The sequence below is a fragment of the Terribacillus sp. DMT04 genome (assembly GCF_019056395.1).
Taxonomy (GTDB): domain Bacteria; phylum Bacillota; class Bacilli; order Bacillales; family Amphibacillaceae; genus Terribacillus; species Terribacillus aidingensis_A.
Genome location: NZ_CP077639.1, coordinates 1363446 through 1594131, shown reverse-complemented (window position 1 = coordinate 1594131; position 230686 = coordinate 1363446). Strand labels below are relative to the sequence as shown.

Annotated in this window: 225 protein-coding genes, 3 pseudogenes, 1 riboswitch and 1 other annotated feature (2 of these 230 only partly in view); of the genes and pseudogenes, 11 read left to right on the top strand and 217 right to left on the bottom strand. The window is 43.6% G+C overall.

Annotated elements, in window-relative coordinates; translation table 11 throughout:
* The 3 genes from tkt to KS242_RS08475 form a co-directional block, all read right to left on the bottom strand.
* A protein-coding gene (gene tkt, locus KS242_RS08485) for a transketolase (protein WP_217323914.1) crosses the window boundary here: on the bottom strand, window positions 1–239 show its 5' end (the start). It extends 1765 nt beyond the left edge of the window; only the first 239 of its 2004 coding nucleotides appear in the window; the start codon lies at window positions 237–239; the stop codon falls past the left edge of the window.
* A 126-nt stretch (window positions 240–365) separates the two neighbouring features.
* Window positions 366–590, bottom strand: coding sequence for a DUF896 domain-containing protein (locus KS242_RS08480; RefSeq protein ID WP_077309365.1), 225 nt, complete (start codon window positions 588–590; stop codon window positions 366–368).
* A 42-nt stretch (window positions 591–632) separates the two neighbouring features.
* Window positions 633–1292 carry a YneB family resolvase-like protein gene (locus KS242_RS08475; protein WP_217323913.1) on the bottom strand — a complete coding sequence of 220 codons (660 nt, stop codon included), beginning with the start codon at window positions 1290–1292 and terminating at the stop codon, window positions 633–635.
* Window positions 1293–1585: 293 nt separating this feature from the next.
* Between KS242_RS08475 and lexA the strand changes: the two genes are divergently transcribed.
* The gene (lexA, locus tag KS242_RS08470; RefSeq protein ID WP_217323912.1) at window positions 1586–2215 is read left to right on the top strand and encodes a transcriptional repressor LexA; all 630 of its coding nucleotides are present in this window, start codon (window positions 1586–1588) and stop codon (window positions 2213–2215) included.
* Between the two features lie 557 nt (window positions 2216–2772).
* Window positions 2773–2994: a DUF2188 domain-containing protein gene (locus KS242_RS08465; protein WP_217323911.1), complete on the top strand. Its 222-nt coding sequence runs from the start codon at window positions 2773–2775 to the stop codon at window positions 2992–2994.
* 48 nt (window positions 2995–3042) lie between these two features.
* Here KS242_RS08465 and KS242_RS08460 read toward each other — a convergent pair whose 3' ends face one another.
* The 124 genes and pseudogenes from KS242_RS08460 to smc form a co-directional block, all read right to left on the bottom strand.
* Entirely contained in the window at window positions 3043–3225 is a 183-nt protein-coding gene (locus tag KS242_RS08460; protein WP_217323910.1) for a hypothetical protein, read from the bottom strand.
* 1095 nt (window positions 3226–4320) lie between these two features.
* Window positions 4321–4500: a hypothetical protein gene (locus KS242_RS08455; protein ID WP_217323909.1), complete on the bottom strand. Its 180-nt coding sequence runs from the start codon at window positions 4498–4500 to the stop codon at window positions 4321–4323.
* Window positions 4501–4999: 499 nt separating this feature from the next.
* Entirely contained in the window at window positions 5000–5920 is a 921-nt protein-coding gene (locus KS242_RS08450; RefSeq protein ID WP_217323908.1) for a peptidoglycan-binding protein, read from the bottom strand.
* Window positions 5921–6558: 638 nt separating this feature from the next.
* Entirely contained in the window at window positions 6559–7893 is a 1335-nt protein-coding gene (gene glnA, locus KS242_RS08445; protein WP_217323907.1) for a type I glutamate--ammonia ligase, read from the bottom strand.
* 16 nt (window positions 7894–7909) lie between these two features.
* Window positions 7910–8302: a MerR family transcriptional regulator gene (locus tag KS242_RS08440; protein WP_077309385.1), complete on the bottom strand. Its 393-nt coding sequence runs from the start codon at window positions 8300–8302 to the stop codon at window positions 7910–7912.
* A gap of 99 nt (window positions 8303–8401) precedes the next feature.
* On the bottom strand, window positions 8402–9652 hold the full coding sequence (locus tag KS242_RS08435; protein ID WP_217323906.1) for a methionine gamma-lyase family protein: 1251 nt from the start codon (window positions 9650–9652) through the stop codon (window positions 8402–8404).
* The gene (hflX, locus tag KS242_RS08430) at window positions 9649–10890 is read right to left on the bottom strand and encodes a GTPase HflX (protein WP_217323905.1); all 1242 of its coding nucleotides are present in this window, start codon (window positions 10888–10890) and stop codon (window positions 9649–9651) included. The genes KS242_RS08435 and hflX overlap by 4 nt, the downstream gene beginning before the upstream one ends.
* Window positions 10891–11013: 123 nt before the next feature.
* Window positions 11014–12174, bottom strand: coding sequence for a Ger(x)C family spore germination protein (locus KS242_RS08425; RefSeq protein ID WP_217323904.1), 1161 nt, complete (start codon window positions 12172–12174; stop codon window positions 11014–11016).
* A complete protein-coding gene (locus KS242_RS08420; RefSeq protein WP_217323903.1) occupies window positions 12149–13261 on the bottom strand; it encodes a GerAB/ArcD/ProY family transporter in 1113 nt (370 codons plus the stop codon). The genes KS242_RS08425 and KS242_RS08420 overlap by 26 nt, the downstream gene beginning before the upstream one ends.
* A 12-nt stretch (window positions 13262–13273) precedes the next feature.
* Window positions 13274–14914 carry a spore germination protein gene (locus tag KS242_RS08415; RefSeq protein ID WP_217323902.1) on the bottom strand — a complete coding sequence of 547 codons (1641 nt, stop codon included), beginning with the start codon at window positions 14912–14914 and terminating at the stop codon, window positions 13274–13276.
* A 110-nt stretch (window positions 14915–15024) separates the two neighbouring features.
* Window positions 15025–15948, bottom strand: coding sequence for an AAA family ATPase (locus KS242_RS08410; protein ID WP_254391843.1), 924 nt, complete (start codon window positions 15946–15948; stop codon window positions 15025–15027).
* A gap of 141 nt (window positions 15949–16089) precedes the next feature.
* Window positions 16090–16323 carry an RNA chaperone Hfq gene (hfq, locus tag KS242_RS08405; RefSeq protein ID WP_097040576.1) on the bottom strand — a complete coding sequence of 78 codons (234 nt, stop codon included), beginning with the start codon at window positions 16321–16323 and terminating at the stop codon, window positions 16090–16092.
* Window positions 16324–16358: 35 nt separating this feature from the next.
* Window positions 16359–17294 (bottom strand): tRNA (adenosine(37)-N6)-dimethylallyltransferase MiaA, encoded by a 936-nt coding sequence (gene miaA / locus KS242_RS08400; protein ID WP_217323901.1) that lies wholly within the window; start codon window positions 17292–17294, stop codon window positions 16359–16361.
* Window positions 17295–17379: 85 nt separating this feature from the next.
* Window positions 17380–17838, bottom strand: a complete 459-nt coding sequence (locus KS242_RS08395) for a Dps family protein (protein ID WP_217323900.1) — start codon at window positions 17836–17838, stop codon at window positions 17380–17382.
* A 36-nt stretch (window positions 17839–17874) separates the two neighbouring features.
* Window positions 17875–17979: a peptidoglycan-binding domain-containing protein gene (locus KS242_RS18095; protein WP_256444547.1), complete on the bottom strand. Its 105-nt coding sequence runs from the start codon at window positions 17977–17979 to the stop codon at window positions 17875–17877.
* Window positions 17980–18096: 117 nt separating this feature from the next.
* A pseudogene (locus KS242_RS18090) lies at window positions 18097–18498 on the bottom strand (M23 family metallopeptidase); the annotation flags it as partial.
* A 247-nt stretch (window positions 18499–18745) separates the two neighbouring features.
* Window positions 18746–20593 (bottom strand): DNA mismatch repair endonuclease MutL, encoded by a 1848-nt coding sequence (mutL, locus tag KS242_RS08385; RefSeq protein WP_217323898.1) that lies wholly within the window; start codon window positions 20591–20593, stop codon window positions 18746–18748.
* Window positions 20594–20605: 12 nt separating this feature from the next.
* Entirely contained in the window at window positions 20606–23206 is a 2601-nt protein-coding gene (gene mutS / locus KS242_RS08380) for a DNA mismatch repair protein MutS (RefSeq protein ID WP_217323897.1), read from the bottom strand.
* Window positions 23207–23318: 112 nt separating this feature from the next.
* Window positions 23319–23888, bottom strand: coding sequence for an outer spore coat protein CotE (gene cotE, locus KS242_RS08375; RefSeq protein WP_217323896.1), 570 nt, complete (start codon window positions 23886–23888; stop codon window positions 23319–23321).
* A gap of 234 nt (window positions 23889–24122) precedes the next feature.
* On the bottom strand, window positions 24123–24485 hold the full coding sequence (locus KS242_RS08370; protein WP_217323895.1) for a YlbF/YmcA family competence regulator: 363 nt from the start codon (window positions 24483–24485) through the stop codon (window positions 24123–24125).
* A complete protein-coding gene (gene miaB, locus KS242_RS08365) occupies window positions 24482–26044 on the bottom strand; it encodes a tRNA (N6-isopentenyl adenosine(37)-C2)-methylthiotransferase MiaB (RefSeq protein ID WP_371747614.1) in 1563 nt (520 codons plus the stop codon). Before miaB ends, KS242_RS08370 begins: the two co-directional genes overlap by 4 nt.
* A 102-nt stretch (window positions 26045–26146) precedes the next feature.
* Window positions 26147–26407: a stage V sporulation protein S gene (locus tag KS242_RS08360; protein WP_058307744.1), complete on the bottom strand. Its 261-nt coding sequence runs from the start codon at window positions 26405–26407 to the stop codon at window positions 26147–26149.
* A 156-nt stretch (window positions 26408–26563) separates the two neighbouring features.
* Window positions 26564–27361, bottom strand: coding sequence for a TIGR00282 family metallophosphoesterase (locus KS242_RS08355; protein ID WP_217323893.1), 798 nt, complete (start codon window positions 27359–27361; stop codon window positions 26564–26566).
* A 77-nt stretch (window positions 27362–27438) separates the two neighbouring features.
* Window positions 27439–29001 (bottom strand): ribonuclease Y, encoded by a 1563-nt coding sequence (rny, locus tag KS242_RS08350; protein WP_077309441.1) that lies wholly within the window; start codon window positions 28999–29001, stop codon window positions 27439–27441.
* Between the two features lie 398 nt (window positions 29002–29399).
* Complete coding sequence (gene recA, locus KS242_RS08345; RefSeq protein ID WP_217323892.1) at window positions 29400–30431, bottom strand: recombinase RecA; 1032 nt, start codon at window positions 30429–30431, stop codon at window positions 29400–29402.
* 175 nt (window positions 30432–30606) lie between these two features.
* Window positions 30607–31863 carry a competence/damage-inducible protein A gene (locus KS242_RS08340; protein ID WP_217323891.1) on the bottom strand — a complete coding sequence of 419 codons (1257 nt, stop codon included), beginning with the start codon at window positions 31861–31863 and terminating at the stop codon, window positions 30607–30609.
* 1 nt (window position 31864) lies between these two features.
* The gene (gene pgsA, locus KS242_RS08335; RefSeq protein WP_217323890.1) at window positions 31865–32443 is read right to left on the bottom strand and encodes a CDP-diacylglycerol--glycerol-3-phosphate 3-phosphatidyltransferase; all 579 of its coding nucleotides are present in this window, start codon (window positions 32441–32443) and stop codon (window positions 31865–31867) included.
* A 75-nt stretch (window positions 32444–32518) separates the two neighbouring features.
* Window positions 32519–33433, bottom strand: a complete 915-nt coding sequence (locus KS242_RS08330; protein WP_217323889.1) for a helix-turn-helix domain-containing protein — start codon at window positions 33431–33433, stop codon at window positions 32519–32521.
* A gap of 28 nt (window positions 33434–33461) precedes the next feature.
* Complete coding sequence (locus KS242_RS08325) at window positions 33462–34217, bottom strand: DUF3388 domain-containing protein (protein WP_217323888.1); 756 nt, start codon at window positions 34215–34217, stop codon at window positions 33462–33464.
* A 161-nt stretch (window positions 34218–34378) separates the two neighbouring features.
* Window positions 34379–34639 carry a DUF3243 domain-containing protein gene (locus KS242_RS08320; protein ID WP_217323887.1) on the bottom strand — a complete coding sequence of 87 codons (261 nt, stop codon included), beginning with the start codon at window positions 34637–34639 and terminating at the stop codon, window positions 34379–34381.
* A 79-nt stretch (window positions 34640–34718) separates the two neighbouring features.
* Entirely contained in the window at window positions 34719–35432 is a 714-nt protein-coding gene (gene ymfI, locus KS242_RS08315) for an elongation factor P 5-aminopentanone reductase (RefSeq protein WP_217323886.1), read from the bottom strand.
* A 2-nt stretch (window positions 35433–35434) separates the two neighbouring features.
* On the bottom strand, window positions 35435–36724 hold the full coding sequence (yfmH, locus tag KS242_RS08310) for an EF-P 5-aminopentanol modification-associated protein YfmH (RefSeq protein WP_217323885.1): 1290 nt from the start codon (window positions 36722–36724) through the stop codon (window positions 35435–35437).
* Window positions 36717–38003: an EF-P 5-aminopentanol modification-associated protein YfmF gene (yfmF, locus tag KS242_RS08305; protein WP_217323884.1), complete on the bottom strand. Its 1287-nt coding sequence runs from the start codon at window positions 38001–38003 to the stop codon at window positions 36717–36719. Before yfmF ends, yfmH begins: the two co-directional genes overlap by 8 nt.
* A gap of 162 nt (window positions 38004–38165) precedes the next feature.
* Window positions 38166–39119, bottom strand: coding sequence for an ABC transporter permease (locus KS242_RS08300; protein WP_217323883.1), 954 nt, complete (start codon window positions 39117–39119; stop codon window positions 38166–38168).
* Between the two features lies 1 nt (window position 39120).
* Window positions 39121–40164, bottom strand: a complete 1044-nt coding sequence (locus KS242_RS08295) for an ABC transporter permease (RefSeq protein WP_217323882.1) — start codon at window positions 40162–40164, stop codon at window positions 39121–39123.
* A complete protein-coding gene (locus tag KS242_RS08290) occupies window positions 40164–41696 on the bottom strand; it encodes an ABC transporter ATP-binding protein (RefSeq protein WP_217323881.1) in 1533 nt (510 codons plus the stop codon). Before KS242_RS08290 ends, KS242_RS08295 begins: the two co-directional genes overlap by 1 nt.
* 149 nt (window positions 41697–41845) lie before the next feature.
* Window positions 41846–42922 carry a BMP family lipoprotein gene (locus KS242_RS08285; RefSeq protein WP_217323880.1) on the bottom strand — a complete coding sequence of 359 codons (1077 nt, stop codon included), beginning with the start codon at window positions 42920–42922 and terminating at the stop codon, window positions 41846–41848.
* A gap of 216 nt (window positions 42923–43138) precedes the next feature.
* Complete coding sequence (locus KS242_RS08280; RefSeq protein WP_217323879.1) at window positions 43139–45469, bottom strand: FtsK/SpoIIIE family DNA translocase; 2331 nt, start codon at window positions 45467–45469, stop codon at window positions 43139–43141.
* 149 nt (window positions 45470–45618) lie between these two features.
* On the bottom strand, window positions 45619–45828 hold the full coding sequence (locus KS242_RS08275) for a YlzJ-like family protein (protein WP_217323878.1): 210 nt from the start codon (window positions 45826–45828) through the stop codon (window positions 45619–45621).
* Window positions 45825–46556, bottom strand: coding sequence for a ClpP family protease (locus KS242_RS08270; RefSeq protein WP_217323877.1), 732 nt, complete (start codon window positions 46554–46556; stop codon window positions 45825–45827). Before KS242_RS08270 ends, KS242_RS08275 begins: the two co-directional genes overlap by 4 nt.
* A 185-nt stretch (window positions 46557–46741) precedes the next feature.
* Window positions 46742–47605 (bottom strand): 4-hydroxy-tetrahydrodipicolinate synthase, encoded by an 864-nt coding sequence (gene dapA / locus KS242_RS08265; RefSeq protein ID WP_217323876.1) that lies wholly within the window; start codon window positions 47603–47605, stop codon window positions 46742–46744.
* A 35-nt stretch (window positions 47606–47640) separates the two neighbouring features.
* The gene (gene dapG, locus KS242_RS08260) at window positions 47641–48852 is read right to left on the bottom strand and encodes an aspartate kinase (protein ID WP_217323875.1); all 1212 of its coding nucleotides are present in this window, start codon (window positions 48850–48852) and stop codon (window positions 47641–47643) included.
* Window positions 48853–48861: 9 nt separating this feature from the next.
* Window positions 48862–49911 carry an aspartate-semialdehyde dehydrogenase gene (locus KS242_RS08255; protein WP_217323874.1) on the bottom strand — a complete coding sequence of 350 codons (1050 nt, stop codon included), beginning with the start codon at window positions 49909–49911 and terminating at the stop codon, window positions 48862–48864.
* 106 nt (window positions 49912–50017) lie between these two features.
* The gene (gene dpaB / locus KS242_RS08250; protein WP_217323873.1) at window positions 50018–50608 is read right to left on the bottom strand and encodes a dipicolinate synthase subunit B; all 591 of its coding nucleotides are present in this window, start codon (window positions 50606–50608) and stop codon (window positions 50018–50020) included.
* A gap of 15 nt (window positions 50609–50623) precedes the next feature.
* Window positions 50624–51502, bottom strand: a complete 879-nt coding sequence (gene dpaA / locus KS242_RS08245) for a dipicolinic acid synthetase subunit A (protein ID WP_254391842.1) — start codon at window positions 51500–51502, stop codon at window positions 50624–50626.
* Window positions 51503–51769: 267 nt separating this feature from the next.
* Complete coding sequence (locus KS242_RS08240; protein WP_077309485.1) at window positions 51770–52000, bottom strand: YlmC/YmxH family sporulation protein; 231 nt, start codon at window positions 51998–52000, stop codon at window positions 51770–51772.
* A gap of 17 nt (window positions 52001–52017) precedes the next feature.
* On the bottom strand, window positions 52018–53232 hold the full coding sequence (locus tag KS242_RS08235; protein WP_217324101.1) for a M16 family metallopeptidase: 1215 nt from the start codon (window positions 53230–53232) through the stop codon (window positions 52018–52020).
* 40 nt (window positions 53233–53272) lie between these two features.
* Window positions 53273–54226, bottom strand: coding sequence for a polysaccharide deacetylase family protein (locus KS242_RS08230; RefSeq protein WP_254391841.1), 954 nt, complete (start codon window positions 54224–54226; stop codon window positions 53273–53275).
* 98 nt (window positions 54227–54324) lie between these two features.
* Window positions 54325–56454 (bottom strand): polyribonucleotide nucleotidyltransferase, encoded by a 2130-nt coding sequence (pnp, locus tag KS242_RS08225; protein WP_217323871.1) that lies wholly within the window; start codon window positions 56452–56454, stop codon window positions 54325–54327.
* A 137-nt stretch (window positions 56455–56591) separates the two neighbouring features.
* Window positions 56592–56861 carry a 30S ribosomal protein S15 gene (gene rpsO / locus KS242_RS08220; protein ID WP_077309491.1) on the bottom strand — a complete coding sequence of 90 codons (270 nt, stop codon included), beginning with the start codon at window positions 56859–56861 and terminating at the stop codon, window positions 56592–56594.
* A gap of 137 nt (window positions 56862–56998) precedes the next feature.
* Window positions 56999–57937: a bifunctional riboflavin kinase/FAD synthetase gene (locus KS242_RS08215; RefSeq protein ID WP_217323870.1), complete on the bottom strand. Its 939-nt coding sequence runs from the start codon at window positions 57935–57937 to the stop codon at window positions 56999–57001.
* Complete coding sequence (gene truB / locus KS242_RS08210; protein WP_217323869.1) at window positions 57924–58844, bottom strand: tRNA pseudouridine(55) synthase TruB; 921 nt, start codon at window positions 58842–58844, stop codon at window positions 57924–57926. The genes KS242_RS08215 and truB overlap by 14 nt, the downstream gene beginning before the upstream one ends.
* A gap of 72 nt (window positions 58845–58916) precedes the next feature.
* Window positions 58917–59267: a 30S ribosome-binding factor RbfA gene (rbfA, locus tag KS242_RS08205; RefSeq protein WP_077309496.1), complete on the bottom strand. Its 351-nt coding sequence runs from the start codon at window positions 59265–59267 to the stop codon at window positions 58917–58919.
* 30 nt (window positions 59268–59297) lie between these two features.
* Window positions 59298–59576, bottom strand: coding sequence for a DUF503 domain-containing protein (locus KS242_RS08200; protein ID WP_217323868.1), 279 nt, complete (start codon window positions 59574–59576; stop codon window positions 59298–59300).
* The gene (gene infB, locus KS242_RS08195; RefSeq protein WP_217323867.1) at window positions 59573–61714 is read right to left on the bottom strand and encodes a translation initiation factor IF-2; all 2142 of its coding nucleotides are present in this window, start codon (window positions 61712–61714) and stop codon (window positions 59573–59575) included. Before infB ends, KS242_RS08200 begins: the two co-directional genes overlap by 4 nt.
* Window positions 61715–61718: 4 nt before the next feature.
* Window positions 61719–62036, bottom strand: a complete 318-nt coding sequence (locus KS242_RS08190; protein ID WP_097040499.1) for a L7Ae/L30e/S12e/Gadd45 family ribosomal protein — start codon at window positions 62034–62036, stop codon at window positions 61719–61721.
* Window positions 62033–62305: an RNase P modulator RnpM gene (gene rnpM, locus KS242_RS08185; RefSeq protein ID WP_097040498.1), complete on the bottom strand. Its 273-nt coding sequence runs from the start codon at window positions 62303–62305 to the stop codon at window positions 62033–62035. Before rnpM ends, KS242_RS08190 begins: the two co-directional genes overlap by 4 nt.
* 15 nt (window positions 62306–62320) lie before the next feature.
* Window positions 62321–63424, bottom strand: a complete 1104-nt coding sequence (gene nusA / locus KS242_RS08180; RefSeq protein ID WP_217323866.1) for a transcription termination factor NusA — start codon at window positions 63422–63424, stop codon at window positions 62321–62323.
* A gap of 14 nt (window positions 63425–63438) precedes the next feature.
* On the bottom strand, window positions 63439–63912 hold the full coding sequence (rimP, locus tag KS242_RS08175) for a ribosome maturation factor RimP (protein ID WP_217323865.1): 474 nt from the start codon (window positions 63910–63912) through the stop codon (window positions 63439–63441).
* 277 nt (window positions 63913–64189) lie between these two features.
* Entirely contained in the window at window positions 64190–68485 is a 4296-nt protein-coding gene (locus tag KS242_RS08170) for a PolC-type DNA polymerase III (RefSeq protein ID WP_217323864.1), read from the bottom strand.
* Between the two features lie 78 nt (window positions 68486–68563).
* The gene (locus KS242_RS08165; RefSeq protein ID WP_217323863.1) at window positions 68564–70261 is read right to left on the bottom strand and encodes a proline--tRNA ligase; all 1698 of its coding nucleotides are present in this window, start codon (window positions 70259–70261) and stop codon (window positions 68564–68566) included.
* A 15-nt stretch (window positions 70262–70276) separates the two neighbouring features.
* On the bottom strand, window positions 70277–71533 hold the full coding sequence (gene rseP, locus KS242_RS08160; RefSeq protein ID WP_217323862.1) for an RIP metalloprotease RseP: 1257 nt from the start codon (window positions 71531–71533) through the stop codon (window positions 70277–70279).
* 15 nt (window positions 71534–71548) lie between these two features.
* Window positions 71549–72694 (bottom strand): 1-deoxy-D-xylulose-5-phosphate reductoisomerase, encoded by a 1146-nt coding sequence (gene dxr / locus KS242_RS08155; RefSeq protein WP_217323861.1) that lies wholly within the window; start codon window positions 72692–72694, stop codon window positions 71549–71551.
* Between the two features lie 25 nt (window positions 72695–72719).
* Window positions 72720–73544 (bottom strand): phosphatidate cytidylyltransferase, encoded by an 825-nt coding sequence (locus tag KS242_RS08150; protein ID WP_217323860.1) that lies wholly within the window; start codon window positions 73542–73544, stop codon window positions 72720–72722.
* A 15-nt stretch (window positions 73545–73559) separates the two neighbouring features.
* A complete protein-coding gene (locus KS242_RS08145) occupies window positions 73560–74324 on the bottom strand; it encodes an undecaprenyl pyrophosphate synthase (protein WP_217323859.1) in 765 nt (254 codons plus the stop codon).
* Between the two features lie 149 nt (window positions 74325–74473).
* A complete protein-coding gene (gene frr, locus KS242_RS08140) occupies window positions 74474–75031 on the bottom strand; it encodes a ribosome recycling factor (protein WP_217323858.1) in 558 nt (185 codons plus the stop codon).
* Window positions 75031–75756, bottom strand: a complete 726-nt coding sequence (gene pyrH / locus KS242_RS08135) for a UMP kinase (RefSeq protein WP_077309524.1) — start codon at window positions 75754–75756, stop codon at window positions 75031–75033. Before pyrH ends, frr begins: the two co-directional genes overlap by 1 nt.
* Window positions 75757–75822: 66 nt before the next feature.
* On the bottom strand, window positions 75823–76704 hold the full coding sequence (gene tsf, locus KS242_RS08130) for a translation elongation factor Ts (RefSeq protein ID WP_217323857.1): 882 nt from the start codon (window positions 76702–76704) through the stop codon (window positions 75823–75825).
* Between the two features lie 82 nt (window positions 76705–76786).
* Window positions 76787–77527, bottom strand: coding sequence for a 30S ribosomal protein S2 (gene rpsB, locus KS242_RS08125; protein WP_217323856.1), 741 nt, complete (start codon window positions 77525–77527; stop codon window positions 76787–76789).
* A 172-nt stretch (window positions 77528–77699) separates the two neighbouring features.
* Window positions 77700–78182 carry a DUF6115 domain-containing protein gene (locus tag KS242_RS08120; protein WP_217323855.1) on the bottom strand — a complete coding sequence of 161 codons (483 nt, stop codon included), beginning with the start codon at window positions 78180–78182 and terminating at the stop codon, window positions 77700–77702.
* A gap of 36 nt (window positions 78183–78218) precedes the next feature.
* A complete protein-coding gene (locus KS242_RS08115) occupies window positions 78219–79046 on the bottom strand; it encodes a FliA/WhiG family RNA polymerase sigma factor (protein ID WP_371747613.1) in 828 nt (275 codons plus the stop codon).
* Window positions 79046–79540, bottom strand: coding sequence for a chemotaxis protein CheD (locus tag KS242_RS08110; protein WP_217323854.1), 495 nt, complete (start codon window positions 79538–79540; stop codon window positions 79046–79048). Before KS242_RS08110 ends, KS242_RS08115 begins: the two co-directional genes overlap by 1 nt.
* Complete coding sequence (locus KS242_RS08105) at window positions 79533–80177, bottom strand: chemotaxis protein CheC (protein ID WP_217323853.1); 645 nt, start codon at window positions 80175–80177, stop codon at window positions 79533–79535. Before KS242_RS08105 ends, KS242_RS08110 begins: the two co-directional genes overlap by 8 nt.
* Window positions 80177–80647: a chemotaxis protein CheW gene (locus tag KS242_RS08100; protein ID WP_217323852.1), complete on the bottom strand. Its 471-nt coding sequence runs from the start codon at window positions 80645–80647 to the stop codon at window positions 80177–80179. Before KS242_RS08100 ends, KS242_RS08105 begins: the two co-directional genes overlap by 1 nt.
* A 12-nt stretch (window positions 80648–80659) precedes the next feature.
* On the bottom strand, window positions 80660–82669 hold the full coding sequence (locus tag KS242_RS08095; RefSeq protein WP_217323851.1) for a chemotaxis protein CheA: 2010 nt from the start codon (window positions 82667–82669) through the stop codon (window positions 80660–80662).
* Window positions 82669–83736, bottom strand: coding sequence for a protein-glutamate methylesterase/protein-glutamine glutaminase (locus KS242_RS08090; protein ID WP_217323850.1), 1068 nt, complete (start codon window positions 83734–83736; stop codon window positions 82669–82671). The genes KS242_RS08095 and KS242_RS08090 overlap by 1 nt, the downstream gene beginning before the upstream one ends.
* Window positions 83708–84595, bottom strand: coding sequence for a MinD/ParA family protein (locus KS242_RS08085; protein ID WP_217323849.1), 888 nt, complete (start codon window positions 84593–84595; stop codon window positions 83708–83710). The genes KS242_RS08090 and KS242_RS08085 overlap by 29 nt, the downstream gene beginning before the upstream one ends.
* Window positions 84588–85697: a flagellar biosynthesis GTPase FlhF gene (flhF, locus tag KS242_RS08080; RefSeq protein ID WP_217323848.1), complete on the bottom strand. Its 1110-nt coding sequence runs from the start codon at window positions 85695–85697 to the stop codon at window positions 84588–84590. Before flhF ends, KS242_RS08085 begins: the two co-directional genes overlap by 8 nt.
* Window positions 85694–87726 (bottom strand): annotated as a pseudogene (flhA, locus tag KS242_RS08075) (flagellar biosynthesis protein FlhA). Before flhA ends, flhF begins: the two are co-directional and overlap by 4 nt.
* An 18-nt stretch (window positions 87727–87744) precedes the next feature.
* Window positions 87745–88824: a flagellar biosynthesis protein FlhB gene (gene flhB, locus KS242_RS08070; protein ID WP_217323847.1), complete on the bottom strand. Its 1080-nt coding sequence runs from the start codon at window positions 88822–88824 to the stop codon at window positions 87745–87747.
* Window positions 88825–89604 (bottom strand): flagellar biosynthetic protein FliR, encoded by a 780-nt coding sequence (gene fliR, locus KS242_RS08065; RefSeq protein ID WP_217323846.1) that lies wholly within the window; start codon window positions 89602–89604, stop codon window positions 88825–88827.
* Window positions 89605–89608: 4 nt separating this feature from the next.
* A complete protein-coding gene (gene fliQ / locus KS242_RS08060) occupies window positions 89609–89878 on the bottom strand; it encodes a flagellar biosynthesis protein FliQ (RefSeq protein WP_077309553.1) in 270 nt (89 codons plus the stop codon).
* A 20-nt stretch (window positions 89879–89898) separates the two neighbouring features.
* Window positions 89899–90564 (bottom strand): flagellar type III secretion system pore protein FliP, encoded by a 666-nt coding sequence (fliP, locus tag KS242_RS08055; protein WP_217323845.1) that lies wholly within the window; start codon window positions 90562–90564, stop codon window positions 89899–89901.
* A complete protein-coding gene (locus tag KS242_RS08050; protein ID WP_217323844.1) occupies window positions 90557–91243 on the bottom strand; it encodes a flagellar biosynthetic protein FliO in 687 nt (228 codons plus the stop codon). Before KS242_RS08050 ends, fliP begins: the two co-directional genes overlap by 8 nt.
* A gap of 16 nt (window positions 91244–91259) precedes the next feature.
* Window positions 91260–91622, bottom strand: a complete 363-nt coding sequence (locus KS242_RS08045; RefSeq protein WP_217323843.1) for a response regulator — start codon at window positions 91620–91622, stop codon at window positions 91260–91262.
* 26 nt (window positions 91623–91648) lie between these two features.
* Window positions 91649–92791: a flagellar motor switch phosphatase FliY gene (gene fliY / locus KS242_RS08040; protein WP_217323842.1), complete on the bottom strand. Its 1143-nt coding sequence runs from the start codon at window positions 92789–92791 to the stop codon at window positions 91649–91651.
* A complete protein-coding gene (gene fliM / locus KS242_RS08035) occupies window positions 92784–93785 on the bottom strand; it encodes a flagellar motor switch protein FliM (protein WP_217323841.1) in 1002 nt (333 codons plus the stop codon). Before fliM ends, fliY begins: the two co-directional genes overlap by 8 nt.
* Before the next feature lie 32 nt (window positions 93786–93817).
* A complete protein-coding gene (gene fliL / locus KS242_RS08030; protein ID WP_217323840.1) occupies window positions 93818–94237 on the bottom strand; it encodes a flagellar basal body-associated protein FliL in 420 nt (139 codons plus the stop codon).
* A complete protein-coding gene (locus KS242_RS08025; RefSeq protein WP_077309567.1) occupies window positions 94227–94445 on the bottom strand; it encodes a flagellar FlbD family protein in 219 nt (72 codons plus the stop codon). Before KS242_RS08025 ends, fliL begins: the two co-directional genes overlap by 11 nt.
* A gap of 40 nt (window positions 94446–94485) precedes the next feature.
* A complete protein-coding gene (locus KS242_RS08020) occupies window positions 94486–95358 on the bottom strand; it encodes a flagellar hook-basal body complex protein (protein WP_217323839.1) in 873 nt (290 codons plus the stop codon).
* 26 nt (window positions 95359–95384) lie between these two features.
* Window positions 95385–95831, bottom strand: a complete 447-nt coding sequence (locus KS242_RS08015; RefSeq protein ID WP_217323838.1) for a flagellar hook capping FlgD N-terminal domain-containing protein — start codon at window positions 95829–95831, stop codon at window positions 95385–95387.
* Window positions 95828–97225, bottom strand: coding sequence for a flagellar hook-length control protein FliK (locus tag KS242_RS08010; protein ID WP_217323837.1), 1398 nt, complete (start codon window positions 97223–97225; stop codon window positions 95828–95830). The genes KS242_RS08015 and KS242_RS08010 overlap by 4 nt, the downstream gene beginning before the upstream one ends.
* A 4-nt stretch (window positions 97226–97229) precedes the next feature.
* Window positions 97230–97862 carry a MotE family protein gene (locus KS242_RS08005; protein WP_217323836.1) on the bottom strand — a complete coding sequence of 211 codons (633 nt, stop codon included), beginning with the start codon at window positions 97860–97862 and terminating at the stop codon, window positions 97230–97232.
* A 1-nt stretch (window position 97863) separates the two neighbouring features.
* The gene (gene fliJ, locus KS242_RS08000; RefSeq protein ID WP_217323835.1) at window positions 97864–98310 is read right to left on the bottom strand and encodes a flagellar export protein FliJ; all 447 of its coding nucleotides are present in this window, start codon (window positions 98308–98310) and stop codon (window positions 97864–97866) included.
* Window positions 98310–99623: a flagellar protein export ATPase FliI gene (gene fliI / locus KS242_RS07995; RefSeq protein ID WP_217323834.1), complete on the bottom strand. Its 1314-nt coding sequence runs from the start codon at window positions 99621–99623 to the stop codon at window positions 98310–98312. The genes fliJ and fliI overlap by 1 nt, the downstream gene beginning before the upstream one ends.
* Window positions 99623–100369, bottom strand: coding sequence for a flagellar assembly protein FliH (fliH, locus tag KS242_RS07990; protein WP_217323833.1), 747 nt, complete (start codon window positions 100367–100369; stop codon window positions 99623–99625). The genes fliI and fliH overlap by 1 nt, the downstream gene beginning before the upstream one ends.
* The gene (gene fliG / locus KS242_RS07985; protein ID WP_217323832.1) at window positions 100362–101375 is read right to left on the bottom strand and encodes a flagellar motor switch protein FliG; all 1014 of its coding nucleotides are present in this window, start codon (window positions 101373–101375) and stop codon (window positions 100362–100364) included. Before fliG ends, fliH begins: the two co-directional genes overlap by 8 nt.
* 15 nt (window positions 101376–101390) lie before the next feature.
* Window positions 101391–103010, bottom strand: a complete 1620-nt coding sequence (fliF, locus tag KS242_RS07980; protein ID WP_217323831.1) for a flagellar basal-body MS-ring/collar protein FliF — start codon at window positions 103008–103010, stop codon at window positions 101391–101393.
* Window positions 103011–103080: 70 nt separating this feature from the next.
* Window positions 103081–103380: a flagellar hook-basal body complex protein FliE gene (gene fliE, locus KS242_RS07975; protein ID WP_217323830.1), complete on the bottom strand. Its 300-nt coding sequence runs from the start codon at window positions 103378–103380 to the stop codon at window positions 103081–103083.
* A 13-nt stretch (window positions 103381–103393) separates the two neighbouring features.
* Complete coding sequence (gene flgC, locus KS242_RS07970) at window positions 103394–103849, bottom strand: flagellar basal body rod protein FlgC (protein WP_217323829.1); 456 nt, start codon at window positions 103847–103849, stop codon at window positions 103394–103396.
* A gap of 2 nt (window positions 103850–103851) precedes the next feature.
* Window positions 103852–104250, bottom strand: a complete 399-nt coding sequence (gene flgB / locus KS242_RS07965; RefSeq protein WP_217323828.1) for a flagellar basal body rod protein FlgB — start codon at window positions 104248–104250, stop codon at window positions 103852–103854.
* 423 nt (window positions 104251–104673) lie between these two features.
* On the bottom strand, window positions 104674–105450 hold the full coding sequence (codY, locus tag KS242_RS07960) for a GTP-sensing pleiotropic transcriptional regulator CodY (protein WP_217323827.1): 777 nt from the start codon (window positions 105448–105450) through the stop codon (window positions 104674–104676).
* Between the two features lie 16 nt (window positions 105451–105466).
* Window positions 105467–106855 carry an ATP-dependent protease ATPase subunit HslU gene (gene hslU, locus KS242_RS07955; RefSeq protein ID WP_217323826.1) on the bottom strand — a complete coding sequence of 463 codons (1389 nt, stop codon included), beginning with the start codon at window positions 106853–106855 and terminating at the stop codon, window positions 105467–105469.
* Window positions 106856–106866: 11 nt separating this feature from the next.
* Window positions 106867–107412, bottom strand: a complete 546-nt coding sequence (gene hslV, locus KS242_RS07950) for an ATP-dependent protease subunit HslV (RefSeq protein ID WP_077309599.1) — start codon at window positions 107410–107412, stop codon at window positions 106867–106869.
* Window positions 107413–107428: 16 nt separating this feature from the next.
* Window positions 107429–108337 (bottom strand): tyrosine recombinase XerC, encoded by a 909-nt coding sequence (gene xerC, locus KS242_RS07945; protein WP_217323825.1) that lies wholly within the window; start codon window positions 108335–108337, stop codon window positions 107429–107431.
* A 346-nt stretch (window positions 108338–108683) separates the two neighbouring features.
* Window positions 108684–110762 (bottom strand): type I DNA topoisomerase, encoded by a 2079-nt coding sequence (topA, locus tag KS242_RS07940; protein WP_217323824.1) that lies wholly within the window; start codon window positions 110760–110762, stop codon window positions 108684–108686.
* A gap of 140 nt (window positions 110763–110902) precedes the next feature.
* Complete coding sequence (gene dprA / locus KS242_RS07935; protein ID WP_254391840.1) at window positions 110903–111808, bottom strand: DNA-processing protein DprA; 906 nt, start codon at window positions 111806–111808, stop codon at window positions 110903–110905.
* A 62-nt stretch (window positions 111809–111870) separates the two neighbouring features.
* Window positions 111871–112773 carry a succinate--CoA ligase subunit alpha gene (gene sucD, locus KS242_RS07930; RefSeq protein WP_097040400.1) on the bottom strand — a complete coding sequence of 301 codons (903 nt, stop codon included), beginning with the start codon at window positions 112771–112773 and terminating at the stop codon, window positions 111871–111873.
* Window positions 112774–112791: 18 nt separating this feature from the next.
* Entirely contained in the window at window positions 112792–113952 is a 1161-nt protein-coding gene (gene sucC, locus KS242_RS07925) for an ADP-forming succinate--CoA ligase subunit beta (RefSeq protein WP_217323823.1), read from the bottom strand.
* 199 nt (window positions 113953–114151) lie between these two features.
* Window positions 114152–114427, bottom strand: a complete 276-nt coding sequence (locus KS242_RS07920; RefSeq protein ID WP_217323822.1) for an EscU/YscU/HrcU family type III secretion system export apparatus switch protein — start codon at window positions 114425–114427, stop codon at window positions 114152–114154.
* The gene (locus tag KS242_RS07915; protein WP_217323821.1) at window positions 114424–116190 is read right to left on the bottom strand and encodes a hypothetical protein; all 1767 of its coding nucleotides are present in this window, start codon (window positions 116188–116190) and stop codon (window positions 114424–114426) included. The genes KS242_RS07920 and KS242_RS07915 overlap by 4 nt, the downstream gene beginning before the upstream one ends.
* 15 nt (window positions 116191–116205) lie before the next feature.
* Window positions 116206–116982 (bottom strand): ribonuclease HII, encoded by a 777-nt coding sequence (locus KS242_RS07910; RefSeq protein WP_217323820.1) that lies wholly within the window; start codon window positions 116980–116982, stop codon window positions 116206–116208.
* A 78-nt stretch (window positions 116983–117060) separates the two neighbouring features.
* Window positions 117061–117918 (bottom strand): ribosome biogenesis GTPase YlqF, encoded by an 858-nt coding sequence (gene ylqF, locus KS242_RS07905; protein WP_217323819.1) that lies wholly within the window; start codon window positions 117916–117918, stop codon window positions 117061–117063.
* A gap of 15 nt (window positions 117919–117933) precedes the next feature.
* Window positions 117934–118491, bottom strand: coding sequence for a signal peptidase I (gene lepB / locus KS242_RS07900; protein ID WP_217323818.1), 558 nt, complete (start codon window positions 118489–118491; stop codon window positions 117934–117936).
* Window positions 118492–118570: 79 nt separating this feature from the next.
* Window positions 118571–118915, bottom strand: coding sequence for a 50S ribosomal protein L19 (gene rplS, locus KS242_RS07895; RefSeq protein ID WP_077309621.1), 345 nt, complete (start codon window positions 118913–118915; stop codon window positions 118571–118573).
* Window positions 118916–119043: 128 nt separating this feature from the next.
* Window positions 119044–119772 (bottom strand): tRNA (guanosine(37)-N1)-methyltransferase TrmD, encoded by a 729-nt coding sequence (trmD, locus tag KS242_RS07890; protein WP_077309623.1) that lies wholly within the window; start codon window positions 119770–119772, stop codon window positions 119044–119046.
* Window positions 119769–120290, bottom strand: coding sequence for a ribosome maturation factor RimM (rimM, locus tag KS242_RS07885; protein ID WP_217323817.1), 522 nt, complete (start codon window positions 120288–120290; stop codon window positions 119769–119771). The genes trmD and rimM overlap by 4 nt, the downstream gene beginning before the upstream one ends.
* A gap of 15 nt (window positions 120291–120305) precedes the next feature.
* Window positions 120306–120689 (bottom strand): YlqD family protein, encoded by a 384-nt coding sequence (locus KS242_RS07880; protein WP_077309627.1) that lies wholly within the window; start codon window positions 120687–120689, stop codon window positions 120306–120308.
* A 71-nt stretch (window positions 120690–120760) separates the two neighbouring features.
* On the bottom strand, window positions 120761–120985 hold the full coding sequence (locus KS242_RS07875) for a KH domain-containing protein (protein ID WP_077309629.1): 225 nt from the start codon (window positions 120983–120985) through the stop codon (window positions 120761–120763).
* A gap of 14 nt (window positions 120986–120999) precedes the next feature.
* On the bottom strand, window positions 121000–121272 hold the full coding sequence (gene rpsP, locus KS242_RS07870) for a 30S ribosomal protein S16 (RefSeq protein ID WP_077309632.1): 273 nt from the start codon (window positions 121270–121272) through the stop codon (window positions 121000–121002).
* A gap of 79 nt (window positions 121273–121351) precedes the next feature.
* A complete protein-coding gene (gene ffh, locus KS242_RS07865) occupies window positions 121352–122695 on the bottom strand; it encodes a signal recognition particle protein (RefSeq protein WP_217323816.1) in 1344 nt (447 codons plus the stop codon).
* 12 nt (window positions 122696–122707) lie between these two features.
* Window positions 122708–123034 (bottom strand): putative DNA-binding protein, encoded by a 327-nt coding sequence (locus KS242_RS07860; RefSeq protein WP_217323815.1) that lies wholly within the window; start codon window positions 123032–123034, stop codon window positions 122708–122710.
* A gap of 74 nt (window positions 123035–123108) precedes the next feature.
* Entirely contained in the window at window positions 123109–124122 is a 1014-nt protein-coding gene (gene ftsY / locus KS242_RS07855; RefSeq protein ID WP_217323814.1) for a signal recognition particle-docking protein FtsY, read from the bottom strand.
* 15 nt (window positions 124123–124137) lie between these two features.
* The gene (smc, locus tag KS242_RS07850; protein WP_217323813.1) at window positions 124138–127704 is read right to left on the bottom strand and encodes a chromosome segregation protein SMC; all 3567 of its coding nucleotides are present in this window, start codon (window positions 127702–127704) and stop codon (window positions 124138–124140) included.
* 133 nt (window positions 127705–127837) lie between these two features.
* Between smc and KS242_RS07845 the strand changes: the two genes are divergently transcribed.
* The gene (locus KS242_RS07845; RefSeq protein ID WP_077309642.1) at window positions 127838–128059 is read left to right on the top strand and encodes a DUF1128 domain-containing protein; all 222 of its coding nucleotides are present in this window, start codon (window positions 127838–127840) and stop codon (window positions 128057–128059) included.
* 165 nt (window positions 128060–128224) lie between these two features.
* Here KS242_RS07845 and rnc read toward each other — a convergent pair whose 3' ends face one another.
* From rnc to KS242_RS07790, 11 genes are all read right to left on the bottom strand, one after another.
* A complete protein-coding gene (gene rnc / locus KS242_RS07840) occupies window positions 128225–128908 on the bottom strand; it encodes a ribonuclease III (protein ID WP_217323812.1) in 684 nt (227 codons plus the stop codon).
* Between the two features lie 92 nt (window positions 128909–129000).
* A complete protein-coding gene (gene acpP / locus KS242_RS07835) occupies window positions 129001–129234 on the bottom strand; it encodes an acyl carrier protein (protein WP_077309647.1) in 234 nt (77 codons plus the stop codon).
* A gap of 68 nt (window positions 129235–129302) precedes the next feature.
* A complete protein-coding gene (fabG, locus tag KS242_RS07830) occupies window positions 129303–130043 on the bottom strand; it encodes a 3-oxoacyl-[acyl-carrier-protein] reductase (protein WP_217323811.1) in 741 nt (246 codons plus the stop codon).
* The gene (gene fabD / locus KS242_RS07825; RefSeq protein WP_217323810.1) at window positions 130043–130993 is read right to left on the bottom strand and encodes an ACP S-malonyltransferase; all 951 of its coding nucleotides are present in this window, start codon (window positions 130991–130993) and stop codon (window positions 130043–130045) included. Before fabD ends, fabG begins: the two co-directional genes overlap by 1 nt.
* Window positions 130994–132004, bottom strand: coding sequence for a phosphate acyltransferase PlsX (gene plsX / locus KS242_RS07820; protein WP_217323809.1), 1011 nt, complete (start codon window positions 132002–132004; stop codon window positions 130994–130996).
* A 3-nt stretch (window positions 132005–132007) separates the two neighbouring features.
* Window positions 132008–132577, bottom strand: a complete 570-nt coding sequence (gene fapR / locus KS242_RS07815; RefSeq protein WP_217323808.1) for a transcription factor FapR — start codon at window positions 132575–132577, stop codon at window positions 132008–132010.
* A gap of 75 nt (window positions 132578–132652) precedes the next feature.
* Window positions 132653–134689: an ATP-dependent DNA helicase RecG gene (recG, locus tag KS242_RS07810; RefSeq protein WP_217323807.1), complete on the bottom strand. Its 2037-nt coding sequence runs from the start codon at window positions 134687–134689 to the stop codon at window positions 132653–132655.
* A 5-nt stretch (window positions 134690–134694) separates the two neighbouring features.
* Window positions 134695–135579, bottom strand: a complete 885-nt coding sequence (sdaAA, locus tag KS242_RS07805; protein WP_097040362.1) for an L-serine ammonia-lyase, iron-sulfur-dependent, subunit alpha — start codon at window positions 135577–135579, stop codon at window positions 134695–134697.
* A gap of 14 nt (window positions 135580–135593) precedes the next feature.
* The gene (sdaAB, locus tag KS242_RS07800; protein ID WP_217323806.1) at window positions 135594–136256 is read right to left on the bottom strand and encodes an L-serine ammonia-lyase, iron-sulfur-dependent subunit beta; all 663 of its coding nucleotides are present in this window, start codon (window positions 136254–136256) and stop codon (window positions 135594–135596) included.
* A 120-nt stretch (window positions 136257–136376) separates the two neighbouring features.
* Window positions 136377–138026 (bottom strand): DAK2 domain-containing protein, encoded by a 1650-nt coding sequence (locus KS242_RS07795; RefSeq protein WP_217323805.1) that lies wholly within the window; start codon window positions 138024–138026, stop codon window positions 136377–136379.
* A gap of 31 nt (window positions 138027–138057) precedes the next feature.
* Window positions 138058–138420, bottom strand: a complete 363-nt coding sequence (locus KS242_RS07790) for an Asp23/Gls24 family envelope stress response protein (RefSeq protein WP_077309665.1) — start codon at window positions 138418–138420, stop codon at window positions 138058–138060.
* Window positions 138421–138629: 209 nt separating this feature from the next.
* On the opposite strand from KS242_RS07790, the gene rpmB reads away from it, so the two are divergent.
* Complete coding sequence (rpmB, locus tag KS242_RS07785) at window positions 138630–138818, top strand: 50S ribosomal protein L28 (protein ID WP_038560076.1); 189 nt, start codon at window positions 138630–138632, stop codon at window positions 138816–138818.
* Window positions 138819–138902: 84 nt separating this feature from the next.
* Here the strand turns inward: rpmB and spoVM are convergent, their stop codons facing one another.
* From spoVM to KS242_RS07695, 18 genes and pseudogenes are all read right to left on the bottom strand, one after another.
* On the bottom strand, window positions 138903–138983 hold the full coding sequence (gene spoVM / locus KS242_RS07780) for a stage V sporulation protein SpoVM (RefSeq protein ID WP_077309667.1): 81 nt from the start codon (window positions 138981–138983) through the stop codon (window positions 138903–138905).
* 29 nt (window positions 138984–139012) lie between these two features.
* Window positions 139013–139672 (bottom strand): thiamine diphosphokinase, encoded by a 660-nt coding sequence (locus KS242_RS07775; protein ID WP_217323804.1) that lies wholly within the window; start codon window positions 139670–139672, stop codon window positions 139013–139015.
* 3 nt (window positions 139673–139675) lie between these two features.
* Window positions 139676–140329: a ribulose-phosphate 3-epimerase gene (gene rpe / locus KS242_RS07770; protein ID WP_217323803.1), complete on the bottom strand. Its 654-nt coding sequence runs from the start codon at window positions 140327–140329 to the stop codon at window positions 139676–139678.
* Window positions 140330–140331: 2 nt separating this feature from the next.
* Window positions 140332–141216: a ribosome small subunit-dependent GTPase A gene (gene rsgA, locus KS242_RS07765; protein WP_217323802.1), complete on the bottom strand. Its 885-nt coding sequence runs from the start codon at window positions 141214–141216 to the stop codon at window positions 140332–140334.
* Complete coding sequence (gene pknB / locus KS242_RS07760) at window positions 141217–143238, bottom strand: Stk1 family PASTA domain-containing Ser/Thr kinase (RefSeq protein WP_217323801.1); 2022 nt, start codon at window positions 143236–143238, stop codon at window positions 141217–141219. It lies immediately after the preceding gene.
* Window position 143239: 1 nt separating this feature from the next.
* A complete protein-coding gene (locus KS242_RS07755) occupies window positions 143240–143995 on the bottom strand; it encodes a Stp1/IreP family PP2C-type Ser/Thr phosphatase (protein ID WP_217323800.1) in 756 nt (251 codons plus the stop codon).
* Window positions 143996–144055: 60 nt separating this feature from the next.
* Window positions 144056–145399 carry a 16S rRNA (cytosine(967)-C(5))-methyltransferase RsmB gene (gene rsmB, locus KS242_RS07750; protein WP_217323799.1) on the bottom strand — a complete coding sequence of 448 codons (1344 nt, stop codon included), beginning with the start codon at window positions 145397–145399 and terminating at the stop codon, window positions 144056–144058.
* Window positions 145386–146336 carry a methionyl-tRNA formyltransferase gene (fmt, locus tag KS242_RS07745; protein ID WP_217323798.1) on the bottom strand — a complete coding sequence of 317 codons (951 nt, stop codon included), beginning with the start codon at window positions 146334–146336 and terminating at the stop codon, window positions 145386–145388. The genes rsmB and fmt overlap by 14 nt, the downstream gene beginning before the upstream one ends.
* An 18-nt stretch (window positions 146337–146354) precedes the next feature.
* Complete coding sequence (priA, locus tag KS242_RS07740; RefSeq protein ID WP_217323797.1) at window positions 146355–148757, bottom strand: primosomal protein N'; 2403 nt, start codon at window positions 148755–148757, stop codon at window positions 146355–146357.
* Window positions 148754–149971, bottom strand: a complete 1218-nt coding sequence (coaBC, locus tag KS242_RS07735) for a bifunctional phosphopantothenoylcysteine decarboxylase/phosphopantothenate--cysteine ligase CoaBC (protein WP_217323796.1) — start codon at window positions 149969–149971, stop codon at window positions 148754–148756. The genes priA and coaBC overlap by 4 nt, the downstream gene beginning before the upstream one ends.
* A 98-nt stretch (window positions 149972–150069) precedes the next feature.
* Window positions 150070–150267, bottom strand: a complete 198-nt coding sequence (gene rpoZ / locus KS242_RS07730; protein WP_371747610.1) for a DNA-directed RNA polymerase subunit omega — start codon at window positions 150265–150267, stop codon at window positions 150070–150072.
* A gap of 1 nt (window position 150268) precedes the next feature.
* Window positions 150269–150883: a guanylate kinase gene (gene gmk / locus KS242_RS07725; RefSeq protein WP_097040342.1), complete on the bottom strand. Its 615-nt coding sequence runs from the start codon at window positions 150881–150883 to the stop codon at window positions 150269–150271.
* A 14-nt stretch (window positions 150884–150897) separates the two neighbouring features.
* The gene (gene remA, locus KS242_RS07720) at window positions 150898–151158 is read right to left on the bottom strand and encodes an extracellular matrix/biofilm regulator RemA (protein WP_038560050.1); all 261 of its coding nucleotides are present in this window, start codon (window positions 151156–151158) and stop codon (window positions 150898–150900) included.
* 164 nt (window positions 151159–151322) lie between these two features.
* Entirely contained in the window at window positions 151323–152201 is an 879-nt protein-coding gene (locus tag KS242_RS07715; RefSeq protein WP_217323795.1) for a YicC/YloC family endoribonuclease, read from the bottom strand.
* 331 nt (window positions 152202–152532) lie between these two features.
* A complete protein-coding gene (locus KS242_RS07710) occupies window positions 152533–153057 on the bottom strand; it encodes a GNAT family N-acetyltransferase (RefSeq protein WP_217323794.1) in 525 nt (174 codons plus the stop codon).
* Window positions 153058–153245: 188 nt separating this feature from the next.
* Window positions 153246–154111 (bottom strand): annotated as a pseudogene (locus tag KS242_RS07705) (DUF2332 domain-containing protein).
* A 169-nt stretch (window positions 154112–154280) separates the two neighbouring features.
* Complete coding sequence (locus KS242_RS07700; RefSeq protein WP_217323793.1) at window positions 154281–154739, bottom strand: NUDIX hydrolase; 459 nt, start codon at window positions 154737–154739, stop codon at window positions 154281–154283.
* 344 nt (window positions 154740–155083) lie between these two features.
* Window positions 155084–157732, bottom strand: a complete 2649-nt coding sequence (locus KS242_RS07695) for a cation-translocating P-type ATPase (protein WP_217323792.1) — start codon at window positions 157730–157732, stop codon at window positions 155084–155086.
* Window positions 157733–157820: 88 nt separating this feature from the next.
* Here KS242_RS07695 and KS242_RS07690 point away from each other — a divergent pair, with 88 nt between their 5' ends.
* A complete protein-coding gene (locus KS242_RS07690; RefSeq protein ID WP_217323791.1) occupies window positions 157821–159527 on the top strand; it encodes an Rqc2 family fibronectin-binding protein in 1707 nt (568 codons plus the stop codon).
* Window positions 159528–159880: 353 nt separating this feature from the next.
* Window positions 159881–161584, top strand: coding sequence for an IS1182 family transposase (locus KS242_RS07685; protein ID WP_217323790.1), 1704 nt, complete (start codon window positions 159881–159883; stop codon window positions 161582–161584).
* Window positions 161585–161641: 57 nt separating this feature from the next.
* On the opposite strand, the gene KS242_RS07680 is transcribed toward KS242_RS07685, so the two are convergent.
* From KS242_RS07680 to KS242_RS07455, 46 genes are all read right to left on the bottom strand, one after another.
* The gene (locus tag KS242_RS07680) at window positions 161642–162817 is read right to left on the bottom strand and encodes a NupC/NupG family nucleoside CNT transporter (protein ID WP_217323789.1); all 1176 of its coding nucleotides are present in this window, start codon (window positions 162815–162817) and stop codon (window positions 161642–161644) included.
* A 570-nt stretch (window positions 162818–163387) separates the two neighbouring features.
* A complete protein-coding gene (locus tag KS242_RS07675; RefSeq protein ID WP_217323788.1) occupies window positions 163388–163885 on the bottom strand; it encodes a GNAT family N-acetyltransferase in 498 nt (165 codons plus the stop codon).
* Window positions 163886–164079: 194 nt separating this feature from the next.
* Window positions 164080–164523 carry a GNAT family N-acetyltransferase gene (locus tag KS242_RS07670; protein ID WP_217323787.1) on the bottom strand — a complete coding sequence of 148 codons (444 nt, stop codon included), beginning with the start codon at window positions 164521–164523 and terminating at the stop codon, window positions 164080–164082.
* A 299-nt stretch (window positions 164524–164822) separates the two neighbouring features.
* Window positions 164823–165434, bottom strand: a complete 612-nt coding sequence (gene pyrE / locus KS242_RS07665; protein WP_217323786.1) for an orotate phosphoribosyltransferase — start codon at window positions 165432–165434, stop codon at window positions 164823–164825.
* The gene (gene pyrF / locus KS242_RS07660) at window positions 165418–166134 is read right to left on the bottom strand and encodes an orotidine-5'-phosphate decarboxylase (RefSeq protein WP_217323785.1); all 717 of its coding nucleotides are present in this window, start codon (window positions 166132–166134) and stop codon (window positions 165418–165420) included. The genes pyrE and pyrF overlap by 17 nt, the downstream gene beginning before the upstream one ends.
* The gene (locus KS242_RS07655; RefSeq protein ID WP_217323784.1) at window positions 166106–167041 is read right to left on the bottom strand and encodes a dihydroorotate dehydrogenase; all 936 of its coding nucleotides are present in this window, start codon (window positions 167039–167041) and stop codon (window positions 166106–166108) included. The genes pyrF and KS242_RS07655 overlap by 29 nt, the downstream gene beginning before the upstream one ends.
* Window positions 167038–167808 carry a dihydroorotate dehydrogenase electron transfer subunit gene (locus KS242_RS07650; RefSeq protein ID WP_217323783.1) on the bottom strand — a complete coding sequence of 257 codons (771 nt, stop codon included), beginning with the start codon at window positions 167806–167808 and terminating at the stop codon, window positions 167038–167040. Before KS242_RS07650 ends, KS242_RS07655 begins: the two co-directional genes overlap by 4 nt.
* A complete protein-coding gene (gene carB, locus KS242_RS07645) occupies window positions 167805–171002 on the bottom strand; it encodes a carbamoyl-phosphate synthase large subunit (RefSeq protein WP_217323782.1) in 3198 nt (1065 codons plus the stop codon). Before carB ends, KS242_RS07650 begins: the two co-directional genes overlap by 4 nt.
* The gene (locus KS242_RS07640; protein ID WP_217323781.1) at window positions 170995–172098 is read right to left on the bottom strand and encodes a carbamoyl phosphate synthase small subunit; all 1104 of its coding nucleotides are present in this window, start codon (window positions 172096–172098) and stop codon (window positions 170995–170997) included. Before KS242_RS07640 ends, carB begins: the two co-directional genes overlap by 8 nt.
* On the bottom strand, window positions 172095–173375 hold the full coding sequence (locus KS242_RS07635) for a dihydroorotase (RefSeq protein WP_217323780.1): 1281 nt from the start codon (window positions 173373–173375) through the stop codon (window positions 172095–172097). The genes KS242_RS07640 and KS242_RS07635 overlap by 4 nt, the downstream gene beginning before the upstream one ends.
* Window positions 173335–174258, bottom strand: coding sequence for an aspartate carbamoyltransferase catalytic subunit (locus KS242_RS07630; RefSeq protein ID WP_217323779.1), 924 nt, complete (start codon window positions 174256–174258; stop codon window positions 173335–173337). Before KS242_RS07630 ends, KS242_RS07635 begins: the two co-directional genes overlap by 41 nt.
* A 13-nt stretch (window positions 174259–174271) precedes the next feature.
* On the bottom strand, window positions 174272–175639 hold the full coding sequence (locus tag KS242_RS07625) for a solute carrier family 23 protein (RefSeq protein ID WP_217323778.1): 1368 nt from the start codon (window positions 175637–175639) through the stop codon (window positions 174272–174274).
* 140 nt (window positions 175640–175779) lie between these two features.
* Window positions 175780–176322 carry a bifunctional pyr operon transcriptional regulator/uracil phosphoribosyltransferase PyrR gene (pyrR, locus tag KS242_RS07620; protein WP_097040311.1) on the bottom strand — a complete coding sequence of 181 codons (543 nt, stop codon included), beginning with the start codon at window positions 176320–176322 and terminating at the stop codon, window positions 175780–175782.
* Window positions 176323–176493: 171 nt separating this feature from the next.
* Complete coding sequence (locus KS242_RS07615) at window positions 176494–177405, bottom strand: RluA family pseudouridine synthase (RefSeq protein ID WP_217323777.1); 912 nt, start codon at window positions 177403–177405, stop codon at window positions 176494–176496.
* Window positions 177402–177866, bottom strand: coding sequence for a signal peptidase II (gene lspA / locus KS242_RS07610; RefSeq protein ID WP_305852604.1), 465 nt, complete (start codon window positions 177864–177866; stop codon window positions 177402–177404). Before lspA ends, KS242_RS07615 begins: the two co-directional genes overlap by 4 nt.
* A 115-nt stretch (window positions 177867–177981) precedes the next feature.
* Window positions 177982–180735, bottom strand: a complete 2754-nt coding sequence (gene ileS / locus KS242_RS07605; protein WP_217323776.1) for an isoleucine--tRNA ligase — start codon at window positions 180733–180735, stop codon at window positions 177982–177984.
* Window positions 180736–180798: 63 nt separating this feature from the next.
* Window positions 180799–181019, bottom strand: a binding site (T-box leader).
* Between the two features lie 69 nt (window positions 181020–181088).
* Window positions 181089–181589 carry a DivIVA domain-containing protein gene (locus tag KS242_RS07600; protein WP_077309727.1) on the bottom strand — a complete coding sequence of 167 codons (501 nt, stop codon included), beginning with the start codon at window positions 181587–181589 and terminating at the stop codon, window positions 181089–181091.
* A 72-nt stretch (window positions 181590–181661) separates the two neighbouring features.
* On the bottom strand, window positions 181662–182435 hold the full coding sequence (locus KS242_RS07595; RefSeq protein WP_217323775.1) for a YlmH family RNA-binding protein: 774 nt from the start codon (window positions 182433–182435) through the stop codon (window positions 181662–181664).
* 18 nt (window positions 182436–182453) lie between these two features.
* Complete coding sequence (locus KS242_RS07590; protein ID WP_217323774.1) at window positions 182454–182711, bottom strand: YggT family protein; 258 nt, start codon at window positions 182709–182711, stop codon at window positions 182454–182456.
* Window positions 182712–182717: 6 nt separating this feature from the next.
* Window positions 182718–183161 carry a cell division protein SepF gene (locus KS242_RS07585; RefSeq protein ID WP_217323773.1) on the bottom strand — a complete coding sequence of 148 codons (444 nt, stop codon included), beginning with the start codon at window positions 183159–183161 and terminating at the stop codon, window positions 182718–182720.
* 13 nt (window positions 183162–183174) lie between these two features.
* Window positions 183175–183855, bottom strand: coding sequence for a YggS family pyridoxal phosphate-dependent enzyme (locus tag KS242_RS07580; protein WP_217323772.1), 681 nt, complete (start codon window positions 183853–183855; stop codon window positions 183175–183177).
* Complete coding sequence (gene pgeF, locus KS242_RS07575; protein ID WP_254391839.1) at window positions 183852–184667, bottom strand: peptidoglycan editing factor PgeF; 816 nt, start codon at window positions 184665–184667, stop codon at window positions 183852–183854. Before pgeF ends, KS242_RS07580 begins: the two co-directional genes overlap by 4 nt.
* Window positions 184668–184730: 63 nt before the next feature.
* Entirely contained in the window at window positions 184731–184994 is a 264-nt protein-coding gene (locus tag KS242_RS07570) for a YlmC/YmxH family sporulation protein (protein WP_217323771.1), read from the bottom strand.
* Window positions 184995–185134: 140 nt separating this feature from the next.
* On the bottom strand, window positions 185135–185917 hold the full coding sequence (sigG, locus tag KS242_RS07565) for an RNA polymerase sporulation sigma factor SigG (RefSeq protein ID WP_077309739.1): 783 nt from the start codon (window positions 185915–185917) through the stop codon (window positions 185135–185137).
* Window positions 185918–186040: 123 nt separating this feature from the next.
* Window positions 186041–186760, bottom strand: coding sequence for an RNA polymerase sporulation sigma factor SigE (gene sigE / locus KS242_RS07560; RefSeq protein ID WP_217323770.1), 720 nt, complete (start codon window positions 186758–186760; stop codon window positions 186041–186043).
* A 17-nt stretch (window positions 186761–186777) separates the two neighbouring features.
* The gene (gene spoIIGA, locus KS242_RS07555; RefSeq protein WP_217323769.1) at window positions 186778–187698 is read right to left on the bottom strand and encodes a sigma-E processing peptidase SpoIIGA; all 921 of its coding nucleotides are present in this window, start codon (window positions 187696–187698) and stop codon (window positions 186778–186780) included.
* A gap of 180 nt (window positions 187699–187878) precedes the next feature.
* Window positions 187879–189051: a cell division protein FtsZ gene (ftsZ, locus tag KS242_RS07550; RefSeq protein WP_217323768.1), complete on the bottom strand. Its 1173-nt coding sequence runs from the start codon at window positions 189049–189051 to the stop codon at window positions 187879–187881.
* Between the two features lie 59 nt (window positions 189052–189110).
* Window positions 189111–190394, bottom strand: coding sequence for a cell division protein FtsA (gene ftsA, locus KS242_RS07545; RefSeq protein ID WP_217323767.1), 1284 nt, complete (start codon window positions 190392–190394; stop codon window positions 189111–189113).
* A 171-nt stretch (window positions 190395–190565) separates the two neighbouring features.
* A complete protein-coding gene (locus KS242_RS07540; RefSeq protein WP_217323766.1) occupies window positions 190566–191387 on the bottom strand; it encodes a cell division protein FtsQ/DivIB in 822 nt (273 codons plus the stop codon).
* A gap of 429 nt (window positions 191388–191816) precedes the next feature.
* Window positions 191817–193004, bottom strand: coding sequence for an acyl-CoA dehydrogenase family protein (locus tag KS242_RS07535; RefSeq protein ID WP_217323765.1), 1188 nt, complete (start codon window positions 193002–193004; stop codon window positions 191817–191819).
* A gap of 3 nt (window positions 193005–193007) precedes the next feature.
* The gene (locus KS242_RS07530; protein ID WP_217323764.1) at window positions 193008–194399 is read right to left on the bottom strand and encodes an LLM class flavin-dependent oxidoreductase; all 1392 of its coding nucleotides are present in this window, start codon (window positions 194397–194399) and stop codon (window positions 193008–193010) included.
* A gap of 18 nt (window positions 194400–194417) precedes the next feature.
* The gene (locus KS242_RS07525; RefSeq protein ID WP_217323763.1) at window positions 194418–195698 is read right to left on the bottom strand and encodes an MFS transporter; all 1281 of its coding nucleotides are present in this window, start codon (window positions 195696–195698) and stop codon (window positions 194418–194420) included.
* A gap of 13 nt (window positions 195699–195711) precedes the next feature.
* A complete protein-coding gene (gene ssuE, locus KS242_RS07520) occupies window positions 195712–196263 on the bottom strand; it encodes an NADPH-dependent FMN reductase (protein WP_217323762.1) in 552 nt (183 codons plus the stop codon).
* 88 nt (window positions 196264–196351) lie between these two features.
* Window positions 196352–196458, bottom strand: a riboswitch (SAM riboswitch).
* A 174-nt stretch (window positions 196459–196632) separates the two neighbouring features.
* Entirely contained in the window at window positions 196633–197736 is a 1104-nt protein-coding gene (gene spoVE / locus KS242_RS07515) for a stage V sporulation protein E (protein WP_217323761.1), read from the bottom strand.
* A 70-nt stretch (window positions 197737–197806) separates the two neighbouring features.
* The gene (murD, locus tag KS242_RS07510; protein ID WP_217323760.1) at window positions 197807–199159 is read right to left on the bottom strand and encodes a UDP-N-acetylmuramoyl-L-alanine--D-glutamate ligase; all 1353 of its coding nucleotides are present in this window, start codon (window positions 199157–199159) and stop codon (window positions 197807–197809) included.
* On the bottom strand, window positions 199159–200139 hold the full coding sequence (mraY, locus tag KS242_RS07505) for a phospho-N-acetylmuramoyl-pentapeptide-transferase (protein WP_217323758.1): 981 nt from the start codon (window positions 200137–200139) through the stop codon (window positions 199159–199161). Before mraY ends, murD begins: the two co-directional genes overlap by 1 nt.
* Window positions 200140–200228: 89 nt before the next feature.
* Window positions 200229–201581: a UDP-N-acetylmuramoyl-tripeptide--D-alanyl-D-alanine ligase gene (murF, locus tag KS242_RS07500; RefSeq protein WP_217323757.1), complete on the bottom strand. Its 1353-nt coding sequence runs from the start codon at window positions 201579–201581 to the stop codon at window positions 200229–200231.
* 2 nt (window positions 201582–201583) lie between these two features.
* Window positions 201584–203059 (bottom strand): UDP-N-acetylmuramoyl-L-alanyl-D-glutamate--2,6-diaminopimelate ligase, encoded by a 1476-nt coding sequence (locus tag KS242_RS07495; protein WP_254391864.1) that lies wholly within the window; start codon window positions 203057–203059, stop codon window positions 201584–201586.
* A gap of 144 nt (window positions 203060–203203) precedes the next feature.
* Window positions 203204–205138 carry a stage V sporulation protein D gene (locus KS242_RS07490; protein ID WP_217323754.1) on the bottom strand — a complete coding sequence of 645 codons (1935 nt, stop codon included), beginning with the start codon at window positions 205136–205138 and terminating at the stop codon, window positions 203204–203206.
* An 83-nt stretch (window positions 205139–205221) separates the two neighbouring features.
* Entirely contained in the window at window positions 205222–207360 is a 2139-nt protein-coding gene (locus tag KS242_RS07485) for a penicillin-binding transpeptidase domain-containing protein (protein WP_217323753.1), read from the bottom strand.
* 17 nt (window positions 207361–207377) lie between these two features.
* Window positions 207378–207755: a cell division protein FtsL gene (gene ftsL / locus KS242_RS07480; protein WP_217323751.1), complete on the bottom strand. Its 378-nt coding sequence runs from the start codon at window positions 207753–207755 to the stop codon at window positions 207378–207380.
* An 18-nt stretch (window positions 207756–207773) separates the two neighbouring features.
* Window positions 207774–208733 (bottom strand): 16S rRNA (cytosine(1402)-N(4))-methyltransferase RsmH, encoded by a 960-nt coding sequence (gene rsmH, locus KS242_RS07475; RefSeq protein ID WP_217323750.1) that lies wholly within the window; start codon window positions 208731–208733, stop codon window positions 207774–207776.
* 23 nt (window positions 208734–208756) lie between these two features.
* A complete protein-coding gene (gene mraZ / locus KS242_RS07470; protein ID WP_097040257.1) occupies window positions 208757–209188 on the bottom strand; it encodes a division/cell wall cluster transcriptional repressor MraZ in 432 nt (143 codons plus the stop codon).
* 166 nt (window positions 209189–209354) lie between these two features.
* Complete coding sequence (gene bshC, locus KS242_RS07465; RefSeq protein ID WP_217323748.1) at window positions 209355–210980, bottom strand: bacillithiol biosynthesis cysteine-adding enzyme BshC; 1626 nt, start codon at window positions 210978–210980, stop codon at window positions 209355–209357.
* A 44-nt stretch (window positions 210981–211024) separates the two neighbouring features.
* Window positions 211025–211408, bottom strand: coding sequence for a DUF3397 domain-containing protein (locus KS242_RS07460; protein ID WP_217323747.1), 384 nt, complete (start codon window positions 211406–211408; stop codon window positions 211025–211027).
* Entirely contained in the window at window positions 211405–212286 is an 882-nt protein-coding gene (locus KS242_RS07455) for a 2-dehydropantoate 2-reductase (protein WP_217323746.1), read from the bottom strand. Before KS242_RS07455 ends, KS242_RS07460 begins: the two co-directional genes overlap by 4 nt.
* 158 nt (window positions 212287–212444) lie before the next feature.
* Between KS242_RS07455 and KS242_RS07450 the strand changes: the two genes are divergently transcribed.
* Window positions 212445–212894 (top strand): GNAT family N-acetyltransferase, encoded by a 450-nt coding sequence (locus KS242_RS07450; RefSeq protein ID WP_217323745.1) that lies wholly within the window; start codon window positions 212445–212447, stop codon window positions 212892–212894.
* A 172-nt stretch (window positions 212895–213066) separates the two neighbouring features.
* Window positions 213067–214851, top strand: coding sequence for an IS1182 family transposase (locus KS242_RS07445; protein ID WP_254391838.1), 1785 nt, complete (start codon window positions 213067–213069; stop codon window positions 214849–214851).
* On the opposite strand, the gene KS242_RS07440 is transcribed toward KS242_RS07445, so the two are convergent.
* The 3 genes from KS242_RS07440 to KS242_RS07430 all read right to left on the bottom strand — a co-directional run bounded on the left by KS242_RS07440 (window position 214741) and on the right by KS242_RS07430 (window position 216066).
* Window positions 214741–215220, bottom strand: coding sequence for an RsfA family transcriptional regulator (locus KS242_RS07440; RefSeq protein WP_217323744.1), 480 nt, complete (start codon window positions 215218–215220; stop codon window positions 214741–214743). The two genes, KS242_RS07445 and KS242_RS07440, sit on opposite strands and share 111 nt — an antisense overlap.
* A gap of 125 nt (window positions 215221–215345) precedes the next feature.
* Complete coding sequence (gene rpmF / locus KS242_RS07435) at window positions 215346–215519, bottom strand: 50S ribosomal protein L32 (RefSeq protein WP_077309792.1); 174 nt, start codon at window positions 215517–215519, stop codon at window positions 215346–215348.
* Between the two features lie 31 nt (window positions 215520–215550).
* On the bottom strand, window positions 215551–216066 hold the full coding sequence (locus KS242_RS07430) for a YceD family protein (RefSeq protein WP_217323743.1): 516 nt from the start codon (window positions 216064–216066) through the stop codon (window positions 215551–215553).
* A gap of 736 nt (window positions 216067–216802) precedes the next feature.
* On the opposite strand from KS242_RS07430, the gene KS242_RS07425 reads away from it, so the two are divergent.
* Window positions 216803–217993, top strand: coding sequence for a nucleotidyltransferase (locus KS242_RS07425; RefSeq protein ID WP_217323741.1), 1191 nt, complete (start codon window positions 216803–216805; stop codon window positions 217991–217993).
* Between the two features lie 101 nt (window positions 217994–218094).
* On the opposite strand, the gene KS242_RS07420 is transcribed toward KS242_RS07425, so the two are convergent.
* The gene (locus tag KS242_RS07420) at window positions 218095–219120 is read right to left on the bottom strand and encodes a SepM family pheromone-processing serine protease (RefSeq protein ID WP_217323740.1); all 1026 of its coding nucleotides are present in this window, start codon (window positions 219118–219120) and stop codon (window positions 218095–218097) included.
* A 174-nt stretch (window positions 219121–219294) separates the two neighbouring features.
* On the opposite strand from KS242_RS07420, the gene ylbJ reads away from it, so the two are divergent.
* Window positions 219295–220479, top strand: coding sequence for a sporulation integral membrane protein YlbJ (gene ylbJ / locus KS242_RS07415; RefSeq protein WP_371747631.1), 1185 nt, complete (start codon window positions 219295–219297; stop codon window positions 220477–220479).
* Here the strand turns inward: ylbJ and coaD are convergent.
* The 9 genes from coaD to cyoE form a co-directional block, all read right to left on the bottom strand.
* Window positions 220476–220949 carry a pantetheine-phosphate adenylyltransferase gene (gene coaD / locus KS242_RS07410; RefSeq protein WP_217323738.1) on the bottom strand — a complete coding sequence of 158 codons (474 nt, stop codon included), beginning with the start codon at window positions 220947–220949 and terminating at the stop codon, window positions 220476–220478. The two genes, ylbJ and coaD, sit on opposite strands and share 4 nt — an antisense overlap.
* On the bottom strand, window positions 220946–221533 hold the full coding sequence (gene rsmD, locus KS242_RS07405; protein ID WP_256444537.1) for a 16S rRNA (guanine(966)-N(2))-methyltransferase RsmD: 588 nt from the start codon (window positions 221531–221533) through the stop codon (window positions 220946–220948). Before rsmD ends, coaD begins: the two co-directional genes overlap by 4 nt.
* Window positions 221534–221728: 195 nt before the next feature.
* The gene (locus KS242_RS07400) at window positions 221729–222004 is read right to left on the bottom strand and encodes a YlbG family protein (RefSeq protein ID WP_097040234.1); all 276 of its coding nucleotides are present in this window, start codon (window positions 222002–222004) and stop codon (window positions 221729–221731) included.
* Window positions 222005–222105: 101 nt separating this feature from the next.
* Complete coding sequence (locus tag KS242_RS07395; protein WP_217323735.1) at window positions 222106–222543, bottom strand: YlbF/YmcA family competence regulator; 438 nt, start codon at window positions 222541–222543, stop codon at window positions 222106–222108.
* A gap of 49 nt (window positions 222544–222592) precedes the next feature.
* Window positions 222593–222826, bottom strand: a complete 234-nt coding sequence (locus KS242_RS07390; RefSeq protein ID WP_217323733.1) for a YlbE-like family protein — start codon at window positions 222824–222826, stop codon at window positions 222593–222595.
* Between the two features lie 15 nt (window positions 222827–222841).
* A complete protein-coding gene (locus tag KS242_RS07385; protein WP_217323732.1) occupies window positions 222842–223243 on the bottom strand; it encodes a YlbD family protein in 402 nt (133 codons plus the stop codon).
* Window positions 223244–223342: 99 nt separating this feature from the next.
* The gene (locus KS242_RS07380) at window positions 223343–224368 is read right to left on the bottom strand and encodes a CAP domain-containing protein (protein ID WP_217323730.1); all 1026 of its coding nucleotides are present in this window, start codon (window positions 224366–224368) and stop codon (window positions 223343–223345) included.
* Window positions 224369–224450: 82 nt separating this feature from the next.
* Window positions 224451–224972 (bottom strand): GNAT family N-acetyltransferase, encoded by a 522-nt coding sequence (locus KS242_RS07375; protein ID WP_217323729.1) that lies wholly within the window; start codon window positions 224970–224972, stop codon window positions 224451–224453.
* 293 nt (window positions 224973–225265) lie between these two features.
* Window positions 225266–226258, bottom strand: a complete 993-nt coding sequence (gene cyoE, locus KS242_RS07370; RefSeq protein WP_217323728.1) for a heme o synthase — start codon at window positions 226256–226258, stop codon at window positions 225266–225268.
* Window positions 226259–226464: 206 nt separating this feature from the next.
* On the opposite strand from cyoE, the gene KS242_RS07365 reads away from it, so the two are divergent.
* Entirely contained in the window at window positions 226465–227373 is a 909-nt protein-coding gene (locus KS242_RS07365) for a COX15/CtaA family protein (protein ID WP_217323727.1), read from the top strand.
* Between the two features lie 58 nt (window positions 227374–227431).
* Here KS242_RS07365 and KS242_RS07360 read toward each other — a convergent pair.
* Both KS242_RS07360 and pyc read right to left on the bottom strand, forming a co-directional pair.
* A protein-coding gene (locus KS242_RS07360) for an IS3 family transposase (protein WP_217323726.1) occupies window positions 227432–228579 on the bottom strand; the annotation gives its coding sequence in 2 pieces (ribosomal slippage) (window positions 227432–228306 and window positions 228306–228579; 1149 coding nt in all).
* A gap of 133 nt (window positions 228580–228712) precedes the next feature.
* A protein-coding gene (gene pyc, locus KS242_RS07355) for a pyruvate carboxylase (protein ID WP_217323725.1) crosses the window boundary here: on the bottom strand, window positions 228713–230686 show its 3' portion. The gene runs 1470 nt beyond the window's last position; 1974 of the gene's 3444 nt are visible here — the last part of the coding sequence; the start codon falls outside the window, past its right edge; the stop codon is at window positions 228713–228715.

The window sequence follows — 230686 nt, the reverse complement described above, 5'->3', positions numbered from 1 at the left end:
GACAAATGCAAAAGAGAATAAAGGAGCATAGAACCATGTCCTGCAGATAATACGAAACGGTCACGGTTAAACCAATGTGAATTTTTCGGATTGTGTGTCATGAAATCCGTAAATAGCGTGTAAGCCATCGGTGCAGCACCCATCGGCATTCCTGGATGACCGGAATTAGCAGCCTCAATTGCATCAATTGATAGCGTACGAATTGTATTAATAGAAAGCAATTCTGTTGTATGAACCATGTGAACATCCCTTTCACTTAACTTATTATGTACTCTTGTTCATCCTATACTGAAATCGCTTAATAAACAAGGATTTATAATAGAAAAAAGAAGGAAAGGCTGTACACAATGTCAGCCATTTCCTTCTTATTCTTCATCACGCAGCTTTTTTACTTTCTCTGGTGTAACATCGTTGCCTTCACGGTCCACGACTGTCATTGTCTTAAATTGATTCTTAAAAGAAGAGCGAACATTCTTCAAGTATTCTTGTCTTAGTTCTTTCTGCTCTTTCTGTTCCCCTAAAGAGAGACCTTCTGTTTTTGCTTTATGTGCTAACGCATTGATGCGCGCCAATTTGTCTTTGGATATCATATGTGTATGCTCCTTTAAGCATTAAAGTTAACATAAACTATGTTACCTGCTAGTGTCGTCTGTTTCAAGCGAAACATACTCCTGGTACCTTCTATGTACGGTCGCTTTTGAAACGGCAAACCCCATCCCCCGCAGAACAGAGCTGATTTCATGGAACGTCAGCTTGTTGTTACGCAGCCGTACAACTTCTTCAATCGGGAATTCAATTCGTTCTCTGCCAGGTGCAGCTTGCTGATTACTCAGATTCTTACTCGGATCATAACCGCCGGCAATGGCGCGCCGCATGCCTCTTTTAATTTTCATATTGTGAATCTTCCGCTGGTATTCTTCTACAATTCCTACGATTCGAAGTACCATACCATCCGATTCTGACAGCTGAAATTCGCCTTGCTGATTTAATGTATAGACCATTACCTCCAGCTTCTGGAGGTGGTGGAACAGAGCAATCTTCGTATTCCCCCTGCCCAGTCGTGTTTCATCCTGGATTAAAAGGCAATCTGCTTCTCCAGCCGTAAATAAATCTAGCATCTTAAAAATACCGGGCCGTTCAATCTCGTATCCGCTCTGTTTTTCTTCGATGATATCGATGACCTCAATATTAGATGTGGCAGCAAGACTGATAAGCTCCTCACGCTGCCGTTCAATCGAGCTAGCCTGCTCGTCTTTTTCTGTACTAACTCTGCAATAGATAACTGCTTTCATTGGTGTATCCTCTCATTCAGCTAATTAAACACTCATCACAAGTGTAAAGTATAGGAAGAAAAGCGTGAAGCCGAATAATACATAATAGAACAAATCAGATTTTGATAGTTTCTTTAACATAGTAGATTCCTCCAAATAAAATAGATATTTAGGAACAAGCGTTCTTATCGTTAATTCCATTATATACGAACACAGGTTCTAGTCAAGGGGTTTTTTCGAACGGATGTTTGTATATTGAAATCTATCATGATATAATGTATGTAATAAAAATATATGCACGGGGTGTTCGATACATGATGAAACTATCGAAAAGACAGGAAGCAATTTTAGCTTACATAAAAGAGCAAGTTCTAGATAAAGGCTATCCGCCATCCGTTAGAGAAATCGGTGAGGCAGTCGGGCTGGCATCCAGCTCCACCGTACACGGCCATCTTTCCCGCTTGGAGAAAAAAGGACTTATCCGCCGGGACCCAACGAAGCCCAGAGCTATTGAAGTTCTCTCGCTTGAGAGCGGGGATCAGACAGATATTCCTCACGGTGAACCGAACTATGCGCCAGTAATTGGTAAAGTCACTGCTGGTATTCCTATTACAGCAGTGGAGAATATTGAAGAGTATGTGCCGGTCCCGAATCATCTCGTCGGCCCGGATGATAATATCTTCGTCTTAGTCGTAGTTGGAGAAAGTATGATTGAAGCAGGCATATTAGATGGCGACATGGTTATTGTGAAGCAGCAGCAGACTGCTCAAAACGGCGAAATTGTTGTGGCAATGACAGAGGACAATGAAGCAACTGTAAAACGTTTCTTCAAAGAAGAGAACCAAATCCGCCTGCAGCCGGAGAACAGTACAATGGATCCTATTATTCTTTCTAATGTAAGTATTCTCGGTAAAGTAATCGGCCTATACCGTTCTATTCAGTAGAATCGGTTTCGGCCGATTTTTTTCATAAATTTTACATACTTTCTAGCAATTTTCGACACACTTTTTGGGTATATTAGAATATGATTTAATAACCAAATGTTAGAAAGAAGGTGGAATCGTGAAGCTGATTTACAAGTTAGTTTGCAAAATAAGAGGCCGCCACAAGATTGATAGTGTTTCTGATACATGTAAATGCGGATACACACGAAGCTACCGCAAAAATGAGCATAATACGGATGATTATTATCTTAAAGAAAGATAAAATAGCTGTGTAAATGAAGAGGAGCTTACCTACCAGGCAAGCTCCTCTTCTTTGCTATTCGCTAGTTTCATTTCGGTGCGGAGTGCGCTTAGCAGTATTCCTGGCGTCACCTTCCAAAAGCTGTTTTCCAAAGCTCCTTTTGCTATGCTCTTATTTTTCATAAAGCAAGTAACTCATGCCCTTTTAGCTATGTCGTTGATAAATACATCATGGTAGTCCTTAGAGATTTATTTCTGCATGTAAAAGAGGAATTCAATTGATGCATTGGTGGTATACAACTAGTGGAGGTGAAAATATGGCGAATTATCATACTACACCTGATGGGAACGGCAATTGGCAGGTGAAAAAAGAAGGTGCGAAAAGAGCATCTGCTCATTTTGATACGCAAAAGGAAGCCATGAGTTACGGGAAAGAAGCCGCGAAGAAAGGAGAAGGAGAGCATTTCATCCACGGAAAAGACGGAAAAATAAGAGAACGCGACTCTTATGGCAACGACCCATTTCCACCGAGAGGCTAATCCAGAGGGAACGCAGTAGCTTTTTGCGTTCCCTCTCTACTGAACCAGTCAATTGTCATTCACGATAAATGAGAGAATCATCGCACCCAGCGCAACACACAAAGCAACTATTTTAAGTATATCTATGTAATCAGGGTGTATCTCCGTTAAAAATGATAAAAGTACAGACAGCAGCAGTGACCCCATCATGATGGATAATGCCAGTACCTGAAGAAACTTCCTTTTGTTCATTATTTTGCATCCTTTCTAATAAAGATTGCATGCTGCTAATGCTGTAACTTTGCTAGAAATCCGAGCAGGACTCGACTTTCCTATCACCTTTGCTTCTGAATCAACAATTTCAATTACCTTTTTGACAAATGACATAGTATCAGTATCCAACTTTTCCTTTTATATTGGAATATATTTATTGATTACATTTATGGAATCTTATGTTAAAATTTTAATAATTGTTAATTGGATAATATTAGCTAATAACGAAGGATTAACTGATCGGCTGGAAGGATGTTTTCGATTTGCTCCTATTTATTATTATTTTACTTGTTCACTATTTACCGTTTATCACGTGGCTGTCACTGAGCTTTTTAAAATCTCATCGACTGGAAGGGGAAGATCCCAAGAGAAAGACTCGTTTTCTCAGTTTCTTAATAATTTTCCCTTTACTTAATGTTGTAAGTAACATTTTTCATATAAGCGTTTCATACAGCTTTACAATAATGATTTCAATTGCTGTCGTGATTAACATATATATGCTAGTTACAGTAATAAAAGATAAGAAAGCTGCGCGTCTTACAGCGGAACATTCATAGATTTTGCTTTGCTACTTATTTATCTTTCTTATCATCTGTTAGTCTCATCATAACAATGCAGATTAAGATTAAGGCAATAAATGTACCTGTTGACTCTGGCGGATAATTTAACAAATACATATTTACAGGGTAGTTTAATAAGAGTATTAAGATTGTTAACGCTATTAAGATTCAGTTTGTACGAATAATCGTCACCTCTTTTCTATTCTGCAAACATTAATTGCTTGGAGAAGGCGATCTATCTTATTGTTTGAATGAAGTCCTTGTCCTTTTGAAAGACTTAATCAACAGATTCAAATAAGTATCGAACTTGTTGAGCACTTTCTTTTGTAACAACATGCATTATCTTCGTGTCCATCATATGTAAGCACCCATCTTCCATCATCTAACTCGGTAACATGGATAAGTCTTTCGCCTCCAGATTCCCCTTCGCCGTAATCGAGCAACACATCATAAGCAGGATCGTCTGCTTTTATCTCTTCCTTTCTAGCGCTGTTTATCATCTCTTCAAATAAATTCATTTCATGCAGACTGTCAGTATTCCAATAAACGCCTCGTTTAAGCCGCCATAATCTTCAGACTTAGAGACAGATACTTCTGAAATATCTTTCTTGGATGTAGCCATCCTTTCTGAATTACTACACCCAGTAAATATCACTGCCAATACTACTAAAACAAAGATGATACACCGTGTCATCAGCCTTCCTCCAGACTATTCAGGAAAGATGTTTCATTTCTTTTATCACGTTTTTCTTTTGTAGTACGAACAAATTCTTAATACAGGACATGTTAGATACTCACGGACTTTTCTTAACCATTATTGTCAATCAAAGCCCATGTACTGCCAAAGAATAAAGCTCTACTGTTATCAGACCATAGCGTACATAATGGTAGCGAAATACTTCAATTGAAACTCCTTAGACTGTTACCTCTATTTAATATCCATTAAATGGCAAGAGGGCATTCTTGTCAAGCTCACTCCGAATCTTTAGGTGCAGCTGTAGATTAATCATTATTAGACCAGCAGCATTAAACAAGAATTCATGTTCTTTTGACGATGATAGGCCGGGTCAATTGTTCTAAAGCGGATAAATCATACCCAGTTTGCTGTTTCGGTATCACGTTTCTTAAAAGACCTACATAATTATGTATAAAGAAGTAATGAAAAAGCCCTCCGAATATAAGGAGGGCTGCTATTACGCAGTTTTATAGAATTCTTCAAATGTTTCTGGACCAGCAATGCCATCAACACCAATGCCTTGGCTGCGCTGGTAAGCACGCACTGCGTCTCGCGTGTTATTACCGTAAATTCCATCAATGCTTAATCTGTATCCTAAACATACGAGCGTAGCCTGAATTAAACGTGTCCAGCCCGGCTGATGGTTGCTGATACTCTGTTCTGGCACAGAAGCTTTTGTTCTAGGTCCCCATATACCATCAATGGCTGTCTTACCGAACAGCTGGCAAATTCGCAGCAAGGCGTCCATTGTTAACGGACCATTCAATCCATCTACATCAAGTTCCCTAAAACCTGCTTCTCCCTGATATTGGTTCGCCCATCTTTGTGCAGTTTTAACCAATTCCGTCCCGCCAGGTGCTGGGCTGCTGCCATTACCATTATTACTGCTAGGCGGAGGGGTCGCGCTGCCAGTACGATCCGTCAGACTTGGTCTTCTCCCTGCTCGCAGCTGCGCTGTAGAAAGACCGCCCGTCATCTCAAGGTGAGGGTAATCTTTGAAGCTTCGCCAGTCACCGCCCCATTCAAAGCCGAGACTTCTAGCGATAGCGGCCACCCGGCGCCAATTGTTATTTACTGTCCAAGTAGCTTTCGTGCCATCCCAAGTAGTGAGGAAATAATCTACTGCCAAGCCAAAGTTATGGTTGGACTGACCGCCTCTGGCATTTGTTACAATACTTCCTGGTGCAGTCCGGCCTTGCGCATACAATCGGTTCTGCTCTGCATATGTCCGCATCCCCTCCGAGATTTGAACATTGATACCTTCCTGATATGCCCGCCGAATTACCTCCAGCGCACTTTGCTTCACGATAGGATTCATGCCGTTCCCCATATTCCTTTCCGAACGACGCAGCAACGTGTCTAATGATACTCTAGCCATTCGTATCTAGCTCCTTTCGCTTCATCGTACGTAAGAGCTCTAAGGCTGTCCACGGCGTTTTGATTATTCTAGTGTATAATAGGCCGCCTTATTTCTCTAATAAGAAAAAGACCGTAACCCATAATACCTTCTTTTCTAATCATAATTTACAGAACCACATGGCACACACCCTTTGTAGGAATAATTCACAAGAAATTAATCAAATTATCACTTTCAGGTTCGTATTCGAGCAAACAAAAAGGCCATTCCATATTCGGAGAAGGCCATTCGTTAAGCAGCTTACTTTTTAGAAATTTTTTGCAGCAAATATAATGCATAAATAATTGCAGGTATTGCTCCATAATATAAAACGCTGTTTATTAAAATTTCAATATCCCACATAATATCCGTAATCAATGAATAAATTCCTCCTACCAGTCAACCTTCTCTATCATCTTCAAAATCTAGTAATGTCGCATCTTAACAATATTATTCCTGCCACAATAGAATACTCCATAATTTTCCTACCGTCACCTGAAAATTCTGCACTATACAAACTCTTGTTATTCTTTCCTACTTCTGTTGATGTAAAACAAATATACTTATGTAAAAGAAAAACCTCTGATACAAATAGTATCAGAGGTTTACAGATTAATAGATTAGAAGTTCTCCATATACTGAGAACGTTCCCATGGGTGTACTTGCGTGCGGAACATATCCCATTCGATTTCTTTTGCTTCGATGAAGTGTTCGAACAGGTGCTCGCCTAGTGCTTCGACGATTGTTTCGTCAGACTTAAGCTGCTCTAGTGCGTCGAATAGTGTAGCTGGAAGATCTGCTACGCCGTTCTTTTCTCTTTCTGCTTTGTCCATCACGTAGATGTTGCGGTCGATGGAAGCTGGTGCGTCCATATTGTTACGGATACCGTCTAGTCCTGCAGCAAGCAGAACGCTCATTGCTAGGTATGGGTTAGCCGCTGGATCGACGCTGCGTACTTCTACACGTGTGCTCATGCCGCGTGCAGATGGAACACGGATTAATGGGCTGCGGTTTTTACCGGACCATGCAACGTAGCACGGTGCTTCGTAGCCAGGTACAAGACGCTTGTAGGAGTTTACAGTTGGGTTCGTCACAGCCGTGAAGTTAACCGCATGCTTTAGAGTACCTGCGATGAACTGATATGCTGTTTCTGAAAGCTTCAACTCGCCACTTTCGTCATAAAATGCGTTCTTGCCATCTTTAAATAGAGACATATTGCAGTGCATACCAGAACCATTCACACCGTAAAGTGGTTTCGGCATAAATGTTGCATGCAAGCCATGTTTTCTGGCGATTGTTTTTACTACGAGTTTAAATGTCTGGATATCATCCGCATGCTTTAGTGCATGTGCATATTTGAAGTCGATTTCGTGCTGACCTGGAGCTACTTCATGGTGAGAAGCTTCGATTTCAAAGCCCATCTCTTCCAGTTCAAGTACGATATCGCGGCGGCAAGTTTCACCCAAGTCTGTTGGAGCAAGGTCGAAGTATCCGCCTTTATCATTCAATTCCAAAGAAGGTTCGCCATTTTCGTCTAGTTTGAACAAGAAGAATTCCGGCTCTGTACCAATATTGAATGCAGAGAATCCAAGCTCTTCCATTTTCTTCAGGTTGCGTTTTAGGTTATAACGCGGGCAGCCTTCGAATGGTTCGCCTTCTGGAGTGTAGATATCACAGATAAAACGTGCCACTTTGCCTTTTTCGCTAGTCCAAGGAAATACAACGAATGTATCCAAGTCTGGGTAAAGCTTCATGTCAGATTCTTCAATGCGTACGAAACCTTCAATAGAAGATCCATCGAACATCATTTCGTTATCCAATGCTTTGTCTAGCTGGCTAAGCGGGATTTCTACGTTTTTAATTGTGCCAAGCAAGTCGGTAAACTGTAAACGAATAAACTTTACGTTTTCCTCCTTGATTGTTTTGATTACATCTTCTCTAGTAAATTTCGCCATTCTTTCTCCTCCTCTATTAATGGAAGAATCGTGATAATTCTCCCTGACGTAACGAAGCTTTGCCCAAGCGGCCGGTATCCATCAATTCCTGACGTAGCATCTGTCTCAGTGCTTTATCTGATATTTCCGGTTCGATCGGGGTTTCAAGCGTTTCTGCTGCTGGTTTCTCTCTTGTTGGCAGCATTTGCTTAATTCCGGCAAGGTTGATCCCTTTGTCGATCAATTCCTTGATTTCCAGCAGTCGATCCACATCGTTAAATGAGAAAAGACGCTGATTGCCTTCTGTTCTAGCTGGGAAAATCAATCCGTTATCTTCGTAATAACGGATTTGTCTTGCTGTTAGTGCAGTAAGTGATTTTACAATTCCAATAGAGAACAAGGGCATAGATCGGCGATTCATATCACTCATAATCGTCCATCCCCTTTCCTTATGTACTCTACGCTTATTATATACGCAGGTAATTTTAAATGTCAACACATGTTAGCTTAGTTAACATGAAAATTTTTGTTATGCTTCGTTATTCGTTATTAAGCCTTTTTCTAATAGATTTTGCGCTGCGTCTTTAATGGCGAGTTTGACATGTGTATACGTGAGGCCGCCTTGAACAAAAGCTGTATACGGCGCACGGATTGGTCCATCGGCAGTTAATTCTAAGCTGGCGCCTTGAATAAAGGTTCCAGCCGCCATGATCACGTCACTTTCATAACCTGGCATCGGTGCAGCTTGCGGCGTTACATGTGCATTGACAGGTGATGCATGCTGGATAGCTTGGCAAAAAGCTATCATTTGATCTGCAGAATGGAAGTTTACAGATTGAATTAAGTCAACACGTTTGCTATCGAATTTTGGAGATGTCGAAAATCCGAGCAGTTCTAGGAAGCGTGATGTAAATATCGCTCCCTTTAATGCCTCTCCTACCACATGCGGTGCCAAGAAAAATCCTTGGAACAGCTCCTGCAGCATGCCAAGTGATGCTCCCGTCTCTTTGCCTAAACCCGGTGCAGTCAAACGGTTAGCGCATCGTTCTATTAATTCAGCACGGCCGGCAATGTACCCGCCAGCGCGGACAATCCCGCCGCCTGGATTCTTAATAAGTGATCCGGCAATCAAATCCGCCCCCACATGCAGCGGTTCCTCTGTTTCGGCAAATTCACCGTAACAATTATCGACGAATATAACAGCTTCCGGATGCTTTGCTTTAACAAAGCGGACCATCTCTCCAATCTCTGAAACAGAAAAAGAAGGCCGGTCGGCATACCCTTTCGAACGCTGGATTGCCACCACCTTCGTTTTTTGAGATAGCTTGTCTTCCACAGCTGCAAAGTCAATTGCTCCGTCTTCGGTGAGATCAACTGCATCGTACGTAACACCAAAGTCTTTCAGTGATCCTGTATCTTCTTCCCGATTGCCAATCACACCTTCTAACGTATCGTACGGTTTCCCGGTGATATACAAAAGCTCGTCACCAGGCCGCAAGACGCCAAATAAAGCTGTGGTAATCGCATGAGTACCAGAGACGATCTGCGGGCGGACTAGTGCGTCTTCCCCGCCGAACACCTCCGCATATACTTGCTCCAATGTGTCACGTCCAAAGTCATCGTACCCATACCCAGTAGTAGGATTAAAATGACTGTCGCTCACGCGCTGGTGGCGAAATGCATCCATCACGCGTTTTTGATTCTGCTCGGCGATTTCATCAATCTTAGCTCGCTCCGCACTTGTTTCTTCTTCTGTTCTTCTAGCTGTTTCGTGTATCATCCTTCGGTCTGTCCTTTCAGCTGATGGTAAAGCGGGTGTTCGCTCATAATATAGCCGCTCACCTCATAAGCATCCAACTCTTCGTTAAATGCACGTTTTGTCATGATGGTCTCCTGGGCAATCTTGTCCAACAGACGCCCGCCAGATGCAGGTACGATTGTATCATACAATTCGCTTGCTTCCTGAATCATTTCCTGGACTTTTTCCATTACACGTCTGCGGTCTTCTTCTTTGAAAGCAGATATTTGCACGTACGGATGTGCACTTGGAATAAAGTCCTCTGTCAAAAGATCCGTCTTATTATAAACAGTCAGTATTGGTAATTGATTTGCTCCTAGTTCATCCAGCAACTTTAAAACAGTCGCTTGCTGCTGCTCATGATCCGGATGCGCACTATTCACCATATGAATGATAAAGTCTGCTTCTGTTACTTCTTCGAGTGTAGATCGAAAAGCAGCGATTAAAGCAGTCGGTAAATCTTGAATAAACCCAACCGTATCCGTCAGCAATGCTTGGAAGCCGGACGGCAAACGCATACGGCGTGTCATAGGATCCAGTGTAGCAAACAGCTGATCCTGTTCTAAACTTTCATTGCCGGTTAATCGATTGAAAATGGTTGATTTACCCGCGTTCGTATAACCTACTAAAGCAATTTGGAAAGCTTTATTTGATTTACGGCGCTCCCGGTAACGAGAACGGTGGGACACAACCGCTTTTAGCTGATGCTTGATTTCATCGATCCGGCGGCGGATATGCCGTCTGTCGGTCTCAAGTTTCGTCTCACCGGGTCCTCTTGTTCCGATACCAGCACCAAGCCGGCTCATTTCCGTACCTTGGCCATAAAGCCTTGGCAGTAAATACTGCATTTGGGCAAGCTCTACTTGCAGCTTCCCTTCTCTTGTATGTGCTCTTGTAGCAAATATATCAAGAATCAGCTGACTCCGGTCAATCACACGTACTCCGACACGGTTGCTGATATTTTTTAATTGACCTGGTGATAATTCATCGTTAGAGATAACCAAAAGCGGTTCTTCCTCTTCAACGAGATCTGCAAGCTCCTGCAGCTTTCCTTCGCCCACATACGTACCAGGATGCAGACGATCTCTTTTTTGTGTGACAAAACCTGCCACTTCTCCGCCTGCTGTTTTTGTTAATGCTTCTAATTCGTCCAGCGATGATTGAAATCGCTCTAATGTTTGATTCTGATGATGTACTGCCATCAATAATACACGTTCCATGCTGTCACCCTTTCTATAGTCATTATACCCTATCTTACGGTGAAAAAGCCTTCGCATTTATAACGAAGGCTAAAGGATTTTAGATGAAGCATTGCGACTGATAAGCGATATCTGTACCTTGCTTTATTTGGGCTTTCCTTCTTTCACCAAATCTCCTGTATTTACAATCTTCAGTTCCACATCATATTCCACATTAGCATCGGCGAAATAATGATCCCAATCTTTCTTCATTTTTTGATAATCTCTTGGATATGCGATTCGAAAGCTGTTATAAAACTCCACTACATCCGCTTTATAGTCTTGCTGCAGCTTTTCCATCGTACCTTCGATTATCTTCACAACCTCATCTCCAGCCAAACTCTCCAATTTAGCGATATAATTTTCAGATAAATTATTGCTTGTTAGTGACCAATCTTCCGTAATCCACCCTTGCGCTGTTATTTGCACATCAAAAGATAGTTTTCCATTTTTATAATACGGCTTTGTCTTTGTTTTGTAATGCTGGATTTCGTAGATAATTGTATTTCCTTGTTCGTCCTTGAAGTTAAGTAAACCACCGTTTCCATTTCCTGTTAGCCAATTAATACCCTCTACCTCTTTATCTGTTAAGAAACCAGCAAGCTTGTTATCATTTGCGCGAATAACACCTGCACCATCGAGCCTGACTGTATTTTTCTCTTTCGTTATGTTCGGCAATACAACGCTTGTACCCGATATCAGATTAGCTGTGACTTCCCCAACACGCTTTTGCGGAAGAATCTTCATTGTGGACGATTCATTCTCGAAAAAATTATTAATATAAGCGCTTGTTATTTCTCCCTCTATATTAACGGCTAATACATCACGCGCTGTCTGTTTTGTTAACAAAACAGCTGGGCTTGAACGAGTAACATTATCACGAAGCATTTGATCCAGTAGTATGAATAAGTCGTAATCAGTAGCTGTATCTTTGTTAATTACAATTGTTTCTAGGTGATCAGTGAATACTGGATATGGCAGCTGCAGCGCTAAACTGCGCAGAATATCATGCATACTATTTCCTTTTAGTGTAAGGTTTTGAAACAACTTACCTTGCTGCGCTGTTGCGGCTTGACCACCCTGCTTCTTTGTCGATGCAACTTGCGTGGTTAACTGGATTGGTGCCTGTTCATCATCAACAGAATCTATCCCAAATCCAATAGCAAAACTTATATCCTCAATATCGGAGCTGTCCCAGCAGCCAGACATGCACAAAAGCAATACCATGCACAGACAGATTTTACGTACTGCCCTTTTGCTCATCATCCAGCTTCAGCCTCCTCATCCACGCAATTAAAAGAAGCAGCGCAGGCACTAAAAATGAGAATGCAAAGCTCGTCCAGCCAATAATTGTACCCATCTCCTCTAATTGATTCAAATCACTTGGAATTAAACAGATAAAGTAAACGACCGCTAAAAGCATGTAGCTCGCTTTTTTATAAGAGAGACGCGTTAACGTTGCCACTCCTTTTGCCGCAACGTAGTGACAAACGACGTAGGTAAGAAACATTTGAATTAGCCATACCACTAAAAATAATGATTCAAACCGTTCAAATAAAACACCTGTGTATTCGTATTCTTGGATAAGCGCAAAAGTTGGCCATTTCTGATGCTTCATTCTTTCTATTGATAATCCCCCTGTAATGATAACAATCGCAAGTAAATAGATGGATACTGGAATCGCCAGGCCAATTAATGCTACCTTTTTCGCTTCTTTCGGTTTCTGCATCATGGCAATAAAAACAAGCAGAAATTCGGTACCGCTAAATGTTAGAAAAGTTGGGGTCAAACCTTTGAGTACTGGCGTAATTCCTAATCCGAGCACAGGCCGCAGATTGTCTAATTCAAACACTTTCAGTCCAAGCAAGATAACGATTATGAAGATACAGATTGTAGGCGGCGTCAGCAGTTCAATTATGCGGGCTATAGGGTTTATACCGCTTGGTAAAAGATAAATCGCCACCCAATACATGCTAATCATAATGACAGCAATCGGTGTATCTTCCAACAGATAAAACTGTGTCAGTTCACCCATAGAACGGATTTCAAAGGAGCCGATCATAAGTGCATATCCGATAAAGGCTACACTAAGTATTGTTCCTAACCATTTACCGACAATTAATTTATTGAATTGAAAGAAAGTGAGCTGCTGAAAACGCAGACATAAAGACACGATAATTAAACAGGTCACATAACTAAATATGCCGCCTATTAGTGTGCTAATCCATAAATCCGGTGTACCGACTTTTAATGCCAAATTTCGAGGAAGTGTAAAGATTCCTACTGCAATTAAAGCAGATGACAGCAATGCAATCATCTGTGTTGTCGTAATCTGGTTTGTCCCTAATTTCATCTTACACAGCTCCTACCTTTTCTTCCTTCTGACTGGATCCTTTGGATAATACTCAGCCGGCCGTTTCCGCATGGTAAACAAAGGCAATCGAAGGAAGAAGTCTTTCCAATCTTCTTTACTGTACAACGTTCCTGGTGTCACATAAGGCAGCCCGAAGCTTTTCAGCTTGACCGCATGAATACACAAGGCTAAGAAAAACAAGCTGATGCCATATAAACCTAACAAAGCAGCAGAAAACATTGACAGGAAACGAAGCAATCGTAATGCGATACCGGCATTGTATTGCGGAGAAACAAAAGAAGAGATAGCCGTAGCAGAAACAACAATAACCATGATAGGGCTGACTAATCCCGCCTGAACGGCAGCTTCTCCAATAATTAATGCCCCTACTAGACCAACAGTTTGTCCTACTGGCTTCGGCAGCCGTACCCCTGCTTCCCTTAATAATTCGATCGATACCTCCATCAGCAATGCTTCGATAATAGTTGGAAAAGGAACGCCAACTCTTGTTCCCGCTATCGCAAGTGCCAAGTCTGTCGGTATCAAACCTTGGTGAAACGAAACAAAAGCGATATAAAAAGATGGCAGAAATACACTTAGCAGAGCTGCTACATACCGAAGTGCTCGAATCAGCGACATCGGAATCCAGCGTTCATAGTAATCTTCCGGAGACTGCAGCATCATTGAAAATGTCACCGGTGCAATTAATACATAAGGTGTGCCGTCCAGCATGATTGCAACTCTGCCTTCAAGAATGGCAGCCATGACGCGGTCCGGCCGCTCTGTTGACTGTACTTGCGGAAAAATGGAAAGATAATCGTCCTCGATAAGCTGTTCAATATAGCCTGATTCTGCTGCGTGATCAATATCTAGGTCATTGATTCGCCTTTTTACTTCTGTGAGCAGTTCCTCGTTAGCAATATCCCTTATAAAAGCTATTGTGAGCTGCTTTTTCGTTCGCTCACCAACTTCGACATCCGTGAAGGTCAAATTTGGGTCTGTCGTCATTCTTCGTAAAATAGCTGTATTGTCACGCAAATTCTCGATAAACCCCATTCTTGGACCTCTTACGAGTGGTTCTGAAATCGGATCTTCCGCGCTTCTGGTAACCCATTTCTTCACACTAAATAGGAAAGCTTCGTCCAATCCATCTACTAATAACAGAACCGATCCTGACAGCAGCTGCCGAACGACTTTGTCTATCTCTTTCGTAACTTTTATATCACTAACTTCAATTGTATGGTTCAGTAAATAATCTTTGATGCTTTGACTTTTGAATAGATGCAGGGCGGACTTCGTTTGCTTCCCCTGCAGCAACGGATGCAGAATAGCTTGCTGCAACTGTTGCGTATCGACCAATCCATCAATATGAACAATGCTGCAGCTGCGATTATCACTGCCTAATTTAAATTGACGAAAGATAATGTCTGAACTGTCTCCAACAATTGCTTTAATACTTTTCACATTGGATGTTATTTTTTCTGTTAACACGCTATTTGACGGATTGAAATGCTGTTCTGGACGCACATTTGTTTTTCTGCGAAGCTCTTTTAGCTTCTGAAAAAGTAAAGCACTCAAAACCGGGACGAGCACAACTACAATTGTTCCAAGCCAAACATCTGTCCTTGCTAGAAATTCGATTATTCTCCCCATTATCTGCACTCCTTGCTACGTATCGTGCCCTATGAATTCCAGCCTATTCAAGGTAAAAATCTGCAAATAAAAAAGCTCTAGCTGTAAGCAGCTAAAGCTCTTATAAAAGGTTATGATTCTTCTGCATTCAAATCAGCAACAGTCACTTTCATTAGTTCCTCGGTCGACAGATGGTGATCATGACGCACGAGGCGCACTGCCTGCATACGAATTGCTTTCTCAAGTATGTTACGAACAAATCGGGCATTAGAGAAATCAGGTGTCCGCTTTGACTTTTGCTGCACAATGATTTCCTTCAGCTTCCACTCTGCTTCTTTCGTGAGTTGGTATTCTTTTTCGGCAAGCATACCTTTGGCGATATCCATCAGCTGTTCAGATTTGTAGTCAGGAAATTGGAGCTGGATTGGAAACCGTGAGCGCAGCCCTGGATTTAAACTCATAAAATTCGCCATTTCTCTTGGGTAGCCAGCAAGAATAAGAATAAACCTGTTGGATGCATCTTCCATATGCTTTACTAGTGTATCAATTGCTTCTTTGCCAAAATCTTTTTCTCCGCCACGAGCCAGAGAATATGCTTCATCTATAAATAAGATGCCGCCCATGGCCCGCTGGACGAGCGCTCTCGTCTTCTGGGCTGTGTGGCCAATATATTCTCCAACCAGATCAGCTCGTTCTGCTTCAATAAAATGTCCTTTGTCAAGTACATTCATTTCGTGGAAAACAGCTGCCAGCTTGCGGGCGATCGTTGTTTTCCCGGTACCTGGATTGCCTTCGAATAGCATATGCAGCACTTGTTTTTCCTGTTTTAATCCTGCAGCTTCTCTTTTTTGGTTAATATGGACATTGGCGTAAATTTCTTTGATTGTCTTTTTGAGCTTTTCCAAACCGATGAATGCGGCGAATTCCTGATCAATATGACGGAATGGATCGATATCGCGCTTGATGGCTGCATGCTGCAGCTGCTCCATCTCTTGTTGTCGGTTCTTTAGGACGATATTGATCTTACCCTTCGTATTCGTAACTTGAGCTTCCACATGATCACCCCTCACTGCAGTAGTTTACGCTCAAGACAGACATAGCGTGACAAACGCCCAACGGTCTTTCTCTACTTTATTCAGCAAGGAGTCGCTTTACCACCACAAAACAAAACGGGCGCCAGCGGCACCCGTTCTTGTTTAGCTTTGTTCTTTATAATCCAGCGATACATTCTTAGCTGGCGAGAATGTGGAAATCGCATGTTTAAAGATTAATTGCTGTCTTCCTTCCGTTTCGAACAGTACAGTGAAATTGTCAAAAGCCTTCACTGTTCCGCGGATTTGGAATCCATTCGTAAGAAAGATAGTTACTTGCATACGCTCTTTGCGAAGCTGGTTCAGATATTGATCTTGAATATTTACAGATTGTGACATCTATTCCCCTCCTAATTTCTATACGGTTCCTATTTCTACCTTTCTTTCAGCATTCCTGCAAGTTCTTCTAAAATAATTGTAAACTTTTCTGCTTTTTCTGCTGGTGTGATTGTATACCAATTCACATCCATTTTGTTGCGGAACCATGTATATTGCCGTTTGGCATAGCGACGGCTGTTTTGTTTCAGCTGCGTCACCGTATCCTCCCAGTTCATTTTCCCTTCGAAATAAGGGATAAACTCCTTATAGCCGATTGCCCGCATAGATTGTGTATCACATAGTCCAGCTTCGAAAAACGTGCGAACTTCGTCTAACAATCCGTCGGTCAGCATACGATCCACTCGGAGATTGATTTGTTCGTATAACAATTCACGATCCATTTCCAAACCGATGATTGTTGCATCATATCGGGAATCCAGGGCGTTTTCTTCATGATCACTCATTCTTTCCCCTGTACGATGATAAATCTCCAGCGCACGGATAACACGGCGTACATTGTTCGGATGGATGCGCTCTGCCTGAATCGGATCTACTTCTTGCAGCTGCGCATGCAAATGATCCGCTCCATGGGTCTGTGCTTCTTGTTCCAGCTGCTGCTGGTAGCTATCGTCTCGTTTTGCTTCAGAAAAATCATAGCTGTACAGCGCAGCTTGTATGTATAATCCAGTTCCCCCAGCAATAATTGGAATTTTTCCTCGGCTATGTATTGCTGCAATACAGGCTTGTACATCTTTTTGAAAGTCAGCAGCCGAATAGCTTTCTTCCGGTTCACGGATATCAATTAAATGATGCCGTATTCCTTGCTGCTCTTCTTTTGTGACTTTCGCTGTACCGATGTCCATACCTTTGTATATTTGCATGGAATCACCGCTAATAACCTCGCCATTAAACTTCTTCGCGATTTCAACACTCAGCTGTGTCTTGCCAACACCCGTTGGACCGACAATCACAATTACTTTTTGCTTTTTCATGTTAGTCTCCTTCTTGCCATCATGCCATTAGTTTAGCATAACGAGACAGAGAAAGATAAACGAAAAGCCGTGCATACAGCACAGCTTATCGATTGGCATCAATGAGATATTTCGTCAAACGAATGGCTTCATATTCCAGCTTACCAAGAATATCAACGAGAAGACTTGCTGTCGCTTCATCTTCCTGCCTCCTGGCAAGCGGTATGCCGGTAATCTTTATCTCTTGTGCCAGCTGACTGTAGTCATGACGCAGTGTTTTTACCACCTCATAATCTTCGTCATCCGCTTCTGCTTCCATAAGGGTGGCTTCTTGCAGAAATTTGCTCATTACTGCAATTGGTCTGCCGCCGATAGCAAGCACCCGCACGCCTAAGCACTGCTTTATATCATCCAGCTGCTCGTGCAAATTCTTTGTATATTGTTCAATAACGTATCCATAAGGACCTTTTGCATACCAATGATAACGCTGAAGTTTCACGTGCAGTACACTTGTATTAGCAATTTGCTGGTTTAAAAAGTCGATAAGATGCTGATTTGTTTGCATAGCTAACGCCCCCTCTGGCTGTCAGCATGCCCAATTTCAGAATAATTTATTCCACGTTTCCGGACCAACGATGCCATCGACACCAAGTCCATTATTGCGCTGAAAATTAATAACCGCCTGTCGTGTGTTCGGACCGAAAATGCCATCAACTGTTACTCCGACAGCGCGCTGGATTTTCCTAACGTTTTCTCCGCGCGATCCAGTCCGTATATAGCTTCCTGGATAAGCTGTGCCAGCGGAATTCTGTGAAGCGCTGGAACCTGCGCCAATATAGCCTAGCGGATTAACCGCATTGGTTTTATTTGCATTCCATCTGCCCCGATGCAATTCAAAATGCAAATGCTGACCAGTCGAATCACCTGTATTTCCCATATAGCCAATAAATTGGCCTTGTCTGACGGTATCGCCCACGCCAACTTGTCTGGAACCGGAACGCAAATGTGCGTATACCGTTTCATACTTCTGACCGTCTAGCTGATGTACAATAAAAATAACTTCTCCATAAGAGGAAGATACATACGATCGGGAGACAGTTCCTGCTGCAGCAGCAGCTACACGAACTGTTCCCGATTGTGCCCAATCCACGCCGTTATGGGAAGAACTTGCACCTTGGAAGCCATTCGTCAATCTGCCTGCAGATGGTTTAATGAATAAAGCCATAGCACATACTCCTTCCTGTCATTTTTTCGTTACAAGATAGTATAAGCGTAAACCATTGCTGGGGTAACGGTTGCTACCTAGACAAGCAAAATTGCGGCTTGGATAAGCGTATTTCAGCCATAAAAAAATCCAAACAATGCCGAATTAACAGCCATTGTTTGGATTTTCTCCTGTATCAAAATTAAAATGCTGGACACTGTTTGCAGTTGTTCTCATGTAATATAAATCTCGTTTGACTCGTCCAATATTATTGCACGCGCTTAAACAGCTTCTCCAGCTCATAGGAAGTAAAACGGATAATAATCGGCCGGCCATGCGGGCAAGTAAACGGATCTTGTGATGTACGAAGCTCTTCCAGCAAATGAAACATATCATCATAGTTCAGATGATGGTTCGCTTTGATTGATCGCTTGCAAGACATCATAATGGCCGCTTCTTCTCGTAATTTATGAATATCAACTTTACTCTCCTGCATGACCTGCTCGACGATTTCACGAATAACTTCTTCCTCAAAACCTTTCGGGAACCATTGCGGGTGGGAGCGCACAATGTACGTACTGCCGCCGAAAGATTCAAAGAATAGCCCAACCGCTTCTAATTCTGTTTGATATTGTTCGACGATTAGTGCCTCTTGTTTGGTGAAATCAAACGTCAGCGGAATAAGCAGCTCCTGAAGCTCTTTTTCTACATCGCCTATTTTATCTCTAAAGTATTCGTATTTAATCCGCTCTTGTGCAGCATGCTGGTCGACTAGAAACAGTCCTTCTTCATTTTCTGCCAAGATGTACGTGCCGTGATGCTGTCCAATCGGATACATCACCGGCACTGCATATGCTGGCTCTTGCTCCGGCTCAATCGTTTCTTCCGTAATCGTATCTTCGGAAACTGTTCCTGGACTGTACGCTGGTTCCGTCCAAAAACCATCGTTAGGCTGCGGTTGCTGTGCGGGCTGTTCCGTAATAATCGGCGGCGCTGTCTCTTTTACTTCATCAAAAAACCACTTTTCAGGCTGCGGCTCTCTATTTGGTTTCGTTTCAAAAAATGTGAAGCTTTGCTGTTCACTTTTTTCCTGTGGCTTTTTCGGTTTCGGTGTTGCCGCTTCCGGGATAAGTCGCTGCTGCCGCAATGCTTTGCTAACAAGCTGTTCCACGGCATCAAATAATTCCTTCTCCTTGCTGAAACGTACCTCCAGTTTTGCGGGATGCACGTTAACATCAACAAGAATTGGATCCATCTTAATCGAAATCACCGCAAGCGGAAATCTTCCGATTGGCAGCAGCGTATGATACGCCTGCATGACAGCTTTAGCTAAAATAGGATTGCGAATATATCTGCCGTTCACGATAAATGATACATATTGCCGGGACGCCCGGTTAATTTCTGGTTTTGCCGCTAACACCTCTAACTGATAATCCAATGTTTCATGCGAAGCGTTGACCATTTTCTTAGCGACCGAGTTGCCGTAAATCTGTGCAACAATTTGCAGCATTTCACCGCGGCCAGTCGATTGAAACAGCGGCTTGTCATTATGCGTCAGTTCAAAGCGGATTTCCGGATGAGCTAATGCCATCCGATTAATCACTTCTGATACATGACCAAGCTCAGTATGGATGGTTTTCATATATTTTAAGCGGGCAGGTGTATTAAAAAACAAATGACGTACGGTAATTTCCGTCCCTTTACGCGCATCGCATTTGCCTCGTTCCTTTATGATGCCGCCTTCTAAAGCTAGCTTCACGCCCGCATCTTCTCCAGTACTCGTCTTTATCTCGAGCTGACTTACCGCAGCGATACTGGCGAGAGCCTCGCCGCGAAATCCGAGTGTTCGTACATGAAATAAATCATTTTCATTACGAATTTTACTCGTGGCATGACGGAAGAAAGCACGCTCCACGTCATCTGCTTCCATGCCAGCACCATTGTCAACAATACAAATCTCGGTCAGTCCAGCTTCTTTAATAGCTACTTTAATTACCGTACTTCCGGCATCAATACTGTTTTCAACCAGTTCCTTGACGACAGAAGCCGGCCGTTCAACTACTTCTCCAGCTGCTATTTTATTTGCTAAAACATCCGGCATCAATTGAATCGCCATGTTGGAACCTCCTTACTTCTTTGCTGCCATTTGCTGCAGTTTATACAATAAATTCATTGCTTCCATCGGTGTTTGCTCCATTAAATTAATGGAAGAAAGCTCCGCAAGCACCTGATCTGCTCGCTTGTCTGATTTTTTTACTGTTTCTTCCTTTTTCGGTTCTGGTTCTGCAAAGAAAGACAGCTGCATGTCTTCCTGGACTGCTTCGGGAGCAGAGGTTACCAGCTTCTGCCCTTGCCCTTCCAGCTCTTGCAGAATCGCAGACGCCCGCTCGATCAGACTGTCTGGCAGCTTAGCAAGTTTTGCTACGTGAATGCCGTAGCTCTCATCTGCTGCTCCTTCACGAATTTGGTGAAGAAAGACAACATTGCCTTCATGCTCCTCTGCTCGCACGTGCACGTTTCGAAGCTTTTCTAAATCCTCATCTAATGTCGTAAGCTCATGATAATGCGTGGAGAATAATGTTTTAGCATGAATGTTGTCATGCACATATTCAATAATGGACTGCGCTAACGCCATGCCGTCATACGTGCTTGTCCCGCGGCCAATTTCGTCAAGCAAGATTAAACTCCTGTCTGTCGCATGCTCCAAAGCATGCCTGGATTCCAGCATCTCGACCATGAATGTACTTTGACCGGAAACGAGATCGTCCGCTGCACCGATACGAGTAAAGATTTGATCAAATAACGGCAAATCTGCCGCTTCACTCGGCACGAAACAACCTATTTGCGCCATAATGCTCGTCAAAGCAACTTGCCGCATATAGGTACTTTTACCACTCATATTCGGTCCAGTAATTAGCAAGATGTCCGATCCCTGGTCCATCTGCACATCATTCGGAACGAACTCACCGGATTTCATCACTTTCTCAATAACCGGATGACGGCCTTCCGTAATGGATACAGATCTGATGCTGTTAAACGTCGGCCGAGCATATCGCTGCTTTTCACTTACTTCTGCAAAGCTTTGCAGCACATCCAATTGGCTGATCTGATCTGCCAGCTGCTGCAGTGCTGGAATATATGTTTTCACATGGTCCCTGATCTCCAAGAACAATTCATACTCCAACTCCACACTCTGATCTTGTGCTTCCAAGATTAACGCTTCTTTTTCTTTCAATTCGGGTGTGATAAAGCGCTCAGCATTGCTGAGCGTCTGCTTTCGCTCGTACTTTCCTTCCGGCAGCAAATGCAGGTTTGCTCGTGTAACTTCAATATAGTAGCCGAATACTTTGTTATAGCCGACCTTCAGCGACTTGATGCCTGTTTCTATTCGCTCTTGCTGCTCTAGTGCGGCAATCCATTGTTTGCCGTTTCTGGATGCATCTCGATACGTATCAAGCTGCGTATGAAAACCATCCTTTAACAGCCCGCCTTCCCGCACACCAATCGGTGCATCTTCATGCAAACTTCTTTCCAAATAGTCATGCAATGCTGGCAGCGGATCTAGCTCTTGTCCCATTCGCTGGACCTCAGTCTCTGCAAAATCCGACAATACCTGCTTTAGTTCTGGCAGTTTTGCCAGCGTTCGTTTCAGCTGCAATAAATCACGGGCGTTTACATTGCCGTATGCGACACGGCCGGACAATCGTTCAACATCGTAAACTGATTGCAGCAGCTGGCGAATCGTATCTCGCTCGAAGAAATGATCCAAAAATGCTTGTACTAAATCTTGACGCCGCATGATTGCCTCTTTTTGCAACAACGGTCGTTCAAGCCATTTTTTCAGCATTCTTGCACCCATTGCCGTAACGGTGTCATCGAGCACCCAAAGCAAACTTCCATGCTTGCCTTTCTTCAGAATTGTTTCGGTCAGCTCCAGATTGCGCTTTGAATACATATCTAATGTCATGAAAGACTTCAGTTCCATCACTTGAAGCGGCTTCAGGTGATCCAAACCGCGCTTTTGCGTACGCTCCACATAATGTAAAAGCATAAAAAAGCAGTCTAGCAGCCTTGTATCAGTAACACCGCCAGCAAGCTTCTCTTGTGACAGACTGCTAGATACACCCGGCTCCTGATAGGATAGCGTTACCCCAAGCCGCATTTTCAGTTCATCTTGCAGTTGCTGCTCCAGTTGTTCGGAAACGACAATTTCTCGTACCGGCTGATTGTACAGTTCGCTAAGCAGTGTATCAAAACCGCCTTCCAGCAGGGCCGCACGATTTTCTCCTGTAGAAAGATCATGATAAACAAGACTATACGTTCGATCAGCGTTTTCGTTTACAGCCGCCAAGTAATTGTTTTCTTTTTCGTCCAGCATACCATTCTCCATGACGGTACCAGGTGTAATCAGCTGGACTACTTCACGCTTCACGACTCCTTTAGCAGTTTTCGGATCTTCTACTTGTTCACAAATTGCCACTTTAAATCCGCGTGAAACTAGTATTCTTATATAATTATCAGCTGAATGGTAAGGAACACCGCACATTGGCACCTTTTCTTCTACGCCTGCATTTTTGCTTGTAAGGGTGATTTCGAGCTCCTTTGTCGCCTTCAAGGCATCATCAAAGAACATCTCATAAAAATCTCCAAGCCGAAAGAAAAGAAACGCATCCTTATAATCTGCTTTTATTCGTAAATATTGCTGCATCATTGGTGTGTAACCTGCCATTTTCCTACTCCTCTGTTTCATTGCAATTATGTTCATTATAACACAGGTCTTTTTCACTTTTCCTGCCTTGTCTCTTACTTGGCAAACAAAAAACGAGAGCTGCTGCTCTCGTTTAATTATCGTGCTTCTTATCCAAAAAGTCTGGATCCACATCTTTGAAATCGTCATCCGTAAGCTCGAAATCCCATTCTTCTTCTACATCTTCTACAACACAGCCATCTGGATCTACTTTCACACAAAGTTTCGTTTCGCCGATAACTTCTACAAGAAATTCTTTCTCAATTTCCACGAAAATCTTTTGGCCATGCTGGACAATTTTACATTCCAAGCAGTTTGGCTGCTGAATTGCCTTTGCATAAACTTCGTATTCATCATCGATGCAATTTTCATCTCTTACACTCAATTTGACTAGTTCCTTGTAAGGTACACGCTCTGTGACTACTTCTGTCTTTGTATTGTCATGGTGCGAATACCAAACGTTGATATCATAACTGCCTGTAATTTCAACACCCTTATCGCCTTTCTTTTTTGCGTTGTACAGGTGGTTGATGACCCAGCAGCCAAGGATGCTGGAAGGTTTGTGCTCAGGCTTGATATGATCGATATTCTTGCTGAACTTGCGGCCACGGCCGATAACTGCTTTCGTGATTATCTCACGGTAGGACTGATCTTGAAAACCCATGTACGAAAACCTCCTCTTTTTACATAGTCATGTTATGCAGGGTGTTCACCTATGGTGTCAGGAAAAATATATTCCTTCACCAAAGCTGGACGCTCCTCCATTCTATGCAGATGCCTAGGCAGAGGTTATTCATTAAAGTAACCTTCAACACTTCTTTGAAGGGACATGAAAACAAAAAGAAAAGATGCGTACTTTTGCATGATAACAAGTACGCATCTTTTCCCTATAGAAGACTTATTTCTCTGTCTCTTCCTCTTGAAAGACAGTATGCTGGATGTTTTGAGAGATACTTTGCAAAATATGATTTGTAATGACTTGGGATTCCTTGAAGTCTTGTACAATTGGAATGCTGTCAATCTTTGCTTGCAGCTCATCGATTTCCTGCTCCATTTGCAGCTGCGCTTCCCGCTTGCCATACGCTTGTAAGTTGACTGCCTGCTTTTGTTTCATCTTAATTTGGTTGATATATGTCTGCACCTTTTTATTCTCGTTCAGCTTTGCCTCGAGCTGATGGAAATGCGCGATTTCATCTAGTCCGCGCATGTCCTCTGCCAACGCTTCTGCTTGTTTGAGAATCTCTTCGGTGGAATAATTCATAAGCTGTGTACCTCCGCTGTTGTTTCTGCTAGTTCGCCATCAAGTGACCACGTTTTGGCTTTTGTCACGATAACGGGAACAATTTTACCTATTACTGAGGCAGGTCCTCGGAAATTAACTAGCTTGTTTTTTTCCGTATATCCCGACAGTACTTCTGGATTTCGCTTACTTTCACCTTCAACGAGCACATGCACCACTTTGCCTTCATACAGCTGCATAGACGCTGCTGCCTGTTGATCTATTAAAGCATTCAATCGCTGGAGTCGCTCTTTTTTCACTTCCAGCGGAACGTTATCTTCCCACTTAGCAGCAGGTGTGCCGTCACGAGGAGAGTAAATATACGTATATGCTGCCTCAAAACCAACTTCTTTAACTAAAGACAACGTCTCTTGAAACTGCTTTTCTGTCTCATTCGGAAACCCGACAATAATGTCTGTAGTCAGTGTAACGTTCGGTATATGCTGTCTGATCTTTTCTACCAAACGCAAGTAATCTTCACGTGTGTATCGACGCGCCATTACCCGCAGGATATCACTGCTGCCGGATTGAACTGGCAAATGTATGTGGTCAAGCAAATTCCCGCCTTGGGCTAGTACCTCTATTAGTTTATCATCAAAGTCCCGCGGATGGGAAGTCGTGAAACGAATCCGAGGGATGGCAATCTTGCGAATCTCGTCCATTAACTCGCCAAGTCCGACGTTCACATCGGTTAAATCTTTGCCATATGCATTAACGTTTTGACCGAGCAAGGTAATCTCTTGATAGCCTTGCGCTGCCAGCTGCCGCACTTCTTGGACGATATCCTCCGGGCGTCGGCTTCTTTCTTTCCCTCTCGTATAAGGAACAATACAATACGTACAGAATTTATCACAGCCGTACATAATATTGACCCAAGCCTTGATTTTTCCTTTTCGCGCTTTTGGGAGATTTTCAATCACATCTCCTTCCTTCGACCAAACTTCAAGCACCATTTCCTTGCTGAAACTGGCTTCTTGGAGAAGCTGCGGCAATCGGTGAATATTATGCGTGCCGAAAATCATATCAATATGCGGATGTTTCTTCAAAATGCGATTCACAACTGCTTCTTCTTGAGACATGCAGCCGCATACGCCAATGATTAAGTCTGGCTTTTCAAGTTTCAATGGTTTAAGATGACCGATTTCGCCGAACACTTTATTTTCAGCATTTTCCCGAATTGCACATGTGTTCAGCAAAATAACATCTGCATCATGTGTATTCGTTGTTGGCTCATATCCCATCTCTACAAACAATCCCGCCATCACTTCGGTGTCATGTTCATTCATCTGGCAGCCATATGTACGGATAAGAAATCTCTTACCTGTGCCGGCTTTCTGCATTGCTGGCGGAATAGTGAAATCATAATGGAACTTGACATCTTCCCTGCGCCGTTTCTTTGCCTGCTTTAAATCAGGCGGCTGATACGTCGTTTGGAAATACTTCGCGAAATCTGCTGTTGTTTTCTCATGCAAGGCTTTTCCTTCTTGTTTCGCATACTTTGCAGAAATAAAACGATCTGATTTTCGCTGTTCTTCATTCACTGAATTCCTCACCCTCCATTGCATGCTAGTTACTTCTATTATATCAATCGCAAGACATACGTCCAGGTATTGGAAATAAAAAAGCCCCGCTTAAGGCGGGACTTATCTTGGTTCCACGATCAATTTAATGGCAGTCCGTTCCTCGTTGTCGATCATGATATCCGTGAATGCCGGGATACAAATTAAGTCTACTCCGCTTGGAGCGACAAAACCGCGAGCGATTGCGACAGCTTTAACCGATTGGTTTAAAGCTCCTGCCCCGATTGCCTGAATTTCCGCTGAGCCACGTTCTCTTAATACGTTCGCGAGTGCGCCTGCTACTGAATTTGGATTGGATTTCGCTGAAACTTTTAGTATATCCAACACTGGTACCTCCTTCGTTTACTGGACTACTTTCCTTTTACTATATTTCTAGCGGATAGTAGATATGCCCATTTTTAGGGCGATCTCTGAAAAAGTGGTACAACCTGTCCTGGTTCATCTTTGTAAACAAGAGACCTAGTGAAGGAGCAGCAAAGATCAATCCATATACGGGTGGTCATCATTGATCAGGATGCGTTTGATAGAGGTTGCCTTTCCCGTTTGCGGATCCAGATCGATTACTACTCCATTTAATTGTGCTTTACCCGTTTTGGGCACTTCAAAACGTACTGGCAAGTTCGTTAAAAATCTTTTGATAACGGCTTCTCGCTCCATACCGAGAATAGTCTCATAAGGGCCTGTCATACCCGCATCTGAAATATATGCTGTACCAGATGGCAATATGCGTTCATCAGCTGTCTGGGTATGTGTATGGGTTCCCACAACTGCGCTGACACGTCCATCAACATACCAGCCGAAAGCCTGCTTCTCGCTTGTTGCTTCTCCGTGAAAATCAATAAAAATAAGATGTGTACGTTTGCGCGCTTCTTCAATAAGACGATCCGCTTCTCGGAACGGATCGTCTGCCGGCATCATGAATGTGCGTGCCAGCAGATTAATGATAGCTACTTCATGTTGATTTATCTTCACATAAATAATACCTGTTCCAGGTGTTTCTGGCGGCAAGTTAGACGGACGAACTAAATATTTCGCATCATCGATGAATTCAAAGATGTCGCGTTTATCCCATGTGTGATTCCCCATTGTGACAGCTTGCGCGCCCCATTCGAGAAATTGCTTATAAATCCGCTCGTTTATACCTTTTCCGTCCGCGGCGTTTTCTCCATTAATGATTGTCAGCTGCGGTTGATAACGTTTCTTCAGACGCGGCAAATAATCTTGTACCATTTGTCGGCCAGGTTCTCCGACAACGTCTCCAATAAATAGTAGCTTCATAATCTAGTCCTTTCTGTATAACCATGTATCCTAAGTATAGTCTAACATATAAAAAAAGCGGCACAGGGCCGCTTTTTTTATTTTGCATATTCAACTGCACGTGTTTCACGGATAACCGTAACTTTAATGTGTCCTGGATAATCCAATTCACTTTCAATTCGTTTCCGAATATCACGAGCGACTTTAATGGATTCCAAGTCATCAATTTCATCCGGCTTAACCATGATACGAATCTCACGTCCTGCTTGAATGGCGAAAGATTTCTCTACGCCTTGGAAGGATTCAGAAATCTCCTCCAGTTTCTCCAGACGCTTGATGTAGTTCTCCAATGTCTCACTTCTTGCTCCCGGACGGGCAGCTGAGAGGGCATCTGCTGCAGCGACTAGCACTGCAATAATAGATGTCGCTTCCTCATCTCCGTGGTGGGAAGCAATCGAATTGATGACCACTGGATGCTCTTTGTATTTCATTGCGAGCTCTTTCCCGATTTCAACGTGGCTGCCTTCTACTTCGTGGTCGATCGCTTTTCCGATGTCATGAAGCAGACCTGCGCGTTTTGCAAGTGTGACATCCTCGCCCAGTTCGGCTGCTAACAGTCCGGACAGATAAGCAACTTCCATTGAGTGCTTCAATACGTTCTGCCCGTAGCTTGTGCGATACTTCAATCTGCCAAGTATCTTAACTAAGTCCGGATGCAAACCATGTACGCCAACTTCGAAAGTCGTCTCTTCACCTGTTTCACGGATATATTCATCCACTTCCCGTCTGGATTTCTCCACCATTTCCTCAATCCGGGCAGGGTGGATACGACCATCTTGGACAAGTTTCTCGAGTGCAATCCTTGCAATCTCACGACGGACAGGATCAAAACCGGATAGGATAACCGCTTCTGGCGTATCATCAATAATCAGATCAATTCCGGTAAGCGTCTCTAGTGTACGAATATTACGGCCTTCCCGACCGATGATGCGTCCTTTCATCTCGTCGTTCGGCAAGTTAACGACAGATACTGTCGTTTCCGCAACATGATCGGCTGCACAGCGCTGAAGTGCAAGGGAAAGAATGCTTTTCGCTTTTTTATCGGCCTCTTCTTTGGCGCGATGTTCTGCATCTTTAATCATAACAGCTGATTCAAAGGCAACTTCCTTCTCGACTTTATCCAGCACGATTTGACGTGCTTCATCGGATGTATAGCCAGAAATCTGTTCTAATTTCAGCTGCTGTTCTTTCACCAAGACTTCCACTTTGCTTTCCAATTCTTCAATTTGTTGTTGTCTTTCAGTTAATGATTGTTCCTTTTTCTCTAACGTAACTTCACGCTTATCAAGCGTATCGCTTTTACGGTCCAGATTCTCTTCCTTCTGCATCAGACGGTTTTCTTGCTTTTGCAGTTCGAGACGTCGCTCACGTAATTCCTGCTCCGTCTGCTGACGCAGCTGGAAGTTTTCATCTTTCGCTTCGAGAAGCGCTTCTTTTTTAGCCGTTTCCGCATTGCGATGGCCTTCTGCGACTATTTGCTTCGCTAATTCCTCCGCACCGGAGATTTTTTTCTCAGCAATAGATTTGCGAACAAGATAACCAACAACACCACCGACGATTAGAACAAGCAAAATGGAGATGATCAGGTAAAATAGTTCCATGATTTCACCTCCCCTGCTATGAAATTGTACAAACATGTCTGTCGGCATGCACAATGTTTTTCATTTAAAAAACGATGGTAACCTTAGAAAAGTATAATATAAAAGAAAATTATACTACTTAATTTTAATCCTGTGTTCGCATGTTGTCAAGATAACATGGAAAGTACTAGAAAGTTGAACATATAAAACGAAGTATGACTGGCTGGGATGTTTTATGAAAGAACAGCTCGCAGCCTGCACCATAAAATAGAAACTCACCGAGAGCGAACGGCATAACCATTATGGTTATTGAGCTGCTGCTTATATGAATGTAATAAAAAATCCAAACGATACTGCGTATAATAACAGTTTCGTTTGGACTTGTTTCAGGCTGAAACACGATTATGTCAGCTTCTCTCTTACATATCCAGTGATTCTTGTTCTTCATCCGGAAGTTTCTTATCTGCATCCAGATTATAGTGCTCACGTACTTGCATCTGAATTGTTGTAGCTATTTCCGGATTTTCTTTCATGAATTGCTTCGCATTCTCACGGCCTTGCCCTAGGCGCTCATCGTTATAAGAATACCAAGCTCCACTTTTTTGAACGATGTCCAAGTCACTGGCTATATCGATAAGTTCCCCTTCACGGGAAATACCTTCTCCGTACATTATGTCTACTTCCGCTTGTTTAAACGGAGGTGCAACCTTGTTTTTCACAACTTTAATTCTAGTTTTATTACCTACCATATCATTACCTTGCTTGAGCGTCTCTGCACGGCGTACTTCTAGACGGACAGAAGAATAGAATTTAAGCGCACGGCCGCCGGGAGTTGTTTCAGGGTTACCGAACATAACACCGACTTTTTCACGAATCTGGTTGATAAAGATGGCAGTTGTTTTTGATTTGTTGATTGCACCAGACAATTTACGTAAAGCCTGGGACATTAGACGTGCTTGAAGACCGACGTGGGAGTCACCCATCTCCCCTTCGATTTCAGCTTTCGGTACAAGGGCAGCTACAGAGTCGACAACAACAATATCAACTGCACCGCTTCGTACGAGGGCTTCTGCGATTTCTAATGCTTGTTCCCCTGTATCCGGCTGGGAAAGTAAAAGTTCATCTATATTAACACCTAGTTTTTGTGCATAAACAGGATCAAGCGCATGCTCTGCATCAATGAAAGCCGCTTGTCCGCCGTTACGCTGTGCTTCTGCAATTGCATGCAGTGCAACAGTTGTTTTACCAGAGGATTCCGGACCGTAGATTTCTACAACACGGCCTTTTGGATAGCCGCCGACACCAAGGGCGATGTCGAGAGCAAGGGAGCCGCTGGATACGGTAGAGACCTTCTGTTCTGCTCTTTCACCGAGTTTCATAATGGAACCTTTACCGAACTGTTTCTCTATTTGTCTCAAAGCCATATCAAGGGCTTGTTTACGTTCACTCAAATGTATTTCCTCCTTTGGATTATCTATATCTATTTTAACTTGTTTATTGAGATATAACAAGCAAAAAGCGAATAAATGTTCCCTTTTTTTCATTCTGACCGAACACATCGAAAAGAATGTTTTGCTTAAGAGAAAAAGAACATTTATCCGCTTTTATAATTAACAAATTAAGTTTTTACGAAATCGATGCTTTCAAGTGATGGAAGAGCAGTTCAAAGCCTTTCTTCACCGCTAAAGCTCGTACACCTTGCCGCGAGCTGCGAATGGACAGCTCCGTTGTTCTGGTTGCCTTGCCTTTTTCGTGCAAGCTGATAAAGACTGTGCCAGGCTCCTTACCTTCTGCTGCATCCGGGCCGGCTGTTCCAGTAAAGCTGATTCCTATATCGGCATTTGTAAGACGGACTGCGTTCTCTGCCATTTCGACAGCACACGCTTCGCTCACGGTACCTGCTGTTTTAATTGTTTCTTCCTTCACACCAAGCACATTTTGTTTCACAAGCGGTGAATACGCAACGATACTGCCAAGGAATACTGCTGATGCACCGCTTATAGAAACAAGTGCGTCACCAAACAGTCCGCCGGTAAGGCTTTCAGCGCTTGCCAATGTTAGCTGGCGCTGTTTCAGTATATCAAATACTTGCTGCTGCACCGACGTTTCGTCATAGCCGTAAAAATAATGACCAACTCGATCCATTACGTCTTTTTCTACTTTATCAATTAAGTGATTGGCTTCTTTTTTGGTATCTGCTCTTGCTGTAAGCCGAACAGCCACTTCTCCTTCGGAAGCATATGTCGCAATCGTCGGATTCTCTTGAACTTGAATCAGATCAAGAAGATCCGTTTCCAGCTGTGACTCCCCGATTCCAATAAAATGAAGCAAACGGGATTGCAGCACCGAATGCAGCTGCCATTTTTCACGTGCATAAGGCAGCACATGATCAGACATGATTTGTTTCATTTCACGCGGCACACCTGGCATAAAGGCCCAAACAGTACCTTCGTGTTCAACAAGCATACCTGGTGCCATACCGACTGTATTCTCCAGCACAGCTGCCCCTTCAAACACACGTGCCTGCTTGTGGTTATTCGGTGACATTTTTCGGTTTCGCTTGTCAAAGAAATGCTTAATGGCATCCATTGCTTCTTGATCTTCATGCATCTCTAACCCAGACACAAGCTGAAAAGCTTCTCTCGTCAGGTCATCCTCTGTTGGTCCAAGTCCGCCAGTTACAAGAACGAAATCAGCATCGCGCTGTGCTTTTTCAAAGGATTCTTGAACACGTCCTAAGTTATCACCCACAACATGATGGTAAAACACATTGATGCCGTGATCAGCCAGCTGCTTGGAAATCCATTGCGCATTTGTATTGTTGATTTGACCAATCAAAATCTCCGTCCCTACGGCGATTACTTCTGCATTAATATGTTTCATTTCATTTCGACTCCTTCATCACATGCCAGTTTTTCATAAAGTAGTCGACTCCGGACACGATCGTCAGAATAAGTGCAAGATACAGACAGATTGTAGCGAATGGAAATCCTAGATAAGAAAACGGCCAGTTATGCAAAAGCAAAGCGCTGATGGCAACAATCTGTATCGCTGTTTTCTGTTTGCCCATCTGTCCTGCTGCCAATACAAGGCCTTCACCAGCGGCAACAAGTCTTAGTCCTGTGACAGCAAATTCGCGGCTTATAATGATAATCGTAATCCAAGCCGGCGCTAACTCCAATTGTACCAATAAAATGAGCGCTGCTGAAACAAGCAGCTTATCCGCTAGCGGATCGAGGAACTTACCTAAATTCGTAACAAGGTTAAATTTGCGGGCATAATAGCCATCAACCCAGTCGGTGCACGAAGCGATGATAAAAAGAATTGCGCCTGCTAAATGATTAACCGGCAAGTTATTTTCTCCGATATCCAGCGTTCCCCAATCAAAAGGAACTGCAAGCAAAATGATGAAGATAGGAATTAGAAAAATTCGAGATAATGTAATTTTATTTGGGATGTTCATGACTGCCTCCAATGTATGTAAAGATAAACACAAGATAAACCCTTTCCATAAACGTAAAGGGTTTAACTTGCAACGTTATTTCTGGATGTTGACTACGATTGTCTGGACATCATTATCAATTGGAAAATCCAGTGCCTGTCCATTGATTTGTAATTTTGTCGCTTTTGAATAACCCGTTCGAACGGTAACTGTCTCCAAATCGCTTACATCTTGTTCCACAGGCTCACTGCCTGCTGCAATGGTTCCGGTATACACATTACCTGCGCTGCTGCCGTCACCAACTTGCAGCCAAGCGTCGCCGCCTTCTGCAGCAAGTGTTAATGTGACCTCTTCGCCAGCATTCTCTAATGTATACGTTGTTACTGGATTACTTGCTGTACCTTCTTCAGCAACAGACAATTTCGGTTCTGCAGCTTCTTCTTCCTTTTGTTGCTGCTCTTCCGCAGCTTGATCTGTTTGTTCTTCTGTGTCCGCAGATTCATCAGCTTCTTCTTCTGCAGTCTGCTCATCATTCGGCTGTACAACTTGATCTTCGTTCGGCTGCTGTGTTTCAGAAGCTGTATTGTTCTCATTTGTCTCGTTTGATCCGCCAGCGTAGACCAATACGACAACGACAATTGCCGCAATAACAAGCAGGCCGATGATAATCGATGACAAGTATGGAATACCCTTTCGTTCACGGCGCGGAGGTCTGTCATTTTCCCGAGCCTGGCTGCGCTCTTGACGAGAAGGAGCCTCTCGCTCTTCTTGCACAGGAGCAGCTGCTGTTTCCTGCTGTTTCGGCTCCAGTACATCATCCGGATTAACTCCTACTGTTTGTGCATATTCTTTAATGAAGGCACGTGTGTAGAAATCACCTGGCATAACACTGTGATTATTTTCTTCAATTGCTTTTAAGTAGCGCTTTTGTATTTTGGTGCGCTGTTGTACATCTTCCAAAGTCATTCCTTTGGATTCTCTTGCTTCCCGGAGCTTTGCACCAATGTCCATTCTTACCACCATCCATCTTTAAAGTTGCTTACACCTGTCGAAATTCCGGTTCATAAATAATTTGTTCGTCATCATGATTCCGAAGTTCAATAATATAATCGAAATCATCTATTGTAAACTCTGTTTCTCTAACGAAGATATCCGGATGTTCAATAACTTTGGCTACAGGGAGCCGCATTACCTCACGCACCAATTCCCAATGGCGCTCACTCGCACGGTTTGTGGAGACGATGCCGTCAATGATAAACAGGTTGTCCGAATTGTATTCGTCGTGCAGCAGCTGGTTTCTGGCTGTCTGCTTTAACAAGGTGCTAGAGACAAACAGCCATCGTTTGTTCGCACTGACACTAGCCGCTATAATTGATTCTGTCTTGCCAACACGAGGCATACCTCTTATTCCTATTACCTTAGAGCCTTCCTGTTTAAACAATTCTGCCATAAAATCGACCAGAAGTCCGATTTCACTGCGAACGAAACGGAAAGTTTTTTTGTCATCCACATCTCTATGTATGTACCTGCCATGCCGGACAGCAAGCCGGTCCCGAAGCTTTGGCTCGCGCGATTTTGTAATATGCACATGCTCCATCGTACGCAAAATAGAGTGCAGACGAATAATCTGCAATTCCTTTTCCGCTGCTAGCAACATCCCGCGCCGCTGATTTTCCACACCGTTAATGGTTTTAATATTAATGTGCAGCATCCCGAGCAAGGAAGAGATGTCTCCAAGCAATCCTGGCCGGTTAAGCTGGATTTCGTATTCCAAGTACCATTCCAATGATTCCATAAGAAAGCCCCTTTACAGGAAAATAGCGATTAACTTAACAAAACCTATTCTTACTATAAAGGAAAACAAAAGATTAGAAAAGCCATAACAGGCTGGGAAAATAGCGATAAGAAAACCTGCTTCTTAAAAAGAAGCAGGTTTGAATGAAGTTGGCCGCTAAATTAGCGTGTGTGGCCATTGTCTTGGACAAGCTTTACCATCATGTTGGCGATTGCTTGCTTCTCATCCTGGGAAGCAACTGTCCAAAGGTCACGCAAAATTTTCTCTTCCGTGTTCTTTGCATCTACTTTCGTCGCGAGATAATCACCAATTTCATACGCAATACCAGAGACTGTTCTGTTTTCCATCCCTTTATCTTGCGCCTGATGCAGGCGATCACCTAGGAAGTCTTTCCAAGAGTCGAAATTATCAAGAACTGACATGGTTTATTCCTCCTTCATTAGCTTGCAGTTTAGCTTGTGACAGAAGGAGGTGCTCTATACACAAAAAAATGACTTATTTTTACCAGCCGCCGTTCACTTGAAGCACGTGGCCATTTATATAAGAGGCACTCTCACTTAGCAAATAACTGACAGCCTCAGCTACTTCGCCTGCTGTACCAAAGCGATTCATCGGAATCTCGCCTGTCAGCTGCTCTCGCTCCTCTTTATTAAGATTGCTGTTCATCTCTGTGTCAATTACACCAGGCGTCACTGCATTCACGCGTACACCGCTTGTCCCCGTTTCTTTCGCGAGTGCTTTTACGAAACCAATCTGAGCTGCTTTCACACTCGAATAAGCCGTTTCAAAGCTTGCTCCTCGCTCCCCCCAGATAGAGGAAATAAGGACTATTCCACCTTTTTTTTGTGCCAGCATTGGCTGCAGCATATGCTGACAGAGCCGCCAAGGTGCTTTTACATGTACCTGAAGTAAATTGTCCATCGCTTCTGCAGTCATATCCTGAAACAATCCATAATGCGCCATGCCGCCAGCATACACGAGCTGATCAATCGGAAAAGCCAGAAAACGAACGAGTTCGTTTATGCCTTCTTCTTTCGTTAAATCAGCTTGAACAGTGCCGAGTATACTCTCCGGTATCTCCCGCCGCAAGTCTTCAATTGCCTGTGCATTTTGGTTGTAATGAAGCAAAAGCTGATGACCTTCGCTGGCAAGCTGACGGGCGCAAGCAGAGCCAATTGCTCCGCTTGCGCCCGTAATAAAGATAACTCTTCGCATGCTTATGCCTCCTGCGGCAGAATCTGGCAGACAGACAGACGTTCTGGGCTGAACCAATTTTCCAAGAATTCGTTCGCATCATGTGCTGTGAGCTTCTCAATTGCCGGAACAATCTCAAACAGATCTACACCAGCTAGATGATATTGGATAAAGCGGTTAGAAATGAACTCCAAACTATTCATTGCGCGCATCATCTGACCGATTGTCTTTTTCTTCATCCGATCCATTTCTGCTTCAGAAACTTTATGATCCTTCATGCGCTGCAGCATATCTTTCACTGTATCAGCAAAACGATCTGGTTCATTCGTATTGCCTCCAATGATAGAAAAGCCAAAGTTTTTCTCAAGGCTTGTTTCAAACCCGAAACTGTCATCAATCAAATCTTCTTTGTATAGCTCCTCATAATAAACACCGCTCTTCGAGAAGTAATAATCAAGCACCATATCCGTGAGCAATTCTTTTTTCAAATACACTTCTGGTGACGCATAATCTGTCTTCTCCTTGATTCCAACCATACATTTCGAAACACTGACTGGCATGCGAACTTCCTTTTTCGTCTCTGCCACTGTTTCCGGTTCTTCCGGGAAGAAACGCTCAATCTTAGCGGGAGGCGCAAATGATTTTGCAGCTTGGTTTGACGTAATAAGCTCCATCATCTTCTCCGCGTCAATATCACCAGCAACGAATAACGTCATATTCGATGGATGGTAGAATGTGTTATAGCATGTGTATAAATCTTCTTTCGTAATATCCTGGATAGACTCCACTGTGCCAGCGATGTCAATTCGAACAGGATGCGATTGGAACATACTTTGAATTGTGCCAAAGAAGGAGCGCCAATCCGGCTGATCATCGTACATACGAATTTCCTGTGCAATGATACCTTTTTCTTTCTCTACCGATTTATCTGAGAAATACGGATCCTGCACAAAGTCAAGCAATGTTTTCACGTTCTCATCAATATTAGAAGTAGCAGAGAACAAATATGCTGTCTGCGTGAAAGAAGTAAATGCGTTCGCTGATGCTCCTTGTTTCGTAAAGTCTTGGAATACATCTCGATCTTCTTTTTCAAATAGTTTGTGCTCCAGAAAATGGGCGATTCCCTCTGGTACCGTGATTTTTTCTTTACCGTCTAACGGAACGAAGGTTTGATCAATGGAGCCATAATTTGTGGAAAAAATGGCATAGGTTTTTGACATCTCTGGCTTTGGCTGCAGAAACACTTTCAGACCATTCGGAAGTGTTTCCGCATATACTGTTTCCTGCAATTGCTCATAGTGCTTTTTATGCATGGTTCTCTGCCTCCTTGTTCGTCAAAAGATAGACGGTATCGAGCTGTACTTTGGCAGCTGCTTGCAGCACGTCGTCTTTCGTCACTTGACGAATTGCATCCAGCATTTCTTCAACTGGCATCTGTTTATTTCCTATTACTTGCTGATACAGCGTCTCCATCAGTCCAACTGGATTATCAATTGTTTCAAGAATTTGGCTGACAATCAGGTCTTTCACTTCTTCTACTTCTGCATCATCAAATTCGCCCGCCTGCATAGCCGTCATTTGCTCATCAATAATTTCTTTTGCTTTTGTGTAATCTTTCGGATCAATTCCGGAGAATACGAACAATAACCCTTTATGACTTTCAAAACGAGATGCAGCATAATAAGCAAGACTATGTTTCTCCCGGACATTGCGGAACAGCTTCGAGCTTGGGAAACCGCCGAATAGACCGTTGAACACTTGCAGTGCTGCATAGTCTGAGTCACTATAACGAATATTGGTCCGATAACCAAGGTGTAGCTTCGCCTGCTGGACGTCCTGTGTTTCGATTACTTCTTTTTCGGCTTCTGGTGCTGGGCTTACACTGGCTGCCCGCTCTTCACGAGGTTCTGTGTCTCGTTCCATAAAGCTTGCGACTGCTTTTTCTGCCTGGCTTTTCTCTACATCACCCAAAATATAAATATCCATTTTGTCTTGCTTTAATATGTTTTTATACACATCATACAGCTTGGAGCTGTTCAGTGTATTTAAATCTTCTTCATAGCCATGCACATGCAAGCTGTATGGTTCTTCTTTGCACATTTCATCCATAAGACGCGTATTCGCATAACTCATCTTATCATCTTGCAGAGCTGTTATTTTTTGTTTTAATGTCTGAATTTCCCGCGATACAATCTTATCCGAAAAAGCATCATTTTCTGCTTTTGGTTCAAATACAATTTCGCGTAATAAATCAACCGCTTTTTCAAATAAAGGTGTTCGGTCACTTAGGAAGTTTTCATTCGCCACATCCAAGCGAATGGTAATGATATGTCTTTCCCCTTTTTTTGTTCCGGAAATGGAAAGAACAGCACCATATAGGTCGTCCAGTTTAAGCCGAAGCGCGCGCGCATCCGGCAAATTGGCAGTTCCCTGCTGAAGAACATACGGAAGCAGCGCTCTCGCTGTGATTGTCTCCCGTTCAAGCGGTGCCTGTAATTTCACCGCGATGCTGATTGTTTTGTATTTTTTGGTTTGGATAAGATGCAGTGCAGCACCTTTTCCTGTGATGAGTTGTTCACCTGCGATTTTCATATGGTACCTCCCTGGCTTCTTTATGTATAGCTTTTCTTGTTTTCCTTATATATATCCGACAATCCTCGCTACCATTACCATATTAATGAAAAAAGGCATAGAAGTAAACGATTCGGATTGAACGAAAAGACCCGATGCTTATTTTGCATCGGGTCTTTAGGCTTAACGACTTCCTTTAACGTATGGAACACCACTTGCTTTTGGTGCAACAGAACGGCCAATGAAACCTGCCAAAGCAAGAATTGTCAGCACATACGGCGCAATCAGCAAGTAGACTTGTGGTACATTTTCGAGCAACGGAATGGAAGAACCTACCACACTTAGCGATTGAGCGAAGCCAAAGAATAAGGCAGCACCCATCGCACCAAGCGGATTCCATTTACCAAAGATGACAGCAGCAATTGCCATAAATCCTTGTCCAGCAATTGTCGACACGGAAAAGTTTAGTGAAATCGTCATTGCAAACACACCGCCGCCGATACCCGCAAGAGCACCGGAAATGATTACTGCAATATAACGAGTTGTGTAAACTTTAATACCATTCGTATCAGCGGCCATAGGATGCTCTCCAACAGCTCGAATACGCAAGCCGAATGGTGTTTTAAACAAAACATACCAAGCAACAAACGAAAGCGCAATGGCAATGTATGACGTGATGTACATATTGTTGAAGAACATTTCTCCGATTACTGGTATATCAACTAAACCTGGCACATCTTTTGTGTAAATCGGCTGTGAAATAAATTCTGTTTGCCCTTTGTTAAAGATTTGTTTTATCATGAACACGCCAAATCCAAGTGCCAGCATGTTGATTGCTACACCAGTAACTGTCTGATCAGCACGGAAAGTAATGGCTGGTATGGCAAGAAGTAAAGAAAATACCGCGCTTGCAACCATCGCAACGAGTAAGGAAATCCATGGTGTCATTGCACCTAATGCGTCAGCATAAAGCAAATTAAACGTGACAGCAGCAAATGCCCCAATAACCATAAGACCTTCTAAACCAATATTTATTACACCCGAACGCTCACTATACACACCGCCTAGTGCGGTAAAAATAAGAGGAGCGGCAAAGAATAGTGTTTGCGGAATAAGTGAATAAAGAATATCCAGCATGTTATTTTCTCTCCCCTTTTTTCAATTGCAGCAGTGCCCAGCGAATAATAAAGCCGGATGCAACAAACAAGATAATCAATGCAATCACAATTTCAATAATTTCATTCGGCACACCTGCAGTAGACATATTCAAGGCACCCACTTTCAGGAATCCGAATAAGCTTGCCGAAAGAACGACACCAAACGGATTGTTTCCCCCTAAAAGAGCAACAGCAATCCCGTCAAAACCTAGATTCGAGAAGGCTGTATTTGTGAATGCAGTACCGAAACTTCCCAAACCTTGCATGGCACCAGCAAGTCCGGCGAACAAGCCTGAAACCAACATCGAGATCACAATGTTACGTCCTACTTTCATACCAGCGTAATTGGATGCATGCTGGTTGTAACCTACAGCTTTTAGTTCATATCCAAGCTTCGTGCGTTCCAAAATAACCCACATAATGAAAACCATCAACAGTGCAACGATAAATCCCAGGTGAAGACGCGAACCTGTTAGACCGATTAAGAAATCATTGGTTAACGAAGCCGTCTGTTTCACTGGCTCCGTTGATTCTGAGTTGTCTGTCATCACATCACGTATCAAATAGTTTGTCAGATGCAACGCAACATAGTTCATCATAATACTAACAATAACTTCATGAACACCTAGCTTTGCTTTCAAAATACCAGGAATAAACGCCCAAAATGCGCCAGCTGCCGCTGCTGCTAGCAAAGCAAGCGGCAAGTGAATAATAGTCGGCGCATCAATTGCTGTTCCTACCCAAACAGACGCAATCCATCCGACAAGTACTTGTCCTTCTGCACCGATGTTAAATAACCCTGTTCGGAATGCAAACGCGATTGCTAGACCGGTAAGGATATATGGTGTAATGCGATTGACTGTTTCCGACATAAAGAAGCCGCTGTCGAAAACACCATTCCATAATGCCTGGTAGCCAAGTATAGGATTATAGCCGAAAATAAGCATAATAATTGCGCCGGCAGCCAGACCAAGGACAACCGAAATAATTGGAATAATGAAATTGAACTTTGTGCTGGAAAACATTAGTTGTGCGCCCCTTCTTTCTCAAGCTTCGAACCTGCCATCAGTAATCCGAGCTCCTGTTCATTTGTTTCCTTTGGATCCACTGTTGCGATGATTTTGCCATCGAACATGACAGCGATTCGGTCACTTACGTTTAAGATTTCATCTAACTCGAAGGATACAAGCAAAACAGCTTTTCCTTGGTCACGCTGTTCAATCAGGCGTTTATGAATAAATTCTATTGCCCCTACATCAAGTCCTCGTGTTGGCTGTGCCGCAATTAACAAATCCGGATTACGGTCAATTTCCCGGCCGATAATAGCCTTTTGCTGATTCCCTCCGGATAAGGCACGCGCTTTCGTAAGATGACTTGGTGTGCGTACGTCATACTCTTCAATCAGAGCTTTAGCTTTATCAAAAATGCGCTTAAAGGAAAGGATGCCGCCTTTTGCATATGGTTTTTGGTAATAAGTTTGCAAAACGATGTTCTCACCGACCGAAAAGTCTAGAACCAAACCAAGCTTGTGACGGTCCTGCGGAATATGACCAACACCGCTTTCGGTTATAGCGCGAACAGGCATATTTGTAATATCTTGATTTTTCAATGTTACTTTGCCGGCAGATTTCTTCCGCAGACCAGTAATTGCTTCAATTAATTCTGTTTGCCCATTTCCGTCTACTCCGGCAATTCCGACAATTTCGCCTGCACGAATGTCCAGGTCCAGCGCTTTTACCATGTCAACATGACGGGAATCCTGCACAGTCAACCCTTCTATAGACAGAATGGTCTCTTTTGGCTCAGCTGCTTTCTTATCGGTTGAGAAATGAATCTCTCGTCCGACCATCAAGGAAGCTAGGTCATTTGGATTTGTTTCAGAAACTTCCACTGTTCCGATTCCTTGTCCTTTGCGAATGACTGTGCAGCGGTCACATACTTCCATAATCTCTTTCAGCTTATGTGTAATCAAGATGATAGATTTTCCTTCTTTGACCAAAGTACGCAAAATGACAATAAGCTCCTTGATTTCCTGCGGCGTGAGCACAGCTGTCGGCTCATCCAAAATGACAACATTTGCTCCGCGATACAACGTTTTTAATATTTCAACACGCTGCTGCATGCCTACCGAAATATCGCTAATCTTGGCGGCAGCATCTACTTGCAGTCCGTAACGGTCAGAAAGCTCCTGCACTTCGCGGACTGCTTTCTTCATATCAATTTTCAAGCCTTTTTTCGGCTCGCTGCCCAGTACGATATTTTGCGCGACCGTAAAGGTGTCGATCAGCATAAAGTGCTGATGAACCATTCCGATACCCAATCGGTTGGCAACATTCGGATCATTGATTTCTACTTGCTTGCCGTCTACGCGGATTTCTCCCTTTTCCGGCTGGTACAGACCGAAAAGAACATTCATCAAGGTAGATTTACCAGCGCCATTCTCACCTAGCAGCGCATGGATTTCTCCTTTTTTCACTTGAAGCGTGATGTTGTCATTGGCGACAATTCCGGGAAATTCTTTACGAATGTTTAGCATTTCGATTACATAATTCTCCATATTTTACACTCCTTCACGGAATTACGAACTTTCTTTGATTTTCTTCAAAAAAAAATCGTCAAATGAAGCGGGGAATTGTCTTGTTAAGAGACGCTTCAGTTGAAGATTTTTTATAAAGGGCTAGAGTAAACACTCTAGCCCTTCTGGTTTTATAGAGAATCTAGGTATTCTTGTAGTTCGGCATCTGTAGAAGGAGCAGTTACATCGCCACCGACGATCTTTTGCTTCCATTCGTTTACAGCTGTCTTGATGTCCTCTGTATATGCATCTTTATTTGTTTCTGCAATATTGATTCCATCATCTTTCAAACCATAAGAAACGATTTCTCCTCCAGGGAATTCGCCGTCCTTGGACTGCTGCGCAATATCAGCAACCGCTACATCAACAGCTTTCAGCATGCTAGTCAACGTCACGTTGTTATCTCCAATTTGGCCTTCTTCATACTGGTCACGGTCAACACCGATTACCCAGTAGTTTCCTTCTGGATCATTGTTTTTCAAATCTTTTGCTTGTGCGAATACACCATTACCTGTACCGCCAGCAGAATGGTAGATTACATCTACGCCGGAATTGTACATGTTGGATGCAATCAATTTCCCTTTATCAGGTGCACCGAAGGACCCAGCATACTGTACATCCACTTCAATATCTTTGTTAACTGATTTCGCACCAGCAACATATCCTGCTTCAAACTTCTTGATCAATTCACTTTCTTCTCCGCCAACGAAGCCGATTTTACCAGATTCGGACTTCATCGCTGCAGCTACACCGGCAAGGAAAGAACCTTGCTGCTCTTCGAACACGATGCTTGCTACATTCTCTTTATCTACGACTGAATCGACGATGGCAAAATGCGTATCTTTATGCTGATCAGCGACTGTACCAATATCCTCGGCAAGTTTGAATCCAATTCCGAAAATCAGATTCGTGTTCGATTGCACAAGGCGATTTAAGTTTGTCACATAATCAGATGCACTGTTTGACTGCAAGTAAGAATAACCTGCATCTTCTTTTAGGCTGTTGTCTTCACCAAATTGCGTAAGACCTTCCCAAGCGGACTGGTTAAATGATTTATCATCAATACCGCCAGTGTCTGTAACCATTGCTGTTTTGAAGCTGTTATCGCTTCCGCCTTGCTCTGAGCTGCCGCCAGAACCGCAAGCGCTAAGAACAACGCCTACGACAAGTAGCAAACCTAAAAGTACTGCATAACGACGCATTTTCAAGATAGAAACCCCCAAATGATAGATTGATAATTAAGCAGAAGCCAGGATTAAACATGAGTAAATAATTAGTACATAATTACTACATCTGCTCCACTCGAAACATAATATATCATCTTTTTTACAGAAAATAAACACTTGTTTTACAAAAAATACGAATATTTTCGTTTTATTTCACTTATTTCATCGCTTTTTTGTCGCACATTACCGAATTATGCCCTACGATAGTTTGTCCTCAGCCGTCTTGGAAACGAGTACTTGCCGCGGCTTGCTGCCCTCATAAGGTCCTACAACTCCCCGCTCTTCCATCGCATCAATTAAACGTGCAGCTCTCGTATAACCTACCCGGAACCTGCGCTGCAGCATGGATACACTGGCACTTTGCATATCCGTCACCAGAAAGACTGCATCATGGTAGAGTTCATCTTCTACTTCAGCCTGCACTTCTGTTTCTTCATCTGGAATCATATCTGTCTGGTATTGTGCTTTTTGCTGTTCAATACAATGATTTACAATACCTTCCACTTCATCATCAGAAAGGAAAGCCCCTTGAATACGCGTTGGCTTAGATGACCCAACCGGGATAAACAGCATATCGCCGCGTCCCAGCAGTTTTTCTGCTCCTCCGCTGTCCAGGATGGTGCGGGAATCTATCTGAGAACTTACGCTGAAGGCAATACGAGATGGAATGTTAGCTTTAATTACGCCTGTAATAACATCTACAGATGGACGCTGTGTCGCAATAATTAAGTGAATTCCAGCTGCACGAGCCATCTGCGCTAATCTTGTAATTGCATCCTCCACTTCACTTGATGCAACCATCATTAAATCAGCAAGCTCATCTACAAGTACAACAATGTATGGCAGGAACGGCTGCTCCTCTTCGTTTTGTTCGTTTTGTTTTTTAATATACGTATTGTACCCTTCAATATTACGCGTGCTCGAATCGGAAAACAGATCATAACGGCGTTCCATCTCTGCTACTACCTTTTTTAATGCTCTGGAAGCTTTTTTCGGATCTGTCACAACTGGTGTAAGCAAATGCGGAATTCCGTTGTATACATTCAATTCTACTTTTTTCGGGTCAATCATCATCATTTTTACTTCGTGCGGCTTTGCTCGCATTAAAATACTCGTAATTATCCCGTTGATACACACACTCTTACCGCTTCCTGTAGCACCAGCTACGAGCAGGTGGGGCATTTTATTCAATTCGGCTACAATCGATTCTCCAGAAATATCCCGCCCAAGTGCGAAACTCAGCTTGCCTCCATTCTTCATCTGGCTGTTATCGAGCACCTCTCGAAGCGACACACTTGCTACTTCTTTATTGGGCACTTCAATTCCAACAGCAGATTTACCTGGTATCGGCGCTTCAATTCGGATATCCTTAGCTGCCAGCGCCAAGGCAAGGTCATCATGCAGATTCACAATCTTACTTACCTTAACTCCTGTATCTGGATATACCTCGTATTTCGTTACAGCCGGTCCGACATGCACTTTGCTCACTTTCGCTTTCACGCCAAAACTTTGGAATGTTTGTTCAAGCTTTCTTGCGACTGCTTGGATTTGTGTTCGCTCTTGCTTTTGACTGTTTTTCTTTGGCTGTTTCAGCAACGTCATACTTGGCAGCTGATAATCGCGGTTTTCCAGCTCCGAAGCTGGCAGTGCCTCTTTTTCCGCCGGTATCTCTTCCCTGCTCTTCTGCGGCTCTTCTTTTGGCTCAATAATCTCAGGCTGCTCTGGTTCCGCATAAGCGATATTCGTGAAATCCTGAATAATCGGCTCCTCGTGTACAGGACTTGATTCTGCTTCTGTCATCTCTGCAGCTTCTTCTTTCTCTGCATGCATAACCTGCTGTTTCTCTGACCTTGGCTTCGGTTTCTTTCTTGGTCGATCTGATCGTTTTCTCTCCTTGCTTTCTGACAACTTGTCTTTCATCTTATCTGATGACGCATTGGCTCCCTTTCTCACGAGCAGTACAAGTTTTTGAACAAGAGTGGAAAGAGAGGTATTACTTAAAATTAAAATACCAATCAATACGAGAAAGAATGCGACGATTTTTGCTCCTGTTGAGGAGAACAGATAATAGCACAAAGCGAACAGAACAGCGCCAATCATCCCTCCGCCGAGCGCCGAAGGATTTAAGGCGTCTTGAATGTAAGCTAAATAATAATCCCAGCTCGTTTTAATAATAGATGGCTGTGCCACTTGGCTCAATTTGTCCTCAAATGCTTGGATATGGGTAAACAGTAATACTCCCGCAGTTACTGCATACAAGCCAATCAGTTTTTTGTGGAACAAATTCGGCTTTTGGCATTTGGCCATTAAATAGAGACCAACAGCCCCCATAAAGACAGCCAGCAGGAAATACCAGCTTCCGAAGAAAAAGCGGAACAAATGTTCAAGCGCATTCGGAATTGCACCGTCACTGATTGCTCCAGCTCCGCTGCCAAAGACAGCAAGAAATATTAATAACAGGCCGATAACTTCAAAGCTCATGACATGTTTAAATTTGGTTTGTCGTTTTTTTGTTTTTCGTTTTGCCATAATAGCGAATCTCCTTGTTTTGCATTGCTTATGTATTTCTTTAGATGGAAAGAAAACCCCTGCCAAAGGCAAGGGTTTTCTCTCTTTACGTCCTCTGCCGCCTTATTTAGTATAACATAGGCAGCAAAAGTGCGAACGTACGTATTCATTTACAAGGAGAATATTTTCCCTGGAGAACAGCTTTCATCCAGGAAATGAGCTGGATCTGTCGACAACAGCTGATGCACACGGTATGTACCATTTCCCATATGCTCTGCATGAACGGTTCTGCCGCGATATTCCATAATTTGATAATCGGTAAATTGATTCGATTCCGGCGGAAAAATATCTTCTGCTGCAAGTGGGGTATACAGAATCATTGCAATTCACCGTGTTGATCGGATTTATACTCGTCCATCAATTCAGTCAGCTTGCGCATAGCATGCGCGACACCGCCAACTTCATGGATTAATCCATAAGAGACTGCATCTGTTCCGATGACATTAGTCCCAATGTCACGTGTTAGATTTCCTTTTGCAAACATAAGCTCTTTAAACTTATCTTCGGTGATAGAAGAGTGAGACGTTACGAAACTGATGACACGATCTTGCATTTTATCCAAGTATTCAAAGGTTTGAGGAACCCCAATCACAAGGCCGGTAAGACGTATTGGATGAATGGTCATAGTCGCAGTCGGTACAATAAAGCTGTAATCCGTACTTACAGCGATTGGCGCACCAATTGAATGCCCGCCACCAAGGACGATGGAAACAGAAGGCTTGGATAACGATGAAATCATCTCAGATATCGCAAGTCCGGCCTCTACATCGCCGCCAACCGTATTCATCAAAACAATGAGGCCCTCGATTTTCGGATTTTGCTCTATTGCAATCAATTGTGGGATAACATGCTCATATTTTGTTGTTTTATTTTGAGGCGGCAGCTGCATATGTCCTTCAATTTGCCCGATAATGGATAGAACATGGATACGGGAATCAGGTGCTTGCGCTACGGAAGTCTGGCCAAGCTGCTGTATCTTCTCAATAATGGATTTCCCGCCAGATTCCTCGTTTTCGTTTTCTTGTTTATCATTACGTTCCTTTGCCATTTTCGTAACTCCTTTCCATACTTGCTTTTAGTATGGACAGCTGAAGGAACAGCATACATCTGAAGAAGGAGCAAGTGCTGTGTTTTTTACAGACTTCATGCAATAAAAAATCCAAACAAAGACGACATTCTCTTTCAAGAAAGTCCATCATCGTTTGGATTTTTGATTTGCTCTTTTTTTGATGCTTATTTCAAGAGACTAGCGACGCTTTGCTTTTCCTCTTCGGTCAGCTCGACCAATGGCAGACGAACACCGCCGACTGCAATACCTTTTTGATTTAGCGCTTCTTTCACAGGTGTCGGACTTGGTGCTTGGAACATCCCCTGCATAACTGGAAGAATCTCTTGATGAATGCGAGCAGCTTCTGCTACATTGCCAGCTTTATGCGCCTGCAGCATCGCTTGCATCTCATTCCCGATTATGTGAGAAGACACTGATACGATGCCGTCACCGCCGATTGCAGCGACAGGCAGTGTTAGATCATCATCACCGCTATAAAGACTAAAATCAGCTGGAGTGCCGCTAATAACCTTCGTCATTGCTGCTAAATCACCACTGGATTCTTTTACCGAAACAATATTAGGAATCATTGCCAATTGAATGATTGTTTCTGGGTCAATTGTAATAACCGAACGTCCCGGAATATTATAAAGCATAATTGGCAGCTTGGTGCTGTTCGCCACTGCCTCAAAATGCGCGTACAATCCGCGCTGGTTAGGCTTGTTATAATAAGGCGCAACAATTAAAGCAGCGTCAACTCCGATTTTTTCTGCTTCCTGCGTCAGTGTAATGCTGGCTTCTGTATTATTGCTTCCCGTACCAGCTATGATGGGAATACGGCCATTAACTGTCTTCACTGTATGACGGAACAAATCAAGCTTTTCTTCATGAGAAAGCGTTGGTGACTCTCCTGTTGTTCCAGCGACGACAACAGCGTCCGTTCCATTATTTATTAAATACTCAAGCAGCTGGGAAGTCGCATTATAATCGATCTTCCCATGACTGTCGAATGGCGTTACCATTGCTGTAATAATGTTACCGAATTTCATCGTAAAACTCCCCTGCCTTCAACACATTATCTGATTTAGAGACTAAGTTCAAATGTCGCATGAAGCGCATTCACTGCCGTCACTAAATCTTTCTCCTTAATCAATACCCAAATGGTAGTGTGGCTATCCGCGGATTGCAGAATATCTATTTCTTTATCTGTCAATGTGTGAACAATCTTAGCCGTAACACCAGGTATGCCTGTCATACCTGCACCAACAAGAGAAACCTTCGCACAGTTATTGATAACTTGCGGTTTCAGATCAAGCTTGTGTAAGATATCCTGCGCCAAATTTACTTGCTCTGCCGCAATCGTGTACACAATACCATTCGGTGAAATGTTAATAAAGTCTACCGAAATACCTGCTTCGGCCATCGCTTTAAATACACGGGATTGAATCTTGTAAGCTTCCGTATCAGTTTCAATTTTTATTTGCGATACGCCTGCAAGATGTGCAATACCTGTAATTAAACGATCAGGAATATCCTTACCGGCAAATTCAGTTCGTGACGATGTGACGAGTGTACCTTCTGAAAGTGATCCGGTTGAACGGACACGCATCGGCACCTTAGCCTGCATAGCTATTTCCACAGCTCGCGGATGAACTACTTTAGCTCCTTGATAAGCTAAATTACATATCTCCGAATACGTTATCACATCAAGTTTTCGGGCTTCTTCCACTACTCGAGGGTCGGCAGTCATAATGCCTTCTACATCGGTAAAAATATCGACAAATTCCGCCTGCAAAGCAGCACCGAGGGCCGCAGCTGATGTATCACTGCCGCCTCGGCCTATCGTTGTAATCTCTCCGTTTTCGGTCATTCCTTGGAAGCCAGCTACAACGATAACATCATGTGTTTCTAGTTCCTTCCACACTCTATCGACACGCATTTCTTTTATTTTTGCAGCTGTAAACTCTTCATTTGTAATGAAGCCAGCTTGAGAACCAGTCAAGGCAGCGGCACGAATACCTTTTGCATTCAGTGCATTGGAGAAGACAACGGACGAAATAACCTCACCGCACGAAAGCAGCAAGTCCTTCTCCCGTTTTGATATATGTGTCTCTCCCGGCAGCCCGACTAATCCCAGCAAGGAATCTGTTGCATACGGATCGGGATATCTACCGATAGCTGATACAACAACTACTACTTTATTACCTTGCTGAACCGCGGATTCAATATGCTGAATGGCCTCCGCCTGATTATCTCGAACCGACGTACCGCCAAACTTCTGTACTAACACTTTCATTTCTACACCTCAGATTGTAAGCAAGTTATGCTGAATTAAGCGTTCTGCAATCTGAACACTATTCCAAGCCGCACCCTTCAATAGGTTGTCGGACACAATCCACAGGTGGAATCCATTATCATGATCTGGATCCTTGCGCACTCTTCCGACAAATACATCTTTCTTGCCAGCGGCAGAGAGCGGTGTCGGGTACGTTTGTGTACTCGGGTCATCTTCTAGCACGATACCTTCTGCTGCTGCCAGTTTCTCATGAATGTCTTTAACGGAAAGACCGTCTTGACCGAGTTCAACATAAACGCTTTCGGCATGAGAAGTAAACACTGGCAAACGAACACATGTTGCAGATACACGCATGTCTTCCGCATGCATAATTTTTTTCGTTTCATTGATCATTTTCATTTCTTCATACGTGTAGCCATTATCTTGGAACACATCTATTTGCGGCAACGCATTGAATGCTACTGGGAAATGGCGTTTGTCGCCTTTTACGGGCAAGACACTTGCTTCCATATCTTCACCGTTCAGGAATTGCTGTGCTTGGTCCTTCAATTCATCAATAGCAACTGCACCCGCTCCAGATACAGCTTGATATGTGGAGACGATAATACGGGAAAGTCCGTAAGCTGCTTTTAATGGTTCCAATGCAGCTACCATTTGAATGGTAGAGCAATTCGGATTAGCAATGATGCCTTTATGCGTTTTTAAATCTTCTTCATTTACTTCTGGAACAACAAGCGGCACTTCCGGATCCATCCGGTAAGCACTTGTGTTATCAACAACTACTGCACCGCGCTTCACTGCTTCTGGTGCTAAAGCTTTTGAGACAGAGCCTCCTGCTGAGAATAACGCAATGTCAACACCTTCAAAGCTCTCCGGCATCGCTTCTTTCACCGTATAGCTTTTTCCTTTAAAATCTATTTGCTGACCAGCTGATCTGCTGGAAGATAATAAGGAAAGCTCGCCGATCGGAAAGTCACGGTCTGCGAGAGTTTCCAGCATTTTTTGACCTACAGCGCCTGTCGCGCCTACTACTGCGATATGATAACTTTGCTGTGCCATAAAAAAACCTCTCCTCTGTCTATCTCAATGGATACGTATGATATGGTTGGTACGCTAAACCCTATCATATCATAATTTTTCTGTGATAGGTTATTGATTGAGGAGTTTAGGAAAAACGTTGGACCAATACAGGCTGCAGCTGTTTGTACTGCAAAGCAGCTTCAATCGTTTCAGGCAGTTTTGTCATATCCGCAACAAGAGAATTCGGCTTTTTAAATGGATCATCTTGACCGAATGGAATGAAATACATGAATTTAGCCGCCATCAGCCGCATTAAATTAACACCGTTCAAGCCCAATGCATCGTTTGTACTGATTCCAAGCACAATTGGTTTCTCGTTTCGGATTGTTGCTTTCGTTGCCATTAACACGGGGCTGTCAGTTAACGCATTGGCAAGCTTTGACATGCTGTTGCCAGTTAACGGTGCAATGACCATACAATCCAGCGGCTCTCGCGGACCGAGCGGTTCTGCTTCCGGAATCGTCTTTATGATCTTCGTTCCTGTCAGATCACTGATTTTTTGCAGGTGATCCTTGGCGTCTCCAAAATACGTGTCGGTAAATTGCACCGTATTGCTTACAATTGGCACGACCTCTGCACCTAATTTTACGAGAAGTTCAATCTGCGGAAATATTTCACTATAGGTGCAATGTGAGCCTGTAACTCCGAACCCAATCCTTTTTCCTGCTAAACTCATGCGCTTCTCCCCCTTTTAACTGTTTGTTAAGATCTGTTTAATAACGACGGATAAAATATTTCCAGCTGTCTTCGGTGCAACAATACCCGGCAGCCCTAAAGCATGAATAGCTTGGATTCCCCGTTTTTTGGCGTAGTCGAAATCGATACCGCCTGGTTTCGAAGCTAAATCAATCATCAATCCTTGCGTTGGCAGCTGTTCAATTACAGGTCGCTTCACAACAAGAGCTGGAATTGTATTAATGAGAATGTCGCTGTTCTGCACTACTTCTGGAAGACGGTCAAGGAAAAAGGCGTGCATACCCATTTGGCTTATCCGAGCAATATCGGCATCATGAATGGACCCTACGTGAACATCTGCACCAAGCGCATCAAACTTAGCCGCAACACTCATTCCAACACGCCCGAAACCGAGTACTGTAACTTTTGATCCATGAATCGTGAAATCTGTATGTTTGATGGCAGTCATAATTGCACCTTCGGCTGTAGGAATCGAATTGTAGATGGCCACATCATCTCTGTCGAACAGCGATACAAGGCGCAAGTTACGTTTCTTGCATGTTTCCGTCAAGTACGTATTTGTAATGCCTGTAAAAATAACACAATCTTTAGGAAGACGATCCATCCAAGCTTCTGTAAGCTGAATATTCTTATCAGAGAAGACCGTCTCAATTTGGCCGTCAGGGCCCAGACCAGGAATCGGCAGAATAATGGCGTCCAGTTGTTCCGGGTCGATGTCTTCCATCTCCCGCTGAATACCGCCAGTGAAGCTTTGATTAATTTGATCAAAACCCACTGCAAAAACAGATGCATTCGCACTGCACTGCAGGCTGCGAATCATCTCCAAGTAGCGGGCATCACCGCCAAGGACAGCGATAGTCAATTCGGTGGTCAAACTCTCACCTCGCTCTGCAGCGTTATTTTCGTAGATTTTCTTGCAATAGAAATGTTGCTTTCCAGTTATCATATGAGGATTACAGAGAGGAGTGCTTGAATTGGTGGCATTGTACAGACAGAAATTATATGCTGTGACGAAAGATGTGCATCCGCCTTCCTGTGCGGCTTTCATTAGCGCCCACAAAAAAATCCAAACGCAGGATAAATTCTTTCATAAGAAATTATCCTTGTTTGGATTTTTTTACGTATACTTTTATCTTACTAGTCACGAGTTAATAAGTATCATATGTTTGCCGATTGTCTGGATTTCTTCCCAAGCAATACGGTTGTCACTGCCTTCTTTGCGCAAGCCGAACCACTTATAATTCGGAATGAGAAAAGCATCAATCTTGCCTGTAACTGGGTTAAACTCTACATCTGTTTGACCGAGCACCCCTAAACGTTCGCCGTTGTTCACATCAATGATCTCTTTATCTCCAATATCCTTGAATCGCAAAGCCGATCAGCTCCTTTTTATTTTGGTGCTACTATCGCTCTAGCTTGCTCTTTGCCGAATACGTGATGAATGATAGCATTCACATCATCCATCGTCACATTGTCGATTTTCTCGATTAATTCATTAAATGACGGGTGTTTACCAAGCATTAATTCGTTCCGGCCATTTCGGCTCATTCTGCTATTTGTGCTTTCTAAGCCAAGCATATAGTTACCCTTCAGCTGTTCTTTTGTATTCCGCAATTCCTTTTCCGTCAGCCCGTCTGCTTTCAGCTTATCCGTAGTTAAACGAATTGTCTCCTGCAGTTCATCCAGCTGCTCTTTGCCAGTACCCGCATAAATCGTCAGCATGCCGCTATCTTTATGCGTACTATGGTAAGAGAATACAGAATACGCTAAGCCCTTGTCTTCTCGCACATCTTGGAACAGCCGTGAACTCATGCTGCCGCCTAGTACATTGTTTACAACCATAAGGCTGTAGCTAGCTGGATCATCCAGCTTCAAGCCATTGTACCCAATTGTCAGATGCGCTTGCTCTGTTTCTTTCGCTCGGCGGATTGTATTCGGAAAGAATGGCGGTGCTTGTAATTCTCGATGTGCCGACGCCGCTTCGAAGGAACCAAAATGATGTTCCACATCTTTTATAAACGAATCATCTACATTTCCGGCAATTGAAATAACAATTTTTTCCGGAACATAATGAGATTCTTTGTAGTTACGAACAGACTCACTGTTAAAGCTCATTACCGTGCTTTCTGTACCTAGGATGGGCAACCCAAGCGGATGTTTGCCATAAGCAGCTTCTGCAAGCCAGTCATGAATAATATCATCTGGCGTATCTTCTGCCATCTTGATTTCTTCCAAAACTACTTTCTGTTCTTTTTCTATTTCTTCCTGAGCAAATTGCGATTCAAAGAACATGTCTGCTAATACTTCCAATGCGAATTCTTTATGCGTATCAAGTACTTTGGCATAATAGCATGTGTATTCTTTAGAAGTGAAAGCATTCACCATGCCTCCGATAGCATCAAAAGCTTCCGCAAGTTCTTTTGCTGAGCGCTTTTTTGTTCCTTTAAAGAACATATGCTCTAGGAAATGAGAGAGCCCATTATTTATTTCTTCTTCATTTCTGGAACCTGTCAAGATCCAGATACCGATCGTTACGGATCGTACCGATGGCATGTTTTCTACTACAACTCGTAATCCATTTTTGCATGTGTGTCTTTGCAGCAAATTTAAATCCTCCCAATCAGCAGCATGTACTGCTGTACCATTATCTTCCTTCATTCAATATCGTATCCAAAGTCGACACACTGTACCCTTTTTCTTCGATAACTTTCAGCATGTCGGCAAGTCCTGCTTCTACAACAGGTGTTGGATGCATCAAGATGAATGCTCCTGGATGCAATTTCTCAGTCACGCGTTTCATCATAACAGGTACTGTCGGTTTTTGCCAATCAATGGTATCAACGGACCACAAAATCGTCTCCATTTGCTGTTCAGCGGCAGCTTCAATGACACCTTGATTAAAGCTTCCGCTTGGCGGAGCGAAATAGGTAGGTTTGTCACCTGTAATAGCGTTAATAATCTCATTCGTCTGCGTTATCTGTTCAACGGAGTCTGCTTTGTTCATTTTTTTCATATCGGGATGATTATAAGCATGGTTGCCAATAACGTGCCCTTCTTCTTCAATCATTTCGACAATTTCATTATTTTCTTTTGCCCACTTGCCCTCAATGAAGAAGTTCGCCTTCACACCGGCATCTTTTAATGTTTGCAAAATAGCAGGAATATGTTCTTCTCCCCATGAAACATTAATCAGCAAAGCAACCTGCTCTTGATCTTCTCTCGCCCGATAAATTGGTGAAGCTGGAAGTTCGTCCAATGTAACTTCCGGTTCGACTTCCTCTAATACGAGCAGGTCCCGATCAAATGTGCCTGTCTTTTGCATCTTTTCTACTGAAGCATCAACATCAACCTTGACACCCGCTTTACCGGGTATTTTCTTCCATATCTTATCGATTCGAGCATTCTCAGACGGCTTTTCAACTTCCTTGCGTACCGCCTCTATTTCCTGCCGCAATTGTGCTTCATCAGATCTCACTGCTATATCAGAAAATACTGGATGATGGCTCACAGACGCTGTTTGAGACGGCAGATTACCACCATCAATCAGCAGAAGAATCAGCGTGACGAAAACAAGCAAGTGTATAATAATCCGATGCATTCCCATCCCTCCCCTAAACTAGCTTATGAGGAGATGGGACAAGGAAGAACAAGCAGGAAAAAAAAGAAACTGGCTAAACCAGTTTCTTGGGGACTTGCTTATTCTTCAGTCGCAGACTGCTCTTCTTTTTCCTGTTTTGCTTCTACAAGCAGCTGTTTATGTGAAAGATTCACGCGTCCTTGACGGTCGATTTCTTTTACTTTTACTTTCAGTTTGTCGCCAATTTTGACAACATCCTCTACTTTACCAACGCGTTCTTCTGCCAGTTCAGAAATATGGACAAGTCCATCTTTTCCTTTAAACAATTCAACAAATGCGCCGAATTTCTCAATACGTTTTACAGTACCATCGTATACTTCTCCAACTTCAACTTCACGAACGATGTCGCTGATAATTTGCTTCGCTTCGTCATTCTTCGCAGAATTGGTAGAAGAAATAAATACGGTTCCGTCTTGTTCGATATCAATCTTGACGCCCGTTTCTTCAATGATTTTGTTGATTTGTTTACCACTTGGCCCAATTACGTCGCGGATCTTATCTGAATTGATTGTCATTGTCAGGATTTTCGGAGCATAAGCAGAAAGCTCTTGCTTCGGTTCGCTGATTGTCGAAACCATATGACTAAGGATTTCCAAACGGCCTTTACGGGCTTGCGTTAGTGCCTCTTCCAAAATCTCACGGCTCAATCCTTCAATCTTAATATCCATTTGCAAGGCTGTTACACCTTTTTCAGTACCTGCTACTTTGAAGTCCATATCTCCTAGCGCATCTTCCATGCCTTGGATGTCTGTAAGGATTGTGTAATCATCACCAGACTTCACTAAGCCCATTGCAATCCCTGCTACTGGTGCTTTAATTGGTACACCGGCAGCCATCATCGCCATTGTGCTGGCACAAATACTAGCTTGAGAAGTGGAACCGTTGGACTCCAGAATCTCAGAAACAAGACGAATGGTATAAGGGAAATCCTTCTCAGAAGGAATCACTTTTTCCAATGCTCTTTCTCCAAGTGCACCATGTCCGATTTCACGGCGTCCTGGCGCTCTGATTGGTCCTGTCTCACCAACACTGAAGTGCGGGAAGTTGTAATGGTGCATAAAGCGTTTCGTTTCTTCTGTATCCAAACCATCAAGAATCTGTACATCGCCTAATGCGCCAAGTGTACATACACTCAATGCTTGCGTTTGACCGCGTGTGAACAATGCAGATCCGTGTGTCCGAGGCAATACACCAATACGGGAAGAAAGCGGACGAATTTCGTCAACACCGCGACCATCCGGACGAATCTTGTCTTTCGTGATAGCTCGGCGAACTTCTTCCTTAACTAGTTTGCCAAGAATTCCTTTCACTTGCTTCACTGTATCTTCATCCGCTTCCTGTTCTTCATAGAAAGCGACAGTTTCTTTTTTCACTTCATCAATTGCTGCTTCACGTGCTTTCTTTTCATGCACTTCGATGGCAGCTTTCAACTTGTCGTAACAACGGTTTTTTACATCTTCCGTTAATTCCTTGTCCAAATCGAAAAGTTTAACATCCATCTTTTCTTTGCCGACAGCGGCAACGATTTCTTCTTGGAATGCAACAAGACGTTTGATTTCTTCATGACCGAACATGATTGCTTCCAGCATAATATCTTCCGGCACTTCTTCTGCACCAGCTTCAACCATGTTGATCGCATCTTTTGTGCCTGCAACTGTCAGGTCAATGTCACTCTGCTCTTGCTGTTCTTTTGTCGGGTTGATGATAAATTCACCATTTACGCGACCAACAACGACACCAGCAATTGGGCCGTGGAATGGAATATCAGAAATGCTCAATGCGATGGAAGAACCGACCATTGCAGCCATTTCAGAAGAGTAATCTTGATCCACACTCATTACCATGCTGATTACTTGCACGTCATTACGGAATCCATCTGGGAACAATGGACGAATCGGACGGTCGATTAGACGAGAAGCCAATACAGCTTTCTCACTCGGACGGCCCTCGCGCTTAATGAAACCGCCTGGAATCTTACCAACTGCATATAGTCTTTCTTCATAGTTCACTGTCAATGGGAAAAACGGTAAGTCTTTCGGTTCTTTAGAACCAACAACAGTGGAAAGTACAGACGTGTCTCCGTACTGGATTAGGCAAGCGCCGCTCGCTTGCTTGGCAAGTTCTCCGATTTCCACAGAAAAAGTCTGACCGGAAATCTCCGTGGAGAACACTTGTTTTTGGTCTGCCATGAATAAAGCCCCTCTCATTTATCTTACAACATATCCTGTCTGTATTATGCTCCAGTTCAGGCTGCATTTATAACACTATGTAGAATAGGTTTTCTCCTATAGAAAAAGCGGGAAAAATTCCCGCTTCTTTGTCCATCTTATCGGCGTAAGCCAAGTTTTTGAATTAGATCACGGTAACGTGTAACGTCTTTATCGCGAAGATAGTTTAACAAGTTACGACGGCGACCAACCATTTTCAATAGGCCACGACGAGAGTGGTGATCTTTTTTGTGTGTACGAAGGTGTTCGTTAAGTGTAGTGATTTCCTCCGTCAAAACAGCGATTTGCACTTCTGGTGAACCTGTGTCACTGTCATGTGTTTTGTATTCGCTGATTAGTTCATTCTTACGTTCTTTAGAGATTGCCATTTGTTTGTTCCTCCTAAAAAATCTAATAGTAACCCCATTCCCCGAGCAATCGCCGGAGTAGCGAATTGCCAAGCGAAGGTTTTCCATAGTCCAGATTACACTTTTTTGCCTCAGATTGCAAGTCCTTCAGTCAATTTCTAAGCAAAATATGCGTTAACTTGCTGTTTATCGCGGTTCAATTGACCAACCAGCTCATCGATACCGTTAAATTTCACTTCTTCTCGAATGAATGATTTCCAAGAAACAGTCAGCTGCTCCCCATAGATTTGTTCATCGAAGTTGAGAATATGAACTTCTAAATTAGGCAGGACGGCGTCTTCCTGGAAAGTCGGTTTATAGCCGAGATTGGCCATACCATAAAATGTTTGCCCTTTTACAAGTACTTCTACTGCATAAACGCCTGTTTTTGGCAGGAAATAAGCTGGCTCTATGCGAATATTCGCTGTTGGATATCCGATTGTACGACCACGCTGATCACCTGTAATGACTTCTCCAGTCAATGTGAGCGGATGGCCAAGTAATTCGACGGCTTTTTCAATTTCCCCAGATGCCACTAACTCCCTGATTTGTGTAGAGCTGATTTTTTCGTCGGCATCTTCTACTTTAGCAACCGCTTCATAGCTGAATGTATTATTTTGTGCTGCTTCTTGAAGAGATGCAGCATTTCCGGCTCCTTTTTGGCCGTAAGTAAAATCGAAACCAGATACTAGATGCTGCACGGTGAGACCATTGATAAACCGTTCTATAAAGCTGTCTGGACTTAAACTTGCAAGCTCTTTCGTGAATTCAATTAGATATAGATAATCTATCCCCATCTTCTCTAAAATCGCTTCTTTTTCATGAAGCGGAGTCAGATAATCTTCTCTTGTCTCTGCTTTACCGAGAATGACTGATGGATGCGGATGAAAGGTAATGACTGCGCTTTTTAGTTGATTTTCTTCCGCATAATCAATTGCTTGCTGGATTACCTGATGATGGCCGCGATGAATTCCATCGAAAAAACCAATCGCTGCACTGACAGCAGGCATATCGCTTAGTTTCATTGTTTCTGTATATTGTAATTTAATCGTTTGCATCTGTGCCACCTGCTTTCCCTGATACGAATACTCGTTTTGGCTTTAATAGCTGTGAATATGAAGGATGCGTCTCATAAATGCCAAGCAATTGTTCTCCTCTTTGAACACGGTAAAGATCCGCTTCTGCCGGCCGCGGAAGACGCTGACCGAACCGGACCTTTTGTTCGATATCGGCATCTGCTTCAATGAGCGGCAGATAGTCAACTGCTTTCGTGACAGGCTGCAGCAACTGTTCTATCGTTCCTGCTTCCATTGCTTCCTCTATTTTAGCAAACGTTACTGTATCTTGCGCAGAAAATGCTCCAGCTTGCGTACGCACCAAACTGCTCATATGCGCCGGGTATCCGAGAGCCTTGCCTATATCCACACAAAGCGTACGAATATAAGTACCTTTTGAGCAGCTTACTGTGAACCCGAACACGCTTCCATCCGCGCGAACGGAATCTTTGTGCAAGTCTATGCTGTGAATTGTAATCCGCCTAATAGGACGCTCCACGACTTGCCCCTGTCTGGCGTATTCATACAACTTGCGGCCTCCTACTTTGACGGCAGAATACATAGGCGGTATCTGTTCTGTTTCACCAAGGAAGCTTTGGAGTACTTTTTCAATAGCGGCTATAGGAATTGGCTCTGTGATTTGTTTTTCTTCGATTACCTCTCCGCTTTTGTCTTCCGTTTCGGTCGAGGTACCGAGTGTTACTTCTGCAACATATGTTTTGGAGGTATCCGTCAAATACGGAACAACCTTTGTTGCTTGTCCGATACAGAGCGGCAAGACACCTTCTACATCCGGATCAAGTGTGCCGGTATGCCCAATTTTCTTCGTTTGTAATAGCTTGCGTGCTTTAAACACACAGTCATGGGAGGTCATCCCTTTCGGTTTCCATAACGGCAGGATTCCATCCAATACCAGCACCCCTTTACTCTATGTAAAAAGAATCCCTTCTCCCATAAGGGCGAAGGGATTCTTTTCGTGTTCTTATCTTTCGGAATCATCAAGCTCTTTTAACAAATGCTCGATGCGATTTCCTTGTTCGACTGCTTCGTCAAATTCGAAGGCTAGCTCCGGTGTTTTGCGCAAACGGATTCGCTTGCCAATTTCAGAGCGGATAAAACCTTTTGCTTTTGCTAATCCGAGAAGCGTATTATTTTTCTGCTTTTCTTCACCAAGGACGGAGATGTAAACTTTTGCTTGCTGCAAGTCACCCGTAACTTCTACATCGGTGACTGTTACAAAACCGATCCGCGGATCTTTAATCTTTCTGGAAATAATGTCGCCGAGCTCTTTTTTCATTTGCTCTGCTACACGATTTGCGCGTAATTCACTCATATATTCACCTCATCGTCATTTGGAGGGATGCTAAAGCCACTGTTTATCAGCAGCTGTTCTCTCGATCTCCGGAAAAGAATCAATCAAGGCAAGCGCTTGGTCTATTACTTGCTCGGCACGGACACGGTCAGGAGAAGTTGTTACCAATTCAAAGCAAGTGCGCTGCCACAAATCATGATAATCAACTTCACTGACAGCGATATTGAAGGAACCGCCAATCCTAGTTGTAATCCGTTTAACGACCGAACGCTTATCCTTGAGGGAATGCGCGTTATAGATTATACATTCTACAACCGCAGCCAGAATCATTTTCTTTCGATTTCTTCCATCACATATGCTTCAAAGGTGTCGCCTTCTTTAAGATCGTGGAAGCTCTTCAGCGTAATACCACACTCATAGTTTGTAGCAACTTCACGTACATCATCCTTGAAACGTTTCAATGAATCGATTTCGTCCTCGACGATTACGACACTGTCACGAATCACGCGGATAGAAGCATCACGTGTAATCTTACCTTCTGTTACATAAGAACCTGCAATGGTACCGATACGTGAAACCTTAAATATTTCACGAACTTCTGCCTGTCCAATGACTTTTTCTTCAAATTCAGGATCAAGCATGCCTTTCATAGCAGACTCAATCTCTTCGATTACTTTATAAATGATACGATGCTGTCTGATATCAACATTTTCCGATTCAGCCGCTTTCTTCGCATTTGTATCCGGACGAACGTTGAAACCGATGATGATAGCATTAGAAGCAGATGCCAGAATAACATCGGATTCCGTAATCGCACCTACACCAGTGTGGATGATACGTACTTTAACGCCTTCCACTTCAATTTTCTCTAGTGATGCAGCCATCGCTTCTACAGAACCATGTACGTCTGCTTTCACGATTAGATTGATATCCTTCACTTCACCTTGTTTAATCTGGTTAAACAGATCATCAAGACTTACACGAGCACCAGTAGAACGGTTCTCTTCTACTTGTCTTTGCTGTTTTGCTTCCCCAACTTGACGAGCTTGTTTCTCGTCTTTGAACACCATAAACTGGTCACCGGCATTTGGTACCGAGTTCAAGCCAGTGATCTCAACAGGTGTAGAAGGAGCTGCTGTCTTCACTCGGCGTCCTAAATCGTTTACCATAGCACGGACACGGCCGTAAGAGTGACCAACTACGATGCTGTCCCCAACATGCATTGTACCGTTTTGTACAAGCAATGTTGCTACAGGTCCGCGGCCTTTATCAAGCTGTGCTTCAATAACTGTACCTTCAGCAGGACGATTTGGATTAGCTTTCAATTCTTCTACTTCCGTAACAAGCAAAATCATCTCAAGAAGATCGTCAATACCTTCACGTTTCTTCGCAGAAAGCTGAACGAAGATGGTATCCCCGCCCCAATCTTCCGGAATTAAGCCATGCTCAGTCAGTTCCTGCATAACGCGGTCCGGATTGGCACCTTCTAAGTCGATTTTATTTACAGCGATGATAATTGGTACTTCTGCTGCTTTGGCATGGTTGATTGCTTCTACTGTCTGCGGCATAACACCATCGTCAGCAGCAACAACAAGAATAGCAATATCCGTTACCTGCGCACCACGAGAACGCATGCTTGTGAACGCTGCGTGACCTGGAGTATCAAGGAACGTAATTTTCTTGCCATTTTCTTCAATCTGATAAGCACCAATATGCTGTGTAATACCGCCTGCTTCGCCTTCAGTAACTTTTGTATCTCTAATGGAATCAAGCAATGTTGTTTTACCATGGTCAACGTGCCCCATAATCGTAACAACCGCAGGACGCTCTTGAAGGTCATCTTCTTTGTCTTCAATTTTGTAGTTGTCAAGGTCTGTAACATCGACGTCTACTTCTTCTACTACTTCTACGTCATACTCTGCACAAATTAATTCAATTGCATCTTTATCAAGCTCTTGGTTCTTCGTAGCCATAACACCTTGCAAGAAGAGTTTCTTGATAATTTCTGTGGACTCCCGGTGAAGCTTCGCTGCCAATTCGCTGACAGCCAAAGACCCTTTGAAGGTAATTTTGTCTGGAGTCGGCATTGCTGGACGCTTCTGCTGCGGTTTCTGGCTGCGGTTGTTGTTGCGGCCGCCGCGTCGATTTTGTCCGCCTTTGCCAGGTCGGCTGTTGCCGCCTCGCTGTTGGCTGCGGTTTTGTCCGCCGCCACTTTTGCCTTTTGGCTTATTGTTTTGACCATTATTTGCTGAGTTGGATGTGTTTGCTGAGTTCCCCGTTTTAATCGCTACTTTCTCGCTACCCGCGCTTTTTGCTGTGAAGCTTTTGTCCAATTTATCTTTTGCTGCATCGTTAATCATCGACATATGATTGGACACTTCAACATTCATATCTTTTAACTTATTAATAATATCTTTACTTGAAACGTTCTTTTCTTTTGCGTATTCATAAACACGAATCTTTGACATACGTTCACCTCCGAGTGGATTCAGTGAGCAAAGATTTCAATTTGTCTGCAAAGCCTTTGTCTAAGACGGCAATTGCGACTCTGCCGGATTTACCAACCGCTTGTGATAATTGCTCCCGGTCCTCCTCCACCTGAAGAAAGGCAATGTTGTAAAAATCGGTCTTGTTGCGAAGTTTCTTTAAGGTTTGGGGACCGATATCACTGGCAGCTATTACTAGCTTTGCATTCTGTCGCTGTACATCACGGACAATGGCTTCTTCTCCAAAGGTGCACTGTCCGGCACGCACAGCCAGCCCTAACAAATTCAAATAATTTTTACTCATGATTGCTGACCTTTCGCGATTCGCTCAAGCTCTTCATAAATAGAATCATCGATCTGTGTATTTAGATGGCGCGCCAGCGTGTCTTGTTTCTTCGCTTTTTCAATGATCAATGCATCCTTGGATACATACGCACCGCGACCGTTCTTCTTGCCTGTGTCGTCCACGAATACTTCGCCTTCTTTGTTGCGGACGATACGGATCAATTCCTGTTTCGGCTTCATTTCATTAGAAACCACACATTTTCGAAGCGGAACCTTCTTTTGTTTCATATACAGCGCCCCTTATCAATATGTGTCTTCGTCAAAGTCATCGAAGTCATCTGCTTCGGTATCTTGTACTGTCAAAATCCCGAGGTCCCGAGCTTCTGTCTCGGATTTAATATCGATTTTCCATCCAGTCAGCTTTGCTGCCAGACGGGCGTTCTGACCGCGTTTACCGATTGCCAGGCTAAGCTGATAATCTGGTACGATGACCGTCGTCGCTTTTTCTTCTTCATCCACTAATACTTGGATAACTTTAGAAGGGCTTAATGCATTGGATACATACTCGACTGGATCTTCAGACCACTCGACAATATCAATTTTTTCGCCTTTTAGTTCATTTACAATTGCTTGTACACGCTGACCTCGCTGGCCAACGCAAGAACCGACTGGATCAACTTCCGGCTGAGATGCATAGACAGAAATCTTGGAACGGTCACCAGCTTCTCGAGCTACGGAGCGAATCTCCACAGTACCATCATAAATCTCCGGCACTTCCATTTCAAACAATCGCTTCAAAAGACCCGGGTGTGTCCGTGACACAAAGATACTTGGTCCCTTGTTCGTGTTCTCCACTTTTGTTACAAATACCTTTAAGCGGTCATGAATATCGTATTTTTCCGTCGTCATCTGTTCGCTCTCAGGCAATTTCGCTTCAATCTTGCCTAAATCTACATAGATGAATCGCGGATCATTTCGGGAAACAATTCCCGTCATAACATCTTCTTCACGATCTGCATATTCACTGAAGATGACGCCGCGTTCTGCTTCACGCACACGCTGTGTTACCACTTGTTTAGCTGCTTGCGCTGCAATTCGTCCGAAGTCTTTTGGTGTTACTTCGATCTCAACAACGTCACCGATATCGTATGTACCGGAAACGGCACGAGCTTCATCTAATGTCATCTGCAGCTGGCTGTCCTCGACTTCTTCGACAACATCCTTGCGCGCAAAGACTTTCATAGAACCAGTAGTTTCATTCAAATCAACACGTACATTTGTAGCAGATTTGAAATTCTTTTTATAAGCGGAGATCAAGGCTGCTTCCAGCGCTTCAATCAGGACGTCTTTATTAATCCCCTTCTCTTTCTCCAAATAATTAATGGCATCAAAAAGCTCGCTGCTCACTCGTATATCCCCCTTTAGTTAAACGTTACAGCCAGACGTGCCTTGGCGATTTTTTCGTAAGGAAGTGCCACTTCCTTCTTTCTCGCTTTGACCATGACTTCTAAAGTCAGAACGTCGTCTTCGAACGCTTTCAATGTACCTTCGTACTCTTTCTCGTTATCAATCGGCTCATATAGTTTTACATATACATTTTTGCCGATGTTTTTTGTAATTGCTTGTTTTGTTTTAAGCGGTCTTTCCGCTCCTGGAGAAGAAACCTCCAAAAAGTATGGGAAATCAACCGGATCATTTTCATCTAGAATGGCGCTTAATTTTTCTGAAACTACTGCGCATTCCTCGATATCGATGCCTTCTGTTTTGTCGACATACACTCGCAAAAACCAGTTCTTTCCTTCTTTCACGAATTCCACATCGACTAACTCAAGCTGCAGCTCTTCCACGATCGGTTGTAGATAATTTTCCGTAACTTCCGTTATATTGGCTGCCAAAATGCTTCCTCCTTTACTGCACGCTTTCAGACATTTATTACTTCGAATGGGTGGGGTGTGCCTCTCATCAATAGAAAACCCTTGCCCGAAAAGGAAGCAAGGGAACAATGTTTATCATGTGCATTTTGCTACAAAACAACGAAGAGGCGCTCCCCGTACAAATGATGCCGAATCCATGGGTATGAAAAAGAGTGGGTAATCCCACTCTTGATCTGGTTCGTATCAATACCGCTATTGGATAATATACCACAAGTTTCTTGTTTAGGCAAGAATCCTATTAGAATAGCGAAAGCTGGTTCTGGTCTGCCATGCCTTCCAGACAGCCATGCTGATCCATATACTCCAACACGGTTTTACTGATTCTGCTGCGTTCACGCAAGTCTTCCTTCGACAAGAACTCACCATCTTCCCGCACTTTTACAATATTAAGAGCGGCGTTTGTGCCCAGCCCATCAATTGCATTGAATGGAGGAATAAGACTGTTTCCATCAACAAGGAAATCAGTGGCACTGGATTTGTACAAGTCTACCTTTTGGAAATGGAAGCCGCGTTCGCACATCTCAAGTGACAATTCCAATACCGTAACAAGACTCTTCTCTTTTGGAGAAGCATCATTGCCTTTTTGATTAATTTCATTAATACGCTGACGAATAGCATCCGAACCTTTGACCATCGTGTCTAATTCAAAATCACTGGCGCGTACACTAAAGTATGCTGCATAGAAAAGTATCGGATGATGGACTTTAAAATAGGCAATCCGTACTGCCATAAGCACATACGCCGCGGCGTGTGCTTTCGGGAACATGTACTTGATCTTTAAACAGGAATCAATGTACCAATCTGGTACATTATTCTTTTTCATTTCTTCGATCCATTCATCTTGCAGCCCTTTTCCTTTACGAACAAACTCCATAATCTTAAATGCAAGCGAGGAATCCAGCCCTTTGTGCATCAAATATACCATGATGTCATCACGGCAGCCGATTACCTCTGGCAGCGTACAAATACCTTTATTAATTAGTTCCTGTGCGTTGCCTAACCATACGTCGGTACCATGTGACAAACCAGATATCTGAACAAGTTCTGCAAAGGTGGAAGGGTTTGTATCTTCTAGCATCTGCCGAACAAATCGGGTACCAAATTCCGGCACGCCAAGCGTTCCTGTTTTACACATTATTTGTTCTGCCGTTACACCTAAAGCCTCTGGTCCGGAAAAGATTTTCATTACCTCCGGATCATTTGTCGGTATTGTTTTCGGATCAATACCAGATAAATCCTGCAGCATACGAATCACGGTCGGATCATCGTGTCCGAGTATATCCAGCTTCAGCAGATTATCATGGATGGAGTGGAAGTCGAAGTGTGTCGTCCGCCATTCCGAGTTCCGATCATCCGCCGGATACTGAATCGGTGTGAAATCATATATATCTTGGTCATCAGGTACAACAATTATACCCCCAGGATGCTGACCTGACGTTCTTTTAACACCGGTACAGCCTTGCACAAGGCGATCAACTTCTGCATTTCGGATATGCAGCTGATTATCACTCGCATAACCTTTTACATAACCATAAGCCGTCTTTTCAGCTACCGTACCGATTGTACCGGCACGATACACTTTGTCCTCACCGAATAATACTTTTGTATAGTTATGTGCTTGCGGCTGATACGTACCTGAGAAGTTCAAATCAATATCGGGAACCTTATCACCTTTAAATCCAAGGAAGGTTTCAAACGGTATATCCTGGCCATCTCGATTGAGTGATTCCCCGCAAGAAGGACAAGCTTTTTCCGGCAAATCATAGCCGCTCGCTACAGATCCATCATCAAAGAACTCGTTAAATTTGCAGCTTGGGCACACATAATGCGGCGGCAGCGGGTTAACTTCGGTTATATCAGTAAGCGTTGCAACCAAAGATGAGCCGACAGAACCACGCGAGCCGACAAGATAGCCATCTTCAAGTGATTTTTTCACGAGCTTATGTGAAATTAAATAAATAACAGCAAAACCATGACCAATAATACTTTTCAATTCCTTCTCAATTCGTTTTTCAACGATGTCCGGAAGTGTATCTCCATAGATACTTTTTGCACGGTCATAACTCATCTGGCGCATTTCATCCTCTGCACCATCGATATTCGGTGTATACAGATCTTCTTTTACCGGTTTCACATCTTCCATCATTGCCGAAACTTTCTGTGTGTTCGTTACAACGATTTCTTTTGCTTTTTCAAATGGAAGGAAATGAAAGCTTTCCAGCATTTCTGGTGTAGTGCGGAAATGTACATCCGGTAAAGTCTGTCTGCTGAGCGGGTTACCATTTTGAGATTTAATTAAGATATTTCGGTACTGTTTTTCGTGTTCTTCTATATAATGCACATTTCCTGTTGCAATTACTGGCTTGTCTAACTCATCGCCCAATTCAACAAGATTGCGCATGATATCGTAAAGATGTGCTTCGTTCTGCACAAGCTCTTTCTCAATTAAATGATAATAATTGGACGGCGGCTGAACCTCAATCACATCATAGAAAGCTGCTGCTTCTGCTGCTTCTTCCTTAGATTTTTGCATCATCGCTTCAAACACTTCGCCTTTATCACAGCCGGAACTAATGATTAAACCTTCTCGATGCTGTACCAGCTTAGAGCGCGGAATACGCGGCACACGATAGAAATAATCGACATGCGACATGCTCACAAGTTTGTACATGTTTTTCAAGCCGACCTCATTTTGTACATAAATGGTGCAATGGTACGGACGGGAACGCTGATATGCATTTCCTTGACCCATATAATCGTTCAGCTGGTTGTGATTCATAATCTCTTGTTTGAACGCTTCCTTCAGCAAGCGCCACAGCAAATACCCTGTCGCTTCTGTATCATAAATCGCCCGGTGATGCTGTGTCAGTTCAATATCTAAGAACTTACATAACGTATTCAATCTGTGATTCTTCAGCTGCGGGAATAGAAATCGAGCTAATTCGAGCGTATCAATGACACCATTTTCTGCTTTTGGCAAGTCGATTCGTTTAAATCCTTGATTTAAGAACCCCATATCAAAGCTAGCATTATGGGCAACTAATATATCGTCACCCATCCACGTATGAAAATCTTGCAGAACTTCATCAATTTCAGGAGCATCAACGAGCATATCATCTGTTATACCAGTCAGGTCAATAATTGTCTGGCTTAGTTTTTGATGTGGATTCGCAAACCGCTCGAATCTGTCTACAATCTCTCCGTCGCGGAATTTCACACCTGCTAATTCGATAATTTTGTCATAAGAAGCTGACAAACCAGTGGTTTCCACGTCAAATACAATATACGTTGCTTGTTCTAAATTAGCGTCTTTTGTGTTATATGCAATAGGAACCCCATCATCGACAAGATTGGCCTCCATGCCGTAAATCACTTTAATATTATTCTTTTTGCCGGCAGCATACGCTTCCGGATAGCTTTGTACAACAGCATGATCAGTGATAGCAACACTATCGTGACCAAATCTGGCTGCTGTCTCGATCAGTCTGCTAGCAGAAGTAACAGCATCCATTTGACTCATTAATGTGTGCGTATGCAGTTCCACACGCTTCTCTCCTGCTGCTGCTTTGTCTTCACGCAAACGAACAGTGACTTCATTGATATCATTTGCCATCATTGTTAATTCATTGGTGAAGGTGTCTGTTTGAATACTTCCGCGTGCTTTGATCCACATGCCTTTTTTGAGCTGTTTGAATCGATCTGCGTCTTCATTATTGCCTTTAGAGAACATTTTGATTTGGAAGCTATCCGTGTAATCTGTCACTTTGGCAATAAGCAAGTGTCGTCCGGAACGCAATTCGCGAATATCTACATCAAATACATACCCTTGTACAGCCATGCGCCGTTCTTCATCTTGTATATCACGCATCGATGTTAGTTCATCATTTATCGCATATCCAATCATAACCGGGCCTTGCGGAACATCGTCTTGTTTCTTCGCACGTTCTTCTTGATCCTTCATCGCCTTTTGTACAAGCAAGCTGTCTTCCAGAGCTTTTTGTTCTCGGAATTTCGTTATTTCTTCCATGTTTTGCTCTTGTACAGTGACGGTCAGCATATATACACTAGCGCCAATTCGTTGACAGTACGTTTGAAAGGCAGGTTCAAGGCGTTTTTTCAGTGCACTTGCTTCTGCCTGATTTCTCGCAGTTAACATAATCTTATTACCGTTAACTACTGGCGCTTGTGTCTGGACTAAATCCTTATACGCTGGTGACATTTGCGGATAGGTAAGTACAAAATCCTGCCAATAGTCAGCAATATGAGCTGACTCTAGTGTATTAGAGACACATGTAATCGACCAATTGACCGCCGCGATATGCGCGAATGCATCAGTCAGTTTTGTCGTGAAAATCTTATATATAGTTGGTGGCAGCAGATTCGCCAGCTTAAAATGGAAATGCCATGTTTTTGACTTTGGATCAACTTCCAATTTTTCCAGCTGACTTTCTTTAAAATGAGCTGTGATGGTTTCTTCATCAAGCTGGATTTGATCTAGCAGCATGTCCATTTTTTGATTGCTGGTAAGACTCATATTGACCTTCTCCTCCCCCGCTACTAAAATGCGGTCTTACGAAAGCCCCTGTCAATAATTGACAAGGGCTTGTACTTTTTATAGATAAGCAGCTAATTGATCTAGCAAATTATTTTCATGTGAAACTGCTTCTTGTTCTGTATCACGGAACTTCACTTCCACTTCGCCACTTGCAGCTAGTTTACCTACTGTAACGCGAACTGGAATACCAATCAAATCACTATCAGCGAATTTGACACCGGCGCGTTCCTTACGATCATCGTACAACACATCGACGCCAGCTTCAAGTAATCTTTCATAAAGACGGTCTGCCAGCTCACGCTGTTCGTCTTTTTTCGGATTCAAGCTGATCAGGTGTACTTGGAATGGACTGATTGCTTTCGGCCATACAACGGCTCCATCCTTGCTGTGCTGTTCAACAGCTGCTGCAAGTGTACGGGAAACACCGATTCCGTAGCAACCCATAATAAGGTTCTGTGCTTTTCCTTGTTCATCAAGGAATTTCGCCTGCATTTTATCTGCATAAAATTCGCCAAGTTTGAACACTTGTCCAATTTCAATTCCTTCTGCAAACTGGATAGTGCCTTGACCGTCTGGTGAAGCGTCTCCAGCTTGGATGAAACGCAGATCCGCATATTGCTTCACTTGGAAGTCACGCTCTGGATTTACGTTTTTAAAATGGTAGCCATCTTCATTGGCTCCGCATGAAACGTTCGCAACATACTTCACACTGTTGTCCGCAATAACATCTATTGCTTCTGGTACATGAATTGGTCCAAGCGATCCAAAACCTGCGCCAAGTATTTCTTTTACTTCTGCTTCATCCGCAAGCTCAACCATTTGCGCCTGATACAGGTTTTTCACCTTAATATCATTAATATCATGGTCGCCGCGAGCGATAACCATGACAAGCTGTTCATCCACTTTGAAGACAACGGCTTTTAAGCCTTCTTCTAATGTATGCCCAAGAAAATCGGCAGCTTGCTGCATTGTTTTTACATTTGGTGTTTCTACCTTTTCTAAAGGCAGCGCTTCTGTTTCCGGTTTATGCCCTTGATCAAGCACTTCAGCCATTTCAATATTGGCAGCATAATCAGACGTATCACTAAAGGCGATTGTGTCTTCCCCAACAGATGCAAGCGCCATGAATTCATGTGTATCTTTTCCGCCCATAGCACCAGAATCCGCAACAACTGCCCGGAAATTCAACCCTACACGATTGAAGATGCGATGATAAGCATTAGACATTGTTTGATAAGCTTCATCCAGGCTTTCGTAATCAGCATGGAAAGAATAAGCATCCTTCATGATAAATTCACGGCCGCGAAGCAATCCAAAACGCGGACGCTGTTCGTCACGGAACTTTGTTTGGATTTGGTAAACTGTAAGCGGAAGTTTTTTGTAACTGTTCAGCTCATCACGCACTAAGCTAGTTGTGACTTCCTCATGTGTCGGTCCGAGCGCAAACTGCCTGTTATTTCGGTCATGCATGCGCATTAGTTCCGGTCCGTACACCTTCCAGCGTCCTGTTTCCTGCCAAAGTTCTGCTGGCTGCAATGCCGGCATCAGCATCTCACTTGCTCCTGATCGATTCATTTCTTCCCGAATGATGGCTTCCACTTTACGCAGCACTTTCGTACCTAGCGGCAGGTAGCTGTATATTCCGGAGGCTGTCTGACGGATATAGCCGCCTTTAACGAGAAGCTGATGGCTGATAGCTTCCGCATCAGCCGGAACTTCTCTTAATGTTGGTATAAATGTTTTACTTTGTCGCATTCTTCCACCTCTGCATCATAAAAATAACCGCTGTATATCATTCCAAGTGACCACAATCATTAAAAGCATCAGCAGTGCAAATCCAATAAAATGCACTACCGCTTCTTTCTGCGGTTCAACTGGTTTACCGCGCAACGCTTCTACACCGATGAATAGGAGTCGTCCTCCATCAAGCGCAGGCAGCGGTACGAGATTGACAATTCCTAAGTTGACGCTTAACAGAGCCGTCCATTGAATCAAGTTGATTAAACCTGTCTTCACTACTTGGTCAGTTGCATCATAGATTCCAACCGGACCGGATAAAGCATTAATATTAAGCTGTCCAGTCACGAGCTGACCAAGATTCGTTAAAATTAGCGTACCAAATTCATACGTTTGCTGGAAACTGTAAGGAATTGCTCCCAAGAAGGATTTTTCCATAGCAAGTGTTACACCAATTTGACCAATCTTTTGATCCCCGCTTTCTACGAGTGCAGGGGTGATTGGAACTTGCTGCTCTTGACCGTCCCGTACGATCGTAGCTTGCAATTCTTCTTCCGGGCTGTCTTGAACAATTGCTGTGAATTCCTCCCATGTCTGTACAGATGTCCCATTAATTGCTGTAATGTCATCACCGGATTGCAGACCTGCTTCTTCTGCTGGAGAATCCTGTTGTACGGTTCCTACAGCAGCATTATCAGCCGGAATGCCTTGTATAAGTGCCAGCACGAAGAACAAGAAAATTGCTAGCAGGAAATTCATTAAAGGCCCGGCAAATAATTGCATGGCCCGCTGTCTTTTGTTCTTTGAAGCAAATTGACGATTATAAGGGGCAATCTGCGTTTCTGTTTCGTCCATAACATACATGGCTTTTTCGTTAACAGGGAATGACAGACGTTCTTCCTCCCCTATTTCGTAGCCATAAATCATCAAATTATGATCTAAATCTGCGCGTTCCACTTCAATGACGCGGGCGTTTGGATGCTTCGATTTATTGTTGACGATAATCTTTGTTACTTCTTGTTTGTCATTAAATTCCAGGCCAATATGATGTCCTGGCTTTAATTCCACAATTTCAGGATCTTCACCTGCAACGCGGACATATCCCCCAACGGGAAGAAGTCTAATTGTATAAAGTGTCTCATTTTTCGTCCAAGAAAAAATTTTCGGTCCGAAGCCGATAGCGAATTCACGTGCTAGCATGCCAGCACGCTTTGCAAATATCAAATGTCCAAGTTCATGCACGAAAACGAGCAGCCCGAACACGAGAATAAACGCAATAATAGTTGTCATAATGAGCACCTGCCTTTATTGGATATAGGACCTCACTTGACTGCGCGTGAGTCGATCAGTCTCCATGATCGTTTCTAAGGACGGGAAAGATTCATAGTCGTGTGCATCAAGTGCACGTGCAACATAATCCTCAATTGTGAGGAAGTCGATTTTCCCAGCAAGAAATTGTGCGACCGCTTCCTCATTCGCAGCATTAAGTACAGTTGTAGCAGTACCGCCTGCCTTGCCTGCTTCATACGCCATGCGCAAACAAGGGAACCGATCCATACTCATTTCTTCAAAGTGGAGCTTGCCTATTTCCACTAAGTTTAACCTTTTTGAGATAGCTAAATCAAGTCTTTCTGGGTAGGTGAGCGCATACTGGATCGGAACACGCATATCTGGTGTTCCAAGCTGTGCAAGGACACTGTAATCCTTGTATTCCACCATAGAATGGATAATACTTTCTCGGTGCTGAACAACTTCAATATCATCATAATCAATTCCAAAGAGCCAATGTGCTTCGATTACTTCCAGACCTTTGTTCATCATTGTCGCCGAATCGATTGTGATCTTTTGACCCATGCTCCAATTCGGGTGGCGCAAAGCATCCTCCAGCGTTACATGTTTCAGCTCGTCTCTTGTATAATCACGGAAGCTGCCGCCAGATGCGGTTATGATAAGTTTGTTTACATCTTCAAGCTTCTCACCATTTAGGCATTGGAAAATAGCAGCGTGCTCACTGTCCACTGGAAGCAGATTCACACCATGCTTGTTCGCTTCTGCCATGACAAGATGTCCCGCAGACACCAGTGTTTCCTTATTAGCAAAGGCAACTTGCTTTTTCGCACGAATGGCTTCCAATGTTGCTTCCAGTCCAATACTTCCGAGCACTGCATTAACAACAACATCGACCTCGCTAGCCGAACTAATGGCAACCATACCAGCAGAACCAACCAAAATATCGATATGAGGCATTACCTGATGAAGCTTTTCTTTTACTGTTTCATCCTGTACGACAACAACTGATGGCTTAAATTCTTTAATAAACGGTACAGCTTTTTCGATGTTGCGTCCGAAAGCCATACTGTGGAGCCGAAAAGCTTCAGGATGATTTCGGATAACATCTAAGGTTTGCAGACCAATTGAACCGGTTGCACCTAATAAAGCGATTGTTTTCATCGGACGTGCCCCCCTCTATACTTTATTAAATGAATTGAATTAAATGCAGAATTGGGAAAACAAAAATCATACTGTCGAAGCGATCTAAAATGCCGCCATGACCTGGTAAAATCTTTCCGGAATCTTTTACAAGATAATGTCTCTTAAATGCGGATTCGACCATATCACCAAGCTGACCGAATACAGCAATTAAAACACAAACTCCAATTACGACCCAGATAGAGGCATTTACTGGCGAAATAACTTGGAATATAATGCCGGCTACACAACCAAGTAAAAGACCGCCAATGCCGCCTTCAATTGTCTTATTCGGACTTATTGTCGGCCACAATTTATGTTTTCCAAATGCCTTCCCGAAGAAATAAGCACCAGAGTCTGTTGCCCATATCACGACAAGCACAAAAATAAACTTAGCTAAACCAGTAACAACATGGCCTTCAATAATGACATCCTCAGCATTTCTCGTAATAAGGAAGTAAAGGAAGCCAAATCCAATGTATACAACGGTAATGAGCAGAAACCCTGCATCTTCAAATGTGAAGCGATTCTTGGCAAGCACCGTATAACTTAAAAGCAGAATTACAGAGAACAACAGAATGTCTGTCTTATTGATATGTACATCAAACATAGCATTAATCATGCCGAGTTCCGGTGACAATAAAACCCAAAGCATCAGGATACTGACAACCGATGGTATTTTGTATTTTGCGATCTTGCGCATACGCAAAAGCTCGATGAAGGCAATGGTCGCAATCAAATAAACGAATGCTTCAAACCATTCTCCTCCGAGCAGCACGAATATCATAAAAAATATGCCTGCAACAAGCGCTGTAATTAAACGTTGCTTCATTATTAACTATTCACCTCAAATACCGCCATAGCGCCTTTTTCTGTTCTGGAAATCACTCACAGCCTGCTCAAACAGCAGCTCATCAAAATCAGGCCATAATACTTCCGTGAACCAAAGCTCTGCATAAGCACTCTGCCATAACAGGAAGTTGCTTAAGCGATGCTCACCGCTTGTACGGATAATTAAATCAGGATCTGCCATTTTTTCTGTATATAAATAACGAGATATACAAGACTCATCTACTTCGTCTAGCTGCAGCTTTTGCTCTTGAACATCCTGCATCATACTTTGCACAGCGTTCACCAGTTCATAACGTCCGCCATAATTTAACGCAAAGTTAAGAATCAGCCCATCGTTATGCTTTGTCTGTTCCATCGCTTCACGTACAGCTTCTCTTGTAAAAGAAGGCAGCCCTTCTAAATCCCCTATTGTTTGCACTTTCACATTTTCTTCAACCAATTCTGGCAAATACGTTGTCAGAAACTCTTTTGGCAGCTTCATTAGGAATTCGACTTCTGCTTGCGGTCTTTTCCAATTTTCTTTAGAAAAGGCATACAAAGTCAGTACCTTTACATTAATACGATTGGCAGCTTTTACAATTCGACGCACAGTCGTCATGCCTTCTTTGTGACCGGCTATACGCGGAAGTCCACGTTTCTTGGCCCAGCGGCCGTTACCATCCATAATAATAGCTATATGATTTGGAATATTCTCCAACTGTAATGTTGTCGGCTGCAATTCTATTCTTCTTTTCCTATTAAAAAAAGGAAGTTTAATCATTTTGAATCCTCCATTGGGCTTATTTCTCTGCTGACTGCATGAGTCAAACTGGGTGCCCTGTACAGTACTTGCTCTTTAGCTCTCGCAAAAAGAGCAAAAACCCCCTTTAGCAAGAGGGTCTTGTACTGCTTATTTTACATGGTTAAGGGTCAAACTTCCATTATTTCTTTTTCTTTATCTTTAGCAAGGTTTTCCAAATCGCCGATATGCTTGTCTGTTTCCTTTTGCACATCATCTTGGAAGCCTTTCAAATCATCTTCTGTGATTTCTTTATTTTTTTCAGCTTTTTTCAGCTGGTCATTACCGTCACGGCGTGCGTTTCGGATTTGAACCTTTGCCTCTTCCAAATACTTGGATACAACTTTAACTAAATCCTTACGTCGCTCTTCTGTTAAAGCAGGGATGCTTAGACGAATAATGTTACCATCGCTGGAAGGAGATAAGCCTAAGTCAGCTTTCTGGATAGCTTTTTCGATGTCTGAAATAGCTGTTTTATCATATGGTGTAATAACAAGCATACGCGCCTCTGGTGCTGTAACACTTGCAAGCTGATTCAGCGGTGTAGACGCACCATAATAATCAACATAAACACTGTCAAGCAAAGATGGGTTAGCGCGCCCTGCACGTACAGTTGCCAACTGTCTGGAGAAAGCCTGTACTGTTTGTGTCATTTTATTTTTTGCATCATTTACAATTGCCGTTGACATTATTTATTCCCCCTAATAATTGTGCCGATATCCTCACCGGCAACTGCTTTTTTAATATTGCCTTGTTCACTGATTGAGAAAACGAGCAGCGGAATGTCATTGTCCATGCATAGAGATGAGGCGGTCGCATCCATAACACCAAGTCCTTCATTGAGGATATCCATGTATGTTAAGGAATCATATTTTACTGCATCTGCGACTAATTTCGGATCTGCATTGTAGACACCATCAACATTGTTTTTTGCCATTAAAATAACTTCTGCTTCTACTTCTGCTGCACGCAGTGCTGCTGTCGTATCAGTTGAGAAGTATGGGTTTCCAGTTCCAGCCGCGAAAATAACAACACGCTTTTTCTCAAGATGGCGAATCGCTTTCCGGCGGATATATGGTTCTGCAACCTGGCGCATTTCAATGGAAGTCTGTACTCTTGTCGGGATACCTAGATTCTCCAAGCTATCCTGTAAAGCTAGTGAGTTCATCACAGTTGCCAGCATACCCATATAATCGGCATTCGCACGATCCATTCCCATTTCACTTCCGACTTTGCCACGCCAAATATTACCGCCGCCGACAACAACAGCAACTTCTACGTCCATTTCAGCAACTTCTTTTACTTGTTCCGCAATATTGCGAATCACAGATGGCTCGATTCCGTATCCAACTGTTCCGCTTAATGCTTCCCCACTTAATTTCAATACAATTCTTTTATAGCGCGCTTTCGTCATTGTTGCCTCCAAAGGTATGTATTTTGTAAAAAAGGGAACACAACGTGTCCCCTTTTTTTGTCGTGCTTATTTTTTAACTTGGCTCATTACTTCATCAACGAAGTTATCTTCGCGTTTTTCCATACCTTCGCCGACTTCATAACGAACAAAGCTCACGACTGAAGCACCTTTGTCGGATACATATTTTTTCACTTTGTGATCCGGGTCTTTAATGAAGCTTTGTTCAAGCAAGCAGATTTCTTCGAAGAACTTGCCTAGGCGTCCTTCTACCATTTTTTCAACGATGTTTTCTGGTTTGCCTTCGTTTAAAGCTTGTGTTTTCAATACTTCACGCTCGCGGTCGATTTCTTCTGCAGCAACTGCGTCACGAGAAACATAACGTGGGTTAACAGCAGCAACGTGCATTGCAACATCTTTTGCAAGGTCAGCATCCGTTGTACCGTCAAGCAATGTCAATACACCAATACGGCCTCCGCCATGCAGGTAAGCACCGAATGCTTGGTTTTCTGTTTTGCTTACAAGAGCGAAACGGCGAAGAGAGATTTTCTCTCCGATTTTAGCGATTGCAGCGTTGATATATTCACCAACAGTTTGCTCATCGTTCATTTTCTGCTCAAGTGCTTCTTCCACGTCTGCTGGTTTGTTAGCAAGAATATGCTGTGCCAAATCATTTAGAAGTGTTTTAAACTGATCATTCTTTGTAACGAAGTCAGTTTCACAGTTTACTTCGATTAGTACTGCTTGGTCGCCTTCTGTAGCGATGAACGCAAGACCTTCTGCAGCAACACGGTCAGCTTTTTTCGCTGCTTTCGCAATACCGTTCTCGCGAAGATAGTCGATTGCTTTCTCCATGTCACCATCAGTTTGTGTTAGCGCTTTTTTACAGTCCATCATTCCTGCGCCTGTTTTTTCGCGCAATTCTTTTACCATTTGTGCTGTGATTGCCATCGTAAATGCCTCCTTAGGGTTTGGACAATTTATTTCTTGAAAAAAGGGTGATAAAAGGTCCCCCCTTATCACCCTTCATCCATTACTCGCTTACAGCTTCTGCAGCTTCTTCAGCTGGAGCTTCTTGTTCTTCCAACTCTTCACCTTGCTTGGATTCCAAGATAGCATCAGCCATTTTAGAAGTAAGCAATTTGACAGCGCGGATAGCGTCATCATTCGCAGGGATCACGTAATCGATTTCGTCTGGATCACAGTTCGTATCAACGATACCGATGATCGGGATGTTCAATTTGTGAGCTTCTGCAATTGCAATTCTTTCTTTACGCGGGTCGATAACGAATAGAGCGTCTGGAATTCTTTCCATGTCTTTGATACCGCCAAGGAATTTAACAAGACGATCTTTTTCTTTAAGAAGACCTACTACTTCTTTCTTAGGAAGTACTTCGAAAGTACCGTCTTCTTCCATGCGCTCGATAGATTTCAAGCGATTGATACGTTTGCGGATTGTTTGGAAGTTTGTAAGCGTACCGCCCAACCAACGTTGGTTAACGAAGTACTGACCAGAACGGATGGCTTCTTCTTTAACAGATTCCTGTGCTTGTTTCTTCGTACCTACGAATAGGATAGTACCGCCATCTGCAGCAAGTTCCTTTACGTAATTGTACGCTTCGTCAACCTTCTTAACTGTTTTCTGAAGGTCGATGATGTAGATACCGTTACGCTCCGTGAAGATGTATTTCTTCATTTTCGGGTTCCAACGGCGAGTCTGGTGACCGAAATGAACACCAGCTTCAAGCAATTGTTTCATTGAAATGACTGACATAGTGTTTCCTCCTAATGGTTTTTTCTCCTCCGACTGCTTCATCTTTTATCGGGAACTGAATGAATATCAGCACCTCCCGTAAAAATCGGCAGACGTGTGTATTAACACCAAAAATAAATATAGCACAGCTATTGCCTTCAATCAAGCTTCTTAGACATGTTTTTATACTTTCTCAGCTTTTTTTATCTGTTTTGCTATTTTTCCTCATTAATAGGATTAATTCTACTTCCGTTTTCCCCATTCCAAGCTTTTTGGCAATCTCTGCAGGAGCGTAATGCTGCTCATGAAGCTGCAGAACACGGCCAAGATTAGACATCGATACTAGGTCTTCTTCCTCTTCAGGCTGGGGAGGCGCATAATCTGCAGAATAAGGAGCTTCTTCTGTTTCTTTTTCAAGATAAGCTGCAGGAACAGCAGTAGTTTCCTGTTTCCTATTATTTACTGGCGAAACTTTCGCATTTGCTTGTTCAGCTTGAAGCAGTCGTTCATTTTCTTCTTTTAGTTCATCTAGGATGGAGTTGAGGATTGACTCATAAGCCTGCTTTTCTTCTTTATGTCTGCTTTCTTGCCGCTGCACGTTCGATTGAAGTATTCGTATCGCAATAAAAGTAAGAAGATGCAGCATAAGACTTGCGGCTACTAGCAGTGTAAGCATGGAGAACCTTCTTTCTATATAAAATGGAAATAGCTTTCAGCTGATAGCTGAAAGCTTTGCCAAAGATTCCCTTAATTTAAAGATCGCACGTTTGTGAATCTGAGAAATCCGGGAAGTGGTTAATTCCAGTATGTGACCAATCTCCGTAAACGTCAATTCTTCTTTATAGAAAAGACTGATGACGAGCTGTTCGTGCTGATTGAGCAATTTTATACAATCTGTGAGCTGAAGCAGCAGTTCTTTTTGCATAATAGCATCCTCTGGCTGAGGTGTCTTTAAATCAGGTAGAACATAACCGGAATCCTGTTTTTCCTGTTTAGGCTGAGCAGGCTTGTCATCCATAGAAAGCACATTGGAAAACAGTGAATCACGTACCGCTTCTTCCACTTCTTCTTTACTCAAACCAGTCTTCTTAGCAATTTCGGAGCTAGTCGGCTGACGTTCGAGTGATTGTTCCAAGCTGGCAGCAGCTGCTTCAATTTTTTTCACTTTGTCTCGTACAGTACGAGGAAGCCAGTCTTCTTTGCGTAAGCCATCCATAATGGCGCCTCTTACACGAAAAGAAGCATAAGTTTCAAATTTGAAATCCCGGCTTGGTTCGAATTTTTGCAAGGCATCATACAATCCTGTGTAACCAAAGCTTCTGACATCATCTCTGCTCACACTGGAGGGAAGATGAGCAGCGATGCGCTGGGTGTGATAATCTACTACATGCATATACATCCGCATCAATTCATTGGCAGCTTCGTTATCTTTCTTTATGAGCCAGCTGTCCCAATATTGCTGTTCTGTTTCTGATCCATTATTGACCATGAAACTCCCTCCTTCGTTTGCTGTTTCGTCATAGGCATAAAGCTGCTCCATTATATGATCGCTTCCTCTTTATTTACTGTTTTGACCTTCAAAGCACACGTATCTGTATCAAACTCAATCGTACGTCCATTACTCCCGCCGACATCCTTGCTTTCAATTGGAATCCGATATTCTAAAAGCTTCCGTTCCACTGCTTCAATGTTTCGGGGACCAATCCGCATTTTTTCATCACTTGACATGAAAGAAAACATCTGGGCTCCCCCAGCCATCTTCGCCTTAAAGCGCACTTTGCTCGCACCTAATCGCAGAAGATTCGCAATTAAATCATCCATCGCGGTATCTGCGTATTTATTACGGTTCATCTGAGTCTGCATGGCCAGACTCGAGTCAGGCAGCATCACATGCGCCATACCTGCTAACTTGGTTTGTCTGTCGTAGACAACAACACCGACACAAGAACCAAGACCCGCTGTGCGCAAATGCTGTGGAGAAGCAGCAATTTTTGCATCAGCGATGCCGACATGCAACACCTCTGTATCAGTCATGCTCGTCGACACCTAAAGATCGAAATAATTGACCGAACGCATCTGGATCCAATAGCAGAAGAAATTTTCCTTCAATCATTTGTTGTTCCTGATTTGGATTAAGTAAGGATATGACTGTATCAATGACAACCGTATAGTCACTCTCCTGGGCAATCTCAATTAGTCCATTTGCTAAAATGGCACCGCCCATATCCACACTTATTTGCGGAACGGATGGCTGCATGTTTACATCAGCGAAATCACTGATAGCAGACAAATAACTTCCGGCCAAAATATTACCCATCTCATGCAAAGCAGACAAGTTGATATCATCATAGGACGTGTTCGACCAAGCGAAAGACTCACTGCCCGTAATATAATGAACAAACATTTCTGCATCTCCTGGTTCTAGCAGAAAAAACATGTTCCCAGGCGCATCACCCTGAATTCTGAGATAAATGGCTGCTACTGGCTGCTCCGCGCCGCCTGTCGAATCAATCAATTCATTAAAGTGACATATTCGCACCGCAGGAACCTGCATATCGATATCTCGGCGAAGCAAAGTTGATAGAGCTGTTGAGGCGTTACCTGCTCCTATATTTCCTGCTTCTTTCAATGCATCCAGTTGATCCTCTGTTATATGCCTTAAATCATACATTAGTTTTCAATAGACTTGATTTGCTCAATTTCATGGAATTTAAGTACTTTTCGCAAATCAAGCAAAATGATTAGTCTATCTTCCAGTTTCACAACACCGTCAATATAATCGATGTCAATGGCACCAATCACTTGCGGTGCTTCTTCAATTTTGTCGACAGGTATATCTACGACATCATTCGCAGCATCAACAATTAAACCGATGGATGTTTCCGCAAGATCCACAATAATAATTCTTGTATTTTCATCAGCAGGTGTTTCCTCTAATCCAAGGCGGCTGCGCAAGTCGACAATCGGTGTCACAATACCACGCATATTAATAACGCCTTTAATGAAGTTTTCCGTATTTGGAACTCTCGTGATATGTTCCATCTTCTCAATGGAACCTACTTGTGTTACTGGTACCGCATATTCTTCATTCTTTAATTGAAAAACAATTACTTTCACATCTTGTACGATTTCTTCTGCCATAATAAACCCTCCTTATTTAATTAGCGCATTGCTGTCGATAATAAGTGCTACTTGTCCATCTCCAAGAATGGTAGCTCCGGAGATTGCAAAAATGTCAGTCAGATAGTTGCCTAGTGATTTGAGTACAATTTCCTGCTGACCGATAAAACCATCGACGATTAAGCCGGCAGATTTATCACCTTTTTTAATGATAACTACAGAATAATGATCCGTTTCTTCATTTACTTCAGGTACCTGGAATACATCTTTCAAGGAAACGAGTGGTACGACTCTGCCGCGGAAATCTATTACTGCTTGATTATGGACATGCATAACATCCGATTTTGAGATGATTGCCGTCTCAATGATAGACGAGAGCGGAACTGCATATTTTTCTTGTTGTATCTCTACAAGCAAGACGCTAATGATAGATAATGTCAGCGGCAACTCAATACTGAATGTAGACCCTTGTCCTTCTACAGAGTCAATGGAAATTGCTCCGCCAAGCGATTCTATCGTGTTCCGAACTACATCCAGCCCTACGCCTCTTCCAGAGATATCCGAAATAGTATCTGCAGTGGAAAAACCGCTTTCCATGATGAGACCGAACACTTGATTATCTGTCATTATTGAGGCTTGTTCTTTTGTGATTAACCCATTATTAATCGCTTTCTCGGTTACTTTCTTGCGATTGATTCCAGCGCCATCATCACTAATATTAATAAAGACATGATTACCAGAATGATAAGCTTTCAGTTTAATGGTTCCTGTTTCCGGTTTTCCAAGCTCGCGTCTAACTTCCGGAGTTTCCACTCCGTGATCTAAACTGTTGCGGATTAAGTGTACAAGCGGATCACCGATTTCATCGATTACAGTACGGTCAAGCTCTGTTTCCGCTCCTTCAATTTGAAGATCGATTTTTTTGTTAAGATCCTTGGCAAGCTGCCGAACCATACGCGGGAAACGATTGAACACTTGGTCAATCGACACCATCCGCATTGTCAGTACGATACTCTGCAGGTCACCAGAAATTCTTGCCATACGCTCCACTGTTTCATTCAGTTCTGGATGCTTCACTTCTTCGGCAATCTGTTCCAGTCTGCCGCGGTCAATTACCAGCTCTTCAAACAAGTTCATAAGAATGTCCAATCGCTCGATATTCACACGTATTGTCTTGTTGCCGTTCTGCGCCTTTTTCTCTGCCGCAGCTTCCTGCTGTTTTTCTTCCAATACAGGAGCCTGCGTTTCTTTCGTTTCTGCAGTTGTATCTTGCACCTGCTTATATGTATCAACGAAAAAGTCTTGGATGAAGACTGTATCTATTTCTGAAACTTGAAGAATTTTCTCTTTTATTAGATCCATCGACTGTTGTGTTACGAACAACATTTCAAAACTCAGATCAAATGCTTCATCTTCTAACTGAGAAACATCCGGATTAGATTTTACTACTTCACCTAAAGATTCTAATGCTTCAAAGACCATATAAACCCTTGCAGCTTTTAACATACAATCTTCACGCAATGTGACTTTTGCGTAGAAGTTTTGGTATCCTTTTTCTTCACTTTCCCGGAGAACTGCTAGTTCAAATTCGTCCAATGTGAAGCTGGATGTGTCATGAATTGTTTCTGATTCAGCTACAGCTGCTGCTGTTTGCAAAACAGCTTCGCCTGATTCGATTGTCTCTAGCTGACGCACAAGTTCGCTGACTTCTTTCTTCCCTGTTCCGCCGGACTCAATATCCAGTACCATTTCTTCCAAGCTGTCTACAGCTGCAAAGACTACATCAAGGATGTCTGGATTGATCTTGATTTGGTGATTACGAATTCCGTCCAGGACATTCTCCATCTGATGCGTTAGATTAGCTAAATCCTGATACCCCATCGTAGCCGACATACCTTTCAGCGTATGAGCGGAACGGAAAATTTCATTTACTAAGCTGAGATCTTCCGGCTGCTTTTCTAGTTCGAGCAAATGCTGGTTTAACGCCTGCAGATGTTCTTTGCTTTCTTCAATGAATACATCTAAATACTGATCTGTTTCCATTAATTGACCCCCTCCAAAAGATTGATTCGCTGGTGAATGGCTTGTGCAATCGAATGCACAGGGCTAACATGATGAAGCAAACCAGCTTCAGCAGCTGCCCGAGGCATACCGTAGACGACACAAGTTGACGCAGATTCTCCAATACTGTAGACAGAAGACAACTGATTACTAATCTTGCGCAACCCTTCTGTCCCATCAGCTCCCATGCCAGTCATAATGACTGTACATACATCTACATTCTTCAGATTACTAATTGACTCATACAGTCGATCCACGGATGGGCGGTGTCCTCTTACAGGTGCCTCAGTCGTCAATTTAGCAACTAATCTGTCTTCTGACTGCACAATTGTCAGATGATACCCGCCAGGAGCGATATATACTGTGCCATTTCGCAATATTTCATGCTGCTCGGCTTCTTTCACTTTAACAGCACTCAAGCTGTCCAGTCTTTCTGCCAGAGACTTGGTAAACCCTACTGGCATATGCTGGACAACAACAACCGGAGCAGAAAGAGCGGCGGGAAGCTTGCCGATTACTTCCTGCAGAGCTCTCGGACCTCCTGTGGAAGTCCCGATTGCAACAAGACTATGAGCAGAACGCTTCTTTATTGGAGTCCTGCTGATGACTTTCACTTCCGGCGCCTTCACTTGTGTTTTAACAGAAAGACGGGACGAAGCTGCTGCCGCCACTTTAACGACAAGTTCATCTCGGACCTTGTCAAGATCCAATGAAATGGATCCCGATGGCTTGGCGATGAAATCAACTGCGCCAAGCGACATCGCTTGAATAGTCATATCTGCACCTTGTTTTGTGAGACTGGAAAGCATGACGACGGGTAGAGGATGCTGTTTCATAATTTCTCTCAATGCGTCCAGACCACTCATGATAGGCATCTCAACGTCCATCGTTACAACATCTGGTTTCAGCTGCTGTATATGTTTGAGTCCATCCTGGCCGTTCCTTGCTGTTCCGATTACTTCCAAGCGATCATCGCTATTCAGCAGATCTGAGATTATCTTCCGCATAAAAGCTGAGTCATCAACGACTAAAACGCGGATTTTTCCCATTGCGTGTTCCTCCTTTCAGCCAGATATCTTTCAATCTGCCAATGAATGATGTTGATTCTTTCGCTGCTGCATCTGTAACTGGCTGTTGATAGCTGGCTGCAAGCTGACGAATAGCTGATGCAGCCTTTGAATCTTTTAGATCAAAAAATGGCTGTTGAAGCTTCACTGATCTTGTGACTTGCTTATCTTCGGGCAATACGCCCAATAGATTGATTTCTGCTTGCAAAAAAGTTTGTACTACTTCTTGCATTCTGGCTGCTGTATCCTGACCTTCTCGCCGATCTGCCGCTCGGTTTACAAGCAGATGCATCGGCAAGTTGGCATGACGCTGTTTCATATGCTTAATCAAAGCATATGCATCCATCATGCTCGTCGGCTCTGTTGTTGTAACAACGATACTTTCATCTGCTGCCAAAATGAAGGCTGCGCTTTCTTCTGTTAAACCAGCTCCCATGTCCAGGAAGACATAATCATACTGAAGCTGTGCCCTTTCAAATTCCGTTTGGAAATGGATAAATCCCGCGTCATCCATCTGGAACAAATTGTTCATGCCTGTTCCGGCCGCGATGAAATTCAGACCTTTTGGCCCAGATGCCACAATTTCCTCAAAGTCTAGTCGTTTTTGAATCATATCAATAAAGGAATAGTCAGCTGATTTCCCTAACAGAATCTCAATATTCCCCATGCCCAGGTCCAAATCAATCAGAAGAACAGTTTTACCGAGATTACATAGAGCCAAAGAGAAGTTTAAAGCAAAATTGGACTTCCCAACGCCTCCTTTTCCACTAGCAATTGCTACTGTACGACCTGTTCTGGCACCTTGCACACTTGCCCGTAATTTTGCAGCTTGATCACGCACGAGCCGTTTCCTCCATTACACGTTTTGCCAAAAAATCTGCAGTCGGCGTTAAAATGTCATCCGGTACATCCTGTCCGTGTGTAAGATAAGCAACACCAATATTTGCTTGCTGCATGAGATTCAGTATTCCGCCATAGCGACTCGCTTCATCTATTTTTGTAAATATAAACTGCTTGATCGGCAGATGAGCAAACTGATGATAAATAGCTGCCAGATCACTTGCTCTCGTCGTAATAGCCAATGTTAAATATGTTTCTGCATCTTGCTGCAAATCGAGAGTACGCTCCAGCTCTTTTACAAACGCAGCATCTTTAAAGTTTCTGCCGGCAGTATCTACAAACACTTGATCATAATCAGCAAACTTCTTTCTTGCTGCTTCATAATCTTCCAGTGAATAAGCAACTTCCATTGGCACATCCAATATTTTTGCATATGTTCGCAGCTGATCAATGGCAGCAATACGGTATGTATCCGTCGTGATAAAAGCTACCTTCTTGTTATCAACTAACGCGCTTTTGGCTGCCAACTTGGCTATCGTTGTTGTCTTGCCCACACCTGTCGGACCGACTAGATGAATATATTTCTTTTGAAAGCTTGTCGGTTGCTGTACTTTACTGAAACGTTCTGTAAGCAGCGCTAGCAGCTTGCTTTCTGCATCTTCAGCATGTCCCTGTTCAATTAATCTTTCCATCAGACCTGAAGCGATTTGAGGAAGTACCTCATTATGCAGCAGTCTTTCATATAAACGCTGCAGCGGCATGGCATAGTGTCTTGTTTGGCCGGAGATTGCTGCTCGTAATTCCTGCTTGAAGGCAGTCAATTCAGAAGACATATCTGATTGCCTTTCACTCTCTGTTTTGTTGCTTACTTTATTAGCAGGTGCCGCTAACATAGCTGCGCCGCTCTCTTTGACAGGTTCGCTTTTGCTTACGTCAGGGTCTAATGCTGCAATAACTTCAATCTGCTTCTTCTTAAATAACCCAAGAAATCCACCGCTTGTGAACTCTTTTGTACGCAAGATAACTGCGTCTTTTCCAAGCTCCCGTCTTACTTGTATCATCGCTTCAGGCATAGATGCCGCTGTGTATTTTTTCATTTTCATGCGACATTCACCATCCCAACACTCTTAATCTCTGTTGTATTGTCCAATTCATTATACGAAAGTACGACTGCATGCGGCAGACTGCGGTCAAGCAGCTGTCTGATATACATACGAATTGTTGGTGAACAGAGCACAACGACCGTTTCCTCCTGTAAAGACAACCGCTCTGCTTGCTGCATAACAGATTGGACGATTTGCTGCTGTGCATCTGGATCGAGTGATAAATAGTTTCCATGCTCTGTCTGCTGAATATGATCGGCAATTAACTTCTCAACTGTCCCAGAAACTGTAATTACTTGTAACGGTTGGCTGCCCTGCACATATTGTTTCGTGATTTGCGGAGCCAACGCTTGACGTGCATACTCTGCTAACAAATCTGTATCGGTCGTCATTCTTCCAAAATCAGCTAACGTTTCAAAGATTACAGGCAAGTTTCGTACAGAAACATGTTCTCGTAGCAGTTTTGCCAGTACTTTCTGCACATCACCGACAGAAAGCGGATCTGGTGTTACTTCTTCTACTAGAATTGGATACGATTCTTTCAAATGATCAATCAGCTGCTTTGTTTCCTGCCTTCCAAGCAACTCGTGTGCTTGTCTCTTTATCGTTTCAGTCAAATGAGTAGAAACAACAGACGGAGGATCAACTACTGTATAACCAGACAACTCCGCTTCATCTTTCGCATCTTCGCTAATCCATTTCGCTGGCAAGCCGAATGCTGGTTCCAGTGTACTGATTCCTTCCAGTCCGTCATCTTCCACACCTGGACTCATTGCCAAATAATGGTCAAGCAGCACTTCTCCTGCTGCTACTTCATTGCCTTTAATTTTCAAACGATATTCGTTTGGACCTAGCTGGATATTGTCGCGAATACGCACAACTGGTATAACGATACCCAGTTCAATTGCCAGCTGTTTTCGAATCATCACAATCCGATCAAGCAAATCTCCGCCTTGGTTCGTATCCGCTAACGGAATCAACGCATATCCAAATTCAAACTCAATTGGATCCATGCTAAGCAGACTGACAACATTATCCGAGGATTTCATGGAAGCTTCTTCTTTCACTTCCTCTGTTTCTACCTCTGCTGTTTCTTGCTGCTTTTGTAATCTCGATAAGAAGAATGCAATGCCTGCTAATATACCGGCAAGTGCTGTCGTTAAGAAGAAGTTAATTGGTGTTAACCCTAACAAGAAAATAGTACCGGCAGCAATATAAAGCATCCCTGGAAAACGGAAAAGCTGCTTTGTAACATCACTTCCGAGATTTCCTTCTGACGCCACACGAGTTACCACGATACCAGTAGCTGTCGAAATCAGAATTGCTGGTATTTGAGAAACCAATCCATCCCGACAGTAAGGCGCATGTATGTATCAAATGCTTCTTGGAAGCCCATACCCAGCTGAACCATACCAATGATAAGTCCAAAAATGATATTAATTAAAAGGATTATAATGCCGGCAATGGCGTCTCCTTTAACGAATTTACTGGCACCATCCATCGCACCATAAAAATCGGCTTCATGCTCGACTTTCTGGCGGCGTTCCTTCGCTTGAATATCCGAAATCATACCGGCATTCAAATCGGCATCAATACTCATCTGCTTCCCTGGCATTGCATCTAATGTAAACCGGGCTGCCACTTCTGAAACACGTTCTGATCCTTTCGTAATGACAAGGAACTGAATGATAACTAAAATGACGAAAACAACAAAACCAACAAGCGTATTCCCTCCAGTTACAAAACTGCCGAACGTCTCTACTACTCCGCCAGCTTCCGCTTCTGAAAGAATTGATCTAGTCGTTGAGATATTCAACGCCAGCCTAAACAGCGTAAGTAAGAGTATGAGAGAAGGAAAGACTGAAAATTGAAGCGGTTCCTCGGTGTTCATTGACACCAAGATAACGATTAAAGCTAGCGTAATATTGATTAAAATTAAAACACTGAGCATCCAGCCTGGCATTGGAATGATCAGCATCACGATCACTAATATTACCGCTATAAGTACTGACATATCCTTGATTTTCATATAGTTATTCCTCTTCTCTTACATTTTACGCTCCGTACGGTAAACAAAGGCAAGCACCTCCGCTACCGCTTGGAAGAACTCTTCTTGTATCGGCTGATTAAGCTCTACTTTACTGTATAATCCGCGAGCAAGCGGCTTGTTTTCTACCATCGTAACGTTATTTGCTTTTGCGATTTCCCTAATTTTGAGTGCGACATGATCCATTCCTTTTGCTATAACAATCGGTGTATCTGATTTTGATTCATCATACCGAATAGCAATAGCAAAATGTGTTGGGTTGGTAATAATAACATCTGCTTTTGGAACTTCACTCATCATGCGCATCATGGACATCTGCCGCTGTTTTTCTTTTATCTTGGAACGAATAAGCGGATTACCTTCCATGTTCTTGTGTTCATCCTTAATGTCTTGCTTGGACATCTTAATATTCTTTTCAAAGTCAAAACGCTGATAAACATAATCAATCACAGCTATGAACAGCAGCACAACTGTAGCAGCAAACCCCATATACAACGTAATTCTGCCGAAGAACTGCAATGCATTCTCTGCGGTTTTCGTAAACATTGTCATTACTGTGTCCATGTTCTGCCACAGAATAAAGAAGGTAACTGCTCCCACCATGCTGATTTTAAGCAATGATTTTACTAGCTCAACCAAGGCACGAGCCGAAAAAATACGCTTTGCACCTTGAATCGGATCCATCTTTTTTAAGTCAAACTTTATAGCCTCTGGGCTGAAAAGCAAGCCAAACTGCGCAAAGTTGGAAACAACTCCGGCAATAATGGCAATGCCCATAACTGGTCCTACAATCTTAGCAAGAGAGATGCTCATCTCTACCAGTAAGGTCTGCACTGTATTCGCCGTAATATCTTTTGTGAGATATTCATCAAACACATGGGTAAAGAGATAAAGAAACTGATTCTTAAAATATCCACCCATTAAAGCCAGTAAACCTAACGATAACAACAGCAGAAAAGCTGTGTTGATATCTTGACTCTTCGCTACCTGCCCTTTTTTCCTAGTATCCTGCCGTTTCTTCGATGTTGCTTTTTCCGTTTTCTCACCAGCGAAAAACTGCAAGTCTAAACGGTATTTCATTTATGCCCCTCCAAACAAGACCATCAAATCACGCATTGTGACTAACATATAGTCAAACAGCTGTCTTACAACGGTCATATAAACGCCTATCGATATGAAAAGTAAAACAAAAGCAACTAGTATCTTGATCGGCGGGCCAACAACGAAAACGTTCAGCTGAGGAACAGTTCTGGCAACAATACCAATTGCAACATCCACAAGAAACAGACTGCCAACAATTGGGATACTCATTTGGAAGGCAATAATAAACATCTGGCCGAATGTATGAAGCACAAGGTCTACAATGTCTTGACTGCCAAACGGCACCATCTCATTCAGTGGAATAAGCTGGTAACTATAGAAGATTCCATCGATTAAAAGCAAATGTCCATTTATTGAAAGCAGGAAAAGAGTAGCAATTGTATACAAGAATTGTCCGGTCAAAGGACTCTGTGCTCTTGTTACTGGATCTATGACGTTGGCAATAGCAAATCCCATTTGAAAATCTATTAATCCACCTGCCACATTGATTGCCTGCATCACAATAAAAGCGAGCAGTCCAATGGACAAGCCTACTAACGCTTCCTTGAAAAGCAGCAGGAAATAAGTCGAATCAACTGGTATCGTCGGTCGGTCAATGGTGAAAAAGATAATCATGGCCAGGAAGAAGCTGAATCCTATCTTAAAGGTCGTTGGTACATTCTTGTATGAGAATAATGGAACTGTTACAAAGAACGCAATTAGGCGAACTAGTACTAATGCAAATGCTGGAACAACGGTGTAATCAATCTGAGATAGCATCTAATCAGCCCACAAACCGATCCAAATTCTCTAGGATACCTGCTGTAAATTCAACCATCCTGGTCAGCATCCACGGTCCAAAAAAGATGATCCCTACTAAAACAGCAACAATCTTAGGAATGAACGCGAGTGTTTGTTCCTGTATCTGTGTTGTTGCTTGGAATATGCTGACAATCAACCCTACTGCAAGTGCAAGAATTAGCAAAGGACCAGTAATAATAAGTACTGTATAAATACCGCGTTCTGCGATCGATATGACAAATTCACTGCTCATAATGCGTACGCTCCTTCATTCTAAAACCCTCTTAACAGGGAAGATGTCACCAGATACCAACCGTCTACCAAGACGAATAATAAAATCTTAAATGGTAAGGAAATGATTACCGGCGGAAGCATCATCATCCCCATTGACATAAGGATGCTGGCTACTGCCATATCGATAACCAGGAACGGAATGAAAATCATAAATCCCATCTGAAAGGCAGTCTTCAATTCGCTGATTGCAAATGCTGGTACCAGCGTCGTTAATGGAATATCATCAATCGATTCCGGTTTATCGATTCCGGCATAATTCATAAATAAAGATAAGTCCTTTTGTCTCGTTTCTTCCGCCATAAATGCTTTAATTGGACCGCTCGCCTCGGTATACGCCTCATCTAATGACATTTCATTATTCATTAAAGGAGCAATTGCCTGATCATTAATCTCGTTGAAAGTAGGTGCCATGATAAAAAATGTCATAAATAGTGCAATTCCAATTAATACTTGTGTTGGCGGTGTTTGTTGTGTACCTAAGCTCATTCGTACAAAAGATAAAACGACAATAATTCTCGTAAAACAAGTCATCAAGATTAAAATCCCAGGCGCCAAGGAAAATACAGTCAGCAGAAGCAACAGCTTTACTGAGGTCGATACACTCTCAGGGTCGGTTCCAGAAAATACACTAATAAAGTCATTCATCTTCTGCGCCCTCCCTTTGCTGCTGTTTCAATTTGTTTCTTGACTGTTTCAATTTCCCTAACTCTTGCTTGAAAAGGTCTTGAAAACGTTTTTGCGATTCGTTCTGCTCTGTTGCTGTTTCTTTTGGTGCAGGGGCTTGCTGCTTTTTGCCTGGCAGCATGCTTGTCAGCAGAGCCGAAGCTTTCATTTCCTGCTGCTCTTTCTCTGTTAGTTCCTGAATTGTTTGTTCATCGGTAATCTCGGTGAGTAAGTCCACATTGTCTCCCACACCAAGCATATACACCTTCTCGCCAACTCTGACAATCTGTACTGATTTGTTGTTTCCTAAAGCAATTCCGCCTACATTCTCCATAGCGCGCACTTGCTGAAACAATCGATTACGTTTATTTAAAAACTTCAGTAGGACATAGATCAGTCCGAGCACGACCACTAAAGCCAATGCAAGCTTGACAAGATTCAGGAAAGTAGATGTACCTCCAGCTGACGAATCTGCCGCGTCTGTTGTTGGTGTATTTTCTTGTTGGTTACCGGCTTCATTCATGTCCTTGCAGGCATCCGATCCTGCAGCATCTTCTTTTAAGCAATCTCCTACACTTGCCGCAGCCGAGACTGCGATTGGAGAAACGGCAAAATGCAGCACGAGCAGAAGCACGCATGCCCAGACTGTTCTTTTTATCATTTCCTACTCACCTTTTTTAGCTTAATGCTTTTGTAATTGCTTCTACAACACGATCTGCTTGGAATGGTTTCACGATGAAATCCTTTGCGCCCGCTTGGATAGCGTCAATAACCATCGCCTGCTGTCCCATCGCTGAACACATAATAACTTTCGCATCCGGATATTGGCTTTTAATTTCTTTCATAGCCGCAATTCCATCCATTTCCGGCATTGTAATATCCATTGTTACTAGATCAGGTGTTAGTTCTTTGTATTTTTCAACCGCTTGCTGGCCATCCGGGGCTTCCCCTACAACTTCAAACCCGTTCTTTGTCAAAATGTCCTTAATCATCATGCGCATGAATGCGGCGTCGTCTACAATTAGAATTCTGTTACCCATATTATCTCTTCCTCTCAATGGTCAAATTAGTTGATTGATTTCAATCGATCTGTCTGGCTAAGGATATCTGTTACACGCACGCCGAAGTTTTCTTCAATTACAACAACTTCTCCCTTAGCAATAAGCTTATCGTTCACATGAATATCTACTGGTTCTCCTGCAAGCTTGTCCAGCTCTACTACAGAACCAACAGAAAGCTCCAGGATATCTTTAATGGTTCTTTTCGTTCGTCCTAACTCTACGGACACTTTTAATGGAATATCCATCAATAAATCCAGATTGCGCGGTTGTTCTGCCGGCGGAGCAGCTGGCGTATCAAACGTCGTGAATGCAGCTTGCTGCACATTCGGAGCTGGCTGACTAGCTGCTTGCTGCTGCGGTACGGACTGCTGCTGCGCTGTTGCTGGCGGTGCTGGCACACTTTGTTGTGCACTTGGTGCTGAAGGTGCGCTGCTTGCTGCTGGTGCTGGTTCTTCAGCAGCTGGAGCAGCAGGATTAAGCAATTCATCTACCATATCTTTCGCAAACTCAGTTGACAGCAGCTGCATAATAGAAGAATCTATTAAATCCCCAATCTTCAAATCAAAGGAAACACTGACAACCTGACTATCTTCCGGCAGTTTTTCAGCTCCTGTTCCTTCTGTCAGATTCATTAGCGCGATGGATGGCGGGGAGATATCCACTTTCTTGCTGAATATCGTGCTCATGCTAGTCGCAGCAGCGCCCATCATCTGATTCATCGCTTCCTGTACGGCACTTTGGTGAATTTCATTGAATTCTTCTGCTGGAGCACTTCCATCACCGCCAAGCATTAAATCAGCGATAATTGCGGCATCACTTTGTTTAATAACAAAGAGATTGGCACCCGTAAACCCTTCCGTATAACTTACTTCAATTGCCACATTCGGCTGCGGAAACTCTTCATATAAACTTGACCTTTTTACTACAGCTGTTTTCGGTGTTGTGATTTCTACTTTCTGATTTAATAAAGTAGAAAGTGTCGTTGCTGAACTGCCAAAAGATATATTGCCAATTTCTCCTAATGCATCCACTTCCATCGTTCCCAGGTCATCTCCAGGGAGGAGCTGCTCATCGGCTGTGTTGGTAGAATTATCAGCTGATCCGTTTAGTAGCGCATCAATTTCTTCTTGGGATAACATATCACTCATTTTCTTCCCCCCCTGTATCAATCTCTTCCATTATTTGAATAGCCATCCTGTTTTTCTTTTTGCCCGGCTGGGCTTTAAATTTCACTTGATTATCTACCTTAACTTGCAAAGGGGCGTCAATGGACTGATTTAGCATCAGCACATCACCTTCCTGAAGGTTAACTAATTCTTGCACATCAATTGACGTTTCTCCGAGTATGGCTTTCACGTCAACGGAAGCTCTTTGGATTCCAGCTGACAAATCATGCCATTCTGCCTCATTGCCTTGTTTATCAGTCGGTGCTTGCATCCAATAATGAATGGACAGCTTCGATACAATCGGTTCTAAAACGACATGAGGAATACAAATATTAATCATGCCTGTTGTTTCCCCAATCGTGGAATTCAACGTAACAACGACAACTGTTTCATTAGGTGAAACCATTTGCAGAAATTGCGGATTGATCTCAAAGTCCTCAAGCATCGGGTCAACATCTTCGAGCGATTGCCAAGCAACTTTCAAGTTTTCCATACTTGACTCAAATAGCTGCGTCATCAATGTTGTTTCGATTTCAGTCAAGTTATTTATCTTATTCACATTGCTTCCTTGTCCGCCAAGCGTTCGATCTAGCATTGCGAACGCGATGGTAGGATCATACTCAATGAGTATTTTTCCTTCAAGCGGTGACAAACTGTACGTGTTCAAGATAGTCATCGTCGGGATGGAGCGGATGAACTCTTCATAAGGCACTTGATCTACAGAAGCAACTGCTATTTGAACAAACGTTCTTAGTCTGGCTGAATAAAAAGTTGTCAGCATTCTGGCAAAGTTCTCGTGGATTCTTGTCAGACTGCGAATTTGGTCTTTGGAAAAACGGAGCGCCCGCTTAAAATCGTACGTTTTCACTCGCTTGTTCTTCTCGTCTTGTTTCAGCTCGTCGGCATCCATCTCACCGGAAGATATAGCGGATAACAGTGCATCGATCTCATTCTGTGATAAGACCTCTTCTGCCATGCACGTCACCTCCGTTCCTGCTTTTCACTGTTTTATTGTAGTACCTTGTTGATTGTATACACATCGTCGATCTTGCCTTCTTGCATGTCTTCATTCAGTTTTTTCTTAAGGTTTTCTTCCAATTCTGTTAAGCCTGTTTCAATATCTTCTTTATTCATTTCTGTCAGTTCCTTGATTACAATGTTCTTCAGCTGGAACTGTCTCGCAGTCACTTCTTCTTTGGCTTTCTCTCCATCTGTAATGAGCTGGAACTGCAAACGGACAATACTGCCATCTTTCAGATTAGTGGTCAATTCATCTGTTGTTACAGAATGCTCAGCAAGTTCCGTTGCAGATGGTTCCTTTGCTTCCGTCTCCGAAGTAGGGCTTATAAAGAAACTCCAAGCTGCATAGCCGCCAGCTCCTAAGATGATTACGACTGATAAAATGATAATAATTAGTTTAGCGTTCATTTTTCTCTTGCTTCTCCTTTACAACGACCAGGCCGATAGTTTGATAGAATTCGCGTATTTTTCTCGCAACCTCTATCTCAGGTTCACGTACGATAATTTTCTTACTGGAAGTCAGTGTGATCGTCGTATCAGGAAACGACTGTATCTGCTCAATGAACAATGCATTTAACGTAAATGTCTCTCCATTCAATCTAGTTAACAGGATCATGTTATGAAAGGGAGTCTAGAAAACCCCCTTCACCTCCTTCTTAACGCTTCAAGTTAACAAGCTCCTCCAAAATTTGGTCGGAAGTTGTGATGATTCTTGTATTCGCCTGGAATCCGCGCTGCGCAATAATCATGTTTGTAAATTCTTCAGATAAGTCAACATTGGACATTTCTAAAGCGCCGGAGACTACATCAGCTGTGCCATTTGAACCAGGAATCTTAAATCCATTAATCGGCTCACCTTCTCCTGCGTCTACATCTGGATCATTCAACATTAAACCAGCATTTTCAGTGTTTCGGTAAGTACTTCCTCCCTGTTTAATCAATCCACCAGGGTTAGAAAATTTTGCAACTGCAATCTGGTAAGTATTAGCATTAGCATCCTCCGGTAGTTCTGCACCTGTGAATGTAACTTCACCAGTTCCATTAATACTAATTTGAGTAGCTCCGTCCGGTATGGTTATTGACTCGCCTGCAGTATTTAGAACAAACAATCCATCACTGTTTACCAAGCGGGATTCTCCGTCAAGGTAGAAGTTACCTGCTCTTGTAAAGCTAACATCTTCATCATTAATTGTATTTCCTTGAGCGTCCTTAGAAAGAATAAACATACCATCTCCCTCTAAAGCCAAATCGAGCGCTCGGTTAGTTGTTTGACGGTTTCCTTGAGTATGTATATTATCAATTGCACCAATCTTCGAGCCTAGACCTACTTGACTTGCATTTGTTCCTCCAGCACCGTTTTCTACTGGATTTTGAGCAGCCTTGATTTGTTGACTCATCAAGTCTTGGAACGCAATTCTACTTTTCTTATAACCTGTACTATTAACGTTCGCAATATTGTTTCCTACAACATCTAGGTTATTTTGAAAACCTTTCATACCAGAAATACCAGAGTATAGTGAGCGTAACATCCGTCATCATCCTTTTCCTTATTGTTTTATTCGTTGCTAATCTTTGTTACCGCATCTGCATAGATGGACTTTCCATTATCCAGTTCAAGCACCGCATGTCCATCATTTTGAGTAACGGCTTTCACTTTGCTTGTAATAGTGTCAGTAACTGTTTCTCCGGTTTCTTCGTCATATTCGTTATAAGTCACTTGTTTATCAATCATATGACTGTATTGGAGAACTGGCGACATAACTGTTTGCGAACCAGCAATTTTTTGAACAGCTTCTGAAATATTCATTACCTGTTCTAAATTAGTGAAAGTGGTCATTTGCTCCACAAACTTCGAATCGTCCATAGGACTGGTCGGATCCTGGTTTTGTAATTGAACCATTAGAATCTCAAGAAAATCATCTTTATCAAGTGTCGCACTTGGCGTACGTCCCTTTTGTGAGTCCAGATAGTAGCTGGAGTCTATAGCTCCTGTTGTCTTCATATCCTTATCTCCTTCTGTTCAGATAATATATCTGCGAACGCAAAATCGGTATGCTCTCGTGCATGATTACCCTGCTGTTCTTGCTGCTTGTCTTTTCTTTCCTCATCAGCGTTATCTCGAAAACTTTGGTCAGCATTTCTCTCTGCCGGAGCTCCTTGCGGTTGATCAACTCTTTCCAAAACACTTACCTGATGAGGCGAGAACATATGCTTAAGACTAGATATATTAGAGTCCAGCATATCCTTAGCTTGTTTAGAAGCAGCGATTATCTGAACTGTAATCTCACCATTTTCGCGAAGTAACTTAACTTGTAAATCCCCTAAATTACCGGGACGCAGCTGTATTGAGAGTTCCTTCAGGCCATTTCTGTCAGATAATATTCCGCTGAATTTCACTGCTTGTTCTAGTTTTTCTACTAGCTCTTTACCTGCTTGCTGCGGTACTTGATCAGCTTGTTTTAAGTGGAAAACAAGCTGTTCCTGTTTAGATATTTGAAAATTACTCACTTGCTTCGAGTCTAATGGTGTAGGTTCCTCTTGCAGCTGATTTGCAACATTACCTAGCTGTGATTTTTCGGTTCTATTAGAAGACTCAACAATACTTTGGATTGCTTTGGCTGTTTCCGTGACTGTATGCTTACCAACAGAATACTGTGTGGCCACTGCAGCGTTACTAGGATGCTGTCTTACCGTTAATTGATCTGCAGGCGTATTTTTCTTTACAAGCTCCTGTGTTTCATGTGATTCCGAGATTGGAATAGAACCTCGCAATTTTAGCAAGACTGAATTCGATTCTGTCTCCTTTACAGGAGCAGCTTGTCCAATAGTAGTCTTTTGCAAGCTGACTGCTCCTGTGTTGACTTGTTGATTACCCATGAACTCACTCAAGAATACGTGTGAAGCAGCTGCTTTTTCTTGCGTTCCATTTTTCGACACGGGCTGCATACTACCAGAATTCATAAGATAAGATTGCAACTCTTGAAGTCCCTCTAGAAGCCCTTCAACTGATAATTCATTCTGATCTGTCTTTATGTCTGTAAGAATTGTCTCGGCTTTACCTTTTATTTGTTCGGGCAGATAGGCAGTAAGCTTATCTGCCCCCAGTACTTGCTCCATTAATTCCCAAGCATTTGCCGGCTGTTCTTTTAGCTGCAAAGATTCATTGTCTGGGAGTTTATCAAAGAATGCTTGTAAGATAACCTGTATATCCTGCTTATCTTGTAAATTCAGAACTTGATTGCTCTTGGGATCTTCATTTACAGCGAGCTCGATATTTTTATCTTTACTAACTTGCTGAAACAGATTTTGAAACAGCTTATCCCCTGAAGAAGATTGATTCTGTTGACCTTTTACAACCCCTACCGCTGGCAGCAGCGGTGTAATTATATTATTCAACCGCTTATCCCTCCTTCTCCGCTTCTTCCACCATGGCGCTTGTATAAGACGCTGCAGCTTCCGGATCCATTTCTGCTAGAATTGTTCCTCGCTTCTTACCAGATAGCTGCTGAAGGACACCTAAAGCTTTTTCACTGTCCAGCTTACTGATGATTTCTGCTGCCTTGCTGTCCTCCATTTTGTTAAAGGAAGTTGCTGCTTCTTTATAAGGAGATGTTTCCTCTTCTCCTTCAGCAGTCTGACTATTACTGCCGGCTGTTTGTGCTGTTTCAGCACCGGCTGGTTCAGCGCCGTTTAATTGGTTCTTCAGCTTGAGGATTTGTTGATTTAAATCATCAATCTCTGTGTTTTTCGCGTCTTCTGTTTCTTTCATCATATCAATAGTCGCTTGCTGCTCTTTCAGCTGATTTTTTAGTTTTTCTGTATCTGCTGAATTAGCGGCTGGAGCTGCAGTCTCTTCACTGATGAGATCTCCAATCACCGGGATACCAGCAGCTGCTTTGGCAACGGATACGCCCGAGAATTCAAGTATTGCAACGACAAGTGCTGCTGCCAGTACAACTGGCAGGAGAAAATAAAGAAAGAAACCTTTGCCTTTGCTTGTCTTCTTTTGTTGTTCTGCTTTTTGTTTTGCCATGCTATCGTGCTCCATTTGCTAAAAATTGCCGAATAGATAGATCGTCCATCTGCTTGTTTTCTTCTTCTTGCAGCTTTCGCCAAGCTTCTTGCCGTTTTTTCTCTATCAGCTTGTCGATTTTTTTCACTTCTATATACGCCTCAGAGAGCAATTCCTGCTTCTCCAACATCGCTGTTCGGGCAAATTGTACCGCAATCTGGGCTCGGTCAATTTGCCGGTTGACTGTTTCCAGAAATGCATGATGCTCTGATAATCGCTGTATTGGAAGTGATGCTGCCAAGCCATTGGTAAGCAGTGCTTCTGCATCTTCTTTTTTCTTCAGCAATTCATATAAATTGGTTGCGGCTATTTCAAACTGTTCTTGCTTTTCAGTAAATGCTTGCTGCGCCGCTTTGCGTTCACGGTCCTTCATGCGCAATATCTTTTCAAATACCTTCGTATCGGCCATTACGTTATCCCTCCGAGCAGCTGCCGCATCGCTTGCATCGCATCGCTGCGGCTGGTAAATTCATGCATTCCCTGCTTGAGAAATTCAAGAATCGGTTTTTGATACAAGATTGCTTCATCGATTTCTGGACTTGTTCCTTTTCGGTACGCACCGATTTGAATCAGCTCTCGGTTTTCCTCGAATAAAGCAAGCATGGTTCGCAGCCGCTGTGCCAGCTGATAATCTTCTTGGTCTGTTATATGCGGCATTACACGGCTGATCGACTTTAGAACATTTACAGCAGGAAACTGCCCTTGTTCTGCTAATTTACGATCCAGCACAAAGTGCCCATCCAAAATTCCGCGTACCGTATCTGCTATCGGTTCATTCATATCGTCACCATCTACAAGCACCGTGTAAAAACCGGTGATGGCTCCCGTATCATTCGTACCTGTCCGTTCAAGAAGTTTGGGCAGAGCTGCGAAAACAGAAGGTGTATAGCCTTTCGTTGTTGGCGGCTCACCTGAGGCAAGTCCGATTTCCCGCTGTGCCATTGCCACTCGTGTGACCGAGTCCATCATCAAATTGACATGCATTCCTTGATCACGGAAATATTCACAAATAGCCGTAGCTGTATATGCTCCTTTTATCCGCATGAGCGCTGGCTGATCTGAGGTAGCGACAACGATAATTGACCTTTTAATACCTTCTTCTCCCAAGTCTTTTTCGATAAATTCCCGAACCTCTCTGCCGCGCTCACCGATTAGAGCTATAACATTCACATCAGCACTTGATTTACGGGCAATCATACCGAGTAACGTACTTTTACCAACACCACTTCCGGCAAAGATACCTACTCGCTGCCCTTGGCCAACTGTCAGCATACTGTCAATAACTCGTACGCCTGTTTCCAACGGCTGTAAAATCCGCGGTCTTGTCATCGGGTTCGGCGGATTTCGGTCTGTCGTAAATGACTTTAATCCCTTTGGAAGCATACTGCCGTCTAATGGCTCGCCTAACGGATCAATAATACTTCCGATTAAGCCATGACCAATCTTCACTGACAACGGTTGAGCAGTAGCTTCTACTAAACAGCCAGGGCCTACATCCTTTAATGGAGCAAAAGGCATGAGCAATACTTTTTCATCATCAAATCCTACGACTTCTGCCGGGAATTTTTCTCCTGAATTCGAAGAAGGATGGATGTAACATACCTCGCCGACACTTGTAACTGGTCCATGTGACTCGATCAGCAAGCCGACAACCCGATGAATTCTGCCGTATCTTTTATACGTATCCATTTTGTCAATTTCATCAAAATAACGGTGCAGCATCAGGCATTTCCCTCACGTCTAATCTCGAACAGCTTCTCCCGCAGAACGGTCAGCTGTGAATCAATACTTGCATCAATTCGACCATGCTTAGTTTCCAGCACACACCCTCCTGCCTGCATATCGTGCTGCGGCATTATCGAGATATCAAAATCCTTCCCTGCCAAGACTGCCAGCTCTTCTTTTTGCTGTAAGACAAGTTCATAACTTTCCGGATGGACAAAGATACGCACGTTACTTCGTTCTTTCCAGTCGGCAATAGCTCCTTTTACAAGCTGTACATAACGTTCTTTATCAGCTGTCAATTCTGCATGCAAAATCTTTTCTGCTAGTTTCAGCCCTAAGTCGAGAACAGCGTCCTCACTTGCTTCTACTGTTGCTTCATAGTCCTGCTGCGCTAAAACTGCAAGCTGTTGCGCTTCATTCATCTTTGCCTCGTATGACTGAAGACCTTCCTGCTGTCCCGCAGTAAAGCCTTTTTGATACCCTTCCAACTGTGCTTGTTCCACTAATTTCTGCCGATCCGTTTCCCATTGCTTCTTTTGCTTTTCGATGTCTGCTTTAGCATCAGCTAACATCTGGTCTGCTTCTGCTTTTACTTCTCGAAGATGTTGATTCTGCAGCTCTTCTTTTGCCTGCAAATCAGCATGATAGTTTGCGTCATCCATCACTTCAAAAGTAGTTCGAATTGGTTTCAATCCAATTACTTTTGATTCTTTCACTGCAACTGATTGCCAGATATTAGACAATGATGTCATCTCCTCCACCGCGGGATATAACTATTTCGCCTACTTCCTCCAGTCGCCGGATAACGGAAACAATTCGACTTTGCGCCTCTTCTACATCTTTCAAACGGACAGGTCCCATGAATTCCATTTCTTCTTTAAATGTCTGCGCCATTCTGTCAGACATATTTTGGAATACAATATCCTTCACTTCGTCGCTTGCTACTTTTAAAGAGAGCTTCAAGTCATCATTCTCTACTTCACGTATCACTCGCTGAATCGCACGGTTATCAAGTGTAACAATATCTTCAAAGATGAACATTCGTTTCTTGATCTCCTCAGCCAGTTCTGGATCCTGGATCTCTAATTCTTCCAAGATGGTCCGTTCTGTGCTGCGGTCCACTCCATTTAGCACTTCAACGACTGCTTGAATGCCTCCAGTTTGGGTGTAATCCTGTGTCGCCGTTGCGGATAGATTTTTTTCTAGTATTTGTTCTACCTGATTGATAATTTCAGGAGAGGTACTGCTCATCGTCGCAATACGCTTCGCTACATCAGCCTGCATATCTTGCGGTAATTCAGACAATATTTGACCAGATTGCTCCGCATCCAGATAAGATAGTACTAACGCAATCGTTTGCGGGTGCTCGTTTTGAATAAAGTTAAGTATTTGGGTTGGATCCGCTTTTCGCGCAAAATCAAATGGTCTGACTTGCAAAGTGGAAGTGAGCCTGTTCATGATAGCAGCTGCTTCATCTGCTCCGAGTGCTTTTTCGAGAATGGACTTCGCATAGCTTATTCCGCCTTGCGTTATATAGTCCTGCGCAATAGCGATCTGGTGAAACTGGTCGACAATAGACTCCTTTTCTGCACTATCAACTTTTTTTACAGAAGAAATCTCCAGCGACATACGTTCAATTTCTTCTTCTGTTAAATGCTTATATACGTTCGCCGCTGTATCAGCGCCAAGAGAGATCATCAAGACCGCCGCTTTTTGTTTTCCTGTTAAACGTCCTTTCACAGCTGCCATTCCTTCATTGCTCCTTTAATCTTCTGCCATCCAGCTTCGCAATATCTTCGCGAAATCTTCTGGCGACTCTTGTGCTAATTTTTCCAGTTGTTTCTGCTTCAATGTTGCTTCTGTTTCCGGTGCATCATCAATCTCTTCCACACTAACTGCTGGGGATACAACTTCTGGCATGTCATCCATTTCACTTTCTTCTGCTTGATTTCTTCTCGAACGAATTAACATGAAGATCAGTACCGCTACAGCCGCTAATAAAATACCGCCAGCGATATATGCCCAAATTGGAATTCCTGCTTTCGCTGCATCATCAGCTTGTGTATTCGTACTCTTCGCAAAAGGCTGGAACACAACAGAAATACTGTTTTCCGGATTAATTGCCTGCGCTGCTTCTGCATCTACTGATGTGGATACAATTGAATTCAAAATTGATGTGATACTTTCTTCAACATTGGTTTGCTCTTGCGCACTCAGCTGTTCTATCTCGCCATTTTGTGCAGATGCATTTTTATTGCTGTCTACCGCCACCTGGATACCGATGTCTTGAATGCTGTATGGACTCTCTGTAATTTCTTTCTTAATCTTATTGAACTCATAGTTTACAGATTCTTTTACATTGTTATAAGCACCATCACCAGTTGTTTCTTCTTCAGCGGCGACGTTTGGAACTTCTTCTTCTCCAGTTCCCGCTACACCAGCTTCTTCTCCTGGCTCACCTTCGTACGTTTCTGTGATCGTTTCTACACTTACTGGAAGACCTTCATTGTTTTCTTCATCAACTGGTTCAACCAGTTCTTCTGTACGTGTTTCCTGATCGAAGTTTATATCAGTTGTAACAGATACCCGCACATTTTCAGCGCCTACCATAGCTGCTAGCATTTGCTGTACACGCTGCTGAAGCCCTTGCTCCACTTCCTGCTTGATGCCCATTTGACTCGTGTAAGCATCTCCGCCGCCGGCTTGCGCTGTTTCCATATTGATGTATTCAAAGTCCTGGTTAGTGATAACAATATTATCTTCTGGAAGATTAGGTATTGTTTTCGAAACAAGGCGATACATTGCTTCTACTTGATTCGGCTGAAAGTCGTATCCCGTTTCTGTGTTCAGCACGATGGACGCGGACGCTTCTTCCTGCTCATCAGTAACAAACACCGGATCAGAAGGCTTATTAATCATTACTTCCGCACTCTTAATGCCGTCTATATTCGTCAATAATGATGCCACTTCCGTTTGAAGGGCATCCAGCTTGATAACGTCAAATTCATTATCCGTCATGCCCCAAGATGCATTGTTACTAAAGAAGGAGTAATCAATACTTCCCGTCTCTGGCAGTCCTTCAGCAGCCAAATCGACAAGCAGTCCTTCTGCTTCTGCATCTGGCACAAGGATAGTGGTGCCCTTTCCTTCTAATTCATAGGTAATACCTTTTGCGTCCAATTCTTCCTTAATCTGCCCGGCTTCTTGTGCGGATAGGTCTTTGTACAGCGGCACCATCGTTTCCTTTGATGCAAAAAAAGATGAGATACCGATGATTAAGATAAGAAGAATTGGGGTACCTATTAGTAAAGCTTTTTGCCAGGCTGGTCTTGTTTGCCAGAATCCAGCCATCTTTTCTTTGTATTTAGCAATTTGCTGATTCATTTTGTTCCCCCAAAGCTAGGTCAAATTCATAACAACAGCATGTCCGATTAAACAGAAGATTCTCCTTCTGTTACATAGACATGCGCATCATTTCTGTATAAGCGTCGATCGCTTTCCTTTGTACTTGAACAGCTGCATCCATCGCTACACTTGCTTTTTGAGACGCAATCATAACATCATGCAAATTTGTGACTTCTCCAGCTGCCAGCGCTTCTGTCATCTTATCCGATGCTTGCTGGGTTTCATTCAAACTATCAACTGCTGTTTTCAAGCTCTCAGTAAAACTTGCTTGTGCTTGTCCTGGTGTAGCTTGTTTGACTGAAGATAAGCCATTTAGCCCACTCAATCCGCTAATACCTTCAACTGCCATGGTTTATCCTCCTTTATTTACCGATTTCCAATGCTTTTTGAAGCATACCTTTTGTCGCATTCATTGCTGTTACGTTTGCTTCATATGAGCGAGTAGCGCTAATCAAATCTGTCATTTCCTTTAATGGATCAACATTGGGCATCGCGACATACCCTTCTTCGTTTGCATCTGGTGATGTGGGATTGTATACCATTTGGAAGGGGGTTTCATCTTCAGTAATCTCTGATACCCTAACACCGCTTGAGGATTGCTTCCCGCCTTGTGCGCGTTCTAAAAATGAAGAAAAAGTATTAGAATCACGTGACTCCAGAGATACCATTTTTCTTCGATACGGAACATAATTTCCATCCTCATCGATTGTTGCCCGAGTCGTCTCTGCGTTTGCAATGTTAGACGACACAACATCCATTCGCAGTCGCTGTGTAGTAAGTGCGCTTGCACTTATATTCATAGATGAAAAAATTGTCACGATTAATTGCCTCCCTTAATAACTTTGGATAAACTATTGAATTTTCCGCTTATCCGATCAGCAAGCGCTTGATAGTACAGCTGGTTGTCGGCTAATTCCGACATTTCCTTATCTATATCTACGTTATTGCCGCTGTTTGAATAGGAAGTGCCTTCTTTCTTGGTTACCAGAAAAGCTGATGAACTATCAGAACTGCCGAAAGCGAGGTGTTTGAGGTTGGTGCGCTTGGCAGTAAATGCAGCATTCATCGTCTGCTCAAAAGTGTTTTTGAAGGAAACTGTTTCCGCTTTAAATCCTGGTGTATCTGCATTTGATATATTATTGGCAATGGTTTGATTTTTTAGATTGGCAAAATCCAATGAACGATCTAATTTCTGAATCGTCCCTCCATATAGGTCCATTGTCGTCCCTCCTAGAGTGCTATGTATATTGTCGAATTAGCTCTAATGTACAGGATAATTGTATTGAAAGGAGGTACGTGTGTCTATATGTTCTGTGATAATTTTCTTATATTTTACAAAATGGTCTAAGCATACTAATCCTATATACCTATAACAGTTACAATTACTTACATATTTCGCGGATATTACGATATTAACTTTTTTGAGAGACTGATATTAATCTACTAGACAATTCATCTATCCTGCTTAATTACCTTTCTTTTTCTAACTATCTGAATATATTTTACTAGACTAAAATGTTTCTTTTCGAAATATATGTAAGGGTTTTCTTTGAATTTCTTTCATTCTAATAATTTTCTAGTATAAGAGTCACAGTTTTAATACAAAAAAAAGAAGCAGGCCAGAATGCCTGCTTCTTTCTAATTAACTTGTATGTTTTTGCAGCTCTACTAAGAATTTATTGTTAAGAACTTTGATATATGTTCCTTTCATTCCTAACGAACGAGATTCGATAACACCTGCACTCTCAAGCTTACGCAGCGCATTGACAATTACGGAACGGGTGATACCGACGCGGTCGGCAACTTTACTTGCTACAAGTAAGCCTTCACTTCCATCCAATTCTTCGAAGATATGCTCGATAGCTTCTAATTCGCTATAAGACAAAGAACTAATCGCCATCTGTACGACCGCTTTGCTGCGTGCTTCTGTTTCAATTTCCGCTGATTTTTGATGCAATATTTCCATACCTACTACTGTGGCACCGTATTCTGCCAGCAGAAGATCATCGTCACTGAAGTTCTCTGCAATTCTGCTTAAAATTAAAGTACCTAGGCGCTCTCCACCGCCGATGATTGGTACAATTGTTGTTAACCCGCCTTGGAAAAGATCTTTATTCTCGACAGGGAAAGCCGTGTATGGGCTGTCGATATCAATATTAGCTGTTGTCTGCTGAATTTGGAATAAACTATCTGTATATTCTTTCGGGAACTGTCTTTCTTCCAGCATTTGTTTCATCCGGTCATTTTCAATTGCCTGGTTAATGCTAAAGCCGAGCAGTTTACCGCGACGGCTGACAATGAACGTGTTACTCTCAATAACTTGCTGAAGTGTTTCCGACATATTATTGAAGTTAACAGCCTTTCCTGCTGTCTTTTGCAGCATAAAGTTTATATCTCTTGCCTTATCTAATAATTTCATGTTGTCCTCCTGTGATTTATAAAATATACTGGCTCAAATCTTTGTTCTTTGCAATGGATGCCAGTTTGTCATCTACATAACTTGGTGTAATTTCTATTGTGCCCATCGTGATATCTGATGCTTCAAAACTCAAGTCCTCCAGAAGCTTCTCTAAAATCGTATGAAGACGCCGGGCACCAATATTATCGGTTTCCTGATTCACTTCAAAAGCCACTTCTGCTAGTCTGGTAACAGCTTCGTCCGTAAACACGACATTTATACCCTCTGTTTCCAATAAAGCTTGATATTGTTTCAGCAGCGCATTGGAAGGCTCGACAAGAATTTTTTTGAAGTCTTCTACAGACAGCTTTTCCAGTTCTACACGGATTGGGAACCTGCCTTGCAGTTCTGGTATAAGATCGGAAGGTTTAGCCATATGAAAGGCACCTGCTGCAACAAATAGGATGTGATCAGTCTTTACCGGCCCGTACTTTGTTGTAACAGTCGACCCTTCGACAATAGGAAGAATATCACGTTGTACACCTTCACGTGATACATTGGCGCCTTGATCCCCTTTAGCAGCTACTTTATCAATCTCATCAATAAAGATAATACCGGACTGCTCTACTAACTGAACGGCCTCTTGTGATACTTCGTCCATGTCTATCAGCTTTTGTGCTTCCTGCTGGACGAGCAGCGGACGTGCTTCGGATACTGGCAGCCTGCGCTTTTTCTTTTTCTTTGGCATAAACTGACCAAGTGCATCCTGCATATTCATGCCCATCTGCTCCATTCCGGAGCCTTGGAGCATATCAAACATGGATGATTGCTGTTCTTCGATTTCGATGGTCACCATTGTATCTTCCAATTCACCCATCTCAAGCATGCGCTTAGTGCGTTCACGCTTCGATTCTGTTTCGTCGGAAGTTTTTTCATCTAGCTCTTCGTGCTGCTGCTGATTGAAGAGCATTTCGAGAGGATTTTTAAAATTGTTATGCTGCTTTTTCGTTTCCGGCACAAGTAGCTTCACAAGCCGTTTATTCGCTTGTCTTTCCGCCTTCTCGGTCACAGATTCAAGCTTGTTTTCTCGTACGATTCTGACAGCAGCTTCAACTAAATCGCGGACCATGGATTCTACATCACGCCCAACATAGCCAACTTCCGTAAATTTAGTTGCTTCTACTTTAACGAATGGCGCACCAACAAGCTTCGCAAGTCTTCTGGCAATCTCTGTCTTCCCTACACCTGTCGGACCAATCATCAGAATATTCTTCGGCGTTATCTCATCACGTAAGTCACTGCTCAGCATCATACGACGATAACGGTTCCTAAGCGCGACAGCAACCGATTTTTTGGCACTCTTCTGCCCAATAATATAACGGTCCAGCTGCGCCACAATTTGTTTTGGTGTCAAATTTGTCTCCATCTTAACGCCTCCTATTCCAGAGTTTCCAACGTGATTTGATCATTTGTGAATACACAAATTTCTCCTGCAATCTCCAGAGCTGCACGAGCAATTTCAGCAGCAGACTTTTCTTCGGAATATCTTTTCAGTGCACGGCCGGCACTCAAAGCAAAATTACCGCCAGAACCAATTGCCAGAATATCGTCATCTGGTTCAATTACTTCGCCAGTTCCGGAAACTAGGAACATTTGCTCCTTATTCATTACAATGAGCATTGCTTCAAGTTTTCGGAGCACTTGATCGCTTCGCCATTCTTTTGCCAATTCGACAGCTGCCCGCGCAAGATTGCCATTATAGGCCTCAAGTTTGCCTTCAAACTTCTCAAACAACGTAAAAGCATCCGCCACAGATCCAGCAAAACCTGCCAGCACCTGTCCTTTAAATAGTCGTCTGACTTTCTTCGCTTTATGCTTCATGACTACTTGATTGCCAAGCGTCACCTGTCCATCTCCTGACATTGCACACGTACCCTTATGACGTACGGCGAAAATCGTGGTCGCATGAAATTCCGAACTCATCTCTAGTCCAACTCCTTTATTCCCGATTCGCTCTCGGATGGCTATTCATATATATCGTACGCAAACGATCTTTCGTTACATGCGTATAAATCTGTGTAGAAGATAAATGCTCATGTCCGAGCAACTCCTGCACTGCACGCAAATCAGCACCTTCATTCAGCATGTGCGTGGCAAATGTGTGGCGCAGCTTGTGCGGATGCAGGTGCATATGTACAGCGGACTGCTCAACCAATTTATTCAGAATGAGACGAATACCCCGTTCCGTTATCGGTTTTCCTCTGCTGTTCAGAAATAGCTTGTCGGTGTTTTCTTGCGATTTCTCTAAAAGACGGCGGCGGCCATCCTCTACATAGGTCCGGATTGCTTTCTCCATAAAGCTGCCGAACGGAATATACCTCTCCTTGCGCCCTTTCCCTCGTACTAGCACAGTTCCAATGGACATGTCGATATCATCCAAAGTCATACCAGCGCATTCACTGACCCGCATTCCTGTTCCGTACAAAGACTCCAAAATAGCTTGGTCTCGCTGCCCTAAAGGTGAATCCAAGTCAGACGCATCAAACAGCTTATCAAGTTCCTGTTCATACAGAAAGCTCGGTACATAAGCCGGCGCTTTCGGCTGTACAAGACGCAGAAATGGATTAGCTGAAACGACATCCTCGCGCTCTAAAAACTTATAAAAAGCACGCAAGCTGGATATCTTCCGGGAAACAGTTCGCCTGGAAAGCTTACGATCATATAATTGTGTAAGAAACACGCGGACAACACCAGGATCAACCTGTTCAAACTGAATCGCTTCCGTTTGAAGGAAATCAAGGAAAAAATTCACATCATTCAGATAATAGTAAACGGTATGTGAAGAAGCATGCTTCTCCACTTGCAAGTAAGATTTAAACGCTTGTATATACTGTTCTGCTTTTTTCAATTTGATCTCCCCACTTCAAGCGTATAAAGCTTATCATAACTTCGAGCGCATAAGCAAACGATAAAAGCAAGTTGTGGAAAAATTCTGAATTGGTGTCCATGCCGACTAGTAAAGCTTACAATTACTCTTACTTCGTTGGCGGTCTATTTCCATCCATTACTGTTTATATGCATCTAGGCGCTTTGCTTGTACCTCTCAAGTGTCAAGCAAAATCCCTTTCCAATCCGTTATTATAGACCTCACATAAAACTGTGTCAAACTATTTCCCGTATATATGTTTATTTTAACTAATTCTTAACAGTTTAAACAAAAACTCCGGCTTACCAAAAGCCGGAGTCTGCTTGCCCTACTGCTGTACTTCTTCTTTATAATCGCAGCTTGAGCATGTAATTTGTGTGCCCTTCTTCGCTTTCTTTTCCACAAGCATAGAAGCACATTTTGGACAAGGTCTGGATATCGGTTTGTCCCAGCTTAGGAAATCACAGTCAGGATAACGATCGCACCCATAAAAGACGCGGTTCTTCTTCGACTTACGCTCTACTACTTCGCCCTCTTTACATTTTGGACATGTTACACCAATCTTCTTCAGAATTGGCTTTGTATTCCGGCAGTCCGGGAAATTGGAGCAAGCGAGGAATTTACCGTAACGCCCCATTTTATATACCATCTCATGACCGCATTCTTCGCAATCAATACCGGCAGGTTCATCGCGTATCTCGATTTTTTCCATTTCCTGTTCAGCTTTTTCCAATCTTGTGTCAAAGCCTTTATAAAACTCATCGATGATGGTAACCCACTGTGTTTTGCCATCTTCTACATGGTCAAGGTCTTCCTCCATCTTAACCGTGAATTCTAAATCGATAATTTCCGGGAAGAATTCCTTCAGAATATCAATTACAATTTCGCCTAGTTCTGTCGGAACAAAGCGTTTATTATCAAGTGTTACATAGCCGCGGCGCTGAATTGTGTCCAATGTCGGTGCAAATGTAGATGGTCTTCCGATTCCTTGCTCTTCCATCGTACGTACGAGGCGTGCCTCTGTATAACGTGGAGGCGGCTGCGTAAAATGCTGATTTGGCGTAATTTCTTCCGCTTTCACTTGCATGCCTTCTTCCAAATTTGGAAGCATTTTATCTTTCTCGTCCTTATTATCGTCGTTTCCTTCAACATAGACTTTCATGAATCCTTTAAATTTCACTTTAGATCCTGTTGCACGGAATTCGACACCTTCATTGGTTAAGTGCACCGTCATTGTATCCAAAACCGCTTGTGACATTTGGCTTGCAATGAAGCGTTCCCAGATGAGCTTATACAGTCTGAACTGGTCACGAGAAAGGATTGCTTTCACACTATCCGGATGGCGGAAAGCGGATGTAGGACGAATACCTTCATGGGCATCTTGTGCGCCTTCTGTTTTCTTCGCCTTCGCTCCCGCTCCGAGGAATTCCTCACCATACGTTTCTTTAATAAAGTTAGCTGATTCTTCCTTCGCGGTGTTCGAGATTCTGGTAGAATCGGTACGCATATACGTGATCAAACCAGTAATGCCGCCTTCTTTTTTCCCTAAATCAATACCTTCATACAGCTGCTGTGCAACCATCATCGTTTTACGTGCACGGAAGTTCAACTTGCGAGCTGCTTCTTGCTGCAGAGATGAGGTTGTAAAAGGAGCTGCCGGGTTACGCTTACGTTCCCGTTTGTTTACTTTATCTACTTGGAAGTCTTTACCGTTTAATTTACCAAGTATTTCTTGAACTTCTTCTTCAGATGCAAGGCTGACCTTCTCACCGTCTACTCCGTAAAAGGCTCCTTCAAAGCTGTTTTTACCGGATTGGAACGCTGCATCAATGGACCAATACTCCTCCGGAATGAAAGCTTTGATTTCGTTTTCGCGGTCCATAATCATTTTAACAGCTACCGATTGGACTCGTCCCGCACTTAATCCTTTTTTCACTTTTTTCCAAAGTAAAGGACTGATATTGTAACCAACAAGTCGGTCCAAGATTCGACGTGCTTGCTGTGCATCGACCAAATCCATATTAATGCTGCGTGGATGCTTGAAGGATTCTTTAATAGCATCTTTGGTAATTTCGTTAAATACGACACGGCAATCTGAATTTTCATCTATATTTAAGCTATGCGCAAGGTGCCAGGCAATTGCCTCTCCCTCGCGATCGGGATCGGCTGCGAGATACACTTTTTTCACTTTCTTCGCGGCACTTTTCAATTCTTTTAGCACAGGGCCTTTTCCGCGGATGGTAATATAGCGCGGCTCAAATGATTCCTCGACATTGATACCCATCTGACTCTTAGGTAAGTCTCGAATATGTCCCATCGATGCTTTTACTTTATATTTTTTTCCTAAATATCGTTCAATTGTTTTCGCTTTTGCTGGAGATTCCACGATTACAAGATAATCTGCCATATTGTTTCCTCCCAAGAGGTTTTTCTTTTCTGTTCTCTTTTTTGTATATTATTTGATAAATCTTCCCTATTATTGAATACTTAACTTCTGTTTGTCAAACATAACTTGCTATTTTTTGTAATATAAGAGCTAAAAAAATGCTAGTTTCTACTATTATAGTGTGCCCAATTTGTCTTATTCTGTTCCCATTCCTCTAGCAGCTGTCCTGGTTCAAATATAATCCCAGCTCCCTCTGAAATCATTTGATGACACCCTGCTGTTTGGGCATTGAGCGGATCACCTGGAATGGCAAAAACTTCTCTTCCTTGTTCAAGAGCATGCATCACTGTATGCATGGAGCCGCTTTGCTTTTTCGCTTCTACAACGACGGTGCAAAAACCCAGTGCGCTAATAATTCGATTGCGCTCCGGGAAATGATGCTTACGCGGTGGCTGGTCGGGATAATACTCACTAATCAGGAGCTGTGATTCTGCCATTGTCTCAAATAATTTTTTATTGGAAAGCGGGTAAATATGCTGCAATCCGCTGCCCAAAACAGCAATGGTGCTTCCATGAACGCGCAAGGCAGCATGATGAGCCATGCTGTCTATTCCTTTGGCCATGCCGCTGACAATTGTCCATCCAGCTGATGCTAAAGGCTCTAGTAAGTATGCTATTTTTCCTGGCGCAGCATGTGTCGGCTGACGGCTGCCGACAACACTGACAGCGGGCATTTGGTGAAGCAGTTCAAGTCTGCCAGCAGCGTACAATACAAGCGGTGCATCCGGAATTAATCGCAGAACAGCTGGGTAAGCTGCATCAAAACAGGTTATTGTATGAAAGGTTTGCACAGCTTGTTCAATTGCGTACCGATGAGAAGCGTCTTGCAGTGCGCGGAATAGTTTCCCTGCAAAATTCTCAGAGAGGTGGTAGTGCAGTCTCAATTCTTGTGAGGTTGCATGTAGGAGGTTATCCAGTAGAGGATCGCATGCGAGGATATGCCGCATTAGCTTACGCCGTCCTTGGAGCACACGATGTAACAATAACAGTCTTTCCCGTTTCTCCAATATCTCACTCCTGTCTTTAAAAAAGATAAGAAAGCGGGCCGACTGTTCGGCCCACTTTCATCTTAATGTGTCTGACAGATTTCGTACAGTCCTTTTTCTTTCAAAACTTCAATCAGCGTCTCACCCATAACAGCAGGTGTATCCGCGACCTTCACTCCGCATGCTTCCAAAACTTTCATCTTTTCAGCTGCAGTGCCTTTCCCGCCGGAAATGATTGCCCCAGCATGCCCCATTCGTTTTCCTGGAGGTGCTGTTGCGCCGCCGATAAAACCGACTACCGGCTTTGTCATATTATCACGAATCCATTCAGCGGCTTCTTCTTCTGCCGTACCGCCAATTTCTCCGATCATAATAACCGCTTCTGTCTCACGATCCTCATTGAAAGCTTTTAAAACATCAATAAAGTCTGTGCCATTTACTGGATCCCCGCCAATACCGACAGCTGTGGACTGTCCGATGCCAGCTTGTGTAAGCTGATGCACTGCCTCATACGTAAGGGTGCCGGAACGAGATACAACGCCGATATGACCTTTTTTATGGATATAACCTGGCATGATGCCGATTTTACATTCGTCAGGTGTGATAACACCTGGGCAGTTCGGTCCTACCAATCTTGTATGCTTGCCTTCCATTGCGCGTTTCACACGCACCATATCCATGACTGGGATATGTTCTGTGATGCAGATTACTAAATCTATCTCTGCATCTACCGCTTCCAAAATTGCATCCGCAGCGAACGGAGCTGGTACGTAAATAACCGAAGCGGTAGCTCCAGTTTCGTGTACAGCCTCTTTCACTGTATTATAAACCGGTACGCCTTCCACTTCCGTACCGCCTTTTTTCGGCGTAACACCCGCAACGATTCGGGTACCGTATTCGATCATCTGCTTTGTGTGGAATAGTGCAGTAGAACCAGTAATACCTTGTACGAGTACTCTTGTATCTTTATTAATGAAAACACTCATGTATTTGTACCTCCCCCGTTAGTTTACAAGTGCAACGATTTTCTCAGCCGCATCAGCCATGGAAGATGCTGAAGTGATATTCAGACCGGATTCTTCCAACAGCTGCTTACCTTGCTCTACATTCGTACCTTCCAGACGCACAACAAGCGGAATGTCCAGTCCGACTTGACGAGATGCACTAATGACACCTTCTGCAATTACGTCACACTTCATGATGCCTCCGAAAATATTAACCAAGATACCTTTTACATGTTGATCAGCCAAAATGATTTTAAACGCCTCGGTTACTTTTTCTGTTGTAGCACCGCCCCCAACATCGAGGAAATTAGCGGGATCTCCGCCGTAATGCTTAATAATATCCATGGTAGCCATGGCTAGACCAGCACCATTTACCATACAGCCGATATTCCCGTCTAAGGAGATATAGCTCAAATCATATTTTGACGCTTCAATTTCTTTTTCATCTTCCTCATCGAGATCACGAAGTCCAGCGATATCTTTATGTTTGTATAATGCGTTTTCATCAAAGTTCAATTTAGCATCCAGTGCCAATACCTGACCGTCCCCTGTCGTAACAAGCGGGTTGATCTCAGCAATCGAGCAATCCTTCTCCACGAATGCCTGATACAAACTCATCATGAAACCAACAGCTTTGTTTAAGGATTCTGGCGGGATGTTGATTGCAAATGCCAGTCTTCTAGCTTGGTAGCCAGTCAACCCGACAACAGGGTCAATCGTTTCCCGGAAAATCTTCTCCGGTGTCTTTTCAGCAACTTCCTCGATCTCTGTGCCGCCTTCTTCAGAAGCCATCATGACAATACGAGAAGTGCTGCGGTCAAGAACAAGACCGATATAATATTCCTTCTGGATATCACAGCCCTCTTCTATGAGAAGCCGTTTAACCTCTTTCCCTTCAGGGCCTGTCTGATGCGTCACAAGCGTTTTGCCTAAGATTTCCTCCGCATATGTACGAACTTCATCCAAGCCCTTCGCTACTTTAACTCCGCCTGCTTTACCGCGTCCGCCGGCGTGGATTTGCGCTTTGACAACGCATACATTTGTGCCTAAGCTTTCAGCTGCTTCCACAGCATCCTCGACACTAAATGCCACTTTACCAGCAGGAACAGACACACCAAACTCACGTAAAACCTCTTTGCCTTGATACTCATGAATATTCATTCTGTACCCTCCCCGTCAGATTCCGTGCATGACTATTGTAAACGATTTCTTTTAGAAATGTCTACCAAAAACTATAGAAAATACAGAATCTATATAAAACTTTGAAACAGATAGGAAGAAGATAACGCAGTTTTAATGAAAATTTATGAAAGTGCTTTCATAAGAGAATTTATGGAAGAAGCACCCTGTAATAGGATGCTCACTCTCCGGCTCGTTTGTCTGCTTGATAGATGAAAGCAAAAACTTCTGCCACAGCTTCGTATAAATCCGCTGGAATGGTATCATTTACCTTTAATTCACCTAATAAGCCTACCAATGCAGGATCTTGCTGGATTGGAATACCGTTATCTTCTGCTCGCTTGATGATAGCTTCAGCTGTTAAACCATACCCACTCGCTGTCAGTACAGGGGCGTGCTGCTTTGCTGCATCGTATTTTAAAGCTGCTGCTTGGCGTACAGAATGCTTGTCTGTCATATCCGGAAATCGACTCCTCTCTGCTCGAAGGGAACGTTTGGTTTTGCAGCAGCATACTGACCAGCTGGATTTGCTTTGCTCGGCAAAGAATATTTTACGGAAGATAGATGATAACCGCTTTTTTCCAATGCTGTCTTCAGTTTGTTCTGCAGCGGCCGCATCGCAGCCTCTGCAGCATCTGATTCTGTATAAATATGCAAACTAACTGCTTTTTTCTGCACAAACATATCGACTACCAGCTCTTTTAAAACAGGCATGTCTAAATAGAACATGATGCGGGAATGTTCTGCAGATAATTGGCCATCTGCTTCTTTTCTGCTTTCGATGTTCAGCAGCATATCCTTATTCAGACCAAACGGCGCACCAGGCAATTGCAGCTGGATATAAGCCATTTGTTTGTCATCTTGAACTTGAAGCAGTTGACTGCCCGTAATTTGCTGCAGCAGCTGCGTAGATAGGTCTGCTTTCTCGCCAGCTGCTGCATGTTGCTGAAGCAGCAATCCTTTTAAAGGCAGCTCTGTTACATTAGCGGCTGCCACATCGTGTTCATAGGAATATCCCGTCATCCGTAACACATCTTGTAATAACGACATAAAAAATGCACCGTCTTTGCTTCGTTCATTCCGCTGTACCAGTTGAAGAAGCTGCAGCATATCAGCAGTCTTTGCTAATAGCTCCTCATGCTTCGGATGGCTTTTTGTGAGCATTTCTTGTAAACGCTGAGCTGTTGTGACCATGTCGAACGCACTTAATGCTTGATTTACGCTGGCTTGAACGTGTTGCGGTAATGGCTGATCCGGAAACATACGAAGCAGCTGCTGCGCTGTAGAAAGTGCTGTCTGCGCATTTGACTGCGCTGCAGTAATCGGCTTGGCAGCTTGCTGTAGTTCTTCCATAAATAATTGCAAAGCATTCGGGAACGGCATTTTACTGTCCTTAGACAAGCTGTTCATAAATAACTGCTGCAAACTTTGTATATCCATTGCTTTCATTGTCTTTGTGTCAAATGCAAGCCACTCTTCTTGCCACGCGTTATATGTTGGTGGATTGGAAGGAAAGAATGGCCGAATCGCTTGATACGTATCCTGCGTGCCTGTTTTCACTTCTTGCACAATCTGCTGCACAAGCTGTGCGCTATTTCCTGCGGCACTAACGGGCGCCAATTTACTAAGTACGTTTTGAAGAGGCTGGTTTACTTTTACGTCCGCTGACGAAACTTGGGCCAGCTGCTGTATGGAAGCTGTCATATCCATCGTTTGACGCGCTGTAATTGCTTGCAGTACATTTGCTGATAGCGGCAGCTGCCGTTTCAGCATAACTTGCAGTGCATCTTTGCTGACCTCCATAAGGTACGGTTCCTGTTGCTGAAGAAGCTGCAATGCTCGTTTCAACTCTGGCATCGTAAAAGAGATTTGCTGTTTTCGAAGCGTTTCTACAAAACTGCTAGTTGTGCTGTTTACCTTATTGCCAGTGAGTTCTATTAAATTTGCGATACTGCTCTGCTTTTCTGTTGAATGCGGAAGAACTTGCAGCACTGGGCGCTCGCCGCCTTCTTTGACTTCAAACCAATACGTACCCCCAGCTGCTAACTGCGTTTGTAATTCCGCGATTACCTGTTTGGCGCCAATTTGCAGCAACGCCTTGTTATCAGGATAAAACTTATTGATTTTGCCGGTGACAATTTCACCTGTCCGCAGCATTTTTTCCTGCAGCTGTGTTGCTTGCATAAGCTTACCAGCTGCTTGAATTGATTGTTGGTACATGCTGTCGCTTCCCTTCTAGACGCGGGAAAGTTCCTTCACAGGACCAAAAGTCGTCCGATGAAGAGGTGTTGCCCCTTGCGTTTGCAAAGCTTCAAGATGCTGCTTTGTACCGTAGCCCATATTGTCTTTAAAACCATAGCCCGGGTACTCTCTATCAGCATCTTTCATAAGCCGGTCGCGCGTTACTTTGGCAATAATACTGGCTGCCGCAATACTTACGCTCCGCTGATCTCCTTTAATAAGCGATTCGTAAGAACATGACAATGTATCCAGCGGCATAGCATCGACCAACACGTGGTCAGGCTGCTGCTCCATTGCCTCGACAGCTTCCATCATTGCTTGCTTTGCAGCTTGATAGATATTAATTTCATCAATCCGCTTACTTGACACAATACCAACCCCATAAGCTGTGCAAGACGTGATTATTTGCTCATATAATGCTTCTCTTTTTGCTTCGCTCAGCTGTTTAGAATCATTTAATCCAGCTATGTAGACTTCTCTCGGTAAAATAACGGATGCTGCCACGACCGGCCCAGCAAGTGGACCTCTGCCCGCTTCGTCGATACCAGCAATATACTTTTTTCCATCTGCGTAAGAAGCATTTTCAAAGCTGCACATTTCAGTGTATAAATCACGAAGTTCTTTTTCCTTCGCTTTTTTCCGTTGATGTGTCGCTATCAGCTTTTGAACACCGGCACGATGGTCTTCCTGCCAGGAAGTAAGCATCTCATTTGAGTACGTGCCTTCATGTAAATGAGAGCGTATTTGCTGAATCGTCAGTGCGTCTTTCATTAAACTATCTCCCTTTTCTCTGTTTATCGGTCAGCACAGCAAAAAATAAAGACATACATAAAAAATATGTATGTCCAATTATTCTGCTGCTGGCTTTTCAAATGTAACATTAGCTATACGCTTACTGCGCAGGTCGCGAATAACTATTTCGTACGTTTTCTCATAGTTAATCATACCGCCGCCTTCTAGAGCACCTCGGATACGGCCAATATGCGTGAACATCTCTACCACATCTGCATCAGCAAGATTATCGATTCCATATCTCTCGGATAGCTGAGCCGGATAATGTTCTTTTAAATAAGAAAGGATGAATGTAGCGACTTCTTCCATCGGCAAAATCTGATCTTTGATTGTACCGATTGCAGCTAACACAAGACCTACTTGCGGATCCTCAAATTTCGGCCATAATATCCCTGGTGTATCCAGTAATTCGAAATCTTTTTTTACTTTGATCCATTGCTGCTGTGTCGTGACACCTGGTCTGTCGCCTGTTTTGGCTATTTTCTTGCTTGCAAGCCGGTTGATCAGCGTCGATTTTCCTACATTCGGTATACCAATAATCATCGCACGGCCGGGAGGAGGATTTTGCAAGCCTTTGCGTTTCCATCTTTCCCGTTTGGCTGCATGCATATCATGCGCCCGCTGAATAACACGTTGTACGTCACCTTTTTCATCTGCATTAACAGCAAGTGCCGGCGTTCCTTGTTCCTCGTAATAACGAATCCAAGCATCTGTCACCGATTTGTCTGCTAAGTCTTTTTTCATGAGTACAACCATTTTTGGCTTATTGCCAAGTACTTTTCGGAGCATCGGATTTTGCGATGCTTCTGGCGCTCGTGCATCGACCAGTTCAATGACAAAATCCACCAGCTTTAATTTTTCTTCTACTTCTCTTCTAGCTTTGGCCATATGACCGGGAAACCATTGAATCGTCACGAGAATATGTTCCTCCTAATTTGTCAGACCGATGCGATTTAGCGGCCAGAAAGTCAGCTGTACTTTCCCAACAATCTGATCCTCGGGTATCAGCCCAATATATCTGCTATCGGTTGAGTTTCTGCGATTATCCCCGAGTACGAGTACATAGCCTTCTGGAATCTCCTCGTAATTACCCGGCAAATCTTCAAGCTTAAAATCATTGGTCAAATTACCGCCGTCTGCTAGCGCTTCTTTCTCACTTTCCAAATACGGCTCTTCTACAACTTCACCATTTATATATAAGGTATCATCAATCATTTCAACATGATCGCCCGGGATACCGATCACACGTTTTATATAGTCTTTCTCTTCCGTGGCATGGAAAACAACGATATCTTTCCGTTCCGGATCGTGCAAATGATAACTGAGTTTATTTACAATCATAAAATCATTATCATGCAATGTCGGCTGCATGGAAGGCCCGTCAACTACAATCGGGGCAAACAAAAACATCCGAACCACAACAGCAATGATAACAGCGATGACCAGTGCTTTTAGCCAATCCAGCCATTCGTTTTTTTGTTTGGCCATGCAGAAGCCTCCAATTGTCTAATAAAATGTCATAATAGCAAAAAAAGAGCTTGACGAAGCAAGCTCTCTTTTCTGGTACTTAGCGGATTTCTTTGATACGAGCAGCTTTTCCGCGAAGTTTACGTAGGTAATAAAGTTTCGCACGACGTACTTTACCGCGACGGCTAACTTCAATTTTATCCAAACGTGGGCTGTGTACTGGGAAAGTACGCTCTACACCAACGCCTGAAGAAATCTTACGTACTGTGAAAGTTTCTGAAATTCCACCGTTTTGACGTTTGATTACAACGCCTTCAAATAGCTGGATACGCTCGCGAGTACCCTCTACTACTTTAACGTGTACTTTAACCGTATCTCCGGCACGGAATTCAGGATGATCAGCGCGAAGCTGTTCTTTTGTAATGTCATGAATTAATTCCTGCATTCTGTTCAACTCCTTCTCACCAATGCTCATTCTCGTATAAACGACAGCGGAACATTGTAATATAATGCTTACCGTTGTAAGCACAGCATTAAATATATCATATTTACATCATGAATTCAAAGCATTATTTAATCTTTTTGCCACTTTTTCACTTGGTCGCGTTCTTTGTCGGAAAGTGCCGCATCTGTAAGCAGGTCAGGTCTTCTCGTAGCGGTTCGATATAGTGACTGTTCCCGGCGCCAAGCCTCAATCTTACCATGGTCACCTGATGTAAGTACCTCTGGCACTTGCATACCGCGGAAATCCGCTGGGCGTGTATAATGCGGATGCTCCAATAAGCCAGTTGAAAACGAATCTTCTGGGGCAGATGAGGCATTGCCTAGTACATCCGGCAATAATCTTACAACACTATCAATAACAGCCATAGCACCAATTTCTCCGCCTGTAAGCACATAATCACCAATTGAGATCTCATCCGTTACAAGGTTTTCACGGATACGTTCATCATATCCTTCGTAGTGACCGCAAATGAAAATCAAATGCTCTTCTTTCGCTAATTCTTCTGCTTTCTTTTGGTTGTATGGTTCTCCCTGCGGACACATGAGTACGACACGAGGTTTAGCAGCCCCTTCTGTTACATGCTCTATCGCATCAAAGATAGGCTGCGGCGCCAATACCATTCCTGCTCCGCCGCCATATGGATAGTCATCAACCTTTTTATGTTTGTTTGTTGTAAACTCTCGGAAGTTCACTAAATTCGGCTGAAAAGCACCGAGTTCCTGCGCACGTTTTAAGATAGAATGCTGCAGCACACCTTCGAACATTTCCGGAAATAAAGTTAATATATCAATTTTCATAGATCCAGTAATCCTTCCATTGGCTCGATGACAATTTTCTTTGCATCTACGTCGATATGTTTGACGACGTCTTCAATATAAGGTAATAGCAAATCCTTCTGCTTCACGCGTTGCACAACCCAAACATCATTTGCTCCTGGAGAAAGGATTTCTTTCACTTTACCAAGCATTTCTCCTTCTGTTGTCTCAACAGAGCAGCCAATAATCTCGTGATAATAGAACTCATCTTCTTCTAAATCACCCAGCTGATCCTCTCGCACTTTAAGGACACCGCCTTTCAATCCTTCCACCTGATTGATGGTGGTATACCCTTGGAATGTAAGCAAATCAAATGATTTGTGCTGTCGATGCGTTTGAATAATTAGTTTCTGCGGCTTGCTGTTTTCATCTTGGAACCAATAAAGCTCCTGTCCCGGCTCAAATCGTTCATCAAAATCGGTAATTCTGACAACTCGTACTTCACCAGCAATTCCATGTGTATTAACAACTTTTCCTACATTGAACATTTTAATATCCATTATATCTCACCTTTATTATTCGATCCGGATGACAGTGCCATCCTGGATGACGATTTTCTGTGTTGTAAGCTCGTCCCACTTCATGCCTACTTCAACTTCAACAAGAGCTTCAACCTCTTGGACTAAAATCTCACTGCCAATTGGCAATACGTCCAGCTGACTGAGCTGGAATTCAATCGAAGCTCTCTTTTCCTGCCGCTTTCTAATTTCTGATTGGAAACGGTTATGTACATCCTGTTTGGATACGCCTTGTTTCTTTTCTAGCTTCCGTTTCTCGAACAACAGCTGTTGACTCTCTTGGTCAAGTTGATGCGCAGCCTTTTGAAGACGCTCTCTGATTGCTGTTTTGCTGGATTCAGTAATCACTTCATCGACGCGCAGTTTTCGGATGATCTTCATTGGACACCTCCGGCTTTCTGCTGGCAAAACTTTTTTACATGGTAAAAAAGGGAAAGGTTTCCCTCTCCCTTTTACCTAATATCCAGATAAATGCGTTTACCGTAATCAGCGCCCGCTCGCAGCACCGTACGCAAGGCACGTGCATTGCGGCCGTCCTTGCCGATCACTTTGCCAATATCAGATTCATGCACATGAAGCTGATAGGTGACCTTATGCTGCTCTTCCTGTTCGTACACGACGATTTGCTCAGGAAAATCAACAAGCGGAGCAACCATCGCTTCAATGAGTGCTTTCAGAATCGATCAGCCCTTTACTTCTGGTTTTTTGCGTCGTGGAACTTTTTCAAAATGCCTTCGTTAGAGAAAAGATTGCGAACTGTATCGCTTGGTTTCGCACCTTTAGCCATCCAATCAAGAGCTTTCGCTTCATCCATTTTAACCTCAGCTGGGTTAACTGTTGGATTATATGTTCCGATTTGCTCGATAATACGTCCGTCACGAGGAGAACGAGAATCAGCAACTACTACACGATAGAAAGGGTTTCTTTTAGAACCCATACGTTTTAGACGAATTTTTACTGCCATGTTGTTGCACCTCCAAAATAATGTTTCTCACAAGAATAGATTGTATCAGATTAAATAATCACTGTAAAGGGTTTTTACATTACATAAACGGAAATTTCATTCCGCGTTTCTTTTTCCCCTTTTGCATGTTGGTCATCTGCTTCATCATTTTCTTCATATCTTCAAATTGCTTCAGCAGACGATTGACCTCAGAAACGCTGCGGCCAGAGCCTTTTGCGATCCTTTTTTTACGGCTGGCATTGATCAGAGACGGTTCCTGACGCTCTTTGCGCGTCATGGATTGAATAATCGCCTCGACATAAACAAGCTGTTTTTCATCCAGCTGTACGTTTTTCATGCCCTTCATTTTTCCTGCACCTGGAAGCATATCTAATAAATCATCCAGCGGCCCCATTTTCTTCACTTGACTCATCTGCTCAAGAAAATCGTCAAAAGTGAAACTCATGCTGCGCATTTTTTCTTCTAAATCACGCGCCTGCTTCTCATCAACGTTTTCCTGTGCCTTCTCAATAAGGGAAAGCACGTCCCCCATGCCAAGGATACGGGATGCCATACGCTCCGGATGGAAAGCTTCCAGCTGATCTGTCCGCTCTCCCATCCCGACAAATTTAATCGGTTTGCCGGTTACAGCACGAATGGAAAGCGCTGCTCCGCCTCGTGTGTCGCCATCAAGCTTTGTCAGCACCACACCAGAGATGTCAAGCTGACTATCAAAGCTCTCCGCCACGTTCACAGCATCTTGTCCAGTCATCGCATCTACAACGAGAAAAATCTCTGCAGGCTTAACGTCTGTCTTAATCTGCGTCAACTCATCCATAAGCTTCTCATCAACATGCAAACGACCGGCTGTATCGATAATCACATAATCATGATGCTCTTCTTTTGCTTTCTTTATTGCCTCATTGGCGATATCAACCGGATTGGCTTCTGTTCCCATAGAGAAAACAGGAAGACTGAGCTGTTTTCCTAGTGTCTCCAGCTGATCAATAGCCGCTGGACGGTATACGTCAGCTGCCACGAGCAATGGGTTCCGGTTATGCTTTTTACGCAAATGATTCGCCAGCTTACCGGTTGTCGTTGTCTTACCAGCACCTTGCAGACCGACCATCATAATGACAGTCGGCGGACGATCCGCCGTAGCAATTTTGCTTTGTTCACCGCCCATAAGCTGTGTGAGCTCTTCTTGGACGACTTTAATAACCTGCTGACCAGGTGTTAAGCTCTCCATTACTTCCTGTCCGATAGCACGCTCTTTAATTTTATTAATCAGCTGTTTAACGACCTTGAAGTTAACGTCGGCTTCCAATAACGCCAGTCTTACTTCACGTGTCATTTCTTTTACGTCTTGCTCTGTAACTTTACCGCGCCCGCGTATTTTCTGAATCGTACTCTGCAGTCGGTCGGCTAATCCTTCAAATGCCATGGAATCGACCTCCTAATCTAATTCTTTTATCTGCATGATCAGGTTCTGAGCATGCGGCTGGGCGTCCGAGTCTATTGTCTCCTCGAGTTCATCCAGCAGCGTGCTTCTTTCCTTAAATCGACCATACAAGTTTAGCTTTTTTTCATAGCTTTCAATCATTGTTTCCGTGCGCCGTATATTATCATAGACTGCCTGACGGGATACGTCGAATGATTCTGCGATTTCTCCTAAAGATAAGTCCTCTAAATAATACATTTCCATATAACTGCGCTGCTTCGGCGTGAGCAGTGCTTGATAAAAATCGAAAAGATAGTTCATTCGCGTCGTTTTTTCTAACATATAGCGCACCCCTTGTTAAGTGAAATGCCTTTACAAAATTGTAGCCAACAAAGTGCACAGCTGTCAAGAACCTGCTACTCAGCCTGTTCTTCTTCCTGCATTAAATCAGCAAATAAACCATATACAAAGGCGTTCGGATCGAACTCCTGCAAATCTTCCATTTGTTCACCGAGACCGACGAATTTAACCGGAATCTGCATTTCGTTTCGAATTGCCAGCACGATACCACCTTTTGCGGTACCGTCTAGTTTGGACAGAACAATCCCAGATACCTGCGCAGTCTCTTGGAAGGTTTTCGCCTGCGCTAGTGCATTTTGACCTGTTGTAGCATCCAGCACGAGCAATACTTCATGAGGAGCACCTGGTACTTCACGCTCTATCACACGATGCACTTTATTCAGCTCATTCATCAAGTTAACTTTGTTCTGCAAACGACCAGCTGTATCACAGAGCAGAACATCCGCACCGCGTGCCTGAGCTGCTTTGATACCATCATAAATGACAGCAGCTGGATCGCTTCCTGCGTTGTGGCGGATTACTTCCACGCCTGTGCGCTCTCCCCAAACTTGAAGCTGCTCAATAGCTCCAGCCCGGAACGTATCTCCCGCCGCCATAACAACTTTTTTTCCTTCGTTCTTAAGCTTATATGCCAGTTTACCAATGCTCGTTGTTTTACCGACACCATTAACACCAACAAACAGATAAATCGTCAAGCCATTTTCGTTCATTTGCAGTTTTTGCGGCTGTTCGTCTTCATCGCCTTGATAGATTTCGACTAGTTTTTCTGAAATAACGTCTTTCAGCTGACTGCTGTCTTTAATATTCTGCCGTTTCGCTTCCATGCGAAGCTCGTCTACTAAATCCATCACAGTCGTGACGCCCACATCAGAACCAATCAGAACTTCTTCCAGCTCCTCGAAGAAATCTTCGTCGACTTTCCGGTAGCGCGCCATCAAGTTATTCATTTTGTCAGAAAAGGATGTTCTGGTTTTTTTCAGACCTTCTTTGTACTTTTCAGGTGTTTGTTCATCTGTTGTGTTGTTTTCAGGATTTTTGAATTTATTTTTCAGTTTCTGAAAAAAGCTCATTTTGTTCTTCCTTTCTTATACCTTCACTAGTGCAGGTGTATCTTCCAGACGGACAGATACAAGCCTGGAGACGCCGGATTCCTGCATGGTAACGCCATACAAGACATCTGCTTCCTCCATTGTACCTTTTCTATGCGTAATCGCAATGAACTGCGTCTTTTCACTGAATTGCTTCATATATTGCGCAAACCGGCTGACATTTGCATCATCCAGCGCTGCTTCTACTTCATCCAAAATACAGAATGGCACTGGCCGGACGCGCAAAATGGCGAATAACAATGCAATGGCTGTTAACGCCCGCTCGCCACCTGACAATAGACCTAGGTTTTGCAGTTTCTTACCTGGCGGCTGCGCAATGATATCAACGCCTGTCTCTAAAAGATTGCCGCTATCAGTCAGCTTCAGCTCCGCATGACCGCCGCCGAAGAGCGAACGAAATACTTCCGTGAATTCGGTTTTAATCTTCGTGAACACATCTTCAAATAACCGCTTCATTTCTTCGTCCATTTCTTCAATAACCGCAAGTAATGTCGCTTTTGCTTGATACAGGTCATCTTTTTGTTCCGTAAGGAAGCTGTATCTTTCATTGATGCGATCAAATTCCTCAATCGCACCTACATTGACAGTGCCCAGTTCCTGAATAGCGCGTTTAATCAGTTTTACTTGCGTTTGTGCACTCTCCATGTCTGCTGCTCTGCCGAATGTGGCCAATGCTTTTTCAAAAGTCAGTGAGTAGCTCTGCTGCAGATTCAACAGGCGGTTCTCCAGCTCCACATCTAGACGATTGGTGCGAACTTCCTGATCTTGTACTTGCTGTACTAGATTTTGATGCTGACGGTTAGCTTCTTTAACGTACAGCTCTTCTTGCTGCACCCACTCGTGCCGCTCCTGCCGTTCTGCTTTACGTTCTTCCACTAACGCGGTCGTCTGCTGCTTATGCTGCTGCTTCACTGTAATCAATTCGATAATCTCTTCTTCTGTCTGACCTTTCTCGCCGACTTCATTCATTTGCTGCAGTGTGCGCTGCTGCTCCTCGAATTTCTGCTTTGTCTGCTGAAGCTGCTCTGTCAGCTCGCCGATACGCTGCTCTTGGTTTTGGAGCTTTGTAAGACTTTCTGCTGAACGGATTTGAAGGGTTTGTTGTTCTTGCCGTTTTATTTCCTTCGTATCCTGCCATGCTTGATGTGCTTCCGTAAGCTCTTTGATTTCCTGCTGTATTTGCTGCAGCTGGCCATCCAAGTCAGCAAGCTCCTGCTGCAGCTGCTCCGTGCGCATTTCTACTTCTTTGCGTTCGTCGTCATACTGCGCATTGTCTTGGTCATACATCGTCAGGTTATCATTCGCATGCATAAAACGAATGCTCGTCTCTGTAAATGCTGCTTGTAATACCTGCTCTGTTTCTTGCAGCTGTTTCATTTGCTGCCGAATTTCTTCTGAAGAAGTCTCGACTTGCTGCAGCTCTTCCTTCAGCTGTGATACTTTGCGTTCAAACACTTCTGTACGAGCCTGAAAATCAGCAAGTTTCTCTGTGACTTCCTGCATTTCTTTTTCTCTCGTGAATAAAGACTGTCCACTCCGCTTTTGGGCGCCTCCTGTCATAGAACCGCCAGGATTCACCACATCACCAGTTAACGTTACGATTCGGTAACGTCTGCCCAATGCAGCTGCAATCGCATTTGCGTGCTCCAGATTTTCTGCGATGACGACATTACCGAGCAGGAAATCAACAGCACGCTTGTACGCTTCATTTACTTGTATTAAATCAGCTGCAATACCGATAAAGCCTTCACGGTTTATTGCATTCTGCAGCACATTGGATGGAATTTGCTTTGGTTGGATAGAACCAAGCGGCAAAAATGTCGCCCTTCCGTTATGCGTCTGCTTCAGCCAATTAATAGCTTGGCGCGCACTCGCTTCATTGTCGACCACAATATGCTGGGCTTGGCCTCCTAAAGCCGTTTCCATAGCTGTCACGTACTCATTTGGTACATCAATTAGTTCAATGACAGCTCCTTCAATGCCTTCCAGCTTTTGTTCTTGACGCGCTTTGAGCACCGCTTTTACACCTTGGAAAAATCCTTGGAACTCCTCTTTCATTTCCTGCAGCATTTCCTGCTTGGAACGGAGCTTTTCAATATGCTGGTAGCCGGTGTACAGTTTGCTTTGTGCATCCTGATATTGCTCCCGTTTTTTTGCCGATTCACCGCGCAGTGCTTCTTCCCGGTCCTCCGCTTGTTTCCTGCTCGCAGTTGCTTCTTCCAAACGAACTGCTAGTTCTTCCCGCTTTGCTTCTATTTCATCGCGATTTTGAACGACATCTTTATACTTTGTCTGCTGGCGGTCTTTTTTCGCTTCTATAGCTGCAATTTGCTGTTTTAGTGAGTTTGTTTCATTCCGTTTGGCAGCTTGCTCGTTCAGTAAGTCAATATACTCACTTTTCTTTTCTTCAATTTGTTCACTCAAATCTTCTTGTGTACGCGACAGCAATTTGTCCAAATTCCGCAGTTCTGATTTGATTGTTTTATTCTCGCTCTCTAACGCCGTCAACACCGACTGCTCCTGCTCGAGCTGCAGTGTTTGATGCGCAAGGGTGACGCTAAGCTGTTCAGTATCTTTTTCCAGCTTATCTTTATTCTCAGCTAAATGCTTGGAACGTTCATTTAACAGCTGCTTTTTCCCTTCCAAGTTCTCAAGCTCTTGGGTTACGATAAGCAAGGATGCTTGAAGTTCATCGATAGATGCATCCAAAGCTTGGAGCTCACTCTTTTCAGCCTCCAGCAGCTGTTCCTTTTGATTGATTTCCTGCTGTTGGCTTTGAAGAACAGACTTGTTGCTTTCCAGTTCTTCCAGGACAGTTTTCCATTCTTTATGTAGTTGTTCTATTTCTGCTACAAGCAGTCCAATTTCAACATCTTTGAGCTGCGCTTTTTTCTCCAAATAATCTTTGGCGATTGTTGCTTGTTCACGCAGCGGCTCCAGCTGTCCCTCAATTTCAAATGTAATATCTTCTACTCGGTTCAAGTTTTCCTGGGTTTCAGCTAGCTTATATTCTGCTTTTTTCTTCCGCTGTTTGTATTTGAGCACACCGGCAGCTTCTTCAAAAATGGAACGTCTTTCTTCCGGTTTGGAGCTTAAAATCTCCTCTACTTTACCTTGACTGATAATAGAAAAGGCTTCTCTTCCCAGTCCGGAGTCCATAAACAAGTCGACGATATCCTTCAGCCGGCAGCTTTGGTTGTTGATCAAAAACTGACTTTCTCCAGAACGGAACACCCGTCTGGTCACACTCACTTCCTGATACTCCAGCGGTAATGTCTGATTTGCATTATCCAATACGAGTGTTACTTCTGCTACATTGAGCGCCTTTCTCGTATCACTGCCTTGGAAGATAATATCCTCCATTTTGGATCCGCGTAAGGACTTGGCTGATTGCTCACCCAGCACCCAGCGAATGGCATCAGTAATATTACTTTTCCCGCTGCCGTTTGGTCCAACCACAGCTGTAACACCTGGTACAAAATCAAGTGTGACTTTCTCAGCAAATGATTTGAATCCTACGGTCTCTAATCGTTTCAGGAACATATTCATTCTCCTATATAAAAGCATTTCGCTTATTCTGCATTGTTGGTAATTTTTCTTTCGTTTTTAACTTATTTATTTTATCATAAACTAAAGGTACATAATAGGTATCAATTACGCGCAAAGGAGGCTGACCATGCAGCTTGAACAAGCATCAGAGGAGAATCTAGCAATCTTGATTAACACGATTGCTGACCGCCTCTCTGTCGTTAACCGCTCAATTATGCAGCCAGAAGATTATCAGCTGGAGAAGTACCAAGATATTAAAGATCTGTATGATCATATTGAATCGCAAGGACAACTCAGTGTGTATGAAACAGAAGCTTTCATCCAAGAACTGGCACGATACAGAAAGTAAAAACAGCTCAATCTAATCTGAGCGACCAACACTTCCGTTGATATGTCAGCCTTACGTTTTCCATACCTAGCTCAATAAAAAATCCGAATCAATATGAATTCTTGTTAAGAATTTACATCGGTTCGGATTTTCCTCTTATTATAGCACTTTCCCAAGCTTCGGCTCTTATGATTTCAAAACTTCCAATGCAATACGAGCAGCGTTTTGCTCCGCTTCTTTCTTAGTGCGGCCGACGCCTGTGCCTGCCAAGTCACCTTGAATTTTCAGTTCAGCTACAAATTCTCGGTTATGTGCCGGTCCTCTTTCGTCGACAATGGCATAGGTGATCAGCTTGTCCTTATCTTGCTGTACGACTTCCTGCAGTTTGCTCTTATAATCCATCGCATGTGAAAAAGCACCTTGGCTTATTTTAGGGAATACGATTCTGTCAAAGAACCGGAGTACCACTTCAAAATCCTGGTCCAAATACAACGCCCCGACAAATGCTTCAAAAACATCTGCCAAGAGTGCTGGACGCGTTCTGCCGCCAGTACGCTCCTCACCTTTGCCAAGCAAAACATAAGCCCCAAGATTCATCTCTTTCGCAAATAACACAAGGGACTCTTCCCTGACGATTGCTGCTCGGAGCTTGGTCATATTTCCTTCCGGCATATCAGGATAATGCTTGTACAGGAATTGTGAAACGCCAAGTTCAAGTACTGCGTCTCCTAGAAACTCCAATCGTTCATTATCCGTCTTCTTCAGGTGGCGATGTTCATTCACATAAGATGAATGGGTTAAAGCATTCTGCAACAAAGCTTCATCATGAAAGTAAATTTCTAGCTGCTCCTGCAGTTTTTGTAATGTCATACTGCTGTCCCCACTTTCCTAAATGGTGTGATAATGCGGAGAAAGCCCCGCCTAATTAAGCGGGACTTTCACCTATGCATCTTATTTAAATCTTACTGTTTGCTGTTTATGTAGTTTACAGCGTCACCAACAGTTGCGATTTTTTCCGCATCTTCATCAGAGATTTCCGTGTCGAATTGATCTTCCAATTCCATAACCAATTCCACTACATCAAGGGAATCTGCTTCTAGATCTTCTTTGAAAGAAGCTTCTAGTGTTACTTTGGATTCGTCTACATCAAGACGATCAATAACGATTTGTTTTACTTGCTCGAATACATCTGCCATAGGAAACTCACCTCCCTTCGTTATTATAGGACATTTTGTCCCGGAAAACTACAGGTTTTTTTATGGAATTACATTACCATACCGCCATCGATGTGCAGCGTCTGTCCTGTCATGTAATTGCTGTCCTCTGAAGCAAGGAATCGTACGACACGCGCAACGTCTTCCGGCTTACCAGGTTTGCCAAGCGGAATCATGCTTTGCATGGCTTGTTTCTGCTCTTCTGTCAGATCATCTGTCATATCCGTCGTAATAAATCCTGGCGCAACAGCGTTAACTAAAACATTACGAGCTGCCAATTCCTTTGCAGCTGTTTTGGTCAATCCGATAACTCCTGCTTTAGCCGCAACATAGTTCGCTTGTCCAGGGTTGCCGCTTACGCCCACTATGCTTGCCACGTTAATAATACGCCCAGCTCGCTGCTTCATCATCTGACGAGTAACCGCTTTTGTGCAAAGGAAAACACCCTTCAAATTCGTCTGAATAACAGCATCAAATTCTTCTTCCTTCATGCGCATTAGCAGATTGTCACGCGTGATACCAGCATTATTCACTAGTATGTCCAGACTTCCGAAAGCTTCAATCGTCTGCTTAACCATCGCTTTGACGCTATCTTCTTCGGCTACATTCGCTTGAATTACGATAGATTCCTGCCCTAGCGCGCGGATTTCTTCTGCAACAGCTTCGGCTTTTTCTTTGCTGCCAGAATAGTTAACTGCCACATTCGCACCTTTGCGTGCAAGCTCTAATGCGATTTCTCTGCCAATTCCACGGGATGCACCTGTTACAAGTGCTGCTTTGCCTGTTAACATTATGCTTCCTCCTTATACCACGTCAAGAAAGCCTGCAATGTTTCAGGATCTTGTACGTTGAAAGTTGTTGTGCGACGGTTGATTTTTTTGACAAGACCGCTTAGTACTTTGCCGTTTCCTATTTCTACAATTGCATCCAGGTTATCATCCTGCAGCATATGTACAACTGTCTCTTCAAATCGTACAGGAGAGTATAGCTGCTCAATGAGAAGCTGTTCAATATCTTTGTGATCTTGCACTTTGTTTGCCGTTACATTGGCATACACCGGGATAGAAGCATCTGTCTTTTCTACTTCTTTCAAGACAGAACCAAACTCCTCAGCCGCTTCTTTCATCAATCGAGAATGGAACGGTCCGCTCACATTCAGTGGCAGCACACGCTTGGCACCTGCTTCCTTCAGCAAAGGTTCCGCAAGCTCAATGCCTTTTTTCGTACCGGAAATAACTACTTGGCCTGGGCAGTTGATATTGGCCGCATCAACAACCTCATTATGCGTATCATTGACTGTTTGGAGAACGGTCTGAATTTCTTCTGCTCCAAGTCCAAGCACCGCTGCCATAGAGCCTTGCCCAGCTGGATAAGCTTTCTCCATGAGCTGTCCACGCTTGTTGACGAGCACTGCGGCATCTTCTGCAGAGAGTACACCAGCAGCAACTAGCGCACTGTACTCACCTAAGCTATGACCTGCTGTAACAACTGGTCGAACGCCTTCGTTTTGCAATACTTGATAAATTGCTGCACTTGTCAATAACAGCGCAGGCTGTGCATTTTCTGTCTTTGTCAGTTCTTCAGCCGGTCCTTCAAACATTAAAGGTGTAATCGGCTGCGGAAGCAATTCATCTGCAGCTTGGAAAAGACTTTTGACTTCCTGATATTCATTGTACATTTCCTGTCCCATGCCTACTGCTTGGGAGCCTTGCCCCGGAAATACAAATGCTACTCTTTTCACTTATACTTCCTCCTCATCCGTCTTGATTTGCTTAATCGTATCTTCAATAATTCCTGTTACATTTTTTTCTGCCATTTGTTTTGTTTGCTTGATTGCTACTTGGATTGCTCGTGCGTTAGAAGAGCCATGTGCCTTTACAACTGGTGCTCCTAATCCGAACAGCGCCGCTCCCCCGTATTCTGCATATTCGGTGCTGGCTTTAATTTCTTTCAGCTGCGGCTTCATCATCCCTGCTGCAAGCTTGGTTTTCATATTTTGCAAAAAAGCTTTTTTCATCATAGAGAAAAACATGGAGGCCGTACCTTCAATTGTTTTTAAAGCAATATTCCCGCTGAAGCCATCTGTCACAACTACATCAAAATCACCCGATAGAAAATCGCGGCCTTCTACATTACCGACAAAATTAATTGGTGCTTGACTAAGAAGTTCGAACGCCTTCTTCGTTAAATCATTGCCTTTTCCGTTTTCAGCACCTACATTCAGCAGTCCTACTCGCGGATTGTCGATACCGCGGACTTTTTCTGCATAAATGGAACCCATTACCGCATACTGCAGCAAATGCGTTGCTTTCGCATCAATGTTCGCTCCAACATCAAGCAATACAAACCCTTTTCCATCAACTGTCGGCAGCGTGGGGGAGAGCGCAGGGCGCTCAATTCCTTTGATTCTCCCGACAACCATGAGTCCCGCTGTCATTAGCGCACCTGTATTACCCGCTGATACACAGGCATCAGCACGTCCTTCTTTCACTTCTTGCGCTGTCAGTACAAGCGAAGATTGCTTTTTGCGCCGGATAGCACGCACTGGTTCATCGTCTGCCGTAATGAACTCCTCTGTATGTATAATTTGGATGTTCGACGGACGTACCTCGCCAAGATGCGGTTCGATCTTTTTCTGATCTCCAACAAGCGTCAGCTGTAAAGAGGCGTCCTCTGTAGCTGCGAGTACGGCACCTTTGACAATTTCTTCTGGTGCGTGATCTCCGCCCATTGCATCAATTGCGATTCGCATAACTTAATTCCCTTCTTTGACGCTCGAGCGAAACATCTCGAACGTACCTTTGAATACTTGTTCTTGATCTACAGCACTTTCTACTTCAATAACTGTTCGTTTTCGATCCTGACGAATGACTTTCGCCTTGGCAACCACTCGTTCATGCAGTTTTACTTGTCTCGTAAATGTAATCTCCGAATGAAATGTCAGCGCCAGCGGATCATCTATCAGGGCAACAGCCAAAGAATTCGCCTGCGCAAACAAGTGATGACCTCTAACAATTTGATTTCGTGTAAATACATGCTCTGGTTTAATATCTAATATACTTATTGCCCGTTCATCAAGCTCTAAATCAATAATCTCACCAATTACTTCATCGATATTGATAGATTTAACGGTTTCATCCCATTGGGAATTAGCAACATGCTTAATCCGTTCCCTCAGTTCTGGTATTGTCAGCTCCATCCGGTCCAGCCGGATTGTCTGAATACTGACACCAAACTTTTTGGCCAATTCCTCGTCTGTAATGAACGGTGTATGTTCAATTGTTTGCCGTAACAAGTCCTGTCTGTCTTTTTTGCTTCTTCTCATTTCTCCACCGCCAAAATTAAGACTAGGTACTAAAGGTAATATATAATAGCAGGCTTTAAATTGCAACAGCCGTTTTTAGTCAAGCACTTCCCCATTCAATGCAAACTGGGCATCTAAAGCTTCTAATAACATGCGATAATCCGGATCGTTTTCCAGTTTTTCTTCGGCAATGATCTCTTCTGCATCCTTTCGTGCAGTTTCCAATGCACGATAGTCATGCACCATGTCCGCTACTTTAAATTCCGGGATACCGCTTTGCTTTTTACCAAAGAAATCACCAGGTCCGCGCAGCTGCAAGTCTTGCTCAGACAACTCAAATCCATTCGTTGTTTCCGTCATAATTCGCATCCGCTCTTTACCGATTTCTCCTTTTGGCTCCGCAATTAAAATACAATAGCTTTGTGCATCTCCGCGTCCAACACGCCCCCGCAGCTGGTGCAGCTGTGATAATCCAAAGCGTTCTGCGTCATAAATAATCATTAGCGTGGCATTCGGTACGTTAACTCCAACTTCGACAACCGTTGTAGAAACAAGAACTTGTGTTTCATTATCGGCGAATTCCTTCATTACAGCTTCTTTTTCATCTGGGTGCAGACGGCCGTGCATGAGTCCGACTCGAATGTCCGGTTCAAATACTGCTGACAGCATCTGATGAAGATCAACCGCATTCTGAATATCTAGCTTGTCCGATTCCTCGATAAGCGGACTAATTACATAGGCTTGATGCCCTGCTGCTACTTCTTTGCGGATAAAATCCAACACCCGATCCACCGTATTTTCTTTTACCCAGTACGTCTCAATTTCTTTACGGCCAGCCGGCATTTCGTCAATAGCAGAGACGTCCATATCGCCAAAAGCAGTAATTGCCAATGTACGCGGGATTGGTGTTGCAGTCATAAACAAAACATCCGGATGCAAACCTTTGTCTCGGAGTGTGCGACGCTGCTGCACACCAAAACGATGCTGCTCATCGACAATTGCCACAGCAAGCGCTTTGTAGTGGACTTCATCTTGAATGAGCGCATGTGTACCGACAACAATGTCAACTTCACCATTCGCTATCTGTTCGAGAACAGCTTTACGCCGTTTGCCTTTTACACTTCCTGTTAACAGTGCTACCGTCGCATATCCATCCAGCATAGCAGCCAATGATTGTGCATGTTGTTCAGCCAGTATTTCCGTCGGCACCATAATAGCACCTTGCTTCCCGGCAGTTACAGCGGCATACAGCGCAACTGCAGCAACTGCTGTCTTACCTGAACCTACATCTCCTTGCAGCAGACGATTCATGCGGTAAGCAGACCCAAGATCACGCATAATTTCTTTCAAAACACGCTGCTGGGCATTTGTCAGCTGAAACGGGAGCGTCGTTATAAAGTCTTTCACTTTTTCTTTGTCATAATACAAACTGCCGCCAGCACTTGCTTCCCGTTTTTTCTTCCGAATGAACTGCATTTTCAACTGAAAAAGCAAAAATTCTTCATACGTAAATCGCCGTCTGGCATGCGCAAGTGACTGCCTGTCTGCTGGAAAATGCATATGTTGAAGCGCTGTACGGCGATCAGGCAGTTTGTAACTCGTCAAAAATGTATTTGGGAGGATTTCTTTGATATCTGCTTCAAATTGGTTCAATGCTTGCTTGACGCTTTTTTGGAGCTGCCGCACTGTCACACTGCCCTTCACACCATAGACAGGCTGAATTGGCGTCATTTCATCGGCATCACCCAGCTTAAAATTGCTAACCGTAAGCTGCAGGCGGTGCTGGTCCCACTTGCCAGTCATCGTCACTCGCCGTCCGGGAAGCAGCTGTTTTTGCGCAAAGGCGCGATTGAACATAATTGCCTTCACAGCGACATTCTCTACAAGGAGTGTGACAGTCAGTCTATTTTTTTTACGACCGTAATACTGCACTTGGGCAGGTGAGGCGATTTCTCCTTCAATTGTCACTTTATCGTCGTGAATCAGTTCAGCTAGCGGCTGGACTTCGAAAACATCATAACGGTATGGCAGATGAAAAAGGAGATCTTCTACGGTGAAGATCCCCATATTCGCCAATCCTTCCGCAAGCCTATCACCGATTCCTTTTACTTGATTAACCGGTTGCTTCAGCACGTTTCTCACTCTTTCTCTTTAGTTATACCATTAATCATTTCTGCCAGTCGCCGTCCAGTCGGCGTAGCTGCCAAGCCGCCTTCTGCTGTTTCTCGAAGGGAAGATGGCATCGAACGCCCGATACGATACATCGCTCCGATGACTTCATCGCAAGGAATTCTGCTCGTAATGCCTGCCAGTGCCATATCAGCAGATACAATTGCGTTTGATGCTCCAGCAGCGTTCCGTTTTACACATGGAACCTCTACTAACCCAGCGACCGGGTCACATACAAGTCCAAGCATATTCTTTAACGTTATGGCAAATGCCTCGGAACTTTGTTCTGGTGTGCCGCCAGCCATTTCGACTACTGCTGCACTAGCCATTGCAGCAGCGGATCCGACTTCCGCTTGACAACCTCCTTCAGCCCCGCTGATGGAGGCATTGTTTGCTACCACAAACCCAAAAGCTCCTGCTGTGAACAGAAAACGGATCATTTGCTCGCGAGTCGGCTGCAGCCTTTCTTTAACAGCGAATAACGCTCCCGGCACACAACCTGCGCTTCCTGCGGTTGGCGTGGCACAAATCATTCCCATTGCGGCATTTACTTCATTCGTTGCCACAGCTTTACTTACGGCATCCAACAGCAGATGGCCTGAGAGCGTATTGCCTTTTTCCATATATTTCTGCAGCAATACAGCATCATTTCCGGTTAAGCCGGAATGAGACGTTACCCCTTGTAAACCACGCTCCACAGCTTCTTCCATGATTACTAAATTTCGCTCCATCTGTCCCATCACTTCCTCACGAGAGCGCTGATGGACATCCATCTCCTGGCGAATCATCACTTCCGAAATAGATATGCTATCCGCCTTTGCTTGTTCAATCAATTCCGCTACGTTGCGAAACATGTTCATTCCTCCTGTCAGCTCATCAAACGAGACACACGGTTGATATGCGATGCTTGCTCCAAGTCTTTCATCACATTGTCCTCGACATTTTGGTCCGTCTCAATTACCATTAACGCGTCTTTCCCGACATCTTTTCTGGAAACTTCCATATGCGCAATGTTAATCTCATGCATTGCTAAAATTTGAGTTACCGAAGCAATTGCACCAAAACGATCATTATGCATAATCAAAATAGCTGGCTTATTGCCTGACATACGCAGTTCAAAGCCGTTCAGTTCCGTAATCTCAACTTTTCCGCCGCCAATAGAAACACCGACGAGCTCCATGCTGCTGTCATCTGTTCCTAGCTTTACTCGTGCTGTGTTCGGGTGTTCTGTAGCTGCTGTATCTTCAATGAATTCAATTCTCATATTTTTCTGCTTCGCAGTTTCTAACGCGAACCTGATTCGATCATCATCTGTATCGTAGCCTAAGAGACCGCCGACAATCGCCAAATCAGTTCCATGTCCTCGATATGTCTTCGCAAACGAGCCATACAAGTGAACAGCTGCCCACGTTGGTTCTTTTCCGAAGATAAGGCGCGCTGCTCGGCCGATACGCGCAGCACCAGCAGTATGCGAACTAGATGGACCGACCATCACCGGTCCGATAATATCGAATACGGATTGGTATTTCATAGGCTCACTCCTCTTTCTTTACTCTTTTATCTATTTTAGCATGTATTCAAGCATGCAGCACACATATGTTCCTACTGCAAACAATGAAAAAAGCTCCTGCAGCAGGAGCTTTCCCCTTCCTTATTCAACTGCAACAAGATACGTATATACAGGCTGATTGCCGTCATGTATCTCTAGTTCTGAATCCGGAAACTCTTCTTCTACAAGTGATTCTAATCGCTCACTAGAAGCACTTGCATCGTCACCGCGAATGATTGTAATTAATTCATCTTCTTCATCGACCATCTTGCGCAGGAGCAGCTCTAAGGCTTCCTCCGCATCGGAAGCAGCAGATATAATCTTCCCTTCCAAGATAGCGATATATTGTCCTTCTTTAATATTGACGCCTTCAATCGTCGTGTCTCGTACTGCATGCGTTACTTGGCCGGATTTCACCTGCGTCATTGCATCCTTCATAGCAGCTGCATTTTGATCAGCTGCTTGTGTTTCGTCATAAGCAAGCAGTGCGCGCATTCCTTGAGGGATTGTTTTCGTAGGGATGACAAATGCATGTGTATCTGCCATTTCAGCTGCTTGCTCTGCAGCCATCGTGATATTCTTGTTATTCGGTAATATATAAACAGCATCAGCATTTGCTTCCTGAATGGCATCTGCAATATCCTGTGTGCTCGGATTCATTGTCTGACCGCCCGAAATAACAACATTCGCACCTAGGCTTTCAAACAATGCTTTCACACCATCGCCCATCGCAACTGTTACAATACTATGCTGTTTGCGCTCTTTTGCTGTTTCTTTCTTGCCAACAATCGCCGCATGCTGTTCTCGCATATTTTCGATTTTCATATTAATTAAGCTGCCGTATTGCTGGCTGTATGTCATTACATCGCCAGGAAATTCCGTATGAATATGCACTTTTACAACGTCTTCATCTGCCACTACGAGCAAAGAATCTCCGCGTTCATTTAATTCCTCACGATAAGCCTGCTCATCGAAAGGATGCTCCTGCAGCTTGTCCGATTCGAGCTTTACCATAAACTCTGTGCAATAGCCGAACGTGATATCCGCTGTATCCAGGAAGTCCTGTGCCTGCTTGTGATGCTCGGCACTAACTAGGTTATCCATGCTGCCATGCTGCACAGCTTCCGGCAGTTCTTCGCCTGTGAGTGAAGCTAAGAATCCTTCATAGATGGTTACCAACCCTTGTCCGCCGCTGTCCACTACGCCAACTTCCTTCAAAACAGGCAGCAAGTCAGGCGTTCGGCTAAGGCTTTGCTTCGCAGCTTCTACCACATAACGGAACAATTCCACCGGGTCTGCTTCTGTTCGTGATTTTTCAACTGCAGCTGCTGCTGCGTCTTTTGCCACTGTCAGAATCGTGCCTTCTACTGGTTTCATGACAGCTTTATATGCTGTCTTCGTGCCAGCATCTAACGCATTAGCGAACTGACCAGCCGTTAATTCACTTTTACCTTCAAGTGCTTTACCAAAACCTCTGAACAGCTGGGAAAGGATGACACCGGAATTACCGCGTGCTCCCATTAATAATCCTTTAGCAAACGAAGCTGCTATTTGACCGACTTCCTCGCTGTCTGTCTCCTGTACTGCTTTCGCACCAGCTGTAATTGTTAAATTCATATTAGTACCTGTATCACCATCAGGCACAGGAAATACATTCAGTGCATCAATTGTGTTGGCATTATTCGATAAATGATGTGCACCTGTGAGCAGCATCGCTGAAAATGTCTTACTATCTATATGTCGAACACTCAAACTGTTTCCTCCTCAATCTGCCGGCTGTTGTTTAGTCTGCAGAAACGCTGACGCCTTGTATATAAATGTTTACAGAGCTTGTCAGCACGCCCAATGCCCGATCCAATGTATACTTCACTTGGGATTGCACATTATGCGCAACCTCCGATATTTTCGTTCCATAGCTTACGATAATATGCAAGTCGATCTGGACCTTGTTGTCCGCCTGGGTGACAACTATTCCTTTAGAATAGTTTTCCCTGCGAAGAATTTCTGCTATTCCGTCACGTAATTGATGTCTGGAAGCCATACCGACGATGCCGTAGCATTTTTCCGCAGCACTTCCAGCCAATGTCGCGATTACATCCGTCGCAATTGTTATATTCCCATCTTCCGTAGTAAGATGAAAGCTCATAATGGCTCCTCCTAACGCTACTCAAATCTACACTTACTATACTATATAGCAAGTGTATTTGAAAGCGGATTAAAAATAGCCCTTTTTACAATGCCCGATAAAATCTGCACTGTCAAGTAAATTTTCTTGATGTATTTTATTGCATTACGTGCTAAGTTATGATAGATTTATTTAGTGTTACAATTAATCGTCATATTAGGAGGGATAACATGGGACGCAAATGTGTAATCACTGGACGTACTACTCGTTCTGGAAATGCTCGTTCTCATGCCATGAACGCTAATAAACGTACTTGGAAAGCAAACGTTCAAAAAGTTCGCATTCTTGTTGATGGTAAACCTAAAAAAGTTTATGTATCAGCTCGTGCACTTAAAAAAGGTAACATCGAACGCGTATAAATAGCATTTCTAAAATACTTTTATGGAGCATTCGCATGCGACAAAAAAAGCACACCTTTCATGGAAAGGGTGCTTTTTTTTGTGCTAATCTTTCTTGAATGTGCCGATAATGACGCGAACAAAGCCACCGATGAACCTCGGGAGTTTAAAGGTATAAAATTTCATTGGTCCCCTTCCTCCTTTTTCTGAGCAGCCTAACGTTGTAGCTTTTGTACATCCTTGCTCTTTATGATTATTACTATGCCTGTAACAAAAGAATAAGTACCAGTTTGTGCAACAAGCTCATTCGAGATGGACAGCGTCTCCCCCCATTGGATGCCGGCATCTGTTAAAGGATATTTAAATCCGGTCAAGGTTAGACCAGTAACTTGCTCAGAAAATGAAAGAAATGATATATAACGGTAGTTTTGATCTTGTTCAATAGGATATGTACCTGGCCGATGCATCTGTACACTATTTTGTCTATCGACGATGATAGCACGAGAGAAGCTGTCCAGCAGGCGGTAAAGCATTTGAATATTGATCAGCTCGTGATCAAGGCGCCCGCCAGTAACGCCGTAAACAACGACCTCATCCGCTTTTATCTCCTTCGCTTGCCGAATAGCAAGCTCGAAATCTGTTTCATCTTTCTCAGGAGGATAGACATTTACTTCGTCAGCGTATTGCTTGATTATCTCTAGCTCCTCTTCTGATACCGAATCGAAATCACCAACAGCAAAATTCATTCGAATACCAGCAGATGCCAGTGCTAATGCACCGGCATCTGCTCCAATCCATATTGTATGCGCAGCTGGATTCAGGTCAGGCAGGTTTCCCGAACCGCCGACAATACCAATACTAAGCTTGGCGCTCATGTTTTACTCAGCCGCTTCCCGAATTGCTGCAATCGCTGCTGCTCTGTCTTCCTTGCCATAAACAGCACTGCCAGCAACTAAAACATCCGCTCCTGCATCTGTACATAATTTTGCTGTTTCTGCGTTCACACCGCCGTCAATCTCAATTTCAAAATCAAGTTCCAAAGCTGCGCGAAGACGGGAAAGCTCCTCCACTTTCTTCAATACAGACGAAATGAACTTCTGCCCTCCAAAGCCTGGATTAACTGTCATCAACAGAACCATATCTAATTCTGGAAGTATTTCTTCAATCAAACTGACAGGTGTTGCAGGGTTTAAGACCACACCTGCTTTCACGCCTTGTTCTTTGATTAACATAATCGTGCGGTGAAGGTGAATACAAGCTTCTTGATGTACAGTAATAATATCCGCGCCTGCTTTAGCGAATGTTTCAATATAGCTGTCTGGATTTTCAATCATCAGGTGAACATCAAGAGGCAGCTTTGTTACCGGCCGTATCGCTTCAACAATCAGCGGCCCAATCGTAATGTTCGGTACAAAATGACCATCCATCACATCGACATGGATATAATCTGCTCCGCCTTGTTCCACATCTTTAATTTCATTTCCTAAACTTGCAAAATCAGCTGAAAGAATTGATGGTGCGATTTTTGTCATCGTTAATACCTCGGCTTTCTTGACTTGATTTCTTCTAAGAATTGTAAATAATGCGTATAGCGGTATTCTGGTATCTCCCCATCTTCTACCGCTTGCTTCACTGCACATTTCGGTTCTCGGTGATGCATACAGCCACGAAACTTACAGCCTTCTTCTCGTTCTCTGAATTCCGGAAAACAAGAAGGAAGCTCTTCAGATTCAATCTCGGTAAATTCAAGTGAACTAAATCCAGGTGTGTCAGCGACTAGTCCGCCGCCGATTGGGATAAGCTCCACATGCCTCGTCGTATGACGACCGCGGCCCAGACTTTCGGAAATCTCTTTGGTTTCCAATTCCAAGCGCGGATCAATTGCATTCAGCATGGACGATTTTCCGACACCAGATTGTCCGGCAATGACTGATATTTTGTCTTTCATATGATGTTTTACTTGCTCCAGATTCGTCTCTTCTTTTGAAGATAACATTTCCACAGGATAGCCGATCTTTTCATAATCCTGCTTGTAAGCCTCTATCTTCGCAAGCTCGTCTTCTGACAGCATGTCAATCTTTGTAATAAAGATAACCGGGTCAATGTGCTTGGATTCCACCAATACAAGAAAACGGTCCAGCAATACGGTACTGAAATCAGGCTGTGCAGCAGAAGTCACGATAATTGCTTGATCAATATTGGCAATTGGAGGCCTGACAAGTTCATTCTTGCGCGGTCGGACATCATGCACATAGCCTTCCAGTTTCGTTTCTGCTTCGAATTCTACTTCATCTCCAACTAAAGGTGTGATTTTCTGTTTACGGAAAACGCCTCTGCCGCGGCATTGGTAGGTTTCTCCGTCTGCTGTAAGCACATAATAAAAACCGCTCAGTGCTTTCATAATCTTTCCTGCTGGCATCTATTCACCTTCCCTGTCTTCATACGGTACCGTTTCTTCTAAATATACTTCATCATCACGCATTACGCGGTACTCCGCTTCTCCGCCTGCCGGAATACTTAAGCGAAGTGTTACCTCTTCGTCTGCCGTGATGGAGCGCTCGTCATAAAGCTCCGTTATATCGTGATCAGCATCCCCGACATAAATCTGCAGTTTCTGCGGAACCGGGTCCTGTGCTTGATCAGTTGGTTCACCTGCTTCATCCGTTTGCGTTCCTTCTCCTTCTTCTGGTTCGGGCGGCTCGTATGGAACAGTAAATGTCACAGTATGCGTAGCTGGCGGAAGGTTTTCCGGTCCAGTGGAAATATATACATCTACACTGCCATTTTCTTCGACAGATTCTCCCTCTTCCGGATCATGGCGGATGACAATTCCCTCTTCGACTTCATCAGAAGGCTGCTCAATAAAGCTGCCATTCAAATTGTTCTTGTTCAGATAGGATTGTGCCTCATCTTCTGTCATACCCGAAAGATCTGTCAGCGTGACAGCTTCCGGCCCTTTGCTCACTTCAAAAATGACGGTTGTGTCCTCTGGCACTACCCCTGTACCGGCTTGCGGCTGAATCTGCGAGATGATGGTTCCTTCTGGTTCATCTGAGAATTCCTCATAGGAGCGGACATTTTTGTAACCTTTATCTTCTAACAATTTTTCCACTTGAGAAAATGACTTTCCCTCGTAATCTGGGAAATCTTCTTTTTCCTTCCCGATACTTGTGTAAACGGTGACCTTTGATCCCTCTTTAATCTTGTTTCCCGCAGTAGGATCAGTCTTCACCACATTCCCTTCATCAATTGTATCTGATGCTGTTACTTCTCGCTTCACACGCAAATCCAAATCTGATAGCCTGTCTACAGCATCTGCGTAAGGCTGGTCTGTTACATCAACCATGGTAACTTCCTTTGGCGTCATCGCGTAGACCACGCCAACTCCTACTGCAGCTAGTGCTAACAAGATCACAATCACCCAAAGAAAAACTTTCCGGCGTTTCTTTTTCTTCTTCGGCTTTTGTTCTTCTGTTTGCTTCGGCGGATTGGTATTTCCGTTATGAACAATCGTATCTGCTAAGGATGCTTTGTTCAAATCACTTTCGGTAATAATCGGAATTGCTTTTGTTGTATCACCGTCTTCTTTTGGCGGCTCAAAACGAATTTCGTCAGCCCGGCTCGGCTCTAAGCAAGTCTCCAAATCCGACTCCATATCATACGTGCTCATATAGCGATAAAATGGATCTTTTGTTGTTGACTTCAGTACAATGTTCTCGACGCTTTGCGGAATATCTCCAGCCCAGCGTCTGACAGATGGCGTGTCATTTTGCAGATGCTTCAAGGCAATACTCACTGCAGATTCACCTGAAAAAGGCAAACGACCAGTCAGCAGTTCAAACATCACAATCCCAAGTGAATAAATATCTGATTTCTTCGTGGCTATGCCGCCTCTAGCTTGTTCCGGCGACAAATAATGCACAGACCCTAGCATTGCATTTGTTTGTGTTAAAGAAGTTGCACTTAGCGCGGTCGCAATGCCGAAATCAGTTACTTTCACTTTTCCGTAATTGTCAATCAAGATATTTTGAGGCTTTATGTCCCGATGGACGATCCCGTTAGCATGGGCGTGTGAGATAGCAGAGGTAACCTGTTTCATAATATCAACCGTATCAGGTACCACAACAGGCCCATGCGCCTGTATGTATTGCTTCAGCGTCATACCGCTGACGTACTCCATGACCATATAGTAAATGCCATCCTCGTCACCAACATCATATATGGTAACGATGTTTTGATGAGACAGGCTCGTTGCTGCGTGTGCTTCCCGATGAAACCTGGCAATAAACTCATCATCATTTGCGTATTCCAGCTTTAAGACTTTTATGGCTACTTCGCGGTCCAAAATAATATCCTGGCCCAGGTAGACATTCGCCATACCGCCACCGCCGATCAGGCGGTCAATCTCATACCGCTCATTCAGCGTACGTCCTTCCAGCATGCTATGCCCCCTCTCGGACTGGTGCATCCGCCAAGTCGGCAATTATTAAGGAGATATTATCCTCCCCGCCGCGATCATTAGCGACAGACACAAGCTGAGAAGCGATTTTCTCCATATCTTCTTCCGATGTGAGGTATTGCAATAACTCCTGTTTGTCCAGTTTATTTGATAAACCATCCGAGCATAGCAGCAGACGATCACCTGCATCCCACGTAATGGAAAGCACATCCATCTCTACATTCTGATCCGTACCAAGTGCACGAAGCAGGACATTTTTCCGCGGATGGTTTTCTGCGTCTTGTTCGGTAATTTGTCCAGATCGGACGAGCTCATTAACAAGAGAGTGATCCTCCGTCACTTGCTTGAATCCTTCTTCATTCAGCAAATAGCAGCGACTATCTCCAATATGTGCAATCGTAACGAAATGATCTGTGCACAGGGCGGCAACAATTGTTGTACCCATCCCACTCAACTCTTCGTTTTGACGGGATTCTTCATAGACATGTAAATTAATTTCTTTGATGGCTTGCTGAATCGCTTCTTCTGCTTCCTTTGGAGATTCAAACGCACTTGCGCCCGTAAACCACTGTCGTAAATGTGATATAGCCAGCTCACTGGCAACATCGCCTGCTTTATGCCCGCCCATACCATCGGCAATGACAGCTAAATGCTGCGCATGGGCATTCGAGAATACGCCGCCCGCATCTTCGTTATGACTTCTGATTTGACCTCGGTCGGTAATGAAATAACCTCTCACGCTACTCACCTCATCTATATGCAGTCTGTTTGCTGCTCCAAATTTATCCTACCACATTTTTCACGCTTTTCTAACAAGACGTACAAGGAAAAAGCCATCTGTATCAAAATCTTGCGGGAATATTTGTAAGCCATTTGAACTTAGACCAGGCGCATCTTGTACCACTGCCGGCAATTCTTGCTGAAAGGCCGAATCAACCTCATAGTTTGGATGCTCGGCAAGGAAGGTTTGTACCACTTGCTCGTTTTCAGCTTTGTCAACTGTACACGTACTATAAACAAGTTTTCCTCCAACTTTTAAAAGCGGCGCCACGTCATGCAGCAGTTCAGCCTGGATAGAAGCAAGTGACAAGACATCTTGCTCTGATTTGTGATATTTGATATCCGGTTTTCCGCGTAACACACCAAGACCAGAACAAGGAGCATCAAGCAAGATACGGTCAAAGGTCTCTGGTGCATGTGTCTCTTGCAAATGACGAGCATCAGCTTGATTTGCTTCAATGATGGTAAGCTTCAGTTTTTCGGCTTTCTGACTCACCTGCTTCGCTTTCTTCGCATGCAGATCATAAGCAAGAAGCTTTCCTTCGTTTTCCATCGTTTCAGCAATATGCGTCGTTTTACCGCCAGGTGCGCTGCAAGCATCCAACACCATCATCCCAGGTGCAGCATCAACCATTTGACCAGCGAGCATACTTGTTTGATCTTGTATCGTTACTTGGTTAGACAAAAACAGATCGCTTTTCAGGATATTTCCTTTTTCGATTATAATTCCTTGTGGATTAATAGCCGACGCACGCACTGTAAAGCCTTGTGACGTTAACTCCTCCATGGCAGCCTCACGTGTTGTCAGCATCGGCTGCACACGGACGCTTATTGGCTTTTCTACTTGATTGACTGCACACATTTCCCGCGCTGTTTTCTCGCCATACTGAGAAATCCAACGTTCCACAAGCCATTTCGGATGGCTTGTCTCCAAAGAAATCCGCTCAGCAGAATCTTGTATCGTATCTAGATTCGGGAATCCTTTTCGCTGCACATTGCGCAGAACAGCATTAACAAGCGAGGCAATGCCTTTATGCCCGCGCTGTTTAGCGATTTCTACCGATTCATGGATAACCGCATGGTCAGGCACACGATCTAATATATACATCTGATAAAAGGCAGACAAAAGCAGCCAGCGCGCCCAGTTTTCTAATTTCTTGTTAACAAATTGGCGCAGAAAGTATTCCAGCGTCAATTTATAAGACAAAGTTCCATATACGATTTCGGTTAACAGCGCTGTATCCCGGCTGTCAAAACCTTTCGTTTGAATTGTCTTATCAAGCAGCAGGTGGCTGTACCCTCCTTGATCTCCGATGCGAGAAAGCAGGGTGACTGCCGTATCACGTAATTCATACTTCTTCATTCTGGCCCAACCTTTCTCCAGCTTGCATTTCTTTACCTACACCGCGCAGGAAATCTGCTGCTGTCATTTGTTTCTTTCCTGCTGGCTGTACTTGTGTTAATTTAACAGCCGTGTTCTCCGCACAGATGACAACAATACCATCTTGTTCACAAGCTGCGATTTGCCCAGGTTCCCCTTCGTACTTCTGCTCAAGCAATTCACTCCACCAAATTTTAAAAGGCTTGTCTTGGTACGTCGTAAATGCTACCGGCCAAGGGTGCATACCGCGAATATGATTGAAAACCTCCCAGTTCGAACGATTCCAATCAATTACTTCCTGCTCTCGCTTGATTGTTGGCGCAAAGGTAACTTGAGTTTCGTCCTGCTGAATCGGTTTTACTGAATTGGCGAAGATGTCGGGCAGAATAGCATGCACCATCTCTGCTCCTAATACAGCTAATTTGTCATGCATCGTGCCGACGTGATCTTCCATTGTAATTGGAACAGATCGTTGAAGCAGCATGTCCCCTGCATCCAATTTCTCTACCATATACATAATTGTCACGCCAGTCTCTGCTTTTCCTTGCTGAATAGCATAGTGAATCGGCGCTCCGCCGCGCAGTTCTGGCAATAGTGATGCGTGCACATTGATACAGCCATATTTCGGATAATCAAGCAGCTCTTTTGGCAAAATCTGTCCAAACGCAGCTGTCACTATTAAATCCGGCTTGTAGGAGAAAATTTCTTCATAGCTTTCTTTAATTTTTTCCGGCTGGTAAACTGGAATACCGTGCTTTAATGCTTCCTCTTTAACAGGGGAACTTGTTAGTACTCTTTTGCGGCCTTTCGGACGGTCTGGCTGTGTGACAACCAAGACTACCTCGCAATCCTCCTCTGTCAGTTGTTTTAGTGATGGTACAGCGAAATCTGGTGTACCCATGAATACTATGCGTTTCATTTAAAAATAGCTCCTTTCTTACATGAGCGAATACGGCTGTAAATCAACATGTATTTGCAAATCTTCTTTTTTCCGTGCATCTTCGTAATAATGGAGAATTCTCCGGATTACATCACGAAGGTTCGGTTCGTTTTTGTATTTTATCATGCACTGGAAGCGATATCTATCTTTGATTCGCGCCAGTGGAGAGGGAGTAGGCCCTAATATTCTTACTTGGTCAGATAAATGCTTCTGCAGCAGCTGGACGATTGTCTGTGTTGTCTGCATAGCTTTCACCTGGTTTTGATGGCTGATTGTCAGCAGTGCCAAGTAATAATAAGGCGGATATTGAAACACCCTGCGCGTTTGCATTTCCGTCTGGAAAAACGGCCGGTAATCACCTGAAGCTGCAAGCTCCACACTGTAATGCTCTGGTGAGTATGTCTGAATAATTACTTCTCCTGGAAGCGTATGCCTGCCAGCACGTCCGCTTACCTGGGTGAGCAGCTGGAACGTTTTCTCCGCAGCACGAAAATCAGGCAAATGCAGCATGGAATCAGCCGCTAAAACACCAACTAGTGTTACGCGTTCAAAATCCAAGCCTTTTGCAATCATTTGGGTACCGAGCAAAATATCAGCTTCTCCTCTGCCGAATGCACCGAGCAGTTTTTCGTGGGAGCCCTTCCTTCTTGTCGTATCCACGTCCATTCGGATGACACGCGCTTCCGGCAAAAGCTGTGTTAACGTTTCTTCGACTTTTTGGGTCCCTGTACCAAAATAGCGAATTGTATCACTTTCGCAGGATGGACAAAAATGGGGAACAGGTTCTTCATAACCGCAATAATGGCACTTCAGCTGCTCACTGCTTCGATGATATGTTAGCGTAATATCGCAGTGCGGACATTCAACTGTATGACCGCAATCGCGGCACATAACAAAGGTGCTGTAACCGCGTCGGTTTAAAAACAGCACTGTTTGTTCCTTTTTACGAATTCGTTCTTTCATTTGATCCAGCAGTTCGCGAGAAAAGATGGACCTGTTTCCTGCATGCAATTCATCGCGCATGTCGATGATTTGATAATCCGGCATACTTGCATCGTTTACCCGCTCAGGAAGTTCGAGCATTTGGTAGACGCCTTTTTCTGCTCTGGCATAAGACTCAAGCGAAGGTGTTGCACTTCCAAGAACGATAGGTGCGTGATGATACTTGCCGCGGAAAATGGCAATATCTCGAGCATGATATTTAGGATGATCTTCTTGCTTGTAACTCGTTTCATGCTCTTCATCAATTATAATAATGCCCAAATTCTCAAATGGGGCGAATATTGCCGATCTGGCTCCCACAGCAACTTTCACTGTCTTACGTTGAATCTTACGCCACTCATCATATTTTTCACCTGCTGACAATGCGCTGTGCAGCACGGCAACATCAGAACCAAACCGCCCTTTAAAACGATTCACAGTCTGCGGCGTGAGGGCAATCTCAGGTACAAGTACAATTGCTTCTTGTCCTTTGTCCAGCACTTGCTGAATTGCCTGTAAGTATACTTCCGTTTTGCCGCTTCCGGTAACGCCGTGCAAAAGAAAAACATCATGCTTTTCCGTCGAAATACTTTCTAATATCGGCTGGAGTGCTTGAGCTTGCGAATCAGACAATTCCAATGGCGTTGTTGGCTCTATTTTTCTATCTTCGTACGGGTCGCGCATTATTTCTTTATCATATGCCTGCAGGATATCTGCATCTAGTAGCGGCTTTAGAGTGGAAGCTGTCGTCTGGTAAATTGATAACAGCTGTTTTTGTGCTACCGGCCCAGGCTCTTCAATGAAATGCTCCAATAGTGCCTTTTGCTTCATCGCCCGTGGATTTACCTTGCTGAGTTCCTCTTGCAGCTCATCAACCGTTTTCTTTGTATCAAGCATGCGGACTGTTTTTTTCGTTTCCTTGGAGTTAACTTGATAGCGCAGCTCCACCTGTCCAGCTTTGATAGCTTGCTGCAGAATTGCAAAAGAGACCCCGCTTTGCTCAAATTGTTCAAATAAAGCTGTGTTATCTTTTGAAAATACCGACTGCAGCTCGACTGGTATGTCTCCAGTCTTAACCAGTATTTTTTTATATGTCGCCTTCATCGCCTGCGGCAGCATCGCTTGCAGGGCAGTAATGTGAAAGCTCAATGTTCTCTCGCCCATCCATACACCTAAATCAAGCAATTCCGGAGTCAGTGCTGGTAGTAAATCCATCGTTTCCTGTATTTCCTTTAGCTTGTCCACTTCGGTACTATTACTGATTTGCAAAACAAATCCCATAATACGGCGGTTGCCGAATGGAACAATCACACGCATCCCCGGCTGCAGGACATCCATCAGCTTTGCTGGAATCAGATAATCATAGACACGATCGGTCTGACTAGCCGGGACGTCCACGACAACCTTCGCGATATTCATACTTCATCTGCCTCCATGTCGGCCAAAATTTCGTTTAGAATTTGATGAGCAATTTGCTGTTTTGTATTGGAAGGAAAATGCTGTTGCTTACCTTCCTTGTTGAGATACGTTACTTCATTGGTATCTGATTGGAATCCAGCTCCGTCTTTTCCTACTGTATTCACACAAATTGCGTCCAAGTGCTTTCGCTCCAGTTTTCCAAGACCATACGTAATTGCATCCTCTGTCTCTGCGGCAAACCCGACAAGGAACTGATGCTGTTTCCGCTGTCCAAGTGTTAACAAAATGTCTGTTGTCCGTTCCATCTCTATAACCAGATTACCAGCTTGCTTTTTCATTTTCTTGTCTGAAGTCTGAACGGGACGATAATCCGCTACCGCTGCCGATTTGATAACAATATCCTGCTCATCATAAACAGACAGCACTGCCTGCAGCATATCATCAGCACTGACAACATCTACTTTTTTCACACCGGCAGGCGCTGTCAGCTGTGTCGGACCACTTACTAACGTTACGGCAGCACCTCGTTTGGCGGCAGCTTCCGCTATGCTATAGCCCATCTTACCGGACGAATGATTGGTAAAGAAACGAACGGGATCGACCGTCTCCTGTGTCGGACCGGCAGTCACCAACACACGCTTTCCAGCAAGGTCTTGCGCTTGTTCTGCTTGTTCTGCTTGTTCTTCTAAGATTCGTATAATTGATTCCGGCTCTTCTAATCGTCCTTTTCCAACATATCCGCATGCCAAATAGCCAGCTTCTGGCTCAATAAAGCGATATCCCCATGCATCGAGCTGCTGCATATTACGAATCACAGCAGGATGGGCATACATATGTACATTCATGGCTGGTGCAATATAAACTGGTGCCTCTGTTGCAAGTAATGTTGTGGTGAGCATCTCATCTGCAATCCCACCGGCAATTTTGCCGATCAAATTGGCCGTAGCCGGTGCAAGCAAGAACAAATCTGCTTTGTCTGCTAAATCAATGTGAGCGATCTTTTCCGGATGCTTTTCGTCAAATGTATCTGTATAAACAGGGTTGCGGGATAATGCCTGGAATGTGAGCGGCGACACAAATTCTGCTGCGTGCTGTGTCATAATAACGTGAACATCGGCACCTTTTTGTGTTAATTTGCTTGTCAGCGCACATGCTTTATAAGCCGCGATTCCGCCGGAAACCCCTAGACAAATCGTCTTGCCAGCTAAATTCATTACGTTTTCCCCTCCTGATTACAATAAGAAAGAAACCCCCGCTTGGTCTTCACCAACGCGAGGGCATCTCAATCGGATGCGCCTGGCATCCTCACCGTTTATTCTTCTGTGAATTCCAATAGATCAGCTTGAATCTCTTCAAGTGCGATACCAACGGTTTTATGCGATTTCGGATTCGCAATCTTCGTCGTTTTCGTTACCTGCATCTGACGGGCACGCTGTGATGATAACGTAACCAGTGTGTATTTAGAGTTGATTTTTTCCTGCAATTTGTCAATAGACGGTTCTAACATCATATTAGTTTACCTCCAATGCTTTCTTGTATTCTTTGGCAACACGCTCTCGCTTGCAATGCTCGCCTTGCACGATTGATTGAATCTTTGAAACAGCATGATCAAGCTGGTCATTCACAACCACGTAATCATATGCATCCATCATCTCAATTTCGTCGCGGGCTGCATTCAAACGGTTTTTCACCAAATCTGGCGTCTCCGTGCCGCGGCCAACGATACGATTTTTTAATTCCTCCAGGCTTGGCGGGATAAGGAAAATGAAAACACCTTGCGGGAAGTTCTCTTTCACTTGCAATGCTCCCTGTACTTCAATCTCCAAGAAGACATCATGACCCGCTTCTAACGTTTCTTCTACATAATCACGCGGTGTGCCATAATAATTGTCGACATAGCTCGCGTATTCCAAAAGCTTATTCTGCGTAATCAAACGCTCGAATTCTTCCTTTGATTTATAGAAATAGTCTACTCCATCTTGTTCTCCCGGACGCATATTACGAGTCGTCATGCTGATCGAGTAACGCAAATGTGTATCCTGTTCAAATAATGCCTTTCTTACCGTCCCTTTACCGACACCTGATGGGCCGGACAGGATGAAAAGAATTCCTTTCTGTTCAATCATGTGCTTCCTCCTAGCTATTCCTCAGATAGTTCATCGTCACGCAGGACACGCTGTCCTACTGTTTCCGGCTGTACTGCTGAAAGAATGACGTGATCACTATCCGTGATGATGACAGCTCTTGTGCGCCTTCCGTAAGTAGCATCCACCAGTTTGTTTGCATCACGGGCAACCGTAATGATTCGTTTGATGGGAGCCGATTCAGGAGAAACTATAGAGATTATTCTGGTTGCGGAAACGACATTCCCGAAACCGATGTTAATCAATCGTAAGCTCATCTTGCTTCTCCCCCTTGCTGTACTGCTCTGTTGAACGGCTTTCAAAAATTTCGATAATGTATGTAAACCGCTCTGCATAAAAAAGGATTTATCATCATTATACCTTTATCATCAAATAAACTATATCTTATACATTATAATTATACTTAATAATAAACTCAACACTATTCTATATTTTGCACTTGCTCTTTTATTTTCTCCAGCTCCGATTTCATGCTCACAACAATCACACTAATGGAAGCATCTGTTGACTTTGAACCAATGGTGTTGGCTTCCCGCTGCATTTCTTGCAAAATGAAATCACACGTTCTTCCAATCGGACCTTCTTTATCGAGATTATTGTGCAGCTGTTCTACATGACTTTCTAACCGGATAATTTCTTCCGTAATGTCACCTTTTTCAGCTAATAAGGCTATTTCCTGATACAAGCGGCTGTTTTCCGGCAGCCCGCCGTCTACATAATGATTGATCCGCTCTTCCACCCGGTTTTTATAGGCCAGCATTACTTGCGGCCGCAACGCCTTAAGCTCCTGCAGCATCGACTGTAATCCGACGATTCGGTTTCGGATATCTTTCGCGAGTGCTGCTCCTTCAGCTGACCGCATCTCGATAAACAATTGCAACGCACCTTGCACCGCCTCGGTGACCAAGTCAGGCAGTTCTGTAAGCTCCGGCTGTTTTTCTTCCAGCAAGATGTCGGATGATTGCGCCAGAAGTGTATCAATGGTAATGTCCCCGCGCATTCCAAAAGCATTGCGTATTGCTTTCAGCTTATCCATATATGTCTCGGCTAATTCCCAGTCAATAGAGATTTCCCTGTTACGCAGTCCTTCCCCATCGATATCTACTGTAAGTTCAAGCTTTCCTCTGCTAACAACCTGCTGCAGCTGGTCTTTAAGACTATGTTCCAAGGAGGCAGCCATTTTTGGAAGCTTATATTTAATGTCTAAGTATCTGGAATTGACACTCTTTACTTCTGCTGTGACGGTAAGGCTGTTCCCTGAAGCTGTACTTCTGCCATAACCTGTCATACTTTTTGTCAAGAAAACCCCTCCGGTTTCGTGGTATTTATAGTTTATCAAATGTGAGGGTGTTTGTCGTGTTTGAGAGCTGGGAGGGGAGAGAAGGTATGTAATAATTTGGCTGGCAAGTATGAAAACAGAAATGATAAATACACTCTAATACACCCGATTATAAATCATATGTAAGTTGATTTTTGGAGAAGTAGACAATTATCTTTCCTACTTCATTCCGTATTAAAGTTTAGCTGAACATTAACATAATTTGATACTAACTCAGGTGAAAATGTGATACTGATGCAGCCATCTTCCATTAGATTCTTCACAACAAAATCATATAAGTATCGATCACTCTTTATTTATAATACTCTTCTTGAAGCATACCCATAAAGATTTCATCAGAGTATGTACCGTTCATAAATAGGGATTGCCTTAACACTCCTTCTTTTTTAAACCCCGCTTTTTTATACGCTTTTATACCTCGAGTGTTATGTGAGAATACTTCTAATTCCAAACGATTAAGTTTAAGTTCTTCGAAAGTGAATTTTTGTGCAAGCTTAGTTGCTTCAGTACCATAACCTTTATTTATAATACTTTTATTATGTAACGATATTCTAAAACCTGCTTTTCGATTGACTTTATCTACATCTAGTATAGCCAAATCACCTATTACCTCATTTTTACTTAATAAACATATGGCAAAATCATAACGCGTAGGGTCTTCGCTAAATTGTTTATAACTTTTGATGATTTCATCCAATGTAAACGTTTTTCGAGTCCCAGTCATAAAAAGAAACTCTTCATCCTGACATGATTTATAGATACTTTCTAAATCTTCATCTTTAATAGGCCTTAAATACACAGATTTTCCCTTAATCATTGTATTATCTCCCTCTATCCTTTTCAAAGTCCAAGATTTTCATTACACTCTAACGCCCTATCATATTTTCATCCACTATGAAGTTATATCTGCTTACTGAGTAATTGACAGATTACGTTATCGGAACCATTCAAACCATCTACCATGTCCATCGGTTTCTGCAATAGTATTTTGACTCTCAATACCATCTATATAATAATCCATATGTAAAAATCTATCTTGAATGTTATTGTAAACATGGAAGACATTCTATCCTTACCTATTGCTTCGACAGTTTTTAATAGTTGTTTTCTCCTTCCAACTGGTATTTGATTAGCAACATGCGTATGAAATATACAAAGTGCATTATTATCTGGTATATTTTCAGCATATTCTTGCAATAAGTTTATTCCATCTCCTCTATCAGATGGATTGATTTTTCCTTCATAATTTGCAGCTTCTTCAAACATAAATAACCTCTCTTTATGTTCAGGCCATATCAAAGATTTTAGCCATAAGTACTCTTCCTCATTTTTTAAATCTACTATATTTAAGTCTAAACCAATTCTTGTGGAGACTGGCGGAGATGCCGAATGGAGTTTTGGAATATTTTCTCCTTTTATTTCTGATGAGATAGTAAATCTAGACTCTTTTTCTCCATATCTGTGATTATCTCCGCATGAATAAGAGTAATTATTCCAAAAAAGCCGTAACCCTGCGCTCGTGCCAATTTCGACAAGTGCTAATGGTTTTTTTGCTTTCTCGTAAATTGCACAAAATGCCGGATAAAGGTATGCGCACCTTCGTACTTCGTTTGTTTGGACAAGTCTAACTTTAATAATCCACTCAATTTCCATTCGATATTTGATGCAAAACTCTTTAAAATACCCGAATGATTCAGTGTATATTTTCGGTTTATCCACAATGCTTGGTAATACTGATTTAATTGGTGCTCCTTCCCCCTTAGTAAGAGATAGTGTACAGCACCAAATAGAAGATTAGGAACAGGCTGCCCTGCTCGTGCATTACTGCAAATGTTGAGTATATCATCATCTCTTGTAATCTCTCTGGACAAATAGTCGTACAATAAGCTAGAACCTTTACATTCTCTTTCAGCAAACGTCAGGAAAGTCTTCGACAGAATATCACTACTGACCAAGTAACATCACCCCTTGTTAATCATTATTATATTATTCGACATTTTCCATAAAACCCTTTTGGATTGACTATAACTAAATCTCATCCTACCTGATAAAGATTTCTTGTTTACTAAGGTAATCTTTTAAAGCGTCTTCGTGCTGTTTATTAACCAGCGGTGGAATCTTATCAGGTGAAAAGAATCTTAAATCCAATGTTTCATCGTCTTCGATGTTTAATGACCCATCTATAGCCTGTAACTTGAAAAAGAATACAACTGTTTGAGCTTTATCACCACTAGGATACTCATCAAAGTATTTTGTATAGATACCAATTAACTTATCGACTTTAACATCTAATCCAGTCTCTTCTTTTACTTCTCTAATTACAGTCTCTTCTACTGATTCTCCAATATCCATAGCACCACCTGGAAAACCCCATTTCTCCTTATCTTTCCTTTTTTGCAGCAGTATTTCTCCATATTCGTTTTCGATACAACCACCAGCAAAATTTAAAAAGATTCTTTCCTGACCAACTTTTTCTCTAATCCATTTAATATAATCCATACTTTCACCTCTTCCGAATCTATTTAATTATTTAACGCTAAACGTTTTTCCTAATTCAGTTCTTCAGTTAAAAACTTAGAGTTATGATAAGGGTGTCCAATGCTAGAGCAGATACCTTAATAAGCTTTAATTATTAATAAATCATCATATTCTAGTTTAAACTATTCCATGTTTCTGTTTCTTTCTCTTTTTCAATGGGTTGACCAAAAACCTTAATGAGTGTCGGGTGCAATTAAGGTTGTCAGGCTTATTACTTTATGAATGGTGTAAAGTACTCAAAATAAAAATCCGACCTATATCATCATAGCCCGGATCTTCTTAAAAGGAGTAATTATATCTTCTTACTATTTCTTTATAAACCCAAACAGCACGGTCGGCACAGCACTTAATCCTATAATCAACAGCCAGTCTCGAAGCAGGATGTCTGTTGTATGGAAAATCGGCTGCAGTGGTGTGATATAAATAACAGCGAGCAGGAGAATCATCGATATAAGAACGGCACCGATAAGCCAGATGTTGCCGAGCGGATTGCGGGCAAATACTGATTTCTCACTGCGGCAGTCAAAAACGTGAATGAGCTGGGCCATTACGAGCGTTGTGAATGCTGTTGTTTGGGCATAAATAAGATTGTCTGGATCACCTTGGTACATAAGCATGAAAGCAATAATGGTGACCGAGCCGATCAAGATACCACGTGTGACGATTTTTGTGCCAAGTCCGCGGGCAAATATGCCTTCATTCGGATGACGCGGCTTTTGTTTCATTACTTCATCTTCTGCTTTGTCCATTCCTAGAGCAATGGCTGGCAGCCCATCAGTCACCAAGTTCACCCAAAGAATTTGAATTGGGACGAGCGGCATAGGCAAAGCTAAGATCATGGCAAACAGCATGACAAGTATTTCACCGACATTCGAGGCTAGTAAATAACGGACAAACTTACGGATATTCGAATAAATGGTTCTGCCTTCCTTAATTGCTGCTTTAATCGTGGCAAAGTTATCGTCCATTAGCACAAGTCCACTTGCCTCTTTGGCAACATCTGTGCCTGTGATGCCCATGCTGATGCCGATGTCACTTGCTTTGATAGCTGGTGCGTCATTCACACCATCGCCTGTCATGGCAACAATATGCCCCACATGCTGCAATGCTTGTACAATTCGCAGCTTATGTTCCGGTGTCACACGCGCGAAGACATACATGCTATCCACTTCATCACGCAATTCTTCATCTGACATACGATCCAGATCTCTTCCTTCCACTACTTTCCCGCCAGCCGGCAAGATATGGAGCATCTTGGCGATGGCTGCTGCCGTCTTCACATGATCACCAGTGATCATAACTGTCTTGATGCCTGCTTCTCGGCAATCAATGATCGCATCCATCGCTTCTTGACGTGGCGGATCAATCAAACCATTGAGCCCGACGAATGTCATGTTCTGCTCTAATTCTTCTTCTTTTGGTTCATACCCAGCTGGAAATTCACGGATACAAACCGCAATTGTGCGCAATGCTTTCGCTGCCATCTGATCGACGGCCTCGTACAGCACTTTTTTATCTTTCGCAGCAAGCGGCTTCTTATTGGAGTCTACTTCCTCATAAACAGCTTTATCAATTAAAACATCCGGCGCTCCCTTGGTTATGGCGACCAGCTTTCCTTCTGGCGTTCGGATGAGGACGGTCATGCGCTTCCGTTTACTATCGAATGGTACTTCATGCACGACTTCATAATCTGTCAGTTTATCAGCATCCAGACCGGCTTTTTTTCCGGCAACAACGAGCGCACCCTCCGTCGGATCACCGTCAATGAGCCAGCGTTTCTTTTTACGAATCATTTTTGCATGGCTAGCAAGAACACCGTAGCGAAGAAAGCGGATAAGTGCTTTATCCGTTGATTCCTTTTCGTCCCGATAAAATCCACCAGATGGATCGTACCCGCTGCCGGTTACCGTATAGCTGTTTCCACCCAGGAATATTTCTTTTACTGTCATTTGGTTTTCTGTCAGTGTTCCGGTTTTATCGGAACATATAACGGTTGCTGAACCAAGCGTTTCGACCGCTGACAGTCTTCTGACGATGGCTTTTTGTTTGATCATACGCTGCACGCCGAGAGAAAGTGCTACGGTCACGATAGCCGGAAGACCTTCTGGTATAACAGCAACCGCAAGCGACACTCCAGCAAGCAGCATGTCATAAAGCGGATTGCCGCGGTACACCCCAGCAAGTACTGTTAATGCCGTCAAAAGCAAAGCAATAACAATTAGTATCTTACCAAGTTTCTCTAATCTTTTTTCTAGCGGTGTTTGTTTGCGCTTTGTATCAATTAGCAGTTCTGCAATTTGTCCGACAGCTGTGTTCGAGCCGGTACCGATAACAATGCCTGTTCCGTTGCCTCGCGTAACGAGGGAGCTCATAAACGCAATATTCACCTGATCTTGCGGACCAAGCTTTTCTCTGTTCAATGGCTCTGTCATTTTAGCTACGGGCAGTGATTCGCCGGTTAGTGCGGATTCTTCTGTCTCCAGACTCGTTACAGCAATTAAACGCAAGTCAGCAGGCACCCGATCACCTGCTGTCAGGGAGACGATATCTCCCATGACCAGTTCCGCGGAAGGCACCCTGGTCCATTGACCGTCTCGCAGCACACGTGCCAATGGCGCATTTAACTCTTTTAACTTGCTGAGTGATTTCTCGGCATTTCTTTCTTGAAAGAATCCAATCAGCGCATTTAAAAAGACGATGAGCAAAATAGCGATGCTATCGATGTATTCGCCTAATATTCCTGATATAACAGTAGCAGCAAGAAGCACCAGGACCATGAAGTCTTTGAATTGTCCAAGAAATAACGCCAGCTGAGATACGCTTTTCTCTTCTTTCCACTCATTTCTTCCGTCCCGCTTCAGCCGCTGTGTGACTTCTTTTGAAGCCAGGCCTTTCTCTGGATTAGATCCTGTCTTCTTGGCTGTTTCCTCTGCAGAAAATTGATACCATCGCACGTTGCATACCTCCACCTCTTATTTCTAGTGTAAATGTATGCGTGCTTGTCCGATAAAATGCTATACTAGCAGAGAATGAGGTGAAACCATGGCATTTGATGGAATAGTAACAAGAGCGATGGCTAGAGAATTGGATCATACATTATCAACTGGCCGACTATCGAAAATATACCAGCCGACTGATACGGAGATCGTGCTTACTTTCCGCAGTCAAGGGAAGAATCACGCCCTATTATTATCGGCGCACCCTAGTTACGCACGCGTGCACATAACAGATGATACCTACCAAAACCCGCAAAATCCTCCGATGTTCTGTATGTTGCTCCGCAAGCATCTGGCAGGTGGATTTTTAGAGAAAGTAGAGCAATTTGAAAACGAGCGTATCATCCAGCTAACCTTTATTAGTAAAGATGAACTCGGTGACAAAACTTCTAAGCGTATTATTATGGAAGTCATGGGTAAACACAGCAATATTATGCTGGTAGATAATGAAACAGATATGATTATCGACAGCATTAAGCATATCTCCGCAAGTGTGAACCGGCACCGTACGATTCTCCCAGGGCAAACGTACAAGCTGCCGCCAAGTCAGGAGAAGCTGAATCCATTTACACTGGATCCAGCTGACTTTGCTCGCAAGCTCGATTTCAATAGCGGCCGTATGCACAAGCAGATCTTAAACCTGCTGCAAGGTGTATCTCCTGCTTTAGCAGGCGAACTCGCGGAACAAGCTTATATGGGAGATAAGGAAGCTTATGCAGCTGCGTTTTCCGCTTTCATTGATAAAATGAAACAAGACAGCTACGAGCCTACGTACTTCAAAGGCAAAAAAGAGGATTTCTATGTAATGGATTTATCCTCTATTGAAGGGACTCGGGAACATTACGATACGATGAGCTCACTCATCGATGCGTTTTATTCCGGGAAAGCAGAGCGCGACCGCGTGAAACAGCAAGCAGGTGACTTGATTCGTTTCTTGAAAAATGAACGGGAAAAGAATATCCGAAAGCTTACCATTCATGAGAATACGTTAAAAAAATCCGAAGAAGCGGATACGTACCAGCGAAATGGTGAGCTGCTGACAGCACATATGCACCAAATCAAGCAAGGTGATACTGAAGCTGTCGTCACGGATTATTACGATCCAGACCAAAGTCAGGTAAGTATTAAGCTGAATCCAAACAAAACACCTAGCGAAAATGCACAAAGCTATTTCAAGCAATACAATAAATTGAAAAAGTCACGTACGATGGTAGAGCAGGAGCTAGAGAAAACAAATGCGGAAATCGACTATCTAGATCAGCTCGTCCAGCAAGTGGAAGGTGCGCGAGAGCAGGATGTTGAGGAGATTCGTGAGGAACTGCGTGAGCAAGGCTACTTGAAAGCTAAAACACAGCAAAAGAAAAACAAAAAGCCGAACTTGCCAACACCAGAGTCATATACCGCAACAGACGGCACGGCCATTCTGGTCGGACATAACAACAAGCAGAATGAATACTTGACGATGAAGCTTGCGCACAAACAAGATACATGGCTGCATACAAAGGATATTCCGGGATCCCACGTCATCATCCGATCAAGCAAACCTTCTGAAGAAACATTAGAAGAAGCAGCTAAATTAGCAGCTTGGTTCAGTAAGTCCAGACTATCCTCTTCCGTACCAGTAGATTATACGCTTATACGTCATGTCAAAAAGCCAAATGGCGCCAAGCCAGGTTTTGTAACGTATGACCAGCAAAAAACTTTGTACGTGACACCAGAAGAAAGCTTAGTGAAAAAGTTAGCTGTGAAATAAAGCAGTATACTTGCAAGACACACAATTAATAGTGCTTTTGACTATATAAAATCCAAACGATGCGCCGTTTAACAGCCGTGTCGTTTGGATTTTTTGTGTACGAATCTGAGATGTAGACCACCCCACTAAGATCAGATCCCTTTTGACACTATCCGGTGACTAACGGTCCCATTAAAAAATGAGAGCGGGACAAAACCCCAAAAAATGAGAAATTAAAATGAGGCAGGCGTCTCCGAGAATTCGGAGATGCCTGCCTCATCTTTTTATCGTTAATTTACTGTTTATAGAAGCAAAAAAAGGACCCCTCTGATAGAATTAAGTTACGACACAAAACACAAAAGAGGAGGGTCCTTATGTTTAAACATTATACCATGTGTGAAGTCGTTTTACCTCTAGATTTGGAAAGAAAATTACCTGAAAATGATATTGCTTTTACCGTTAACCATTTAGTAGAAAGTATTCCAGACGAAGCTTTTGACGGTTTCCGTCGGGAAACCGGACACCCTGCTTATCACCCTCGCATGATGATGAAGATTATTTTATGTGCCTATACGCAATCCGTTTTCTCGGGCCGTAAAATTGAGTCATTACTTCAAGACAGCGTACGCATGATGTGGCTTGCCCAAGATTATCAGCCCAGCTATCGCACCATCAACCGATTCCGTGTGAACCCTCACGTAAAAGAACTCTTACGCCAGTGCTTTGTCCAATTTCGCAGCCAGCTGGTTCAAGAAAAAGTCATTGAAGAAGAAGCCATTTTTATTGATGGCACCAAAATCGAAGCAAATGCCAACAAGTTTACTTTTGTATGGCGGAAGTCCACTGAGAAATACAGTACGCAATTGGTGGAAAGATCGGCTCAGATGTATGAAGAACTGTTGGAGCAGGAAATTATCCCCGCAATCGAGCTGGAGAACCCCGAAGCCCTATCGGGCGAAGAGTTAACAAAAGTAGCAGAAAAACTGGACGAAAAGGTGCAGGAATACGATCGCCGCATAGAAGCAAGTGATGATACTGCCGAACGCAAGCAGCTTCGTTCCGAACGTAAAGCACCAAAACAGTACCGAAAGCAAGTCAATGATTTCATTAAACGGAAATCAAAATATCAGGTCGACATGGAAATCTTCGGAGACAGAAATAGCTACTCCAAAACTGACCATGGTGCCACTTTTATGCGCATGAAAGATGATTATATGAAAAATGGCCAACTTAAACCTGGGTACAATGTGCAGCTGGCTACTGAAGGTCAATATGCCCTGGCCTATGATGTGTTCCCGAATCCTACGGATACGCGAACTTTCATCCCTTTCCTTGATAAGATTGAACGGGACTTTTTTGAGCTGCCCGACTATATTGTCGCGGATGCCGGATATGGCAGTGAGCAAAATTATGATGATGTGGTAAATAATCGGAAGCGCATCCCTCTCATCACCTATAATCACTACCGAAAAGAAAAGCAAAAGAAATATAAACAAGATCCTTACCAAGTAGCTCACTGGGATTATGATGCCGAAGGCGACTTTTTCACTTGCCCGAATAACCGGAAATTAGCGTTTCGGTACCTATCCGAAAGATGCGACAAATTTGGATTCAAGCGTCATTATCGCGTGTATGAATGTGACGATTGTACTGCTTGTCCCTTACGTGCAGAATGTACGAAAGCGAAAGAAGGAAACAACCGGAAAATCTATTACAACGAAAGATGGGAAAAACAAAAAGCATATACCCAGCAATTACTCAGCGAAAAAGAAACAGGGAAAATTTACGGAAAACGTAAAATAGATGTCGAGCCAGTCTTCGGATTTCTGAAGGCTCATTTGTGTTTCACTCGTTTCTCGGTACGAAGTAAAGAGAAAGTGGAAAACGAATTAGGATTCGCCTTCATGGCGGTGAACATCAGGAAGTTCACCGCCAGATCAGCAAGTATAGTAAGGAATTCAAAAAATATCAGATCAAAAAAGATCTCGGTCACCATTTTCCTGGTGACCGAGATCTTTTTTGTGTCAGAGAGGAGTTATGTCCCGCTCTCATTCAAAAAACGATGTACTTTTGATTAAACTGTTCATTTATGGGACTCTTTCTTCGTTCACTTAGGAAAGAAGATAATCTGGTGTTTATAAAAACAATCCGACAATCGTACCAGTCAATATCGACCCCATTGTTGCCACTAACAATACCTTCAATCCTACTTTCGCAAGCAAACTTGCCTGCTTTTGATCAATTGCTTGTACGGTTCCCAAAATCATTCCGATTGAGGAGAAGTTTGCAAATGAAATTAAGTAAGCTGAAATAATACCGACTGTTTTGTCAGACATGTCAGGGACAAGCTTAACGAAATCTGAGATGGCAACGAATTCATTGGCAGCTACTTTTGTTCCCATAATCGAACCTGCATTGACAATTTCAGAAGTTGGTATCCCCATGATAAATGCCACAGGTGCAAAAATATACCCAAGTATTTCTTGGAATGTCATACCTACTAAGCCGTTAAACACATAGTTAATCATGGCCAATAACGCCATATACGTAATCAGCATGGCACCTACGATTAACGCCGTTTTACCACCTAATAAGGTACCGTTTCCAACAGCTTCAAAAAATGATTTATCTGTATTCATCTCTTTTAGATCTATATCATAATCTTCTTCGCTTCGAACAGGAGCTACAATGGAAGATAAAATTAAACCAGAGAATACATTGATCGGCAATGCGACAAGCACATACTCAGGTGGTATCAGCTGTAAATACCCTCCTAAAGTTGAACAAGACACCGCGACAAGTGAGGATGTTGCAACAATAAACAAACGGTTTGGGCTCAACTTATGAAGTTGAGACTTAACGGAAATGATTGCCGTTGTATCACCGAAAATCATAGAATTCACCGCAACAAAAGATTCAACTTTCGGCAGTCCCGTTATTTTGGACACAAAACCACCTACATACTTAATCGCTAAAGGCAGTATTCTAAGATACGTTAAAATAGACAATAATGCAGATATAAAGATAATCATCATAAGAACATTCAGGAAGAAATAACCTTTTGTGGACAAATCACCGAATACGAATGAAATGCCTTCGTGTCCAAAGGAAAGGACTTTCGTGAATACCTCGACTATTTTTCTTATGATCGTTCTGCCAATTAACGTATTAAGCAAGAACCAAGCTAATATGAGCTGCACAGCCAACATGATACCAGCTGCGCGATAATTGATATGTTTTTTGTCGTTTGACATTGCCCAGGCAATAGCGACTAAAACAAGTATTCCTAAAACTCCAATAACAATAGACACGCAATTTACCTCCAACCTTGCAGAACCAACCGTGGATTTTTGTACATAGCTTATAAATATAAAGTTAATAGACCCGCATCCTGCTGCTGCAGCTGCGATCCTATACTTGGACTTATTAATAGGATTAACCTAAATCCGTTATCATAAGCAGATTATAAAAATGTTAACAGTATCTCCTGCGTACTGGCGTCTATTATGACACATATCATATTTCGTGATAACACTTTTATTATTAGTTGCATTATTAACATTTTTTATAAAAGTATTTCAATTTCAAAAACTATAATTGCTATATATTGTATGATACTGAACATTAGAAAGGGAGTAGAGGAAGTTTGTGAAGAAATAGAAGAGATGATCATAAGGAAACTAGCAAATTCAGTTCAAACGTACTAAAAAACCGGACAATACGGTACACTTTCACGCTTTAAAAATACCGTATTGTTCAGATAAAAGTTAACTGATATAACCACTTTAACAGCGTTTGAGTATGAATTTTCTATTTGTAACGTTAAGCTTAGCATTTATTCCAATCCGACAGTACCTAACAATATTTGTATTATTAGCAAACTAAATCAATTTCTTGTAATAAAAGTTTCCATCTTTATACTTACCGAATGCATCTTGTGCGAATGCAGGTACTTCTCCAAATAGCACATAGCCTTCTGACTGGTATAACACATTCGCTGGTCCATCTTTCTCTGTATCCAGCAAAAGCAGCGTTCTCCCTTCCTGTCGAGCCGCTTGTTCAGCGTGCTGCAGCAGCTTTCTTGCAATACCTTTGCGCTGGGCATCTGGGTGTGTCATAAGCTTGGCAATTTCAGCTCGATGCTGGCCGTTTTCCTTATCACTGAGTTGCACTTGCACTGTACCTGCTATTTTTCCATCTAGTAAGCAAATAAATAAGCGTACATGCTCGGAGAGGACGTGTTGCCAATATGCAAGAGCGGTTTCATGCTGCATCGGATACAAATAGTTCATAGAAGCCCCTGCCGCCACTATTTCCTCAAACAAATTAGCCAATTCTTCTTCATAACCGCCGATCTCTGTTAACTCGACAATCTGCATAACTTCTCCCCCATTCCCTGTCATTAACTGATTTTCCGTTTCCTACTTGTCTATTATAAAGCAAAAAAGGATGCAACGATGCACCCTTTTAAAAGTTGAAAGCCACTCAGTCTGTTTATGTTTCTATGAAATTATTTCACGCGCTATCAGCTTTAAACCGAATGAAACTGATGGCTGACAACGAGTAACTCTCTCTAATAACTTATTCTTTTTTCCATTAATGACGAGACTTCTTGGAAGCCAAGTTTTTGATACAGGTGTTTTGCTCGGTTTCCTGCAAAAACGTTTAATTGAACTTTATGAAGCCCCTCTGCGCTCAATTGCCGGAACGCTGCCTCACATAACTTTTCAGCTATTCCTCGTTTGCGGAAAAGCGGCAGCACATATATCTCGAATATAAATCCTGCCATTTCATTATTATAATGGTCGACAGTTTTTCCCACCCCAATCCATCCTTGGATCATATCATTTTCATGATGAACAAGGTAATAGCCGCCATTATGCAAAAATGAAGCTGCCATTTGCAGTACCTTATCACTTGTTAGTTTGCCATAACCCATCGTTGCTTCATTAAAAACAGTAAAAGAATAATTCCAGATTGTTTGTGTTTCGATACGCGTAGCTCTTCTAATTGACATCTGACCAAGCACCTCCTTTATATTCTCATCAACATCTTTAGCCACGATATCTGTCACCCATAAGAACAGCCAATTGCTTGTATAAATTGATACGCTGCTCGTGAAATGACAGATCTGTCCCTGAATCTTGTGGTTAGTTTATGTGAGAAATGGGTGTTTGTGCGATAACGCTGCCTTCACGTGCTGCGAACATGTTAGTTTAGTTTTTTTATGAAGAAACGCGAAAAGGCTTTAGCTACCTACCTTTCAGAGCTAAAGCCTTTACACGTTTGATATTACAGCTAAGCTGCCAGTTCATTTTAGAGGGTGTTGCGCCATTCTAATAGTTCCTGCTTATCCTGCGATGTTATAGTGCCTTTTTCCACAAGAATTTCTGTTAATGAATCAAAGTTCGTCAACGTTTCAAACGGAACATCTGCCTGAGCAAAGTTATCATCTGCTTTTTGTAAATTGTAGCTGAAGATAGCTAAAACTTTTGTAACGATAGCTCCTGCTTCTTTTAGAGCCTGCACGGTATTCAGAACGGAACCGCCTGTCGAAATAAGGTCTTCAATGACGACCACATGCTTACCAGCTACATCTGCTCCTTCAATCTGGTTGCCTTTGCCGTGTCCTTTTTTACTGGATCGAACGTAAATCATAGGCAAATCCACTTTTTCCGCAAGCCAGGCTGCGTGCGGGATTCCTCCTGTAGCACAGCCAGCAATAATTTCTGTTTCCGGTGATTCTGCCAGTTTACCTTGAAACTGTCTGCTAATCTCACTTCGAACTTCGGGATGACCCAATGTAAGTCTATTGTCACAGTAGATCGGAGAATGAATCCCGCTTGCCCAGATAAACGATTTGGAAGGATCAATTTGGATTGCGCCGATAGAAAGCAGTGCTTCTGCTAGATTAGTTGTTGTTGTCATCGTTTTTCCACTCCTGTACTGCCTGATTGTAGGCTTGTTTTGGGTTATCTGCTGTTGTTACACTTCTGCCGATGACCAAATAATCGGCACCCATCTTCTTCGCTGCAGCTGGTGTAGCAATACGATGTTGGTCGTTTTGCGCGGAGCCGGCCAAACGAATGCCAGGTGTTACAGTAAGAAAGCTTTCACCGCATACTGCTTTAATGCTCGCCGCTTCATGCGGAGAACATACAACGCCATCTGCCCCGGCGCGCTTAGACAGCTCAGCTAAATGACGTGCATAAGCAGCTAATGTCTTCGGCTGCTGCAAATCAGTTTGGAATGTATGCTCATCCATGGAGGTCAGCATTGTCACGCTTATCAGTTTCGGTACAGCATCTGCTGCTCCGCTATGTAATCCTTCTTTTGCCGCCTCTATCATTTTCGCTCCGCCAAGCGCATGCACATTGACGATATCAACATCAAGTGCTGCAAGATTACGCATTGCTCTTTTAACCGTGTTCGGAATGTCGTGCAATTTCAGATCAAGAAAAATTGGATGATTTTTCTCTTTTAATTGGTAGATGATTTGCGGCCCTTCGCGGTAGAAAAGCTCCATGCCAACTTTTACTGGCACTTCTTCCAGTTCATGCTGATCAAGGAAATGCAGTGCTTCGTTCCCTGTCGGAAAATCAAGTGCGAGATAAATGGGTGTCTGCATGTTCATGCCCCTTTCCGATTGCATCCTCTGCACTAGCGAAACCATATTTCTCCAGTACACCCGGCAATTGCTGAATAATCTCCGGACAAACAAATGGATGCTGGAAATTGGCAGTACCTACTGCAACAGCTGTGGCACCAGCAAGCAGGAATTCCAGCACATCTTCTGCTGTTGTGACGCCGCCCATGCCAATGATCGGTAAATCCGTCACTTGTCGGACTTGGTAGACCATGCGAATGGCAACAGGCTTCACTGCCGGTCCTGATAAACCGCCTATCTTATTCGCAAGCAGCGGTTTTTGGCTCGCTAAATTGATTTGCATGCCTGTCAGCGTGTTAATTAACGATAAGCCATCTGCTCCGCCCGCTTCTGCGGCAGCTGCTATCGCGGTGATATCCGTGACATTTGGAGACAGCTTCACATATACAGGAACCGCACTAACATCTTTTACTGCTGCCGTAACTGTCTGAGCCAGCGCTGGATCGGTTCCGAATTGCACGCCGCCTTCTTTTACATTTGGACAAGATATATTTAATTCAATTGCTTTAATGACTGAATGTCTGCTGATCTTTTGTGCTACTTCGACATATTCTTCAATGGTGCTTCCTGCTACATTAGCCATGATAGGTGTATCATATTTTGCTAGAAACGGCAGCTCTTGTGCCATAATTTGATCCACGCCTGGATTTTGCAGACCGATTGCATTCAACATGCCAGCATCTGTTTCGGCTACACGTGGTGTTGCATTTCCGTACCTGGCTGTGCCAGTTGCCGCCTTGATTGTTATGGCCCCTAACAAGTTCAAATCATACAGCTCGGCATATTCTTTGCCAAAGCCAAAGCAGCCGGAAGCTGGCAAAACCGGATTTTTCAATGCTAAGCCTGGCAGCTGAACTGCTAGATTCATGTCAACACAACCTCCTTTGCTCGGAAAACAGGACCGTCTTTACAGATTTTTTTATACCCACTTGCACTATCCGGGGCAGGAACAACGCAAGCGAAGCAAGCTCCGATACCGCACCCCATTCGCTGTTCAATGGAGATAAACCCTTCCTGATCAGAAAGCTGCGTAGATACAGCTTTTAGCATGCCAGTCGGACCACAAGTAAAGTACTGATCAAAATCCAGCTTTTCAGCACTTATAATATCCGTTACAAACCCTTTTACTCCCGCACTGCCATCATCTGTTGCCAGATAGTAGTTTCCGAGAGTCTGGAACTGGTCCTCATAAAAAACGTGCTCTTTGTTCTGAAATCCTGCCACCATTGTGACGTGCACACCTTTCTGTTTCAGACACTGCGCCAAATAGTAAAGTGGCGGTACCCCAATGCCCCCTCCGACAAGCAGCGCTTGTTCCAATCGCAAATCATCGACAGGATAGCCTTGTCCGCAAGGTCCGAGCGCATCCAGCTGATCTCCTGGTGCTGCTTTGGCTAATGTGTTTGTTCCTTCTCCAAGCAGTTTAAATATAATAGTGATTGTAGATGCTTGTTTATCTACTCCCGCTATACTGATTGGACGACGAAGCATATGATTCGTCCCTTCACCTACAAGCAGATGAAGAAACTGGCCTGGGAGAATTTTCTCCTGGGCCATTCTTCCGTGAAAGGTCATCTCTACTGTATCTTTGGCAATAGGCCGTTTGCTGATAATTTCGAGCTGCTCATGAATCAAGACAGTACGCCTCCTGCCACAACCGGTTTGGCAGTAAAAGTCATGGATTCGATAATGCTGGCAATTGCTTTAGCAGTATCCAAGCTTGTCAAACATGCGAGTCCGTGCTCCACTGCTTCTCGACGGATAAGGAACCCATCAGAACGCGGCTGTTTGCCGGAAGTGAGTGTGTTGACGACAAATTGTACGTCACCATTCTCAATGATGCTAATGACATTTTGCTCCGCTGATCCGACTTTACCGACAGTTGTTACCGGCAGTCCTGCTTCCTCGACAGCTGAGCTAGTTCCTTCTGTTGCATATAATTGGAATCCTAGTGCATAAAACAGTTTGGCGATTTCCATTGCTTCTGCTTTGTCTTTATCTGCTACTGTGAGAAGTATTGCTCCTTCCTGCGGCACAGACAATCCGGATGCGAGCAGTCCTTTGTACAATGCTTTTTCAAGTGTCCGATCGTGACCAATCGCTTCTCCTGTAGACTTCATTTCTGGTCCGAGCAAGGTATCCACACTGCGCAGCTTCTCAAAGCTGAATACCGGCACCTTCACAAACACATCTTCTGGTTCTGGCAGCAGGCCGCTCACGTAGCCCATATCAGCCAGCTTCTGTCCGAGAATCGCTTTTGTCGCAATATTAGCCATCGTTACGTGCGTAATCTTAGACAAGAAAGGAATGGTACGGCTTGCTCGAGGGTTTACTTCCAGCACATAAGCTTTTCCTTTGTGGATAACAAATTGGATGTTAATCAGCCCTTTTACACCAAGTGCTTTCGCTATTTCCATCGTTGCGTCGATACATTGCTGGCGGCATTCTTCAGTAATTGTCTGTGTCGGGTACACGGCTATAGAATCTCCTGAATGGACGCCTGCGCGTTCTATATGTTCCATAATACCAGGGATAATCGTTGTTTCTCCGTCACTGATGGCATCGACTTCCACTTCAATGCCAGTCAAGTATTGGTCGATTAGAACCGGATGATCATGGCGAACATGAACCCGTTTTTCCATGTAATGTTGTAATTCTGCTTCGTTGTAGACGATTTCCATGTTGCTGCCGCCGATGACATAAGACGGGCGGACAAGTACCGGATAACCAATTTCAGCCGCTGTTTCTGCTGCATCTTCAAGTTTCGTGATCGATGCACCTTCTGGCTTTGCGACTTTGAGTTCGTCTAGTAATCTTTCAAACTTATCTCGGTCTTCGGCAGCATCAATTGCTTGCAAAGATGTTCCTAGCACTTTCACGCCGCGGCGCTCCAATCCTTCTGCTAGATTAATTGCTGTCTGACCGCCAAATTGGACGATTACGCCCAGCGGATTTTCCAAGTTGACCACATGCATGACGTCTTCTAAAGTTAGCGGTTCAAAGTACAGCTTATCGGAAACACTGAAATCAGTCGAAACGGTTTCTGGGTTGCTGTTGATAATAATGGCTTCGTAGCCTGCTTCCCGGATTGCCAGAACAGAATGAACGGTGGCGTAGTCAAACTCAATTCCTTGGCCGATACGGATCGGACCGGAGCCAAGCACGATTACTTTTTCTTTATCAGAGACAATGGATTCATTTTCTTCTTCGTACGTGCTGTAGAAATACGGTGTTTGCGATTCAAATTCGGCTGCACATGTATCCACCATTTTATAAACCGGTGCTAGCTGATTTTCCATGCGGAACTGATAAACTTTGTCTTCATTTGTATTCCACCAGTGCGCAATTTCACGGTCAGAGAAGCCTTTTTGTTTCGCTTCCTGTAACAGCTCCAATTCCCACGGCTGTTCTTGTAAGTCTGCCTCCATCTTGATAAGTGCTTCCATTTTCCAAAGGAAGAAACAATCAATCCTTGTCAGTGCGTGCAGCTGTTCAACAGAATAGCCGCGGCGGAATGCTTCTGCCAAGATGAATAAGCGCTCATCGTCAGCTTTGACAAGACGATGCTCCATTTCGTCGTCTGTCATCTGGTCCAAACGAATAGATGCGAGGCCGTTTGCTTTATTATCGAGCGAACGAACACCTTTCAGGAGCGCTTCTTCGATATTGCGCCCTATTGCCATCACTTCTCCTGTTGCTTTCATCTGCGTGCCGAGCTTGCGATTGCCGCTGACGAATTTATCAAATGGAAAGCGCGGCAGTTTGGCTACAACATAATCGAGAGCTGGCTCAAAGTAAGCGTATGTAGTACCTGTTACAGGGTTTTTAATTTCATCCAGTGTCAGACCAACTGCGATTTTAGCGGCCATTTTGGCAATTGGATATCCTGTTGCTTTGGAAGCGAGCGCACTAGAGCGGCTGACGCGCGGGTTCACTTCTATGATGTAATAATTAAAGCTGTGCGGGTCAAGCGCAAGCTGAACGTTACAGCCGCCTTCAATTTGCAAAGCTTTAATAATTTTGATAGATGCATTTCGAAGCAGCTGGTATTCGCGATCGCTTAGTGTTTGCGATGGCGCAACAACGATGCTGTCTCCGGTATGAATACCGACCGGATCCACGTTTTCCATGTTACAAACGACAATGGCCTGGTCGTTTTTGTCGCGCATCACTTCGTATTCAATTTCCTTAAACCCGGCAATATTGCGTTCAATCAAACATTGTGTGACGGGAGAAAGTGCAAGGCCGTTCTTTGTGATTGTCTTTAACTCTTCTAAGTCATAACACATACCGCCCCCTGTGCCGCCAAGTGTATATGCGGGACGGACGATCAGCGGAAAACCGATCTCCTCAGAAAAAGCTACAGCTTGTTCAACAGTTGTGACAATCTGGCTTTCGGGCACTGGTTCACCGAGCTGATGCATTAAATCGCGGAATTGCTCCCGATCCTCTGCTTGCTGAATAGCTTCCAAAGAAGTTCCTAACAGCTCAACCCCAAATTCTTTTAAAATACCAGAGTTATCAAGCGCAACAGCCAAGTTTAAACCTGTTTGACCGCCAAGTGTCGGCAGCAGTGCATCAGGTTGTTCTTTACGAATTATTTTGCTTAGGAATTCGACCGTTAGCGGCTCCATATAGACAATATCTGCTACGGTGTGATCCGTCATGATGGTGGCTGGGTTGGAGTTTGCCAGAATGACCGTATAGCCTTCTTCACGCAGTGCTTGGCAAGCCTGTGTGCCGGAATAATCAAATTCTGCTGCCTGCCCAATGACGATCGGACCAGATCCGATAACAAGGATTTTTTGGATGTCAGTACGTTTAGGCATAAGTAGCTTCCCCCTTGGATGATGGTTGTGTTGTTTGTTCTGTCATGTCCAGGAATTCATCGAATAAATGTCGGGTATCTTCTGGTCCCGGAGCAGCTTCTGGGTGGTACTGCACACTCATGACTGGGTATTTTGTGTGCTGAATCCCTTCTACGGTACCGTCGTTTAACGCTACTTGCATTAATTCAAGCTCCGTCGAAGAAAGTGATTCTTTGGTAACGGTATAACCGTGATTTTGAGATGTTAGGTAGGTTTTCCCTGTTTTTAAATCTTTGACAGGGTGGTTGGAGCCCCGATGGCCGAATTTCAGTTTTTCTGTATTGGCGCCAGCAGCAAGTGCAATTAGCTGGTGGCCGAGACAGATTCCGAAGATAGGTACTTGACTGATCAGCTCACGAATGGTTTTGATGGCAGTTTCCACGTCTTTCGGATCTCCAGGCCCATTCGTCAGCATCACGCCATCAGGATTTAAATGAAGGATTTGTTCTGGCGAGTAGTGCCAAGGTACGACCGTAATATGACAGTCGCGTGCTGCAAGTTCACGTAAAATACCATGCTTCATACCGAAGTCCATCACTACAATACGTTTACCGCGGCCCGGAACGACATATGGCTTGGTTGTACTCATACGCTGCACTTGGTCGTTTGGCAGGGAGATTGCTTCCCAAGCAGCATCTGTTTTCCGTGTTTCGGCTGCTTCTGTTAATCTAGCTTTCATCGCACCTTGTTTGCGAATGATTTTTGTCAGTTTACGAGTATCTATGCCTTCAATTCCAGGAATTTCATGAAACTTCAGGAAGCTGTCTATTGTATGCTGCTTCCTGAAATTAGAAGGAGCGGCACATGCTTCTTTTACGACAAGTGCTTGGATGGATGGCTGGATGCTTTCAAAGTCATCACTATTGATGCCATAGTTGCCGATAAGCGGATAAGTCAGTGTGACGATTTGTCCGAAGTAGGAAGGGTCCGATAGAATTTCTTGATAGCCTGTCATCCCTGTATTAAACACAATCTCTCCCGTTGTTGCCTGATCGCTTCCGAATGCTGTTCCGTTGAATACAGTCCCGTCTTCCAGGATAAGTTGTCGTTTCTTCATTTTACCGCTTCCTTTCTGTATACAATTTCTCCGTTGCAAATTGTCATTGTCGGCTCTCCTGTGTAACGCCAGCCGATAAATGGTGTGTTTGTTCCTTTTGATTGGAATAAAGTCGGATCTACTAGTCCGTCTGCTTGTAAATTTAGTACAGTCAAATCTGCAGCTGCTCCTGTCTCAAAGCGCCCGTATGGCAGCTTGAATGCTTCTGCTGGCTTGATTGTCAGCCAGTCGATAAGCTGACGAAGCGTGAAAATGTCTGTCTCAACAAATTGTGTGTACAATAAGCTGAACGCTGTTTCTGATCCAACGATACCGAATGATGCATCCAGCATGCTGACGTTCTTCTCCTCTGCTGTGTGCGGTGCATGATCCGTTGCAATCATATCGATTGTGCCATCCAGCAAGCCTTCGATAAGCGCCTGACGATCGGCTTCAGATCGGAGTGGCGGATTCATCTTATAGTTGCCATCATCACTTTTGATATCTTCATCTGTCAAAAGCAAATGATGCGGTGTTACTTCTGCTGTTACGCGAATACCGGCGCGTTTCGCATCACGGATAACGCGAACAGACTCTTTTGTGCTGACGTGGCAAATGTGGTAATGACAGCCAGCTGCTTCTGCTAGTAAAACATCCCGAGCAATATGTACTGACTCAGACACATTATTAATACCTGGCAAGCCAAGTCTTTTGCTTGCTGTTCCTTCATGCATGACGCCTCCTGGCACAAGACTGTCATCTTCACAATGTGCAACGACCGGGATGCCAAGTTTTGCTGCCCGCTGCATCGTTTCCAGCATCATACCGGCAGACTGGATACCGAGTCCGTCATCAGTAAAAGCAAAAGCAGTTGTCATATTTTCCATATCGACAATCTCCCGGCCCAGCTGCTGCTTGGTGATGCTGGCGTACTGAAGCACACGAATGACGCCGCTCTCTTCATTTTTCGCTTGTATGCTGGCAAGTGTCTCTGGGCAATCAGGTGCAGGGCGCAAATTAGGCATTGCTGCAACCGTTGTGAAACCGCCTCTTGCTGCTGCTTTTGTACCAGTCTCAATCGTCTCTTTTCTTTCAGCGCCTGGTTCTCGCAAATGGACGTGTACATCTACAAAACCGGCTGTGATCAGTTGTCCTTCTAAATCTTCAAGCTGATCACCTGCCGTTGTCTCTATATGCGGAGCAATCTCTTTGATTACGCCACCCTCGATTTTTACCATTACATCTTCCAAGCTGTTATCAGCTGTTAACTGCTTCGCGTTTGTCAAAATTATAGCCATGCTGCATTCCCCTGCCTTCCAATAAAGTTAGAATTACTGCCATTCTTGCTGCAACGCCATTTTCCATTTGGCGGAATATTCGAGACCTTGGTGCTTCGACAAGACTGTCATCAATCTCAATACCTCGGTTGACTGGTGCGGGATGCATAATAATGCTGTGTGGCTGCATCCGTTTTTCTCTAGCTACAGTCAAGCCATATTCCTCTAAGTAACCTGCTGCTACTTCCTTTTTATCATGCCGCTCAAACTGGATACGAAGCAGCATCATCACATCACATTCCGCTGCCGCCTCATCCATACTTAGTACTGGAAGGTTAATGGACGCATCCATCCATTCCGGTTTGCCTGCTGCAAAGACCTGCGCCCCCAATTGCTGCAGTGCCATTGCATTGCTCCTGGCAACTCGGCTGTGACGTATATCGCCGGCAATCACGACTTTGAGTCCGTCGAAGCGGCCAAACTCTTGGTAGATGGTCATCAAATCAAGCAAGCATTGTGTCGGATGCTCACCTTTTCCATCACCAGCATTGATAACCGGTATATCCAGCTTCTCCGCCAGCATACTAGCTGTGCCTTCCTCTGGGTGCCGGATGACAAGGACTGAAGCGCCGATCGATTGAAGGGTCTTCGCAGTATCATAAACGGTCTCGCCTTTGGTGACACTGGATGCTTCTGCAGCGAAATCCAGTACTTCCAATCCGAGTTTGCGTTCTGCTACGGTAAAGCTCATCTTCGTCCGTGTGCTCGGCTCGAAGAAAAGATTAGCTGCGAACAGCTGCTGCCTGTATGCAGATACCCCCTGTGCCTGTATGTCTGCAGCGAGCTGTACGAGCTGCAGCAGTTCTGCTGCGCTAAGATGCTTCATCGATACAAAATGCTTCATGTCCTTCTCCTCCTTATTTGGATGTTTGTTTCTGCTCTTCAATAGAGAACAGACTGCCATTTCCAAGGCCAGATTCTCTTCCCGGCAAGACCAAGTTCAGAACGACTCCAACTAGTGCTGCTAAAGCCATGCTGTTGATTTCCAAGTCAAGTTCAGCAATTTGGAAGCGAAGGAATGCTCCTCCGATTCCGATGACCAAGATAATCGAACTGATAATCAGATTGCGCTTATCCCCTAGGTCAAGCTGACTGTCAATCATTGTCCGAAGACCGCTGGCTGCGATGATTCCGAACAGCATAATGCTGACGCCTCCCATTACTGCGGTAGGCACAGAACTAATTAATGTAGTGACGATACCCGTGAAGCCGAACAGGATGGCAAGCACCGCGGTTCCTCCGATAACATACACACTGAATATTCTCGTGATCGCCAGTACACCGATGTTCTCTCCGTAAGTTGTATTGGGCGGTCCTCCGAGCATAGACGCAATCATGGTCGCTACACCGTCTCCAGTGATGGATTTGTCCAACCCTGGCTTTACTAGCATGTTTTCATCTACGATTTTGGATAGTGCTAACTGATGTCCAATATGCTCCGATACAGTAACAACTGCGATTGGCACCATGGTGAAGAACAGCTGCCAGCTGAACACATCAGCAACATTGTAATCTGCAAACGGGACCGTGAAGTTCGGCACATGGAAAATGCCGCTAAAGAAAGCTCCAACAGAATCAGCCGTCACAATTTGGTTCCAGGCTGCTTGCACGCCGCTTGTATCCACAATTCCTTGTGTTAAAGCGAAAACATATCCGCCAACAATTCCGATTAAAACTGGAATCAGACCAAGGAACCCGCGCAGGAAGATAGAAGCTGCTACTGTGATTGCTAATGTGACAAGTGCTACGATGAAGTATTTGATGCTGTATTCTCCTGTATCAGGAGCATTCATTGCCATATCAACTGCAGTTGGTGCCAACGCCAACCCGATGACAATAATGACAGGTCCGACAACAATTGGCGGCAGCAGCCGGATGATACCTTTCATCCCGCCAAATCGGATGGCGATGGCTACGATTCCGTAAGCCAGCCCCGCAAAAAAGCTTCCAATCATGGCCCCGCCGATACCAGAAGCATCAATTGCTTGTGTGATAGGGTAAATGAAAGCAAAACTGGATCCAAGATAAGCTGGTACGGATCCTCTTGTTATAAGGATGAACGCCAGTGTTCCAACCCCGCTGGATACAAGTGCGACAGCCGGATCAAGGCCTGTCAGCGCTGGCACAAGAATTGTCGAGCCGAACATTGCGAATAAGTGCTGTAAACTGAATATTATCCATTGGTGCCATTTTGGTATGTCGTGTATTGCTAGTGCTGGTTTCATCTGTGTCTCTCCTCTTTTCAGCTATAAAAAAAGCCTCTTTGCGATGTAGGTCGCAAAGAGGCACACGTCTGCCACTAGTCGTGACGACGTTGTTGCTTGCGACCTTGTAAGCCTCTCTGGACTTCCATTAAAGGTCCTATTTAATTTTCGTAAATATCTACGCTCTCGTAATCATCTGTTTCTTCCAGTTCAACGACGATAATTTCGGATTGCGAAGTTGGGATATTCTTCCCAATATAGTCAGCGCGGATTGGGAGTTCCCGATGACCGCGGTCAATCAAAACGGCAAGCTGGATCTGCGCCGGACGTCCCGCGTCCATAATCGCATCCATTGCTGCTCTGACTGTTCTTCCTGTATATAACACATCATCAATTAAGATGACTGTCTTATTCGTCAAGTCTGTTCCAAGCTTAACTGGCTGCACTGTTGGTTCTTGATTATCAGAAGCATGTGCTAAATCATCACGGTATAATGTGATATCCACTTCTTCCAGCGGAACCGTCGCTTGTTCAATTCCTTCTATCTTCTGCTGCAAGCGTTTGGCGATGGGAACACCTCTTGTCTGAATGCCGACCAGCACCAAATCTTCTGGCCCTTTATTTCGCTCGAGTATCTCATGAGCAATCCGCGTAAGAGCGCGGTTAATTGCTGCTTGATCAAGCAATGTCGCTTTTTTGTTCATTGTTGTCCCACCTTTCTGAAGCTATGAAAAAACCCCTTATCACCATGAGGTAATAAGGGGCATAGATACACACTTGTATCCCGTTCTTCTCCGCTTCCTTATCAGCCTCTCTGGACTGTCTTAAAGGTTCTTATTCAACTGCAATTAGTATCGCATAGGACTGCATTACTGTCAAGCGTTCAATTTCAACTTGTCCAATTCCGCTTGGAACACTTCTGGGACAGGTGCTTCAAAGCGCATCCATTCTCCTGTAATTGGGTGATGCAGACCGAGTACAGCTGCATGAAGCGCTTGTCCGCCAATGTCAAGTGTACGGCGCGGTCCATATTTCGGATCGCCAGCCAGCGGATAGCTAATATACTGCATATGCACACGTATTTGGTGCGTTCTACCTGTTTCCAGCTTACATTCAATGTAAGTAAAACCTTCGAAGCGCTCTAACACTTCAAAGTGTGTTACGGCTGGTTTCCCATTCTCCACAACAGCCATTTTCTGACGGTCATTGGGGTCACGTCCGATTGGTGCTTCAATCGTTCCATATTCATGATCAATAACACCATGAACAATTGCACGGTATTTACGTTCTATATCATGATCCTTCAGCATATCGGTTAATTTTTGATGTGCTTTGTCATGTTTTGCAACAACTAACAGACCACTCGTATCTTTATCAATACGATGGACAATCCCCGGACGAAATGTTCCATTAATACCGGAAAGATCTTTCAGATGATACAACAATGCATGCACCATTGTACCAGACTGATGTCCATTGGAAGGGTGAACCACCATTCCTCTCGGTTTGTTTACAACTGCAATATCTGCATCTTCATAAACAATTTCAAGCGGGATATTCTCCGCTTTGATTTCCATTTCCTCAGGCTCGGGAATCGACCAAGCAATTTCGTCGCCTTCTTGCACTGTATACTTATTCTTAACTGTCGTGCCGTTCACTGTCACCAAATCATCCTTAATCCAGCTTTGTGCTTGGCTCCGGGAAACATCTTCCTGGATATCTGACAGCAGTTTATCAATGCGCAGTCCCGCTTGCTCGGCTGCAACTGTATGTTCAAACTGACTCATGTTTCTTTTCTCCCTTTCTTTCGCTCATCAAGCAGCATTGCGATGATGATGAGGATAACGCCGACAACCAGGCAGGAATCTGCCACGTTAAATATCGGATAATGATAATCGCCAAACCTCGTGTCTACAAAGTCGACGACTTCTTTTCGGAATAAACGATCGATAAAGTTGCCAATCGCTCCACCAAGTACAAGTGCAAGTGATGCACCCATCAGTTTGCTTTCTTTGCTATATTTCACAATATAGTAACTGACTATAACAATAACAATCGCTGTAACAAGATAAAAGAACCAAAACTGTCCTTCTAACATTCCCCACGCTGCTCCTCGGTTGCGGTGAGAAGACAGGTACAGAAAATTGTCGATGATTGGAATGGACTCTCCTTCAGTCATATTCTTCACAACAGCTAACTTTGTTAATTGGTCAATAATGACTGCGATGATCGCGATGATAAAATACATGATTCTATTTTCCCCCGTTCAATACAATCTATCTTGCATTTTACCATAATTACATACAAAAAGATTGTATAGATAAAAAAGAAAGCTCCGCCTTACTGGCGAAGCTTTCTCTCCTTTACGCCTGATAATGAGCTTCTACAACGCTCGCACAGCGGGAGCATAGATCCGGGTGCGAATCATCTTCGCCGACCGTTTCAGATGCTACCCAGCAGCGTTCGCATCGTTTGGCCGGGTGTTTTTCAACACGTACGGCAACATGTTCATAATCAGCTGCTTCTGGATCAGCATCCACTACATTTGCTTCGGATACAATAAGCAGCTGATGCAAGTTATCGATGCTTTGAAGCAGCTGTTTTGTTGCGTCATCTTTTGCAGCAATTGTCAGCTTCGATTCAAGTGATTTACCGATTACTTTCTCACTGCGCGCTATTTCCAAGGCTTTTAGCACATCATCACGAACGGCCATGAAATGATCCCATTTTCCAAGCAAGTCATCATGATCTGCAATAGACAGCTCTTCTGGGAAGTCAGTCAGCTGCACATAGTCAGCTTTCTCACCTGGGATGTAGCTCCATGCTTCTTCTGCAGTATGCGCAATGATTGGTGACAGCATCTGTACAAGCGCTTTGATGATTTCATAATACGCTGTTTGGATGCTGCGGCGTGCTGGATGATCCGCAGATTCGATATAAAGAATATCTTTCCCAAAGTCCAAGTAGAACGAGCTTAGCTCAACCGAACAGAAGCTTAAGACAGCTGAATATACATCAGCGAATTCGTATTTGTCATAGCTTTCACGCACACGCTTGATCAAATCAGAAAGCTTCACAAGCATATAACGATCTACTTCTTTCAAGTCAGCAAATGCAACACTGTCCTTCGCCGGCTCAAAGTCATGCAAGTTGGCTAACAAGAAACGGAATGTGTTACGGATCTTGCGGTATCCTTCAGATGTTTGCTTAATGATTTCATCCGAGATACGAACATCGGATTGATAATCAACAGAAGCAACCCACAGGCGAAGAATATCAGCACCGTACTGCTTCATGATTTTAGATGGCACGACAATATTACCTAGTGATTTACTCATCTTCTTCCCTTTACCATCAAGCGCGAAGCCATGGCTTAACACTGCTTTGTAAGGTGCTTTACCCGTTACAGCAACAGCAGTTGTCAAAGAAGAGTTGAACCAGCCGCGGTATTGGTCAGAACCTTCCAGGTACAAATCAGCTGGACGCTGCAATTCCGGACGATTTACAAGCACACCTTGGTGAGAAGAACCAGAATCAAACCAAACATCCATGATATCTGTTTCTTTTGTGAAGATACCATTCGGGCTATGCTCTGATGTAAATCCTTCTGGAAGCAAGTCTTTCGCTTCTCTCTCAAACCAAATATTCGACCCATGTTCTAAGAACAAATCAGACACATGCTGGATTGTTTCTTCTGTGATGATTGGTTCTCCATCTTCTCCATAAAAGACTGGGATTGGCACACCCCATGCACGCTGACGGGAAATACACCAGTCTTCGCGGTCACGGAACATATTGTAAAGACGTGTTTCGCCCCATTTCGGGAACCATTCCACTTCTTTAATTTGTTCGATAATTTGATCGCGGAATGCTTTAATCGAAGCAAACCATTGTGCAGTCGCACGATAGATAACTGGTTTTTTCGTACGCCAGTCATGCGGATAGGAATGTGTAAAGAATTCCAGCTTCAGTAAAGCACCTTTTTCTTCAAGAAGTTCGGTGATTTCTTTATTTGCTTTATCATAGAATACACCTTCAAAACCAGGAGCTTCTTTTGTGAATACACCTTTATCATCCAATGGGCTGATTACAGGCAGCTTGTATTTTTGACTAGCGAAGAAATCTTCTTCCCCGTGTCCAGGCGCTGTATGTACACAGCCTGTACCGCTGTCTGTAGTCACGTGCTCACCAAGGATGATAAGGGATTCTCTGTCATAAAACGGATGTTGTGCTGTCACATATTCCGCTTCTTTACCAGAGAAAGTTTTCACTACTTCTGGGTTATCCCATTCAAGTGTTTCTGTTACGCTGCTTAACAAATCTTCTGCTACGACGAATTTCTCACCGCCAACGTTAGCGACCACATAAGTTACTTCTGGGTGAAGGGAGATTGCAACGTTAGAAGGCAATGTCCAAGGCGTTGTTGTCCAGATGATGAATTTCTCATCTCCTTCAAACAAGTCTTTGCCATCTTTCACTTGGAAAGCAACATAAATGGATGCAGAGCGCTTATCTTGATATTCGATTTCCGCTTCTGCCAATGCAGACTCAGAAGATGGAGACCAATAAACTGGCTTCATCCCTTTGTAAATGAAACCTTTTTCAGCCATTTCACCGAATACTTTAATTTGAGCTGCTTCATAATCTTTTGTTAGCGTGATGTATGGGTTATCCCAATCTCCCCGTACACCCAGCTGTTTGAACTGGCTGCGCTGATTATCGATTTGCTGCATCGCATACTCTGCACACAGACGGCGGAATTCAGCAACCGTCATTTTCTTGCGGTCAACCTTCTTCTTCGTAAGCGCCTGTTCAATCGGTAAACCATGTGTATCCCAGCCCGGAACATATGGTGCATGGAAACCAGACATTGATTTATAGCGGACGATAAAATCTTTCAATACTTTATTCAGTGCATGCCCCATGTGTAAATCGCCATTTGCATACGGAGGTCCATCATGCAAGACGAAAAGCGGTCGTCCTTCGGTTCTTTCTTGTACTTTTTGGTAGATATTTTGTTCTTCCCATTCTTGCTGCATTTTTGGTTCTTTGTTTGGCAGGTTGCCGCGCATTGGGAAAGCCGTGGACGGCATCAGCAGTGTGTCTTTGTAATCCAATGTTCTTCCTCCTTATCATGACCAGCTATTTTCCGGGTAAATAAAAAGAGCCCCTCATCATCCCAAAGGGACGAGAGAGACTCGCGGTACCACCCTTATAGACAAAAGTATATTACTTCTATCCACTCGAATTCGTAACGTGAATGAGACGTCCATTTCTACTGCTTGCGGTTCGAATGGAAACTAACGGGTGATGTTCGGAAGAAATACCGCACCAGGCTCTCACCTTCCCTGGCTCGCTTCAGTCGGTATGGACTTCTTACTGTCCCGATCACAGTCTTTTTATCTGAGTCATGTTATTTGCTAATAATAGTAAGATTATATGTAAGTTTGCGAAAAACGTCAAGCGAGTCTTATTCAGCCGGCTCTTCTTGCGGCTCATAAGCTACTTCTGTCGCGAACAAACCATCCCAGTCATCTGTTTCAATCATCTCTAGCTGCGCTTCAACTAGCATCTTCAAACGCGTACGGAATACTTTTGCTTGCTTCTTCAGCTCTTCTACTTCAAGTGCGATTTGACGGGATTTGGAAAGCGACTCGTTGATAATGCGGTCTGCATTTTTCTCCGCTTCTTTAATAATCAGCTTTGATTCTTTCATCGCATTGCCTTTTACTTCTTCTGCTGTTTCTTGTGCTACTAAGATGGACTTGTTTAATGTCGTCTCAATATTATTGAAATGACCAAGGCGTTCTTCCAGCGTGCTTACGCGTTCCTCTAATTCCTTCTTCTCGCGGATGATGATTTCATAATCTTTTATCACCCTGTCAAGGAAGTCGTTTACATCATCTTCATCATAACCGCGGAATCCGCGGGCAAACTCTTTATTATGAATATCCAAAGGTGTTAATGGCACAACGGCCACCTCCTATTAATAGATCTATAATTGCTGTTATTCGACAAAGATAGCACAAAAGAGCTGATACTGCTACTTTAATTTTTCTAATGTAATACGCTGCTTGTCCTTCTTTGTCGTGCCCTTCACTTCCGTCAGCTTCCCTCTGCCTTTGCCGCGTAAAGAAATTAAATCTCCTTCGGCTAATGGGTAACTGCTATCTTCGACTGTTTTAAAATTAACTTTGACAAGACCTTTCTGGATGCTTAAAGATGCTTGCTGCCGCGACATACGATAAAGCTCCTTCATGACTGCATCAAGGCGGAGCGAGGATACAGATGCTTCCATTTGCATCCATTCTGCCTGTTCAGGACGAAAACGCGATGCATCCGCAAGCTCCCAGTTTACTTTAGCACGTTTCACTTCTGTCAAATTGGCCCGAATGTATACGGCGATATCAGCTGTTGTGAACAGCTGCATCACACCATCCTGCACGCTAATATCACCCAATTTTCTCCGATCTATCCCAAGAGACATAAATGCCCCCATCACATCGCGATGCTCCAAAGAAACAAACTTCACTGGGTAAGTTGCTTCCAGCATCACAATATCGAAGTCGCTGTCTGCCACAGCATCATAAAGCGGTGCGATGATGCCGCGTTTTCGCTCTGCCGCATCCGCACCACCTGAAAAAGCCCACTGCAGCTCAGTTTGCCCGCCGAGCAGCTGCCGGAAGATAAGCTGTTCTCTTGGATCAAGAAAATCGGTTACGCGTGGCTGATAAGTACGCTCTGCTTGTTCCATCCAGGAGAGGATCTGATCAATAAAAGGACGCTCCTCTTCCCGGTAATGCTGGTAAATACTCACGCTGCTGTATACTCCTTATTAGAAGATCATGAAATAAATTGTAGCTACTCCGCTCCGCGCCAGATTAAGGACAATCAGCGCTACAAGTGGCGATAGATCAATCATTCCAAGTGGAGGAATGAATCGACGAAATACATCTAAATATGGTTCACAAATCCTGCCAAGCATTTCACCGAATGCTGATTGTCTTGCTCCAGGGAACCATGACATCAGAATATAAATGATTAATGCAAAGGAATAGACCGTGAAGGCTGTACTAATTATGTTAAAGAGCATCTGCTTCTACCACCTCTTATTATACTCATCCTGTTCCTCTATCATATCGGTTATATTACCAGTAAGTTCGATATTGTCAGGAGCACACAGGAAGGTTTGGCTGCCTAGCTTTTGGATATCGCCATTCAGCGCATAAACGGTACCGCTGAGAAAATCCACAATCCGTTTCGCTTGCTGATGGTCAACGCGCTGCAGATTGAGTACAACTGCTTTTCTGTTCACCACATGGTCAGCAATTTCCTGCGCTTCATTGTACGTCCTTGGCTCGCAAAGTACTACTTTTGATGAAGCTTGGACACTTTTCAAGCTGACAACGTTTTGATTTTGACTGCGCTCCCGACCGTTAGGATACGGTTCTGCTTCTTCTGCGTCGTTTGGCTGTCCCTCCACGTACTCATACTCTTCATCATCCACTGTAAAGAAGTTCCGCATCTTATTTTTGAAACTCATATTTTCACCTCGCTTATTCGTATGGACCTACAAGGGCCGAGCCGACTCGGATATGAGTGGCTCCTTCTTCAATTGCTATTTGGTAATCATTGCTCATTCCCATTGACAACAAGGCACAAGGTGCATGCGCCATTCCCTCGTCAGCAACTTTATCACGTAGCTCTCTTAACTCGCTGAATACGCGGCGAAGTACATCTTCATCCTTTGTGTGAGGTGCCATCGTCATCAGTCCTGCAACTTCAATGGCAGGAAATGCTTCCAGCTGCTGAATGAAAGAAAGCGTCTCATCTGGTGACACACCTGCTTTTGTTTCTTCGCCGCTCACATTAACCTGAACAAAGCATTTAATTGTTTTCTCTGCACGTTTTTGAATTTCTTTTGCAAGTGATAATCTGTCAAGAGCATGCAGATAGTCTGCCTGATTAATGACATCTTTCACCTTCCTAGATTGCAAACTGCCAATGAAATGCCAAACAGCTCTGTCTCCAATGACCGCTTGCTTCTCTAAGAAGCCCTCAATCCGGTTTTCACCTAAATCGCCAATACCGGCATTGACCGCTTCCTCTGTTCGTTCAATTGTAACATATTTCGTAACGGCTAGGAGTGTAATATCCTCATAATTCCTGCCTGCTTTAGCAGCTGCTGCTTTTATTTTTTCTTGTATTTGTGCGAAATTCTCTTGTACCGTGTTCATACCTGCTCCTCTTTCATTCCGATAAAACCAATCATTCTGCCTGTTTTACCTTGATCTTGACGATGCGAATAAAATTCCGGCATCTCATATGTACAAAATGGTGCTGTTTTAATATGCGCATCCTTTACACCAGCGTCCAGCAAGTACAGTCGGTTCAGCGCTTGCAAATCTAAATAATACTTATCAGATTCCCCGCTTGCTGTGAGTACTTGCGCACGAAAGCGCTCCGGAATTTGCTGGAAGATACGGTCATCCACTTCGTACTTGTGCTTCGAAATGCAAGGACCAATCATTGCTTCTATGTTAGCAGGATTGGCACCTTGGCTGCCTAGTGCTGCAATCATTTTTCCAGCCATGTCTCCGACAGTACCGCGCCAGCCGGCATGCGCCATGCCAATCCAGCCAGTTTTTGCATCAGAAAAATACAGCGGAACACAGTCTGCAAAAAAAGCTGCCAGAAGCAAGCCCGGTTCATTGGTTATCAGGCCATCAACTGATGGGATGCTATCCGATAATGACTTGCTGCCCCGTCCAGCATCTTTCTTTTGCACAACTGCAATCTCTGTGCCATGCACTTGCTCGCCCAGCACCCAATTCGCTAGCGGAAACGCTATTTCGCCTGCAAGCAGCTCTCGGTTTTGAATCACATCCGCATCTTTGTCACCAACATGCAGTCCCATATTAAGGCTATCAAATGGTGATTTGCTTACACCGTTGTTTTTTGTTGTGATGCCGCTTACTATCCTGTTAGGAGCTGACCAGCCGCCAAGCTCCATATACAATCTTTGTTTATTGGAAGCTGCTTCTCTCATATGGTACTCTCACTCCTCTAATTGCTTTAATAGTACCATATTTCAGCTTTGTACTGTATAGGATTACTTTCCCTCTTCTTCTGCAACAGGTACAGCTTCCGGGCTTTTAATCAAGATAACATCTGTTCCTATTGTAATAATTTGGTGCCAAGGAACGACCAACTCTTCTTCCTTGCCAAACAATCCCATCGTTTTTCCTCGAAGTGTTACAACAATTGCTGCTATATGACCATTCTGTTCATTAATCTCTAAATCCGAAACATTTCCTACTCTTTTCCCGTTTTCCATCAAAATAATGTCCTTCATTTGCAATTCCGTTAATGTCATCTAAGCCAGACCCCTTTGTTGTTTTAATCTATTCTATGCGGCCAAGCTGATGATATGGCAATTAATATGGGGAAGTAGTTTTTGGAGCGGAAATTAAAGTACTTTTCTATATAAAAAAAGACACCTATAAAAGGTGCCTCTCATTCAAACATCTGCTTATTCATTTCTTCGATTGCTGCTTTCTCAAGTCTGGACACTTGCGCTTGGGAAATGCCAATTTCATCTGCCACTTCCATTTGTGTTTTGCCTTGGAAAAAGCGTTTGTTCAGTATCATCTTTTCTCTTTCATTCAAACGATGCATGCCTTCTTTGATTGATAGGTTGTCAAGCCATGTTCCATCGTTTTCAGACTCATTCCGCAGTTGATCTAAAACGAAAATCGGATCTCCTCCATCATTGTAAATTGGTTCAAACAAAGAGACCGGATCTTGAATAGCATCCATGGCAAACGTTATGTCCGAAGGCTCGATACCAAGCTCCGCCGCAATTTCCGCTGTAGTAGGGTCCTTGGAAGTCTTGGCTATCAGCTGTTCACGTACTTGTAACGCTTTATATGCCGTATCGCGTAATGACCTGGATACACGAATCGGATTATTATCCCGTAGGTAACGGCGGATTTCACCGATGATCATTGGCACTGCGTATGTAGAAAAACGCACATTATGCTTCAAATCAAAATTATCAATGGATTTCATTAGTCCAATACAGCCGACTTGGAAAAGATCGTCGACATACTCCCCGCGATTGTTAAAACGCTGAATTACACTGAGCACGAGACGAAGATTTCCATTTACGAGCTCTTCCCGGGCTGATATGTCGTTCTCTTGCTGCATGCGAATGAATAGTTTTTTCATTGCATCATTTTTAAGTACTGGCAGCTTCGAAGTGTCTACACCACATATTTCAACTTTTTGTCTCGACATGTTCTCTTTCCTCCCGACTGAAGATACGATCAAGCACAGTATCTCCCCGCAGGATTTTTTTTATGCAAAGACAAAAAGTGCCTGCTATTGTCTATGAAGGACAAATGCAGGCACCAGTTGGGCTTAAAGCATTTTATTAAATTCTTTTTGTAATCTTCTTATAATTTTCTTCTCCAAGCGGGAAATATACGATTGGGAGATGCCAAGCATATCCGCCACATCTTTTTGGGTCATCTCTTCCTGCCCAATCAGCCCAAACCGAAGTTCCATGATTTGCTTTTCTCTATCATTGAGCTGTTCTAAAGCTTTTTTCAGTAGATTTTTGTCTACGTTTTTCTCAATATCTTTTGTAATAATATCATCGTCTGTGCCTAACACATCCGACAATAGTAATTCATTTCCATCCCAGTCAATATTCAGCGGTTCGTCAAAACTTATCTCTGATTTCAGCTTGTTGTTTCGACGGAGGTACATGAGGATTTCATTCTCAATACAGCGGGATGCATATGTTGCGAGCTTGATTTTCTTTTCTGGGTTAAATGTATTAACAGCTTTAATTAAACCGATTGTCCCGATACTTATTAAATCCTCAATATTGATGCCTGTGTTTTCGAATTTTCTCGCAATGTAAACAACGAGACGGAGATTTCGTTCAATAAGCATAGCTCTTGCTGATTTGTCACCTGTAGGCAAGAGCTGCAGCAGTTTGAACTCCTCCTCCTTCGATAACGGTGGCGGCAATGCCTCGCTGCCGCCAATATAATAAATTTCCTTTCGTTTGATTCCTAGTTTGACCAGAAGTTTATACCACCAGATCTTGATCTTCCATGCTTTTGTTTTCATGTTTATCTCCCTTCCTTTTATCCTGCTTGCGTGCTGGCATCATGGACAAGTGACGGGTGCAGCAGACAGTGATAGCGCCGATCTGCGGTAAGACTGCCGAATTGGATACCAATCCAGACCCGATCTGTCGCTACCGATCCTTTATCTAGTTCAATTAAGATAGAATCCGGCTTCAAAACAAGCATCAGAGCACCTTCACCATTAACACCTTGATAGGGAACAACCGAAAAATTATAAGGCCAGTTATCCGGCAGCACGTCCAAATCCAGTTCCTGGTTTGCTTGAGACAATAAGTCCCACTCTTCCTCCCCGAACCAGTTTTGCAGAAAATGCTGATCACAAATGACAACAGGACGCTTTGTCATCGGATCTGATAAATGATTTCCGCTATCAATAAAGCCCGATGTTTTATGTGTGATCCCATTAATACTAACTTGTACGTCATGAATCTGGTCGTAACGAAATTGTTCAAAACGCTGCTTGTCCATTCTGTTTTTCGTAAAAAATAACGCGACTGGAAATGTGATGATGACAAATAGCCAGCTGATGTGATCTCCATACCCAGTGCTTACTGTCAAGAAGGAGGAAGGCGTGAATGCTAACTGGGTTTGCAGCATATAATGAACGGCGAATAAACAGCCGCCTACTGCGAATGTGACAAAATAAAAAAGGAACAGCAGCTTGATAAAACGTGAGATGGAGCGATATCCGAATGCACACCAGATAATAACCATAGAAAACACCAGTTTGCCTGCAGGATGTGCTGCGAGACTTTCCGGAAAGTAAACAGTCACAGGGACGATGAGCGATGCAAGGAGTGCACCTAGGAAGACACGCAGCTTACTTACTTGCAATCTCGCAATTGCTTGTGTACTTAAGAGCAGCAGCCAGTCCAAAAATAGATTGAGCGTCCAGACAGCATCAAGATAGATTGTCACATCAGCCCGTCCTTTCATCCTTAATAGATGAAGTTAGTATAACGGAGCAGGCATTCAAAAGCTGTCAGTTTATGCCTGTTACGTTCCACTATTTTTATGTCTTTTGCAGGCTTTTTGTCTAACGTTTTTTTGCATAAAAAAAAGGATAGCATCTCTGGATGCTATCCTTTGCCTATTTCCTTATCTTCTGCGATTGCGGTTGCGAAGGAATGTAGGAATATCAAGTGTTTCCTCTTCCTGCTTACGCGGCTGCGGTGAAGAAGAAGGTGTCTCACGGCGAAGCTCTTCCCGCTCTCTTCTTCTTTCTGTGTTTGCAGGCTGCTGCTGCTCTGTACTTTGTGTTTCTTTTTGTACAGGGCGTGCTTTTGGACGCGGCTGATTCATTGCTTGCTGAATCTGCGTCTCATCAAATCCTGTAGCAATAACTGTTACGACGATTTCATCTTTTAGATCTTCATTGATTACAGAACCGAAAATAACGTTAACTTCTTGGTCAGCTGCACTCGTCACGATGTCAGCAGCTTCCTGCACTTCATACAAGCTCAGGTTCGCGCCACCGGAAATATTCATCAAGACACCATGCGCACCATCGATGGATGTTTCCAGCAATGGAGAACTGATCGCCTTCTTGGCAGCCTCTGTTGCACGACTCTCACCAGTGGCAATACCAATACCCATAAGAGCAGAACCTTTGTCCGCCATGATTGTCTTCACGTCAGCAAAGTCAACGTTGATCAATCCAGGTACAGCAATCAATTCAGAAATACCTTGTACACCTTGACGCAATACATTATCCGCTTCACGGAATGCTTCCAGCATTGGTGTGTTTTTATCAACGATTTCCAGCAAACGGTCATTCGGGATAACGATTAGTGTATCCACGCTGCCTTTTAATGCTTCCGTTCCAGCAAGTGCTTGTGTTTGGCGTTTCCGCCCCTCAAAGGAGAACGGACGGGTTACGATACCGACAGTAAGTGCACCAAGCTCTTTCGCTACTTGTGCAATGACAGGTGCAGCACCTGTACCAGTTCCGCCACCCATACCAGCTGTTACAAAGACCATATCAGCACCTTGAAGTGCTTCTTGGATCTGTTCTTTGCTTTCTTCTGCTGCTTTTCGGCCAACCTCAGGATTTGCACCAGCACCAAGACCGCGTGTGAGTTTTGCACCAATTTGCATTTTCACATCCGCTTTGGAAAGATTCAATGCTTGAGAATCTGTGTTTACTGCGATGAATTCTACGCCTTGGACGCCATGCTCAATCATCCGGTTAACGGCATTGCTGCCGCCACCGCCGACGCCGATGACTTTTATCGTTGCTAATGTTTCCATATTTGTGTCAAATTCTAACATCTTAACGTCCTCCTATTTACAATCGTTCTTCCTGTATTAATGGAAGAATCATGTCTGTCTTAATCGAAAAAGTACTTGAACAGGTTAGCAAACCCTGATTCTTTCTTTTTCTCTTCGCCTTTTTTCTTTTGTGATTTAGCAGGTTTTGCCGGTCTTTTCTCCGGCTCGTCAAAATCTCCCTCAGAAACTGCTGAGAAGATTTCCTTCCCTTGTATTCTCGCATTACGATAAGCAAATTGCAAGATTCCGACAGCACTTGTAAATTGGGGTTCACGCACGCCTAGGTAATCTGGAATTGCCAATCTGACGTTCGCCTGGAAGCAGTCTTGTGCCAGCTCAAGCATCCCTGGCATCATCGCAGTTCCGCCTGTCAGCACATAGCCTCCAGGCAGTTCAGGGAAGCCCATTCGCTTGATTTCACTATCTGCATAAGCGTAAATTTCTTCCACTCGAGCTTCCGCAATGTCCGCTACATCAATCTGTGAAAGTGTTTGTTTCTTATTGCTGCCAATCATGGATGCTTCAAACGTCTCGTCTTCTCTGGCATCGTCATAGAAAGCATGTCCATATCCCAGCTTAATTTCCTCTGCTTCTTCTGAGGATGTTTTAAGACCAATAGATATGTCTTTGCTAATATTTTCGCCGCCAAGCGGAACAACGCTTGTAGACATAAGCTGACCATTTCCAAAAACAGAAACAGTCGTATTGCCTCCGCCTATGTCAATTAAGCCAACACCTAGGTTCTTTTCATCTTCTGAAAGGGCAACAGCCCCTGCAGCTAAAGGCTGCAGACATATATCCATTACTTCTAGGTTGGCTTTCTCGACGCATTTTAATAGATTATGTAAGACTGTACGAGAACACGTAATGATGGTCCCTTCCATTTCCAGCCGTACACCGAGCATGCCGCGCGGATCATTTATTCCATCTAGGCCATCCACGATGAACTGCTTTGGAATGACATCCACAATTTCACGTTCAGGAGGAATGGATACAACCTGTGCTGCTTCCATTACGCGAGAAATATCTTCATTATCAATCTCTCTTGTTTCACTGGACACCGCTACTACGCCATGACAGGACTGCAGTTGAATCTGATTGCCATTGACTCCTACTACTACCCGTTCAATTTGCATACCGACCATTCGCTCGGCTTGTTCTACAGCATTGCGGATCGATTGGACAGTCTGATCAATATCGACGATGGCGCCTTTTTTCAGACCATTCGATTTTGCAGTACCGACACCGATTATGTTAAGGGAGTCTTGAAATACTTCCCCAATAATCACTTTAATTTTTGATGTTCCTACATCTAAGCTGACTAAAATTTCACTGTTGTTCATGTAAGGCACCTCCTAATCCTAGAGACATGTCGCCAAGAAATCCTTTTAAATTTAACTCATCTTTTGTATTTGTGTGCAGACACGCATAATTATAACAAATTTCACAAGGGAATTTGCCGAAAAAGCGACATTCTGTAAGAATTTTGCCTACTACGCTAGTATTTGACTCGACTATACCGCATATAGCACGTTTATTCTACATAAACCGACAATATTATCGGTATTTCTGTACTTATTCGTCTTTTTCTTTTTAGCAGGTTCAAAATAAACACCTGCCCCCATGTGCAGCACACCATCCACATCGGGATCAAGCTGCGCAGCGATACTCGGGTAAGCCTCCATATTGTCGGCAAATGTCCGAATTGTTCCTTGCACTTCCATCCCGTCATTCATAAACAACTGGATGACGTACTTACTATCTTCCGTTGGCTTATAGTGAATCTCAGAGATAAGCCGGGTAATAGATACTGGAAGCTGATCAAGCTCCTCGGCGATTCCCTCCAAATACGTATCATCAGAAAATCCATAAAGTATCGGAGCATCTGATTTAGGCTGAGACCAATCCTTCTCCGAAATGCTCCCATTGGCGAGCAGCGCACGATATTTTCCGTCCTGCTGCAGATAACCAACTCTGCCCAGTTCCGCCACTTGGATTGTAACAGTTGCCGGAAATTCCCGGCTGATCGAGACGTTCTCGACTTCTTCATTTTTCTGAATTTGCTTGATTGCTTTGTCCTTATCAATTCGCCATATATTGTCCGAAACAGTAAGACCGCTGCTTTGGATAATGACCTCATCAGACAGAAAGTCATTGCCCTCCACCTTCAGACGATGGATATCGCTTAATGGAGATTGTAAGTAAACAATGATGGAAATCAGTACAAAGAAAATAGATAGATAGAACACTAGTCTTCTATTTGCTTTTTTCTTTCTGGCTTGCTTTAATTTTGGGATACGATCTTCGATGGAAACAATTTTTTTCTTTTCGCTCATTTCCTCTTCTTCCTATGCTGTACAGTTCAAAACTGCTTGTATTGTAATTATAAAATTATAACACATTCATATAGCGGAAGTAGTCTCCAATCCATTAAATTGTCAAATATCCGCTAGTAAAAGGGGTTCTTTACCTAATTACATAAGAAGCCGCCAATTTCCTTCCTCCAAGACGAAGAAATGATAACTTCCTTGCAGGATTTTCTTTCCCATTCTACCATGACATTCGATTGTTCGCCTTCCGTTCTGACGGTCAAAGGCTGCATTTTCATTTAGTAATTTTTGCCAACTGGTTTAGCACGGTTAATTAACACAAGCTTTATTAGAGATACAAGCCTAAACGATTCAAACAATACGGCAGAGCGAAGTATTGCTGCATCATACAGCCAACTACTCTTCTACCCCTTTTCAGAAAGAAAGAAACCTCTTTCAAGTAGAGGTTTCTTCCCATAAATTATTTGCTATTCCAACAAGTTGTTTTGCAAGTAAATCACGCGCTAAATTATTGGATGGTCCCATTACCATTCCCGCTCTGCTATCTCGATAAAATCGTTCCAGCTTTCCAATCTTATAGCCATAACCGCCGGTAATATCCATAGCAATTTGGGCGATATCATTTACTGTTTCAGAAGCATGAATCTTAAATGCCAGTAAATCTTGCTGGGTGGAGGGGGTGAGCATTTCTTTTTTTTGAACTTGCAAATCAATGTCGTACCGAAGCTGTTTCAGCCAAGCAGCCAATCCTTTGTATTGAATAGCTGCTTTGGCAAGCAATCCACGAATAACTTGATAGTCACTGAGGCTTTTATTCACATCTTGGTGGTGATTTCGCTTCGCATATGCTGTAATTTCTTCTACAATCCCCCCGGCCAATCCGGTCCATACAGAGCCAAGTCCAAGCAAGTAAGCGACACTATGCTCGATTATCTTTCTGCCGCCTCCTTCACCTCCAAGCAAATCTTCCTCAGGTACGCGTACGCCAGCAAATGTCAGTGATGCGCTATGATTGCCTCTGACTCCAAGTGCATCCCATTTTCCCCAGCTTATACCACGGTCTGTACCTTCAACTATAAAATAACTTAAGTCATTTGTTACCACTGCTTCTGGCGATCCAGTTTGTACGATATAAAAATCAGCAAAGCCACTGCTCGTCGTAAAAGATTTTTCTAAATCGAGCTGATAGCCACCTGGGGTGCGTTTCGCTCGGCTTGCATTAATCCAGTATCTTCCGCCAGATATACGTTCACTTGTTGATGTTGTACCAAACTTTCCTTCTTGTATTGGCAGCAGCCACTTTTGGTGCTGCGCCTCGGTACCATGCCGATAAATTGCATCCGCCGCTTCAATGTGCATCGTGTACACAAGACCAGTGGATGGACAATGCGCGGCAATTTTCTCTGCTATTACAGAGAATTCGGTATAGCCTGCAGCAAGTCCGCCAAGATGCTCGGGAAGCAAGATGCCATTTAATTTCTTTGCAGCAAGAGCCAGCATGTTTGCTTTCGGAAAGATCTTTTCCCGATCCAGCTGGTCTGCGGAAGGAGCTATCACCTGTTCCACTACAGCATCAACTAAAGATTGAATTATTTCTCGTTTGGTCTCTGCTTTATATGGCATACGTTACACCGTCTGCTTTCTAAACTGCTGCACTGCTTTCCCGGCTTGGCGTGCAGGATGGCGGTCGGGCAGTCTGCTGGTTCCGCTTAAATTTTCGCGCAACGTATCTCCTGCGTATTTTTCTCTAATTCTGCCCCGCTTTTGTAAAATCGGCACAACGTAGTCAGCAAGATCTTTAAACGTTCCTGGTGTAACAGCATAGGCAATATTAAATCCATCGACACCTGTTTGTTCCACCCAATCCTCCATCGCGTCTGCAACTTGTTCAGGTGTTCCAGCGACAACTGGACCAATCCCGCCGATACCGACAAATTCGGCAACTTCACGTACAGTCCATTTTTTGTTCGGATCGATTTTAGTAAACGTCTCTACCGCTGAGTGAATTGCTTCATTCTCCACAAAACGCAATTCTTCGTCCGGGTCATAGTCGGAGAAATCGATACCAGTCCAGCCGCCTAGTAAAACAAGTCCGCCTTCATAGCTTGCATAGCTGCGGTACTCCTGCAGCTTTTGCTGGGCAGATTCTTCTGTTTCTGCCACAATTGGTGTGAACAAGCTCATTACTTTTACCTCTTCCGGATTTCGGCCTTGACGCTTTGTCTCTTCCCGCAGCTTCTCTACATAGCGTTTTGTTACGGTAACCGTCGGCGTACTGATAAATACACATTCGGCGTGCTTCGCAGCAAACGCTCTGCCTTTAGGTGAGGAACCTGCTTGGAAGAGTACTGGTGTCCGCTGCGGGGAAGGTTCAGATAGATGCGCTCCTGGGACTTGATAATATTTGCCGTTATGATGGATGTCATGAACTTTGTCCGGATCGGTATATACCTTTCGAGCTGTATCTCGCACAACGGCATCGTCTTCCCAGCTGCCTTCCCAAAGCTTATAACAAACCTCTACGTATTCTTCTGCAATATTATAACGTTCATCATGTTTGATTTGTGTATCCAATCCCAAGTTTTTAGCTGCGCTTTCTAAGTAAGAAGTGACTATATTCCAGCCTACCCTGCCCTTCGTTAGATGATCCAACGTGGATACGCGGCGCGCAAAGCTATACGGATGCTCATACGTAACAGAAGCAGTAACTCCAAAGCCTAAATGCTTGGTAACTTGCGCCATTGCCGGCACAACAAGCAGCGGATCATTAACGGGTACTTGAGCTGCCTGGCGTACCGCTCCTTCCCTGGAGTTTTGATACACATCATACGTTCCCAGCACATCTGCTAAAAACAGCGTATCAAACTGCCCTTTTTCTAAAATCTGCGCTAGTTCTGTCCAATAATCCAAATCTTTATAACGATGCGCTTGATCTTTCGGATGTGTCCATAAACCAGGGGATTGGTGCCCTACACAATTCATGTCAAAAGCATTTAGATATATCCGTTTCTTTGTCATTTGTTATTCCTCCTTTGGTTATCGAACAGCAAGTCCTTCGTTGGTCGTATGTTGAAGCTGTGCTTTCGCAGCTGGCGTTAAAAATGCAGTTAAACAGAAACTGAGCGCATACATAATGGCAAATCCCCACACAACACCGACAATCCCCAGGTAATTGTTAAGCACACCAACAAGTACTGGTCCGATAAACTGACTGGCTCCTGCACCTAAATTAAGAACAGAGATGGCTGCGCCTCGATTGGCCGGTGCCAGTGTAGGCAAGATGGCTGACAGCGGTACAAAAGCTGCAATAGCTGCTCCAAAAAGAATGGCGTTCAGCAGGAGCATAGGGATATTCGCCCCAAATGCAACCGGAATATAGTAATAAAGCAAAGAACAAACAGTTGCACCGACACAGCCAAACCAGCGAACTACCCGAAGCCAGCCGATTCGGTCACCGAGCATACCAAATAATACCCCTGCCACCATATTACTTACAGACTGGACAGCCCAGAGCTGCAGCCACTGGCTTGTGGTAATATCCAAGAAACTAGTGAAGAAGCCTGGCATCACAACAACAAATCCATACCAGCCAGCTGTATTAATAGCACGCAGCAAACCACCTGCTGCAACACGCGGACTTTCCCATAGAATTGTAATTCCTTTCAATGCTTCTGCCCATTTATTACCCTTCACCTGGTCTTGAATCTTAATCCCCTGCCGGTCTTTATCATCGACAAGAAGCACACCTAAAGCACCGCCGATAATAATCCAGATAAGTGAACTCCACAGCGTTGCCATTTCACCGGCAAGTGGCAGCAAAATGCTAGGGTAGTACGAACCAAGGAACCCGATCCCGCCTGCAAACATAAAGAAAAACCAACCCATAGCCGTTGCCAGCTTGTGCTTTTCGGTACGATAAGCAATCCACACGATAAAAGCAAAAGCAAACAAAGGATATCCGAACCCGCGCAGCCCATACATAAGCACCATCATTGAAAAACTTTCTAAATACAGACCGAAGTAGAGAAAGCCTATTTCAAAAAGCACCCATGTAAGGAGACCTAACAGCATTGTTTTTTTCGGGCCAATTACCTCACCAAGTACTCCGGCAAGCCAAGAAGCAAATGTAAGTACAATGCCATAAGCGCTGAACATAATGGCAGATTGATTAGCAGAAAAACCTATGTCGACAACATACTTTGATAAAAATGCCTGCTCAATTCCGTCACCAGTCATAAACAACAGTATTGCAAGCAGCCCGCCGATAATTTGAATCGGCATTCCGAACAACTTCTTTTCCGCTAACAGAATCCGCATTACTTCTCCTCCTTTATTTCACTAAGCTAACAGCATCATTACGCCGAATCGCTTCGAGAAGGTGATTCGACTGCTCCCTTAATCTGGCGGCTGTTTCTTTTTCGGTAATTGGCTCGGTTGGATTGTCTTTCAAAATGTGCTGATCACATATATAAACGCCTTGCAAGGACTCTCCCTTTAAATTAGCGATAAGCGGCTTTAATGCATAATCAATTGCTAGCAGATGTGCTGGGCTTCCACCTGTCATAATCGGGAGTACAGGTTTGTTCGTAAAAGCACCTTGAGGCAGCACGTCCAGTAACGCCTTCAGCACCCCTGTATAAGAAGCCTTGTAAACCGGCGATGCAATAATGAGACCCTTCGCAGTCTCAATTGCTTTGCCAGCCTCCACAATTGCAGGACTGTCAAATCGCGCATAAACTAAATCCTCTGGTTTAAAATCAGTAATACTGATTACCTCTGCTGTGTAGCCTTGCTGCTTCGCCAGCTCACCTGCATAAGCAGCCGCCAGCAGCGACCTCGACTTTCGTGATGGACTGCCAGATAAAATAATAATGTCGGTCATGTTTCTTCTCCTCCTTTTTGGGTTAGAGTGACGAAACGAAAAAAACTCTCTTTTCCGAAGAAAAGAGAGCTTTGAGAAATCGTCCGCACTCTTATCTTCCAAGAAATTAATCTTGCTGGATTTAGCACCTTTCTGACAGTGTCAGAGGTTGCTGAAGCTTCAACGGGCCAGTCCCTCGGCTTCTCTTGATAAGAACTATATGAAATTAATTTACATGATACGTGGGCTGGAAAGGAAAGTCAATGCAATTGTGCAAATATTTTAAAAATAGCGCTTTACTCATTTAGTAAGGGAAAAGCACTTTTACTTGAGGCAAACTTAAGAAGGAATCTACACAGCTAACTTTGAAACGAAAACTAATAGAGAAAACTAAAGCTTACTATACCGGCTCACATTCAGTAGTATCCCGACAGAACTTAAGGTCAGTGTCAGCGAGGACCCTCCATAACTTAAAAATGGTAGGGTTATGCCGGTCACAGGAATCAATCCGGTGACGACGCTGATATTTATCATTGCCTGGATGGCAATCATCCCTGTAATCCCTAGGGCTAGCAGACTGCTGAATCCATCAGGTGCACGCAGCGCAACTTGAATTCCCCGCCACAAAAACAGCAGGAATAAAAGCATCACACCAGCTCCGCCGATGAAACCAAGTTCTTCGGCCAAAATAGCAAAAATAAAATCTGTTTGCGGTTCAGGTAAATAAAAGAATTTTTGCAAACTGTTTCCTAAACCTAGCCCCATAAGCCCTCCTGGTCCAATAGCGTACAGCGATTGAATGATTTGGAACCCTTCTCCCAGCGGATCTTCCCAAGGATCCAAGAAAGCGGTTATACGCTTAATTCGATAAGGAGCTGACAAGATTAAGGCTGCAAAAGCCCCTGCTCCCAGCACGCCTAGTCCGACAAAATGGGAAATCCTCGCCCCGCTAACGAGAATCATTACCATACAGGTGAGTACAAGGACTACGCCTGTTCCAAGGTCAGGCTGAAGCATAATCATTCCGAATGCGGTAAAGACAAGCAGCAGCGAAGGAAGAAACCCTTGCTTCAAGGAAGTAATATACTTCTGTTTGGCTGATAGATAGACGGCTAAATAGATGATCAAGCCTAGCTTCGTAAATTCAGAAGGCTGAATACTGAATGCTCCGATTCCAATCCAGCTTCGTGCTCCGCCCCGCACCATTCCGATACCTGGTATGAGCACAGCAATAAGCAAAAGGAAACAAATCAGCAGAAGCACTTTCGCATATCGGCGCCAATTCTCATAATGCACCCTGGAGATGAGCAGCATGGCAGCCAGCCCTACTCCAGCAAACAACAACTGTCGCTTGGCAAAGAAGAAACTGTCATCGAATTTATAACCCGCCCAAATTGCTGAAGCACTGTAAACCATAATGATACCGACTGTCAGCAAACCACCAATAGAGAATAGCAACAGCCAGTCCGTCTTTGGAAGATTACTTTTACGCAAAGAAAAACCCCATTTCCTTGATTGGAATTGGGGGTCCGCATGCAGCGAAGCGGCTGAGCAGGACAAGCCCCTACTCTAATGTATGCACCGCTTCAACAAACATGTTTCCTCTTTCTTCAAATGTTCTGTACTGATCCCAGCTTGCACATGCAGGTGACAGCAGGATCACATCGCCGCTCTCCGATAGACGATAAGCGGCTTCTGCAGCTTCTTTGACGTCTTCCACATACTCAATAAGCTCTATACCTGCCAGATAAGCAGTTTCCCGAAGCTTTTCAGCTGTTTCACCGAATACGACTAAAGCTTTCACATGTTCCATGAATGGGACAAGTGTCTCAAACGTATTACCGCGATCCAATCCGCCAGCAAGCAGAATCGTCGGCTGCTCAAATGCTGATAAAGCTTTAGACGTAGCCAATATGTTCGTAGCCTTGGAATCATTATAAAATGCTCTGCCGTTCAGATGCTTGATATACTGCAGTCGATGTTCTACACCTGAGAAAGATTTCAATACGTGCTGAATGCCTTCATTTGTAGCTCCAGCAAGCTTTGCAGCAGCGATTGCTGCAAGAATATTCTCCAGCTGATGGCCGCCTACAAGCAGAATATCGTCGATAGCCGCTACGGCTTCGTCTTTAAAATAGACATGTGTTTCATCATACCAAGCCCCGTCAGCAAGCTGTCTGGAACCAGAGAAAGGAACAAGCGTCGCTTTGGCATCTTTGACAATATGCTGCAAACGCTCATCCTCTGCATTATAAATAAGATAATCTCCCGCATCTTGGTTGCGGAAAATATTTGCTTTCGCTTGTTCATAGTTCTCTAATGAATGATGGTAATCTAAGTGAGCCTCAAAAATATTCAGCATAACGGCAATATGAGGTCTGAATTGATCAATTCCTTGCAGCTGGAATGAGGAGAGCTCCAAAACAAGCCGATCATCTTCGTTTGTTTTATCTGCCACTTCGGATGCTGCCGTGCCGATATTGCCTGCTACATATGTACGCACTTGACTTTCTTTTAGCATTTCATATGCAAGTGTTGTTGTTGTCGTTTTACCGTTCGAACCAGTAATCCCGATAAGTGTTCCTTTGTGAAGCAAGCCAGCCAGTTCTACCTCTGTCAATACTGGAATATTTCGTTCCATCGCTGTCTGTACAATCAAATTTTCGTAACGGATACCCGGATTCTTGATTAGAACATCCATACCATCGAGGAGATCAACTTCCTGCACACCAAGCTTCACTTCCGCTCCCTTTTGCTCCAGAATGGTTACTAATTCATCCTGATTGGAAGCATTTAGGTCACTAACGCGTACATTGCGACCATGCGCTAGCAGGGTACTGGCAGCAGCGAAGCCGCTCTTCGCCAAACCAAGAACAAGTACGCGTTTATATGGGAATAGCGTCTCAAAATCTCGCATCATAATCCCACCTTCATGTACACGCCGATAACAGCGAATAATAGTCCTACAGCCCAGAAGGTCGTTACAACACGCCATTCGGACCATCCAGACAATTCATAATGGTGGTGAAGCGGACTCATCTTAAAGACCCGTTTACCTGTTGTCTTAAACGAGATTACCTGAATCATGACAGAAAGTGTTTCAATAACAAACACACCGCCGATTACGATTAGCAAAATCTCCATTTTCGTCAGAATGGCAACAGCAGCAATTGCCCCGCCAAGTCCTAGTGAGCCTGTGTCTCCCATAAAGACTTTCGCAGGATGGGCATTAAACACAAGGAAACCTAGCAAAGCGCCGACAACTGCCAAAGCAAATACTGTCACTTGCGTTTGTTGTACATCATAATACGCGACAACAGCAAATGCTCCAAAAGCAATTGCTGCGGTACCTGCAAGCAGTCCGTCCAGTCCATCGGTCAAGTTAACTGCGTTGGATGCACCAACCAGCATAACAAGGATTAAGAAGAAATAACCCCAGCCTAGATCCCATTGAATCGATGTTCCAGGAATTTGTATGTAAGTACCGAAATCATTGTAGCGAAGCAATCCATAAAAAACGATTGCAATTATAATTTGTCCAAGCATTTTTTGTTTGGATGTCAGCCCAAGGTTGCGCTTCATTGCAACTTTGATGTAATCATCCAGGAATCCAAGCAAGCCATACCCGACTAGTACAAACAAAAGAAGCCATGTTTCCAGACTAATCTGGATTCCTCCGATTGCATGCATAATCCATGTTGAGACGACAATGCTGATGATAATCATCACGCCGCCCATTGTCGGTGTACCCGACTTTTTCATATGTGATTTAGGTCCTTCCTCACGAATACTCTGACCGAATTTCAATCTGCGTAGAAATGGTATGACTATTGGAGAAATAAGGACGGTGACGATGAATGCTACCGCAATTGTCACAAGTAATAGTGCCACGTTCATTGTTGTTTCCTCCTTTAAAAAAGCACCCGTCCAATCAATTCAAGATGCACGAAAAAAGCATCTGTTTTGGCGTTTCTAAATACCAGCTATTAATTTTCTTTCATAATGCCAATTGTGTCAAGTATGGATTCCAGCTTCATACCGCGGGATGCCTTAAGCAGCACAATTGTATCTTCCTGCAGAAGCGGCAAAAGTGATTCTGCTAAGGAAGCTTTATCTGGAAAGTGGGCACTTTGAATCGTTTGATCTGTTATTGCTGCTGAGACTTCTTCTGCATCTTCCCCAATTGTGAAAACATAAGCCGATTTTGCTGTAATAACATCGGCAACTTCGCGATGGTAGCGTTTTGATTCGGCACCAATTTCGTAAATATCTCCGAGCACAAGAATTTTCCTTTCAAACGGAAGCTCCTGTACGGTCTGGATAGCAGCTTTCATAGAAGTTGGCGATGCGTTATACGCATCATTGATAATCTTGCTTCCATTTTTTCCTTCCAGCAGTTCCATCCGCATCCCTGTCATTGCAGGAGCGTGCAATGCCTGTTGAATTTGACTCTGACTTACGCCAAGCTGTGTCCCGAGTATAATTGCATAACCCGCATTTCGTACATTATGCGCACCGAGCAAAGAAAATGAATAACTTTCGCCGTTTACGGAAAAAACAGTTGCATTACCACCTGTCTCTTCAATTACCAACTTCTGCGCGTTCTGTTCTCCAAAACCGCATGTTACGGTATGTTCCTTCTCGTGATGGAAATCTAGTAATGACTCGTCTCCATCAATGATTAAGGTTGACTTTTCTCCCATTCCGGCAGTTATCTCACTTTTCGCCTTGGCAATACCTTCTCTGGAACCGAGATATTCGATATGAGATTCCCCAATATTCGTAATGATTGCATAGTCCGGCTGTGCAATGTGGGACAAGAGTTCAATCTCACCAAAGTTGCTCATTCCCATTTCCAATACGAGCACCTCGCAGGATGGCTGCATGGACAAAACGGTGAGCGGTAAGCCGATATGATTGTTGAAGTTCCCCTTTGTCGCGAGCACATCATATTTCTCACTCAAAACACTCGTTACAAGGTCCTTTGTCGTTGTTTTACCATTTGAACCGGTAATACCTACAACAATTGGATCAACTGCTTCCCGATGTGCCTGTGCCAGTTTCTGCAAAGCTTCCAATGTGTCATCAACAAGAAAGAGCACAATGTCAGCAGCTGCCTGCGGAACCGGTACGGAACGGTCCCACAGTGCTGCTGATGCTCCTTGTGCTATTGCCTGCTCGATAAAGTTATGGGCGTCAAAACGCTCCCCGCGAATCGGAACGAATAAGCTTTCTGGCGCATCCATTCTGCTATCGGTATTAACTAGGCTGATTGCAAATTCCTGCTGCTTCGTTGCATCAGGAAATAAATCGTATAGAAACTCACTTGAAAATAGCATCGTTATTCTCCTACCCCCGCGCGTTTTATTGCTTCTGCAGCAACAAGGCGATCGTCGAAGTCCAGTACTTGATCTCCAACGATTTGATACGTCTCATGGCCTTTTCCCGCAATAAGAACTATATCGTTCGCTTCTGCAAGCTCTACCGCACGCTTAATAGCTTCTGCTCGTTCCGGCACGACAACATATGCTTCCTCGTCTAATTCGGCAATCATATCTTCTATAATCGCATGAGGATCCTCTGTCCGCGGATTATCGGCTGTAAAGATAGCTGTGTCAGAATATTGTACTGCGGTTCCGGCCATTAACGGACGTTTTGTTTTATCACGATCTCCGCCGCAGCCTACTACTGTAATTATCTTACCCTTCACGAATGATTTTATCGTAGTCAGTACATTTTCCAGCGAATCAGGGGTATGCGCATAATCGACGATAACACCAAAATGCTGGCCAGCCGCAACTGGTTCGAATCGTCCTGCTACTCCTGTAGTCTCATGCAAGGCACTGCAAATCGTCTCAAAAGGTACTCCGCTGCATAGTGCGGTCCCAACAGCTGCCAGCATGTTGTATACGTTGAATTTGCCCATTAATTTGCTATGGATTGTCGCTTCGCCTTTAGGCGTATGCAAGCGGAAAGATGTTCCATTGGCAGCAAGTTCAATGTTAGTCGCCATAATATCTGCTTGCTTTTCAATGCCATAGCTGCAAACCGGCTGTGCTGTTGATTTAATTAAAGCGTCCGCATAACGATCATCTGTATTAATAACCGCAAATTTTGGCTTATTTGGATCGAATGTATTGCCAAGCTGAGAGAATAACAAACTCTTCGCATGGAAATAGTCCTCAAAGCTATTGTGATAATCCAAATGGTCTTGAGACAAATTTGTAAATACAGCAACATCAAAATCCGTTCCGTGTACCCGCCCCATATCCAAAGCATGAGAAGAAACTTCTATAACTGCCGTATCTACGCCTTCCTCGACCATTTGCCTGAAACCTTTCTGCAGAAATAGTGCATCAGGTGTTGTATTTTTAACCGGATAGGCTTGCTCTTTGATTTTCATCTGAATTGTGCCAATAACGCCAGTCGCTTCCGCATTAGCACGGAAAATACTCTCCAACAAGTAAGTCATGCTCGTCTTTCCATTGGTACCAGTAATCCCGACGACACGCATTTCTTTTGATGGGTGACCATAAAAGTGAGCCGCCAATGCAGCCGACGCACGAAGCGTGTCTTTCACCAGGATGACAGGTACGTTTACATCAAGCGGACGTTCCGCAAGAATTGCTGCTGCTCCTTGTTTCTCTGCTTGACCGGCAAATCGATGTCCATCGACAAGCGCTCCGTTTATACAAATAAATAGATTGCCAGATTTGACATTCCGAGAATCAATCGTCAAGCCGTTAATATTAACCTGTTCATGTTCCGCCTGCGGTTCATAGAATGGCAGTGCGGATAATAGTGCTGCCAGTTTCAAAATTGCCACGTCCTTCATTTATCCTTGCGAAAAGATGTTTGATTTTATAAGGCTGCTTGCCAAAAGACCTTATTATACTAGTCTAGATTTTATACCAAACATCATTATACCAGAATTTATGTCTGCAGGAATGGTTCATCCGATTTATTCCGGCGGGTTTTCCGACAAATACAGCCGTACTGTCGACTCTGCCTCCACCTTTGTACCTGCTTTTGGCTCTTGATCAATAATATACTCACCAGAACCGCTTACTTCTAATTGAAGTGTGGTGTAATATTCCGTCAATTCCCGTTTTTTCATACCAATGAAGTTTGGTGCTTCCAATGGCGGTTCCTCTGGCCAGCTGTATGATTTCTCAAGGCCATCTGTCTGCGGCTCTACTCCCATAGAACGTAAGCTGTCTTCCAAGATATCGCCAACAATTGGCGCAGCTACCTTACCACCGAATTGGATGGTGTCTTTCGGGTTATCGATAGCAAGATAAACAACAATCTCTGGATCATTCGCCGGCGCAAATCCAATGAAGGAAAGAATATAGTTGTTATCCATATATTGACCGTTGGTACCAACTTTTTGTGCTGTTCCGGTTTTTCCGCCAATTCGGAAGCCTTCACGATAAGCACCTCGCCCCGTCCCCTTCGCCACAACTGTTTCCAAGGCTAAGCGGACCTGCTCGGACGTGTCTTCTGATACAACACGTCGCTTCATTACCGTCTCAGTCGCCGTTTCGGTCTCATTTGTCACAGGTTTTTTCCATGAATCGGCAATATGCGGCTGATACAAATAACCGCCATTGATTGCGGCTGATACACCCATCACTTGCTGGATAGGTGTTACGGAAACTCCTTGACCAAAAGAAGTGGTTGCTGTTTCTACTGCGCCAATTTTTTCTGGGTTAAATAGTATCCCTTTTCCTTCTCCTTGCAAGTCAATCCCTGTCTTCTCTCCAAATCCGAAATCCTTGATATACGAAAACAAGCGGTCAGTTCCGAGCTTTTGGCCTAAAGAAACGAAACCTGGGTTACAGGAATTTTGCACAACTTCCAAATACGTCTGGTCACCGTGTCCGCCTCGCTTCCAGCAATGCAGCGTGGCACCATCTACTTTTATTGATCCGCTGTCGTGAAAATGGTCTTCCTCCAGGTCGACTACTTTTTCTTCCAAAGCTGCGGCAAGGGTAATAATTTTGAACGTACTTCCTGGTTCATACGAACTCCAAATCGGCAAGTTTCGGTTATATGTGTCTGGGTCTGTTTCTTTGTATTTCTCTGGATCAAATGAAGGCCGGGAGGACATTGCCAAAATTTCTCCATTGTCCGGATCAACTGCCAATGCAATAGCGCCGTCTGGATTGTACTTTGCTTCCGCGTTGTTCAGTTCACGCTCCACAATCGTCTGGATATCCGAATCAATGGTCAGCTGCAAGTCTTGGCCATCCGTTGGCGGCTGATAAACATCCGCCATATCCTCCAGTCGATGTCCTTTAGCATCAGAGAAGAAGGACAGACTGCCTGCTTCTCCGCTTAGTTCTTCATCATAATATGCCTCCAGCCCCATTAAGCCTTGGTTATCAATACCACTGAAGCCGAGTACATGAGATAAATAATCACCGTTTGGATAGTGGCGCTTCGAATCTTTGGCGATATAAACACCTTCCATATTCAGCGCCTGAATTGCTTCTGCCTGCTCTTCGGTTATTTTCCGTCCTTCTGGATGAATTCTCTCAATAGATGCTTTCTTGGTCACATGCTGCATGGCCTTGTCCTTTTTCATTCCAAGTATTTGTGAAAGTTTTGCTGCTGCTTCCTCCGGATCTTTAATTTGACGCGGTACAACCATGACAGTAGGTGCCGACACATTCTCCGCCAGTACATCTCCGTTTCGGTCTAAAATCCTTCCTCTTTCCGGTTCGAACGTAATATTTCGGCTCCAGGAATCCTCCGCTTTATCCACTAAGTCTTTGCCAAGAACAAACTGGACATATGCCAACCGGATTCCGATAATAAGGAACACGATAAAAGCCAAAATAAAAACAGTGACTAACCGCTTGCGCATCGTAACATTGGATACTCTCTTCATACAAATCTCTCCCTCATACACAAAGGTAGGCTTGTATCCATGTTATGACGGTACGCAAGTGGATAGACCACTGTTCATTATCCTTACGTCGAAAATTCGACAGCAAGGTAGTCGTTTTTATTCAGTTTTGTGCCTTTTTTGATGCTTTGTATCTTCGCATAACCGCTATCGATTGTTTCTACATCAAGCTCCAGCAGTTCACTTAGTTCCAATACTTCTCGCATCGACCAGCCCGTAATATCTGGCATCGTCGGTTGATCAGTTACGATAATCGCACGCTGTCCCTCGATCACTTTCTCTTCGTCATCCACACTCGTTTTGGCAACATCTTCTCCGTCACCTATTACGACAACTTCCATACCTGCATTTTCAAGTGCTTTCTTTGTTGCCCGAGTGGACATGCCATCCATATTAGGAACCCGTTTCTCCGTAATTTCTTCCTGATTGTTCGTCTGATCAGGGCTGATATCCATATAATGCAGCGCATTTTCCATCACGTTTTTAAAGATAAACGAAGTAGGTGCAGAGTCTGCTTCGCTTGCTTCTAATTCAGGCTGCAGCACTGACACATACATTACTAATTCTGGATCATCAGCCGGAGCCATGCCTAGGAAAGAAAATAGATAATTCCCCTTCCCATCCATATAACCGCCATTAGGTGATGGAATCTGTGCCGTACCAGTTTTTCCTGCTACACTATAATCGTCCAGTTTATACGGTTTTCCTGTTCCATGCTCAGAGGTAACCACTGACTCAAGTATCTTCAACGTCTCATCAGCCGTTTTCTTGGAAATTGGGTTGCCTTGTACTTCTGTTTTCTTTTGTTCAACCACTTTGTCCGTATCCGGATTGACGATTTTGTCAATAATATGCGGCGTTACCATCTTGCCATCATTAGCAATAGCAGTAGCCGCTGTAATCATTTGAATTGGTGTTGCCGTTGTACCTTGTCCAAATGAAGTGCTAATTTTCTCTGACTGGTAGTTGTACAAAATCGTACCAGGTATTTCTCCTGGCAGATCAATGCCTGTCTTCTGGTCAAAGTTGAATTTTTTTAGATATTCTAAGAAGGTATCTTCGCCAATCTTCTTATCCACGAGATTTGCGACCATGACGTTAGAGGATCGCTGCATACCTTCTAAATAAGAGATTGAATCCCAGCCTTTACCGTTATTCCAGTCGCTAATTGTAGCTGTATCATCCACTTTGTACGTACCAGACTTATATTTTTCATCCGGATTCCATTTTCCTTCCTCTATCGCAGATGCTACCGTGAACATCTTCATCGTAGAGCCAGGCTCCATGGGATTGGAGATACTATCATTATACCAGTTTTCAACATTTTCCGGGTTGTTCGGGTCATAGCTGGGCCGGTTGCTCATTGCGACAATTTCTCCGGTCTTCGGATTCATGACGATGGCACTGACTTTTTTCGGATTGTATTTTTCATCAACTTGTGTGAGGGTGTCTTCCAGTAATGTCTGGATTTTCTGATCAATTGTCAAGTAGACATTGTCTCCATCATGAGCTGCCTGCACTTGTTCGTTCGGATTGATTAATTTTGTTCCATATCCATCACGCTCGTACGATATTTTGCCGTCTTTGCCGGCGAGCTGATCATTGAGCTGCTGTTCAATCCCGGTCAATCCTGTAATAACACCATCTTTTCGCTGTGCCAATCCAATGATTTGGGAAGCAAACGTTCCATTCGGATAGAAGCGCTTCGCTTCTTCTGTAAACTGTATGCCCGGCAAGTCAAGTTCTTCAATCTCTTTCTTTTGATCTTGTGACAGGCCGCTGCCTGCTGCACCAAATTCCACTTGCCATAAATCATCATCAATGCCCTTCTGCAGACGTTTCTCTAAATCTGCAGCATCTGCTCCTATTATGGGAGCAATTTCTTCAGCTGTTTTGTCTACATCGGTCACATGAATTGGATTATCTTTATCTGTGGAGTATTCTTCCGTAACGATGGCATAAATAGAATAAGTTGGCTGATCGTACGCCAACTCCATTCCATTACGGTCCAATATCTTCCCGCGCGTCGCTTCCAGCTTATACGCATCGGTTCGTTTATCTGCCGCATACTCTATTAAATTTTCCCCTGCCACTTCCCCAGAGGCCTGGATGAATAAGAAGCGTCCAGCTAAGACAAGAAAGAGCACGGAAAAGATAGATAAAAGAGCAATCGTCATCTTTTGTGTCGTCTTGTTCTTTTTCATAGTGATAACAACCTCGCTTATTCAGAGACTTTATTTGCCTCTTTTACTTTCGTGCTCTGTACCTTCAAGCCAGCATCACGCGCGATATCAATGATGCGTTCCGGTTTGCTCAATTCCTTCACTTCATAGGTGAGGTCTTTGTTGGCAACTTGCTGGCGATCGATCTTGGACTCCAGTGCTTCCAAGTCACTATTGACGTTGTACGTAGATGCTGCGAAAGTTACGAAATAAGCTGCCGCAGCCAAAATGATTAAGCCGAAGAATGCATAGAGAACCTTCTCTCCTGGCGTAATCCACGTTTTTTTATGAACTTTTACTTTTACTTGCCGCTTCGGCTGCTGCGGTCTTTGCGCCGGACTTCCTTGCTGCCAGCTTCTAGCTCTTTCTGCACTCAAGCTTATTCCTCCCCTGTACTAAAATTCAAATTTTGAACTCCACGGTTTTATTTTCTCTGCTACGCGGAGTTTTGCGGAACGAGATCTTCTGTTATCTTCTAGTTCCGTCTCACTTGCAACAATCGGCTTTCTTGTAACAAGAGCAAATGGTGCCTTACTGTCTTCCGGTAATATTGGGATATTACGCGGTACAGGAAGCGGCGTACTCCAAGCTTTAAACGCTTGCTTGCACATTCTGTCTTCCAATGAATGGAAGGTGATAACTGACACCCTGCCTCCTATTGCTACAATTTCAGCAGTTTGCTGCAGCGCATCCTGAAATGATTGCAGTTCATCATTTACTGCAATTCGGATTGCTTGGAAAATCCGTTTGGCCGGATGGCCGCCTTTTCGTCTTGCAGGTGCAGGAATGGCCTCCTTAATCACTTCTACAAGTTCAAAGGTTGATTCAATTGGTTTCAATTCTCGTCTGTTCTCTATTTTTCTTGCAACTTGCTTGGAAAATTTCTCTTCGCCGTAGCGGAAGAAGATCCGTACAAGCTGCTCGTAAGACCACGTATTGACCACCTCGTAGGCAGACAGTGCCTGATGCTGGTTCATGCGCATGTCCAGCGGCGCATCGTGCTGATAGCTGAATCCTCTCTCTGCCTGGTCAAGCTGAGGTGAAGAAACACCAAGGTCAAATACAACCCCGTCTACTTCTGTCACACCTCTTGCTTCCAGCTCACTCTTCAAATCACGAAAGTTCGCTTGGATATATTCGATTCGATCGCTGTATTCTGCCAACCTCGCCGATGTGGCCTCTATGGCTTGCTTGTCCTGATCAAATGCATACAGCTTTCCTTTATCAGACAGCTGCTTCAAAATCACTTCCGAGTGACCGCCTCCACCTAGGGTGCAATCGACATATGTACCTTCTGGCTTCACAGCGAGTCCTTCAATTGTCTCTCTGTTCAGCACACTATAATGTTCAAACAAGCTCTACATCCTTTCGGCTGCCATCAAATATCGAAATCAAGCATATTCTCAGCAATTTCAGCAAAAGATTCTTCAGATTCATCGAAATAGGAATTCCATTCGCTCTCCGCCCAGAATTCGATCCGTCCAGACACGCCGATAATAGCAACGTCCTTCTCCAGCTTCGCATATTTCCGGAGCGGTGCAGGAATATTAATCCTTCCCTGCTTATCAAGCTCGCATTCCACTGCTCCTGAAAAGAAGAAGCGTGTGAATGCCCGGGCATCCTTTTTGGTCAATGGCAGCTTTTTTAGTTTTTCTTCTAAGAGTCTCCATTCCTCCATAGGGTAACCAAACAAACATTGGTCCAATCCGCGCGTAAGCACAAACCGCTCACCTAAGTCCTCGCGGAACTTTGCAGGCACGATAATACGTCCTTTCGTATCGACCGTATGCTGGTATTCCCCCATGAACATAGACTCCGCCCCCACTTTCCATTTTCATAGTACCACATCCCCCCACATTTCACCACCTTCATATTCACACTTTTTACTAGCATTTTCTCCCGTACTTAGCGGTTTTTCGGAGTTAACTGCACAAAAAAACGTGCTTGGTCGTCGACCAAACACGCTTCCTGTGTCTTCATACCGAAACAATATAATGTTCGGTAGTAAAATCATAGTTTTTCTGCCATAATTCACGCCAAATCCCCACTCCGGAAGTATTCCAGATTGCAAATACGTTTAACGTCCGCTCCTGCAGCCCCTGTTCAGGATGCAGTGCAGCTTGCACATGATCAAAATGCGACAGCGCTACATGGTGCTGCTCTTTAATCCTAGCTTCCATTCTGCCTACAAGAAAATCAATATCTTCTTCCAAATGAAGCAAATTTTTATCGGCAAGCCGTCCTAGATCATCGGCAATGGCAGCAGCACTTTGGCGAAGCGGCATATGCAAGTCTGCCATTGCTTGTTTGACTTGCTGTGATAAAACAGCGAGCGGTGGCTGCTGCTGTGCGGCCAAATACTGAAGCTTTTCGGCATTTACTCCGCCTGCGATTGCTTTTTTCTTATTCAGCTGATAACGATGCAGCAATTTTTCTGTCTTACTGTCCAGCATCGTAAACGACAGTCGCGGCATAATCGGCGGCATTTTATAACCGACGGCATGGAATCCAGCTTGCAGATTCGACCAATAAGAAATCTCTCCAGGACCAGCAATAAAAGCTAGCACTGGGAGAAGGTAATCCTGCATAAGCGGGCGTGTTACCACATTATTACTAAGTCGTTCCGGCGCAGCTTCTGCCATTTGCAGCATCTCGTCCTCGGTGAAGACTGCTTCATCTGCTTTCCCGCGCCATTTACCTTCTTCATCACGAATCAAGAGAGTTCTTTCGCCATCAATATAACAGAAGAGATTGGCATCCTCTATTTCTGGCCCTAACGTATTCGAATAGCCTTGCTGCTGCAGCTCTTGTGCGGTGTTATACACCCCTGCACTTATTTCCTGCTGTTTTTTGATTAGCTGCTGGAAAAACGGCCTTTCAATTCGACGAAGCTCTTTATCACCGGAATCCAGTAAAATCAGACCAGAATCACGATAAAGATGGTGGATAAGTCTCGCAAAGAAGTCGACAAAAGTATCAGATTGGTCCAGCAATCCGCTAACAATACTGTGGATATCCTTCGTAACAGCTGTCTCTGGTAAAGCAGCAATCACTTCCTGCAGAAAGTTATGCGTTAGCTCTTTATCAAGCACCACATCGGAAGCTGCCACTTTTTGTGTGAGCTGCTGTTTCCATTTGAACTTATGTAAATGATGTTGTTTCGGAAGATAAATATGGTTGATTTCTTCTACATCATGGTCTTCTCCGGCAATCCAGAATACCGGAATAACTTTTGTTCCGAGCTTTTCACTCTGCTGTGCAGCAAGCGCGATAATAGAAGTAATCTTATGCAGCGTCAATAACGGACCTGTAAACAAGCCTGCCTGCTGCCCCCCAACTACTGTAACGGTATTAGGATCCATCAGAGCTTCCGTGTTATGAAGCGCCTTTTCATCAGCACCCCACTCTTTATTTCGTTTATATAGCAAATCAGCCAGTTCTCCTCGCGGAAAGCTGCGTTCTTTCAACTCTTGCTGCCGGACTTTGTAGCTATCCTGGCGAAATGGTGCGTAATCGAATTTATCTATAACAGAAGGATGCTCTGCCCGATAATCGGTCACCAATTTATTCGGACTTTCCAGTCTCATTGGTTGTATTACCATAGTAAGTACTCCTTTGTTTTAATTAACAGTTATTATTATATGTATTATTGCCTGATGAATGTAACGATAATGCCTGCTGCGAGCAGCAGTACATACAGCGGAGCAAACATTAAGAAGCAAATGCGCAGAAACATACGCCAAATATGCTTGAAAACAATCTCGCCTCGGTATTTGTAATGCATAAATACGATTAGCATGAACAATACTGCAAGAAATCCTATCATATAACCGATTACAGCTTGCTGTAAAATGATTTGCAACATGATCATCACAGAAACAATGTAAAACACGGCAGTCGTTTGCACCGTATGCAGGAAAGCATTCCGTCTTTTGCGAATAAATTTGCGAACGATAAGAAAGTAAATCCAAGTTGCAAGCGGTGGAACTGTAATGGCTGCCGCCAGAAGGTAAGCAATAAAATGCGTCATAAGCTAGTCCTTTCTTGCTGTCTTGTAAGTCCAATTATACTATAGTAGACAAAATCCGTATAAGGAACGGCTCGGTTAGCGTGCTTCTTCACATATCCTGATATGGATTCCACTTCGGTTTTTCTGCCTGCTTCGATATCTTTTAACATGGAGGAACGATTGTTCTTGGTGGTCATTATCACTTGGCGTACATACGCCCATTGTTCCGCGAAATGGAAACCCAGTGCTTCCGCTGCTTCTTCACATAATTTTTCCGCTATCACACAGAAAGCAGGACAATCAAGAATCTCCCCATTTTTCACACGATAGATAGCCGTCAAAGGGTTAATCACCGCATTGGCAATCAGTTTCCTTCCAAGCATACGATGCCAATCCTTCTCTAATAAAAAAGGAAAGTTCGGGTCATGCAAACGCTGTACAAGCATAGCTGCGCTGTTACCCGTTAGGTTTGCCAAACGGATTCCTGCTTTTCCGGTATGCCGCACACGATGAGAGTCTACCCGCATAGCCCCCTGCTCCACAGAACCGACAACGATCGGATAATCAAACGCCGAAGACAGCAGCATATCTGTATGAGCCATTCCATTTTGAAGAAATAAAACAGGCGCAGCTGCATGCGACACCAGTTTATCCCATACAGACTTTACGTCGTATTGCTTTGTACAAATAATATATAAATCCGTTGATTGCACAGTATACAAATCGTCTAACGGTATAGCATTTATATGTATTGTTTCCTTATCGAGGCATATTCCTTTAGAAGAAATTAACTTTGCTTGTTCGTTTGTTCTCGTCAGAAGCTGCACCTCATGGATGCTGCTGAGTTTTGCAGCTGTAAGCAGTCCGATTGCACCTGCACCGATTACAGTTATTCTCATCTCTGTCCCCCCATTTGACACATACCTAATTGTTTATTTTAGCAAGGGATTCGCCAAAAGGATATAAGAAATATATCACTTGAATTTGTAAACGTTTTCATATATGCTGAATGCATAAGCACCTAGCGATTTTTTATAATACGGAGAGGGGAATCTGTATGACAGTGGCTAAAGTGGAAAAATTACCAGTGAACTACAAAACAGCGGAAGATTTTGAACGCTTTGCAGCACAGGGGAATGCAGAGCTTTCGATGTTTGATGAATTTCAGCTCAGCTTAATCGAGAGTGACGATGATACGCTTTTTTACGGTATTTATATGGATGAGCAGCTTGCTGCAAGAATGGCACTCGCTTTCGTAAGCGAACAGAAGGATAACACTTTTTATCCGCCAAAAGGATACGTTGAGATTACCAAACTTGAAGTACTGCCAGCATACCAAGGAAAAAGACTTGGCTCATCCCTTGTTGAATTTGTGCAATCCTTTACAAAGCCCGTACGTACGAAAGCACGCGTGAATTCGGAATCCTTCTGGGAGCAGTGTAACTTCAAAGAGACTGGCAAAAAAGAAGATAACTTGTCTGTCATGACTTGGCAGCCTACAAAATAGAGAGCGGGACAAAACCCCAAAAAATGAGAAATTAAAATGAGGCAGGCGTCTCCGAGAATTCGGAGATGCCTGCCTCATCTTTTTATCGTTAATTTACTGTTTATAGAAGCAAAAAAAGGACCCCTCTGATAGAATTAAGTTACGACACAAAACACAAAAGAGGAGGGTCCTTATGTTTAAACATTATACCATGTGTGAAGTCGTTTTACCTCTAGATTTGGAAAGAAAATTACCTGAAAATGATATTGCTTTTACCGTTAACCATTTAGTAGAAAGTATTCCAGACGAAGCTTTTGACGGTTTCCGTCGGGAAACCGGACACCCTGCTTATCACCCTCGCATGATGATGAAGATTATTTTATGTGCCTATACGCAATCCGTTTTCTCGGGCCGTAAAATTGAGTCATTACTTCAAGACAGCGTACGCATGATGTGGCTTGCCCAAGATTATCAGCCCAGCTATCGCACCATCAACCGATTCCGTGTGAACCCTCACGTAAAAGAACTCTTACGCCAGTGCTTTGTCCAATTTCGCAGCCAGCTGGTTCAAGAAAAAGTCATTGAAGAAGAAGCCATTTTTATTGATGGCACCAAAATCGAAGCAAATGCCAACAAGTTTACTTTTGTATGGCGGAAGTCCACTGAGAAATACAGTACGCAATTGGTGGAAAGATCGGCTCAGATGTATGAAGAACTGTTGGAGCAGGAAATTATCCCCGCAATCGAGCTGGAGAACCCCGAAGCCCTATCGGGCGAAGAGTTAACAAAAGTAGCAGAAAAACTGGACGAAAAGGTGCAGGAATACGATCGCCGCATAGAAGCAAGTGATGATACTGCCGAACGCAAGCAGCTTCGTTCCGAACGTAAAGCACCAAAACAGTACCGAAAGCAAGTCAATGATTTCATTAAACGGAAATCAAAATATCAGGTCGACATGGAAATCTTCGGAGACAGAAATAGCTACTCCAAAACTGACCATGGTGCCACTTTTATGCGCATGAAAGATGATTATATGAAAAATGGCCAACTTAAACCTGGGTACAATGTGCAGCTGGCTACTGAAGGTCAATATGCCCTGGCCTATGATGTGTTCCCGAATCCTACGGATACGCGAACTTTCATCCCTTTCCTTGATAAGATTGAACGGGACTTTTTTGAGCTGCCCGACTATATTGTCGCGGATGCCGGATATGGCAGTGAGCAAAATTATGATGATGTGGTAAATAATCGGAAGCGCATCCCTCTCATCACCTATAATCACTACCGAAAAGAAAAGCAAAAGAAATATAAACAAGATCCTTACCAAGTAGCTCACTGGGATTACGATGCCGAAGGCGACTTTTTCACTTGCCCGAATAACCGGAAATTAGCGTTTCGGTACCTATCCGAAAGATGCGACAAATTTGGATTTAAGCGTCATTATCGCGTGTATGAATGTGACGATTGTACTGCTTGTCCCTTACGTGCAGAATGTACGAAAGCGAAAGAAGGAAACAACCGGAAAATCTATTACAACGAAAGATGGGAAAAACAAAAAGCATATACCCAGCAATTACTCAGCGAAAAAGAAACAGGGAAAATTTACGGAAAACGTAAAATAGATGTCGAGCCAGTCTTCGGATTTCTGAAGGCTCATTTGTGTTTCACTCGTTTCTCGGTACGAAGTAAAGAGAAAGTGGAAAACGAATTAGGATTCGCCTTCATGGCGGTGAACATCAGGAAGTTCACCGCCAGATCAGCAAGTATAGTAAGGAATTCAAAAAATATCAGATCAAAAAAGATCTCGGTCACCATTTTCCTGGTGACCGAGATCTTTTTTGTGTCAGAGAGGAGTTATGTCCCGCTCTCATTTTGTCTCTGCTTCCTCAATCACCCATCGACACAGCTTTTCCATCTCGATGCATGCATCTTGATACCGTTTAAGCTGATCTTTAAGCTTCGCATTCTCTATCTGTAATGTGCGCAGCTCTTCATCAGGCTGCTTATTGGGAACATGGTAATTTTGTTTCACTTTTTCTAACAAATCAATTGCAGCTTCCAAACTGACAGAATCCTTTCCTGCCGACTTCTTCGGGGCAGCCTCTGGTGTTGGTTCTGCACTTTGCTGCTTCCTATTTTGTTTGGCTATCTCAATATCCGTTTGATAATATTGCCGAAGTGAAGCATTCCAACGAAAGCCGCAAGCTGCACCTGTACGGTTAAGCTTCACTGCAACATCCCGAAATGCATCGAGCTGTGTTTTACCTTCCTGAATATAATCCAGCACTGTATTCGCCAATAGCACATCTTCTTTGTCAGTCCACGCATCCTGCCTTGTACTTTTCACAAGCTTCCCCCCTCTTCTATCCTGCTATCAATGTATGCAAGAGGGAAAAATGCTAGACTAGAAAAAAGTAGATAGAATATAAAAAAACACCTATCATCATCTCTGACGATAGGTGTTTTCTGTTCTTACGCTTCAACCACTGCTTTGCCATCATAATGTCCGCAAGATCTGCAAACGTGGTGTGGTTTTGCAAGTTCGCCACAGTTAGAGCATTCTACCATTCCTGGTACATGCAATTTTTTGTGTGTACGGCGTTGATTTTTAACTTTTTTAGAAGTTCTTCTTTTAGGTACTGCCACTGTCCTACACCTCCTTCAATCATTCACATGCTTATTCGTCGTCCTTCTTCAAGAGAGCCTGCAGCTTCTCAAGCCTCGGATCGATCTTGTCCTGCTGTGCATCCTCACTGGCAACCTGCCAGCCTTCTCCTTGTTTGACGGCATTATCCAATACCTCTTCATCCTCAGAGAAAACACGGAAAGGAACATCCAAGAGAATATTTTCCTCTATATACGGTTTCAAGTCAAGCAGTTCTCCATCAACTGGATGAATTTCCGACTCGTCATCCGCGCTTGCATAAGGAGACAAAGTAAACAGTTCAGTCGCATCAATATGGAATTTATACGGCACATCTGCCAAAGTACGCGCACATGGCAGAATCATCTCACCATCTATCGCAAACTTAACAGTAATGTCGTTACCATAGGAAGTCGCCTGACCGCTGACCTTCACCGGATCAATACGACGAATATCATTCTTGCCCTGGATGTCAGACACATCCACTTGCTCTGTAAATTCGAAAGGTTCAAGACCTTTAGCTTTAAGCTTTTGAACCGGAATTTTCACGTTAATTCACCTCATGGCAACAAAAGTAATTGTAAAAAAAAACAGAAGCTTTGTCAATATATTTTCTTTACAGCAAGGCAATAATTAGCCTATATTCATATTAACACACAAGAAAAGCGGAGAAAACCGTTTAGAAACACACGAAAAGCGCAGAAAGCCGGTTAGGAGCGGAGAAGTAAGCGAGAAAGCCCGGAGTGGGTGTTTTCCCCACGCAGGGATTTATCACTTACGGCGCAGCTCCTGGCTTTCGGAGCTAGACACCACACCAGGGTAAGAAAGCCCGGAGAGTGATGCCCTTACACTCGCAGGGATTTATTGCCTATACCGCAGCTTCTGGCTTTCGGAGCTAGACACCACACCAGGGTAAGAAAGCCCGGAGTGGGCGTCTTCCCCCACGCAGGGATTTATCGCTTACAGCGCAGTTTCTGGTTTTTAGAGCTAGACACCACAAGAAAAGCGGAAGAAACCGTTTAGAAACACACGAAAAGCGCAGAAAGCCGGTTAGGAGCGGAGAAGTAAGCGAGAAAGCCCGGAGTGGGTGTTTTCCCCACGCAGGGATTTATCACTTACGGCGCAGCTCCTGGCTTTCGGAGCTAGACACCACACCAGGGTAAGAAAGCCTGGAGAGTGATGCCCTTACACTCGCAGGGATTTATTGCCTATACCGCAGTTTCTGGTTTCTGGAGCTAGACATCAAGAAAAGCGGAGAAAACCATCCCAATAAAGGAGGTCCCACATGAGATCATGCGGTATTGTTGTTGAGTATAATCCATTACATAATGGTCATGTTTATCATATACAGGAAGCTCGTAAATTAACCGAAACTAACTGCATGATTGCTGTAATGAGCGGTAATTTTATGCAGCGGGGTGAGCCAGCCATTTTAGATAAATTTAGCCGCACAGAAGCTGCTCTGCAAGCTGGTGTCGACTTGGTTGTAGAGCTTCCCTTCCTTTATGCGGTCCAGCATGCCGATTTATTTGCAAAAGGTGCTGTGGCTACCTTAGATGCATTAGGCGCCGATCACCTCGTGTTTGGTTCTGAAGATGGCACTATCGATGCTTTTCGTCAAGCACAACGAAAGCGCACAGAGAAGAAAAACGTATTTGACGAAATCTTGAAACAATCACTCGAACTAGGTTTATCGTATCCAGAGGCAAGCCGGACAGCATATGAGAAAATTGGAATAGATTCTACTTTAGATTTGCATAGTCCAAACAATATTCTCGGGTTCGCTTACTTGCGTGCAGCTGAGCAGCTGCACGCAAACATACATGTAGATACCATTCCTCGTATAAAAGCAGACTACCATGATCAATCCATCACGGGTCCGATTGCAAGCGCAACTTCAATACGGTCTGCTCAGCAGCGTAATCAAACGGAAAACATAAAACAAGCTGTGCCGGAATCTACATACGCCGCCTTGCAGGATTCAAAACAGCTTCACAACTGGGAAGATTATTTCCCCTTGCTGCGGTATCTGATTTTGACCAACACACCTGCCATGCTGCGAACTATTCAAGGGATGGACGAAGGTTTAGAATATCGATTCAAGCGATACATCCATCAATCTGTAAGTTTTCAGCAGTTCCTAGCTCATGTCAAAACAAAACGTTACACGTGGACAAGACTTCAGCGCGTTTGCATACATCTTTTAACGAATTCACATAAGCAGCTCGTTACCGAATGGCTGGATACCGAACAGCTGCCTTACATCCGGGTTCTAGGAATGAGCAAAACAGGACGCGCATTTTTGTCTTCTAAAAAGAAACAGCTTGACGTGCCCCTCTTCACACAATTAAAAGATAACATTCACCCAGTAGCTGATTTGGAACTTCAGGCATCTGATGCCTACTACAGCACGTTATCACCTGCAGCTGCCGTGGCAGCTCGCAAACAAGAGATTTCACCTCCTGTCTTTGTCTAACATCAGAAGCAGTCAATAAAATACAGTAATTCGGTACTTGTTCTGCATAACAACTTCTATGAAAAAATCCAAACGATGAAGAATCGTTTGGATTTTTTTCATTATTTACTTTCAGGCAATTCTTCTAAATATTCCTTTGCTTCCTCAAACGTATCAACCGGAACAACTTTCATATCTGTTTCAATATCTTCCGCCGTTTGTTTTGCGAGCTGGTAATTAGAATCATCTGCTCCATCTTCATTTGGTGCAAAGAATACGGCACAGCCTTCCTTATCTGCTGCTACCACTTTTTTATCGATCCCGCCAATGCGGCCAACATTCCCTTCGTAATCAACTTCCCCAGTACCGCAAATTTGTAAACCGTGTGTCAAGTCTTCTTCTTCCAGCTGATCATAAATTTCCAAGCTGAACATGAGCCCTGCGCTCGGTCCGCCAATTTCTCCGCTCGAGAAGGTGACTTCCGGATCTTCGTTTACTTCTCTGTCAGTTACTAATGTAATGCCAATACCAGGAATCTGGGTATCAGGCAAAGCTTGAAGCTTCAATTCCTTCTCTAGCTGCTCGTCACCGCGATCAATTTGTAAGGTAATCGTATCGCCTAATTGTTTGGAAGTGACATATGTAGTCAGGTCTGCTGCTTCATTTACTGTTTTATTATCTACACCAGTTATATGGTCACCCGGCTTTAATTTTCCATCAGCTGGAAAATCGTTTACGACAGAAACGACATATACTCCTTGATACTCTACTTGCAAGTCAGCCCCTGCTGCTTGATAGGCAACGACTGTAGAGGCTTCCTGCGAGCTTTCCATTTGCATGAGCTGCGCTTGTGTATATTCTTCCTGGGAAATGCCTTCTGGAATAACATCTTCCAGTTTCGCGATTTGATGATACGGGAGAATGTGTGCCATCACATATTGAAATGGTGTTGCCTGTCCGCCGCGCACGGTGACAAGATGCATATCGCCTTCACTTTTATCGCTGCCAGCCACCGAAACAATTGGATCAAGTGCATCTGCTCCTCCAGGTTTGTATACATAATAAGGCATTCTGTAAATCCCGGAAAAACAGAAAACAATGAGCAGCAATAGCACGATAAGCAAGATATAACGCGTTTTCTGTTTCATCTTCAGTTCCCCTTTTGTGCCCGCTTTTCTCTGCTTATTCAGCAGAAGAAGCATATTTCTCCTTCAAGCACGCGTATAGTTAAGGTAGCCTGTACCAACAGACTGAATTCAAGTGTACTACTTCGATATTAAGAAGTACAGCAGTCACAAATCGGAGGGATCATTGTGCGAAAAATGAAATCGATTTTGTTCGCTGGGGCAGCTCTGCTTTTAGCAGTCAGCCTGATTACATACCCGGATCCAGCACTGCAAGCAAGCATACGCGGGCTGAATATGTGGTGGGAAGTCGTATTTCCATCTCTGCTGCCTTTCTTCATCACAGCAGAGCTGTTGATTGCTTTCGGAATGGTACGCTTCATCGGTGTATTCTGCGAGCCGATCATGCGGCCTTTGTTCAATGTGCCAGGTGTCGGAAGTTTTGTACTGGCAATGGGAATGGCTAGCGGCTATCCATCGGGAGCCAAACTTACTAGCAGATTACGGCAGGAGAAACAGCTGACGAAAACAGAAGCGGAACGTCTCGTATCCTTTACCAATGCCAGTAATCCTCTGTTTATTGTTGGTGTAATTGCGGTCAGTTTCTTCGGTGATGCCGAGCTCGGTCTCCTGCTTGCCATTGCACACTATGGAGGTAATATTCTTGTTGGTATCTGCATGCGATTTTACGGACGTAATGAAGCCAGATCTGTGTATGTGCGTGAGAAAGGATTACTAAGACGCGCTTTTCGTGAATTGCATGAAACACGTGTCGCAGATAAGCGCCCTTTCGGTAAGATCTTTGGTGATGCTGTTATTCAATCTATCCAGACACTGCTGATGATTGGTGGATTTATTATTATGTTTTCCGTCTTTAATAAGCTGCTATTTATACTAGGTGTCACTGATTTCCTTGCAAATGGGTTAAAGATAGTGACCAGTTTGTTTGGTATTCCAGCTGATTTGGTCCTTCCGATGCTTTCTGGCTTTTTAGAAATCACGATGGGCGGACAAATGATTGCACAAGCAGCTGGTTCCGACTTCTTTTTCCCAATCGTAATTGTAAGTTTTGTTCTTGCATTTAACGGTTTTTCTGTCCAAGCTCAAGTCGCGAGCATTCTTGCTGACACTGATATTCGATTTGCTCCTTATTTCTTTGCTCGTATCTTGCACGGCTTCATTGCAGCGGGGCTGGCAGCTTGTCTATATGTACCGCTTTACGCAAGACATAAAGAAACGAGTATTTATACTTTTCTACATGAAAAAACAGCTCCAAATTCCATGGAGCTGCTCGAACGGATTGCATCTTTCGGACCGCTGTTTACACTAAGCGTACTTGCATTAGGCACACTTATCCTGCTGCGGCGACGTCGATCTCATTAATATTTTTGTTTGATTGCCTTATGTACAGGGGGCGGCACAAGCTTACTTATATCCGCTCCATAGCTTGCTGCCTCTTTTACAATACTAGAGCTTAAAAAGCTGTATGCTGCATCAGCTGTGATGAACAGCGTTTCTAACTCCGGCTCTAGATGACGGTTAATACCGCTTATCTGCATTTCACTTTCAAAATCGCTAACAGCCCGCAGTCCGCGAATAAGTACGCGTGCATCATATCGCTTCGCGAATTCTACTGTCAGACCTTCTGCTTTGACCACTGTTACATTCGGGAAAGGCTTTAGTGACTCCTGCACAAGTTCTACACGTTCTTCCGCATTGAAAAGCGGCTGTTTCTTGCTGTTCACAGCTACTGCAACAATCACTTCATCAAAAATAGCGGCTGCTCGTTTGATAATATCCACGTGACCATTCGTTACAGGATCAAACGAGCCCGGATACATTGCGATTGTCATCTGTCACCCTCCTGCGCAGCTTGATATATTGTTATAGCAGTAGTATTGCCATAATTCTCTCGTTTCACCGCTTGAAAACCTGCGATACGCTCTGGCAGCTCTTTACGTCCATCGTGTTCACAAACAATTTGTCCGCCAGCTCCCAGTATACCCGTCTCGCTAATTTGCTCCAGCAAGCTTTCGTAGGATACCTTTTGGTATGGTGGGTCCAAAAAGATAAGATCGAACTGTTTCTCCCGTTTCGCAACGGCCTTCAGCGCACGCAGTGCATCATTCCGATACACTTCTGCAGCGTCTGTAAGCTTCAACGTTGTTAAGTTGTGATGAATTGTCTCAACAGCCTTGCCCTGCTTATCAACAAAGATACACGTATCCATACCTCTGCTAAGCGCCTCAATACCAAGTCCGCCGCTCCCCGCGAACAAATCAAGACATGCTCCTCCTTCAAAGAATGGGCCGAGCACCTGAAACAGGCTCTCTTTTACTTTGTCAGTCGTTGGTCTTGTCAATTGATTGGGCACCGCTTTTAATGCCCGTCCTTTATGCTCTCCAGCAATTACTCGCATTGCTTTGCACTCCTTCAAAAACGATGTATAATCCTGCTAAAGCCGGTACATACTGTACTACTGAAGCGGCTATCACGCTTATAGCTGCTTCATGAACACGGAGAAGACTTACGTTTCCCCATAAGCTCTTCCTCCGGTTTCTCCTCTCCCTTTGCCTGTTTGTTTTCATCGGAAACAAAAGGCGCCTGCAGGGCTATTCCCTGCAGGCTTTTTTTATATACCGATTTTATAATCGTATTCTTTTGCTTTATCCTGTTTTGCATTCTCAAAATCTGTGCGTACAAATGGACGGTATGATAACGCTGTTTTAGATACGAACGGCAGTCTTTGCAATACTGCTTCTTTTTCTTCTGCTTCCTCCATGTTTACATAAATCATGGCATACTTTTGCTTTTTGGAAACAAAGACCAAGTGTCCGTGCCGTTTCAGCTGCTTTATATTTTTCATATGCTGGAACCATACGACGATCCCCTGACGTTTTGTCAACATAAATGATGTTCCTCGCTTTACAGCTTTTTTACTAGTGTAGCAAAGCCTGCCCCTCTGGAGCAACATAAAAAAACTAGCAAGCCGAAGCTTGCCAGTCGTTTTTAAGAGGCACAGCCGCAAGCTCCGCCGCTGCCGCAGCCACAGCCAGAGTCCTTCATAGCTGCACCAGACCGCGGTGCTTTAACAGTTTCACTCACCGTAGCAGCGAGTGTCCCGCTTATTTCGTCGAGCAGTTTTTGCAGATTTCGCTCTGCTATTTTAAATGCCGCAACATTGGCATCCATGTCCATCTCACGCTTCTTGCTGCGAATTGCTTTTATGATAGAGCTGTAATCCGGGTGGTATCTGCCGAATCGCTGCACTTCTTCATATTGTTCCTTTACAGCAGTGAATGCGTCAATTTTCGCTTTTGTTTCACTATCCTGGTAGAGCGCTTCTTGCGTAGAATTATAAGCATCCATTACGTCCGAATCCCGGATCATTCTGCCTAAATTCTCAGATCTCTCCAATAGCTCCACAAATTCCACAGTTGCAAACATATAACCACCTCCCCTATTATCATACCAAATAATAGGGAAATGAAAAGACCTAATCCCGCATTGCTCTTGCCATCTGTATCAGCATGTTGACCATACTAAGCTGTTCCCCAAATTGTCCTATGCGCTGCGGTGCGGTTTTTCCGTAAAAATATTTGGCCTGCTTTTCCATATCCGCAAACGCATTTGGATCACGTGACAGCGTTCGGTACCAGACAGGGTGAAGTCTGACAAAACGCAGCAGCTCTTCCCGCTGTTTGAGTCTTTGATAGATATCCTGCCGCATCATATCCATCTCCTTCTAGTCTTTATGAAAGAATGTGGGCCCTTTTTTCTTTGTTGGAAGCTGTTGTTTCACACCTTGATATTGCCCGATTAAATGTTTTACATTATCTAATGCCCCATTCAGCTGGTGGATATGACCTGATAACTTCTGCAAATCAAATTGACTTGCCATACCCATCATCTTACTAACCATTTCATTTCCCTTTTCGGCTGATTCCTGGTCTGTCTCCGTCTGTTCAGTCTGCGCTTCTGCTTTATATGCTTGCCAACTCGGGTCTTCTTCGCCTAAAAGCACCCACTTTTCATAATAAGGCTGCCATCCTGTCTGCTTTTGCCGTGCTTCTTCTATAAGTTTCGGATGCTGCTCGACAAATTGCTTGAATGCCTGAATCGATGGATGCAGATTCGTTTCTGACATTACGATCCAACTCCTATCCAAAAATTACTCTCTCTAAACAATGTATGAAAGCCCAGACAAATTGACACACAAAAAACCGAGTTTCATGAAGAAACTCGGTTATTGAAGCAAGAAGTTTTGTGTATAGTAATAGCGGTAAACGCCGACCCCCAACTCTTTATAAGTTGGATCAAGCAACGTTTTTCGGTGCCCTTCACTATTTAACCAGCCAATCATAGCAGCTGGCGCATCTGTATAGCCAGCAGCAATATTTTCACCTGCATTTCGGAAAGGTACTTGGCCATCCGCTAACCGATCCCCAAGCTCTTCACCACTTGGCGTTACATGTGAGAAGTACTGCTGTTTCTGCATATCTTCACTATGACCAAATGCGACTGCTGCTACATTTTCATTCCATTCGAGCGGAGAAACATCGAATTGAGCGCGCATCACATTCGTGATTTCAATAATTTGCCGTTCCATGCCTGCTTGTACTTGCTGCCATTCCTCTGTTGAGAGCTGCGGCTGCTCAGGGAGCTGTCCTGTATACGTAATATCATATGGACGTTCCATAATCAGCTGCTCATCGGTTATAACACGCACTGCAGCTAGTTCGTCCTTGAATGTATCAAAGTAAAACTGCGCGAACAATCCGTCTTCCAGCTCTGCTAAAGGCTGAATCTGCTGATCCTTGTCCTTCAGTTTAAATGTGTAACGGTTGCCATCATAGCGGACAGACACCTCGTTTTCTAATGCATAGTCCTTTTCCACTTCTTCTCGGCTTTCACCAAGTTTCACATCAGCTAAAGAGGCTTCTCCGGCAGCGAAAGCCGTAACAATACGATCCTCTTTTACTCCGTACTGCGCATATGCGTCTCCTTTATCATATACATACCATTCATACCCGTAAGAAGACTTATCCTTATGATCCGGTTCCCCCTGATCTTTCTTCAGCGTGTCAGGGGCTTGATTGATCCACCGCTCTATATCGCCGTTCGGTTTTTGGGCAGCTTCTGCCTTTTGTGTATTTTCCGTACTTTTTGTCTTTGCATCTTGGGCAGGAGCCAAATAATCATTCCTATTCCAAAAGAATAAGGCACCCGCTCCTAGTACGAGCAACAATAGCACGATACGTAAACCTTTCATGCTCCAGCCCCTTTCTTTTCATGTGCTGCACCTATTATAATACAAAACAGCATATGTAAATAGCTGACTTTTTCGACAACCTTCACAAACCATCTGCTGGAAGCAGCTGCCCATATGTCCTGAATTGAACCAGTCCTTCCACCTGTCCAAGTTTATGGAATCCGCATCGCGTCAACACTTGCTGCTTTTCTGCTTCATGCGGTTTACAAAACGCATGAATCGTATCCACACCTTGCTGCAGCAACCAGTCACAGATGCTGACAATTGCTTCCTCTTCATATCTTTTGCCAGCCATCTCTTCCCGTATATGGAAGAAGAGTTCAGCTTGTGCAGCTTGAGGAGCTGTTTGGCGGATAAAAATGTCACCGACCATCTCCTGCTCATATTTTGTATGTACAAACCACGGCCCAAAACCCAAGTTTGTCTGTCCGGTTGCCAGATTCTCTAAATAGAACGGCAGTTGAGCTTTCAAAGCATTGGATGGCCAATCCGTCACATATGAAATTTCTTGTTCATAAAAGAATGTAATCGGAAATCGGACGAGCTGCTTTCCCATATTGGTTGTTATTGCTTTTAAACTTAAGCGAGATGTTTCCATATCCATTTCGTTACCCTCTCTTCGGTGCACGTTTGTTATGGTCTTTATTCCCAAAATGCTGTACACAATAAACACAAAATATGCAGAGACAAGACAATTGGTCATAAGCATATGTCTGTATATACTCTGGCTGCTGTCCGCCAAAAACATCGGTATCTTTAGCTAACTCGCATTACTCTATGTCGATGGTACGATAACTATCTATAATGAAAAAAATCCGAACCTGCATGAATTCTAATGAAAGAATTCACTTTTAGTTCGGATTTTAGAAATCAGACACTTATCAGCAGTGTCTCTTATTAAAAGATTGCAGGTGTTGTGAAGACAACAAGTGCGATAAAGAAGATCATCAAGTAGTTCAAGCTGTAAATAAACATCCAATTTGCCCACTTTAAATCATCTTTCATGAAGAAACCAGCAATTCCAATTGCAAGCCAGCCGACGTTCAATACAGTAGCGATAGCAACAAACACCGTTCCCAATGTTGTTAAATAGAACGGAAGGGGAAGCAAACATACTGTATAGATAATAATCTGACGCTTGGTAATGCCAAATCCATACACAGACGGCAGCATTGGAATATTCGCTGCTTTATAGTCTTCTGCCTTTTTCATAGCTAAAGCTAAGAAATGCGGCGTTTGCCAAATGAACATAATAGCAAAAACAATCCATGCTTCCGTGCTCAAACCGCCATCAATGGCAGCATAGCCGATTAGCGGAGGCACTGCGCCGGAAAAACTGCCAATAGCAGTATTAATGGTATAGCGGCGTTTTGACCACATCGTATAAAGGATGACATAAGCAAACCAGCCAAAAATACCAATCGCTGCTGCTTGCCAAGTTGTTAGGAACAAAAAGCCGACACCAAGAACGGTAAATCCAATTCCCATTGTAAGTACAACGGAAAGCGGAATAGTTCCAGTTACAGTCGGGCGTTTCTTCGTCCGTTTCATTACATGGTCAATATCCCGGTCATAATAGTTGTTGATTACACATCCGCCAGCGATGACCAACCCGCTGCCAAGCATCGTATAGATGAATGCGGGAATATGATGAACGAATTGCTCATTCGTCATGTAAAGCGCAAGCCAAAAACCGCCAAATGCAGTTAATAGATTGGAGTTAATAATTCCAGTTTTTATAAGTGCTTTGAAGTCTGTCCATAGACTAGTGTTTGAATCAGCGTGTTCTGCACCATTCAATTCTTGTAAAGAAGTTGATTCGGCTTTATTCACACCAGCACATCCTTTCTGCTTGGTTACATAATACTTGTATTCTATTACACTTTTCATATTGTAACACGTTATATTCTAAGATAAGAAACTGTTTTTGACAATTTACTGAACTAACCTGCCCTTTTATCTCGTGACTATTTCGCCCTAGAGTCAACAGGTCATAAAATTGACACGAAATCTCCGCTTCTTCTGGTTAAATTCATGTTACGATAAGCTTGATGTTATTGTAACGCTACTAGTTTGTATATAAGAGGTGTTCCTGCATGAAATTATTAAAATATTTATCTGTAATCAGTACTGTCGGTATGTTGTTCATCCTTCTTGGGGGTGCTTTAGTCACGAAGACAGGATCTGCGGATGGCTGCGGACAGAGCTGGCCTTTATGTGAAGGAGCACTTACAAATGTAACTCCCGAGCTTATCATTGAATCAGCTCACCGTTTTGTTTCTTCCACAATAGGCATTGTTATTCTCTTACTGGCTATCTTTGCTTGGCGCAAAATCGGTCACATTCGAGAGGTTAAATTCTTATCTGTCTTGGCCGTATTTTTCCTTGTTTTACAAGCATTAATCGGTGCTGCAGCTGTTATTTGGCAGCAATCCGACGCAGTACTAGCGCTGCACTTCGGTATTTCACTCATTTCCTTCGCTTCTGTCCTCTTGCTGACATTGATTGTTTTCGAAGTGGACAAGAAGTTCGATGCACGTGCGCTTGTTATTAAAAAAGGGATGCGTATTCAATTTTACCTGCATACCATCTTTATTTATCTTGTTGTATATACTGGTGCACTCGTACGTCACATGCATGCCAGTCTTGTTTGCGGAGACTTTCCGCTTTGTTCGAACGCTGATCCAGGCTTGTTTGGTCTCAGCACTGCTCAGATGGTACAGATGCTCCACCGTGGAGCTGCGATGCTTGCGCTTGTTTGGTCCTTTATTATCATGGTCCAAGTGCTGCGTCGCTATAAGGGACATGCTGTGATGACAAAAGGATGGATTATCAGCTTTTGCCTGCTGGCAGCACAAGCAGTAGTAGGTGTATTAGTTATCTTCACCGGTATGAACTTATTTGTCGCCCTGATGCATTCATTAATTATCAGTATCTACTTTGCAATCATGACGTACTATATCATGCTTTCCTTCCGAAGTGCGAAATTCGAAAAAGAACAATAAGAAAATCCACTGCTTATGGGGACTGACCCCCGTTTCTGAGACAGGGATCAAAAAACCTTCAAATAGCCGATTGCCGATATTGTATCGGCGATTGGTTGTTTAGTTTCGTTTGGATACGAATGTTGTTATAATAATAAATATATTCTTCAACAGTACGCTCTACGATGGCAGTCGTAGTTCGATTAATGCTGTTGAGATAAAACGTTTCAGACTTTAGTATGGAATGAAACGATTCGATAGAGGCATTATCAGCGGGCGTTCCTTTTCGGGACATGCTCATGGTAATGCCTTTTGCTTTTACAGCTTCTTGGTACTTATAAGATGTATACACAGACCCTTGATCACTATGTAACACACAGTTCTCAGGTAATGGTGGCAGCTGAGCGAGTGTGTCCAATACGAAAGCTGTATCTTGTTTATCTCCAATTGAGGAAGCCACTACTTCGCCATTGCACAAATCTATTATACTGGAAAGATACATTAGTTTCTGACCATAAGGCAGGTAGGTGATGTCGGTTACGAGCTTCTCAAGAGGACGATCGGACTGAAAGTTCCGATCCAATAAATTTTCTGCAACGGCATATGGCTGTCCAGTTTTCTTACGTTTCTTCACTTTAACCCGGCACTGCCATTGATTCTCCTGCATTACTCGCTGCACGACTTTGTGGTTAATGCATTGCTCCTGTCTCAGTAAGGCAGTAATCTTCCTGTACCCGTACCGATACTTGTGTTCTCGGCACAATGTGCCAATTTGCTTTTTAAGTAGTTCTTTCGAGTTGTCTTTCTCTTTGTTCTTCCAGCGATAATAAGATGCTCTCGAGATACCTAAATGTACACAAATATCCTGTATTGTCATTGTGTTATGCAGTGTTTCTACAAGTTCGACTGCCGTTTCTCTATCAACTTCCTTTCCAATTCCTTGTACTTTTTTAAAACTTCATTTTGTTGCCTTAAAAATCGGTTCTCAGCTTGTAATTTCTCCACTTCTGAAGAATAGGCTGGCCCTTTCCCGTAGGTGTACTGCTTGCCAACTGGCTGTTCAAAACGATGCGTCTCTTCAGACTTATACCATCTGACCCACGTCTTCACTTGCGATCTACTCTTGATATTTAGTTCGTTCAAAATCTCTTTTACAGGTACGCCTGCCAAGCGCATTTCAACTGCCTTCATTTTTATCTCCACTGGATAACTGACTCTAGTTCCCATAGAAAAAACACCTCCAAGTATTATCTCGGATAACAATCGTCCGTTTTCAACCTTGAAGGTGTTTTTTATTTGTCTCAGCGTATGGGGTCAGTCCCTATGGGTCATTCCCCAAAAGCAGTGGATTTTTTAATGCTTATTCAAACTCTACAAGCAGATCGCCTACTTGGATTGGTTCACCGTCTTTTACGTAGACGCCTTTTACTTTTCCATCGAAAGGTGCTTGGACTGTTGTCTCCATCTTCATTGCTTCCGTGACAAGCAGCTGCTGTCCCTTCTGCACTTGCTCACCGGCTCCAACAAGCGCTCGGATTACAGTACCCGGCATTGTGGCACCGATATGCTTTTTATTCTGCTTATCTGCCTTTGGTGTTGTTTTGACTGTTGCTTGCACTTGTTCATCGCGCACAAGTATTTCCCGCGGCTGGCCATTAAACTCGAAGTACATCGTGCGCATTGCATCTGGTCCAGCCTCACCAATTGCAACCAGCTTAACAATCAACGTTTTTCCTGGTTCGATTTCTACTTCTATTTCTTCATCCATCTTCATGCCATAGAAGAAAGTTGGTGTTGTCAATACGGATAAGTCACCGTAAGCTTCCTTGAATGCGGCGTATGTCTCAAATACTTTCGGATACAGCGCATAGGCGACAACATCTTGTTCCGTAACTTCCCCTTCCTGCTTCTCCTCCAGTGCTTTTCGAAGTTCGTCAAAATCAACAGAAGGAAGCAATTCACCTGGACGTTTTGTTATAACTTCTCTATCCTTTACAATAACTTTTTGTAATTCTTTCGGGAAGCCTCCATAAGGCTGACCAAGATAACCTTGGGCAAATTCGATTACAGAATCAGGGAAGTCTAAAGACTGACCTTGTTCAATCACTGTCTTTTCATCTAAGTCATTTTGAACCATAAATAGAGCCATATCTCCGACTACTTTTGAAGAAGGTGTTACTTTAATTACATCTCCGAAAAGATCATTTACTCTCCTGTACATAATCTTTACTTCATCCCAGCGATTTCCTAAGCCGACAGCATTGGCTTGCTGCAGCAAATTGCTATATTGCCCGCCAGGCATCTCATGTAAGTAAACTTCTGCGTGCGGAGCTTTCATACCACTCTCAAAATCACTGTAGCGTGATCGCACATCTTCCCAATAGTGACCAATCTCATCATAATGTTCAACATTGATGGAAGGTTTACGGTCCATAGCTTGCATCGCGTGGTAGAACGAGCTGGCACTAGGCTGAGAGGTCAAACCTGCCATTGACCCTGCCGCAACGTCCACAACATCAACACCGGCTTCTACAGCTCTCATGTAGGTAAGCACACCATTACCGCTTGTATCATGGGTATGCAAGTGAATCGGCAGAGATACAGTCTCTTTTAACGCACGTACAAGTTCATACGCAGCTTGCGGTTTAAGCAAACCTGCCATATCTTTGATACCAATGATATGGGCACCCGCATCTTCTAATTCCTTGGCCAATTTAGTGTAATATGCCAAGTCATATTTTGTCCGGCTCGGATCTAATATATCGCCAGAATAGCAAAGTGCTGCTTCCGCTACTTTATTATGCTTGTGTACTGCTTCTATCGCTGGTTTCATATTTTCAATCCAGTTTAAGCTATCAAAGATACGATACACATCGATGCCGGCCTGTGCACTTTCTTCCACGAATTTTTCTACAACATTATCCGGATAGTTTTTATATCCTACTGCATTGCTTGCTCGCAGCAGCATTTGGAATAACACATTCGGCATTTTCTCTCGCAGCTTCGCCAGGCGGTGCCAAGGATCTTCTTTCAGGAAGCGATAGGCAACATCAAATGTTGCTCCGCCCCACATTTCAACGGAGAAAAGATTCGGCAGCAATTTAGCTGTTGGTTCAGCAATTGCAAGCAAGTCTTTCGTTCGAACACGTGTAGCTAAAAGGGATTGGTGTGCATCTCGGAAAGTAGTGTCTGTCAATAACACCTCTTCTTGATTCTTCAGCCAATCAGCAAGCCCTTCTGGCCCGTGCGCATCAAGTATTTGTTTTGTTCCATTCTGATAATCCAGGCCTTTTTGCAGCTTGGGAATTCTTTGGGGAGGAAATACAGGTTTTTC

Bases quoted from the DNA above. Each gene is read 5' to 3' on its own strand.
- remA (WP_038560050.1), bottom strand. From the start codon at position 151,158: ATGAGCTTACGATTGATTAACATCGGTTTCGGGAATGTCGTTTCCGCA.
- KS242_RS07400 (WP_097040234.1), bottom strand. From the start codon at position 222,004: ATGTTGACAAAACGTCAGGGGATCGTCGTATGGTTCCAGCATATGAAA.
- KS242_RS07860 (WP_217323815.1), bottom strand. From the start codon at position 123,034: ATGTTAGAAAAAACGACGCGAATGAACTATCTTTTCGATTTTTATCAA.
- KS242_RS08120 (WP_217323855.1), bottom strand. From the start codon at position 78,182: ATGCTTACACTGCTAGTAGCCGCAAGTCTTATGCTGCATCTTCTTACT.
- murD (WP_217323760.1), bottom strand. From the start codon at position 199,159: ATGCGAGATTTTGAGACGCTATTCCCATATAAACGCGTACTTGTTCTT.
- pgsA (WP_217323890.1), bottom strand. From the start codon at position 32,443: ATGAACATCCCAAATAAAATTACATTATCTCGAATTTTTCTAATTCCT.
- fliE (WP_217323830.1), bottom strand. From the start codon at position 103,380: ATGGCAGTTGAAGGTATTAGCGGATTGAGTGGGCTAAATGGCTTATCT.
- murF (WP_217323757.1), bottom strand. From the start codon at position 201,581: ATGCTATTTTCAAGTGAGTTTCTATACGATTTATTTCCTGATGCAACG.
- KS242_RS08440 (WP_077309385.1), bottom strand. From the start codon at position 8,302: ATGAGTGATATGAATCGCCGATCTATGCCCTTGTTCTCTATTGGAATT.
- rnc (WP_217323812.1), bottom strand. From the start codon at position 128,908: ATGACATTACAAAAACTGCAGGAGCAGCTAGAAATTTACTTTCATGAT.
- fabG (WP_217323811.1), bottom strand. From the start codon at position 130,043: ATGTTAACAGGCAAAGCAGCACTTGTAACAGGTGCATCCCGTGGAATT.
- KS242_RS08015 (WP_217323838.1), bottom strand. From the start codon at position 95,831: ATGAAGACAACAGGAGCTATAGACTCCAGCTACTATCTGGACTCACAA.
- rnpM (WP_097040498.1), bottom strand. From the start codon at position 62,305: ATGAAACAAAAGAAGGTTCCGCTTCGAAAATGTGTGGTTTCTAATGAA.
- KS242_RS07375 (WP_217323729.1), bottom strand. From the start codon at position 224,972: ATGGATATGGAAACATCTCGCTTAAGTTTAAAAGCAATAACAACCAAT.
- pyrH (WP_077309524.1), bottom strand. From the start codon at position 75,756: ATGACGAAAGCGCGCTATAAAAGAATTGTATTGAAATTAAGTGGGGAA.
- KS242_RS07710 (WP_217323794.1), bottom strand. From the start codon at position 153,057: ATGATTAAGGGAAAATCTGTGTATTTAAGGCCTATTAAAGATGAAGAT.
- flgB (WP_217323828.1), bottom strand. From the start codon at position 104,250: ATGGACCTATATGGAGGGACGATTCAGAAATTAGATCGTTCATTGGAT.
- KS242_RS08170 (WP_217323864.1), bottom strand. From the start codon at position 68,485: ATGAGTCTTACCAGCAATCAAAAAATGGACATGCTGCTAGATCAAATC.
- mutS (WP_217323897.1), bottom strand. From the start codon at position 23,206: ATGGCAGGTTACACACCAATGATGCAGCAATATTTACGAATAAAAGCA.
- KS242_RS08115 (WP_371747613.1), bottom strand. From the start codon at position 79,046: ATGGAGCAGCTTTATGCCTATGACGAAACAGCAAACGAAGGAGGGAGT.
- KS242_RS07880 (WP_077309627.1), bottom strand. From the start codon at position 120,689: ATGAAGATCATCCGAAAACTGCGCGTCGATGAAGTGATTACTGAATCC.
- KS242_RS07775 (WP_217323804.1), bottom strand. From the start codon at position 139,672: ATGAGCGCCAAGCTTAGTATTGGTATTGTCGGCGGTTCGGGAAACCTG.
- KS242_RS08320 (WP_217323887.1), bottom strand. From the start codon at position 34,639: ATGTCAGTTCTTGATAATTTCGACTCTTGGAAAGACTTCCTAGGTGAT.
- KS242_RS08215 (WP_217323870.1), bottom strand. From the start codon at position 57,937: ATGCAAACGATTAAATTACAATATACAGAAACAATGAAACTAAGCGAT.
- flhF (WP_217323848.1), bottom strand. From the start codon at position 85,697: ATGAAAATGAAAAAATACACAGCGGCATCTATGCCTGAAGCGATGATA.
- KS242_RS07655 (WP_217323784.1), bottom strand. From the start codon at position 167,041: ATGAATCTAGCAGTTCAGCTGCCAGGCTTAGCATTGAAAAATCCGGTT.
- KS242_RS08395 (WP_217323900.1), bottom strand. From the start codon at position 17,838: ATGCAAACAAATCAGCATCTTATCGACTTTTTAAACCAGCAAATTGCT.
- KS242_RS07380 (WP_217323730.1), bottom strand. From the start codon at position 224,368: ATGAAAGGTTTACGTATCGTGCTATTGTTGCTCGTACTAGGAGCGGGT.
- ftsA (WP_217323767.1), bottom strand. From the start codon at position 190,394: ATGAACAACAGTGAAATTTTAGTCAGCTTAGATGTAGGAACATCAAAA.
- KS242_RS08415 (WP_217323902.1), bottom strand. From the start codon at position 14,914: ATGGGGAGAATAATCGAATTTCTAGCAAGGACAGATGTTTGGCTTGGA.
- infB (WP_217323867.1), bottom strand. From the start codon at position 61,714: ATGTCAAAGATTCGTGTTTATGAATACGCAAAAGAAAAGAACGTTTCA.
- KS242_RS07580 (WP_217323772.1), bottom strand. From the start codon at position 183,855: ATGAACACGGTACAAGAGAATTTCGCACAAATACAAGAAAAAATAAAA.
- KS242_RS07910 (WP_217323820.1), bottom strand. From the start codon at position 116,982: ATGAAAGACGCACTGACGATTCAGCAAATACGCTCTCATTTACATGAA.
- cotE (WP_217323896.1), bottom strand. From the start codon at position 23,888: ATGGGTTTTCAAGATCAGTCCTACCGTGAGATAATCACGAAAGCAGTT.
- ftsY (WP_217323814.1), bottom strand. From the start codon at position 124,122: ATGAGCTTTTTTCAGAAACTGAAAAATAAATTCAAAAATCCTGAAAAC.
- KS242_RS08460 (WP_217323910.1), bottom strand. From the start codon at position 3,225: ATGAACAAAAGGAAGTTTCTTCAGGTACTGGCATTATCCATCATGATG.
- ftsZ (WP_217323768.1), bottom strand. From the start codon at position 189,051: ATGTTAGAATTTGACACAAATATGGAAACATTAGCAACGATAAAAGTC.
- KS242_RS08005 (WP_217323836.1), bottom strand. From the start codon at position 97,862: ATGGCAAAACAAAAAGCAGAACAACAAAAGAAGACAAGCAAAGGCAAA.
- KS242_RS07535 (WP_217323765.1), bottom strand. From the start codon at position 193,004: ATGCCATATAAAGCAGAGACCAAACGAGAAATAATTCAATCTTTAGTT.
- miaA (WP_217323901.1), bottom strand. From the start codon at position 17,294: ATGAAAAAGCAAAAAGTAATTGTGATTGTCGGTCCAACGGGTGTTGGC.
- KS242_RS08095 (WP_217323851.1), bottom strand. From the start codon at position 82,669: ATGGAAACAGATCAGTATTTAGATGTATTCATTGAAGAAAGCAAAGAA.
- KS242_RS07460 (WP_217323747.1), bottom strand. From the start codon at position 211,408: ATGACGCATTTTATTGCTTACCTTCTGGCGGCAGCCATTACAGTTCCA.
- KS242_RS08150 (WP_217323860.1), bottom strand. From the start codon at position 73,544: ATGAAGCAACGTTTAATTACAGCGCTTGTTGCAGGCATATTTTTTATG.
- sdaAA (WP_097040362.1), bottom strand. From the start codon at position 135,579: ATGTTTCGCAACGTAGCGGAATTGATTGAACAAGCAAAGGCGGATAGC.
- rpe (WP_217323803.1), bottom strand. From the start codon at position 140,329: ATGACAAAAATCGCACCATCAATTCTTTCAGCTGATTTTGCAAGTTTA.
- KS242_RS07685 (WP_217323790.1), top strand. From the start codon at position 159,881: ATGTTTAAACATTATACCATGTGTGAAGTCGTTTTACCTCTAGATTTG.
- KS242_RS08050 (WP_217323844.1), bottom strand. From the start codon at position 91,243: ATGATAAAAAGAACAGTCTGGGCATGCGTGCTTCTGCTCGTGCTGCAT.
- tsf (WP_217323857.1), bottom strand. From the start codon at position 76,704: ATGGCAATCACAGCACAAATGGTAAAAGAATTGCGCGAAAAAACAGGC.
- lexA (WP_217323912.1), top strand. From the start codon at position 1,586: ATGATGAAACTATCGAAAAGACAGGAAGCAATTTTAGCTTACATAAAA.
- KS242_RS07395 (WP_217323735.1), bottom strand. From the start codon at position 222,543: ATGTTTGCAACTGTGGAATTTGTGGAGCTATTGGAGAGATCTGAGAAT.
- fliJ (WP_217323835.1), bottom strand. From the start codon at position 98,310: ATGGCCGATACGAAGGTATTTGAAAAGATATTGCGCATGAAGGACCGT.
- sigG (WP_077309739.1), bottom strand. From the start codon at position 185,917: ATGTCGAGACAAAAAGTTGAAATATGTGGTGTAGACACTTCGAAGCTG.
- dpaB (WP_217323873.1), bottom strand. From the start codon at position 50,608: ATGAGTTTAGCAGGAAAAAGGATTGGGTTCGGAGTTACAGGCTCACAT.
- KS242_RS08280 (WP_217323879.1), bottom strand. From the start codon at position 45,469: ATGGCAAAACGAAAAACAAAAAAACGACAAACCAAATTTAAACATGTC.
- KS242_RS08330 (WP_217323889.1), bottom strand. From the start codon at position 33,433: ATGGACATTGGTGCAAAGCTCCGGGAAGCAAGAGAATCCAAAGGAATG.
- rimM (WP_217323817.1), bottom strand. From the start codon at position 120,290: ATGGATATTAAAATGTTCAATGTAGGAAAAGTTGTTAATACACATGGA.
- KS242_RS08045 (WP_217323843.1), bottom strand. From the start codon at position 91,622: ATGGGTAACAGAATTCTAATTGTAGACGACGCCGCATTCATGCGCATG.
- priA (WP_217323797.1), bottom strand. From the start codon at position 148,757: ATGAATATCGCGAAGGTTGTCGTGGACGTCCCGGCTAGTCAGACCGAT.
- hslU (WP_217323826.1), bottom strand. From the start codon at position 106,855: ATGGAGACAAATTTGACACCAAAACAAATTGTGGCGCAGCTGGACCGT.
- KS242_RS08090 (WP_217323850.1), bottom strand. From the start codon at position 83,736: ATGGGAAAAATCCGCGTTTTAGTCGTTGATGACTCAGCTTTTATGCGG.
- KS242_RS07390 (WP_217323733.1), bottom strand. From the start codon at position 222,826: ATGCGGCAGGATATCTATCAAAGACTCAAACAGCGGGAAGAGCTGCTG.
- KS242_RS07640 (WP_217323781.1), bottom strand. From the start codon at position 172,098: ATGAAGAAACGACAACTTATCCTGGAAGACGGGACTGTATTCAACGGA.
- KS242_RS08110 (WP_217323854.1), bottom strand. From the start codon at position 79,540: ATGACTGATACAGAGGTGTTGCATGTCGGCATCGCTGATGCAAAAATT.
- mraY (WP_217323758.1), bottom strand. From the start codon at position 200,139: ATGAACGTGGCACTATTACTTGTGACAATTGCGGTAGCATTCATCGTC.
- KS242_RS08020 (WP_217323839.1), bottom strand. From the start codon at position 95,358: ATGTTACGCTCACTATACTCTGGTATTTCTGGTATGAAAGGTTTTCAA.
- hflX (WP_217323905.1), bottom strand. From the start codon at position 10,890: ATGGAACGTGTATTATTGATGGCAGTACATCATCAGAATCAAACATTA.
- ssuE (WP_217323762.1), bottom strand. From the start codon at position 196,263: ATGACCGACATTATTATTTTATCTGGCAGTCCATCACGAAAGTCGAGG.
- ffh (WP_217323816.1), bottom strand. From the start codon at position 122,695: ATGGCATTTGAAGGATTAGCCGACCGACTGCAGAGTACGATTCAGAAA.
- mraZ (WP_097040257.1), bottom strand. From the start codon at position 209,188: ATGTTCATGGGGGAATACCAGCATACGGTCGATACGAAAGGACGTATT.
- KS242_RS07365 (WP_217323727.1), top strand. From the start codon at position 226,465: ATGAAATTATTAAAATATTTATCTGTAATCAGTACTGTCGGTATGTTG.
- KS242_RS07540 (WP_217323766.1), bottom strand. From the start codon at position 191,387: ATGAGCGAAAAGAAAAAAATTGTTTCCATCGAAGATCGTATCCCAAAA.
- KS242_RS08420 (WP_217323903.1), bottom strand. From the start codon at position 13,261: ATGAAATTAGGGACAAACCAGATTACGACAACACAGATGATTGCATTG.
- KS242_RS08340 (WP_217323891.1), bottom strand. From the start codon at position 31,863: ATGAAACATATTAATGCAGAAGTAATCGCCGTAGGGACGGAGATTTTG.
- KS242_RS07625 (WP_217323778.1), bottom strand. From the start codon at position 175,639: ATGAAACCAGCACTAGCAATACACGACATACCAAAATGGCACCAATGG.
- codY (WP_217323827.1), bottom strand. From the start codon at position 105,450: ATGAAATTATTAGATAAGGCAAGAGATATAAACTTTATGCTGCAAAAG.
- KS242_RS08105 (WP_217323853.1), bottom strand. From the start codon at position 80,177: ATGTATGATTTAAGGCATATAACAGAGGATCAACTGGATGCATTGAAA.
- pyrE (WP_217323786.1), bottom strand. From the start codon at position 165,434: ATGACAACAACAACTAATCTAGCAGAAGCACTGCTTTCTATCGGCGCA.
- KS242_RS08455 (WP_217323909.1), bottom strand. From the start codon at position 4,500: ATGACACGGTGTATCATCTTTGTTTTAGTAGTATTGGCAGTGATATTT.
- KS242_RS08230 (WP_254391841.1), bottom strand. From the start codon at position 54,226: ATGCATCGGATTATTATACACTTGCTTGTTTTCGTCACGCTGATTCTT.
- coaBC (WP_217323796.1), bottom strand. From the start codon at position 149,971: ATGAATTTAGCTGGCAAGACGATTTGTCTAGGGGTTTCCGGCGGAATC.
- KS242_RS07525 (WP_217323763.1), bottom strand. From the start codon at position 195,698: ATGCGGATTCTGTTAGCGGAAAAGAAGTTGTTCGGAATGCCGATTCAA.
- sigE (WP_217323770.1), bottom strand. From the start codon at position 186,760: ATGAAAACAAAAGCATGGAAGATCAAGATCTGGTGGTATAAACTTCTG.
- flhB (WP_217323847.1), bottom strand. From the start codon at position 88,824: ATGAAATACCGTTTAGACTTGCAGTTTTTCGCTGGTGAGAAAACGGAA.
- acpP (WP_077309647.1), bottom strand. From the start codon at position 129,234: ATGGCAGATGTATTCGAGCAAGTAAAACAAATCGTTATTGATCGTCTT.
- fliG (WP_217323832.1), bottom strand. From the start codon at position 101,375: ATGGCAGCTGTGAAAGGACGTTTAACAGGAAAACAAAAAGCGGCGGTC.
- glnA (WP_217323907.1), bottom strand. From the start codon at position 7,893: ATGGCGAAATTTACTAGAGAAGATGTAATCAAAACAATCAAGGAGGAA.
- pyrF (WP_217323785.1), bottom strand. From the start codon at position 166,134: ATGCAGACACCCATTTATCTCGCACTTGATTTTCCGACAGGGAACGAA.
- frr (WP_217323858.1), bottom strand. From the start codon at position 75,031: ATGTCAACGGCAATTGTAAATGATGCAAAAAATAAAATGACACAAACA.
- KS242_RS07425 (WP_217323741.1), top strand. From the start codon at position 216,803: ATGAGATCATGCGGTATTGTTGTTGAGTATAATCCATTACATAATGGT.
- KS242_RS07385 (WP_217323732.1), bottom strand. From the start codon at position 223,243: ATGTCAGAAACGAATCTGCATCCATCGATTCAGGCATTCAAGCAATTT.
- pgeF (WP_254391839.1), bottom strand. From the start codon at position 184,667: ATGAGAGAAGCAGCTTCCAATAAACAAAGATTGTATATGGAGCTTGGC.
- sdaAB (WP_217323806.1), bottom strand. From the start codon at position 136,256: ATGAAATACCAATCCGTATTCGATATTATCGGACCGGTGATGGTCGGT.
- trmD (WP_077309623.1), bottom strand. From the start codon at position 119,772: ATGAAAATTGATATATTAACTTTATTTCCGGAAATGTTCGAAGGTGTG.
- KS242_RS08190 (WP_097040499.1), bottom strand. From the start codon at position 62,036: ATGAGTAAAAATTATTTGAATTTGTTAGGGCTGGCTGTGCGTGCCGGA.
- rpsO (WP_077309491.1), bottom strand. From the start codon at position 56,861: ATGGCAATCTCTAAAGAACGTAAGAATGAACTAATCAGCGAATACAAA.
- KS242_RS08300 (WP_217323883.1), bottom strand. From the start codon at position 39,119: ATGCTGGATATTCTTTATTCACTTATTCCGCAAACACTATTCTTTGCC.
- KS242_RS07490 (WP_217323754.1), bottom strand. From the start codon at position 205,138: ATGAAGAGAGTATCCAATGTTACGATGCGCAAGCGGTTAGTCACTGTT.
- bshC (WP_217323748.1), bottom strand. From the start codon at position 210,980: ATGGTAATACAACCAATGAGACTGGAAAGTCCGAATAAATTGGTGACC.
- rny (WP_077309441.1), bottom strand. From the start codon at position 29,001: ATGGAACTATTTTACCTGATCATCTCCATTTTGCTTGTTCTAATCGTC.
- KS242_RS07630 (WP_217323779.1), bottom strand. From the start codon at position 174,258: ATGAAGCATTTTGTATCGATGAAGCATCTTAGCGCAGCAGAACTGCTG.
- KS242_RS07790 (WP_077309665.1), bottom strand. From the start codon at position 138,420: ATGAGCTTTCATCTTACTACGGAAGATGGGAATATAACAATTGCGACG.
- KS242_RS07590 (WP_217323774.1), bottom strand. From the start codon at position 182,711: ATGCTCTTTAACATAATTAGTACAGCCTTCACGGTCTATTCCTTTGCA.
- KS242_RS07585 (WP_217323773.1), bottom strand. From the start codon at position 183,161: ATGAGTTTCAAAAATAAGATGCGGAACTTCTTTACAGTGGATGATGAA.
- KS242_RS07570 (WP_217323771.1), bottom strand. From the start codon at position 184,994: ATGACATTAACGGAATTGCAAATGAAGGACATTATTTTGATGGAAAAC.
- ymfI (WP_217323886.1), bottom strand. From the start codon at position 35,432: ATGCGAAGAGTTATCTTTATTACGGGCGCAAGCGGAGCAATTGGCTCT.
- pyrR (WP_097040311.1), bottom strand. From the start codon at position 176,322: ATGAACAAAAAAGCGACATTGCTTGATCAAGCAGCAATTAACCGCGCT.
- sucC (WP_217323823.1), bottom strand. From the start codon at position 113,952: ATGAATATTCATGAGTATCAAGGCAAAGAGGTTTTACGTGAGTTTGGT.
- KS242_RS07450 (WP_217323745.1), top strand. From the start codon at position 212,445: ATGACAGTGGCTAAAGTGGAAAAATTACCAGTGAACTACAAAACAGCG.
- topA (WP_217323824.1), bottom strand. From the start codon at position 110,762: ATGGCAGATTATCTTGTAATCGTGGAATCTCCAGCAAAAGCGAAAACA.
- KS242_RS08435 (WP_217323906.1), bottom strand. From the start codon at position 9,652: ATGATACACGAAACAGCTAGAAGAACAGAAGAAGAAACAAGTGCGGAG.
- gmk (WP_097040342.1), bottom strand. From the start codon at position 150,883: ATGATTGAACAGAAAGGAATTCTTTTCATCCTGTCCGGCCCATCAGGT.
- KS242_RS07700 (WP_217323793.1), bottom strand. From the start codon at position 154,739: ATGGATTATATTAAATGGATTAGAGAAAAAGTTGGTCAGGAAAGAATC.
- KS242_RS08480 (WP_077309365.1), bottom strand. From the start codon at position 590: ATGATATCCAAAGACAAATTGGCGCGCATCAATGCGTTAGCACATAAA.
- rbfA (WP_077309496.1), bottom strand. From the start codon at position 59,267: ATGAGTGAATTACGCGCAAATCGTGTAGCAGAGCAAATGAAAAAAGAG.
- KS242_RS08425 (WP_217323904.1), bottom strand. From the start codon at position 12,174: ATGATGAGCAAAAGGGCAGTACGTAAAATCTGTCTGTGCATGGTATTG.
- yfmF (WP_217323884.1), bottom strand. From the start codon at position 38,003: ATGAAAATCGCAGGTGAACAACTCATCACAGGAAAAGGTGCTGCACTG.
- ylbJ (WP_371747631.1), top strand. From the start codon at position 219,295: ATGAAATCGATTTTGTTCGCTGGGGCAGCTCTGCTTTTAGCAGTCAGC.
- carB (WP_217323782.1), bottom strand. From the start codon at position 171,002: ATGCCTAAACGTACTGACATCCAAAAAATCCTTGTTATCGGATCTGGT.
- lspA (WP_305852604.1), bottom strand. From the start codon at position 177,866: ATGTATTTTATCATCGCGATCATCGCAGTCATTATTGACCAATTAACA.
- pknB (WP_217323801.1), bottom strand. From the start codon at position 143,238: ATGCTGGAAGGACGTACGCTGAATGAGCGGTATGAGATTGACCGCCTG.
- mutL (WP_217323898.1), bottom strand. From the start codon at position 20,593: ATGGCGATTCAATTGATGCCGGATGTTTTAGCAAATAAAATAGCAGCT.
- sucD (WP_097040400.1), bottom strand. From the start codon at position 112,773: ATGAGTGTTTTCATTAATAAAGATACAAGAGTACTCGTACAAGGTATT.
- KS242_RS08275 (WP_217323878.1), bottom strand. From the start codon at position 45,828: ATGATTCTGTATACCCCACTTGCAGCAGAAGATATTTTTCCGCCGGAA.
- pnp (WP_217323871.1), bottom strand. From the start codon at position 56,454: ATGGCAGACCAAAAACAAGTGTTCTCCACGGAGATTTCCGGTCAGACT.
- rpmB (WP_038560076.1), top strand. From the start codon at position 138,630: ATGGGACGCAAATGTGTAATCACTGGACGTACTACTCGTTCTGGAAAT.
- KS242_RS07445 (WP_254391838.1), top strand. From the start codon at position 213,067: ATGTTTAAACATTATACCATGTGTGAAGTCGTTTTACCTCTAGATTTG.
- smc (WP_217323813.1), bottom strand. From the start codon at position 127,704: ATGTTCCTGAAACGATTAGAGACCGTAGGATTCAAATCATTTGCTGAG.
- rsmB (WP_217323799.1), bottom strand. From the start codon at position 145,399: ATGAAGAAGTATGAATTACGTGATACGGCAGTCACCCTGCTTTCTCGC.
- fliR (WP_217323846.1), bottom strand. From the start codon at position 89,604: ATGCTATCTCAGATTGATTACACCGTTGTTCCAGCATTTGCATTAGTA.
- plsX (WP_217323809.1), bottom strand. From the start codon at position 132,004: ATGCGAATCGCAATTGATGCAATGGGCGGAGATCACGCACCAGAAGAA.
- fmt (WP_217323798.1), bottom strand. From the start codon at position 146,336: ATGAAACGCATAGTATTCATGGGTACACCAGATTTCGCTGTACCATCA.
- KS242_RS07845 (WP_077309642.1), top strand. From the start codon at position 127,838: ATGCAGCTTGAACAAGCATCAGAGGAGAATCTAGCAATCTTGATTAAC.
- dxr (WP_217323861.1), bottom strand. From the start codon at position 72,694: ATGAAAACAATCGCTTTATTAGGTGCAACCGGTTCAATTGGTCTGCAA.
- KS242_RS07485 (WP_217323753.1), bottom strand. From the start codon at position 207,360: ATGAAAAAGAACAAGACGACACAAAAGATGACGATTGCTCTTTTATCT.
- KS242_RS07455 (WP_217323746.1), bottom strand. From the start codon at position 212,286: ATGAGAATAACTGTAATCGGTGCAGGTGCAATCGGACTGCTTACAGCT.
- KS242_RS08475 (WP_217323913.1), bottom strand. From the start codon at position 1,292: ATGAAAGCAGTTATCTATTGCAGAGTTAGTACAGAAAAAGACGAGCAG.
- KS242_RS08165 (WP_217323863.1), bottom strand. From the start codon at position 70,261: ATGCGACAAAGTAAAACATTTATACCAACATTAAGAGAAGTTCCGGCT.
- fliM (WP_217323841.1), bottom strand. From the start codon at position 93,785: ATGGCAGAAGAGGTCTTATCACAGAATGAGATCGATGCACTGTTATCC.
- KS242_RS08355 (WP_217323893.1), bottom strand. From the start codon at position 27,361: ATGAAGCTACTATTTATTGGAGACGTTGTCGGAGAACCTGGCCGACAA.
- KS242_RS07690 (WP_217323791.1), top strand. From the start codon at position 157,821: ATGGCATTTGATGGAATAGTAACAAGAGCGATGGCTAGAGAATTGGAT.
- KS242_RS07635 (WP_217323780.1), bottom strand. From the start codon at position 173,375: ATGGCTATAATTTTGACAAACGCGAAGCAGTTAACAGCTGATAACAGC.
- KS242_RS07615 (WP_217323777.1), bottom strand. From the start codon at position 177,405: ATGAGTCAGTTTGAACATACAGTTGCAGCCGAGCAAGCGGGACTGCGC.
- KS242_RS08025 (WP_077309567.1), bottom strand. From the start codon at position 94,445: ATGATCCTGTTAACTAGATTGAATGGAGAGACATTTACGTTAAATGCA.
- KS242_RS08145 (WP_217323859.1), bottom strand. From the start codon at position 74,324: ATGATTAAACTTCCTTTTTTTAATAGGAAAAGAAGAATAGAATTGCAG.
- KS242_RS08200 (WP_217323868.1), bottom strand. From the start codon at position 59,576: ATGATTCTGGCTGCGGTTGTAGAATGTATAATCTATAACGCGCATTCC.
- KS242_RS08450 (WP_217323908.1), bottom strand. From the start codon at position 5,920: ATGGCTAGAGTATCATTAGACACGTTGCTGCGTCGTTCGGAAAGGAAT.
- KS242_RS08255 (WP_217323874.1), bottom strand. From the start codon at position 49,911: ATGGCACAGCAAAGTTATCATATCGCAGTAGTAGGCGCGACAGGCGCT.
- dapG (WP_217323875.1), bottom strand. From the start codon at position 48,852: ATGAAAGTGTTAGTACAGAAGTTTGGCGGTACGTCGGTTCGAGATAAT.
- fliY (WP_217323842.1), bottom strand. From the start codon at position 92,791: ATGAGTGATATGTTATCCCAAGAAGAAATTGATGCGCTACTAAACGGA.
- fliF (WP_217323831.1), bottom strand. From the start codon at position 103,010: ATGAATCAGCAAATTGCTAAATACAAAGAAAAGATGGCTGGATTCTGG.
- spoVM (WP_077309667.1), bottom strand. From the start codon at position 138,983: ATGAAATTTTATACCTTTAAACTCCCGAGGTTCATCGGTGGCTTTGTT.
- fapR (WP_217323808.1), bottom strand. From the start codon at position 132,577: ATGAGAAGAAGCAAAAAAGACAGACAGGACTTGTTACGGCAAACAATT.
- rsgA (WP_217323802.1), bottom strand. From the start codon at position 141,216: ATGCCAGCAGGAAAGATTATGAAAGCACTGAGCGGTTTTTATTATGTG.
- KS242_RS08325 (WP_217323888.1), bottom strand. From the start codon at position 34,217: ATGGAATCATTGGAATGGTACTTGGAATACGAAATCCAGCTTAACCGG.
- rpoZ (WP_371747610.1), bottom strand. From the start codon at position 150,267: ATGATGTTAGAACCGTCTATTGACAAATTGCAGGAAAAAATCAACTCT.
- rplS (WP_077309621.1), bottom strand. From the start codon at position 118,915: ATGCAGGAATTAATTCATGACATTACAAAAGAACAGCTTCGCGCTGAT.
- KS242_RS08465 (WP_217323911.1), top strand. From the start codon at position 2,773: ATGGCGAATTATCATACTACACCTGATGGGAACGGCAATTGGCAGGTG.
- coaD (WP_217323738.1), bottom strand. From the start codon at position 220,949: ATGACAATCGCAATGTATCCGGGCTCGTTTGATCCTGTAACGAATGGT.
- hfq (WP_097040576.1), bottom strand. From the start codon at position 16,323: ATGTCACAATCTGTAAATATTCAAGATCAATATCTGAACCAGCTTCGC.
- hslV (WP_077309599.1), bottom strand. From the start codon at position 107,412: ATGAGTTCGGAATTTCATGCGACCACGATTTTCGCCGTACGTCATAAG.
- cyoE (WP_217323728.1), bottom strand. From the start codon at position 226,258: ATGAAAAGTGTAATAGAATACAAGTATTATGTAACCAAGCAGAAAGGA.
- fliI (WP_217323834.1), bottom strand. From the start codon at position 99,623: ATGCTGCACCGTTATTTTGATGAAATTGACAAAATGGATACGTATAAA.
- KS242_RS07670 (WP_217323787.1), bottom strand. From the start codon at position 164,523: ATGTCAATTAGAAGAGCTACGCGTATCGAAACACAAACAATCTGGAAT.
- KS242_RS08100 (WP_217323852.1), bottom strand. From the start codon at position 80,647: ATGGCAGAAGAAATCGTACAAGATGTGAAAGTAATTGTTTTTCAATTA.
- dapA (WP_217323876.1), bottom strand. From the start codon at position 47,605: ATGAAATTCGGTAACATTATTACAGCAATGGTAACGCCATTCGACAGT.
- KS242_RS07675 (WP_217323788.1), bottom strand. From the start codon at position 163,885: ATGCAGATTGTCGAGTTAACAGAGATCGGCGGTTATGAAGAAGAATTG.
- KS242_RS07915 (WP_217323821.1), bottom strand. From the start codon at position 116,190: ATGTACCAACAATCAATTCAAGCAGCTGGTAAGCTTATGCAAGCAACA.
- yfmH (WP_217323885.1), bottom strand. From the start codon at position 36,724: ATGCATAAAAAGCACTATGAGCAATTGCAGGAAACAGTATATGCGGAA.
- fliL (WP_217323840.1), bottom strand. From the start codon at position 94,237: ATGAACGCTAAACTAATTATTATCATTTTATCAGTCGTAATCATCTTA.
- lepB (WP_217323818.1), bottom strand. From the start codon at position 118,491: ATGGCCAAACAAAAAAACGAATGGCTGGATTGGCTAAAAGCACTGGTC.
- rpsB (WP_217323856.1), bottom strand. From the start codon at position 77,527: ATGTCAGTCATTTCAATGAAACAATTGCTTGAAGCTGGTGTTCATTTC.
- KS242_RS07920 (WP_217323822.1), bottom strand. From the start codon at position 114,427: ATGACAGACAAGCATTCTGTACGCCAAGCAGCAGCTTTAAAATACGAT.
- KS242_RS08270 (WP_217323877.1), bottom strand. From the start codon at position 46,556: ATGGCAAAGGAACGTAATGATAAACAAGAAAACGAAAACGAGGAATCT.
- fliQ (WP_077309553.1), bottom strand. From the start codon at position 89,878: ATGAGCAGTGAATTTGTCATATCGATCGCAGAACGCGGTATTTATACA.
- KS242_RS08295 (WP_217323882.1), bottom strand. From the start codon at position 40,164: ATGTTTTCCAGCACAAAGTTCAATTTCATTATTCCAATTATTTCGGTT.
- KS242_RS08370 (WP_217323895.1), bottom strand. From the start codon at position 24,485: ATGAATTATTCCACCGAAGAGATTCTCAAACAAGCAGAAGCGTTGGCA.
- rpsP (WP_077309632.1), bottom strand. From the start codon at position 121,272: ATGGCAGTAAAAATTCGTCTAAAACGTATGGGTTCTAAAAGAAACCCT.
- fliP (WP_217323845.1), bottom strand. From the start codon at position 90,564: ATGAATGACTTTATTAGTGTATTTTCTGGAACCGACCCTGAGAGTGTA.
- KS242_RS07420 (WP_217323740.1), bottom strand. From the start codon at position 219,120: ATGAAACAGAAAACGCGTTATATCTTGCTTATCGTGCTATTGCTGCTC.
- rseP (WP_217323862.1), bottom strand. From the start codon at position 71,533: ATGACAACTATTATTGCGTTTATTCTCGTGTTCGGGCTGCTCGTTTTC.
- KS242_RS08290 (WP_217323881.1), bottom strand. From the start codon at position 41,696: ATGGAGAATTATGTAATCGAAATGCTAAACATTCGTAAAGAATTTCCC.
- KS242_RS07530 (WP_217323764.1), bottom strand. From the start codon at position 194,399: ATGACAAAGAAACGGATATATCTAAATGCTTTTGACATGAATTGTGTA.